We start from the raw sequence: 226,284 nt of genomic DNA, 5'->3' as shown, positions 1-226,284 counted from the left end.
TCGGTCTCGCCGCCAACCATGAGCACTTCGTCAAAGGTCACCGTCTCGCCCGGCTCGCCGGCAAGCTTCTCGATCTTCAGCACGTCATCCTGGGCAACGCGGTACTGCTTGCCGCCCGTCTTGATCACTGCGAACATGTCTCGCACGTCCTTCTTTTCGTTTTCTGGTTTCAGTCGGCATCTGCATGCTCCGGTCCCGCTTTCGGGAGATCGGAAGGCATGAGGCCGGCCGGCCCGCAACTCGTACCCTGTGGCGCCCCTGGCCGGTCGGGAAGACCCGTTCCGGGAGGGGACTTTGGGAAGGTCCACAAGACCGCCGGCGTGTCCGGCCGGGCACCCTCATAAGGGAAAGCCGGCGCGGCCTGCGCTTGCGGTCGAACGTGGACCCTACCGTCCATCGCCCGCGCGCTGTCTCCTGACGGAGACGTCGGTTGCGGTGGGCTGGAGGGCGGCGAAAAGCCTCGGGCGACGACATGAGGGTTTACACCCCCTTTTGCGAAGCAGCGCGACTATACGGATCCATCTTTCAAAGTCAATTGCGCGCGCGCTGAAATCTGCCCTTTCGCGCCGGGCTCCGCATCGCTGGGAAAGGGCGCGCTCCCGCGCTTTAACGCCCTGTCCGGTCTGGTAAAAACGGATGTTGCGGCGAATGCTCCGGACGATCCCGCAGCGCCTTGGCGACAAAGCTCTGGAAAATTATCGACCTCCCCCTTGTGCCCTGCTCCGGTCTTCGTTATGTAGCCTTCCACTCGAGACCACGACATCTCGTCTATGCGGAGAGGTGCCGGAGTGGTTGAACGGGGCGGTCTCGAAAACCGTTGAGCGCGCAAGCGTTCCGAGGGTTCGAATCCCTCTCTCTCCGCCAATTTCCCTTTTTTTGACAGATGTCAGGCCCGGCGCGCGTCAAGCGCGCGGGCGATGCCGCGTGGCTGTCCCGAGCAATTTCCCGATTCAGTCTTGCGGAAAATACCCAAGATCTGCCGACAGCTTCGCGGTGAACGCGGTGAGCTGCGGGATCGCGCTGCCCTCGGGGCGCAGGTCGATGGTCGGGCTTGGGCCGATCAGCGTCACGCCGAGCTGCAGCGTGCCGGTGTGGTCGAACACCGGGGCGGCCACGGCGCTGACACCGGGGATCGGGATGTCGACCGTCGTCTCGAAGCCCTGCGCGCGGATCGTCTCGAGCCTGGCGCGGAACCAGGGCTCGTCGATGCGATAATGCGCGCTCTGGGACCGGTCGAGCGCGGCGAATTCCGCCCGGATCATCTCGTCGGTGCGCGCCGCGGGCAGGAAGGCGGCAAAAAGCCGGCCCGTCGCCGTCAGGCTGAGCTGAAAGATGTTGCCGGGGCGTACGTAGGAATGGATCAGCTTCGGGCTGTCGCGCACATAGACGATGGTGGTTCCGTGCGCCCCCCAGACCGAGATCGCGACCATGAGCTCCGTCGCCTCGGACAGTTCGCCGATGCGGCGAATGGTTTCCGGATAGGCGTCCTGCCCGCGCAACCGGGCAAGGCCCAGCTCCAGCGCGAAGGGACCGAGCGTATAAAGAGCGCCCTCGATCTGCTCGACCATGTCGGTGTTGCGCAGGCTGACCAGATAGGGATGAAGCTGCGAGGGGGCGATGCCGGTGGCGTCGCTGAGCTCGCGCAGCTTCATCGGTCGCACGTTGCGGGCGAATGCACGCAGAATGGCCCCGGCCGTTTCCACGGTCTGGACGCCGCGCTGGGGCTTGGCAGGTTTTTGTGCGCTCATTCGTTCGTCCGTTCTGCGCCCGTGCGCGTGCCCGTTTCGGGTCAGATACCTAGCGACTGGGTCGGGGGCGCGCAATCTCGCCTTTCAGGTCAAGCGAGATAGCAAGTCCCAGTGTCGCCAGGAGCACGCTTGCCCATTGCAGCGGCCCGGGCCAGACGCCCGCGAAGGGGATCGCCATGAGCACCGCCGTCGGCGGCACCAGCGCCGAGAACAGTGCCGCGCGCCCCGCGCCGAGCCGCAAGACGGTTGCCGCCTGGATCATGAACGCGAGCGCTCCGCCGATGACCCCCTGGAAGACGGCCTGCGCCATCCATTGGCCCGCCGGCAAGTCGGGTACGCCGCCCTGAATCAGCCACACCGGGCCGTAGGCGATCAGCGACACCGTTGCGATGCCGGCGGTCGTGCGAACCGGATCGAGACGCCAGCGGCCCATGGCGAAGACGTAGCACCCCCAGAGTGTGCCGGAGGCGATGAAACACAGGTCGCCGACGAGGACCGAAAGCCCTTCGGTCTTTGGCGGAGGCGCATCGAGCGCGATGGCGACGAGCCCGGCCAGCAAGATGGCGATGCCGAGAAGGCGGTTGCCGCTCGGCCATTTGCGGCCGGTCAGATGCACCAGGGCATTGGCTGTCAGCATCGAGAAAGCGGGACTGATCACGACCGCGTGGCTGAGCGGGGCATGCTGGAAGCCGGCGTTCAGCAACAGCGAGAAACCGGGGCCGACGAGCGCGGCAAGCACGAGAACCTTGCCGAGCGGAGGCTGCTGCGCGCCGCGTGCGAACACCAGCACCGGCAGGAGCAGCAGGGCTGCGACGCCGAAACGCAGAACTGTCAGGTCTGACGGCCGGAACCCGGCCGCCTGGCCGAGTTCCGATCCGACGTTGAAGACCCCCCAGGCAAGCGAGGCGGCGCAGCCGAGCGCGACGCCTCCCGCCAGTCCGTTCCTGTCAGTCATTCGCTCCGGCCATGTGGCGCGCGGCGATCCAGCCGAACGTGAGCGCGGGGCCGAGCGTGATGCCGCCGCCGGGATAGTTGCCGCCCATGATCGAGGCCGCATCGTTGCCGGCCGAATAGAGACCGGGGATCGGCCGGCCGGCCTCATCCAGAACCTGTGCGTTCTCGTTGGCCTTGAGGCCCGCGAAGGTGCCAAGGTCGCCGACATAAAGGCGAACGGCGTAATAGGGGCCGTTCTCGAGCGGTGCCAGGCACGGATTCGGCCCGTGGTCGGGATCGCCCAGCGAGCGGTTGTAGCTCGTCGTGCCCTTGCCGTACTCGGTGTCCTCTCCGCGCTTGGCGTCCGGGTTGAAGCGGGCGACGGTGCGTTCCAGTTCAGCCGGATCGGCGCCGATCTGGCGGGCGAGATCGGCGAGCGTCTTGCCCTCGATCAGGTAGCCGTCACGGATGTGCTTGGAGAAGGGGACCGGGGACGGCTTGGCGAAGCCGAGGCCGTACTTGCGGAAGGCGCGGTGGTCGGTGACGAACCAGGCGGCGATTTCCGCCTCCTCGCCGCCTTCCTCCCGGCAACGCTTCACCATCGCCTGGCAGAAGTCGTGGTAGCTGTTGGCCTCGTTGACGAAACGGCGGCCGGACCGGGTGATGGCGATGACGCCCGGCTTCGAGCGGTCGACGAAATGCGGGAAGGTGCCGAGCGTGCCGTCGCCGCGCGGCGGCCGCGAGATCGGCACCCAGGCGGCGGAATGGGGCAGGGAGGTGTCGACGGAAGCGCCGACGCTCTCGCCGAGCCGCAGTCCGTCGCCGGTGTTGCCCGGAGGCGCCGGCGAGACATGCTCATAGCCCGAGGGCGAATGCGGCATCAGCTCCTTGCGGCGCACCGGATCCTGCGGGAAGCCGCCGGCCGCCAGCACCACGCCCTTCGACGCATAGACCTCGACAGGGCCATCCGGCTTGTCGATGCGTGCTCCGATCACCCGGCCTTTGTCGTCGCGCAGGAGCTGGCGCACGGGGGCGGAGGTCCAGATCGGCACGCCCTTGTCGAAGGCCGATTTCGCCAGCCGTGCCACAAGCGCATTGCCATTCATCAGCCGCATCGGCCGTCCGTGGAAGGCCATGTCGCGCAGGAACTTCAGGAACAGCTTGGCGACATAGAAGGCGGAGACCGGCGAGCGCGTCACATTGAAGAAATGCAGCAGCTCCTTGCCGGAGCCGATCATCATGCCGAGGAAGGTGATTTCCTGCAGCGGCGGGCGCAGACGGCGGATTTCGGGTCCCAGCTCCCGGCCGTCGAAGGGGCGCGCTACGATCGAGCGGCCGCCGTCCATGCCGCCGGGCGCGGTCGGGTGATAGTCTGCGAAGAACGGGCCGAGGTCGAACTGCAGCGATGTCTCGCTCTCGAAGAAATCGACCGCCTTGGGGCCGGAATCCAGGAACGCGGCCACGCGCGCGGCGTCGAAATGCGCGCCGGTCTCGTGCTTCAGGTAGGTCAGCGCCTTCTCCGCGCTGTCGTCGACGCCCGCACGCCGGGCCGGCGCATTGCAGGGGATCCACATCCAGCCGCCGGAGCGGGCGGTGGTGCCGCCAAAGACCGGCTCCTTCTCCGCCACGATGACGTTCAGCCGGCGATGCGCGGCGGAAACCGCCGTCGCGAGGCCGCCAGCGCCGGAGCCGACGACCAGCACGTCAGTGTCGATACGCTTCATTTCAGTCTCCCTTCAGGCGGCCAGATAGCCGCCGTCGACCGGCAGCAGCGCTCCGGTCACGTAGCTCGATGCATCGGATGCGAGGAAAAGAACCGGTCCCACCAGTTCCTCCGGCTTGCCGGGCCGTTTCATCGGCGTGTGCGCCATGAAACGGTTGATCGCTTCCGGGTTCTGTCGCGTCACCACGGTCATCGGCGTCTCGATGACGCCGGGCGCGATCGCGTTGACGCGGATGCCGTCGGCGGCAAGGTCGTGGGCCAGGGCCTTGGTCATCTGCAGCACGGCGCCCTTGGAGGCCGCATAGGCGGTCTGGCCGGGGCCGGCCGAGACGGACATGATCGAGGCGATGTTGACGATCCGGCCGCGCGTGGCGCGCAACTGGGGCAGAAAGGCGCGGATCATCTGGATCGTGCCGGTGGCATTGACCGACATGATCGCCTGCCAGTCGGCGGGAAAACTCTCCGCGTCGGGCGGCGTGCGGCGGATGATGCCGGCATTGTTGACAAGGATCGCGGCGCCACCGAGCTCGGCCTCGACCCTGCCTGCGGCCGCCGCGCAACCCGCCTCGTCAGAAATATCTAGTTCGATGGCAATTGCGGTGCCGCCGGCGGCTGTGATCTCGGCGACCACTTCGGCCAGCGCTTCGACCTTGATATCGCAGCAGGCGACTCGCGCTCCGGCGGCGGCGAGCCCCAGGGCAATCGCTTTGCCGTTGCCCTGGGCAGCGCCGGTAACTACCGCTGTTTGTTGGGAAATTCCCTTCATCTTTCCTCCCTTCCCGTTTCCGGGGAGTGCATTCCTGTTCGGCTTGCTCGGCCGCCAACATGGATAAAGAATTTGTATCTTGCAAATGAATTTGAATATATCTAACACTGGAAATCGTCGGGGGGACGGTGCACCCTCCGCAAAATGCCGGAGGGCGACACGCCCCGGCCCATGCCCCGCGGGAGGCGGGAGCGGATAGGGAGGATATCAATGAAGCTGACCCTCACAGCGGCCCTGCTGGCCGCCACGACCTGCCTCGCGCTGCCGGCCACGGCGTCTGCGGAAAGCTATGATCTTCAGAGCGTCTTCGGCCTGAACACGCCGTCGATCGGTCCGAGCCCGCAGCTCTGGGCCGACCGTGTCGAGCGTGCCACCGATGGTGCGGTGAAGATCAAGGTGCATGGCGCCGGCGACTTCGTGCCGCCTTTCGAGGTGTTCGGCGCGGTGTCCTCGGGCGCTTTGCCGATGGGCTTCGACTGGATCGGTTACTGGGCGCAGCAGATTCCCGTCGCGAACCTGGTGGGCTCCATGCCCTTCGGCCCGAGCCCCGACGTGGCGCTCGGCTGGATGTTCGAGGGCGGTGGTCTGGAGATCATCCAGAAGGCCTATGACCCCTTCAACGTGAAGGTGTTGCCCTGCCATCTGGTCGGCGCCGAGGCCGGCGGCTGGTTCAACAAGGAGATTAACTCGGTTGACGATCTCAAGGGCCTGAACATGCGCATCGCCGGTCTCGGCGGTCTGACCATGGCCAAGCTCGGCGCCAACACGCAGCTCGTTCCCGCGGGTGAGATCTTCCTGTCGCTCGAGACCGGCCGCATCGACGCGGCGGAGTTCTCCGCGCCGCAGCTCGACATCGGCCTCGGCTTCCAGCGGGTGACGAAATACTACTACTTCCCGGGCTGGCATCAGCCGTCGAGCTGGGACAGCATCATCATCAACAAGGATGTCTGGAACGGCTTCGACGAGCGGACCCAGAAGATCATGGCCGATGCCTGCCAGGCCAACATCGCCTACAATCTGGGCAACCAGATCGATGCGCAGGCCGCCGCGATCGCCGAGATCCGCAAGGCCGGCGTCGAGGTGAAGCGCTTCCCCGACGAGGTGCTCCTCGCTCTGCGTGATGCCTCCAAGGAAGTCATGGCCGAGCAGGCCGCCGCGGATCCGATCTTCGCCGAGGCGCTGCAGTCGCTGAACGCGTATATGGACTCCGTCGGTGAGTGGAGCTCGCTGCAGGCCCTGCCGCCGCGCTGACCACGAGAAAGGGGCTGGCCGGTTCTCCGGCCGGCCCCTTTTGCCAACAGGACGCGCCCGCCCGTTCCAGCAGGATCGGGCGGGCCGCTGTCGGGAGAAGGAGTTCGGGCGATGCTGGCGCAAAGCGCCTGTCGCTGCGAAAAGAAACTCCGCTCCGCCGTGCGCTTTTCGCCCCTCTCGCCAAAGGACGCCCCATGCCACGCCTTTGTTCGCGCCTGATAGACCTGCTCTGCCTTCCCGGGCGCTGGGTCAGCTGGCTGACCCTGCCGCTCATTCTGGCGATCATCGTATCGGTCATCTCGGCGGCGGCCGGCGTGACGGTCCTGGCCGACTGGGACGGCACGCTTCCGATCCTGGGCAAGGCGCTCACGGTGAACACGCTGACCGACGTCCAGTGGTACATCTTCGCGCTCCTGGTGCTGTTCGGCGGCGTCTGGGCGCTGCGCGACGATGCACACGTCTCGGTCGACTTCCTGTCCCTGATGATGAGCCGGAAGCAGCGGCTCTGGGTGCGCGTCTTCGGCGATCTCGGCTTCCTGCTGCCCTTCAGCCTGATCATCTGCTGGTACGGCTATGGCTTCACGCAGACGGCGTTTCGCACCGGCGAGGGCTCGACCCAGGGCGGGCTCGACGCGCGCTGGATCATCAAGGCGGCCCTTCCCGTGTGCTTCGGCATGCTCGCCGTCTTCGGTGTCGTCAGGGGCATCGGCACGCTGATCTGGCTCGCCCGCGGCGGCCACGACGGCACCGGCGACAACGACACCACGACGAAAGGAGCCTGAGATGGGAGACTATGGCTGGCCCCTCCTCATGCTCGCGGGCCTCATCCTGGGGATCTTCTCCGGCTATCCGGTGGCTTTCGTCCTTGCCGGCATCGGCGTTCTCTTCGCCGTCCTGGCCGACGTGCCCATGCTGTTCCTGTCGATGGGCGTGCAGCGGATCTATTCGGGCACGCTGACCAACTGGCTTCTGGTCGCGATCCCGCTCTTCGTCTTCATGGGGCTGATGCTGGAACGCTCCGGCATCGCAGAGCGGCTGATGCGCTCGCTCGCCGCGCTGTTTCGCGGTATGCCCGGCGGCTACGCCTTCGCCGTGGCGATCATCGGCGTCATCATGGCCGCCTCCACCGGCATCATCGGCGCGTCGGTCGTGCTCATGGGCATGATGGCTATGCCGGCGATGCGCGAGGCGAACTACGACATGCGGCTCGCCTCCGGGCTGATCGCCTCTTCCGGCACGCTCGGGATCCTGCTGCCGCCGTCGATCATGCTGATCATCCTCGGCGACCAGATGCGGCTGTCGGTCGGTGACCTGTTCATGGGGGCGATCTATCCCGGGCTTCTGCTTTCGGGGCTCTACTTCCTCTATCTGCTTTCCATCGCCATCTTCGCCCCGCACCGCATGCCGCCGCCGGCGCGCCGGGAGGCGGTGCCCATCGGCCAGGCGCTGTGGAGCCTCGTGCGCGACCTGCTCGCGCCGATGCTGCTGATCCTCTCCGTTCTCGGCACGATCATCACCGGTATCGCCACGCCGACGGAATCCGCCGCCATCGGCGCCGCCGGCGCCCTGGTGCTTGCCTTCGTCTCAGGCGGCCTCAATTTCAGGGCGCTGCGCGATTCGCTGCACGACACCTGCAAGACCACGGCGATGATCGTCTTCGTGATGATTGGCGCGTCGATCTTCTCCGTCGTCTTCCGCCGGCTCGGCGGCGATGGCATGATCATCGACTTCTTCGACATCCACGAGAGCAATCCCTATTTCGTGCTCTTCATCGTGATGGCGCTGATCTTCGTGCTCGGCTTCTTCCTCGACTGGGTCGAGATCACCCTCGTGGTGGTGCCGATTGTCGCGCCGGTCGTTGCCGCGCTTGATTTCGGCCTGCCGTCGGACCAGGTGATGATCTGGTTCGCCATCGCGCTGGCGGTGAACCTGCAGACCTCGTTCCTGACGCCGCCCTTCGGCTATGCGCTGTTCTATCTGCGCGGGGTGGCGCCCGACCTGCCGATCTCGACGATCTACCGGGGCGTCACGCCCTTCGTCATCATCCAGATCATCGCGTTGTTGCTGGTGATCTTCTTCCCCGCCATCGTGCTCTCGCTGCCGATGAGCATGCGCTAGAGGCGGAACGACCCTCTCCGGGGCCCGTGCCAAACGCGGCCCGTGCCCCGGGAACCGAACAAAGGAGCAATCATGTCAAAGGCATTCGCGTCGCAAGGCGATCTTTCCGAAAAGAAGACGACCTTCACCGAAATCGGCGAAGGGCTCTATGCCTTCACCGCCGAGGGCGATCCGAACTCGGGCGTCATCATCGGCGACGACAGCGTCATGATCGTCGAGGCGCAGGCGACGCCGCGGCTTGCGCGCAAGGTCATCGAGGCGGTTCGCACCGTTACCGACAAGCCGATCAGCCATCTGGTGCTGACCCACTATCACGCCGTGCGCGTGCTCGGCGCCTCCGCCTATGGCGCCAACGAGATCATCATGTCCGACGCCGCCCGTGCCCAGGTGGTCGAGCGCGGTCAGGAGGACTGGGACAGCGAGTTCGGCCGGTTCCCGCGCCTGTTCCAGGGCCATGAGGAAATCCCGGGCCTGACCTGGCCGACCACCACCTTCAGCGATCGCATGACGGTCTGGCTCGGCAAGCGCCGCGTCGACATCATGCACCTCGGCCGCGCCCACACTGCCGGCGATGCGGTGATCTGGGTTCCCGATCAGGAGGTGATGTTCACCGGTGACATCGTCGAGTATCACTCCGCCTGCTATTGCGGCGACGGCCATTTCGCCGACTGGGGCTACACGCTGGACGCCATTCTCGATTTCGACCCGGCCTCGATCGCGCCGGGACGCGGCGACGCGCTGGTCGGCCGCGAGATGGTCGCAAAGGCGGTTGCCAACACCCGTGATTTCGTCGAGAGCACCTACAACGCCGTTGCGCGGATCGCCGCGCGCGGCGGCACGCTCGAGGAGGCGACGGCCGCTGTTCGCGCTGCCTGCGACCCCAAGTTCGGCGACTATGCGATCTATGAGCACTGCCTGCCGTTCAACATCGGCCGCGCCTGGGACGAGGCGCGCGGCGTCGAGACGCCGCGCATCTGGACCGCCGAGCGCGACCAGATGATGTGGAACATGGTCCAGAGCTGACACGGCTGTCACGCCTGGTTTCAGCGCCCTCGCCGGTTGCCGCCGGCGGGGGCGTTTTCACGTCCGGCGCCTGTCATGGCCGGTGTGTGTCAGGGGAGGGGCCGAGCGGATGGTCGCCGGCCAGCAGCTCTTCCATGAAGATGCTGAAGAGCTGCGAGCGGCCATCGACGCCGGCCTTGGCGTAGATCCGGGTGCACTGGGCGCGCACCGTGCCTGTCGCCGTGCCCCGCAGGCTGGCGATGGTCTCGTTGTCGACGCCCTTGAGCACCATCAGCGCCACGTCGCGTTCCGAGGGGGTCAACGCCCAGCGTTCGAAGAAGCCGTCCATCAGCTCCGCCATCTCGCCGCGGGCCGCCCTCAGGCCGGTCGCCATCGTGTCCATCCGCGCGAGCAGGCGTCTCAGTTCGAGCATCAGGAAAATCACGCCGCCGGAAAGCGCCAGTGCCGCGATGGCCTCGAGGAGCATTTGAATGTGGTCGAGGTGATCCCCGTCGTTCAGGTCGATCATCACGTCGGCCATGAAGAACAGGGCGCACAGGCTCTGCAGCAGGATGAGAGCGGCAAGCGTCATCGCCCGCCGCTCTCGCGTGAATACCGGAAGCCAAGATCCGTTCATTCAACATTCGCTCCGTCGGGCACGCGCTTGCGTCCGTCGACCATCGCCCGCACCAGGGGTACCTTCGAGAGCCAGGTGTCGAAAGCGACGCCGCCCACATGCAGCGCCACGGAGATCACCAGCCAGTTGAAGGCGGTCTCGTGAACCTCCTTCACCCAGTCGATCCCGAAGAACCGCACCGTACCCATCATGTATCCGGTCACCGCCAGCGCGGCGACGGTCGCCCAGATGTTGTAGACCATCAGGGCTCCGAGCGGATTGTGCGACAGATGCACGGTCCTGTCGCCCCGTCGCAGCGCGGCGAGATGGCGCAATGCCCGCGCCGGGCTCGGCGGGAACGAGGTGAAGCGCACTGGACGCGGGCCGATCAGTCCCCAAAGAAGCCTGACCGCGAGAAGACCCGCGGCCGTATAGCCGACCCACATGTGCAGGCTTTCCTCCGGGTCCGTGAACACGCCGTTGAGGAGGATGCACAGCGCGAGGCTCCAGTGAATGAGCCGGACCAGCGGATCCCAGACGGCGAACTCGCGGGACTGTCCGTCGCGGGCGCCGAAGCGCCCGCCGATCCGTTCGTCGATGGCGTTCATGGCCGGCTCACTTGATCTTGAGCTTGGCGACCTTGCCGGTCGTCGCGTCGACATAGACCTCGCCCATCTTGCCGTCCTTGACGAAATAGACCTCGATCCGGCCGTCTTCCATCTCCGACTTGCGGACCTCGTAGCCCATCTCCGTGAGGCTGGCCTTCACCGCGTCCATCGTGGTGCCGAGGGTGCTGTCCTTCGTCAGGTCGGCGGCCAGCGCCGGGGTGGCAAGGGCGGCGGTGGTGGCGAGAACGATAAGAAGCTTGCGCATGTGACATGTCCTTGGGTTGCCGGACCCGGGGTCTTCGCGCATCTGGCGAGGCCGGGCGGCGCATTGCATTGGCCGGTCCGCTATCGGGCCGGTGCCGCCGATCTGGGTTGGAACGGGCCCCCTGCGCCATTGGCAGCGGGCGTAGATGCCAGCGCGTAAGCGCGCGCTTACGCGGCCCTCCCACCTGTCGGGGAACACATCCGTCGCCTGGCGCGTTGGGCTCTTGACCCCCGACGCAAGGCTACACACGCAGGAGGTTCCCATGAGCACCGGACCCGCCACGCCGCGCCGCGCCATCCTCTGGCGGATGGTGATGCCCGAGCATCTCTGCCCCTTCGGCCTCAAGTCGAAATGGCTGCTGGAGCGCAAGGGGTACACGGTCGAGGACCACCATCTGACGACCCGCGCCGAGACGGATGCCTTCATGCGTGGGGAGGGGGTGGAGACGACGCCTCAGACCTTCATCGGCAACGAACGTATCGGCGGCTATGACGCGCTGCGCGCGTATTTCGGCCACCGCGTGCCGAAGGAGGGCGACACCTCCTACCGGCCGGTGGTCGCGATCTTTGCGATTGCCGCGCTGATGTCTCTTGCCGTCGCCTGGCTGGTGGAAGGCTCGCCCCTGGTCGTGGGCACGCTCGAGCGGTTCATCGCCATCGCGATGGTGCTCCTCGGCCTGCAGAAGCTTCAGGACGTGGAGGGCTTCTCGACCATGTTCCTGAACTACGACCTGCTGGCGCGCCGTTTCGTGCCCTATGGCTATCTCTACCCCTACGCCGAAACGGCAGCCGGCGTGCTGATGCTGGCGGGTTTGCTGCCCTGGCTTTCGGTGCCCGTGGCGCTGTTCATCGGCACGGTGGGGGCGGTGTCCGTCTTCAAGGCGGTCTACGTCGAGCAGCGCGAGCTGAAGTGCGCCTGCGTCGGCGGCGGCTCCACCGTTCCACTTGGCTTCGTCTCGCTGACCGAGAACCTGATGATGATCGCCATGGCGCTGTGGATCGGCTTGCGCGCCATCGCCTGACCCGAAAAGGCCAGCTCGCTTCCTCCCTGCCGGTCGCTCCCGTCCGCCTTGCGCCGCGCCTCTGGCGTGTGGTCGTCTCTCAGATCCTTGTTCCCCGAGGCGAGGGAAACGACCGGGAAAGCCGACAAAAGTCCTGCCAAAATCGCCGGGATAAGACGATTTCCGTAGGGACTGAAAGGGGTTGCACAGCGCATAAGAAAAACGAAATTGCGGCTTCCATCAGGGGTCGCGGATGATCGTCGCTACCTTGGCCGGGGAGGGCCAGGGCCCAGGGTGGACACCAATCACCGATCGCGACACGGAACCGTTTGCCCAATGGCTGGCAGCGGGCGGGGCGCGGGCGCGTGTCCTGTCCGCCCGCGGCAAGACCAGATGGGAGGAAGACGTGGCGGGAGCACCGAAGGCTTCGGGGTCCGGTATCGGCGTCTTGCGCATGCCGCGCAAGATCAGTCAGGAAGCGGTCGTCATCACGATTTCCGTCGTGCTGTTCGTCCTCTTCTCGGTCTTTCTGAACGATTTCAACACAAAGGCGAACCTGGCCACGTTGCTGAAGAACGTGTCGATCCTCGGCACGCTCGCCGTCGGCATGGGCTTTATCGTCGTTGGACGCGGCATCGACCTGACCATGGTCGCGGTCATGGTGGTTGGCGTTGCCTTCAGCATATGGCTGTCGAGCAAGGGGCTCGATTTCACCGTGGCGCTCCTCGTCGGTGCCGGCGTTGTCGCGCTGATCGGGCTTTTCACCGGCATCATGGTGGCGGTCGCCGAGATCCCGCCGATCTTCGCCACCCTGGCCATCGCCTCGACGGTCTACGGCTCGGGCCGGATCCTGTTCAGCTCGGACGTGCTTTATGCGCCGGCCGATGCCAAGTGGCTGAGTTTCGTCGGCGCGGGAAGCGTGTTCGGCATTCCGGTCGCGGTGTTCGTCTTCGCGCTTGTCGCCTTCATCATGAGCGTTTTCCTGAAATACACGCGCTTTGGCCGCTTCGTCTACGCGACCGGCGACAACCCGGACGCGGCGCGCACCTCGGGTCTGCCGACCCGGCCGGTGATCATCACCCAGTATGTGATCGCCGCGCTCATCGCCTTCGTCGCCGGCATCCTCCTCACGGGGCTGGTCACCGGCATCAACACGCGGCTCTACAACTCGACGATGATCTATGACGTGCTTCTCGTCGTGGTGCTCGGCGGCATCGGCCTGGCGGGAGGGCAGGGCGGCGTGCGCAACGTGATCGTCGGCACGGTCCTGGTCGGCATCCTGATCAACGGCATGACGATCATGAACATCAGCTACACCAGCCAGAGCCTGATCAAGAGCGTGATCCTGCTGCTCGCTCTGGTCATCGACGCGCTCATCAATCCGCGCGACGAGCAGACTTCGCAAAGCGGAGACATCTGAGGCCGCGGGACATCAATGACATCTCAGGGAGGAAAGAGAATGGGCGTTGCAAAGAAGATGGTTTGGGGGGCGCTGGCGGCGCTGACCCTTTTCGCTCAGCCGCAGATGTCGCAGGCGCGCGACATGGAGCAGATCGGTCGGGCGGCCTATCTGGAGGCGATGAAAGGCAAGAAGGTGATCTTCGTGCCGATCTCGCAGGGCTTCGACCTCAACCAGGCCTGGGTCGCGGTGTGGCAGCGCCACGCGGAGCGCTACGGCTTCACGCTTGAGGTCCGCGATCCCAACATGGACACCAGCGCCGGCATCCGCGCGCTTCAGGGCGCCATCGCCGAGCGTCCCGACCTGCTGATCGTGCAGAACCCGGACGTGCAGACCTACGCCCGCATGCTGAAGCAGGCCCAGGCCTCCGGCATCAAGGTCATCCAGGTCAACATGCAGTCGGCGACCCAGACCGACAGCTATGTCGGCAACGACTGGATCGAGATGGGCCTCCTCGAGGCGCGCGAACTCGCCAGGGCCTGCACCGGTCCCGATGCGCCCTCCGGCAAGATCGTCTGGCTCGCCGGCGTGCAGACCGGCGCCGCCAACATCTTCATGCGAGCCGGCCTTGATCAGGTGCTGGCCGAAAACCCCGGCCTCGAGCTCGTCTCCGACCAGCCGGCCGACTACGACAGCGAGAAGGCCCGCCAGATCACCGAGACGGTTCTGCAGCAGCACCCCGATCTCTGCGGCATCATGGGCATCTGGGACAACGCCGAGGTCGGTGCCGGCGCGGCCGTTCTTGCCGCCGGCAAGCAGGATCAGGTGACCATCGTCACCAATGGCGCCGGCAGCTCCACGGGCTGCGACAGCATCCACAAGGGCCTGCTCGACGTGATCTACAACTTCAACGCCCCGATCCAGGGCGAGATCGCCGCGCAGCAGATTTCCGAGCTTCTCCAGCACCCCGAGCGCGAGGCCGGATCCGAGAAGACCGTCTTCTTCGGTCCCGTGACCCGTGTCGATACGTCCAACGCCTCCGGCCGCAACTGCTGGAAGCTCGAAGACCTCAAGTAAGTGACGGAAAAGCGCGGCATGTCCCTGTCTGAAAGCATCGTTCGCTGGCGCTACCGGCTTCTCCCCGACCATGTTGTCGGGGAGGTGCTCAGCAAGAAGTGGATCGACAGCATCATCCCCTTCATGGCGCTGGTGATACTGGTTTCCATCTTCGGCAGCATCGTGCCGCGCTTCTTCCATCTCACCACGATGGCGGATCTGAGCGGTCAGGTCGCCGAACTCGGCCTGATCGTGCTGGGCCTCACCATCGTGATGATCTCCGGCGGCATCGACCTTTCCGTCGGCTCGACCTTCGCCATCGCGGTTCTTACCGCGCTCTACGGCATGAATGTCGGCCAGTGGGGGTTCGGCGCGGGGCTTGCGGCAACGCTCAGCGTCGGCGCGGTCTGCGGCATCATCAACGGCTTCCTGGTCGGCATCCTCAGGATGCGGGCCTTCCTGACGACGCTGGTGACGCTGATCATCTTCCGTGCGGTTTTCGAGATCATTTTTCCGGAGATCTCCACCGACATCGTCATGAGCTACCCTGATTCCCCGCTCTACGATCTTCTCGGCATCGGCCGGGTGTGGGGCATTCCGGTGTCCTTCCTCGTCTTCGCGGTGATCGCCCTGGCGCTGCATGTCGTGTTGTCGCGAGGGCGATACGGTTGGCGGCTGCTGGCGGTGGGCGGCGCCCGCCGCTCGGCCTATAACGCCGGCGTCAATGTGCGCTTCACCGTCTTCAGCGCCTATCTTGTCTGCTCGATGTTCGTGGCGCTGGCGGCCTTCTTCTTTTCCGCGCGCATTGGCAGCGCCGCCTCCGACATCGGGTCGGGTCTTGAGCTTCAGGCTCTTACGGCGACGGTGCTCGGCGGCATTTCGCTTGGCGGCGGTCGCGGCTCGGTCGCCAAGGCGTTGATGGGCACGGTCTTCGTGCTGATCCTGTCGAACGGCCTGCTGACGCTTGCCGTGCCCGGACCGGTCAACGATCTCGTGCTCGGGCTGGTGCTGGTCGCCGCCGTGTTCCTCGACGTGCGCTGGGTGAAGAACCGCCACAAGATCCTGCGCAGCGTCTACATCTCTCCGACCTACAACAAGATGCCGCCGGCGGTCTCCACCGCGCCAGGGTCGCCGATGGCGCCCAACGACAGGTTGCGCGGCGTCGGGGTGATCGGCCTGGGCGTTCTCGACGGCGCCGAAGATGTGATCTTCGACCGCGACGACAATCTCTATACTGGCAGCCGCCAGGGCGACATCCTGCGCTGGTTCCCGCCCGACTACACCCGCCACGAGGTCTTCGCCCATATCGGCGGCGCGCCGATGGGCATGGTCTTCGACGAGGCCGGCAACATGGCCGTCTGCGTCGGCGGCATGGGCCTCTACCAGATCACGCCGGACGGCAAGGCAAGCCTGCTGACGGCGGAAACCAACCGCAGCCTGACCTCGGTCGCCGACGACAGCTCGATGAAGCTTGCCGACGATTGCGACATCCTTCCCGACGGGCGGATTGTCTTTTCCGAGGCGACGATCCGCTTCGAGATGCACGACTGGTACGCCGACGCGCTGGAAAGCCGTGGCAATGGCCGGCTCATCTGCTTCGATCCGAAGACGCGCTCGACCCGCACGCTGATCAACGGTCTCGTCTTCCCCAACGGGGTGTGCACCTCCTACGACGGGGAATCCGTTCTCTTTGCCGAGAGCTGGGCCTGCCGCATCAACCGCTACTATTACGCAGGGCCGAAGAAGGGCCGGCTGGAGCGGGTGATCGAGGGCTTGCCGGGCTATCCCGACAACATCAACCGCGCCTCCGACGGCACCTACTGGCTGGCGCTGATGGGCATGCGCACGCCCGCGCTCGACCTGTCGCTGGAGATGCCCGGCTTCCGTCGGCGCATGGCGCGGCGCGTGTCGGAGGATGCCTGGCTGATGCCCAATCTCAACACCGGCTGCGTGCTGCGCTTCAACGAGAAAGGCGAGATCCTCGAGAGCTTCTGGGACCAGGGGGGGCAGAAGCACCCGATGATCACCTCGATGCGCGAGCACAAGGGCGTGCTCTATCTCTGCGGCATCTTCAACAACCGCATGGGCACCCTGCCGCTTCCCGACGCCGATCCGCACTGGTGCGGTGTCGACAGCTACTGGAGGAAACCGGCATGACGTTCCTCGGCGGGTTTCTCGACCGCTTTCTCGGCCGCGGCGACTGGTCGATCACGCTGCCCGTGCTCGACGGTCCGCTGTTGCCCAACCAGGCGCTGGAGGAGGCGGAGACTTTCGCCGAGCTCGAGGCGGCGGACAATCTCGTCGCCACTGAAAAGGGCCTGGTGGCGAGTTCCGGACAGAGGCTTCTGCGGTTCTCCCGCGATGGCGGTGCACCCGAGCTTGTGGCGGAGTTCGACCGCCCGGTCTCCGCGCTCGCCGGCGCCAAGGGCATGCTCGCCGTCGGTCTCGACGGCGAGGGCGTGGTGATCCGCGGCGGACCGCATGACGGGCGGGTGTTTCCCGGCGACGGCGCCGGGGCGTTCGGCGCGGTGACCGCGCTGGCCTTCTTCGACGCCAACACGCTGCTGATGACCAGCGGTTCCCGGCAGGTCGGCGCTGGCGAATGGCGGCGCGACCTGCTGCAGAAGGGGGCGAGCGGAAGCCTCTGGAAGCTGGACCTGCGCAGCGGTCAGGCGACGTGCCTGGCCGAGGGTCTGGCCTGGCCCGCAGGCATCGCCACCACCGGCTCGAGCCGGGTCTATCTCACCGAGGCCTGGCGCCATCGGGTGGTCGCCTTCGACATCTCGAACGGAAAGACGGAGCCCGTGCTGGAGCATCTGCCGGCCTATCCGGCACGCATCGCGCCCGCCTATGACGCCGGCTACTGGCTTTCCTTCTATTCCGTGCGCAACCAGCTCGTGGAATTCATCCTGCGCGAGGACACGTTCCGCAACCGGATGCTGACCGAGGTGCCCGAGCCGTTCTGGATGGCCCCCTCGCTTGCCTCCGGGCAGCATTTCCGCGAGCCGATGCAGGGCAGCCAGCTCAAGCAGATGGGCGTCTTGAAACCCTATGCGACGACGCGGTCCTACGGCCTGGTGGTCGCCTGCAACGCGCGCATGCAACCCTATGCCAGCTACCATTCGCGTGCCGACGGCACGGCCCACGGCGTCGTTTCGGCCTGCGAGCTTGGGGACGATCTGGTCGTCGCCTCGCGTGGAGGCGGACGCATCCTGCGGCTTCCGGCGATCGCTGGCGGGCGCTGAGGCGCTGGGAACAACACAACATCAGGGCAGGCGGCGGCACCTTCGCCAGATGCTCCGGGAGGCGACATGAGCGACATCGTCCAGTTGCGCGACGCGACCAAGACCTTCGGCGGCAATCCGGCCTTTCGGAATGTCGATATCGGCCTGCGCAAGGGCGAGATCCACGCGATCCTCGGGGAGAATGGCGCCGGCAAGTCGACCGTGACCAAGGTGATGGCGGGCGTGCACAAGCTCACCTCCGGCCAGTTGCTGCTCGATGGCAAGCCGGTGGAATTCTCCTCGCCCTCCGATGCTCTTGCCGCCGGCATCGTCATGGTGTTCCAGGAGACCAACCTGGTGCCGGCGATGACGGTCGCGCAGAACATTTATCTGGGCGAGGAAAAGGTCTTCAACCGCCTGCGTGGCCTCTACATCGAGGCGCGACAGTTTCTCGTCGGAATGGGCTTTCAGGTCGACCCGACCGCCCAGGTCTCGACGCTCGGGGCGGCTCACAAGCAGATGGTGGAAATCGCCCGCGCCGTGCACCACAAGGCCCGCGTCATCATCTTCGACGAACCGACGGCGACGCTGACGCCGGAGGAGAAGCGCCACTTCTTCAATCTCATCGAGCGGCTCGTCGCCAAGGGCGTGACCATCGTCTTCATCTCCCACGCGCTGGAGGAGGCGCTGGAGGTCTCCGACCGCATCACCGTCATGCGCGACGGCGAGATCGTGGCGAGCGGGGAGGCGAAGGGGTTCACCCGCGCCTCGATCGTTCAGGCCATGGTCGGTCGCAGCCTGACGGAGACGCTGCACGGCGCGGCGCCGCGCGCTGCCCGGCCCTATGGCGAGAAGGTGCTCTCGGTCGAGAACCTGTCCTATGCCGGGCTTGTGCGCAATTCGTCCTTCTCGGTCTTCGCCGGACAGGTCACCGGCATGTTCGGCCTCGTCGGCGCCGGGCGCACGGAGATGGCCAAGGTCGTCTCCGGCGTGATCAAGCGCAATCTCTTCTACGGCGGCGAGGTCCGCCTCCACGGCCGTTCGGTGCGCTACCGCGTGCCGCGCCATGCGATGCTCGACGGCATTGTTTATGTCACCGAGGACCGCAAGCACGACGGCTTCTTCGAGACCATGACGGTGGGTGAGAACCTGCACGTGGGCGAACTGTCCAACGGCGCGAACCCGCTCAGCGTCGTCTCCATGTCGCAGGCCCGCAAGCTGGCCAAGGAATGGGGCGAGAAGCTGCATCTGAAGTCGATCAGCGACAAGGCCCGCATGATCGAACTTTCCGGCGGCAACCAGCAGAAGATCGTCATCGCCAAGGCGCTGATCCAGCAGCCGAAGCTGATCATCTTCGACGAGCCGACGCGCGGCGTCGATGTCGGCGCCATCGTCGAGATCCACCAGCTCATCAGCGATCTTGCCGACCAGGGCATGGCCGTCGTCGTCATCTCCTCCTATTTGCCCGAGATCCTTGCGGTGGCCGACCGCATCCTCGTTGCCAAGCGCGGGCGCATTGTCGAGGAGATGATGGTGTCGGACGCGACGGAAGAACGGGTGATGTTCGCCGCCGTCCACTGACGGACCCGGAAATAGGGAGGGTTCCGGCCGGGATTTCCGTAGCCGGGTATCGGGATTTCTGGCAGGGCGCCCTTGCATTTCGAGACCGCAGGAGGCCTAATCGCGGCTCCCTGCGGCGCGATCCTGCCGACCGATATGAGCAATGTAAACCTCAAGCTTCTTCAGACCTTTCTGCTTGCCGCCGAGCATGGCAGCTTTCGCCGCGCGGCGGAGGAGAGCCATCGCTCCGCCTCGGCCGTGAGCATGCAGATCCGCGACCTGGAAGAGCAGGTCGGCATCAGCCTGTTCATCCGCACCCCGCGCCGCGCCAACCTGACGCCGGAAGGGCGGATCCTGTTTGAACAGGTGCGCCGGGCCATGCAGGACGTTCAGTCCGGCCTGGACAGGCTGGCCGAGATCGCCGCGCAGCGCCAGGGCCGGGTGCGCATCGCCTGCGCGCCGACGCTTGCCAGCACCCGCCTTCCCGACATCCTGGCTACCTTCAAGCTGCGGTATCCGCGCAGTTTCGTGGAAGTGAAGGAAACGCCTCCCACCGCCGCGCTGGTGCTGCTCCAGCAGCAGGAGGTGGAATTCTACATCGGGCCGGAGGTGCCGCATCTGGCGGAATTCCAGTTCGAATCGATCATCGACGATCCACTGGTCGCCTGCGTGCCGGGCGAGCACCGCACCGAGGCGCGCGCCTTCGCCCTGTCCGACCTCGGAGCCGGCGCCGCGCCGCTGATCCTGCTCAACGACAAGACCGCCGTGCGCGGGCTGATCGATCGGCTCACCGCCGAAGAGGGGATCGTGCTGACGCCGCAATACGAGGTGGAGAACGCCCAGACGGCGATCGCGCTGGCCGAGGCGGGGCTTGGCGTCAGCATCGTGCCGAGCATCGCCATCGGCATGCGCCATGACGATGCGCTGTCGGTGGTGCCGCTGTCGCATCCGCAGGCCCACCGTGCCGTCGGCATCATCACCGCGCGTGGCTATGTGCAGCACGGGTTTTCCGAACAGCTGATGGATCTCATTCGCACCAACCTGCGCGAGATGGCCTGAGGTTTCCTCCCGGCCATCGAATGCCGACAGGCCTGCTTGCAGGAAACCTCAAGACCCGTTCAGATAATCCGTCTGTCCTTTCGCCCGCTCATCTTCGAATGTGCGGCCAGTTTTGGAGGAACATGACATGCGACTTGAGGGCAAGACTGCCATCGTCACCGGCGGAGGGTCGGGGTTCGGTGAGGGGATCGTTCTGAAATTCGTGGCCGAGGGCGCGCGCGTCGTCCTGGTCGACCGGGACGGGGATGCGGCCAAGCGCGTCGCCGAGAGCGCGCCGGCGTCGATCGCCCCGCTCGTCGCCGACGTATCGTCGGCCGAGGGCTTCGCCCAGGCGCGTGATATCGCGCTGTCGCGCTTCGGTGGTCTCGACATTCTGGTCAACAACGCCGGCGTCGGTCACACGCCCAAGCCGCTGGAAGAGATCGACGAGGCGACCTTTGATCGCATCGCCAACGTCAACATGCGCTCGATCTATCATGGCGCGCGCGCCGTCGTGCCGCACTTCAAGGCACAGAAGAAGGGCGCGATCCTGAACGTCGCCTCCACCGGCGGCGTCTCGCCGCGCCCCAACCTGACCTGGTACAACGCTTCCAAGGGCTGGGTGATCACCGCGACCCGCGCCATGGCGGTGGAGCTTGCCCCCTTCGGCATTCGCGTCAACGCGATCAACCCGGTCGCCGGCGATACGCCGCTGCTCAAGACCTTCATGGGCGAGGACACGCCGGAGGTGCGCGCCAAGTTCCTGTCGACCATCCCCATCGGCCGGTTTTCGACGCCGGAGGACATGGGCAACGCGGCCGCGTTCCTGTGCTCCGACGAGGCGGGCATGGTCACCGGCATCGCCATGGAAGTGGATGGCGGCCGCTGCATCTGAGTGCCGCCTCGCGCGGTGGCGGCCGCTCCGCATGGGGTGAGGCTGCCATGAGCTGCGACAGCGGATCCGGTCGTGACGACGGCGGGCAAGGGGCACCCCTTCCCGCCGTTTTCGTTTCGCCGGAGCCCCGCCTTTGTTGCGGGAGCGGCCGTCTCAGCCGCGTTCGGCGACTTCCCGCTCCAGCCGGGCGCGGAACACATCGGGCATCGCCCAGTTCGGCTGATGGCCGAGCAACATCTGCAGGAAGCCGACCGAGAAGCTGGCGTTCTTCGCCGCGTTCTCGCGGAAGGACCACCAGTGGCGCAGGTCGTCGATCGCCGCCGAGGGCTCCGGCGCGTGGCGGAACTCCTGGCGCGCGGCGGCGGCGTGCACGGACAGGCAGAAGAGCGTCGACACATAGCCCTCCGGCCAGAAGGCGGCGGCGCTGCCCGGCGCGGCCTTCGTCGGCGCGGCCAGGGCGCGGATCGGCATGTCGGCGGTCAGCTCGCGCAGCATGATGCCGGCGGCGAAATCGAAATAGTCTTCCCGTGCCGACTTGTCGGAGGGCTTTTGCCGCTCGACGGTGCGCAGCCAGCGCACGAAGATGCCGGCGAGCTTCGCCTCGTCGATCTCGAACCGGCAGCCGATGTCGGCACCGAAGGCCTCGACATGCCGGCGGAAGGCTGTGGTGAACCAGCGCAGACGGCGGACCGCGATCCGGAGCGGCTCGTTTGTCTGCGGAAACGCTTCCGGATGGCGCGGCAGCTCAGACATGAGAGGCGAACTCCAGGTAGAGGGCGGCAATGCGCGCGGCGTCGCCCGCCCGCGCGGCCGTCTCCACGTCGCCGGCCAGCGCCACCGCCAGGTCGGTGGCCGCGGACAGCGCCGCCTCGTTTTCCTCCTCGCCGGCGCCCGATTGCAGCCAGAGCATCACGGAGAAGAGGGCCACCGGCTCCAGAGCGGAGGCGGCAACGCGCGTTTCGCGCCCGCCCGGCAGGCCGCGGATGGCGCGCGCCTCGATCATGGCAAGGGTCAGCGCCGCTGCCATGCGTGCTTCGGCCGCCGCCTTGTCGTCGGTCCCCGGCGTCTCCTCGATGGCCGCATGGGCGGTGTCGCGGGCAAGCATCTGCGCGTGGGCGGCGGCAAAGGCGCTGCGGGCGGCCGCCTCGCTGACGAAGGCGTCCTTGGCGCCGAGCCGCAGCAGAACGTCGCGCAGCGCCGGATAGGCGGCGGCGGCGAACAGTTCGCCGTGATCACCGCGCGCGGCGATCTCGGCAAGCGACGACGAGGCGGGATGGACGCCGCCGAGCACGGCCTTGGCCAGCTCCGAGGCGATGCGATCGGCACCCTTGGCGAGCGTCTCCACGTCGCGCAGCATGCTGCCGGCCAGATGCGCGGCCGGTTGCGGCAGCATGTCGATGGTCAGCGTCTCGCGCAGCGTCGCGCCGCCGCGCCGCAGCACATGGCGGAGCCCGCGCAAGGCCTCGCGAAGCGGCATCGGATCGGGTGTTCTCGGCGAAGGGCTGGTCAAGGCTGTGGTCCCGTTTCTGGTGACCGAACTTAGCCTATGTCGCGCCCGCGACCAAGCTGTCGGTGGGCTGTCGCGGAGCGGTCCTGCCGATGAAATCGAGGGTCGTGGGATAGTCGACCACGCCGGCCTGGCTGCCGAGCCCGGTGGCGTTCTGCGCCGAGCTTGCCTGGGCGATCCGCACCGCCTCCTGCGGGCTCAGGCCCTTGATCAGGCCGGTGGCGAAACCGCCGTTGAAACAGTCGCCGCAGCCGCAGGTGCACTTCACCTCGATGCCGAAGGCCGGCGTATGGAACTCCAGCCCCTCGCGGTCGCGGTAGAAGGCGCCTTCCGCGCCAAGCGTCAGGATGACGCATCCCGCGCCGCGCTCGAGCAGGAAGTCCGCGAGCGCGCGGTTGTCGGAAAGGCCCGATAGCGCCTGGGCTTCCTCCTCGGAGGGCAGGAAATAGTCCGTGTACGGCAGCAGTCGCTCGACCTTGGGCAGATCGTCGGGTGTCGAAGCGAAGACGTCGAGCGTGGTGATCACGCCGCGCCGCCTGGCCTCCGCCATGATCTCCTCGGTGCGGCCGCTGTCGTCCATCCGGTTCATCAGTCCGACGCCGCCGACATGCAGGATGCGCGTGTCGAGCAGGTCGTCCATCTGGTCGTCGCGGATCAGGAAACCGTCGGTCGCGCCACGCTTGTGCAGAGCCGGGCGCGCGCCGTCTGGACGGGTCGTGACAATCGACGAGGAGGTGGTGAAGCCGGGGCAGCGCGCCATCATGCTGGTGTCGACGCCGAAGCGGTCGAGCTTCATCAGCACCCAGTCGCCCATGTCGTCCTCGCCAACGCCGCCGACAGCCCGGGACCTGAGCCCGTGCTTGGCGGCGACGATGACGGCGGAACCGGCCGCGCCGGAGACCGCAAGCGTCAGCTCGTCGACGAAGATCGTGCCGCCGCCCGGCGGGATCTGGGCCACCGGACGGCAAAGCGCGTCGAAGGTGATGAACCCCATGGACGTGAAGTCGAAGCGCGGGCTCATGCGACCTCCCTGATCCGGTTGCCCGTTTCGTCGAAGTAATACAGCCGATCCGCGTCGAAGCCGATGCCGATCGGCGTGTCGATGTCGGCGCGGAAGTCGCGCGCCGCCTTCACTTCCATCTGGCGTTCGCCGAAGGCCACTGTCAGATAGGTGACGTCGCCAGTCGGCTCGACGCCGTAGACCGTGCCCGTGAGCTCGCCGCCGCTGACGCGGCAGTCCTCCGGGCGAACGCCGAGCGTGATCGCTCCGGAAAGATGCGCGGGGCAGGGGGCGGAGACGCCAGGGGCGGTGAAGCGCCCGGCCGCGGCTGTGCCCTCGATCAGGTTCATCGGCGGCGAGCCGATGAAGCCGGCGACGAAGGTGTTGGCGGGATCGGTATAGATCTCGTCCGGCGTGCCCACCTGCTGGATCGCGCCGCCGTTCATGATGACGATGCGGTCGGCGAGTGTCATCGCCTCGATCTGGTCGTGGGTCACATAGACCGTCGTCACCTTGAGCTGGCGCTGCATGTGCTTGATCTGCACCCGCATCGAGGCGCGCAGCTTGGCGTCGAGATTGGACAGCGGCTCGTCCATCAGGAACACCTGTGGCTGGCGGACGACGGCACGGGCAAGGGCCGCGCGCTGTCGCTGGCCGCCCGAAAGCGCGCCCGGCTTGCGGTCGAGGTAGTCGCCGAGCTCGACCATGTCGGCCGCCTGGCGGATCAGCGCGTCGTGCTTGTCGCGGGCGATCTTCCGCATCCGCAGGGGAAAGCGGATGTTCTCGTAGATCGACATGTTCGGATAGAGCGCATAGCCCTGGAACACCATCGCCACGTCCCGGTCGCGGGCGTCGATCTCGTTGACCACCTCGTCGCCGATGATGATCTGCCCTTCCGTCGGCTCCTCCAGTCCGGCGATCATGCGCATGGTGGTGGTCTTGCCGCAGCCCGAGGGGCCGAGCAGGACGAGGAATTCCTCGTCGGCGATGTCGAGCGACATGTGTTTGACGCCGGTGAAGGCGCCGTAGCGCTTGACGATGTTCTCAAGTCGGATGGAAGCCATGTCTCAGCCCTTGACCGCGCCCATCGTCAATCCGCGCGAGAGGTGCTTCTGGATCAGGATCACGAGGATCAGGATCGGCACGAAGGCGAGGAAGGAGACGAGGGCGATTGCATTGTAGATCACGCCGTCGGAGCCGCCGGTGAAGTTCGCCAGCGCCACGGACATGGTGTAGGCTTCGGACGTCGAGGCGATGAGCAGCGTGAACAGGAATTCGTTGATGGCGAAGATCGCCGCGATCACGGCGGCGGTGATGATGCCGGGCAGGCAGGCCGGCACGATGATCTCGCGCAGGATCGTGAGATCGCCGGCCCCGTCGGTGCGCGCGGCATCCTCGAGCTCCTTGGGGATGTCGAGCATGTAGCTGCGGATGATCCAGGTCACGAGGCTGAGGTTGATCGCCGCATAGACCAGCATCAGCGCCCACACGGTGTTGAGCAGCCCCAGCTCCCGGAACAGGAAGAAGATCGGCACGGCGACAATGGCGGGAGCCATCATGCGCGTCGACAGGATGTAGAAGCCGATGTCGTCGCGCCCCTTGAACTCGTAGCGCGACAGTGCGTAGGCGGCCGGGATCGCCAGCACCAGATCGATGACCACGGAACCGGCCACCGCGACGACCGAATTGCGCAGGTATTGCGCGATCGGCCAGTCGCTCATCAGCAGCCGCCAGGCGTCGAGCGAGAAGGTCGGCCAGTAGATCGGCTCCGGCACCACGATCTCCGTGCGCGGGCGAAAGCCGATGGTGAGGAACCACAGGATCGGGGCGAGGCACAGCAGCGCCCAGCCTCCCAGCACCAGATAGCGCAGCAGCCGGCTCTCTCCGCGCTTCCTTCGCAGGTTTGCCATGGTCAGGCCCTCCCCGAGTGGAACGCGCGCTTGACGACGGTCTGCGCGATCAGGATCGTCAGCGCCAGCATCAGCACGGAGGCGGCTGAGGCATAGCCGAAATTGAACATGCGGAAGCCCTGCCGGTAGATGAAGAAGCTCATCGTCTCCGTGGTTCCGCCGGGCGAGCCCTGCGTCATGATGTAGACATTTGTGAACATGGTGGTGATGTCGATGCCGCGCAGCGTCACCGCGACGACGATGATGGGGCGCATCATCGGCAGCGAGATGTTCCAGAAGATGGCGGGCCAGCTTGCGCCGTCGAGGCGCGCGGCCTCCTCGATCTCCTGGTCCTGTCCCTGCAGGGCGGCGACGAAGATGATGAAGAGGAACGGCGTCCATTGCCACACGTCGGCGACGATCAGCGTCAGCCGCGCGAGCGGCACGGAGCCCAGCCAGTCGACGTTGCGATCAACGACGCCAAGGCCCATCAGCAGGTCTGAGATGACCCGCCCGTCGTTGAACGCAAGCTTCCAGATGTAGGCGACGGCCGAGGGCATGAACAGCATCGGCATCAGGAAGATGATGCGCCAGCCGCGGATCAGCGGGTCGCGGTAGGCGAAATAGGCGAGCGCCATGGCGATCACCGTCTGCGCCGTCAGCGAGATGCCGCCGATGATGGCGGTGTTGCCGAGCGCGGCCCAGAACTCGCGGTCCTGGATGATGCGCTCGTAGTTGCCCAGACCCGTGAAGGTCCAGTTGACGAAGCGCACGACATAGAGGCTCTGGTAGATCGCGAAGATGCCGGGATAGAGCGTGATCGCCAGGAGATAGACGACTGCCGGGCCGACCAGCAGATAGGGGAACGCGCGCCGCAGCCAGGGCGAACGGCGGCGCACGGGCCGGGGAGCGCGGTCGGGGGCGGTCTGGACCGCCCCCCCGCTCCGGCTTTCTGATGCCAGTTGTGTCATCGGATCAGAACGGCAGGGCCTTGCCGGCACCGACATACATGCCCGGCGCGACATCGGCATAGGAAACGGGACCATTGCCGCCCGAGAAGCCGTTCTTTTCCATGATGGACTTCCATGCCGACTGGCCGTTCTCCAGCGCTTCCTTGGCCGAGATCTGGCCGGTGACGGCGCGGTTGATCTCGTTGCCGAGCACCTGTTCCATCTCGAACATGCCGGGCAGGCGCGGAGCGCACCAGGCGTGGTCGAGACTGTCGGCCCACACCTTCGCCGGCTGGCTGACCGCGCGCAGGCGCTCGTTCGCCAGCACCGACTTGTAGCCCGGACCGACGCCGTTGGCATTGGCCTCGTTCATGGCCATGATCGAGGAGGTGGTCAGGAAGGCGAGCATCAGGAACGCGCCTTCCGGGTTCTGCGAGGTCGCCGCGACGCAGGAGGTCGAGCCGGCGATGTTCGGCGGGGCGAAGACGCCGCCCTCGATGCGCGGCTCGTAGATCGTGACGAAGTCGCCGACGATCTTCGACTGGTCCGGGCGCATCGCCTGGGTGCCGCTGTCCTGCCAGGAGACCGAGGAGGCGAGCTGCCCGCCGAGCCAGGCGGCGCGATTCTCGCCCCAGCCGGCGCCGGCCGTGCCCTCGATGGCGTTCTTCTGGAGCGCCATGATGATGTCCATCGCCTTCATGCCGGCGTCGCTGGTCAGCATCGGGTTCCAGTTTTCATCGAAGAGCTGCAGGCCGGCCTGGGCGGCGATGTGCTCCCACGTGTAGGTGGCCCAGAAGCCGCGCGCCAGCATCAGTCCAACGCCGGCGACGCCGCCGCCGAGCTTGTTGGCCTCGGCGGAGATGCGGATCAGCTCGTCATAGGTCGGAACCGAGTTGGCCCGGTCGATCTCTCCGCCCAGGATCGGCTCCATGATCGACTTGCGCAGATGCACCATCTGGATGTCGCAGTCGAAGGGAATGCCGACGAGCTGGCCGCCGAAGTAGCCGTAGTTCAGCCGGTAGGTGTCATAGAAGTCGTCGAGCGGCAGGTTCCACTTGGCGGCATAGTCGTCGAGCGGCGCCAGGAAGCCCGGCGCGGCGAAGTCGCCGAGCCAGGGCGAGAAGAACTGCAGCGCGTCGAAGGAGGCGTTGCCGGAAATGAACTCGGCGACGGCCTTGTCGTAGAAGCTGTCGTCGGGGATCGGGACGAGCTCGACCTTGATGCCGGAGAGCTGCTCGAAGGGCTTCAGGCCCTCCGCCGCCGACTCCTGGTCCGCCGCGCCGATGGCGAAGCGCACCGTCTTGCCGGCCTGCTCGGTGCGGACCTTCTCCCAGTCGACCGTGCGGATCCAGTCCTTGGCCGGATCCCACAGCGGCTCGTTGGTCATGTCGTAGAGCTTGCGGTAGTCCTCGCGCACGTAGCCTTCGACCGAGATCCCGTCGAGAACGGACTGGATGTCGGGAAGCCCGGACTGGGCGAAGGCGGGCAGCTTGAGCCCCATGGTCGCGCCCGAGGCAAGCCCCAAGGCCGCGCCGGAGCGCAGGAACGAGCGACGGGAAACCCCCGTCTTCAGCATTGTCATTTCGTGCATCCTCCCAAGTGTCAGTAAAGCAGGTGCCCTGCTGCCCGACAAGCCGCTGCGGGGCGCGTCTTCCTCATGTCGCGCCCGGCCCGTCCGGGACCAGATGTGAACTTTCGTTACACAAAATGATAATGTGTGCATGACAAATCCGTGTCAACAGGATTTGAATTGGTAGATATGCTGCGTTGCAGCGTGAACTTTTGATTGACAGAAAAACAGATGTGCATACCTTTTCGTCACGGACTGGAGGAGAAAAAGCATGCCCACGAATGTCGCCCTGGCGGGTCTCGCCCGCGATCTGGCCACCCGCGCGGAAGCTGGAAAGCCGATCCGCATCGGGCTTGTCGGCGCTGGCGAAATGGGGACGGACATTGTCAGCCGCGTCGCCCACATGCAGGGAATTGCCATCGGCGCGATCAGCGAGCCGAAGCCCGGCGCGGCCGCCAAGGCGGTGGAGATCGCCTACGGCGACAAGCAGCGTTCCGTTGCGGCGACGACGCCTGATGCCGCCAACAAGGCGATGGAACAGGGCCGCGTCGCCGTTACCGAGGACGTCAACGTGCTGCTCGAATCGGGGTTGATCGACGTGGTCGTCGACGCCACCGGCATTCCCGCTGTCGGCGCCGAGATCGGCCTGGCGGCGATGGAGCGCGGCAAGCATCTCGTCATGATGAACGTCGAGGCCGACGTCACCATCGGTGCCTATCTGCGCGCCGAGGCCGAGCGGCTTGGCGTCGTCTATTCGCTCGGCGCCGGTGACGAGCCGTCGAGCTGCATGGAGCTGATCGAGTTCGTGTCGGCCATGGGTCACCGCATCGTCAGTGCCGGCAAGGGCAAGAACAACCCGCTCAACATCGACGCGACGCCGGATGCCTACGAGGAAGAGGCGGTGCGGCGGCACATGAACCCGCGCATGCTGGTCGAGTTCGTCGACGGCTCCAAGACCATGGTCGAGATGGCCGCCATCGCCAACGCCACCGGACTGGTGCCCGACAAGCCGGGCATGCACGGCCCCGCCTGCTCGCGCGAGGACCTCAACAAGGTGCTGGTTCCCGAAAGCGCCGGCGGCCTGCTGTCGTCGGCCGAAGGGCGTGTCGACTACACCATCGGCAAGGGCGTCGCGCCGGGCGTCTTCGTCGTCGCCGAGATGGACCATCCGCGCATCTGGGAGCGCATGGAAGACCTGAAGATGGGCAAAGGGCCCTATTTCACCTTCTTCCGTCCCTACCACCTGACCTCGCTGGAGGTGCCGCTCACCTGCGCGCGCGTCGTGCTCTACGGCAAGGCGGACATGGTGCCGATGGCCCGGCCCGTCGCCGAGGTCTGCGCCGTCGCCAAGCGCGATCTTCAGCCGGGCGAGACGCTCGACCAGATCGGCGAGTACTGCTACCGCGCCTGGATCATGACCGTCGAAGAGGCGCGCGCCGCCTCGGCCACGCCCTGCGGCCTGCTTGCCGGGGCGAAGGTCACGGCGCCGATCCGCAAGGGCGAACTCATCACCTCCGCCAACGCGGCCGTCCCCGCCGACAGCCGCATCGCCGCGCTGCGCGCGCGCCAGGACGCGATGCTGGGACTTTGAGATGACAGCGACAGAAAAGACCGGCGAGGCTGACAACCGGCCCTTCGCCATTCGTTCCTACGCACCCGAGAAGCTGCGCGAGGCGCTGCGGCGCATGTATCTGATCCGCCGCTTCGAGGAAGGGGCGGAGGAGAGCTACATGCGTGGGCTGATCCACGGCACCATGCACCTGTCGATCGGGCAGGAGGCAAGCGCCATGGCCACCTGCATCGAGCTCGGCGATGCCGACAAGATCACCTCCACGCACCGTGGCCACGGCCATTGCATTGCCAAGGGCGCGGATGTGGGGCGCATGTTCGCGGAGTTCTTCGGCAAGGAGACGGGCTATTGCCACGGGCGCGGCGGATCCATGCACATCGCCGATGTGGCGACGGGCAACCTCGGCGCGAACGGCATCGTCGGTGGCGGCCTGCCCATCGCCGTCGGATCGGCGCTGTCGTCCAAGCGCCTTGGCCGGCCGGACGTGACCATCTGTTTCTTCGGCGATGGGGCCAACAACGAGGGAGCCTTCCACGAGGCGCTCAACATGGCCTCGATCTGGAAACTGCCGGTCGTGTTCGTCTGCGAGAACAACAAATACGGAATGTCGACCTCGGTGGAGCGCTCGACGGCGGTCGCGCGGATCTCTGAGCGGGCAAGCGCCTATTCGATGCCCGGCGTTACCGTCGACGGCAATGATTTCTCGGCGGTCGCCGAGGCGGTCCACCAGGCGGTCGCCCGGGCGCGGGCGGGCGAGGGGCCGAGCCTCGTGGAAAACCTCACCTACCGCTGGCGCGGGCATTCCAAGTCCGACCGCAATCGCTACCGGACGAAGGAGGAGATCGAGGAGTGGATGGCCGGCGATCCGATTCAGCGTTTCCAGAAGGAACTGATCGCCCACGGCATTCTCGACGAGGCGGGCGCGGGCGAAATCGCGGAGAGCGCGGAACGGACGGTTCGCGAGGGCATCGAGTTCGCCAAGGCGAGTGCTGCGCCCGATCCGGCCGATCTTGCCGCCCATGTCTATGCCGACAGCCATGCCGGGGTCTGAGATGAACAAGACTGTGCAGGCGGACGAGGTCCGCACGCTTTCCTATGCCGAGGCTATCCGCGAGGCGATGGCGCTGGCGCTCGAGAGCGATCCGGCGGTGGTGCTGATGGGCGAGGACATTGGCGTCTATGGCGGCGCCTTCCAGGTGACGCTGGATCTGGTCGAGCGTTTCGGTCCGGAACGGGTGATGGATACGCCGATCTCCGAACTTGGCGGCGCGGGTGTCGCCGTCGGCGCGGCGCTTACCGGCCTGAAGCCGATCTTCGAGTTCCAGTTTTCCGACTTCGCCGCGCTCGCCATGGAGCAGATCGTCAACCAGGCGGCGAAGCTGCGCTACATGCTGGGTGGCGAGGCCGCCGTGCCGGTCGTCTTCCGCATGCCCTCCGGCTCGGGAACCGGGGCCGCGGCCCAGCACAGCCAGAGCCTGGAAGCCTGGTTCGGCCATGTTCCGGGTCTCAAGGTGATTCAGCCTTCGACGCCGGAGGACGCCAAGGGACTGCTGCTTGCCGCCCTGGCCGATCCGGACCCGGTGGTGATCTTCGAGCACAAGCTGCTCTACAAGATGAAGGGTCACGTGCCGGCCGGCCATTACACGACGCCCATCGGCAAGGCAGCGGTGCGCCGCGAGGGCTCCGATGTCACCATCGTCGCCGCCTCGATCATGGTGCACAGGGCGCTGGAGGCGGCCGAAAGGCTCGCCGCGGACGGAATTGATTCGGAAATCGTCGATCTGCGATCCATTCGCCCGGTGGACCGCGAGACCATCCTCGCCTCGGTGCGCAAGACCGGCAAGCTGGTGCTGGTGCACGAAGGCGTGAAAAGCTACGGCATCGGCGCGGAAATCAGCGCCATGGTCGCCGAAAGCGATGCCTTCGACTTCCTCGACGCGCCGATCCTGCGTCTGGGCGGAGCCGAAACGCCGATCCCCTACAACCCGGACCTGGAGCGCGCCGCCGTGCCCCAGACCGACACGATCGAAGCCGCCGTGCGCCGGCTCGTGCGCCGCGAGGTCTGACGATGCCCGTCGAAGTCATCATGCCCAAGGTGGACATGGACATGACCCATGGCACCGTTTCCGTGTGGCACGTCGGCGAGGGCGAGACCGTGGCCAAGGGCGCGGCGCTGTTCGATATCGAAACCGACAAGGCGGCCATGGAGGTGGAGGCGCCCGCTGCCGGTCGTCTCCACCACATTGTGGCGCGCGAGGGCGATCGGGTCGCCGTTGGCGCGCCTGTCGCCTGGCTCTACGCCGAAGGGGAAACCGTCGGCGATCCGCCTGCCGCAACACCTGACGCCGCGCCCCGTGCGGCGTCATCCGACGCCGAACCCTCCCACCCCGGGGCGGCGGTGGACGCGCGCGAGGCCGCTTCGGCCGCTGGCGCTCCAGCGGCTGCGGGGATGTCGGGCGGTGGCCCGGAGGGTCGCCGGTCTCTCCCTGCCGGCGATCTTCCGGCCGCCCGTCCGGACGGCGGCATTTTGAACGGTGACCTGCGGCTTCGCGCCACGCCGGCGGCACGGGCGGCTGTCCGCGCCTGCGGGTTCGAGCTCGCCGATGTGCCGGGAACCGGCCCGCGCGGACGCATCCAGAAGGACGATGTCGCCGCTCTTGCGCGCCAGCCGTCATCGGCGGGGATCGCCGGGGCCGGGGGAGCCACCGCCTTTGCCGCGGAGCCGGGGCCGCTTGCTGTGACCCGGCGTGGCAATGGCGCCGGTCTGCCGCTGGTGCTGCTGCACGGCTTTGCCGCCGACAGCCAGTCCTGGGCACCGCTCGCCAGCACGCTGGGGGCGGAGCGCACGATCGTGCGCATCGACCTTCCCGGCCACGGCCGTTCGCCGAAGCGGCGGATTTCCGGTTTTCCCGGACTTGCGCGGATGATCGTCGAAGCCTTCGACGACGCCGTTCGCGACCTTGGACCGGTGCATCTCGTCGGCCATTCTCTGGGCGGGGCGCTCGCTCTTGCCCTTGCCGACATTCGTCCGCGCAAGGTCGCGAGCCTGTCGCTGATATCGCCCGCCGGCCTTGGCCCGGAGATCGACGCGGCGACACTGTTCGGCGTTGCCAGGGCGAGCCGCGAGGAAAGCCTGGGTCCCTGGTTGCGCCGGCTGACGGCCGAGCCCGAGGCGACAAGCGACGCCTACATCCGCGCCGCCATGGCCTCCCGGCGCGATCCGGCGCTTCGGGCGTGCCAGCTCGCCATGGCGGAAAGCCTTTTTCCCGACGGGGTTCAGGCCTTTGACCTGCGCCCTGCGCTTTCGCGGCTGGATCTGCCCGCGCAGATCCTCTGGGGGCGGCGAGATCACATCCTTCCCTTCAGGCAGGCGCTTGCCGTTCCCGGGGATTTCGGTATTCATCTGCTTGGCGGTGCGGGCCATGTTCCGCAGATAGAATGCCCTGATCGCGTCGCGCGGATCCTGACACGGCTCTTCGCCGGGGTCGCGGCCTCCGCCTGATCGGATCCGGCCGGGAAGGAGCCTTGCACATGCAGCCAGCGTCAAATGCCATCGGCGCTCAGAGCGAGGCCGATCGCCTGCGCGCGCGCGCCGTCTGGCTCTACCATGTCGAGGGCTGCACCCAGAACGAGATCGCCCGCCAACTCGGCATCAACCGGGTGATGGTGGTGCGGCTGCTTGCCGATGCCCGCCGTCGCAACGAGGTGCGGGTGACGATCTCCGCGCCGCTCGCCGAACTGGTCGAACTCGAGCGTGGCGTCGAGACCCGCTACGGCATCGCGCGGGTGATCGTCGCGCCCTTCGCCGATCCGGACGGCGATCCGGTGAAGGTGATCGCGGCGGCGGCGGGAACCTTCATCTCGTCGGAGATGAAGCCTGGCATGACGGTCGGCGTCGGCTGGGGACGCACCCTCTACAACACGCTGCCCTTCATCGTCGGCCAGACGCTCGACAACTTCCGCGTGGTGTCGCTTCTCGGCGGCATCGCGGCGGCCCGGCGCTTCAACCCGGCCGAATTCGCCTGGCAATTTGCCGAGCTTTTTCAAGGGGAAGGCTTCCTGATACCGGCACCCGCCGTGGTCGATAGCCCGGAGACAAAACACGCACTGCTGGAGCGTTGCGGCCTGGCCGCGATCTTCGAGATGGCCGACAAGCTCGACATGGCGCTGATCTCCGTCGGTGGCATCTCGACGCTGACGACAAGCTACCGGACCGGATATCTGTCGGAGGCCGACCGCCGCTCGCTGATCGATGCCGGGGCGGTGGGCGACGTTCTCTACAATTTCATCGGCGAGGGCGGCGAGACGGTCGACCACGAGGTCAACCAGCGGGCGATTTCGGTCAGCCTGTCGCGCCTGCGCCGGACGCCGGAGCGGGTCCTGATCTCCGGCGGCAAGGAAAAGCTGGTGGCATTGCGCGCCTCGATCCGCACGCTGGAGCCGACCGTGCTCATCACCGACGAACAGTCGGCGCGCTGGCTCATCGGCTAGAGCCTTCTGAAATCCCAAGTCTTTTCGTGCTTTCAACCGCCCATGGCGGCGCGCGTCGCGAAGGCGACGATGGCGATGGCGAGCACGCCGAGGGCGAGGACAAGCGGCAGCGGCAGCCGCGCCGCGCCGGTTCCGCCGTGTCGGCCCGGATCGGCGCTTCCGGCAAGGATCGCGGCGCCGATCAGCAGCAGGGCGAGCACCGTGCCGAGCTGCTCGAGCAGGCTCAACAGCGGCGGCATGGCAACCGGCGAGACCGGGAATATCCCGGCGAGATCGGCGACATAGACCGCGAGGAAGCCGAGGCCGCACAGCCCGGCGAGCCCTGGTGCGCGGATCCTTCCGGCAATCTGAAGACCCGCGATCACGAAGCTGCCGATCCCCAGAACCGTCAGGAAGATGTTGAAGGCGCCAAGCACCAGCGGGGAATAGGCGGAAAAGTCGCGCGTCTCGACGGGGCCTCCCGGCACCATCAACGTCAGGTTCGCGGCGGAAAGCGCGAGCAGCAACGTCACCGTGAGGCGGCGCGCATACGGGGACAGTGTCATGGGATCCTCAGCGCTGCGAAATCGCGACCATGGTGCCGACGCCGATGAAGGCGCCGCCCGTGACGCGGTTGAAGACACGCCCCCAGCGCTCGAGAAAGGGCGCGAGCCGGCCGGCGGCGCCGGCGAGGACAAGTTCATAGGCGAACTCGATGACGGCATAGGTGCCGGCGAAAATGGCGAACTGCACGAGCAGCGACACACCCGGCTGCATGAACTGGGGCAGGAAGGTGGAAAAGAAGATCAGCGCCTTGGGGTTCGACAGCGCCACGAGCATTCCCTGCGAGAAGGTGCGGGCCCGGCTGATCTGTCGGCTGGCACGGGGATTGCCGGTCTCCTCCTCGAGCCGCGCGGCGAAGGCGGGCGAACGCCAGAGCTTGACGCCGAGCCACACCAGATAGGCCGCGCCAATCCATTTCACCAGTGAAAACAACACCTCCGAGGTGAGCATCAGTGCGCCGAGGCCGGCCAGCGAGGCGCCGATCAGCAGCGTCACGCCGGTGATCGAGCCGAGCGCGGTGAAGACCGTGCGGGAGAAACCGTAGCGGACCCCGTGGTTGAGGCACAGCAGCCCGTTGGGGCCCGGCGTTATGGAGAGGGCGCAGGAGGCGAGAAGATAGACAAGCCAAAGGTCGAGGCTCATGACGCAGGCCTTTCTTGATAAAGCGCCTCCGCCATCCGGCCGGGCGCGGCGCACATCGCGTACAATCTATGCAATCTCGCGGCATTTCGTGCAATCGGGCGACGTGATTTTCGAAAATCTGTCTCTCGATTGCGATGAAAAAAAAGGGCCGCCGGATGATGTCTTCCGGCGGCCCTCCTCATGTCGTTGTCCGGCTTGTCCCCGGGCGGATCACTCCGCCGGTTTGCCGGAGGCGTTCGCCGTCGTCTCGGCCGTGTCATGTGTCGCGTCGCCACGGCCGACGAGGCGCATGACGAAGACGAAGAACACGGGCACGAAGAACACGGCGAGCACCGTGCCGGAGATCATGCCGCCCATGACGCCGGTGCCGATGGCGTTCTGGCTGCCGGCGCTGGCGCCGGAGGCGATGGCGAGCGGCACCACGCCAAGCGTGAAGGCGAGCGACGTCATGATGATCGGACGGAAGCGCAGGTGCGCCGCCTCGATCGTCGCCTCCATCATCGTCTTGCCTTCGGCCATCAGGTCCTTGGCGAACTCGATGATCAGGATCGCGTTCTTGGCCGAGAGGCCGACGATGGCGATCAGACCGACGGTGAAATAGACGTCGTTCGGCATTCCGCGCAGCGTGACGGCCGTGACCGAGCCGATGACGCCGAGCGGCACCACCAGCATGACGGACACGGGGATCGCCCAGCTTTCGTAGAGCGCGGCCAGCAGCAGGAAGACGAAGAGCACGCTGAGGCCGATGAGATACGGCGCCTGCGAGCCCGACTGGATCTCCTGCAGCGACTGGCCCGTCCATTCGTAGCCGAAGCCCTGCGGCAGCGCCGAGGCGAGCCGCTCCATCTCGGTGATGGCGTCGCCCGACGAATAGCCGGGAGCCGCCTCGCCGGAGATGCGGATGGAGGGATAGCCATTGTAGCCGACGATCTGAGCCGGCCCCTTCGTCCACTCCGCCGTGGCGAAGGAGGACAGCGGCACCATTCCGCCGTTCTGGTTTCTGACGGACAGCTGCAGCAGGTCCTTTGTCTGCATGCGCTTCTCCTGCTCGGCCTGGATGGTGACGCGCTGCATGCGGCCCGAGTTGGGGAAGTCGTTGACGTAGGACGAACCGAGATTGGCCGAGATCGTCGCGTTGACGTCGGAGAAGGCGATGCCGAGGGCGTTGGCCTTCTCGCGGTCGATGTGGAGGTTGACCTGCGCCGCGTCGGGCAGGCCGTCGACGCGCAGATTGGTGATGATCGGGCTGGCCGCGGCCGCCGCCATCAACTGCTCGCGCGCCTGGGCCAGCGCCTCGGTGCCCCGCCCGCCGCGGTCCTGCAGGCGGAAGGTGAAGCCGTTCGAGGTGCCCAGGCCCTGAATCGCCGGCGGCGAGAGCGCGAAGGAGATCGCGTCCTTGATCTGGAAGAGCTGGCCGTTGCCCCGGCCGGCGATGGCGCCGGCGGAATCCTCGGGCCCGCGTTCCGACCAGTCCTTCAGCGTGACGAAGGCAAGGCCCGCATTCTGGCCGGTTCCCGAGAAGGAGAAGCCGAGGATGCCGACGATGCGGGTCACCGCGCTTTCCTTGCCGAAGATGCTCTCGACCGTCTGCATCACCTCCAGCGTCCGGTTGGCGCTGGCTTCCGGCGGAGCCTGGACGTTGACGAGCAGGAAGCCCTGATCCTCGACCGGCAGGAACGAGGAGGGAAGGCGCATGAACGCCCAGCCCAGGCCGACGAGCAGGGCCAGGTAGATCACCATCATCCGGCCGGCGCGCTTCGTCATGAAGCCGACGATCCCGCCATAGCCGCGGGTCGTCTTGTTGAAGCCCCGGTTGAACAGGCCGAAGAAGCCGCGCTTCTCGTGGTGTTCGGCGGGAACCGGCTTGAGGATGCTGGCGCAAAGCGCCGGTGTGAAGGTCAGCGCCAGGAAGCCCGAGAACAGGATGGAGACCACCATGGTCAGGCTGAACTGCTGGTAGATCACGCCGACGGCGCCGGGGAAGAAGGCCATCGGCACGAACACCGCCGTCAGCACCAGCGTGATGCCGATGATCGCGCCGGTGATCTGGGTCATCGCCTTGCGGGTCGCCTCGCGTGGCGACAGGCCTTCCTCGGCCATGATGCGTTCGACGTTCTCGACAACGACGATGGCGTCATCGACGAGAATGCCGATCGCCAGCACCATCGCGAACATGGTCAGCACGTTGATCGAGAAGCCGGACGCCAGCATCACCGCGCAGGTTCCGAGCAGGGCGACGGGCACCACGAGGGTCGGAATGACCGTGTAGCGGAAGCTCTGCAGGAACAGGAACATCACCACGAAGACGAGGGCAACGGCCTCGATCAGCGTGTGAATCACCTTCTCGATCGATGCCTCGACGAAGGGCGTCGTGTCATAGGGAATGTCGTAGGTGATGTTCTCGGGGAAGAAGCGCGAAAGCTCCTCCATCTTCCCGCGGATCGCCTCGGAGGTCGCCATGGCGTTGCCGGTCGGCGAAAGCTGGATGCCGATCGCCGCGCTCGGCTTGCCGTTGAGGCGGGTCGAGAAGTTGTAGCTCTCGCCGCCGATCTCGATGCGCGCCACGTCCGACAGACGCACGGTCGAGCCGTCCGGGTTGGCGCGCAGCACCACGTCGCCGAAGGCCTCGATGGAGCTGAGCTGGCCCTTGACCTGCACGGTGGCGGAGATCTGCTGCGTGATCGGGTTTGGCTGGGCGCCGATGCGTCCTGCTGCGACCTGGGCATTCTGGGCCTGGATGGCGGCGATGACATCGTTGGACGTCAGGTTGAGGCCGAGCATCTTGTCGGGATCCATCCAGACGCGCATGGCGCGCTGGGTGGCGAACAGTTCGGCCTTGCCGACGCCGTCGACGCGGCGCAACTCGCCAATGACGTTTCGGCTGACGTAGTCGCCGAGGCCGATGACGTCGAGCGATTCATCGGCGGACGTGAGCGCGATCACCATGAGGAAGCCGGCGCCGGCCTCCTCGACGTCGATGCCCTGCTGGGTGACGGCCTGCGGCAGGCGCGACTCGACGCGGCGGATCGCGTTCTGCACGTCGACGGCCGCCTGGGAGACGACGGTGCCGGGGCGGAATGTCGCCGTGATCGAGATGCGGCCGGAGGATTCCGATGTGGATTCGAAATAGATCAGGCCTTCGACGCCGTTGATCTCTTCCTCGATCGGCCGTGTCACGCTGAGGTACACGTCCTCGGGCGAGGCGCCGGGATAGTTGGTCGAGATCTGGATCTGCGGCGGAGCCACGCTTGGATATTGTGAGATCGGCAGGAAGGGGATCGCGATCACACCGCCAAGCGTGATGAAGATCGCGATCACCCAGGCAAAGACCGGCCGGTCGATGAAAAAGGACGGCATGTCAATCCAACCTTGCAAGCTCCGTGCGCGGATCGCGGAGAGACGCGCCGGACGCCGCGCGGGCGGCGGGGATACGAGGCGCGGGCGCCATTCGGCGCCCGGCGGGCGAAGCGGGCGGGGGAGGCCGCGACCGCTGGAGAGGCAACGGCCGCCGAGGGGCGGCGGCCGTCTTGTTCGTGTTACTTGACCGCCACGGTGGCCGGATCGATGGGCTTCCACGGCGTGGCGGACACGGGAGCGCCCGGACGCAGCTTCTGGAAGCCCTCGACAACAACCTTGTCGCCGGCCTTGAGACCCTTGGAGATGATCCAGCGGGTGCCGACGACGCGGCCGGCCTCGATGGAACGCAGCTCGGCCTTGTTGTCGCTCGTGACCACATAGATCTGCGCCTGGCCGCCGGCGTTGCGCTGCACCGCCTGCTGCGGCACGGCGAGAGCCTCCGTTGCCACGCCCTGCTCGATCTGCACGCGCACATACATGCCCGGCAACAGGTCGACCTTCGGGTTGGGGAACTCGCCGCGCAGCGTGATCTGGCCGGTTGTGGCATCCACCGCCGCTTCCGAGAACAGCAGCTTGCCTTCGTGCTCGTAGGGAGTGCCGTCGTCATAGAGCAGGTGCACCGTCAGCTCGCTCGCGGCGTTGCCGTTCGGCGTGTTGCTGGCGAACAGACGGCGCAACTGGCGCAACTGGTTGGCCGACTGGGTGAAATCGGCATAGACCGGGTCGAGCTGCTGGATGGTGGCCAGAATTTCCGAGCCGCCGGAGCCGACAAGCGCGCCCTCGGTCAGCAGCGCACGGCCGATGCGCCCGGAGATCGGGGCGCGGACCTCGGTGTAGTGCAGGTTCAGCTCGGCCGCGGCGAGCCCCGCCTGGGCCTGGGCGACATCGGCATCGGCCTGGGCCAGGGTCGCGACCGCGCTCTCGAGCGCGGAGGCGCTGGCGACATTGCGTTCGCGCAGCTCCTTCTGCCGGTCCGCCTGCTGGCGGGCCTGGAGCTGTGTGGCCTCGGCGCGCTGCAGCGTCGCCTTGGAGCTTGCCACCTGCACCTTGAACGGCTCCGGATCGATGCGGTAGAGCACGTCGCCTTCCTTCACCATGCCGCCCTGCTCGAAGACGCGTTCGACCAGAATGCCGGAGACGCGGGGGCGCACCTCGGCAATGCGGGTCGCGGCGATGCGGCCGGGAAGCTCGTTGGTGATCGGGATGGTCTCGGGCTGGACCTCGACAATGCTGACGCCGACAGGCGGCATCGCCGGCGCGCCGCCCTGGTCCTTTGTCTGGCTCTCGTCGTTGCAGCCGGCCAGGAGCGCGGCCGCCGCCAGAATGACGATCAAATTCTTTCTCATTCAGTCGACCTCTTGGACATACGAGGGGCGTCCGGTCGCTGTTCGACCAGCCAGCCAATTTCCGAAAGCAGGGTTGCGCGCTCCTCCGGCGCCCAGCTGTGCAGTCCCAGCCATTCCATCGAACGCAGCCCCTCCAGGGCCAGGAACGCCAGCATGGCTCCGCGCGGGTTCTGCGACGTGGAACGAATGTCGCAGAGCACGTCGCTGTAGGCCTGCCTGATTGGCTCGCACAGCTCCTCTTCCTGTGCAAGCGCGGCCAGCAGGCCGAAAGTCATGGCGCGGTCCTGGTTCGAGACCGGATCCGCGGCCAGGGCAATGCGCCCGTGAACGACGGCGTTGGGAGCGCCGCCAAGGCTCTCGGCGACCCGTCGCGCGTCGCCTTCCTTTTCCGCCACCTTGCGCTCGATGAGGGCACGGATCAGGGCGGACTTGTTGCCGAAGTCGTAGAGCACGCTTGCCTTGCTGATGCCAGCCTCGGTGGCGACCGCCTCGAGCGTCAGACGCGTGGCGCCGTCGCGTGTGACAACACGCGCCACCGCATCCAGCAGGGCCTCGCGGCAGATCGTGCGTTTGCGGCCCATGCCGTCTCCGGATAATTTCCAACCGGACGGTTATATATATGTGCTTCGCGGCGAAGAAAAGGTGTTTCTGACGAGTTATCGAAATCGTCAGACCGCCATTCGCCCGGCTGTTCGCCTGCCGCGACAGCCGTCGGCGCGCTTGGCGCATACCGTTGCGGCAGATCCGCGTTGCAGCTTGAGGTGGAAAGCGTCGACACGGAGCATTGACCGCTTGTCGGCCTGCCTCTTAAACTCGCCGCGGCCCATTTTTTTCTTCGTCAATCGTGGATATCTCATGCCCCTTTCTTCCTTCGTTGCGGTTGCCTGCGCGCGCCGTTTTTTCCGCGCGGGCCTTGTCGGTGCGGTTCTCCTGTCGGCGGCTCTCGTTTCCGGCTCCGCCGCGCTGGCGCAGTCGGCCGACGCACCCGCTGCTGGCGGCGACAAGACGCCGGCCAATTGGGTGGTGCAATGCAGCGAGCCCAAGGACGACACCCCCAAGCACTGCCGCGCGCTGCAGAACATCGTCATGAAGGACAGCGGCCAGCGGCTTCTGACCATCGTCGTCGAGCCGCGCGAGGGCGCGCCGAACCATGCCCTGGTGCTGGCGCTGCCGCATGGCGTGTTCCTGCCGGCGGGCGCGGTGATCAAGGTTGACGACAACAAGGAAGTGCCGCTCGTCATCCAGACCAGCGACGCCAACGGCGCTTATGCCGGCATGGCCATTTCCGACGAGCTGCTGGCGCAGATGAAGAAGGGCGAGCGGCTGGTGATCGGCTTCAAGACCGCCCAGCAAAAGGATCTCGCCATTCCGGTGACGCTGATCGGCTTCACTGCCGCCTACGGCCAGCTCAAGGGCTGAGCCGCCGCAGCACGGGCTTTGCGTCACTTCCAGAAAAATGGGGCCGGCCGGGACGTGATGTCCTGGGCCGGCCCCTTTGCGTTTCACGCCGCGTCCTCCGGTTCGAGCACGAGATGCGGCACGCCGTCAGAGGTCCGGCTCGGCGAGCGCCCGTCCGCGCCGACCAGTGCGTTCACCTGTCGCCGCAGCGCCGAGAAACTGTCGAAGCGGACGACGTCGACGGGTGCGTCGAAGCGCACGGTGACCCGGTGGCGGCCGGAGCCGGCGCGCGCGATCGCGGTGATCTCGCCGCGAAAGGCCTGCCCGAGATAGCGCCCGCGCACCCGCTGGCCGAGGCGGAAGGGCTCCGCCGGCCCGCCCTCCCCGGCGTCGGAAAGCCGGGCGTGCAGCGTGTTCCAGTCCCGGGCGCCGTGCTGCTGCGCCACCAGTTCGAGCGCCTCGGCATGGCCGATCTCGGTGCCTCGGCGCGCGAGTTCCCTGCGCAGCGCCTTTGCCTGTGCCTTCGCCTCGGCACGTGTCGGAACGCTCATGCCGCCCTCCCTTGCGTGGCAAGCCCGAACCCGCCGGTCGTCGGTGTCCTGCGCCAGGCGTCGATCAGGATCGCCGCGGCAACGAGCCCGACCGCCGCGTCGGCGAGCGGGAAAGCGTACCAGATCGCGGCGCTGCCCCGGAAGGTGGCGAGCGCGGTGATCAGGACGGGCACGAGCAGGAACGGCTTCACCAGCGTGAGCGCCGCAGCCCGCAGCGGCTGGCCGACCCCCTGGAAGTAGAAGGCCAGCACCAGCACCGGCCCGGTGAGGACGTAGAGCCCGGCCATGGGCCGCAGGATCGCGCCCGTGAGCCCGATGACCTGCCGGTCGCCGACGAAAAAGCCTCCGACCGCGTCGGCGTTGCCGAGACAGAGCGCCTCAAGGCCCAGGCAATAGGCGAGGGCGATGGCCAGCGCCAGCCGCAGGACCTGGTCGCAGCGCCGGTGCTGTCGCGCACCGGCGTTGGCCCCGACGATGCTCTGGGTGGAAAGCGCCAGCGCCATCAGCGGCAGGAAGGCGAAGCCGAACAGGCGGGTGACGATGCCATAGGCGGCGATGACGGCGGCGGTGTCGTCGCCCGCGCTTGCCCGCACGGCTGCGATCGCTGTTGCCGAAACAAGGGCGATGCCGACGAAGCCGAGGCTGACGGGGGCTCCAAGCGCCAGGATCCGGCTCCAGCCCCCGTGCCAGCGATTGCGCCACAGCGCCGCGAGCCGTACTGGATGTGCTCCGCGCAGGCGCAGGCCGACCAGAAGGGCGAGACCGAGCGCCTGGGCCAGCACCGTGCCGGCGGCCGCGCCGGCGACGCCGAGCCCGAGGCCGATGACGAGCAGCGCGTTCAGCGCGATGTTGGCGAGCGTGACGACGACCGAAAGCGCCGCCACCAGCCCGGCCCGCCCCTCGTTGCGCCAGGTATCGGCATGCACGGCGAGCAGGAACTGGACGGGGGTGCCGAGGATCGTGATCGCCAGATAGATCCGGGCCATGTCCGCCACCGGGGGGGCTTCCGCCGCCGTCACCGCGACGAGGCGCGGCCCGACGGTGAAAAACGCCGCGATCAGCGCCAGAGACACACAAAGCGAGAGCCCGTGGGTGCGGGCGAAAAGCGCCTCGGCCTCGGTGCGCCCGCCGGCGCCCAGGTGGCGGGCGAGAAGGCTCGACATGCCGCCGCTGACAAGCGTCGACAGCGCGATCGCGAGCATGATGACGGGAAAGGCGAGGCTGACGGCGGCCATGGCGTCGGCGCCGACGAAACGGCCGAGAAAGACCGCATCGGCGATGCTCAGCAGGCCGTTCATGGCCATGACGACGGTCATTGGCAGCGCGGTGGCGATGAAGACCCGGCCGGGAGAACCGGTCAGAAAGGGGCTGTCCGGGGATGGCGTCGCGGGGCGGGTGACGCTTGGAGAGGGCCCTTTCGGGCGAGCACAGGTATCCCGAGAATGTCCGGCAGACATCTCTCACTCCTCATGGAGCGTCTCGACAGGGATGGGGGCCTGCATTGCCCACCGACGAAACGCTTCGAGGGTGAGGATCGTCTTGCGATGTCCGGCTTCACCGTGACTTTCGTCCGCAGGCGGCAGGTGCCGGAGACCTTAAGCCTGGCAGTTAGTCCACCCGGACGGGCCTTGTCAATGCGCAAGGCCCCGACCGTTGGCCTTCGGGCGGGGCGGTCGGGGCGGACGGTCAGCGTGGACGGTCGGGGCGCGGGAGACCGTCTTGCGCGGTCTGGTGTGCTCAGGCGGCTGCCGCGGACAGGCGCAACAGCGCCGGCCAGTTGCGCATCGACAGCAGGTGGCAGTAGATCACCGGCAGCGCGCCGGCGCGGCGCAGGTCGAGGAAGGCCTCGTCGCTGAGCGCGTTCAGCCGCTCTTCCTCGACGACACGGAAGTCGTTGACCGTCAGGACCTCGCCCGAGGGCAGGGTGAAGCGGCCTTCGTTCTGCACCAGCAGATCGTGCTCGGCGATCTTCGCCAGCATGGCCTCGCTCTCGCGCGCCTCGCGCTGGAAAGCCATGCAGAACTCGAGTGCCTTGCGCGCGATCTCGGCTGCCTCGCCGTTCTCGAACAGCGGCGTCTCCGCCTTGTTGCTCACCTTGTCGCTGGCCATGTCGAGGCAGAGCGTGAACTCGCTGCCATCGTCATTGCGCGCCAGGATGAAGGGATAGCGGCGCACATAGGAGGGAATGTAGGTGTCCGCCGCCCAGGCCCCGTCCGCATCGACGAAGAGATTGCGGTCGCGGCGCAGGCCGAGGACGGCGATCGCGGCGGGCGGATTTGTGCCGGCGGCGAAGACCACCGGATAGTGCAGCGACAGCGGGGCGAACTCGACCGCGTTGACCGGCACGGCATGGATGCCGGCGGCGAAACGGTAGTCGGGGGCAAGCGAGACGCCAAGCTTCGCGTGGGTCTCCGAGCGCAGCGCCTCCGGGCGTTTGTAGAACAGCGGCAGGCTCGCGGTCCCCGTCGTTGCGGCGCCATTGGGGGCTGCCGGCGTTCCCGACGTGGTTTCTGCGTCTGTCATCTCAGATGTCCTTATCCGGGCGCTGCCGCGCGAATGGTCTGGTCGAAAATTGGATCGGGTGGAGTTCTAGCGTTCCTGATCGGCGTTGCCTAGGGGGGCGTACCGCGCAAGGCGCGAGGCGGATCCGCGCTTCCACCTCGGGTCGAAGCGCACTAGGATCGCCGCAGGTCGAATGGGGACGCGGCGAGCATGGGCGACACAGGGCAGGACAGGACGGAACCGGTTGCCGCCGGGTCTCATCGCGGGCGTGTGTTTCGCGGCGAGACCGTTGTCGTCGATGGCGGCGAGTTCCGCGATTGCGCCTTCGAGAACTGCCGCCTTGTCTATCGCGGCGGTGCGATTCCGGTGATTTCCGGCTGTCGGTTTCATGGCTGTGGATGGTCCTTCGCGGAGGCCGCGGCCAATACGCTGGCGATGCTCGCGGGCCTCAACCAGGGCGGCTTTACCGACCTGATCGGCGCCACGCTGGAGGGCATCCGCAGCGGTGCGGCCCTGTCTTCGGCGGCCGAGGCGCCGGTGAAGGGCGCAAGCGCCGGTCGGCGCGAACGGGTCATCGATCTTGGCTTCGGCGTCTTCCCGGTGCCGCGCATCGTGCGCAGGGGGCCGCAGGGGGCAAAGAACTGAAGCGCGGCAATGCGCGTCATACCAAAGGGGGATGCATGGCGGATCTGGAGCAACTGGCGGGCCTGACGGCCGAGCACTTCGAGGCGCGGATGGACCGCAAGGCGCGGATTTCCGCCAATGGCGAGACGATGGACCTGGCCATCGCCACGGTCACGCGGCTCAACCATGGCACCCGCGACGGCGGCGCTTTCTCCGTGCTGTTCGACGGACCGCCCACGCCGATGGTCGACCAGGGGCTGCATGAGGTCGAGATCGAGGGCGATGCGGCGCTGGCGCTGTTTCTGGTTCCCGTCTACCAGGACGAGACGGGAACCCGCTACGAGGCGGTCTTCACCTGATCCGCCTTCGCGCGTCCGCGAACGGTGCACGCGCAGGGTCAGCCGTTGGCGGCGTCCGCCGCCACAGTGCCCGGCCGCCAGCGCAGCAGATGATAGATGCCCTTGTCCTCGACGAGGACGAAGCCGAGCCGCCGGTAGAGGCCCATGGCGCGGTTGTTGTGCTCCACGTGAATGCCCACGGCACGTCCTTCCCTCTCCGCCATCGCGAGAACATCCGCCAGAAGCGCCGCGCCGAGGCCGTCGCCGCGCGCCAGCGGAAGCAGTGCGATGTCGATGATACGGATTTCCGAGGTCCAGCGCTCCAGATAGAGCCGGCCGATCGCCTCTCCCTCCCGCTCGATGATGAACCACGCGGCGTCGGGGTAGTTCTGCATGTAGTGAGTGTGCTGGGCGTGGAACTGCATGTCGAGGAAGGCGGCTTTTTCCGCCTCGCTCCAGGGCACGGGAGCGAGTTCCTCGGCGCGCGTCGACGCATATAGCCGGCTCAGGAACGCGAGATCCGCGCTACTGACGCCGTCGGCCGTGAAGGCGCGAAGGGCGAGACCCGCCCCGTGCGCCGACGGAAACTCCGCCGGCGTGAGGGGCGCGCCCACCGATGCTGCATCCGCGTTTGTCATCTCAGCTTTCGGGCGGGGTGAGATCGTGCACGATGCCGTAGGTGAGGATGCCGGAGGGAGCGATCTGGCTCCAGCCGGCCCCCCAAGTCGTCGAGTTCCGCGCGGCCTGGCTGATCACCGACACCGAGTTGTTCTGGGAGGCGCCCAGGAAATAGCTCAGCCGCCCGTCGGAATTGTAGTCCATCGCCGCCTCTCCGAAGCCGGACGCTGTCGCGATCTTCTCCCAGCCGTTCCAGCGCTGGCCCGCCACATGGGTCTGGAGGTTGGCCCATACGCCGCCGTCCTGCGCGACGCCGACCAGCATGATCAGGCCGTCACCGTCGAACCCGCTGGTCACATTGATCAGCGTGGCGCTGGTCAGGCCGGGCTTCGTCCATTCCAACCAGCCTTCCTCGTCGGGAACGGCCTGGCGCAACTGCGAGACCTCGTTGTCCGAGGACACCATGAAGATGTTGACCGCGTCCGTGTCGTCAAGAATGCCGCAGGGCAGCGATTTGGCCGTGCCGCTGGCGGCGTCGTCGACGCGCTGCCAGCCCGTCCAGTCGCCGAGGTCGAGCGCCTGCAGGGCCGTCTGCGCGTTCACGTAGACCGGGGTTTCGTCCGGGTTCCGACCGATGGCGATCAGCATGATGCGCCCGCTGGCGTCGTTGACGAGGCTGATGCGAGCCACGTCGCCGGCCGGCAGCCCGACCCAGGAGCTCCAGAGCGTTGCGGGCGGGACAAGAACCTCGACCGTGACCTCGATCGGCGTGTCCGTGCCCGGAGGCGTGACCGTTTCCGTCCGTGTCTCGGTGGTCATCGGGTTCTGGTAGCACCACCACACGATTCCGCTGTCGGCGTCGACGCCGTAAACCTCGACGCGTCCGGACGGGCCGCGGCCCAGGACAAGCTGCTGGAAACCGGCGAGGCCGTCGGGCATCCCCAGGTCGTGCGGCGCGTTCCAGCGCTGGCCGCCGCCTGGCGCCTGCTGGACGGTTTCGTCGATGTAGTGAACGGACGCGGGCGAGCCGGTGGTCTGGGCGACCATGGCAACGCGCCCGTCCAGCGTCGATCCGGTGCCGAGCACGATATAGGCGTACCCCGTGTCAACCGGTGTCAGCGTCCCGGTCCACGGGCCGTTGGGCGTGGCCTGCGCCGTCCAGACCAGCTGGTTGTTGTCGGCACTGATGCCGACCATCATCAGACGGGACAGTTCCGCGAAGGGGGTCTCGCCGACCTCGATGTCGATCAGGTCCCCATGCTCGCCGGGGATTTGCCGTGTCTGGCTCATGCGTGTTCTCCCTGTCTGCCGGCCGGGGCCGGTCGTCGCCTGTGGCCTGAAAGGGCACGCGGGATACTGAACCGCCCCGCGTGCCGGTCTCTCAACTGCGCGACGGATAGAGGCCCTGAAGCGCGATGATGAAATTCATCGCCAGATAGGGCTGCATGTTGTTGTGGGTTTGCGAACCGCCGGTGGCGGTGATCGTCTGGTACGCCATGTTCGTGTTCGCCGATCCGGTGGCGTAGGCCAGGCTTCTGGCCCGGCCGAACGTGACGGTGGACGACGGCTGGGCTTCGTCCGAAATCGCTGTGCTGGCGAAAAGCGAGTGCGAGTGGTTGGGCAACTCCGCCTCGGTCAGGGTCACCGTCTCGGTGCCGCCGCGCTCGCCGAGCCGGCGGGACGACAGGCCGGGGCCCCGCCCCGAGTGCATCGGCGCACGCCCTTCCATGTTGGGAAGTGCCGTCGTGGTGCGCCCGTCCCCGCCATAGGTGGTGCCGATAAGGGAGAACAGCGCCGTGTTCTGCGCAATCGGCAGAAGCTGACCGTTGCAGAAGGCCCAGCCGCGCGGGGCGAAATTGCCCGCGAAGATGCGGATTTCCGCGATGAAGGGTTCAGACATGACGGGCCTCCCTCAGTGCCGGCTCGGAAACACGCCGAAAAGCGCGATGATGAAATTCACGCAAAGATAAGGCTGTATGTTCGGGTGCGAGCGGCTGCCGCCCACATGGCTGAGCGCGTTCGGGGCCATGTTCGTGATCGGCGTTTCCGTCGTGAAGATCGGCGCGATCTGCTCGGAGAGCACCCGGCCCATCGGTGTATCGTCGGTGCCGGGGGTCTGCATCGCCCTGAAGTCATGGCCATGGCTCGGCATCTGGTTCACCGTCAGCGTCACCGTCTCCGCGCCGCTCTTGGAGCCGATGCGTCGCTCGGACAGTCCCGGGCCCTGGCCCTGGTGGAGGGGGATGCGCCCGCGCATGTCGGGCAGGCCGAAGGTGGTGCGGCCGTCGCCGCCGTAGATGGTGCCGAGCAGGCTGAAAAGGGCATCGTTCTGCGAAACGGCCAGCAGTTGGCCATCACAAAAGGCCCAGCCACGCGGGGCGAAGTTGCCCGCGAACATGCGGATCTCGCCGACATAGGGCTCTGACATGAATTGGGTCCTCCCGGAAAACGGTTTGGGCGGAATGCGCCTGGCGCTGTTTCAGTTGCGCGAGGGGAAAAGTCCCTGGATCGCGATGCAGAACGAAACCGTCAGATAGGGCTGCATGTTCTGGTGCGCCTGACTGCCGCCCACATGGATGACCGTGTTGCCGCGCAGGCTGGTGAGGTTCGCGCCGGGGTCCGTGTAGCCATCGGGAAGGTCGGCGAGATAGGCATTTTGCGGAACGGGCGTTGTGCCCGGACCCGAGATGGCGTCTGCCGTATGGGTGTGCTGCGGCATCTCGTTGACGCTGAGCGTATGGGTTTCCTCGCCCGACTTCTGCCCCTCGTTGTGAAAGGCGCCGCCACTGGATCGCCCGACGTGGATCGGCGTGCGTCCGCGCAGGTCGGGGAGCGCGAAGGTTGTACGGCCATCGCCGCCGTAGGTGGTGCCGAGCAGGGAATAAAGCGACTGGTTCTGGTTGATCGGCAGGATCTGGCCGTCGCAGAAAGCCCAGCCGCGTGGCGGGAAATTAAAACCCATCATGCGGACTTCCGCGAGAAATGGTTCTGCCATGGCGCATACCTCCCGTTCTGTGCCAGTAGGGGTATATTGTAAAAAATATCAATTACCGGTTGTGCTTGAAGGCGGATTCCGCCCCTGGCACCTTGCAGGTCTCCTGTTCACTCATGCGGCGTTGCCGCCGGCCCTTACGGGCAGGCGGCAACGATGTTGTAGCTGCCGTTGCTGCCGCCGAATGAAGGCGCGGTGAGCGTGTTGGTGCCGTTGAGCACGCCTGCGATCGCCGGGCCCGTGGAACTGCCCACGGGCGTTCCCACGAGGTTGAACGTGTGGCCGGTGTCCGACGTGACGTAAATGCCGCCGGCATGGGCCCCCTTGGGATCCGTGACGGTGTTGCCGGTGATCTCCGCGCACATCGAGCCGGTGTTGAGGTTGCCGGCGTCCATCTCGATGCCGGCAGCTGGGAAAGACGCTCCGGACGTGTAGGTGATCTGGTTGCCCGTGATCACCGCCTTGATGTTCTGCGTTCCACCACCGGGCTGGAAGAACCTGATGCCCGAGTCGTTGTAGTCACGGATGATGTTGTTGCTGACCACATAGCTGGCCGTGCCGCCGCCATCGGACAGGAACTGCATGGCAAACCCGTTAAAGCCGCCGCCATCACCGCCAGCACCGGACCCGATCGCACCGGCCGTGCCGATGGTGTTGGTCCGGACCTGCGAGGTCAGCGTTCCGCTGAAGGTGGAGGTGGTTTGGATCTTGACCGGGCTGATGCCTGAGCCGGCGCTGTAGATCGCGCTCATGTCATTGTCGAGAATGTCGAGGACGACCGTACCGGACCCGGAGAACCCGGCATTGACGCCAGCCCCGCCGCTGGTCGGGTTGCTGCCATGACGCTGGAAGGTGTTTCCGACACCCGTGCCGCCGATGTCGAGATCGAGGTTGGCGCTTTGGGAGGCGACGATCTGGATGTGATCGCCAAGGGCACCAGCGAATATGTTGTTGGTGATGGTGCCGTTGATTGTGCCGGCGTTCGCCTCGATGAGCAGCGCGTCATTGCCGAAGCCGGCGGTGGAATCATCGCCCGCGAAGATCGTGGCGCCCGAAATCGTCAGCGTGAGCGTGCCGGCGCTTCCGGTGTTGTCGATATCGATGGCGTTCTCGAAGCCGCCACGATAGGTGCCGCCGGAGATGATGACCGTTCCGCTGGCAGCGCTCAGGTAGACGCCGCCCTCGTTGGCGCCGTTGCCGTGATTGCCGATGAGGTCGACATTGGTGAGCTGAACGCCGGCGGTCGTCTGGCCGCGTACCGCGAAATTCGTGCTGGTATTGACCTGCATGTTGGCGAAGCGCACGTCGCCGGTGTTTTGCATCCAGATGCCGGTGTCGGTGCTGTTGACAAGCGTGCCGCCCGAGCCATCGGTGGAGCCGCTGCCCGTGACCGAGAAGATGCCCGTCGTTCCGGTGTTGACAAGTGAAACCGCGCGATCCGCGCCATTCGTCGAGACCGACTGCAGCGTGACACCGCTGGCCCCGATGGTGGTGCTGCTCAGATCGACACCCCGGCCGCCGCCTGTGGAACTGACCGTGTTGCCGGTTCCCTGAACGGTGACCGTCCCGCTGTTGCTGGCAACGAAGCCCGCGCCGCTCGTCGTGTCGATGTCGAGCCCGCCGCCGGTAAAGTTGACGGTCATCCCACTGTTGTTGGTCAGACTGACGGCGGTGTTCGTACCGGTGTTGAGCGTCTTGACCGTGCCCGAAAAATTGATCGTGCCGTTATTGTTCGCCGTAACTTGGATACCGCCTGCCGCGCCGGTCGCGCTCAGATTGCCCGAGAAGGTTACGGTTCCGGCGCTGCGCCCGGTAATCTCGATGAGATCATTCGCAGTGGTCTTGGTGACGGTCGCGGCAATCGTCACATTGGCAGAACCACCGTTGATATCCACGGCGATGCCGGCCGGATCATTGGTCGCGCCGATGGAGCCGCCGCTGATCGTCACGGCACTGTGGGTGTTTGCGATTTCCACGCCATCGTCGCCCGTCCCGTCGATGTCGACCGTGTCGAACGTCACGGCGCCATTTGCGCCGCTGAGAAGGATGCCGGCACCCGCCGCGCCGTCGATCGTCGCGGACGTGAAGTTGAACGTCGACGTGGAAAAGCCGGAAATCACGATGCCGTTGCCGGCGGCCGACGTGTTGACCACGCTCACCGCGCCCCCGTTGAAGGCGCCGCCATCGACATCGAACAGCCTGACGGCGTCGCCCGAGACCGTGCCCGAAGCCGCGAGCGTGTCGAAGGACACGCCGGTGCCGCCGATGGTGACGTCGTTCATCCGCAGGATCTGGCCCGTCGCCGTGTTGATCTCCTGCGTGCCGGTGCTTGCGACATTCAACGTCAGCGCGCCGCCGCTCGTGGCGTTGGCATCGAAGCCGGTGCCCGCACTCGTGTCGATGTCGAGCGCCCCGGTGAAATTCACTGTTGTCGTGTCGCTTGCACCGAGGTCGAGATCGACACCACCGCCGGTGGATCCGGCGTTGTTGATGGTCGTCGCTCCGAAATTGAACGTGCCCGTCGAATTGGTGATGCGCAGGCCTGCGCCGGACGACCCGGTAACCGAGAGCGTGCCGATGTTGAGCGCCTGGCTTGCCGCGCCGCCCGACGCGTTGCCCGCGTCGATGAACACGCCCGATCCGAGCCCTCCGGCCCCATTCGCACTCGTCGAACGCACCGAGGAGAAGCTCAGGTTCATCGTCAGCGGGTCGAGGAACAGCGCCGTGCCGTTGGTCGTGTCGACCGTGCCCGAGCCGCCGCCCGTCATGGTGAAGTCGGTGTTCAGCCCGTTCGTCTTGGTGTCGACCTGGAGACCGGTGCCGTTGTTGTTGTAGATGTTGAGCGTGGCGAAATCGATCGCGCCCGTGGTGTCGATGAAAGCGACGCCGGTGCCCGCGACGCGCGTGGTCGTGCCCTGGCCCACGTTCAGCGTGCCGGCGGAGACCGTCGCTCCAGCGCCGTCGCTGTCGAAGTCCACCTTCTCGAAGCGGATGCCTCCGCCGACGCCGGACGTGCCGTTGCCGGTGACGACGTTGTTGGCGAAGCCGCGCACCTGGACCGAGTTCGAGGTCGGCGACAGGTTCTGACCGGTGATCGAGACGGTCGGCTGGTTCGCTGTCACTGTCTCGAAGGTGGTGCCGGACAGCGCCAGCCGCACGGAATTGGGCGTGACCGTGCCGGCCGTGTCACTGACGACGAAGGCCTGGCCGGTCGTGCGGATGACGTTGGTTCCCGACAGGTTCACGGTCAGGATGCCGGTGCCGGTATGGGTCACGTTGATGCCGCGACCGGCAATGTCGCCGGTGTCGCCGGCAGCGCCGCCCATGGTGATGTTGGACAGCGAGATGGTGTTGTCGACCGCGCCGGCATGGGCGATGCGGATACCGGCCTGGGTGATGTCATCGCCCGTACCCGTCGCCGTGTCGCCGAGGGTCAGGTTCGACAGCGAGACATTGCCCCCCTGGATAAGGACGCCGTCGCCGCCGGTGTTGTTGATCCGATTGGTGCCGTTGAGCGTCACGGAGCCGGAGGCGTTCGTGTCGTTCACATAGATACCGGAGCCGAAGCTGCCCGTTCCGGTGCGGGTGATGTCGAGGCTGGTGAGTGTGATCGCGGCATCGCTGGACGTGACCGACACGCCCGAGGCGCTGGTCGAGGTTGCCCCGGCGCTGATGAGCGAGGTCACGGAGGCGTTGCCGATGTTGATCGTGCCGCTCGCCGCCGAGACGTAGATGCCTGCGGAGCCGATGGACGTATTGGCGCCGAGCCGGACGCCGGTGCCCGACGTGTCGGTGCCCAGGTTGATCGTCGCGGAGCTGCTTTGGAGATAGATGCCGTAGTTGGCGGCATTGTCGACGCTGACGGAACCGACGGTCAGCGTGCCCGTGCCGCTGACGCTTTGCAGCCGGACGCCATTGCCGGTGCTGCCGCTGTTGGCCAGGCTGTCGAAGGTGAAGCCAGCGGCGCCGATCACGACCGTGTTGAGGTCCAGGCCACCGGCCGTGCCGCCATCCGCGATCGTGTTGGTGCCGCTGGCCGTCGTTGTCAGCGTGCCGCCGCCGGATCCGTCAAGGCGCATGCCGCCGGTGATGGCTGCGTCGGACAACTCCACCGAGGACGTGCCGGCGGAGGTTGCAAGGTCCACCGCATAGGCGCCGCTGCCGCCGCCCGAGATCTGGCTCGAGCGGATGCGTGCCGTGGCATTGGCCGAATAGGAGGCCGAGACGCCGTCACCCGAGCCCGTGTTGCGGATCGTGGTGTTCTGGATTGTCGCGGTCCCCGCGAGCGCCACGGTGCCGCCGGCGGCGTTGGAGGTCAGGATCGCGCGGACGCTGTCGATGTCGGCATTGCCGGACGCCGTCACCTGGGTGTTGGAGCTGATGCCCGTGAGCTTCAGGCTGGCCGGAGCTCCGCCGCCGCTGAGGCCGAGCGTCGCAAGGTCCACCGTCTCGCCGTTGACCATGGACACCAGCGCCTGGCCGTCGGCAAGCGTGAAGGTTCCGTCGTCCTGCGCGACCACATCGATCACGTCGCGAATGGTGTCGGCGTTGTTATCGACGAGGATGATCGCGTTGGCGCCCGAGGCTTCCGCGCCGGCGATGGTGCCCGGCGTCAGGAAGGTGCCGTTGCCAGCGCCCGTGCTGCCGTTGCTGCCGACCACATAGTAGGTCGGTCCGGAAAGGTTCGAGGTGTTGGTGGTTCCGAGCACCGTCCCGAAGGCCACGTCCTCCAGATCGTATTCGCCGGTGGCACCCATGCCCGTCGTCACCAGCGCGAAGCCGGTCGTGTCGATGGTGCTTTCCGTACCCGGGTTCGTGGCGTCGCCGTCGCCGTACTGGAAGCGCACGCCATTGGCGATATTGGCGTTGGTGAAGTCGATGCCGGTCTGGACATTGAGGATCGCGCTCGAGCCGGTCGTGACCACGTTCTTCGTGTTGTCATAGCCGGTGAGATTGATGCCCTTGGACCCGGCCGTTCCATTGCCGGTGATGTCGAGGGTGGCGAAGGTGATCTGTCCGTCGAAGGTTCCGCCGGACAGATTGAGGCCGGTGCCGGCGCCGACATTCACCACATCCACGTTGCCGAACGTCATGTTGCCGTTGGCATTGGTCGCGCGGACCGCGTTGCCCGAACCGCCGGCCATGTCGATGGTCGTGTCGCCGGCCGTGAGCGTGCCGGAGTTGCCGTTGAGCAGGAAGCCGTCGCCGCCGGCAAGCGTCAGGTTGACCGTGCCGAGATCGACATTCGCGCTCACATTGGTCATGGAGATCGCGGAACTGGTCGTGCCGCTGATCGTCGTGGTGCCGGTGACGGTGAAGGCACCGCCGCTGACACCGTTCATGCCGATGGACAGAGGTGTGCCGGCGCTGGTGTTGCTGAACGAGGTCAGGGTGATGCCGCCGGCGGCAATGTCCGACCCGGCGAGGCTGAGGCCCTGGGCGTTCGTGACGGCCAGGCTGCCGGTCGTGATGCCGAGCGAACCGCCGTTCTGCATCAGGATGCCGAAGCCGCCATCGGTGTTGATGTCGAGGTCGGCGAAGCTGAACGTGCCGTTCTGCCCGTTGTTGCCGACCGAGACGCCGGAACCGCCAATCGCTGTCGTGGTGCCGAGGTCGACCGCGCCGGTGAAGGAAACGGAATAGGCGCCGGTCGCGCCGGCGGCCGCGATGCCGCTGGCTCCGTTGCCGTTGGCCGTCACCGTGCCGGCGTGGGTCAGGCTGCCGCCGGCGATGTTCAGCAGGGTGACGGCGCCACCCGACGTGATGTCGATCGAGCTTGCGGCATCGAAGCTGTAGGCGGCGTCGCCGCCCTCGATGTAGAGCGCGTTGCCGCTGGTCCCGGAAATGTCGACATTCGTGCCGGTGAACGTGCCGCCGGCGTTGAGGAAATAAAGCCCGGTGCCCCCTGTCACGGACGCAATCGACACGTTGTTCAGACTGTTCGCGCCGGAGCTGGCGCCGAAGAAGATCGACCTTCCCGTCGCACCCGTCGACGTGATGTTGGAAAGCGAGGAGCCGGACGCGTTTCCAAGCGAGATGTCATTGGCATTGCCCGAGAACGACGCATTGGACACCTGGGTGCCCGTCGAGGTGGTGATGCTGATGCCGGTGCCGGTGAAATTACGAATGATCGAGCGGTCGACGGTCAGGCCGGTGGAGGACGCGCCCGAGATGCCGGTGCCGGTCGTTCCTCCGCCATCGAGGATCACGCCGGCAATGCGATTTCCGGCCGAGCCGAGCCCCACAAGCGGGTCGGTGCCCGTGGAGGACACGACCGCACCGCCGTTGTTGGTCGGGTCGGCGATGGTGAGGCCGGCGGCCGAGAGCAGGATCGTCGGTGGAACCGTGAGGCTGACGGTGACGGACTGGCTGCCGCCGGCGCCGTCGCCGAAGCTGAGCAACTGCATCTGGTTCAGCAGGTTCAACGTGTCGTTGCCGTTGGTTCCCGCGACATTGATGGCCGAGCCGTTGTTGATCAGCACGATGATGTCGCCGGCGCCCGCGGCCGCCTCGGCTGCCGCCAGTGTCATCGGGTTGGAGGCATCGCTGCCCGAGCCGTCGCCACCACCGGTCGCGCCGTCGGAATCCACGAAGTAGATGTCACCCGTGCCAAAACCGAGGCCCGGGCTGCTGGTGAAGTTCACATCCCGGAAATCGTAGCTGCCGACCGTGGGGGCAGACGAGGCGTCGATGGCGGTATTGGCCGAAATCGTCGAGCCCTGATCCGTGCCGTTCTCGCCATCGCCGAAGGTGAAGACCGCATTGGTCGAGCTATTGAGCCAGACGCCGGTTTTGACGCCGGCGATGCTGCTGGACTCGCCGGAGGCCGAACTGTCGCCGAGGCGCACCGTGCCGCCGCCTGTCGTGCCGCGCAGATCGACGCCGATGGTGTTGGCGGACCCGTTGCCGGTCACGTCGAAGTCGTTGGCGGTGACGGCGGCGTTCAGTGTCGCGCCGGTCAGCTCGATGCCGGTCGTCTCGTCCGAATTGAGCGCGATGTCGAGATCGTTGAAGGAGATCGTTCCGCCGATCGTGCCGGAAATGTCGATGCCGGCGCTGTGCGCCTCGCGCGGGTTGATAAGCGGCGTGCCCGTTGGGATCACGGCAGCGTGAGGATTGACGACCGAGACGCGGTTGAAGCTGATTGCGCCGCTGGTGCCGGTGATGCGGATCGCGTCTTCCACCGTGTCGGTGATCGTAACGGTTCCCGTGGAGGTGAAGGTGCCGCTGTTGTTCTCGAGACTGATGCCGACCGTGGAGCCGCCGGTCGTATACACATCGGCCCCGCCGGTACTCCCGCTTGCGGTTCCGATCGTGATGTCGCCGAACGAGAAGTTCGCTGTCGTATCCGTGATCGCAATGCCGTTGCGAAGCACGTTGCGGTAGTAATCGGCGCCAAAAATAGTCGAACGCTCCGTCGCCAGGATGGAGGTTGCGCCGGTTACCGTGAAACTGCCGCCGAACCTGCTTGCCGACAGTCCGTTGCCGTTATTCTGCGTCAGGGTCAGACTGGACAGCGTGATATCGCCGGTGCCGCCACTGCCGGCGACAGTGCTGCTGGAGCCAAGCGCAACCGTGGCTGCGGTGATCGCGCCACTGCCGATGCCGAGGGACAGGCCCGACTGGTCGCCCGAAATCTGGAGGCCGCTGGTGAAGGCGTAAGCGGTGTAGTTGGAGAAATCGATGCGCCCGGCAGTGTTGGAGGTGCCGCTCGTGCCCAAAAAGAACAGGCCGCTGCTGGCCGACACGCTGGCCGTGCCGATTGTCAATGTGCCGCCATTGACGGTTTGCAGGCCGGCGGTGCTCGTGTCTCCGTCGAAGATCACGCCATCGAAGACAATGCCATTGTTGAAGAAATCCGGCCGCGCCGACGTGGCGTCTCCAAGCAGCGTATTGTCGGCAAATGCGGTGACCACGGAGCCGCTGTTGTAGCTCATGACGCGAACCGAACTGTCTTCGGTCTGGAAGGTGGAATTGGAAATCGCGACTTCGGCCTGGTCGTCGCCGCGTGTTTCGACATAGATGCCGTATTCGTTGGCACTGCTGTAGACGGTCGCGTCGTGTCGGATTGTCATGCCGTCGACGGTCAGCTTGAGCTTGCGCGTGGCGCCCGTATCGTTCTGGATCAGGCTCACGCTGTTGAAGGCGCCGGCATTGGCAAGGGTGTCGAGCGTGCCACCGTTGATGGCAAGTGCGCCGTCGAGATTGCTCAGCGTCACCGAGTTCTGGGCCGTATTGGTGGCGTTGATCGCGTCGAAGCTGGCGTTGAGCGTCATGTTGCTTGCCAGCAGCGCCGCCGCGCCCGTCGCCGTCAGCCGCTCCGTCGTCGCATCGCTCACACGCAGGGAGCCGCTGTCCGCCGACAGGGCCGTGATGCCGTTGGTCGCGACGTCGAGGCCGCCGTCGAAGGCGACCGTGGTGCCCGCGTCGATGGTGTCCAGGAGAATGCCGGCCGTGCCCGTCGTCAGCGCCGTTGTGGTGCCGAGCGAGACCATGCCGCCGAAGGTCACATTGCTTGCCGCGCCGCCCGAAACGGAGATGCCGCCGGCGGTGGCGCCATTCGACGTCACGCTGCCGAAGTGGCTGAAGCTGCCGCCGATGCGGCCGGAGATCGAGACCGCGGTGCCGGCGCTGTTGGAAATCGAGCTGGACGCGTTGAAGGAGATCGCCGCGTCGCCGCCGGAAACGGTCAGGGCGTTCGAGCCGGCGATGTCGACGTTGTTGCCGGTCACCGTGCCGCCGGCATTGGTGAGCGACAGGCCGCTGCCACCGGAGCTGGTCACCGACACGTTGGTCATGGTGACGGTGCCGCTGGTGTTGGTGAGCGAGATGCCGTTCTGCGCCGTCGTGCCGCCCGAGCCGATCGTGACGCCCTCGATGGTCAGCCCGGTGATGCCGGAGCCGGAGATCGCCGTGCCGGCGGTGCTGCCAACGGTGATGTTGCGCACCGTGTTGCCATTTGCGACCTGGATCGTGCTGACCGCGCCCGAGGAACTGGTGAGCGTCGCCGCGCCGTTTCCGGTCGGATCGGTGATGGCGACCGTTCCCGCGGGAAGGTTGGAGCCGGTGATGTTGGCGGCAATGATGAGGCCGGCCGTCGCGAAGGTGCGGCCGTCGCCGAACGTGTCGATCGTCTGGTTGTCGGCCAGCGCGAAGGTCAGGCCCGAGGTGTCGATCGCGGAGCCGTCGTTGATCAGGATGAAGTTGACGGTCCCAAGGCCCGCGGCGGCGGCGATGGCCGTGGCGATGGTCGCGCGGTCAGAGGTCGAGGAGCCGTCGCCGGCGCCCGTCGCGCTCGCGGCGATGAAGTAGTTCGACACGCTGGAGGTGGTGAAATTGAAGCCGCCGGTGAAGCCGGTGGAGCCGAAGGAGTAGCTGCCGTTCGCGGCATTGACGCCGACGCCGTCGAGCGCATAGGCGAGGCCGCCGATGTCGCCGCCACCCCAGGTGAACACCGCGTCCGGCGCGGCGAGCGCCGCTCCCGATGTGCCCAGCACCAGGCCGGTGCCGACGTTCGAGATCGTGCCGCCGTTGACGATGGAGATCGTGCGGCCGTTCTGCGTGCCGCTGATGTCCACGCCGCGGCTGCCGGCAACGCCGGTGCCGGTCACGTCGAGGCTCGACATGGTCACCGTCGCGTCCGCGCCGGCCATGTTGAGGCCGGTGCCGCCACCAAGTCCGGTGATGTCGACGTCACCGAAGGTCAGCGTGGCGTTGGTGGTGCCGGACAGGTCGATGCCGTCGCTCGTGGTGCCCGCGCCCAGTCCGCTGATCGTCGTGCCGCCGGAGAACCCGTAGGTGCCGGCACCGGAGATCACGACGGCGTCGTCGCCGGTGTTCGTCGCGGTGAAGTCGACGACGTTGATCACGCCGGTGTTGTTGGCAAAGGACAGCGCGTCGCCGCTGACGCCGGTCACGCTGATGTCGGAGAGGGTCGTCGTACCGGTGTTGTTGGCGATCGAGATGCCGTTGGTGCCGCCGTTGATGGTGATGCCGGACAGGCTCGCCGCCTCGTTGTTGAGGAAGATCGAGGTGCCGGTGATGCCGCTGAAGGAGAGGTTGTTCAGCGTCGTGCCGGAGGCATTGGTGATGCGGATGCCGTCGGTGGCGTTCTGGATTGCGAGATCCGTAAGCGTCGCGCCGGTGACATTGTTGCCGCCGATCACCGTGCTGCCGCCCTGGATTGTCAGGCCGCGAACGGTCACGCCGTCGGTCACCGTCACCGTGGTGACGCCCGGATCGCCGTCGATGGTGCCGGCGGTGCCGGCCAGCAGGAAGCTGGTCGTCGTGCCGTCGGCGAGCTGCACCGCGATGGTCTGCCCGCCGCCGATCAGTGTCTGGCCGTTCTGCAGCGTCACCCCGGAGGTGGTGATCGTGCCGTCGTCGCCCATGGCGACGATGATGCCGCCGGCGCCGGCGCTCGCGACCGCCGTGGCGAGCGCTGTCGGGTCGACGGCCGAGCCGGTGCCGCTCGAGCCCTGGGAGGCGAAGTAGATGCGGCCGTAGGCGGTGCCCGTGGCCGGATTGACCACCGGAACGCCGTTGACCGAGGTGGTCTTGTCGAATGTGCCGACGCGGATGCCCTTGTCGCGGCGCACGCTTTCGTCCATCCGCGACAGAAGCCGGTGGCGTTCGCTGTCGCGGTCGCCGACCGCATCCGGCGCGCCATCGCCGCCGAACAGCGGAATGCGCAGCCGCGCCGTGGCGACGGCGTCGAGCTTGTCGTGCCGGTCGTAGACGAGCTCGGCCCCCAGCGTGAAGCGTGAGCCGGTCAGGCTGAGGATGTCGTGGATCTGGTACTCGAGGCCGAGGCGCGCGCCGGTCTCGGTGCGAAAGCCGTTGCGGTCGTAGACATAGGCGCCGGCATAGGCGCGCATGCTCTGGTCGTCGGCGAAGGGCGAATCGAACATCGCGCCGATCTCGGCGGTCAGGCCATAGAGCAGCGCCTCGCGGCGGTCGCTGCGGACCCGGTTCTCGACGATCTGGTTGTTGACGACGGAGACGCCGCTGCCGCCGACGAACGAGCCGGCGTCCGCGCGGCCCTGAAGCGGAATATGGGCGTTGAGCCGCAGATCGAAGATCGAGGTGAAGGCCTCGAGCCCGAGGGTCGCGCCGAGATGGTAGTTGCCATTGTCGGTGTGAACCACGTCGATGAAGGAGTTGGCGCCGACAATGAGGTTGCTGCCGACGACCGAGCGCAGGCCGAGGCCGAAGGAGGACGATCCCCGGCTGTTGTCGCCGTAGTCGAGGCGCATGTCGAGAAAGACGAGGTTGCTGCCATCCTGGCCGAGCGGCATGAAGCCCTCGAGGAAGCCGCTGGCTTCCGAGCCCGCCTGGGCGCCGATCTCACCCCAGGCCCCCCACTGCTGCGGCAACGCATCCTGGGCGAGAGCCGCCCCGGACGTTCCCGCGAGCAGCGCCGCGACGCAGGATGAGGACAGGAGCTCGCGCCCCGCTCCCGAGAGGAAGCGCTGATGGTGACCGAGGTAAGAAATGACACCCTCCCAGGTGCAATAGATGCGAACTAGCGAAATTAAGACGTGGCGCTATGCTGATACAACCGCTGGTAAGATCCGCGATGACTCAAGGGAATGCAATGCCCATGGTCGAATCCATACCCTTGAGTTAATTTTTTGTCGAAATTGTTGCGGATCCGCTACATGGCATTTCCAAGTATTTGTTTTATATGAATATTGCTGGTTTTATGAATGTGTCGTTGATGTGACGGAGACCCGGCCCGCGGCTGAGGTGTTCTGCCGTTCGCATGCAGCCGAATTCAGGAGGCAGGAGCGCCGCGTGAGCCATTTTCTGATACCCGAACCGCTGACCGGCGAAGCCTTTGCGCCCTATGGCGAGGTGATCGAGGCCCGTCAGGCGGCGAGCCATCTGATCAACGCGGGGCGTACGCGCCGGTTTCACGCCTGCGCGACGGCGGATCCGGGGGAGGAGGGGGAAGCCATTCTCTCGATCTTCCGGGGAACGCCCTGGCCGGCGCCGGTGACGCTGCGCATGCTGGAGCGCCATCCGCGCGGGTCGCAGGCCTTCGTGCCGATGGAGCGCCACCCCTGGTTGGTCGTCGTTTCGGATCGACCAGAGGCCGCCGCCTGCCGCTGCTTCCTGGCGCGCGGCGACCAGGGCGTACAGATCGCGCGCGGCGTCTGGCATCATCCGCTGCTGGTGCTTCAGCCCATGCAGGACTTTCTCGTCGTCGACCGCAAGGGGCCGGACGAGAACCTCGAGGAGGTGTTCTTCGCCGAGGACGACGTCGCCGTGATCGCGCCGGTGTGACCGCCGGCGGCGCTCACACGACGTTGCGCTCGCGGTAGGTCTGCAGGAACGAGCGGACGCGCGGGTCGTCGGGCTCCCGGCCGAAGATGTCGGCCGGCGGCGCCAGCGTCACCATCCGTCCCTTGTCGAGGAAGGCGACCCGGTCCGCCACATGGGCGGCAAAGCCCATCTCGTGGGTGACGACCACCATGGTCATGCCTTCCGCCGCCATTTCCTTCATCACCGCGAGTACCTCGCCAACGAGTTCGGGATCGAGCGCGGAGGTCGGCTCGTCGAACAGCATGACGCTCGGCTCCATGGCGATCGCCCGGGCGATGGCGACGCGCTGCTGCTGGCCGCCGGACAGGTTGGCCGGATAGTTCAGCGTCTTGTCGGCGAGATGCACCTTGGCGAGCGCCGCGCGGGCCGCCTCATGCGCCGCCGCCTTGCCCATGCGCTTCACCTGGATCAGCGCCTCGGCGACATTCTCGAGCGCGGTCAGATGCGGCCACAGATTGAACTGCTGGAACACCATGCCGATGTGCTGGCGCTGGCGGCGCAGGACGCTGGGCGAGACCGGCCTGCGCGGCTCGGCCTTCTCCTGCCAGCCGACCAGCTCGCCCTCGAGGCGCACCTCGCCGCCGTCATAGGCCTCGAGGAAATTGAGGCAGCGCAGCAGCGTGCTCTTGCCCGAGCCCGAGGGGCCGATCAGGCACAGCACCTCGGAGCGGTTCACGTCGAGGTCGATGTCCTGCAGGGCCTTGAAGTCCTGGAAGGACTTGCTCATGCCGCGCACCGTGATCATCGGTGCGGCATCCGTTGCGGTGGTGTCTGGGCGCATGGGGTCTCTTCGGGTCCTGTCTCAGGTGCGCTTCAGGTGGCGCGTCACGCGGGCCTCGACCCGCCCGCCGAGCCAGCTCGTGACGATGACCATCAGCCAGTAGAACAGCGACAGCACCAGGAACGGCTCGACGAAGGTGAAGGTCTCGGCAGCCATCGTCTGCGTCTCGTAGAGCAGCTCCGGCACGGTGACGACGGAAAGGATCGCCGTCTCCTTGCTGAGGATGATGATGAAATTGGTCAGTGGCGGGGTGATCGGCACCAGCATCTGCGGCAGCACGATGCGACGCAGGATCGTTGCCTCGGGAAGTCCGACGCAGCGTCCGGCCTCGATCTGGCCGCGGGGGATGGCGTTGAAGCCGGAGCGGAAGATCTCCGCGAAATACGGGCTGCCGTAGACGATGAAGCTGAGGATGCCGGCCTGCACGGGCGTCAGCACCAGCCCGAAGTGCGGGCCGCCGTAGTAGAGAATGAAGAGCTGGATCATGAACGGCGTGCCGCGGATCAGCTCCACGTAGCCGTCGATTGCCCAGCGCACCGGAGCGATGCTCCAGCGATAGGCGCAGGCGATGGCGAAGCCGAGCAGCAACCCGCCGAGCGTGCCGACGATCCAGCACAGGATGGTGACGCCAAAGCCGGACAGGAGTGCCGGGCCGTAGCGGACGAAAAGATCGAGTTCCATCCCTGCCCCCTATCCGATCTGCAGCCGCTTCTCGGCCATCCGGCCAAGGCGCGACAGCACGAAGTTGATGACGAAATAGATCGCGGCGGCGGCGACATAGATCTCCAGCGGCCGGTAGGTCGCGCCGGTGATGTTCTGCGCGACCCGCGTCAGCTCGGCGATACCGACGACCGAGGCAAGCGAGGAGACCTTCACCAGCAGGATCAGCTCGTTGACGAGCGAGGGCAGGCCGATGCGGATCGCCTGCGGCACCAGGATGCGCCGCCACAGGGCGAAATGGGGAATGCACAGCGCCTCGGCCGCTTCCGACTGGCCCCTGGGGATCGCCTGCAACGCGCCGCGCAGGATCTCCGCCGTATAGGCGGCGGAGCACATGCCGGTCGCCAGGATGGCGGCGGCGATCGCCGGCAGGTCCAGCCCGACATAGGGCAGCACATAGAAGAACAACAGCAACTGCACCAGCAGCGGCACGCCGCGGAAAAAGCTGATGTAGAACGCCGCGAGCCCGGCAAGGAGCCGGTTTCCGGCCAGCCTTGCGGCGCACAGGACGACGCCCAGCACGATGCTGATCGCCATGCCGGCCACGGAGATGACAAGCGTCCAGCGTGCGGCCTTCAGGAGGTAGGGCAGATTGTGCACGATGACGTCAAAGGAAAAGTCCACCGGCGATCGCTCCCCTTTCGCGGCGAAGAAGCCGGCGGGGAGCGCCCCCGCCGGCCTGCGATCCGTATCAGTTCACGGCCGGCATGGTGGTCGGCAGATCCGGCGCGGAGCCGAGCCACTTCTCGTTGATGGCTTTCAGGCGGCCGTCCTTGTGCATCTTCAGCAGGGCGGCGTTGATCGCCTCGACCAGCGAGGCGGTCTCGTCGCCCGGACGGGCGACCCAGCCGAAGTACTTCGGCTCGCCGAACGGCGGCAGAACCAGCTCGAACAGGCCCGGACGCTGCACCGAGGCATAGCCCATCAGCGGCATGGAATTGGCCACCCCCTGGATGCGGCCTGCGGCGAGATCGGCCAGCGCCTCGTCGATGTTCACGTATTCACGCACGTCGATCGGGCTCGGCAGTGTCTCGGAATAGGCCTTGAGCTGTGCCAGCTGGGCCGAGCCCTTCTGCGAGCCGACGGTCTTTCCGGCAATGTCCTCGGGCTTCATGATGCTGGTGTCGCCGGCCTTCTTGGCGAGCGCCACCGTGGCGTTGCCGATCGGCAGGGTGAAGCTGTAGCGCTGCATGCGCTCGGCGGTGATCGTCACCGGCGCGTTGACGATGTCGAACTTGCCGGCCTCGAGGCCCGGCAGGATCGACTGCCACGGCAGGTCGAGGAACTCCGCCTCGACGCCGAGCTCCTTGGCGATCTCGACGAAGAGGTCGTGACAGATGCCCTGGTACTTGCCGTCCTTGAGGATGTCGAACGGCGCGAAGTGCATTTCCGTCGCGGCGACGATCTTGCCCTTGGCTTTGATGTCGGCGAGCAGATCGGCATGGGCGGCGCCGGCGAGGCCGAGGCTGATGCCGACGGCGGCCACCACACTGAGGAATTTCGATTTCATTTCGGCTGTCTCCTGATCGTGTTGGAGGATGATCCCTCTTGGCTTCTTATTGTTCTTGGTCTCTTCAGCCAAGAATGGCTGGAAGATTCAGATCGTGCTCGCGCGCGCAGTCGAGCGCGATGTCATAGCCGGCATCGGCATGGCGCATGACGCCGGTTGCCGGATCGTTCCACAGGACGCGCTCGAGGCGCCGGTCGGCATCCTCGCTGCCGTCGCAGCAGATCACCATGCCCGAATGCTGGGAAAAGCCCATGCCGACGCCGCCGCCATGGTGCAGGCTGACCCAGGTGGCGCCCGAGGCGCAGTTGAGCAGCGCATTCAGCAGCGGCCAGTCGGAGACGGCATCCGACCCGTCCTTCATCGCCTCGGTCTCGCGGTTGGGCGAGGCGACCGAGCCCGAATCGAGGTGGTCGCGGCCGATGACGACCGGCGCCTTGAGTTCGCCGTTGCGGACCATCTCGTTGAAGGCGAGGCCGAGGCGGTGGCGGTCGCCGAGGCCGACCCAGCAGATACGCGCCGGCAGTCCCTGAAAGGCGATGCGTTCCCGCGCCATGTCGAGCCACTGGTGAAGGTGTGCGTTGTCGGGCAGCAGCTCCTTCACCTTCTGATCGGTCTTGTAGATGTCCTCCGGATCGCCGGAAAGGGCGGCCCAGCGGAACGGGCCGACGCCGCGGCAAAACAGCGGGCGGATATAGGCCGGCACGAAGCCCGGGAAGGCAAAGGCGTTCTCCAGCCCTTCTTCCAGCGCCACTTGGCGGATGTTGTTGCCATAGTCGAGGGTCGGCACGCCAGCGTTCCAGAAGTCGACCATGGCCGCAACATGCTCGCGCATCGAGGCGCGGGCCGCCTTCTCGACCGCCTGCGGATCGCTTTCCTGCTTCGTGCGCCATTCGCCGACGTTCCAGCCCTTGGGCAGGTAGCCGTGGATCGGGTCATGGGCCGAGGTCTGGTCGGTGACGATGTCGGGACGCGGGCCGCCAGCCTTCATGCGTTCGACCAGCTCGGGGAAGATGTCGGCGGCGTTGCCGATCAGCGCCACGGACTTGGCCTCGCCCGCCTTCGTCCAGCGCTCGATCAGGGCGAGCGCCTCGTCGAGCGTGTGGGCCTTCTCGTCGACGTAGCGGGTGCGGATGCGGAAGTCGGCGCGGGTCTCGTCGCATTCCACCGCCAGGCAGCAGGCGCCGGCCATGACGGCGGCGAGCGGCTGGGCGCCGCCCATGCCGCCGAGACCGGCGGTCAGGATCCACTTGCCCTTGAGGCTGCCTTCGTAGTGCTGGCGCCCGGCCTCGACGAAGGTCTCATAGGTGCCCTGCACGATGCCCTGGCTGCCGATGTAGATCCACGAGCCGGCGGTCATCTGGCCGTACATCATCAGCCCGGCCTTATCGAGCTTGTTGAAATGCTCCCAGGTCGCCCAGTGCGGCACCAGGTTCGAATTGGCGATGAGCACGCGCGGCGCGTCCTTGTGGGTGCGGAACACGCCGACCGGCTTGCCCGACTGCACCAGCAGCGTCTCGGTCTCTTCCAGCGATTTCAGCGCGGCGACGATCTTGTCGAAATCTTCCCAGGTGCGCGCGGCGCGCCCGATACCGCCATAGACAACCAGCTCATGCGGGTTTTCGGCCACGTCCGGATGCAGGTTGTTCATCAGCATCCGCAAGGGGGCTTCCGTCAGCCAGGACTTGGCGTTCAGCTCCGTGCCCGTCGGCGGAAACACGTCGCGGGAATTGTGGCGGGGATTGGTCATGAGGCGCCTCCGGTGGTCAGGCTGCCGTCGAGCGCCAGGCGCTCCAGACGGGCAAGGATTTCGCGAAGATGGACGCGCAGGGCGTCAGCCTTCTCCGCGTCGTAGGCAAAGGGTGCGCTTTCGCTCGCCAGATGGGTCGATTGCGCAAGCTCCATCTGGATGGCGTGGACATTGTCGGCCGGGCGGCCGTAGTGGCGCGAGGTCCAGCCACCCTTGAAGCGGCCGTTGACGATGCTCGTGTAGCCTTCGGCCGCCGCGCAGACCTCCGCCACCGCCTGTTCGATCAGCGGATGGCAGGTGGTGCCGGTGTTCGTGCCGATGTTGAAGTCGGGAAGTTTGCCGTCGAACAGGAACGGGATGTGCGAGCGGATCGAGTGGCAGTCATAGAGGATGGCGACGCCATGGATCGCCTTCACCCGCTCGATCTCGGCGGCAAGGGCTGCGTGATAGGGGGCATGGAAGGTCGCGCGGCGGGCGGCGATCTCCGCCTCGTCCGGGGCTTCGCCCTCTTTCCAGATCGGGTCGCCGTCGAAATCGGTCGTGGGCACTAGCCCGGTGGTGTTCTGACCCGGATAGAGGCTCGCCCCGTCTGGCCCCCGGTTGGCGTCGATGACGTACCGGTGGAAGGTGGCGCGCACGCTGGTGGCATCCGCGAGCAGGCCTTCGTAGAGCGTGTGGATGTGCCAGTCCGTATCGGCAAGCTCCAGGCCGCGCATGTTGAGCCGACTGGCGATCTCCGCCGGGACATGGGTGCCGGTGTGCGGCAGGCCGAGGATGACGGGGCTGGAGCCCTGGCGGACTTCGATCGGATTCATGCGGCATCTCCAAGAACGAGAAGGGGCGTGCCGCTCGCTGCCTGGCAGAGCGCGCGGCTGGCGACGAGCCTTGCAGCCCTGTCGAGGTCCGGAGCCATGTAGCGGTCCTCGGTGAGAGGGGCAACCTCGCTCCGCAGGCAGGCGATGGCTGCCTTCAGCGGACCGCTCGTGGCAAGCGGCGCGCGGTGCTCGACGCCCTCCGCGGCGCAGAGAAGCTCGACGCCGAGGATCACGGCGAGGTTCGCCGTCATGCGGCCGAGCCGCCGGGCGCCGTGCGCGGCCATGGAGACATGGTCTTCCTGGTTGGCGCTGGTCGGGGTGGAATCGGTCGAGCAGGGATTGGCGAGATGCTTGTTCTCGCTCATCAAGGCCGCCGTCGTTACCTCGGCGATCATCATGCCCGAGTTGAGGCCGGGATCACGGGCGAGGAATGGTGGCAGGTCGAACGAGAGCGTCGGGTCGACCATCAGCGCCACGCGGCGCTGGGCGATGGCCCCGAGCTCGGCGACCGCAAGCGCGATCTGGTCGGCGGCGAAGGCCACCGGCTCGGCGTGGAAATTGCCGCCCGAGACGATGCGGCCCTCGTCGATCAGCACCAGCGGGTTGTCGGTCGCCGCATTCGCCTCGATCTCGAGCGTGCGCGCGGCCATGCGCAGCAGATCGACGCAGGCCCCGGCCACCTGCGGCTGGCAGCGGATGCAATAGGGATCCTGCACGCGGCTGTCGCCGGTGCGGTGGCTTTCGCGGATCTCGGAGCCCTCCATCAGCGCGCGCATGGCGGCGGCCACCTCGATCTGGCCGCGATGGCCGCGCAGCGCGTGGATCTCGGGCAGCAAGGGGGCGGTCGAGCCCATGATCGCGTCGGTGGAAAGGCTCGCGGTGACGAGCGTTGCCTCGGCGAGACGCCAGGCGTCGAAAAGGCCGGCAAGGGCAAGCGCGGTGGAAAACTGGGTGCCGTTGATGAGCCCGAGGCCTTCCTTGGGCCCTAGCGTCACCGGCGACAGCCCCGCCCGCGCCAGCGCCTCGCGGCCCGGCAGACGCTGGCCGTCGATTTCCGCCTCGCCCTCGCCGATCAGAACGGCGGTCATATGGGCAAGCGGGGCAAGGTCGCCGGAAGCGCCGACGGACCCCTGCGAGGGCACGCAAGGGGTGACGCCGGCGGCCAGGCACCCTTCGATCAGCTCCATCACCTCGAAGCGCACGCCCGAGGCGCCGCGCCCGAGCGACAGCAGCTTGAGCACCATCATCAGCCGGGTTGTCGCCCGCTCCAGCGTCTCGCCGACGCCGCAGCAATGGGAGAGGATGAGGTTGCGCTGGAGCTTCGCCGTGTCGCCGGAGGCGATCTTGACGCTGGCGAGCTTGCCGAAGCCGGTGTTGACGCCATAGACCGCCTCATCGCCGCCGGCCGCCTCGGCGACGCGGCTTGCGGCAAGATCGATGGCGGGCCGCGCCGCCCGGTCGATGACGACCGCGAGGCTGTCGCGGTGGATCGCTTCCAGCTCGGCCAGGGTGACCGTGCCCGGCGTCAGGGTGAGGCTCGTCATGATGGGATCCCGAAGATGCGCTCGTGAAGGGGATTGAAGCCGATGCGGTAGGAAAGCGCCGCCGGCTCGTCGATGTTCCAGACCGCAAGGTCGGCGATCCTGCCGGCTTCCAGCGTGCCCAGGTCGGCGGCGAGGCCGAGGGCGCGTGCGGCCTCGCGGGTGACGCCGGCAAGGGCTTCCTCCGGCGTCATGCGGAAGAGGGTCGCGGCCATGTTCAGCGTCAGCAGCAGCGAGGTCAGCGGAGAGGTGCCCGGATTGCAGTCGGTGGCAAGCGCGATGGGCACGCCGGCGCGCCGCAGCGCGGCAACCGGGGGAAGCTGCGTCTCGCGCAGCGTGTAGAACGCGCCCGGCAGCAGCACCGCGACCGTGCCCGCCTTCGCCATGGCGTCGATGCCCGTCTGCGATAGATATTCCAGGTGATCGGCGGACAGCGCCGCATAGCGAGCCGCAAGCGCCGCGCCGCCGAGGTCGGAGAGCTGTTCGGCGTGGAGCTTCACCGGCAGCCCGAGCGCTGTCGCCCGGTCGAAGACCCGGGCCATCTCCTCGGTCGAGAAGGCGATGCCCTCGCAGAAGCCGTCGACCGCGTCGACGAGGCCTGCGGCATGGGCCGCGTCCAGACCCGGCAGCACCACCTCGTCGATGAAGGCGCCCTGGCGGCCCTTGTAGTCGGCCGGCACCGCGTGGGCGCCGAGATAGGTGGTGACGATGCGGATCGGGCGTTCCCGCCCGAGACGGCGGGCGGCGGCCAGCATCTTGATCTCGTCGGCGACGGTAAGGCCGTAGCCGGACTTGACCTCGAGCGTCGTGACGCCCTCGGCGATCAGCGTGTCGAGCCGGGGGAGGGCGGAGGCGACGAGTTCGTCCTCGCTCGCCGCGCGTGTCGCGGTGACGGTCGAGACGATGCCGCCGCCGGCGCGTGCGATCTCCTCGTAGCTCGCCCCTTCGAGCCGCATCTCGAATTCGCGCGCACGGTTGCCGCCATGGACAATGTGGGTGTGGCAGTCGATGAGACCCGGGGTGACGAGCCGCCCGCCCAGGTCGCGCGACGGCCAGGCCGAGAAATCGGCGGGCAGCTCCTCTGCCGGACCGCACCAGGCGATGCGACCGTCGCCGCCGACGGCAAGCGCCCCATTGTCGACCAGCCCGTAGGCCGGGCCACCCTTGCGCATGGTGGCAAGCCGTGCCCCGGACAGGACCGTTCCGGTCGTCTCCGCCGTCGTTTTCATCGTCTGTCCCCATCCCTGTCCGGACCGCGGGGCGCACCCCGTGTCCGGCTGTCGCGGCCGTTTTGCCCGGCCTTCAACTGAGAAATATGTATTTGTGAAATTAGGATATGTATGTACATAATTGTCAATCCTGAAAATGAGGCGAGCATGACGCGGATTTGGGCAGAGACGGCCTTGCTGGCAGATGGGTGGGCAGGCAAAGTTGCGGTCGACATGGATGAAAGTGGGCGGATTTCCGCCATTTCAACAGGTGTCGAGCGGGCGGCGGCGGATGCCGGGAGGCATGTCGGCGTGCTGCTTGCGGCCCCCGCCAATCTTCATTCCCACGCCTTTCAGCGGGCGATGGCCGGCCTGAGCGAGCGTCGCGGGCCGGGCGCGCATGACACGTTCTGGACCTGGCGCGAGATCATGTATCGCTTCCTCGCCGCCTTCACGCCCGAGACCATCGAGGACGTCGCCGCCTTCGTGCAGATGGAGATGCTGGAGGCCGGCTATGCCGCCTCCGTCGAGTTCCATTATGTCCACAACCAGGCGGACGGGACGCCCTATGCCGACCCGGCGGAGCTGTCGCGGCGGATCGTGTCGGCGGCCGGCGTCTCCGGCATCGGGCTGACGCTGCTTCCGGTCTATTACGCCACCGGTGGTCTCGACGGCCGCCCGCTGGCCGGCGGACAGGTGCGCTTTCGCTCCGATCTCGACGGCTACGCGCGGATCGTGGAGGGTGCGGAAGACGCGGTGAGGCGGCTTTCGCCCGATGCGCGCAGCGGCATCGCGCCGCATTCGCTGCGTGCCGTTCCGGCCGCCGATCTTGCCCGCGTCGCGGCGATGCGCCCCGACGCGCCCCTGCACATGCATATCGCCGAACAGACCGGCGAGGTGGAAGAGGTGCTCGCCGTCCATGGCCGTCGCCCGGTGGAATGGCTCTTCGACAATCACGCCGTCGACGCGCGCTGGTGCCTGATCCACTGCACCCATCTGACAGCCGGGGAACGGCGCGCGATCGCGACGAGCGGTGCGGTCGCGGGACTGTGCCCGATCACCGAATCGAGCCTCGGCGACGGTATCTTCGACGGGGCGAACTACCTGGCCGAGGGCGGGGTGCTGGGCATCGGATCGGATTCCAACATCCGCATCGCCCTTTCGGAGGAACTTCGGACGCTGGAGTATTCGCAGCGCCTGCGCGACCGGCACCGGGCGGTGCTGGCGACCCCCGAGCGCTCCTGCGGACGCCGGCTCTACGACGAGACGCTGAAGGGCGGTGCACGCGCCGCCGGCCGCGACAGCGGCGCTCTCGCGGTCGGCCGGCTCGCCGACCTCGTGGCACTCGATGGCGGTGCCCTGCACCTGGAGGGATTGTCCGGCGACGCGTTGCTCGACGCCTGGATCTTTGCCGGCGACGACCGCGTCGTCAGCGATGTCTGGGCGGCCGGACGGCATGTGGTCGCGGACGGCCGCCATGTGCGCCGGGCCGCGATCGAGGCACGCTACCGCAAGGCGATGGCAGGCCTGAGGGCCGCGCTTTGACGGGACCCGCGCGGGGCGGGGCGGGCGGGCCTGTCGCCCCCGCCGCACCTGCTGCCCGCGCGGCAGGGTCCTTTCGCGTCATCAAGACAGAGATCCTGCGGCGCATCCGCGACAAGATCTGGCAACCGGGGGAACTGATTCCCGGTGAGGAAGAGCTTGCCCGCGAGTTCGGCTGCGCGCGACCGACCGTGAACCGGGCGCTGCGCGAGCTTGCCGAGATCGGTATCGTCGAGCGCAAGCGCCGCGCCGGCACCCGCATCGCCGAGCACCCCTTGCGCGAGGCGCGGCTCGAGATCCCGATCGTGCGCGACGAGGTCGAGGCGCGCGGCGCCACCTACCGTTTCACCGTCCTGACCCGCGAGGCGCTGCCACCGCCCGAGCCGATCCGCGCCCGCTTCAGCCTCGGTGCGGACGCGCCGATGCTGCATGTGCGCTGCCTGCATTCCGCCGACAGCCGCCCCTGGCAATATGAGGACCGCTGGATCAATCTCGATGCGGTTCCCGAGATCGCGGACGAGCGCTTCGAGCACTTCAGTCCGAACGAATGGCTGGTGCGCAACGCGCCGTTTTCGGAGATGGAGATCGTGCTCGGCGCAACCGCGGCACGGCCCGAGGAGGCCGACCTTCTCGACATCCGCGACGGCGATCCGCTCTTCGTCTTCGAGCGCAGCACCTGGCTCCTCGACCAGCTCATCACCCATGTCCGCATGCTCCACCGCGCCGACTACCGGATGGTGTCACGGTTCTGAACCTCGCCTGACTTCCCCAACCTCAAATCTGCAAGCCGCTCGTCTGAATAAGGAAGCCCCATCATCATCTTGGGAGGTGGCGAGGGTCCGGGCGGCTTCGGGATCTTTTCGCGGCCGTCGGGATCCCGGTGTCGCTGCAGAAGGATGGTCTGGACGCCAGTCCGGCCGTTCCGGGCATCGACGGTCCCGAGACCAGCGCCGTTCCCGTCTTGATCGCGCGCCGCTTCGCTGGCAGGATCGTTTACATCATAAACGATTTCCGTGCGTGCTCCCGGGAGGAAACGGAGCGTGCCCGGAAAGAGGCCGGGCTTGTGCCGCCGCCGGTGGCAAGGGCCCGTACGAGGGGAGGAGACAGCATGAAGCCCATTGCCCATCTTGTTGCGGCGTCGTCGATTGCCGCCATTGCCGCGTTCGCAGCTGCGCCCGCGTTCGCCCAGGAAGTGACCCTGCGCGTCCACCAGTTCCTGCCCGCGCAGGCGCCGGTGCCGAAGAACTTCATCGCACCCTGGGCGGAGAAGGTGGAGAAGGAGTCCGGCGGGCGGATCAAGATCGAGCTCTACCCGGCCATGCAGCTCGGCGGCACGCCGCCCTCGCTCTATGATCAGGCCAAGGACGGGGTCGTCGACATCGTCTGGACGCTGCCCGGCTACACGCCGGGCCGCTTCCCCGGCACCGAGGCGTTCGAGCTGCCGTTCATGGCCGCCAAGGCGGAAACCACCAGCCAGGCCTTCTGGGACTTCTACGAGAAGTATCTCAAGGACGAGTTCAAGGATGTCCACCCGATCGCCGTCCATGTCCACGGGCCCGGCCTGCTGCACGTCAAGGGCGAGGGTGTCACCAGTCTCGAAGACATGAAGGGGCTGAAGCTGCGCGGCCCCACGCGCCAGACCAACGCGCTGCTCGGTGCGCTGGGCGCGACGCCGGTGGGCATGCCGGTGCCGGCCATGCCCGAGGCGCTTTCCAAGGGCGTGATCGACGGCACGGTGGTGCCCTGGGAGGTGACGACGCCGCTGAAGGTGGCCGAGCTGGTCGACAGCCACACCGACTTCGAGGGGACGCGCGGCCTCTACACCGCGACCTTCGTCTTCGCCATGAACAAGGAAAAATACGAGAGCCTGCCGGATGACCTGAAGAAGGTGATCGACGACAATTCGGGCCGTGAGGTGTCGAAGTGGGTCGGTCGCGTCATGGACGAGGGCGATCTTCCCGGCATCCAGGCGGCGGAAAAGGCCGGCAACACGATCCGCAAGCTGCCGCCGGAAGAGGTGGCTCGCTGGAAGGAAGCGGCCGAGCCGGTCATCGCAGCCTGGATCGAGGAGATGAACGGCAAGGGCTATGACGGCGCCGCGATGGTCGCCGATGCCCGTGCGATGATCGCCAATTACGCCGGCGCCGAATAGGCTCCGCCACCCCGAAGCGCCGGCCCGTCGCGAGATCGACGGGCCGGCACCCGTCTTCGCCCGTTTGTTCGCCCGGCGGTGGCGGCAAAAAGCCTTGTCCTTGAAAGTGAATTCCATGACCGTGCTCATTGCGGGCGCCGGCATCGCCGGTCTGACCCTTGCCCTTTCCCTGGAACGCATCGGTGTGCCGGTGCAGATCTACGAGGCCGTGCGCGAGATCCGGCCGCTCGGCGTCGGCATCAACCTGCAACCCCACGCGGTGCGCGAGCTCGACGAGCTGGGCCTGCTGGAAAATCTTGACGCCATCGGCCTCAGGACGCAGGAAGTCGCCTATTTCTCCAGCCATGGGCAAAAGGTCTGGGCGGAGCCGCGCGGACTGTCGGCCGGCTATGACTGGCCGCAATTCTCGGTTCACCGGGGCGAGTTGCAGATGATGCTGCTCGAGGCGGTGCGCGCGCGGCTGGGGTCCGATGCGGTGCGCACCGGCGTTGCCGTCGAAGGCTGGCGACAGGTGGAGGACAGGGTCGAGGTCGACCTTCGCGCCCGCCCGACGGGCGCGGCACTCGGCACGGCGCGCGGCTCGATCTTCGTCGCGGCCGACGGCATTCATTCCGCCGCGCGCGCCGCACTCTATCCCGACGAGGGGCTACCGTCATGGGGCGGCATCGTCATGTGGCGCGGCATCACCCGCGGACCGCGGTTCCTGACCGGCCGGACCATGGCCATGGCCGGATGCAAGCCGCGCAAGTTCGTCTGCTATCCGATCGAGGACATTGTGCTGGACGACGGCACACCCGGGTCGCTGATCAACTGGATCGCCGATCTGCGCATGCCCGAGGATCACCTGTGGCGGCGCGAGGATTGGAACCGGCCGGGTGATCGGACGGACTTCCTGCCCCGGTTCGCCGACTGGCAGTTCGACTGGCTGGACGTGCCGTCGGTGATCGGGGCGGCAGAGGCGATCTACGAGTATCCCATGGTCGACCGCGATCCGCTGCCGCGCTGGACCCACGGGCCGATGACGCTGATGGGTGACGCCGCCCATCCGATGTACCCGATCGGATCCAATGGCGCGAGCCAGGCGATCCTCGACGCCCGCGTGCTGACCCGCGAGATCCTGCGCCACGGAGCGAACGAGTTCGCGCTGATCGACTATGAGGCGGAGCGCCGGCCGGCAACGGAACGCATCGTGCTGGCCAATCGCGCCGACGGGCCGGACGCGATCCTCGACGTGGTGGAGGAACGCGCGCCCGAGGGGTTCCTGCACATCCATGAGGTGCTGTCGCGCTCGGAACTGGAGGATGCGGCAAGCGGATACAAGAAGCTCGCGGGCTTTGACGTCGACGGCCTCAACCGGCGCGCGCCGATCGTTCCGCCGGACGCGATCCTCGGCCTTTGATGCGCCCGCTCCCGCAGCCCACGCCCGAGGCCGCCACCGTTGATCGCGGCTGTCTCGACGATCTCGCCGGCCATCTGCTGCGCCACGCCTTCCTGCGCGGCCAGCAGGTCTTCGCCGAGGTGTTCGAGGGCGAGGGGCTGACGCCGTTCCAGTTCATGGTGATGGAGCTGGTCGACAGGAACCCGGGCATCACCCATCGGGATGTCGCCAGCGCCATGTCGAGCGTGCCATCCGTGCTGACGACCGCGCTGAAGCCGCTGCTGGCAAGCGGTCAACTGGAGCGGATCGCCGTCGACGGCGACGGACGGCGCGTCGCCTATCGGCTCTCGCGGCAGGGGCGGGACAGCTTCCATGCCCTGCGTCCGCGCATCGCCAAGGCCGAGGACAGGCTCCTGGCCGGCTTCGATCCGGCCGCGCGCTCGGCTTTCCTCGCGGCGCTGAGAAGCATCGCCGGACGCAGCCGGCCTAGATAGGCCGGCCCTTCAGGATCGGTTTACCATTCCTCATAGTTTCGTGTTGCGTTAAGTAATTTTGACGGCGCCTGTCGTAGGGTCCCCGGCGTATCGATTGCGCTCATTCGCAGTCTGCTTTGATCGGCCGGGTGGCCTCCCCGAACGGAATTCGACGGTGCTTGAAGTTCTCTCCTGCGTGACGGGCGACCACAATCTTGTCCTCGTGGCGGTGGCCGCGGCGATCTGCGTGGCTGGCGCCTGGGCAAGTTTCCGGCTGTTTGTGCGCGCGCGCGACACGACCGGCTGGACCCGCTCCGGCTGGCTGTTTCTCACCGGCATGACCGCGGGCTCGGCGATCTGGTGCACCCATTTCGTGGCGATGCTGGCCTATGGGACCTCCGCCGCCTTCTACTTCGATCCGGTGTTGACCATCGTTTCGCTCTGCGTCGCGGTGGCCGGCACCGCGGCCGGCTTCGCGCTGGCCAGCAGCGGCCGCCTGCGGCTCGCGCCGGAGGCCGGCGGCGCGCTGATCGGCCTCGCCCTGGTCTCGATGCACTACATCGGCATTGCGGCCTATCATGTCGACGGGTTGATCGCCTGGGACACCTCCTTCGTCATCGCCTCCATCGTTGTCGGCATCGCCTTCTCCATGCTGTCGCTCAACCGGGTCATGCGGCCGGTGACGACCTGGTGCCGCCGTGGCGCCAAGGCCTCCTTCGTTCTGGCCATCGTCAGCATGCATTTTACCGCGATGACGGCGATGCGGATCACGCCGTTGCGCCCGGTGCTTTCGCCAGGGGAGGATTACGTCTGGGTGCTGGCGCTGGCCGTCGCACTGGTGGCAGTCATGGTGATCGGCATGGGCGTGGTGATCGCGCTGATCGACCACGATACGCGCACGATCGCAGACGCCGACGTGACGCGTCTGACCGAATTCGACCCGCTGACCGGTCTTGGCTCGCGCACCCGCTTCACCCGCCTGCTGCAGGACGGTTGCGCCTGCGTCGACGCCGACGAGGGGCTGCTCTGCCTGGTGCTTGTCGATCTCGACGAGTTTCATGTCGTCAACGACCTGCGCGGCCAGCTCGCCGGCGACGCTTATCTCGCGGCGCTCGGAGCGCGGGCGAGGGCGTGGCTGGAGGACGCGGGAGAGGCGGCCGAGGTGGCGCGCATCGGCGGCGACGAGTTCGCGGTGCTCAAATGGGTCCCGCACGAGGCCGCTGTCGACGACCTGGTGGAGCGGATCGCCCTGTTGTTCGGTTCGCCTGTGCGCGCCTCGGGCACGATGCTCGCCTGTTCCGCGAGCCTTGGCGTTGCGCTTTATCCCGAGCACGGCCTCAGCCCGTCCGACCTGCTGGCCAACGCTGGTGTCGCCCTTGGCCGGGCCAAGAACAACCGCCTCGCGCCGGTGCAATATTGCGATGCGGTGATGGACACGGCCGAACGGGGCCGCCGGGCCCTCGCCGTCAGTCTGCGCGGTGCGCTCGATCGCGGCGAGCTCGAGGTGTATTTTCAGCCGCAGATGGATGTGCCGGCCCGCCGGCTGGCGGGAGCCGAGGCGCTGGTTCGCTGGACCCACCCGCAACATGGCTGCGTGTCTCCGGCCCGCTTCATCCCGATCGCCGAGGAAAACGGATTGATCGTACCCATCGGCGAATGGGTGCTGCGCGAGGCGTGCCGGCAGGCGAGGGGCTGGGACGAGCCGGTCAAGGTCGCCGTCAATCTCTCGGTGGTGCAATTGCAGCAACCCGATCTTGTCACCCGCATTGCCGCGATCCTGGAGGAAACCGGCATCGACCCGGCCAGGGTCGAGCTCGAGGTGACCGAAACGGCGCTGATGGCCGACATGGAGCGCTGCATCGAGGTGCTTCACGCGATCAGGACGCTCGGCGTGGCCATCGCCCTGGATGATTTTGGAACCGGCTATTCGGCGCTGTCGAGCCTGCGCGTCTTTCCCTTCGACCGGATCAAGCTCGACCGGGACTTCGCCCGCGATCTCTCCGCCTCGGCGGAGGCGCGCGCGATTGTCCACGCGGTCCTCATGCTGGGCGAAACCCTGGGCACGCCAGTGCTCGCGGAAGGGGTCGAGACGGAGGAACAGCTCGCCTTCCTGCGCGCGGCCGGATGCCCGACGATCCAGGGCTACCTCTATGCACGCCCGCTCCCCGCAGCCGCGATGCATGATTTCGCGAAGGCCAGCCACCGCGAACGGGAAACCAGGCTGTCGGGCCTTTTGGCCGGAGCAGGGGCGCCTCCGGAATTGATGACGGCCGAGGCCTGAGCGAGGCGCGCGCCTGCCCGTGAAAGATCTTTCCCCACCACGACTTGCACCGCTGCATTGCCTTGCTCCTGCCGCCGGAAAGCCGCTCCGAAATCACCTTAGAATAATTTTAATGTATTGATTTCTATGCAATAATAACTTGACTCAATAACTCAATATAGCATTACTGCCGCGTGGTCGGATCTGGCCACATCCTTTGATGGCGGGGCCTTAACCCTCGTTGATTGGAGGTCGGAATGTTTGAACGAACGGATACCCGCGCCATGCCCGACAGGGCTGGAGCGGATGAGCATGCCGAGCGCCTCGTTGTCGACGGGCTGCGGTATTGGCTTGCGGGCTATGGCTCCGGAAGCATCGACTCCTGGGAGCGGGCCTGGAGCCTCTATGCGGGCGAACTTGGCGTTGCGCGTGCCCGCGTCGTGGTTTCGGGGCTTTCCTGTTATGCGCGCGCGCTTAACGGCTTCGCCAAATGCGGCTTCGAGATGCTTGCGTCCGGCTGTCCGCGCCGGTGCGCCCACGAGTGCCTTGCCGTGGCGCTTGTCGCTGCCTGGCAGCGCGGGCGGCGCGAGGAGGCGGCCGGCATCGCCGACGAGCTTGTTGTCGCGCAGGGACTGCCGTCGACGCTGGAGGCGGCCGCGAACTTCTCGGATGTGCTGCGCCGGGCGGAGCTTCTGCTTCCGCACGCGTTGGATGGCGGGCGCCTGCGCTGCGGGTTGGCCCGGCATGTTCCGGCCTCGGCGACACGCCACTGATCTTCACCGCCGGGGGTGCCCGGCAACACCGGATGCGTCACCGCGGGGGGCGCCCAAACGATCCTGGGATGGGAACTGACACGATGAGAAAGACACTGCTTCTGGCATCCATCGCGGTGCTCGCGCTGGCGCCCTTGCGCGCTTCCGCCGCCGAGCCGGCCGAGGTTGTCACGGGTTATGCCGACATCGCCGCCGCGGTTTATGGCGAGTCGCTGACAAGCGCGCAGGCGCTCTCCGCGGCCGTTGACGCTCTTGTCGCCAATCCCAGCGATGAGACGCTGAAGGCGGCCCGCGACGCCTGGCGCGCCGCGCGCCGTCCCTACCAGCAGACCGAGGTCTACCGCTTTGGCAACGCCATTGTCGACGAATGGGAGGGCAAGGTGAATGCCTGGCCGCTCGACGAGGGTCTGATCGACTACGTCGACGCCGGCTATGGCACCGAGAACCCGGAGAACGCGTTCTACACCGCCAACGTCATCGCCAATCCGAAGCTGAAGGTCGGCGGCAAGGAAATCGATGCCACCGAGATCACCCCGGCGCTGCTCGCCGAGCAGCTTCAGGAGGCCGGCGAGATCGAGGCCAATGTCGCCACCGGCTACCATGCCATCGAGTTCCTGCTTTGGGGCCAGGACCTGAACGGCACCGGCCCGGGTGCCGGCAACCGCCCGGCAACGGACTTCGACACCGCGAACTGCACCAACGGCAACTGTGACCGCCGCGCCGCCTATCTGAAGGCCGCGACCGAGCTTCTGGTTTCCGACCTGCAGGAAATGGCCGATGCGTGGAAGGTCGGCGGCGAGGCCCGCAAGGAGCTTGCCGACAAGGGGGAGGCCGGCGGTCTCGCCACGATCCTGACCGGCATGGGCTCGCTCTCCTACGGCGAGCTGGCGGGCGAGCGCACCAAGCTCGGCCTCATGCTGCACGACCCGGAGGAGGAGCATGACTGCTTCTCCGACAACACCCACATGTCGCATCTCGACGACATCATCGGCATCCGCAACGTCTGGGTCGGCACCTATGATGGCTTCGACGGCAAGCCGGTGAAGGTTGCCTCGCTCAAGGATCTCGTCGAGGCGAAGGATCCAGCGCTTGCCGCCGAGGTGACGGCCAAGCTCGACGCAACCGTGGCCGCGGCCGAGAAGATGCGCGCGCGTGCCGAGACCGTGGAAGCCTACGATCAGATGATCGGCGAAGGCAACGAGGCGGGCAACGCCGCCGTCCAGGCCGTGGTCGACGCGCTGATCGACCAGACCCGCTCCATCGAGCGCGTCGTCGCGTCCCTCGGCCTCGAGGAAGTCGCCTTCGAGGGCTCCGACAGCCTCGACAATCCGGGCGCGGTCTTCCAGTAAGACCAGCCTTCGGGAAAAGACATGGGAGGCGGCTGTCGACGAGGGGCCGCCGCCTCCTCTCCCTCGTCAACCGGGTTGGAGGGAAACCGGTACCGGAACCCGAGTGATATGCCGATTCCACGTCTTTTGAGCCTGACCGCCTGCGTGGCGGTCGCAGCGCTTCTTGCCACGTCCGCTGCCCAGGCCTCCGATCTGTCCCACCGGGACGACCTTTCGCCGCGCGACCGCGCGCGCGTTTCCCGCGTGCTTGCGCCTCCGACGGACTGGAGCGCGCCGGAGGCATTCGAGGCCATGGCCGGTGGCGCCACGACCTCCTCGAAGCGCGTCAACGCCAACGCCTTCTCGTTTCCTTCCGCCAATCTTTCCTTCGAGGACCAGCAGCGTTTCGCCCTGGGCAACGGCCTGTTCCGCAAGTTCTGGGTATCCTCGCCGTCCTCGACGCAGGCTTCCGACGGGCTGGGGCCGCTCTACAATGCGCGCTCCTGCCAGGGGTGCCACCTGAAGGATGGCCGTGGCCATCCGCCGCGCACCGGCGAGGAGCCGGTCTCCCTTTTCCTGCGGCTTTCGGTGCCGGCTGCGACCGCCGAGGAGCAGGCGCGTCTCGACAGTCACGAGGCGCTGGTGCTGCCGGAACCGACCTATGGCACCCAGTTCCAGACCTTCGCGGTGACCGGACTGCCGGCGGAAGGAAAGCTCGCCGTTTCCTACCAGGAGCGTGAGGTCGAGCTTGGCGATGGCACGCGCGTGTCCCTGCGCGTTCCCTCCTACATGATCTCCGAGCTGGCCTATGGCCCGCTCTCGGACAAGGTGATGATCTCGCCGCGCGTCGCCCCGCAGATGATCGGCCTCGGCCTGCTGGAGGCGATCCATCCAGGCGACATCGAGGCGCAGGCCGATCCGCGGGACGCCGATGGCGATGGCATATCCGGCCGCGTGAGCCGTGTGCGCGACCCGAACACCGGCGAGATGGTCATCGGCCGCTTCGGCTGGAAGGCCTCGGAACCGACGGTCCGGTCCCAGTCGGCCGGCGCTTTCGCCGGCGACATCGGCATCTCGACGCCGGACCGGCCGCAGCCTTTTGGCGACTGCATGCCGGCCCAGACCGCCTGTTTCTCCATGCCGACCGGCGAACAGGCCAACCTTGGCGAGAGCGAGGCGCCGGATCCGGTCATGGAACTGGTCGACTTCTACTCCCGCAATCTCGCCGTGCCGCGCCGCCGTGATGTCGGCGACGCGCAGGTGCTTGCCGGCAAGAAGCTCTTTTCCGATTTCGGCTGCGCCGCCTGCCACCGGCCGAAATACGTGACCACGCGCAAGGCCGATATCGAGGCCCACCGCTTCCAGCTGATCTGGCCCTACTCGGACCTGCTGCTGCACGACATGGGCGAGGGGCTTGCCGACAACCGGCCGGCGGGCACCGCGTCGGGGCGGGAATGGCGCACGCCGCCGCTCTGGGGCATCGGCCTGACTCAGACCGTTTCCGGCCAGGAGACCTATCTCCACGACGGGCGCGCCCGCACGCTTGAGGAGGCGATCCTGTGGCATGGCGGTGAGGGCGAGGCGGCCCGGGCGGCCTATGCCGCCGCCGAAGCGCGGGACCGGGAGGCGCTGATTCGCTTCCTTCGCTCGCTCTGACGCGCCTGGCGGGCGGACCCCGGCGCGAGCAGGTCCTGACACCCCTGCGGAGATAACTTGTTCATGCTGCGACAGAACCGCACTTGCAGGCGGAGCGTTCGGGCGCGAAAACAGGAACGCATCGCAAGCCCCGCGCCAGGACGGGTGGCGGGACCCGGCGGGCAACATGAGGAGACCGTGATGAGCGCAGATCCACAGGCCATGTCCGCTGGCGACCGCGGCGGGACAGCAGGCGCGCGCGTGCGACGGACGGCAGGCAACCGCCGCGCCGCCCTTCTGGCGCTGCCGATTCTGATCGCCGGCCTTGCCGGGCAGGCGCTGGCGCAGGACGCGCCCCCCGCGGACAAGGGGATCGACTATTCCGTCTTCGTGTCCCGCCTGATCGAGCGCTTCGCCGTGCCGGCGGCCGAGGACCTCGGCACCCGCCTGGTGACGCTCGAGACGGCCATCAACGCTGCCTGCGCCGCCGATCTCGACGCGGCGGCGGGCAAGCGGGCGCGCGCCGATTTCGCCGCCGCATTCCGCGCCGCCGTCGTTGCCCATGGTCATCTGTCCACCCTGCGGATCGGCGCGCTCGCCGACGAAAACCGGGCGGAACGGCTGGCCTTCATCCCTGATTCGCGTGGCGTCGTGCGCCGCCAGGTGACGCGGCTCGTGGCCGCAGGCGATCCCAGCGCGCTGCAGGCGTCGAGCCTGCGCGACAAGAGCGTCGCGCTTCAGGGACTGACGGCGCTGGAATGGATCGCCTACGACAAGGACGGGGTGGTGACGCTGGGCTCCGCTGGCAAGCCCGAGAGCCGCGACTACGTCTGCGGCTATGCCCGTGCGCTCGGCGAACGGCTGATCGAGACCGCCGGCGAGGTGAGCAAGTCCTACCGCGATCCGGATGGGCAGACGGCGCTGCTGCTGACCCCCGGCCCGGACAATTCGCTCGCCAAGACCGACAAGGAAGCCTCCGGGTTCGTCTTCAATGCCCTGCTGACGGCGCTCGAGCTGTCGCGCGATCAGGTCGTCGCGCCGCTGCTGGCGGAAGGGCCGGCTGCCGCGCGCGCCGCCCGCGTGCCTTTCGCCCGCTCGCACACGGCCTTCGATCATCTGGCGGCGACGCTGGATGGCTTCGCCGGGGCGATCAATGCCGCCGGGTTCGCCGATGCGGACTCCGACGCGCAGTGGATCGGCAACACGGTTTCCTTCGAGGCGCGCAACGCCGGACAGGCGCTGGGCGCGATCTCGCCCGACCCGCTTGCGGCACTTGAGGACGAGAAGGACCTTGGCAAGCTCGCCTATGTCCGCACCGTGCTCGATGGCTTGCGGCCGATGATCGCTGGCGAACTGGCCGGCTATCTCGATTTCAAGGGAGGCTTCAATGCGCTCGATGGAGATTGACCGCAGGCGGTTGCTGCTCGGCACCGGAGCCGGGCTGGCGGCGCTCTCCCTGCGTGGCCCCGCCGCCTTCGCCGCCGATGCGTTGGCGCTCGATGCGCAGGATCCGCTCTTCGCGGGGGCACGGCGCGAGGCGGACGGAACTCATTCGGTCGTCGTCACCGGTCTCGACGGCATGGTGCGCGTGAAGATCGCGCTGCCCTCTCGCGGCCATGACGTCGCTGTTTGCCCCAGGAGCGGGCGTTGCCTTGTCTTTGCCCGCAGGCCGGGCACCTTCGCGGTGCTGTTCGATCCGCTCGGACGGCAGGAGGCGCGCACGATCGCGGCCGTGCCGGGTCGGCATTTTTATGGGCATGGCGTGTTTTCGGCCGACGGGCGGCTGGTATTTGCCACGGAGAATGATTTCGAGACGCCGCGCGGCGTCATCGGCGTCTATGACGTCTCCGGCCCGAATCCGCAGAGGATCGGGGAGGTGTGGAGTGGCGGCATTGGTCCGCACGACATCCTGCCGATGCCGGACGGCAAGACGCTGGTTGTCGCCAACGGCGGCATCGAGACCCACCCGGATCGGGACCGGGAAAAGCTCAACATAGCCACCATGCGCCCCAACATCACGCTCATCGACCAGCCCAGCGGTTCGATCCTGGGCATCACCGAGGCACCGAAGAACCTGCACCAGCTTTCGCTCCGGCACATGGCCGTGGGCGCCGGCACCAAGGTCTGGATCGGCGGCCAGTACGAGGGGCCGCAGGACGACACGCCGCCGCTGATGGCCTGCTTCGACGCCTCAACCGGCAAGCTCGCGACGCATGATGTTCCCGACGCTCTGGCGGGCAAACTTGCCAATTACGTCGGTTCGGTCACGCTCAGCCATGATGGCGCGCTCGTTGCAGCCTCCTGCCCGCGCGCCGGCAGGGTACTTTATTTCAATGCCGCTGACGGCGGTTTCGTCGCCGCGCAGCAGCGCAGCGACGCCTGCGGTCTGGCGGCGCTCGACCAGGGTGCGTTCCTGATTTCCGACGGGCAGGGAGGCTTGAGCGAAAGCGCCGACCTCGCCGGCGCGCCGGCACTTCTTGCCGCGACGCCAGGCGTTGCCTGGGACAACCATCTGGTCGCCATCGCCCCGGCCTGAGGCGCAGGGCCGGCGCGGTCAGACCGCGTCGGCGAATTCGATCTCGGCCATCATGTCACCGGCCAGGGTCTCGAGCGCGCGGGCAAGGTCGCCCGCCTCGAGGTCGACCGGCAGCACCACGTCGATCTCGGCGCGGAACATGCGCTCGCCGCTCATCGAGCCGGCATAGGCCTCCGTCTCCAGATCGGTGATGCTGACGCCCTTGGCGGCGAGCATGGCCGACAGCGCGTGCACAATCCCCGGGTGATCCTGGCAGATGACGGCGAGGTGAGCCGGATGGCCGTGGCGCTCGCTCGACGCCTCGCCGCGCTTCAGCGTGGTGATGATGCCGTCATCGGCAAGGGCGGCGAGATCCGCCTCCAGCGCCGCCGCGCGCGAGGCCTCCGCCTCGACCCGCACGATGCCGGCGAAGGCCCCTGCCAGCCGCGACATGGAACTCTCGATCCAGTTGCCCTCATGGGTTGCGATCACGCTGGAAAGCCGTTCGACCAGCCCGGGCCTGTCGTCGGCGATCACCGTCAGGACGAGCGAAATCATCTGCATGGCGGTCCGGTCCTCCCTGGCCCTTTCGCGGCGTTCGCCCGCCGCTGTTTCGTCAGACTAGAGGAAGCTCCGCGCCGCGTCACGCGGTGCGGCGTCGCATATCACATCGCCTAGTCGCGGGGCGGACGGGAGGAGAAACCGAAGGCGGCGGTGTAGAGTTTTTCCGCGATCAGCGACAGGCGCGCCAGGATCCGCACCGGCAGGCGGGCGAGCGAGGGCACCACATCGTGGCAGAAGGCAACCTTGCGGACATAGTCGGGCACATGCCACTCGTACCAGTCGTAGGCTGGGAAATAGGCTGAATCGCCGGCGTGAAGCTCTCGTGTCTCACCGTCCGGTCCGGTGACGATCACCGAGCCCTCGAGGATGTAGACCGCTTCGTCGCAGCCGAAATACCAGTGGAAACGCCCGGCCGTGCAGTCCCATACCGACATATTGGCGCTGCGGTCGTCGCCTTGCGCGAGCGTCAGCGCGCGGGCGCTCGGCTCGCCTTCCAGCACCCAGTCCGGGTTGATCGGCGCGGGCTGCAGCTCGAGCCCGTCGAGACGGGCGAGCGTCAGGCCGGCGGGCGTGCGGTCGGCTTGCGCGGAAAACGGACGCGCGGCGGGGTCCTGGGCCGGCTTTGCGGTGGCGTCCTGGGTGGCTTGCGTCCTTGCGGGCGTCGTCATTTTGCGTCTTCCCTCCCTGCGGGCTTGGCGCGTTTCTTGTTCCGGCAACCGTGGCGCGAAGAGGTGAAGATCCGGTTTCCGCAATTGCTTCTGCCCGGGAAACGCCGCTGCGGGAACGCGGCATGCCGGATTTCCCGCTTGATGCGGGCGCGCGCCTCTACTAGCGTGCCCGGCCAACGACGGCGTCCCCTCAGGGACTGAAAGCGAGTCCGGTGGCGATCGACCCATGTCGGGGATCCACTCCGGAGCTGTCTGGATGGCGCAACCTGTCCGCCTCCCTCTCTTGCGGGGGAGGGGTGGGCTGTTTGCGCCTCATCCGTACGGCCATGCGTTTTCCGCACTTCCTCCCGGATGCCGTCGGATGAATCGGACGAGGCGGTGGGCACCACCCGCCTGACGACAAGGGAGGGAGCTTCCGAGATGAACTGCGAATTTGTTTTCGGCGTCGGGATCGGCGAGCGTCCCTTCAGGCAATGCGAGGGAGATGTTTGATGGCCGATGGACATGCGAACGGCGGAGAGAAGCTCGGCCTGATGATTTGCGGGCACGGCAGCCGCAACCGCGGGGCCGTGCGCGAGTTCGCCCAGCTGGCCGAACGACTGAAGGAGCGCTTTCCCGACTGGCCGGTGGAATACGGCTATCTGGAGTTCGCCAATCCGGTGATCAAGGACGGGCTCGACAGGCTTCGCGAGCAGGGCTGCACCCGCATCCTCGCCGTGCCGGGCATGCTGTTTGCCGCCGGTCACGCCAAGAACGACATCCCTTCCGTGCTGAATACCTATCAGGCGCAAAACCCAGGCGTGACGATCACCTACGGCCGCGAACTGGCCGTCGACACGCGCATGATCCGCGCGGCCGGCGAGCGCATCCGCGAAGCGCTCGAAGCGGCGGGCGACGACGTGCCGCTGCACGAGACGCTGCTTGTCGTCGTCGGTCGGGGCGCCTCCGATCCGGACGCCAATTCCAACGTCGCCAAGATCACCCGCATGCTGTGGGAGGGCTTCGGCTTTGGCTGGGCCGAGACCGCCTATTCCGGTGTGACCTTTCCGCTGGTCGCACCCGGGCTCGAGCATGCCGCGAAGCTCGGCTACAAGCGCATCGTCGTCTTCCCGTATTTCCTCTTCTCCGGCGTTCTCGTCAGCCGCATCTACAACACGGTGGACGAGGTGGCCGAACGCCATTCGGACATCGAGTTCCTCAAGGCCGGCTACCTCAACGACCATCCGCAGGTGATCGACACGATGGCCGACCGGGTGCAGGAGATCCTCCAGGGCGCCAACCTGATGAACTGTCAGATGTGCAAGTATCGCGAGCAGGTGCTTGGCTTCGAGGCGGATGTCGGGCGGCCGCAGGAAAGCCATCACCATCACGTCGAGGGGCTTGGCGCCGACGCCGAATGCAAGCTGTGCGAGGATGTCTGCACCGGCGCCTGCGAGAAGCAGGTGGCCGCGCATGATCATCATCACCACGACCATGGTCACGGACATGACCACGGCCACGATCACGGCCATGACCATCATCACGGCCACGATGATCACCATCATGGGCACGGCCATTCGCACGGTCATGATCATGACCATCACCATCCGGTCTATCCGCACGCGGACCACCCGCTCGGACCGAAGTCGATGCGGAAGAACGGCTGATGGAGTCGCGTCCGCGCTACGACTATGTGAAGGATCCTGCGGAAATCTACCGAAGGTCCTTCTCCATCGTGCGCGGCGAGGCGGCGCTCGAGCGGTTGCCGGAAGCCTTGCGGCCGATGGCGATCCGCGTCGTGCACGCCTGTGGCGACCCCTCGGTAACGGCGCATCTCGTGTGGAGCGACGACGTGGCGGAAAAGGTCTCCGCCGCGCTTGCCGGCGGCGCGCCGGTCTTCACGGATGTGCGCATGGTCGCCGAGGGCATCATCCGCAGCCGGCTGCCGGCCTCGAACGAGATTGTCTGCACGCTCAATGATCCACGCGTGCCGGCGCTCGCGGCGGAACTTGCCACGACACGCTCGGCCGCGGCGGTCGATCTCTGGCGCGACCGGCTTGAAGGCGCGGTCGTTGTCATCGGTAATGCGCCGACAGCGCTGTTTCATCTGCTGGAGCGGATCGGCGAGGGTTTCCCACGTCCGGCGGCGATCATCGGTTTTCCGGTCGGTTTTGTCGGCGCGGCGGAATCGAAGGATGCGCTCGCCGTGAACCCCTTCGCCATCGCCCATGTGGCGATGCGCGGGCGGCTCGGCGGTTCGGCGATGGCGGCTGCCGCCCTCAATGCGCTCGCCGGCGGCGTGCCTGAGGAGGCGCGCGCATGAGCCTTGCTCCCTGGCTTACCGTGATCGGCCTTGGCGAGGACGGTGTCGAGGGCCTTGCCCCGCTCGCCCGCCAGGCGCTCTGCGAGGCGACATGTGTCTTTGGCGGCGCGCGTCACGCCGAACTCGCCGCGCCGTTCCTGGGCGCGCGCGGGATTTCCGTCACGCCCTGGCCGAGCCCCTTTTCCCATGGGCTGGACCTGCTGCTCGAACGGCGCGGCACGCCGGTCGTGGTGCTTGCTTCCGGCGATCCCATGTGGTTCGGCATCGGCGCGACGCTGGCCCGGCGGATCGATCCGGGCGAGATCGTCGTGCTGCCCGGACGCTCGTCCCTGTCGCTGGCCGCCGCCCGCCTCGGATGGCCGCTCGCCGAGGTGGAGATCCTGTCGCTTCACGGCCGCCCGCTCGACAGCTTGCGGGCCGTTCTGACGCCTGGCGCGCGCATTCTCTGCCTTACCTCCGGCGGCTCGGCACTGCCAGGGATCGCCGACCTTCTGGTCGATGAAGGCTATGGCGAAAGCCGGCTCGTGGTGCTGGAGCACCTCGGCGGGCCGCAGGAACGGGTGATCGAGGCCAGCGCCGAGCGGTTCGAGGGGCCCGTTGCGGATCTGAATGTCACGGCCATCGAGCTTCGGGCCGTGCGCCACACGCCGTTGCGCGCCCGCGTGCCGGGCCTGCCCGACGACGCCTTCCGTCACGATGGCAAGCTGACCAAGCGCGAGATCCGCGCGGCGAGCCTTGCCAAGCTGATGCCGGTGCCCGGGGCGTTGCTGTGGGACGTGGGCGCAGGGTCAGGCGCGGTCGCCATCGAGTGGATGCGCGCGGCGCGCGGCGCGCGCGCCATCGCGCTCGAGCCCAACGACGAGCGCCGCGCGGTCGCCCGTGCCAATGCGGCGGCTCTCGGCGTTCCGGGGCTGGACTTGCGCGACGCCACCGCTCCCGAAGGACTTGCCGGCCTCGAGGCTCCCGATGCGATCTTCCTCGGCGGAGGCGCGAGCGCGCCGGGGATCATCGAGACGGTGCTTGCCGCGCTCCGCCCGGGCGGCCGGCTCGTCGCCAACGCGGTGACGCTCGAAAGCGAGGCGGTGCTTCTTTCGGCCCACGCGCGCTTCGGCGGAGAGCTGTGCCGCATTGCCGTTTCGCGGGCCGCGCCCGTCGGCGGAATGACCGGCTGGCGTCCGCTGATGCCGGTAACCCAGTGGAGCCTGGTGAAGCCATGACCGCATTCTCCTGCCCAGGCGCTGGAACGCTCTACGGCGTCGGCCTCGGTCCCGGCGATCCGGAGCTGATGACGCTGAAGGCGCACCGGCTGATCTCCGCGGCCAGGGTGGTCGCCTATCCCGCGCCCGACGACGGGGAGAGTTTCGCCCGTTCGATCGCAGCCGGTATCATTCCGCCGGACGCGCGCGAAATCGCCATCGTCGTGCCGATGCGGGTGGAGCGCTTTCCCGCGAAGGAGGTCTACGACAAGGCCGCCGCGGAGATCGGGGCGGAGCTCGCCGCAGGCGTCGACGTGGTGGTGCTTTGCGAGGGCGACCCGTTCTTCTACGGCTCCTTCATGTATCTCTTCGAGCGGCTCGCTGGCCGCTTTCCGGTGGAAATCGTGCCGGGCGTGACCTCGCTGACAGCGACGGCGGCGGCTCTCGCGCGCCCGTTGACCGCCCGCAACGACGTGCTGACCGTCATTCCCGGCCCGCTCCCCGATGAGGAGATCGCCGCGCGGATCGAGGCGGCCGGCGCGGTCGCGATCATGAAGGTCGGTCGTCACCTGCCGCGTCTCAGGGCGCTGATCGAGCGGCTGGGCCTGCTCGCGCAGGCGGGGTATGTCGAACGCGCGACGCTTGCCGCCCAGCGAGTCGCCCCGCTTGCCGACGTGGCGTCGGAGGCGGCGCCCTATTTCTCGATGATCCTGATCTACAAGGGAGACGAAGCGTGGACGCTTCCGCCGCAATCCTCGTCCTGACGCCGGCGGCCCTTGCCACGGCGCGGCGCGTCGCCGCCGCCCTGCCGGGCGCGACGCTGCACGGGCTCGCCCACCGGGTGCCGGGGCTCGATGTCTCCTTCGCGGAGACGCTCAATCATATCCGCGCACTCTACCAGGCCGGCACGCCCATCGTCGGCGTCTGCGCCTCGGGCATCCTCATCCGCGCGCTTGCCGCGGTGATCGAGGACAAGCGCGCCGAGCCTGCCGTCCTTGCGGTTTCCGAGGACGGAGCGAGCGTCGTGCCGCTGCTCGGCGGCCACCGGGGGGCGAATTCGCTCGCCCGCCAGCTCGCTGCCGCGCTCGAGGCGCATGCCGCGATCACCACCGCCGGCGATACGGCGCTGGGCGTTGCCCTCGACACGCCGCCGGCTGGCTGGTGGCTGGCCAATCCGCAGGACGCAAAGGGTTTCATGGCCCGGCTTCTCGCCGGAGACCCGGTGCGGATCGAGGGTGAGGCACCGTTTCTCTCCCGCTCGCGGCTTGTGGTCTCGCCATCCGCCGAACTGGCGATCTCGGTGACGGAAACCGCCGTGCCGCCGGGTCCGGACCGGCTCGTCTACCATCCGATGAAGCTTGCCGTCGGCGTCGGCTGCGCCCGCGGCTGTGCGCCGGAGGAACTGGTTGCGCTGGTGCGCGAGACGCTCGAGACGGCGGGGCTGGCACGCGGCGCGGTGGCGCTCGTCGCCTCACTCGATCTCAAGGCCGACGAGCCGGCGATGGCAGCGCTGGCCGCCGACCTCGGTGCGCCGTTGCGTGTCTTCGACGCGGCGCGGCTCGAACAGGAGGCCGCGCGGCTTGCCAATCCCTCCGAGGTGGTCTTCGCCGAGGTCGGGTGCCACGGTGTGGCAGAAGGTGCCGCACTCGCCGCGGCCGGTGCCGCGGGATCGCTGATCGTCGAAAAGCGAAAGACGGCCAATGCGACGGTCGCCATTGCCATCGCGCCGGAGCCGATCCGGCCGGGCGACGTGGGCCGGGCGCGTGGTCGACTGGCCGTCGTCGGCATCGGGCCGGGGCGCGACGACTGGCGCACGCCCGAGGTCTCGCGGCTTCTCGCCGAGGCCGACGAGGCTGTCGGCTATTCGCTCTATCTCGACATCGTCGCTCCGCTCATCCAGGGCAAGCCGCGCCATTCCTTCCCGCTCGGGGCGGAGGAGGAGCGGGTTCGCTATGCTCTGGAACGTGCCGGCGAGGGGCGCTCCGTCGCGCTTGTTTCCTCCGGCGACGCCGGCATCTATGCCATGGGCGCACTGGTTCACGAACTTCTCGACCGACCGGAGACGGAAGGCGGCGTCAGCGATGCGGCGCGGCGCATCGAGGTGGTGAACGCGCCCGGGATCTCGGCGCTCCAGGCGGCCTCGGCCCGCTCCGGCGCGATCCTCGGTCATGACTTCTGCACCATCTCCCTGTCCGACCTGCTGACCCCCTGGGAAGCGATCGAAACGCGGCTGAAGGCGGCTGCGGAGGGAGATTTCGTCATTGCCTTCTACAATCCTGTGTCGAAGCGCCGGCGCAGCCAGTTGGCCGCCGCGCGCGAGATCCTGCTGGCCCGCCGGCCGGCGGACACGCCGGTCGTGCTTGGCTACAACCTCGGCCGCGAGGGCGAGACCATCACCGTCACGACGCTGGGTGCGCTCAAGGTCGACGACGTCGACATGCTGACCACCGTGCTGGTCGGGTCTTCCGCCTCGCGCACGGTCATGACTGGCTCGGGCAAGCCCTTCGTCTACACGCCGCGCGGCTACGCCAAACGCATCGAGGAAAAGCTATGACCGTCCATTTCATCGGCGCCGGTCCGGGTGATCCGGATCTCATCACCGTGCGCGGACTGAAGCTCATCCAGTTCTGCCCCGTCTGCCTCTATGCCGGCTCGCTGGTGCCGGAGGCAGTCGTCGAGGCGGCACCGGAAGGCGCGCGCGTCATTGACACGGCGCCGATGACGCTGGACGAGATCATGGCGGAAATCGAGGCGGCGCACGCGCGCGGAGAGGATGTCGCGCGTGTCCATTCCGGCGACCCCTCGCTCTATGGTGCCATTGCCGAGCAGATCCGTCGGTTGCGGGCGAAGGAAATCCCCTTCGACGTGACACCCGGCGTGCCGGCCTTCGCCGCCGCCGCCGCCGCCCTCGGCCAGGAACTGACCGTGCCGGAAATCGCCCAGACGGTGATTCTGACCCGCACGACGATGAAGTCCTCCGACATGCCCGAGGGCGAGGACCTGGTAACGCTCGGGCGCAGCGGCGCGACGCTGGCCATCCACCTGTCGATCCGCAACCTGCGCGAGATCGAGCGCCAGCTCGTTCCACTCTACGGCGCCGATTGCCCGGTGGTGGTTGCCTACCGCGTCGGCTGGCCTGATCAGGCATTCATCCGCGGAACGCTCAGCGACATCCGCGACAAGGTGCGCGACGCCAAGATTACCCGCACGGCGCTGATCTTCGTCGGCCGCGCACTCGAGCCGCAGGAGGATTTCCGCGACAGCGCGCTCTATCACGCCGACCACGTTCATGTGCTCAGGCCAAAGCGCAAGTCTGCAACTTAAATATTACATGAAAGCGTATTTGCAACCAATTAGTGCATAGCTTAGACTTCCTGCATCGATCCAGCAGGGGGACAGATCATGTCGCAAAGACACCAGCAGCTCGCACGCGCCGTTTCGCTCGGGGGAGACAAGCGCACGATCACGGACTTCTATGACGAGTGGGCAGGGAGCTACGACAGCGATGTGGTCGAGACCATCGGCTACGTTGGCCATCTCATCACCGCAGACGCCCTTGCCGCGCGCGTGCGCGACGACGCCCAGGTGCTGGACGTCGGCTGTGGCACCGGGCTCATCGCCGTCGAGCTGAAGAAGCGCAAGCACAGCCTGCGGATCGACGGCATCGATCTGACGCGCAGCATGCTGAACGAGGCGGTTGCCACGAATGTCTATCGCCATCTCACCCTCGGCGACCTGACGGGCAAGCTCGATTTCCCCGACGATTGCTACGACGGCATCGTCAGCTCCGGCGTCTTCACCACCGGCCATGTCGGCCCGTCGGGGCTGGACGAGCTCATCCGCATCGCCAGACCCGGTGCGCCCATCGTGCTTGCCGTGCGCGACACCGCGTGGGAGGGCGAGGGCTTCAAGGCCTACATCGAGGAGCTGGAGGCGGGCGGAAAGATCGTGATCCGCGAGGTCCGGCTGAGCACCTATCTCGGAAATGAAGGCGTCTTCTGCCAGCTTTGCGTTCTCGAGGTGGTCTAGGAGAGGCGCCAGGCGCGGGTTTGCATCTTCTGCCGTGTCTTTCTAGGCTTGGGGCCCGAGCCACAACAAGGAGAGACCCGCCATGGAGACGGCAAATCCGCTCTTGCAACGTGCCTATGCCCTGGATGGTGACGCAACCCGCATCCGTGATCTCTACGCGGACTGGGCACGAAGCTATGACGCCGACACCCTCGGGGGCATGGGCTACGTCGCGCCGGCCGTGGTCGCGGACGTGCTGGCCGAGGCGCTCGCCGGGTCGCCCGCGGTGGTCCTCGACGCCGGCTGCGGCACCGGGCTCGTCGGTCTCGAACTCAGCAAGCGCACGCAGACGGAGATCGACGGGCTGGACCTGTCTCCCGGCATGCTCGAGCAGGCGGAGAAACGGGGTGTCTATCGGCGGTTGTCCGAGGCAGACCTGACCGGCCGGCTCGATCTGCCCGACGACAGCTATGACGGCGTGGTGAGCGTTGGCGTCTTCACCAGCGGTCACGTCGGGCCGGAGGCGATCGACGAGCTTGCACGGGTGGCCAAGCCCGGCGCGCCGGTCGTTCTCACCGTGCACGAGAAGGTCTGGGACGCGGACGGCTACGCGGCGCATCTCGCCGAGATGCACGGGCGCGGCCGTGTCCGCGTGCGTTCCGTCAGGGACGCGCCCTACCAGGAGAAGGAAGGCTACCGCTGCAAGCTCTGCATTTTGGAAGCCGCCTGATCGGTCCGGGCATCTTCAGGCCGCATCGATCACATGGGCGAAGGAGCCCATGACCCGGCCGACGCACAGGCCCACATCGCCGATCAGCGTCCCGGTTGCGTCGCGGGCTTCGAAGAGCCGAGGGGCATCGCCCTCGAAGCGGATGGTGGCGTAGTGGAACTCATGGGCGGCAAGAGGTCCGCGCCAGGGCAGGTTGCCATAGGCATGCAGCCGCCGGTAGCCGAGTTGGCGGCGGCGCTCGGCGAAGCTCGTTTCCAGTGGCAGCAGGCCGAGCATGACGTGTGTCCTGCCGGTCGCGTCGGTGATCGTGTCGCCGAGCGTCATGTAGCCGCCGCACTCGCCGTAGACGAGGGCGCCGCGCGCGGCCGCCGCGTGCATGGACTTGCGGAACGTCTCCGCGCCGGCCAGGCGCTCGGCGTGGAGTTCCGGATAGCCGCCGGGCAGATAGACCGCATCGACGTCCGCGCCCGGGCCTTCGTCGGCGAGCGGCGAGAAGAATGAAAGTTCCGCTCCGGCGCTCCGCCATCCCTCAAGCAGATGCGGATAGCAAAAGGCGAAGGCAGTGTCGCTGGCGATCGCCATTCGCTGGGCAAGCGGCGGCAGCGGCGGCATCGGCGCATCCGTTGTCGCCGGGATGCCGGCGAAGAGCGGGGCAGCGGCAGCGGCGAGTGCGTCGAGGTCGCAGCATCCCGCGATGCGCGCGGCGGCTGTGTCGAGGAAGCGTTCAAGGTCGGCGTGCTCGCCCGCCTGTTTCAATCCCAGATGTCGCTCGGGCAGTTCGAGAGCGGCGTCGCGCGGCACCGCGCCGAGAACGGCCATGCCGATGCCGGCAAGGGCAGTGCGCAGCATCGCCTCGTGCCGCGCGCTGCCGACCCGGTTCAGAATAACGCCGGCCAGGCGCACGTCGGCACGGTGGTCGCGAAAGCCACGCACGAGGGCGGCGATGGACTGGCACTGTTTCGCCGCATCGACGACAAGGACGACCGGAAGGCCGAGCCGGGCGGCGAGATCGGCGGTCGAGCCGGTACCGTCCGCCGCGCCGTCGAAGAGCCCCATCACGCCTTCGACAAGGAGGAGATCCGCACCTTGCGCGCGTGTGCGCGCCAACGTGTCGAGAAGGCCGCCGCGCATGGCGTGGGCATCGAGATTGACGCAGGCGCTGCCGCTTGCCGCCGCATGGAAGGCCGGGTCGATGTAGTCGGGCCCTGCCTTGGCGCTGCTCACGGCAAGCCCCCGACGGGAGAGGGCGCGCAGCAGCGCGAGCGTCAGCGTGGTCTTGCCCGAGCCCGAGGCGGGCGCGGCGACAACCAGGCCGGCGGGGGCGGCTGGGGGCTGTCTCGTCATCGACAAGGAGGGGGCCCTCACCCGGTTTCGGCGGTCGCGTCGCGGGACCCGAGCGGATCGGGATGCAGCTTGCGCCCGGCCATGGCGCCGAGCCAGTCGAGGCCGGCGCGCAGCCGCACCACTTCGCCAACGCAGACGATGGCCGGCGGCTCGAGCTCTGCATCCGCCGCATCGCGCGCCGCGCCGCCGAGCGTTGTTTCCAGAACCTGCTGGTGCGCGAGCGAGCCGTTGCAGACGATGGCGACCGGCTCCTGCGGCGAGCGGCCGGCGGCGATGAGCTTGTCCGCGATCTGGGCGAGGTGTTTCATCGCCATATACATGACGATGACCGGAGAGCCGCGGCCGATCCCCTCCCAGTCGATGGCCGAGGGGGTCAGGCCGGTCTGGTCATGGCCGGTGAGGAAGGTGACCGCCTGGTTCGTGTCGCGGTGGGTGGCCGGAATGCCGGCGTAGGCGAGGCCGCCGATGCCGGCGGTGACACCGGGAATGATGCGGAAGGGAACGCCGGCACCGACGAGCGTCAGCGCTTCCTCGCCACCGCGCCCGAAGACGAAGGGATCGCCGCCCTTGAGCCGCAGGACCCGTTTGCCGGCGCGCGCATGCTCGATGAGCTTCAGCGAGATGTCACGCTGCTTCGGGCTCGGCTTGCCACCGCGTTTGCCGGCATAGTCCACCGCGGCACCGGGACGGGCGAGGCCGAGGATGCTGGTGTCGACGAGTGCGTCATAGACGATCACGTCCGCCTGCTGAAGGCCGTTCAGCACATGCAGCGTCATCAGGCCCGGATCGCCTGGGCCCGCGCCCGCGAGCCAGACCCAGCCCGGTTCGAAGACGGGAAGCGCCAGGCGGTCGGGGTCGGGCCGGTCGAGGGGGCGGAGCGTCGCATCGGTCATGGTGGCGTCAGTTTACGTCGGCTTCGCCGCCGCGCCAAGGTCGGTGGACCGGCCGCAAGCATTTGATTTGCGACCTTTTCAGGCCTTTCTTGCGGATGTGTGCCGCTTGCCGCTCGCCGCCGCGTGACGATCCCCGACGCCACGCCTATAGTCCGCCTCCATGAGCAAGGCCGATGCGACGAAGCTGCGCCGGGGATGGACCACGGGCGCCTGCGCCACGGCGGCCGCGAAGGCCGCCTACGAGGCGTTGCTGAGCGGACGCTTTCCGGATCCGGTGGAAATCGTTCTGCCGCGCGGCGAGCACGTCGCCTTCGCGCTTGCCCGCGAGGAGACGGGCGAGGGTTTCGCCCGTGCCGCCATCGTCAAGGATGCGGGCGACGATCCCGACGTCACACATGGCGCGCTTGTGGTTTCCACCGTGCGCGCCGGCGCGGCGGGGACGGGCGTTGTCTTCCGCGCCGGCGAAGGCGTGGGCACGGTGACCCGCGCCGGCCTGCCGATCCCGCCCGGGGAGCCGGCGATCAACCCGGTTCCGCGCAGCATGATCGCCGGCGTCATTGCCGAGGTCGCCGCCCGCTGCGGCGGTTCCGGGGATGTCGAGGTGGAGGTTTCCATCCCTGGCGGCGAACTGCTGGCGCAAAGGACCATGAACCCGCGCCTGGGTATCCTCGGAGGACTTTCGGTGCTGGGTACGACGGGCATCGTCAGGCCGTTTTCCTGCGCCGCCTGGATCGCCTCCATCCATCGCGGCGTCGATGTGGCGCGCGCCGCCGGTCTCGATCACGTCGTCGGGGCGACGGGGGCCACCTCGGAGGCGGCCGCGCTTGCCCGTCATCCGCATCTGCCGGAGATGGCCTGCCTCGACATGGGCGACTTCGCCGGCGGGCTGCTGAAGTACCTGCGCGCCCATCCGCTGCCCAGGCTGACGCTCTCGGGCGGTTTCGCCAAGTTCCTCAAGCTCGGACAGGGCGCGCTTGATCTCCATTCCGCCCGTAGCCGCGTCGATTTCGACGCGCTTGCGCAGGTGTTGGCGGATTGCGGGGCTCAGGCGGATCTCGTTGCCGCCGCGCGCGGCGCCAACACAGCCAAGGAAGTGCTCGATCTGGCGCAAGCCGCCGGCATCGATGTCGCGCAGGAGGTCGCCCGTGCCGCCAGGACAGCGGCGCTCGCCGTTCTGCGCGGCGCGCCCGTCGACGTCGAGGTCTATCTGGTCGATCGGGCCGGCGCGATCGTCGCGCATGTGCCTTTTTCCGACGAAAGCGGGACGACATGAGGCTGCTTCTGCTCGGCGGCACCGGCGAGGCGCGTCTGCTTGCCGCGGAGCTTGCGGGCGACAGCCGGGTCGAGGCGACGGTGTCGCTCGCCGGCGCGGTCGCGCGGCCGCAGGCCTATGCGCTGGCGACCCGCACCGGCGGCTTCGGCGGCGCCGGCGGGCTTGCTGCCTATCTCGGCGAAGAAGGCATTGCGGCGGTGGTCGACGCGACGCATCCATATGCCGCGAGGATTTCGGCCAATGCGGTCGAGGCCTGCTCGGCAACGGGCGTTGCGCTTCTGCGGCTGGAAAGGCCCGCATGGACGCAGGAGCCGGGCGACCGGTGGACGGTCGTTGCCGATGTGCCGGCGGCAGTCGATGCTCTGCCACCGGGGGCGCGGCCATTCCTCGCGCTGGGACGCAAGGAGATCGGCGCGTTCGCTCGCCGGGGCGACCTGCACTGTCTGATGCGCATGATCGATCCGCCGGAGGAGGGGGAGCGGCTGCCGCCCGGCACGCTTGTTCTTGCCCGTCCGGGCGGCAGCGTTGAAGAGGAGCGGGCGCTGCTGGAGGCGCACGGCCTTACGCATGTCGTCGCCAAGAACAGCGGCGGCGGCTGGTCGAGGGCGAAGATACTGGCAGCGCGCGCGCTCGGCCTTCCCGTCGTTCTGATCGACCGTCCCGCGCTTGCGCCTGCCGAGACGGTAAGCGACGTGGACGCGGTTCGGCGCTGGCTGGAAAGCCGCCTCTAGCAGGCTGCGCGTCAGACGGAACGGGCGCGAAAGAGGCGGGTGCGTACCGTGAGACAGGCGATTTTCCAAAGATAGCGCAGAACGCCGGTCGTGTAGCGCCTGCCCAGCCGGCGCGGCTCGCGTGCGAGGCGATAGACCCATTCCATCCCGCTGGCGCGCAGTGCTTCCGGCGCGCGCACGGCCGCCCCGGCGGTGAAGTCGAACAACGCGCCGACCCCGAAGGCGAGTGTCACCGCGCTTTGCTCGAAGATCCGTCCGATCAGTTCTTCCTGAAGCGGGTTGCCCATGGCGACGAGCAGGATGTCGGTGTTGGCATCGGCGATGTCCCTGGCAATCTCCTCCTCGTCTTCTCGGGAGAAGTAGCCGTCGCGGGCACCGCAGATCACGAGATGGGGATAGCGTTCTGCGAAGATGGCGGCGGCGCATTCGACAATGTCCTGCTTCGCCCCGAGCAGGAAGACCCGCGTGTCGGGCGGGGCGGCGGCCAGAAGGGCGGGGATCAGGTCCGTGCCGTTGAGGTTGTCGGGAAAACCCTGCCCGTAAAGCGCCCGTGCCCCGATCTCCGCGCCAATGCCGTCGTTGAGCACGAGGAAGTTGCGGAGTGTTTCAGCATAGGCCGGATCATCCATCGCCATCAGCAACCCGTGCGCATTGGCGAAGGCAACGAGATGGCGATGGCCCGCGCGCAGCGCCTCGACGAGGAAGGAAATCGCCTCCTCCCGGGTGGCTCGCGCCACGCGGACAGGTCCGATCGCCATCGTCGGAAGCTCCGCTTCACCCGTTTCCGCTCGCTCGCTGATGTCCATTGTTCTCCGCTTCGCCCTGATGCACGGCTTGCGCGTCGCGCGCTTTGCTCCACCTAACACGAAAGCGTGCCGCGTGCATGTGGCAGCCGCCGTCGGCACAGTGTCGGTGGCGATCAGGCCGCGACCTTGGGGAAATATTAACCATGAACGCCGCAGGATTGCCGCAACATCGGGTGAGACTGCCCGATGCGTGGCTGCGGTGCGCCCTTCGCGCGCGCGCCTCGCGGAAGAGAGAGACCGGACCTCGACAATGACCGACATCTACCAGATCCCCGGCATCTTGAGGAAGCGGATCGTCTGGCTGGTTATTGTGCCGGCCATCTGTGTCGCGCTGGCCATCGTCTATCTGATGCTGCGCACGCCTTCCTACCGCGCCATGGCGGAACTGCTCATCGAACCGCAGGCGTTGCAGATCGTTGGCAACGAGATCGTCTCGCGCCAGGGCGGCGACGGGGTGCAGCGGCTCGCCATCGACAGCCAGACCTATGTCATCCTGTCGAACGAGGGCCTGACCCGGGTGATCGACAAGCTCGACCTGGAAAACGATCCTGCGATCCTGCCGAAGTCCGGCGGTCTGTTGTCGCGTCTCCTCGGCAAGGCGCCGAAGGAGACCACGGCCGAGGACAGGCGGGCAGCGACCATCGATGGATTGCGCGACCGCCTGCAGGTCATCCGCGTCGAGAATTCCTTCGTCTTCGACATCTTCATGAAGCATCCCGACCGCTTCAAGGCAGCGGCGATCGCCAATGAGGCCGCGCGCGTCTATCTCGACGAGCAGCGTGGCCGGCGCACGGATTCGACCCTGCGGGCTTCCGTGGAGCTGCAGTCCCAGGCCGATGACTTGCGCAAGCGGTTGCAGACCGCGGAAGCCAAGGTGGAAACCTTTCGCGCCGAGAACGGTCTGATCAGCACCGGCGAGCGTGGCCTCGTGGTCAGCCAGAGCCTTCAGGACATCAATTCGCAACTTACCCAGGCAAGGGTCGAGCTGGAAGGGGCGAAGGCCAACGCCGATCTTCTCGACACGGTCACCGTCGCGGCGATTGCGGGCGGTGCGTTGCCGGCCAGGCTCCAGACCGCGACACTGGGCTCGCTGCGCGTGCAGTACGCGCGCATCGCCGAGCGCGAGGCGCAGGCGGCGACCACGCTCGGCGCCAATCATCCGCAACTTCGTGAGTTGCGCTCGCAGCTTGCCAACACCCGCCAGATGATCGATGACGAGCTGGCCCGCGTGCGCAGCTCCGTCAACGCCGACCGGCAGCGCGCGGAGGCCAATGTCGCCGCGCTGGAGGCCGAGCTCGCGCGCGTGTCCTCCACCAGCGTCGACCAGAGCCGGGCCCAGATCCAGCTTCGCCAGCTCGAAAGCGAGGCGGAATCGCTGTCCTCGGTCTACCGCGCCTTTCTGAGCCGGGCGAAGGAACTCGACGAACAGAGCGGCATCGACACCAGCAACTCGCGCATCATTTCCCCTGCCGTGGCGCCGCTCAGGCCCACCGGTCCGTCCGGGCTCATCGTGGTGCTGGCCGCCGGCGTGTTCGGCGTCATTCTTGCCGCCGGAGGAGCGGTCGGCTGGGAGATGTTGAACGGCAAGCTCGGCTCGGAACGCGAGTTGGTGGAAATGACCGGCGTGCCGCTGATCGCCAGCGTCAACGTGCCGGCGACCGGGGCTTCCGGACGACGGCATCTTTTGCAGGCGCGCGCGGGCAAGGGGGCGGCCGCGGCCCGGCAACTCGCGGTCACGCGCATCGCCTATGCGCTGCGCCATGCCTTCGAGGGCGAGCGGCCAGCTCAGATCCTTGTGCTCGCGACCGGTGAGGGCACCGACGTCGCCCCGCTGGCGCGGGCGATTGCCGCGGGTCTCTACGACATGGGCGAAGAGGTGCTTCTGGCCAGGCCGAACGGCGCAAGCCCGGTCGACGACGTGGCTCCTCTGGCGATCTCGCGTGCCGCTTCCGGCGGGGAGGCTGCGCCCGCGCGCTCGCGCCTGTCTGCGCGCCGCCGGCAAGCGGAGATGAGGGACCGGGACGTCGCGGCGCGGCAAGACGCGGGTGAGATCTTGTCTGCTGGAGCGCCTTTCACCGTCGAACGGCTCGACGGACGGGCGCAGGGCGCCGGCGCGGCCGCCATCGCGGCGGAGAACGACGAGTTCCTGATCATCGACGGCGGCTCGGCACTCGACAATCCCTATCTGCCAATGCTCCTGGGCTGCTGCGATGCGATCCTGCTGGTCTCCACGGTCGGCGAGACCGGGCGCTCGGAACTCGACCGCACGCTCGCACTGCTGAAGCCCTGGGAAGACAGGATGATCGGCAATGTCGCGCTGGCGGCCTGAGGCGCTCGGCGCGCCCGTCTGGAACCGCCTGCCGCAGGCCCGTCTGACCTTTTCGCGCCGGCCCGCGACCTATGACCTTTGGCTGAAATCCGCCGCCGGCGTCGTCATCGGCACGGTCGTCTTCAACTGCTTCCTTGCTTTCGTAAACACCCGCGTCGCCGGCGTCTCCCAGAACATGGTGATGATGGCGGAGGCGCTGCTGATCGCGATGGCGCTGCTGCTTGCCGCCGACCGGCGCGCCGGTCTCTACACGGTCGTCGCCGTCTATCTCGCCTATATGGCGATGATCCTGGCGCTGCGCCCCGAGCTCGACCTCAAGGCGATCCGCGACGGGCTCATTCCCATCGCCTTCTACTTTCTTGGGCGTCGGGTGCGCGATATCGAGAGCGTCGACCGGATCGTGCTGCTGTCTGCTGCCATCGTCGTCGCCGTCGGCTTCTTCGAGTACTTCCTGCTCGACCTCTTCATCGCCAATATCAACATCCTCAAATACTACATCGCCCGCGGATCGCTGGAGGTTGGCGACAACTACATCGAGGACTCCTCCCTCTTCATCAGCGGCACGCGCATGCAGGGGCGCAACCTGCTGCCCTTTCTGGGCACGCACCGGGTGTCCTCGGTCTTTCTCGAGCCGGTGGCTATGGGCAACTACGGCGCGTTCCTGGCACTGTGGGCGATATTCCGCAAGGACATGGATCGGCGCTGGCTGCTCTTCGCCGCCGCCGCCGTCGTCATCGTGCTGGGCGATGCGCGCTTCGGTATGCTCGTCTGCTTCGCGATCTATGCGATGACGCTGGTCTACCGGATCGTTCCGCGCCTGATCTGGGTGCTGATCCCGGCGCTGATCACGCTGGCGATGGCGATCTACGGCCTGTCGACCGATGCCCTGCGCTGGGAGGACGATCTCGCCGGGCGCTGGCTGCACGCTTCCTGGCTGCTGCTCAAGCTGGATGGCTTCGCGGTCTTCGGCATGTCGCCGATCAACGGCTTTCTCGAGGACAACGGCTACGCCTATTCGCTGCATCAGATCGGGCTTGTCGGGGTGGCGGTGCTGTGGTCGCTGTACGTCTTTGCGCCGCTGCGCTCTCCCGACGCCTGGCGGTTTCGCGCCGGACTGATCACCTATGTCTGCCTGCTAATGGTGGTCTCGAGCTCTTTCTATTCGATCAAGACCGGGGCGCTGCTGTGGTTCTGCGCTGGCGCCGTCGATGTCTGGCGGGGCTTCGCGTCGAGGCCCGAGCACCCTCCAGGCAGTTAGCGCGCGAGCGCCTCGCGGTAGAGCGCCTCGTAGCGCAGCGCTGTGCCTTCCCAGGAATAGGCGTCGGCGACGGCCATCACCGCCGCGCGTGTCGCCGCCGGCGCTGCGGACAGCCGTGCGTGGGCGGCCTGCAACGCGTCCGCGGCCGCCAGCGGGTCGGAGTAGTCGGCAAGTGCGATCTCTTGGTGCTTCGCGGCGAAGGCCGAAAACGCGGCGTTCGGTTCGACCACGGGCACGAGCCCGGCGCTCATCGCCTCGATGAGGGCGATGCCGAAGCCCTCGTAGACCGAGGCGCTGGCAAAGAGACTGGTCTTTGCGAGGATCTCGCGCATGCGCGTGTCGCTCGGTCCGACGTGCAGGCGCACCGTATCGCCAAGACCATGCTTGATGATCATTGCCGTCACATTCTCGGCAGACCAGTCGAACGGGGTGCCGATGATGTCGAGCCGCCATTGCGGGTCGCGCGCGGCCAGCACGGCCATCGCCTCGATCAGCCGGTCGACCCGCTTGTTCGTCGACAGCCGTCCAATGGTGACGATGCTCTTACCTGGTGTCCGCGCGCCGGCATCGCCGAATTTCGACAGGTCGACGCCGTTCTCCACGAGCCGCACGGTGTCGGGCGCGATGGTGGCGAACCGGTCGAAATCGCTCTGGCTGCAGCAGGCAATCGCCCGGTACGCGCGTGCCGAAAGCCGGGTCAGCGTGTTGAACCAGACCGTCTTGAGACCGCCCGCGTTGCCGCTGTGAAAGAAGCCGCCGTGTGTGGTGGCGACGAGGGGTTTGCGGTGGAAGGGGGCGGCGAGCGCAAGCGCATCGAAGAAGAAGTCTATGGCATGGACATGCACCAGATCCGCATCGGCGATGGCGCGAAACACCCCCGGCGTCACTGGATAGCGTGAGGATCCGTGGAACGGCAGCCGCACCACCTCCACCCCGTCGATCACCTCGCGCGGGGGCAGTGGCTTGTCGGTCCCGCCGCGAAACACCCGATCGCAGGTGACGACACGGATATGCTCGAACCGTCCCTTTTGCCGGGCCGCGAGGCTCGCCACGAAATCCTCAAGACCGCCGACGCTCGGCTTGTACTGACGCACCACATGAACGAGCCTGATGTCGGAAAGTGGCGCGCTTGCGCCGGCGGAGGCACCGGTCATCGCGACGCCTCGGCCGGCAGCACACGCGGATCGCCGCCACGCGAGGCGATCGCCCGGAACACGCCCTCGATGCCGCAGACCGCATTGGCCATGGCGTCGTCGGGATATTCCGCGTTCTGGCGCGGCAGCAGCATCGGCGTTTCGAGATGGTCGGGGAAAAGGCAGCCGGGCGTCGTCGTCACGCCGGTTCGGAACCCGATATCCGCCAGCAGCGAGGCTTCGCGCGTGCCGGTGATCGAGGGCGGCCCATAAGGATAGGCAAAATGCGGAACCTCGCGCTGGAGCAACTGCTCCAGATCCTGCTTGTTGCCGGCGATGTCCTCTCTGGCGTCGTCGCGGGCAAGCAGGCTCAGCGCACGGTGGGTCCGCGTGTGGGCGGCGATTTCCACGAGCGGGTGGCGGTCGAGTTCGCGCACTTCGCCGGCATCCATGAATTCCGCGTCGACAAGCCCTTCGAGCGAGATGCCATGGGCGGCGAAGACTGGTGCGAAGGCCTTTGCCCGACGGAAGTCCTGCCAGACCCAGGCAATGGCGCGGCCGAGGCCGGCGACCTTGCTCTGTCGGGTTGGGCAATGGAAGCGGACGCCCATCGGCGCGATGTCGAGAGTATCGTGCTCTCGGAACAGGGCGGTGAGCCCAAGCCACCAGGCATTGAGCGTGCGGTCCATCGCTCCGCTCGGCACATAGATCGTCGCCGGCGCGTCGTGGCGCTCGAGCACGGGCAGGGCAAGGGTGCGGTTCGAGCGGTAGCCGTCGTCGAAGGTCAGCACCGCGAAGGGACGGGGATTGCCGCCGGCAAGGCGGGACATCGCATCGTCGAGCGAGACGATATCTCGGCCGGACCGGCGCAGGTGATGCAGGATCGCCTCGAAATCGGGAACCCGGCATCCCTGCCCGAGCGTCCGCTCCGGGTCGCGCACGAAGTCGTGAAACATCAGGATGACGCCGCGCCCGCGATACCTCCGGCCGATCAGCGACGACAGGCGGCTTGCCGCGATGACGCGCAGGCCCGCTGTCCTGATCCGCTGCTTGAGCGTTTGCGCGACTGTCGGTTTCGGTGTGATCCCAACTCGCTGCACCGGTGTTCCCCCAGGTCTTTGCGGCGCCTGCGCCATGACGGCCGCAAGAGCGTGCGGCGCCTTTCTGCAAGTAGCGACGGACACTATGCGGCGGGAATGAACATCCCGTTGCACGTCGCTCTTTGGCCGCGATCTTGGCAAACAGTGCCTTTCCTGCGACCCGACGTCACTTGCGGATTGCGAAGCGTCAATTTGATGTTAAGTGCTATTCGCGCCGGTGACGGGGCTTGCCGTTTTCCAATACGGGGGGTTAACCCCTCGCGCGCTACCCTTCCTGCGCCAACAGGCCGGAAACCACCTGCAGACCCAGTCTTCGCGACGCGGAACGCCGCTCGACGCGAAGGCGACAAAGGACTGAAAGTCACCGCAATGCGCGTACTCATGGCCTGTGGGGCCTTTCCCCCGCACTTCGAAGGCGGAGCGCCCGTTTCGGCGCTGCTCGTCGCACGGATGCTGATGAGCGAAGGCCATGAGGTGCTCGTCCTGACGGTCGGCGACGAGGACTTGCGCGAGACCTACGAGGGCGTACGCGTCCACCGGATCGCCAGCACCAACATCGACTGGAACTACTGGAAACCCGGTCGTCCGCTGTGGAAGAAGGCGGTGTGGCACGTTCTGGAAAACGGAAATCCGCGCGCTTTTTCCGCCATGCGTCGAGAGATCGCCGAGTTCCGTCCGGATGTCCTGCTGACCGACAGCATCGAGAACATCAATGTGGCCTCCTGGGCGGCGGCCCACAGCGAGGGCATACCTGTCGCCCATACGCTGCGCAACGCCTTCCTCCTGTGCTGGCGCAGCGTCATGCAGAAGAACGGCCGCAATTGCGAGCCGCGCTGCCGGGAATGCGAGATCTCCTCGCTCGGCAAGCGTTTCTTTTCGCGCTGTGTCGATGCGGTGTGCGGAGAGACGCCGAGCATTGTCGCGCGCCATCTCGATGCGGGCTATTTCTCGCGCGCCGAGACCCGTTGCATCCCGGGCGTGATCGATGGCGACGTGGCTGCAACCTCGCGGCGCATGCCCGAGGGACGCCCGTTCCGGGTTGGCTTCATCGGCGTTCACCGGCCTTTCAAGGGGCTCGACGTTCTCGGCCGGGCAGCGCGCGATCTCGATTGCAAGCGGCCCCTCGAGTTCGTCATCGCCGGCACCGGAAAGCCGGAGGATGAACACACGATGCGCAAGGACTTTCCGTCGGAGCGCACCCGTTTCCTGGGCTGGGCGGATCCGGCCGAATTCTTCCCCGAGGTCGATCTCCTTGTCTTTCCCTCCGTCGGTCGCGAGGCTTTCGGCCGCGTCGCCATCGAGGCTTTTGCCCATGGCGTGCCGGTGATCGGGTCCGATCTCGGCGGCATTGCCGAGACCGTGAGCGATGGGAGCTCCGGCTTCCTCTTCCCGCCTGGAGATGCGGACGCGCTCGCGCGGCGGATCGCCGAGGTCGCGGATGACGCCGACCTCTACGAACGCCTCTCGGCCAATGCCCTCGCCGCGGCGGGTGCCTATCTGTGGCCGAAGATCGCCGCCGACTACACCGCGCTTCTGGAGCTTGCCGTCGACCGCGCGGCGCAGCAGGCGCGCAGTGAAGGCGAGAGGGCCGCTTCATGATCGCCCGCATCCGCACGGTCATCGCCGGCAAGGGATTCCAAAAGCTGTTCTGGTCGCTGGTCAGCCGGGGCAGCAGCACGGTGCTCAGCTTCGCGCTGCTCTTTGCCGCCAGTCATGCGCTCGATACCGAGGAATACGGTCTCTATATCTTCCTGTTTTCGGTGGGGTCGTCGCTCGGGCTGATCGCGGTGTTCGGCCAGCAGGTGCTGCTGGTGAAGCACTTCCGGCTGTCGACGCACGCAAAGGGCCAGACCAACCAGTCGATCCTCTATTACAACGCCGTCTGGCTCGCGATCGGCTGCGGTGGCCAGTTGCTCGCGGCACTTGGCATATGGGCTTTTGCCGGGCACCTGGCCTCGCCCTACAACGCGCTGCCGATCGCGCTTGTCTTTGGCGCGATCTTCACGCTGAGCGAATACCTGCAGAGCTATTTTTTGGTTCACGCGCGCATCGTGCTGGCGCTGGTGCCGCGCGAGAACCTGTGGCGGCTTTTGTGCAGCGTCGCGCTGGTCTTCCTCGCATGGGCCGGATTGCTGGAGGGCGGCGCCGAGGCCGCCGGCGTCGTCGCCGGCCTGCTGGCGCTGGTGGTCGGCTATCAGGTCGCCTGCTTCGTGGCCCAGGAGGGACTTTCCTTCCTGCGCCAGAATACCGCCCGACGGGAAGTGCCGACACGGGAATGGCGTAAGGAGACGCTGAACTTCTCGGCGAACGGCTTCTTCCAGGCGGCCGCGCTCTATCTCGAGACGATCCTGATCGGCCTGTCCATCGGCCTCGACATAGCCGCCTTCTATTTTGTCGCCAACCGCATCGCCTCGCTGCTTATCCTGCCTGTCCTGGCCATCGACACGGTCGGCGTGCCGCTGATCTCGGCGCGGTTTCAGGAGCGCGACCACGACGGAGCCCAGCGTCTGGTGGCGATGCTGTCGGCGGGCAGTTTCGTTCTGGCGCTGGCCGGCGGCGTTTTCCTGTTCTTCGTCGGTCCCTTCGTGCTGCATCTCTTCGACCCGGCCTTCGTCGAACACTTCCCGGTGCTTGTGCTGCTGTCCGTCGGTGCGATCTGTCATGCATTCTTCGGCCCCGGCACCTGGCTGATGATGATCGGCGGCGGCGAAGGGTATCTGCTCAAGATCCGCAGCGTCGTCTTTTTGGTCTATCTCGGGCTGCTCTATGTGCTCGGCGAGCACTACGGCCCGGAGGGCGTCGCCATCGCCGCGCTGGCGCAGCTTCTGGCGCTGCATCTGATCTCGCGGCGCTGGGTGATCCGCCACTGGAAGGTCGACAATGCGGCGACGACTTTCCTGACGCTGCGCTGGCGCGCGGCGCGCGTTCGGCGGGACGAGCCGCACGAGGGGGAGCGACAGGTGCGAACGGTGGGAGCCGGGGACAATGGGCATTCGTGAGCTGCTGACGGTGGCCGGCATGGCGCTCGCCCTGACGACGGCAATGCCGGCGGGGGCTGCGGAGTGTCTGCGCGGGGCCAATGCGGCCGGTGCCGAGTTCAGCGACGTTCTGCCCGGTGTCTTCGGCAAGAACTACACCTATCCTTCGACGAAGACGCTCACATATCTGCGCTCCAAGGGCATGAACGTTGTGCGCCTGCCGTTCCGCTGGGAGCGGCTGCAGAAGAAGCAGTTCGCCGCCTTCGACCAGGCGGAGTTGAAGCGCCTGCAGGACACGGTGGCGACGGCGACCGGTCTTGGCATGACCGTCGTGCTCGATCCCAGCAATTTCGCCAGGTATTACGGCGACCTCATCGGCTCGAAGGCCGTGCCGGTCGAGGCTTTCGCCGATTTCTGGCGCAAGCTCGGCAAGCTCTACGCCGGGCGCGAGGATGTCATCTATCTGATCATGAACGAGCCGGCCTACATCGACGCGAAGGACTGGCTGCCCTCCGCCAACGCGGCAATCGCGGCCATCCGCGAGACCGGCGCCGACAATTTTCTGCTCGTGCCGGGAACGATCTGGACGGCGGCCGTCCACTGGTACGCCGACCAGCCGGGCGGCTCGAATGCCGAGGTGATGCGCGGCGTGGTCGATCCGATCGACCACTACGGCTTCGACATTCATCAGTATCTCGACGATGACTATTCGGGCACCAAGACCGCCTGCAACCGGGTCGGCGAGGCAATGGCGGCGCTGCGCAAGGTCACCGACTGGATGGAGGAGACCGGCAACCGCGCCTTCCTCGGGGAGTTCGGCGGTCACGCGCGCCCCGACTGCTACAGCGGGCTGGCGCAGGTCACGGGCTTTCTCAACTCGCGTCCGGACATCTGGGCCGGCTGGACGATCTGGGCGGCCGGCGACTGGTGGGGCGACTATCCGCTCTCCATCCAGCCGAATGACACCGGCGACCGCCCGCAGCTTGTCGCCATCGAGCGGCAGATCCCGCGCCTGAGCGCGGAGGAGAGGACCTGCAAGGCTCTGGAACGCCGATGACAGACATATCCGATATTCCGCTGCCGCCGCTGCGTCCCGTGACTTTCGCCGGGACGGCCGGGTTGCTGCATCTTCCGGCGCGGGAAGGTCATGCCGAGGTTGGCATCGTCATCGTTGAACCCTGGGGGTTCGATGCGCTCTCCCTGCGTCGCGCCCTGCGCATTCTCGCCGACCGTCTTGCCGGTCTCGGGTATCCGGTGCTGCGCTATGACCAGCCGGGGTCGGGCGACGCATTGTCGACCGCGGCCGACGTGGTCGGACTCGACCCGTTCCGCGAGGCGCTGTCGTCCGCATGCGACACCTTGCAGGCGGAGACGGGCGTTGTCCGCGTCGCGGTGATCGGCCTGGGCCTCGGCGCGCCTCTTGCCGCCGAATGGGCGCGCGCCGCGCCGGAGACGGCCGCCGGCCTCGTTCTCCTTGCGCCGGTGCTGCGGGGCCGGGCATTCCTGCGCGAGCTTCAGCTGCGCGCGGCGATGATCGGCGAGATGACCGGCAGCCCGCCCGAAGTGGGCGAGGGGGAGGCGCTCGTCGTTGCCGGCCTGCCGATGTCGGCGGGCCTGGCCGACGAGCTGCGCGGTATGGCGTTGACGCCGGAAACTGTGCCCCAAGGGCTCGCGGTGCAGGTGCTGGCACGCCCGGATGCGTCGGCGGAGGAGGATTTCGCACGGGCGATCGGCGCGCGGCCGGGATGCAGCGGGGGGACATTTGCCGGCTATGCGGACGCCGTGTCCGATCCCACGCTCTCCGTGCCGCCTGAAGGCGATTTCACTGCGATCACGCGGTTTCTGGCGCGAAACATCCCGGTGCGCCGGAACGAGATGCCCGAAACCGCCCATCGCGCCATGACCGGCGTCGTTGGCGCGGTTCAGGCGGGGAACGGGTTTCGCGAGCGGTTTTGCGTGTTCGGCCCCGACGAGGCGCTGGTCGGGGTGTGGTGCGAGCCGACCCGTGTCACCGGCATGGCGCGGTGCGATGTGCGTCCGGTGATCCTCCTCGGCGCCGGCGGAAACCCGCGTGCCGGCTGGGCGCGCGGCGGCACCTTTGCCGCGCGCGTGCTGGCGCTGGCCGGCATTCCCTCGCTGCGCTTCGATCTCGCTGATGTCGGCGACAGCCGCGCGCGTGCGGCTGGGCCGGAGGTGGTTCACTACCACGGCGGCCAGGTGGCGGAGCTTTCCGCCGCGCTCGATCTTTGCCAGCTCTGGTGGGGCGGTGACGCAGCGGTGGTGGTCGGCTCCTGCGGCGGCGCCTATCTGGCGCTCAACGGGGCGGTCGCCGACCCTCGGGTCGGCCATGTCATCGCCGTCAACCTGCAGCGCTTCCTGTGGGATCCGCGCGATGACGTTGGCGAGGTGCTGAGGCTTGGCAACGTTTCTGCCAGCGCCTATGGGCGCAAGCTGTTCGACACGGAGAAGCTGCGCCGGCTTGTCGCCGGCAAGGTGGCGCTGGGCGCCATCGTCCTCGACCTGTCGCGGCGGGCGTTTCGCGAAAGCGAGCGTCGGCTTGCTCCCTGGCTCTTCGGCCTGTTGCCGTTCTCGCGCCTCTTCGCTCGGGTTCACCAGGGGCTGGCCAGCCTTGCTGCGCGAGACGTCAAGGTGGAGCTCGTCTTCAGCGAGGGTGACCCCGGTCTGGACCAGCTCGACATCTTCTTCGGCCGCAGCCATGCGCGGCTTGCCGCCTATCCCAATGTCTCGGTGATGACGCTCCCCGGCGCGGACCACAATCTGACCCATATCGCCGACCGCGCGCCGGTGCTGGCCCGCGCGGCCGCCGCAGCGCGCCGGGTGCAGTCCGCAAGCCGAATTCAGGCGGCGGAGTAGGAAACCGGATCGGCGTTGAGGGCGCGGACGGTTCCGCCAGGGCGTGCGTCGGTCCCGCCGTCGCGGGGCGAAAGCCGCAAGACGCGCTCCCGGCCCGGCGCGAGGTGGAACCAGTTGTCTTCCGGCAGGAACGCCTCGTCCAGGATCGCCACGCTGCGGGCAAGGCGGTCTGTGCTCAGGCAAAGCCTGTAGCCGCCGCCGTCTTCTGCCTCGACACGGGCCTCGATCCGGGCAGTGCCGGCCGGTTTCGCCCGACCAAGCGGGAAGTGGAAGGCCTCGTCCAGAAGCTCCCCCGTTTCCGCATCCTCCATCCAGACATGTACGCAGTCATGCGCCGGCGGTCCGAAACGGAACGCATGGGTGACATCGAAGAAGGCACCGATCAGGTCGGTTGCCGCGAGGCTTGCCGCGCCATGCGCATCGATGCCGATCTCGGTCTCGCCGCTGGCGATGGCAAGCGCGCCGTGCCTGAGGCAGGCCAGCCGCAGTTTCAGCCGGCGCGGGGCGGGCAGGTCGTTGGCGACGTGGATCGCGAGCCCGTTGGTGCCCTCGTCGGTCACGCTCAGGCGCAGCGGGGCGAAGGCGCGAGCGAGTGCGTGGAAGGCGGACTTCGGTTGCCCGTCGCAGGAAACGACGCCCCAGCCGGCGCCCGGCATCAGGTCCTGGAATGTCCACACCAGCGCTCCCCGGCAGGAGGAACCGGGCCGCCGCCACTCAGCGAAGGTGGCTTCCATCACCTCGGCGACGGCGGCCCGGCCGTGATCGAGATAGGACGCCGGATCGCCGTAGCGTAGATCGAGCGGATCGACCCCGTAGAGATCGCGCACATAGTGGTCACGCACATCCTCGAAGTCCCAGCCGACGTCGCGGTCGCGCGGCACGCCGCGCTTCCAGTCCGGATGGTGACACGGCGCGGTTTCCGCGCCGGCCAGGCTGGCTGGCTCCGGCACGTTGGAAAACGCCAGGCACTCGCCGGCGAAGCGCACGTTTGCGCGGCGCGCGTCCTCCAGCGGCCTGCGGTAGGCACCGACGCCATAGTAATGGGCGATGCCGGCATTGGGCGAGAACGGAAGCGTGCCGCCGGAGGGCGAGTTCGCCACGTAGGGGACGTCCGGGCGGACGCGGGCGGCGACATCCGGCAGGATCTCCTCGGTGAGAGGTCCTTTCCAGCGGCTTTCCGGCAGACCCATCATGGCACCCTGCTGGTGCATCTCGCTGCCGCCGCAGATGACGGCGAGCGATGGGGCGAAGGAGCTTGCCGAAAGCAGGGCTTCCGTCTCGGCCCGCACGGTCTCGGCGAAGACCGGATCGGTTGCCGGGTAGTCGAGATTGGCGAAGGGCAGGTCCTGCCAGACGAGGATGCCGAGTTCGTCGCAGATCTCGAAGAAGGGGCGCGCCTCCGGCGCCATCGTCCCGCCGATCCGCAGCATGTTCATGTTGCCCTCGCGTGCAAGCCGCAGCCAGGGCAGATAGGCCCCGCGGGTGCCCGGCAGCCCCGCGATGTCGGCCGAGGTCCAGACAGCGCCACGCGCGAAGACCGAAACGCCGTTGATACGAAGGCCGAAGCCGGCGCCGTCGGCATCGCGCTCGACCTCGATCCGGCGGAAGCCGGTGCGGCCCAGCCGGTGGCGGTCGTCGCCGACGTCGAGCATCACGTCGTGGAGCGTCGGCGTTCCGTGGGTGTGCGGCCACCAGGGGGGGACGCCGGCAAGCTCCAGATGGGCGTGCAGGGTACCGGTCTCGTCCTCGACCAGATCGGCGCTGCCCCCTGCGCAGGAGACGCGCGCGGATGCGTCGCCCCGATAGCCGCGGCCCGGAGTGAAGCACACCGAAAGACGGCCCGTGCCGTCGGCGGCGAGATCGGCGAGGATACGAAGGCCGTGCAACAGCGTTTCGTCCTCGCGCACGAGCGCGACAGGCCGCCAGGGGCCGACCGCGTGGATCTCGGGGGACCAGCCGGGCATGTGACCGAGGAAGGTGGTGCGCACCAGCCGCAGGCCCGGCTCGCAAACCAGTTTCGTCTTCCAGCGGGCGCGGGGGCCTTTTTTCTTCAGGTGCGGCGCCAGCGCGCGAAAGCAGAAAACGAGTTCGGCGGGCCCGTCCAGATCGACCAGAACTTCGCAAGGGGCGTACATGCTGTCGGAAATGAGGATCGGCGCGCCGTCGAGCCAGGCCTCGCAGATCGTTGCCAGTCCCTCGGCGACAAGCCGGTGCCGTCCGGCGCAGGCAGGCGCCACCTGACAGCGGTACCAGACATCCTTGTCGTGAAGCGGCATGGGCGCGGTGCGGTCAAACCGGCCGGCGCGCTCCAGCGCCTCGGCCGCCGTGCCCGGCACGCAGGCCGGTAGCCAGTCGGCCGCATCAGTGATGTCGGCAGGTTCGCACCACTGGCCTGCCGGCAGCACCGCGAGCTGCCATTGCGCGTCGGCGAGAAGGTCCGTCGTGGCGCTGGTCACTGAGGGATCCGGCATGGCGCGCGTCAGGCCGCGCGGCCGTGCGCCGGTCCGGCGTCAAGCTTTCCGGCCAGGCCGCTCATCAGCGCATCCCATGATTCCGCCGCGGGATCGAGGGCGGCGGCAAGGCCGGCGTAACGCTTGCGGGCAAGGGCGCGGGCAAGCTGGAACTGGATGGTCTTGCAGGCCTCCGCGATCCTGCGCGCGGCTTCCGCCTCGTCGGCCAGTTCGCAGCCCGATGCACTGTCGTCCGCGAGCCAGGCCAGGTGACTGGCGGCGAGCTCGAAATTCGCCCCTGCCTGGCGCAGCGTGTTGAAGGCGTATTTGTGGAAGTCCTCGAAGGGACGTTCGGCCAGTGCCGCGATCTGGGCCTCGAACACCGTCTTGTAGGCAAGGAACGGGTTTTCGCTCGCACGGCGGGCGAAATGGTCGGCGAGCAACTTGCGCGCCACGATCCTCGGATCGCCCTCCGGCGCGGAGGCCGGGAACTTGGCGAACTCGGTGTAGGGCAGCAGGGGCAGGGGCTGCGCATGGATGCCGCGCTGGAACACGCCGTCGAAATCCTCTCCGGACAAGGCGAAGAAGCCGCCGTTGTGGAAGTAGCGCAGGCGTTTGGCGGCAAGGTCGAGCGTGGTGATCGCGACCGTCGTCTTGCCATGCTCGATGCGGTAGCTCACCCCTTGCGTATCGGGCAGGAAGAAGCTGTCGACCTCGACGAGGCACAGCCGGCCGCGCGCGATCTGCACCGCGACGTGGTTTTCGACTGGTTCGTAGACGGCAAGTTCCGTGGCGCGGATGCCATAGAGCTGCTCAAGGTCTTCCAGCGGCACCTTGAAGAAGGTGAACTGGTCGCCCTCGAAGTCCTGCGTCAGCGTGAAACCGAGCATGGCGAGCGGATCGAGGCCGAGACCGTTCAGCACCTCGATCCACAGATCGACATAGCAGTTTGTCTCCGGCCAGATGCGGTCGGCCGAATGCAGGGCGTGCGGCTGGTACCCGTCCGGCGACAGGCGCGCGAGGCGGTCGAACATTGCCTTCAACCCCAGAGCGCGGTCTTGACCGGAGCCGGCCAGTCGGCGGCGTCCAGCCCGTGACGGGCGAACAGCGCCAGCGCGATCCGCTCGAGCCCGAAGCCGACGCAGCCGGTATGGGCGGTCTCGCCGTCTGCGGTCTCAAGACCCCAGGTTTCGCCGAAATGATCCTGATGATAGTTGAAGCTGAGGCAGGCGGTCTTGTTGGCCGCAGAGGTCACCGGGATCAGCAGCTCGAACTTCAGCTTCTGCTCGCGCTGGCTGTTGCCCATCATCTTGCCGGCCCGTCCGAAGAACGGGTCGTTGGCGGTGTCCAGCTCCGGCTCCAGGCCGACGGCGGCGATCAGCTTCTGCCCGCGTTCCATCCAGTCGGCGCGGAACTCCATCACCTCATCGGGCGTGCCCATGCGCACGAACTCGCGCATGCGGAAGAGCTGCATGCGGGCCGGGTCCTTGGAGGGTTCGTGGCGGAAGCAGTAGGACTGCAGGTCGAAGAGACCACCGCCGGCGGGCAGCGGTCCGCGCCGGGCGATCACCGGATACAGCGGATAGCAGGCGGCCGGCGTCAGCACGACGTCGGTGGCCTTCTGCCCCTCGGTCCAGTCGCCGCCTTCGCCGATACACTGCAGCAGGTTCATGTGGTCGAGTTCGCAGCCGCAAAAGCTGTGCACCGTGCCGGCAAGCTGCGGAAAGCTCTTCATGTAGCCCGAGCCTTCGAAGTGGGCGCGGTTCATGCCCGGCGGAAAGCGGATCGCCTCCGGCTTGGCCTCGGCCGGCGCATGGGCGTCGATCAGGCGTTCGAAACCGGAAATGACGCTCTCGAAGGCACCGCTGCGACCATAGAGGCCGTCGACGCCCGTGTCGATGAGGAGCCCCGCGTCGAAAAGCCGGTCGAGCAGGCTGGTCTGCATGTCCATCGTGTCCCCCTCCTCAGCCCAGAAGGCTGGTATCCTGTTTGTGGACGAGCAGCATGGTCGACGTGTTGCCGAGAATGCGGTCGTTCGAGATCATGAGCTGGGCGGAATGGGCATCGCGCAGGTGCCGGCCGAGGCTGAACGGGGTGCCGTTCTTGTAGCCGAGGATTCCGCAGATCAGCATGCAATGATTGATGATGGTGAGGATCGTCTGCGAACTGGCGATCTTCAGGTTGTTCATGGCGACGGCGAAGCTCATCGAGGAGAGTTTGTCCTCATCGGTTCGCGCGGCCTCGTATCTATCGAGCGCGGCGACGACGCTGGCCTTCACGCCTTGCAGCAGGCTTGAGGCTTCTGCCAGACGCAGCGCGCCGGGAGGCGCCATATCGGGCGCGCGGCGCGCGGCGGCGCGAACAAAGGCCTGGGCGCGGGCGAAGGCGTCGGCGGAGATGCCGTACCAGACCGCGCTCCACAGGATGTGCGAATAGGCGAGCATCGACTGTGCGGCGATCTCGGCAAAGGGCTTTGGCAGTATCTGTTCCGCCGGAGCCTCGCCGCGGAAGACAAAGCCGTCGGACCGGGTGCCGCGCATGCCGAGCGTGTCCCAGTCGTGGGTCTTCTCCAGAGTGTACTGGTCCTTGAGGAAGACCGTCATCACCTGGTCGCTGGCGGCGGCGTCCACATGGGCGCGCGAGGTGACGAGGATGGCGTCGGCCATCTCGGCGTAGGAGATCACCGTGGCGTTCTTCTCGAGCCGGCAGGTGCCTGCGGAAACTTCGACCGCGCAGATCGAGTTGCGCAGGTTGCCGCCGATGCCGCCTTCGGTCGTCGCCGAGGCGAGCAGAAGCTGCTCGCCGGCGATCCGCTCCATGAAGGAACGATGCCAGGAAGCTTCCTCGCCATGGGTGATGAGGCTCGACACCTTGATCTGGTGCATGGCGAAAATCATCGCCGAGGAAGCGCAGGCCTGGCCGAGAATGGCGCAGAGTTCGGCAATGTCGCCGACGCTGGCACCGTCACCCCCGAGCCCGGTGGGAATGTGGGAGCCGAGAAGGCGCTCGGCGCGCAGTGCTGAAACGGCCTCGGAGGGGAAACGTCCGGCCGCATCCACATCGTCGGCATGGACGGCGGCGATTGCGGCCACCCGGCGCATCCGCGCGCCAAGGTCGGTTGCCGAAGCGGATGCGTGGATGTTCATCACGCCGCCCTTTGCTCGCCGGTCAGTTCGTCGACCGTCGTGGTGATCATGGCGATGCTGGAGAAGGTCTTGCGGTTCAGCCGGTTCTCGGGGAACTCGATGTCGAAGGCTTCCTCGATCGCCAGCATGAGCTGGACGGAGGCGAAGGAGGACAGCCCCGCCGCATAGAGATCGGCATCCTCGGCAAGTGAGGTTGCGTCAACCGGCAGCTTGCCGTGCTTTTCGATGATTGATCGAATGGTCGTCGCGGTCGACATGTCCCGCCCTCCTCAAAATCCATGGTTGCTGCGATCATGGCCGGAATTTCTATGCCGGCGCTGTAAACGCCTGATTTCTGCCAGACCCGCGTTGACGATCTCTAAAATTGCCGCGAATTTCACAAGGCGCTGGTCTTGTGGTTAACACAGTCTTTACTTGATTGTCAGTGAGGCATGCCGGTGCGCCGCCCCTTCAGTCGGGAGCCTTCGGCATGCGTTTTAATTGACCGTCCGGTCGTTCAATTATTATATGGATGCCTGAGAGATTGACGCCGGTACCGCTGCCAACGAAAACGGTGCCGGACATTCGAAGTGCCCGGTGGGAGGGAAGCATATGCGTCATGCCTATATCGTCGACTACATCCGCACGCCGATCGGCCGGTTCGGCGGCGCGCTGTCGAGCGTGCGCGCCGACGATCTCGGCGCGGTGCCGATTCGCGCGCTGATCGAGCGCAACGCAAAGGTCGACTGGGCCCGCGTCGATGACGTGATCTACGGCTGCGCCAATCAGGCGGGTGAGGACAACCGCAATGTGGCGCGCATGGCTGCGCTGCTCGCGGGGCTGCCGGTCGATGTGCCCGGTACCACCGTCAACCGCCTGTGCGGCTCGGGCATGGACGCGGTCATTCTTGCCGCCCGCTCGATCCGCGCCGGCGAGGCCGACCTGATGATCGCCGGCGGCGTCGAGAGCATGTCGCGCGCGCCTTTTGTCATGCCCAAGGCCGAAACCGCCTTCTCACGTCATGCCGAGATCCATGACACGACCATCGGCTGGCGGTTCGTCAATCCGGTGATGAAGGCGCAGTACGGCATCGATTCCATGCCGGAGACGGGCGAGAACGTCGCCGAGGACTTCGCGGTCTCGCGCGAGGATCAGGATGTTTTCGCCGCCCGCTCGCAGGCGCGCGCCGTTGCTGCCCAGGAGAACGGCCGTCTTGCCCGTGAGATCGTTCCCGTGACCATCCCCCAGCGCAAGGGCGATCCGGTGGTGGTGGACACCGATGAGCATCCCCGCGCGGGCACCACGGCGGAGAAGCTTGCCAAGCTGCCGACGCCGTTCCGCAAGGGCGGCTCCGTCACCGCTGGCAACGCCTCCGGCGTCAACGACGGCGCGGCCGCCCTGCTTATTGCCTCGGAAGAGGCGGTGAAGGCCTACGGCCTGACGCCGATTGCCCGGGTTACCGGCGGCGCGGCCGCCGGCGTCCCGCCGCGCATCATGGGCATCGGCCCGGTGCCGGCGACGCGCAAGCTGATGGCCCGTCTCGGCCTCGGCATCACCGATTTCGATGTGATCGAGCTCAACGAGGCCTTTGCGGCGCAGGGACTTGCCGTCCTGCGCGAGCTCGGCGTTGCCGACGATGCCGAGCATGTCAATCCGAACGGCGGTGCCATCGCGCTTGGCCATCCGCTCGGCATGTCGGGTGCGCGCATTCTCGGCACCGCCGCGCTTGAGATGAACGACCGCGGCGCGGCGCGGGCCTTGGCCACCATGTGCATCGGCGTCGGTCAGGGCATTGCCTGCGCCATCGAGAAGGCGTGAGCGCCTGAGGTCTTTGGGCGGCGCGAGCGATCGCGCCGCCTTTTTCATACGCGGGGCAGGGCTGCGAGGTCGCGGTGGCCGACCCGTGTCACCAGCCTGCCGGCGGCGATCTGGTCGTGTCGCAAGGCCTGCCAGCGCGAGATGTCGGCATCCGGGGCGCCTGTCTCACGCGCGGCACCGGCCCAGCCATCGACCAGCATTTTCTGAAACGCGGCCTCGCCAGGCAGCGCCTCCCAGTCGGAAGGACCCTGCGTGACCAGGAAACCGGCCTGGGCGAAGGTCTCGACAGCATGGGCGTGGGCATCCGGGCCGAGCGCTGGACCGAACCCCTTGTCGCGCCCCTGATGGGTGCGCATCGCTGCCTCGATCCGGCCGTCGAGCGGGTCGGCGGGGGAGAGCGATTGTCGACCGTCGAAGGTCAGCATGGCCAGGAACGGCAGGCGGCTTGCGCGAAGTGTCGCCGCCAGCGCGGCTGTCCACCCGCCGGAGACGAGATCGAGAAAGGCGGACGTCGTCACTCCGTCGACGCCCTCGAGAAGGGATGCTGGAAGGCCGGCGGAAAGGTCCGCCGACACGGTCTCGACGACGAGGCCGTCCGCCGTTGCGCGTCGCTCGGCTTCCGCGATCAGCGCGGGATCATGTTCGGCGAAGCGCCAGATGGTGTCTTGCGGGCAATGCGGCGCGAGCGCACGCGCCGTCGCCCCGGTACCGGCCCCGAGATCGAGAAGGCGGAGCGGGGAAGCCCTGGAGTTTTCGGCGAGAAATGCCAGGAAAGCGTCGCGCACGGTGGTGTTGCGCGCCCTGAGGTCCACCGGTTCGCGCGCGGCGAGCCAGTCCGTCGAAAAACCACTCATGCGGATGTCTCCCGTGTCAGGCCTTCAAGGAGCGCCGCCACTTTGTGCGCCTGTTCATCCCAGCCGGGCAGTCCGGCCGCGTGCCGGCGCGCCGCATGTCCCATGGCAATGCGCCGCGCGGGATCGGCGAGGAGGTCGCGGATCGCCTCTGCGACCCCGTCGATGTCGCCATTGCCAAGCACAATGCCGGCCTCTGCGGGCACAGTGTCGCGCACCGCGCCTTCGCCCGTCGCGACAATCGGAAGGCCCGCTGCCATCGCCTCGACGAAAGCGATGCCGTAGCCCTCGTAGAGCGTGGTGAGCACGAAGAGGTCCGCCTGGGCGTAGAGCCGGTCGATCTGCGGGCGTGGCAGCGCGCCGTGCAGGAATACCCGTCCGGCGAGACCGCTGTCGGTGACGCGTGCGCGCAGCATGGCGGCATGGCACGGGTCGAAGCCGTCGCTGCCGGCGACATCGAGCCGGAAGGGCCTCTCCAGACCAGCGAGCGCGGCGAGCAGGGTCGGGTAGTCCTTGCGCGGAACCAGCGATCCGACGGCAACGAGACGCGGGACGGCAGATGCCGCCCTCTCGGCCTTCGGGGGAAGCGCGACCGGTCCTGCACCCGGCCGGGCACCCGGCTCGACGACCAGGATGGTCTCCACCGCCACGCCGAAGTCGCCGGAAACGATCCGAGCCGTGGCCGGGCTGGTGACGATCACGCGCCGGGCAAGGGCGAGGGCTGCCGTTTCCTGCGCATGCAGCCTTGCCGCGTTGTCCCGGGCAAGGCCGCTCTCCAGAGCGAGCGGGTGATGGACCAGAGCGACAATGCAAAGCCGCTCGGCATGGGGGGCCGCTATCTCGTCGAGCACGCCATAGGCAAGCCCGTCGACGAGCACGGCCTGACCGTCGGCGAGGCTCTCGAACGCGCTTCGCGCCCGGTTCAGCGCGTCGGGTGCGGGAGCCGGATAGCCGGACCCGACGGAGACGGTCTCGACGCTGATTCCGGCGTGCCGGAGCGCATCGACAAGCGCCCGGTCGTAGACATAGCCGCCGGTGGGTGTGTCGAGTGTGCCGGGGTGAAGGAACACAAGGTCGGCGGAACGCCCGCCCGACATCAGATCTCGCCTTCGTACCAGGCGCGCGCAACGTGGGATTCGTGCAGCGTGACGCGGATCGCGTGCAATTCGCCAGCCGGTCGGCCGAGCCGGTCGGCACGGGCGGCCGCTGCGAGCGCCTCGAAGATGTGCCGGGTCAGAAATTCGGTCGTGGTGTTCTTGCCGGCGAATTCGGGAACCTCGTCGAGGTTGCTGAAGTTGAGCGGCGCGAGCACTTCCTTGAGCACCTCATGGGCGCGGCCGATGTCGATGACGATGCCGTTGTCGTCGAGATCGCGCGCCATAACGGCGGCGTCGACGACGAAGGTCGCCCCGTGCATCTTCTGGGCCGGGCCGAACACCTCGCCCTTGAAGGAATGGGCGATCATGATGTGGTCGCGGACTTCTACGGCGTGCATGCGGTCGTCTCCATCGGGAAAAGCGTGTCGTGTCGGGCTGGGGGTGGCTCAGGCCGGTGCGCCGCCGCCGTCCTCCGCGTAGGGATGGACGATCGGCTGGGCGAGCATGCCGGAGGCCCCAGACAGGAGGTCCGGCAGGCGCGCCGGCGCATCCTGAAGTGAAATCGGTTCGCAAAGCATCATGTCGAGCACCGGGTCACGCAAAAGTGACAGGGCCGCCTCCATGCGCCGGCGGTAGCTCCAGCGCACACGGCGTTGCGGGGGAACCTGTCCCACCTGGCTCGACTTGAGGACAAGCCGCCTGCTGTGGAACGCCCCGCCGAGCGGCGCGGCGACCGGCCGGTCGCCATACCAGCTCATCTCCAGCACCGTCGCCTCCATTCCCGCCAGCGTCAGTGCGGTCGCGAGCCCGTCCGGGTGGCCGCTGGCATGGATGACGAGATCCTGCTCGCCGGGCGCATCGCCGGGCAGGCAGAAGTGTGCGCCAAAAGCCCGGGCGAGAGGCGCGCGCGCGGGATCGATGTCGATCACGCTCACCCGTGTCGCCGGTATCCGGGCGCAGAGCCGGGCGACGAGAAGACCGACGACACCGCCGCCGACCACGGCAATGTGATCGCCAGGTGAGGCGTTCGCGTCCCATATCCCGTTGAGCGCGGTCTCCATGTTGGCGACAAGGATGGCGCGCGTCGCCGGAATGTCCTCGGGCACGGGGACCAGCGCATCGGCTGGAAGATCAAAGAGGGACTGGTGGGGATGAAGCGCAAAGACGGTCTGGCCGATGCGGGAAGGATCGCCCTCGATCACCCTGCCGACGGCGGCATAGCCGTATTTGACCGGAAAGGGGAAGTCGCCGTCCTGAAACGGCGCGCGCATGCGTTGCCATTCGCTTTCTGGCACCTTGCCGGCCAGCACCAGCCTTTCGGTGCCGGCGCTGACGCCGGAAAACAGCGTCGCGACGCGCAAGGATCCCTCCGCCAACTGGCCAAGCGCCTGTTGGCGCAGTTCCAGCACATGCGGAGCGACGGCCCACAATGCGGTTGCGCGATCGGGAATATTCGCGTCCATGCTGCGCTGCGTCACAAATCCTCCTTAGTCCGTCGTGAGGTATAGCGCATCCGGAACGCTTCGCCAGTCGTAGGGACAAACGGGTTCGCGGAAAAAGGGCAAGAACACATGTCTGTGGAAGGGGCCTCGCGGTTTGAGGATCTGAACTGTTCGCAAGACCCGGGATCGGCGGCGGACCATCGGCCGCTCGACGCTGGCCGGCTGCGGCTGCGGCGTCTGGCCTTTGGCGTTCTCGTCGTCTCGAGCGCGGCCGCGCTCACGGCGCTGCTTGCCCTCAGCTTCTCCGGAAATGGCATTTCGGCCGGCGAATGGCTGATGATCGGCTGCTTCCTGCTCACCTTGCCGTGGACGGTGATCGGTTTCTGGAACGCCACCATCGGTCTGGCGCTCATGCGTTTGAGCCGCGATCCGGTGGCGGCGGTCTGCCCGCTTGCACGGGGCGATGCCGGCGTCGCCAGCACCGCCTCGACGGCGATCCTCTCTTGCGTGCGCAACGAGGATGTCGAGGCCGTGTGCACCCGTCTCGAGGCGATGGTTGCCGATCTCGTCCGCGCCGGTCGCGGGCAGGGCTTCGCGCTCTACGTCCTGAGCGACACCAATGACGCCGTGATCGCCTGCCGCGAGGAGGAGGTCTTCGCCGACCTCGCCCGCCGCTGGGAGGGCGAGATGCGCGTGACCTACCGGCGCCGGGCGGACAATCCCGGCTTCAAGGCCGGCAACATCCGCGATTTCCTCGAGCGCTGGGGCGCGAACCACGATTACGCACTGGTGCTCGACGCGGACAGCTTCATGGGAGCGGCCGCGATCCTCGATCTGGTCGCCAGGATGGACGCAAATCCGCGCCTCGGCATTCTGCAGACGCTTGTCGTCGGCATGCCCGCGTCGAGCGCTTTTGCGCGCGTCTTCCAGTTCGGCATGCGCCTCGGCATGCGTTCCTACACGTTGGGAAGCGCCTGGTGGCAGGGCGACTGCGGTCCCTACTGGGGCCACAACGCGTTGATCCGTATCGCGCCCTTCGAGGCTCATTGCCATCTGCCGGTACTTCCCGGAAAGGGGCCGCTGTCCGGCTGGGTGCTGAGCCACGACCAGGTCGAGGCGGTGCTGATGCGCCGCGCCGGCTACGAGGTCCGTGTGGTTCCGGCAGAAACGCAGAGCTTCGAAGAGAACCCGCCCAACATGCTGGAGTTCATCCGCCGCGAACTGCGCTGGTGCCAGGGCAATCTCCAGTACCTCAAGCTGCTCGGGCTGCGCGGATTGCCGCTCGTCAGCCGCATACAGCTCGTGCTGGCGATCCTGATGTTCGTCTCCGCCCCGGCGTGGCTGGCCTTCATGCTCATCGGTGCCGGGCTCGTGACCTTCGGCGGCGCGCAGATGATCGCCTTCGACGCGGCGACCGGCCTGACGCTCTTCATCACCATCCTGACCATGATCTTCGCCCCGAAGATCGCCACGGTTCTCGACATTCTCGCCGACGCTCGCCTGCGGAAGGCCTTCGGCGGTGCGCCGCGCATCGTCGCCGGCGCGCTGTCGGAGATCGTGTTTGCGATGCTGATGGCGCCGATCATTGCCGTTGCCGTCACGCTCTTTGTCGCCGGCCTGCCGTTTGGCAAGGCCATCGGCTGGGGCGCGCAGATCCGCGACAGCCGCGCACTGCCGGCGGGTCTTTGCGCGGCGAAGCTTTGGCCGCAGACCCTCTTCGGCCTGGCCGGGTTCGCCTGGGCCTTTTCCCTGTCGCCGGATCTGGTGTGGCCGATGCTGCCGGTGATCCTGGGACCGGCGCTGGCCGTTCCTCTCGCCATTGGCACCTCGGGTCCGCGCGCCGGCGCCCTGGCGCTGGCCAGTGGCCTGTGGCGGCTGCCGGAGGAGACGGCGCCGGCTGAATGCCTGCTGCCGCTGCAACTCCCCGCCCACGCCTCCATGGGTGTGTCCTTCTTCAAGGGGGAGATCGGCAAGGCGGAGGCCTGACCCCGCCGCCAGGCGGCGGTGGCGGCAGGTCGGGCCGGGCTCGCGCGGGCGTGATGCGCGGCGATGCACCGCTCAACCGCCTGTGATTTGTGCGGAGGCCGGCGCCCGGACATTGTGAGCGGGACGAAAGCGCCGACGAGGTCGGCCGCGCCCGTCCGATCCGGTGCCAAACGGCCCGCGCCAGGGAGAGCCTCCATGCCCGATACCGCAAGCCCCGCAGCACACCGGGTGAAACCGCTGTTTCCTCCGCTTGTCCTGTCGACGCTCGTCACGGCGCTGATGGCCGGCGTCTTTGCAGATGGTGCCTGGGAAATATGGGCCCGTGCTGTCACGCCGCTTTGGGTCGGCGGCCCGCTGCAGCCGGCGGCTCTCGTCCAGTCGGTTTTCGGCTTCAACAACGTCACGCTTGCCGAGGCCATCCACCTGGTCGTCGGCATCCTGTTCTATCCGCTTGGTTATCTCTACATCGCCCGGCCGATCGCCGACCGCTTCCTGCCGTTCCTGCCCTGGCCGGTGGTGGCCTTCGGCTACGGCGTCGGCTTGTGGGTCTTCGCGCTCTATTTCATGGCCCATCTGGCCGCCGGCCTGCCAGCCTTCCTCGGCTTCATACCTCTTGCCTGGGCCTCGCTCGTCGGCCATGTCCTTCTCGGCCTGGTTCTCGGGCTCGTCGTGCGGCTGCGCTCCTGAAGCGGGTCGCCAGCCCTCCTGCACCCAGACAAGGGACATCCTCAGCATCATGACGTCTTCCGCGCCCGTCGGGCGCTCCCCCGCGCCAGGTCCCCTCGAGGGCCTCAAGGTGCTCGACCTGTCCCGCATTCTCGCCGGCCCGACCGCCACGCAGCTTCTTGGCGATCTGGGCGCCGATGTGGTCAAGATCGAGAAGCCGGGCACCGGTGACGACACGCGCGGCTGGGGACCGCCCTTCGTCAAGGACGCGGAGGGGCGCGAAACGCGCGAGAGCGCCTATTTCCTCTCCGCCAACCGCAACAAGCGCTCGCTTGCCGTCGACCTTGCCTCGGAAAGCGGACAGGCGCTGGTGCGCCGTCTGGCGGGCGAGGCGGATATTCTGGTGGAGAATTTCAAGGTCGGCGACCTCGCCCGCCGCGGTCTCGACTACGAGACCCTCTCGGCGTCGAACCCTGGTCTTGTCTACTGCTCGATTTCCGGTTTCGGACAAGACGGTCCCTATGCGCATCGGGCCGGTTACGATTTTCTCATCCAGGGCATGGGTGGGCTTATGTCGCTGACCGGCAGGCCGGACGAGGAGGGCGGCGAGCCCACCAAGGCAGGTGTCGGCATTGCCGATGTCATGTGCGGCATGTATGCCTCCAGCGCCATTCTCGCCGCGCTCCATCACCGCACGGCGACTGGCCACGGTCAGCATATCGACCTTGCGCTTCTCGACACGCAGGTCGCCTGGCTGATCAACCAGGGCGTCGGCTATCTGACGGATGGGGTGGTGCCGCCGAGACGCGGCAACGCCCATCCGACCATCGTGCCCTACAATGCTTATCCGGCCCGCGACGGGGCCTTCATCCTTGCCGTTGGCAACGACGCCCAGTTCGTCCGCTTCTGCGAGATCGCCGGCCGGCCGGAGCTTGCCCGCGATCCGCGCTTTGTGCGCAACGCGGAGCGGGTGCGCAACCGCGCCGAACTGGAGCCGGAGATCCGGCGCATCACAGCGACCCGCGACAAGGCTGACTGGATTGCGGCACTGGAGGCGGCCGGGGTGCCGTGCGGGCCGATCAACGCTCTGGATGAGGTCTTTGATGATCCGCAGTTGCGCCACAGGGACATGCGGATCGAGATGGCGCATCCGCTCGCGGCCGGCGGCTCGGTCGGGCTGATCGGCAACCCGCTGAAGCTCTCGCGGACACCGGTCAGCTATCGCCGCCCGCCGCCGGTGCTGGGTGCCGATGGCACGCAGGTGCTCGCCGACTGGCTCGGCCTCGACGGGATGGCTATAGACGATCTCGCAGCCGGCGGTGCGGTGTCGCTCGCCGGGAAAACACCGGACGAGGGAACAGGCGCATGACAAGCGAAGACCGGGGCGCGAGCGGGGCAGCCCTCATTGCCGCGAAGCTGCGGCAGGCAGGCTGCGGCCATGCCTTCGGCATCCCGGGCGGCGAGGTGCTCGCGCTGATGGGCGCGCTCGACAAGGCCGGGATCGCCTTTCATCTGGTCAAGCACGAGAACGCGGGCGGCTTCATGGCCGAGGGCGTCTGGCATGCCGAGGCCCGGCGCGGCGAGGCCGCGCCCGGCATCCTGCTTGCAACCCTTGGACCGGGCGTCGCGAATGCGGTCAATGTGGTGGCCAACGCCTTTCAGGACCGGGTGCCGCTGATTTTCCTCACCGGCTGCGTCGACGGGCGAGAGGCGGAGACCTACACCCACCAGGTCTTCGACCATCAGCAACTGTTGCGGCCCGTGGTGAAGGCGAGCTTCCGCGCCAGCCCGGGAGCCATCGGCGCGATGATGGACAAGGCAATCCGCATCGCGCTGGAAGGCCAGCCCGGACCGGTTCACGTGGACGTGCCGATCAGTGTGGCGGAAGGCGACTGCGGCGAACCGCTGTCGCCCCGGCCGCCCCGTCTCGATGCCCGCCGCATGGTCGCTGCCGGGCCGGATCTTGCTGCCGCGCGCGAGCTCCTTTCCGCCGCGCTTCGTCCGTTGGCAATCGCCGGTGTCGATGCTGTTTATGAGGGCGCAGGCGCGGAAATCGCGGATTTCTGTCGGAAATTTAATGTGCCTCTGCTCACCAGCTACAAGGCGAAGGGCCTGTTGGACGAGGTCGATGCGCTGTCGCTCGGCGGTGCCGGGCTGTCGCCGGGGGCTGACGCCCATCTCCTGCCGCTTCTTCGACAGTCGGATTGCATCCTGCTTCTCGGCTACGATCCCATCGAGATGCGCATCAACTGGCGTGCGCCCTGGCCGCAGGATGCGCCGGTGGTGGAGATCGCCTGCGTGCCGCGCGACCATGGCATGCACGCCGTCCGGCACCTGCTTGCCGGGGGCATCGCCCCGACGCTTTCGGCGCTCGGTGCGGGCCTTGCCGCCCCGCGCCGGACCTGGCCGGATGGCGAGATCGCGGCTGCGCGCGCCGCGCTTGCCACGCGGTTTGCGCCGGAGCCCGAGGGCTGGGGGCCGGCGACGGTGTTTCGCACCCTGCGCGAGGTCCTGCCGGCCGAAACGGTGGCGACGGCCGACAGCGGCGCCCATCGCATCCTCGCCTCGCAGATGTGGACGGTGCCCTTCCCGCGCGGGATGCTTCAATCCTCCGCGCTTTGCACAATGGCCTGTGCCCTGCCGCTCGGCATGGGCCACGCCCTGGCCGAGCCGGAACGCCCGGTGGTCGTTTTCGTGGGCGATGCCGGTCTCGAGATGGGGCTCGGCGAGCTTGCGACCCTGCGCGACCTTGCGCTCCCGGTGATCGTCTGCGTGCTGGTCGACGAAAGCCTGTCGCTGATCGAGATGAAACAGCGCGGCAGCGGGCGCGGCAACGTCGGCGTCGACTTCCAGGGAACGGACTTTTCCGCCGTGGCCCGTGCCTTGGGTGGGTATGGATCGTGGATCGACGATGCCGGATCACTGGCTGGCGAGGCGCGGGCCGCCCTTGGCCGCAAGGGTTTCACGCTGCTGGCCTGCCGGATAGGCCGGCGGGCCTATGACGGCAAGTTCTGAGGGCTGGCCCCGCAGGTCAGCCCATGCCGAGCTTCAGTCTGATGCGTGTGCCGACAAGGCTGCCGGCGAAGCCGAAGACCAGCCACAGCCAGCCGTGCAGCGAGCCTGAGACGATGCCGCCGAGATAGGCGCCGATGTTGCAGCCATAGGCGAGGCGAGCGCCATAGCCCATCAGCAGGCCGCCGACGATGGCAGTCAGCAGGTCGCGGGTCGAGAGCTTCCACACCGGCGCGAACTTGCCGGCGAGCGAGGCCGCGGCCATGGCGCCGAGGATCACGCCGAAGTTCATCACCGACGTCGCATCGGCAAAGACCGAGGCGTCGAGCGCGCCTTTCTGCCACTGCCAGTACGGCCAGTCGGTGACCGTGACGCCGAGCCCCTGCAGGATCTTCGCACCCCAGAGCGCGAAACCGGAGGTGATGCCCCATGGCCTGCCGAGGACAATGAAGGTGGCGATGCCGACAAGGGCGATGGCGAGCGCGCCGAGCATCGGCGACCAGGGGCCGGTCAGCACGGATTCGGTGCGCCGCGGCTCGGCGAGCGATCCGTGCGCGGCCTTTTCCACCCGAACGCTCCAGAGTGCGATCAGCCCGAGCACGACGGCGGTGACGGCGAAGGCGAGCACCGGCCCGAGCGAGGCGACCAGCGAATAGGCGGGAAGTGCCGGCAACTGGCCCCACAGGTGCATGTGCGGCGTGGCGGCGACGGAGCCGGCGACGAAGGCGGCGAGCGTCACCACCATGCGCGTTGAGCCGCCACCGACGGTGAACAGCGTGCCGGAGGCGCAGCCGCCGCCGAGCTGCATGCCGAGGCCGAACATTGCCGCGCCGATGGCGGTGGCAATGCCGAAGGGAAACACGAAGCCGCCGGTCGGCATGCCGAAGGACGCGCCCCAGGCGATCAGCGGGAAGGCGACAGCCGATGTCAGCAGGATCAGCAGGAACTGGGCGCGCAGACCGCCGCCGCGCTTTTCCGTGACGATGCGCCGCCACGCGGCGGTGAAGCCGAAGCTCGCGTGGTAGAGCGCGACGCCGGCGACGCCGCCGATCACCACGGCATAGCCGAGGCGAGGGCCGCCGGTGTTGGCTGCGATCAGCGCGACCGCCGCCAGCGCGGCGAGCGCGAAGGCGAGCGGGGTCCGGTTGGTACCGGAAAGGGGCGGTGCAAGGGCTGTCATGATCTGTTTCTAGCCTGCCGTTGCGCCGGGCGGAAGGAAACCGGTTTCGCCGATCCCGGAGGAATGCGCAAACCGGTTCCCGAAACGCAGCCTTCCCCGCAACCTGCGTCCGCCGGGCGCTTGTCACGGCACACGTTGGCCACAAGTTATTGTGTGTTGCGTGTCAACTGGGTCGCGGAAAGACTTGGACACAGGGTATCTCGGCAGAAGTCCGGATGTCCGGACATCGGCGTCCCGGGGGGAGACGCCGGCGAAAGGGCTGGCTCGGGAGGCCCCGCCGCATCGCCGCAGGCACGTGAAGGACCCGGTATGACGCTCACCGACCGCTACGGTTACCCCCTGACGCTTTCCGACCCGGCCGCGCAGGCGCCCTGGGAGAGGACCGTGAGGGCCTTTCTCGCCCATGGGGCCGAGACGCCGACGCATCTTGCCGAGACGCTGGCCCTGTGCCCTGATTTCGCGCTCGGCCATGCCGCGCACGGGCTGTTCTGCCTGCTGCTCGGCCGCCGCGAGCTGGTCGAGGTGGCCCGGGAGGATCTGGGTCGGGCTCAGACGGCGCGGCAGTGCCGCGGGGCAGGCGCGCGCGAGGCAGCGGTGGTCGAGGCGCTCGCCGACTGGATCGCCGGAAACCCCGCGCGTGCGGCCGACAGGCTCGACGGCGCTCTCGCCGATCATCCCGCCGATCCGCTGTTGATGAAGCTCGTGCACGCGATCCGCTTCGCGCTCGGCGACGCGGTCGGAATGCGCCGGTCCGTCGAGAGTGTGCTGTCCGCCTATGACAAGGACCATCCCGAGCGGGGCTACCTGCTCGGCTGTCGCGCCTTCGCGCTGGAGGAAACCGGCGACTATGTTGCGGCGGAACGATCTGGCCGCGAGGCCCTCACGCTGGCGTTCGACGACGCCTGGGGCCTTCACGCCGTCGCCCATGTCCACGACATGACCGGGCGTGCCGACGAGGGGCGGATCTGGCTCGAGAGCAACACCGCCGCCTTCGCTCATTGCAACAATTTCCGCGCGCATGTCTGGTGGCATCTTGCGCTGATGTATCTCGAGCGCGGCGACTACGACCGCGTGCTCGCGCTCTACGACGAGGACGTCCGCGCCGAGAAAACCGACGACTACCGCGATATCTCCAATGCCGCCTCGCTGCTGGTGCGCCTCGAGATCGAGGGCATCAACATCGGCGGCCGCTGGGAGGAACTTGCGTCTCTCTCCGAGGCGCGCGTCGACGACCGCTGCAATGTGTTCGCCGATCTTCACTACATGCTGGCACTCGGCGGCGGTGACCGCCGGCAGGCGGCCGACCGGATGCTTGCCTCGATGGCGGCGCACGCCGAGGAGCCTGGAGACATCGCCAGGATTACCGGAACGGCCGGGGTGCCGGCGGCGCTCGGCCTCGACGCCTACCAGCGCGGCAACTATTTCTCCGCCTTTCACCACCTGCATCGCGCCCGCCCGTATCTTTTCGAGGTCGGCGGCAGCCACGCGCAGCGCGATGTCTTTGATCGGATCGCCATCGATGCGGCGCTCAAGGCCGGGCTCGCGGTCGAGGCCGAGGCGCTTCTCGAGGACCGCCTGCGCTCTCGCGGCGCCCTCGACCGCTTTGCCGCCGAGCGGCTGGAGCGCGCGGCCGGCATGGAGCGGGCTTCGCGGATCATGCAGGATGCCCGGCTGCGCGCCGTGCCCGCCTGAAATCCGCCATGATTCAATCGTGTGAGAGACGCGCCCGGCCCCGGAAGCCGGCGCAGGGGATATGTAAATTGCGGGACGACAGACCTTGAACATGCACGCCAAGACGACGCTCCCGCCACAGCGGCGACGCGACCCGCGCCTCGATTTCTTTCGCGGCCTCGGCATGTTCATCATTTTCGTGGCCCACCTGCCGGAGAACACCTGGACGCTTTGGATCCCGGCCCGTTTCGGCTTTTCCGACGCCACGGAAATCTTCGTCTTCTGCTCGGGCATGGCCTCGGCCATCGCCTTTGGAAAGGTGTTCGACCATCAGGGGTGGTGGATGGGAACGGCCCGCGTCAGCCATCGGGTCTGGCAGGTCTACTGGGCCCATGTCTGCCAGTTTCTGGTCATCGCCGCCGGGCTTGTCGCGGTGGAGCGCAGCGGCATCCTTATTTCCTGTTGTGGCCTCGAACAGGATTACGTCGGATCGCTCAACCTCTGGCATTTCTTCGACAGGACCGGCGAGAACCTGCCCGGCCTGCTGACGCTGACCTATGTCCCCAACTATTTCGATATCCTGCCGATGTATATCGTCATCCTGGCCCTGATGCCGGTGATCCTGGCGGTGTCGCGGATCGGTCGGGGCTGGGTGTTCGCAGTGATGGCGGCCCTGTGGCTCGCTGCCTCGTTCCGCCTGCTCGATCTGCCGGCCGAACCCTGGTCCGACCGGCGGTGGTTCTTCAATCCCTTTGCCTGGCAGCTTTTGTTCTTCACCGGCTTCGCCTTCATGCGCGGCTGGCTGCCGGCTCCGCCCGTTCGGCGCGATCTGATCGTGGTGGCCGCGATCATTGTTCTGGCGACGGTGCCCTTCGCCTGGTTCCATGCCTACGAGGCCTCGCCCGCGCTCCTCGAGATCCGCACCATGATTGAACCGCTCTGGATCAAGAGCGAGTTCGGCATCCTGCGCTATGTGCATTTTCTGGCGCTGGCCTATCTCGCCTGGATCGCCGTCGGCGCCAAGGGCAGCTATCTGGTAACCGAGAACCTCTGGGGTGCCTGTGTTGGGGTGGTGCAGAAGGTCGGCCAGCAGTCGCTTGCCGTCTTCCTGGCAAGCCTCGTGCTGGCGCAGGCCATCGGCATCCTGCGTGACATGGTCTGGGGACGCGGCAATTTCTTCGTCGAGTTTCTCGCCAACGGGCTCGGCTTTGCCGGGCTGATCGCCGTCGCCTATGCGGTTGGCTGGTACAAGTCGCAGCCCTGGCGCAAGCAGAAGTCGCCTCTCGTGCCCGCCGTGGCGGTCGCCGAGGATATGTCGGCCCGCTCCGCGCCGCGCGGGTCGGGCGAAGGCGAACGCCGCGCCTAGTCCGCGCCCGGACGGTCCTTCCAGTTCAGGCGCGCGGCGAGTTGAACCCATGCCCGCGCGATCCATTCCGCGCGCACGCTGTGACCGCCGTCATGCAGGCAGACGTCGAGCATGGCGGCACTTTTCGGGTCCGGGCTTTCCTGCCGCTGGCAGACGAGAGCGGGGCTGTCCGCCTTCCGCTCTGGAAAGATAACGGGCACGCCCATCCGCCGCTGCCATACGGCGAGGCTTTCTGCCACGTCCGACTGACGCCATTGATCATCGATGGAACGGCCTTGCAGCGGCACGGTCTGGTCGGTGGTGCCGTGGACGTGAAACAGGATCGGCGGTTGCGACGGGCAGGTCTGCGGCACCGGATCCCAGAACGCGCCGGCGACCGGCGCGTATCCCGCGAACAGATCGCCACGCCGGCAGGCGAGGTTCCACACCATCGAGGCGCCCATGGAAAAGCCCGCCGCCATCAGCCGGTCGCGGCGGATCGGAAAGCGCGTGACAAGATCGCCGACAAGCGTGTCGAAAAAGGCGAATTCGTCGCGAAAGCTGCTGGGTGATCCCGGATAGGACCAGGTGTTGCCAGCTCCTTGCGGGGCGATGAAGGCAACGTTCAGCCGGTTGGCGAGGGCCGCCCATGCGCGGTTCTTCATTTCCGCTTCCGCGGAGCCGTTCCAGCCGTGCAGAAAGACGATCGCGCCGAGCCGCGTCCGGCCGTCCCAGCCATCGGGAAAGCGGATGCGGTACTGGCCGCCATCGATGACGCAGGGCGTGGCGGTGCCACAGGTCGCGGCTCCTGCGGAGACCGCATGCGCCGGCTGGCCGGCGACGACAGGCGCGGCAAGCAGCAGGGACAGGAGTGCGGCCGCCCGGCATGCTGTTTTGTGCGGGCTGGTGAGGCGCTGTCGTGGAAGAGGTGTCATGCCGTCGTCCTTGCCTGGATCTCGCGGGGCGCGGGACAGCCCGCCCGCCGTTCCGGCAAGGATGGTCGGAACGGCGGCGAGGGCAAGGGACGAACGATCTGGCCGGCGTCACGCTTTGGTGAGCGCGCGGGGCGTCGCTAGAGGATTGTGGCGCGGATCAGGCTTGCGACGATGAAAAGCGTGCCGACACCGGCAAGCCACAGGCCGGCGAACCAGACAAGCCGCTTCCAGAGCGGCTTGTCGCTGTCGTTGGCCCGGCCGGGGGCGCCGGCCTGTTCGCTGCCGGGATTGGCCATCAATGGTAACCTTCTCCCGGACGCACCTTGCCGCGGAAGATCCAGTAGGCATAGGCCGTGTAGCCAAGGATCATCGGGAGCAGAACCAGCGCGCCGATGAACAGGAACAGCAGCGAGCTTTCAGGCGCCGCCGCCTCCCAGATGGTCACCGACGGCGGCACGATCTTCGGAAACAGGCTGATGCCGAGGCCGGCGTAGGTGACGAGGAAGAGCCCGAGGCTGGCAACAAAGGGAACCACGTCGCGGGTGCCGCGCAGGCTGCGGAAGAGCACGACGGCAAGGCCGAGCACCATCAGCGGAACCGGCGCGGTGTAGAGGATCTGCGGGAAGCCGAACCAGCGGGCGGCGAAGCCGTCGTCGAGCATCGGCGTCCACAGGCTGACGACGGCGATCATCGCCAGCATAGCCATCGCGATCACCGCCGCCTTTTCGCGGAAATGCGCCTGCATCGGTCCTTCGCACTTCCAGATCAGCCAGGTCGCGCCGAGCAGCGCGTAGCCGACGACGACGGCGACGCCGGTCATCAGGGAGAAGGGTGTCAGCCAGTCGAGCCAACCGCCGGCATAGGCGCGGCCCTCGACCTCGATGCCCTGCACCAGAGCGCCGAGGATGATGCCCTGTGCCAATGCGGCGGTCAGCGACCCCAGGAAGAAGGCCACATCCCACACCCAGCGCCGCTCGGGCCGCGCCTTGAATCGGAACTCGAACACGACACCACGGAAGATCAGTCCGAACAGCATCGCCATGACCGGGGCATAGAGCGCCGGCATGATGATCGAATAGGCGAGCGGGAAGACGGCGTAGAGCCCGCCGCCGCCGAGCACGAGCCACGTCTCGTTGCCGTCCCAAACGGGGGCGATCGTATTCATCATCACGTCGCGCTCGGTGGCCGAGCGGGCGGCGGGAAACAGGATGCCGATGCCCAGATCGAAGCCGTCGAGCACGATATAGAGGAAGACGGCGGTGGCGATCAGCAGCGCCCAGGCGAGGGGAAGGTCGATGGCCATCTGTCTTACTCCGCCGGTTCGGTTTTCTGGGACGCCTGATAGGCGGACGCGGGGGTGACGCCGGCCGCACGGGAGGGTTCACCGGTCTCGGGGCCCTGGCTGCCGCTGCCCGGGGTCTGCGCCATGGCGTGCAACAGGTAGTAGACGCCGATGCCGAAGACGATGAAGTAGACGACAATGAAGACGAGCAGCGAGGTGGCGACCGCCGGAGCGTCGACGGGCGAGACGCTGTCGGAGGTGCGCAGCAGGCCGTAGACCGTGAAGGGCTGGCGGCCGACCTCGGTCGTGATCCATCCGGCGAGCACGGCGATGAAGCCGGCCGGCCCCATCGTCAGCGCGGCACGGTGGAACAGCGGCGTCTCGTACAGTCTGCCGCGGTAGCGCAGGTACAGGCTCCACATGCCGATACCCAGCATCAGGAAGCCGAGGCCGACCATCACCCGGAACGAGAAGAAGACAATACCGGCGTTGGGCCAGTCCTCGCGCGGGAAGTCCTTGAGGCCGGGCACCCGGCCGTCGAGCGTGTGGGTCAGGATCAGGCTGCCGAGTTTCGGCACCTCGATCTTGTACTTGGTTTCCGCGGCTTCCATGTCGGGAATGCCGAAGAGGATCAGCGGTGCGCCGTCCTGGGCCTCGAAATGTCCTTCGAGTGCGGCGATCTTGGCGGGCTGGTGGGCCAGCGTGTTGATCCCGTGCATGTCGCCGGCGAGGATCTGCATCGGCGTCACGATCGCCGCCATCCACATCGCCATCGACAGCATCACCCGGGCGAGCGGGTTCTGCCTGTCCTTGAGCAGATGCCATGCGCCGACCGCGCCGACGACGAAGGCGGTGGTCAGATAGGCCGCGAGCATCATGTGCACGAAACGGTAGGGGAAGGAGGGGTTGAAGATGACCTCGAACCAGCTCTCCGGCACGAACTGTCCGGCGGCGTTGATCGAGTGGCCGACGGGGGTCTGCATCCAGCTGTTCGCGGCCAGGATCCAGAAGCCGGAAAGTGCGGTGCCCAGGGCGACCATGCAGGTTGCGAAGAAATGCAGCCGGCGGCCGACACGGTTGAGACCGAACAGCATGATGCCGAGGAAACCGGCCTCCAGGAAGAAGGCCGAAAGCACCTCATAGCCCATCAATGGTCCAAGCACCGGCCCCGTCTTGTCGGAGAAGACGGCCCAGTTGGTGCCGAACTGGTAGCTCATGACGATGCCGGAAACGACGCCCATGCCGAAGGCGACGGCGAAGATCTTGAGCCAGTACTTGAAGGTGGAGAGATAAACGTCCCGCCCGGTGGCCAGCCACAGGCCCTCCAGCACCATCAGGTAGCTCGCCAGGCCGATTGTGAAGGAGGGAAATATGATGTGGAACGAGACCGTGAATGCGAATTGCATCCGGGCCAGTTCGACTGCGGTAAAGTCCATCTGTCACCTCGAGCCTGTCGGTCTGGGTCGTCTCCCACCGTATGCGGGCAATCTCGTTACACTATACTGAATTTATCTGTCACAGGTGCCCGTCAGCGATGTGACAGATTGAAGCCCTGGCGCGGAACGGCGGCCGGCTCAGATTTCGCCTTCGGTCGGGATGTTGAGTGTCCGCCCGCAGTGCTTGCAGTGGACCGCATCCGGATCGTGCCGCGACAGTCCGCAGTCGGGGCAGGCATATTGCACCTTCTGCGGTCGGAAGATCGTCTGCACCAGACGCAGGAAAAGCCCGACGCCGAAGACCATGATGATGATCGTCATGAAGCGGCCGGTGCTGTCGGTCATGGTGATGTCGCCGAAACCGGTCGTCGTCAGCGTCGTGACGGTGAAATAGAGCGCGTCGAGATAGGTGTTGATCGCCGGGTTCTGGTGGCCTTCGAGAACGAACACCAGCGCCGTCACCACGAAGATGAAGACGATGAGGTTGATCCCCGACTGGATCACCTCCTCATTGCGCTTGAAGAAGCCGGACTGGTCGCGAAGCTCGCGCAGCAGGTGGTAGGAGCGCAGCAGCCGAAGCATCCGCACCACCCGCAGGAAGGCGAGATTGTCGAGGACCGCGCTCGCGAACAGCGAGGCGATCACGACCGCGTCGGCGATGGTCGTGAACTCGGCGAGGGTGCGTGCGGGGCGCGCGGCGGCGATGAGGCGGAAGGCCAGGTCGAGGCTGAGCACGGCGCCGAGCGCATAGTCGAACCTGTGGTCGACATGGCTCGGGTCGGAGATCATCGAGGAGACGATGAAATAGCCGATTGTCATCAGGTCGAAGACGATCAGCGCGATCTGCCAGGCGCGGGCCCGTGTCGTGTTGCCGTGATAGAGTTCGCGCAGCAGCGCGCGCACTGGGGAAACGCGCGTGTCGGGCGCGGGCGATGGCGGCGTTTTCTGGGCGTCTTTCATTGCCCCAAGAGACCGTGTTCGCCTTTCCGCGTCAATCGCCGCCCGACCGCCTGGCGATGCATCCCGAGGTTGTCCGTCCGGGCGAAAACAATGTGTGTTTTGAGTCTTTTGCGAATCGGCACAAACTATTTGTTAAACAATTAATGATGTCGCCAGGAAGTACCTCGGCGCCGGCTTGGGCGGGATGTGTCATGAACGGGTTCACTAAAGCTTTGCCGACACTCGACGATTCTCTTCGATTTGCGGAGCAGCACGTCGGCGACATCCTGCACACGCCGAAGTCGCCGGACGGCGCGGCCTATCGCTTCATTGTTCGCGGCGCGGGCCGCTTCGGCAATGGCGCGCGCAGCGGCCGCCCCAACGAGGTTCTGGCGACAACCCGGCGCGAGGCGGAGCTGAGGCGTCTGCATGCGGTCGCCCAGAGCATCGCCATGTATCTGGAAGAGCGGATCGAGGCGGAGGCGGGCACCGCCGGAAAGGCCTGATCCCGCCGCCCGGCGGGCAACGGGACCGGCAGCCTCAGGACCAGGTGCGCTCGAGCACGGACACCCAGTTGCGCCAGGCGATCTTTTCGATCAATTCCTCGCCGTAGCCCGCCTTGCGAAAGCCTTCGATGAGCGCCGGCAGGCCGGTCGCGTCGGAAATCGCCTGCGGCACGATGCAGCCGTCGAAATCCGAGCCGAGCGCCACTCCGTCCTCGCCGAGCCGCGACAGCAGGTGATCGACATGGCGCACCATCTGCTCAATGGGCGTGTCGAGGCGGATGCGTCCCTGCGGATCGACAAAGGCGAGGTGAAAGTTCAGCCCGGCAAGGCCTCGTGATTCCGCGATGGCGTCGAGCTGCCTGTCGGTGAGATTGCGCGCCGAGGGCGTCACTGCATGGGCGTTGGAGTGCGAGGCGACGAGCGGCCTGTCCGTCAGCCCGGCCACGTCCCAGAAGCCCTTTTCCGTCAGATGCGACAGGTCGACCATGATCCGCAGCTCGTTGCAGGCCTTGACCAGCGCCTTGCCGGCGTCGGTGAGGCCGGGGCCCGTGTCGGGAGACGAGGGGCAGGCGAGCGGCACGCCGTGGCCGAAGAGGTTGGTGCGGCTCCAGACGATGCCGAGCGAGCGCAGTCCGGCCGCGTGCAGCACCTCGAGTGCGTTGAAGTCCTTGTCGATCGCCTCTGCGCCCTCGATGTGGAGAACCATCGAGAAGGCACCTCGCGCCATCGCCGCGCGGATGTCCTCGCCCGTGCGGCAGATCGCGACGGCGCCGTTCGCCTCCCGCTCGATGCGCATCGCCTTCGCGGCCATCGCCATGGTGACGCCCAATGCCGCCGGCTGCTGCACTTCGGCGAAATGCCGGGGGTCGTTGGGGTCGTAGCTGACGGTGATGTCCTGCTCGATCCGGGAGGGAATGAACATGGCGAAGAGCCCGCCGGCAAGACCGCCCTCGCGCGCCTTGGGCAGGTTGATGTGGCACTTGTTGTCGCGGTCGAAGAAGGAGATGGGGCGCCCGGCACGGGCCGCCACCTCCAGCTTGAGCAACGTGTCGTTGTGCCCGTCGAAGACGGGAACGGGGCGTGATGTCATCGTGATTTTCCCTGGAAGGTAGGCGGATCCGGGGAGTGTTGCACGCGGGCGTGGGCTTGGAAACCGCGCCGGATTGAGAAATGCGCAGGCGGAATGAGCGGCTCTTTCGCCTGCGCCCAAGGTCTCCGCGTCAGGCGGGCGCGTGTTCCGGGAAGAGCGCGGCGAGCCCTTCGGCGCTGGCCGGACAGACGCCGCGCTCGGTGATAAGGCCGGTGACGAGGCGCGCGGGGGTGACGTCGAACGCCGGGTTTGCCGCGGGCGTGGTCTGCGGGGTGATCAGCACCTTGTCGAGCGTGCCGTCGGCGCGCTTGCCGTGGACCCAGGTGACCTCTTCCGCGCTGCGTTCCTCGATGGGGATCTCGCGCAGGCCGTCGCTGACTGTCCAGTCAATGGTGGAGGAGGGCAGTGCGACATAGAACGGCACGCCGTTGTCCTTCGCCGCCAGTGCCTTCAGATAGGTGCCGATCTTGTTGCAGACGTCGCCGCGCGCCGTGGTGCGGTCGGTGCCGACGATGACCATGTCGACCGCGCCATGCTGCATCAGATGGCCGCCGGCGTTGTCGACCACCAGCGTGTGCGGCACGCCGTGGCGACCAAGCTCCCAGGCGGTCAGTCCGGCGCCCTGGTTGCGCGGGCGGGTCTCGTCGACAAAGACATGCACCGTAAGGCCGGCGTCATGGGCCTGATAGATCGGCGAGGTGGCTGTGCCCCAGTCGACGGTGGCAAGCCAGCCGGCGTTGCAATGGGTCAGAATGTTGACCCGCTCGCCGGCCGGCTTGCGCGCGGCGATCTCGCGGATGACCGCAAGACCGTGCTGGCCGATGGCATGGTTGACGGCAACGTCCCCGTCGCACAGATCGGCGGCGAAGCGCCATGCGGCAGCCGCGCGCTCTTCACGCGCCAGCGGGCGCAGGTGCGCCGCCGCCGCGTCGAGCGCCCATTTCAGGTTGATCGCCGTCGGGCGGGTCGCGATCAGCGTTTCACGGGCGTTCTCGAGCGCCGCGTCGCTGGCATCGCGCGTGAGAGCGATGGCCATGCCGTAGGCGGCAGTCGCGCCGATCAGCGGTGCACCGCGCACCCACATGTCGCGGATCGCGGTCGCCGCGTCCTCGAGTGTCCCAAGGTCCACCGTGACAAATTCATGCGGCAGCCGCGTCTGGTCGATGATGGAGGCGCTCTTGCCGTCGGCGCCAGGCCAGATGGAGCGATAGGCGGTTCCGTCGATCTTCATGGGCGTCTCCCTTGCCGGGTCTCTGATCGTGCGCCGGTTTTGGGCGATGCGCGTCGGTCAGGCAAGCCCGGCATGCGGATCCGAAGCGAAAAACGGCCCGGCCCTTGTTGAAAGGCCGGGCCGTCTCGATGGTCCTGCGCCGCGTGCGGGGCTCCGTCAGGCTGTTTCCGTCAGCACCACCTGGAAGCCCTCGAAGGACGGCGGGCCCAGATAGAGCGGCTTGTTGTCCCCGGCGTTCTTGTGGGCGTCGCGGAAGGCCTGGCTCTGCGTCCAGGCGCGGAAGGCATCCTCGTCCCGCCAGACCGTATGGGAGGCGAAGAGCGTATGGTCGTCGCCGGCCGGGCCGCGCAGCAGGTGGAACTCGACGAAACCGTCCATCTCCGCCAGCTTCCGCTCCCGGTTGCGCCAGACCTCCTCGAAGGCGTCTTCCTGTCCTGGCTGCACGCGAAAGCGGTTCATCGCGATGTACATGTCGAGGGATCTCCCTGGTCGTGGTGTGTCGTGGCTATCTGGGGTCGCTGAGAAGGGGCGACAAGGGATTGCAGGGCCTTGCGAAAGGCGCTCTGCCCGGAGCTGCGCAGCGGCACGAAGGGCTTGTTCAGCTTCTGGCAGATCTTCTTGGCGCGCAGGCAGGCGTCGTGGCTGACGCAGTTGACCGGGCAGAAGACGCAATCGACCGAAGGCAGCAGGTTGTCGAGGCGTTGCGGCGCATCCTCAACGCCGCCGTCGTGGTGGACGAAGGTGGCGTTGAATGCCTCGGCGATACCGCGCAGCCGGTCGCGATGCCCGTGCATGCCGCCGACATAGAGAACGGCGCGCGGGGCGGTGGCTTCCGCCGCTCCTGCGGCGAGCGGAATGATCGAGACGCCGCCGCCAGGCGTCGGCGACACGGCCACCTCCCGCGCGGCCATCGGGTGCGGTCGGGCCGGACGGGTCTCGCCGGTCTCCCGGTCGATCTCGGCCAGCCGGGCTTCTGCCAGTCGAGCCCGGGCGCGTGCGGTCTGGATGGCGCGTTCGGCCTTCGAAAGCCGCTTGCGCAGGGTCGCCGTGTCATCGCTTGGCGCGGCGTCCTCGGGCTGGCTGGAGGCCTTCATCTCGCGTTCGGCACGCAGTCCCGTCAGCGCTGCACGAAGCTCGGCGATCTCGCGATCGCGCTCGGCCAGCGCCGACTTGAGGCCGGCCTCGACCCGGCGGGCGCGTTCCTCGCTGTCGTGGAGCTGGTCGCGCAGCGTGGTCGCCTCCGCCGTCTTCTGCCGGAACGAGGCACCGGCGAGATGCGAGAGCATGTGCACCTCGCCGAAGACGGAGGCGCGCAGGCTCGCGGGGACATGCGCCTGCGTCATGAATGCCCAATAGGCCGGGGCGACCTGGCCGCGCTCGCACATCTCGCGCCAGAGAGCGGCGAGGGCGTCGGCGCCACGGGCCCGCGCGACGCGTCGCAGTGCCCCCTCGAAGCGCTGGTCGAGCAGCTTCTGGAAGGCGCGGGAAAAGGTGTTGTCGGCGGTGGACAGGCGCACGAAATGGCCGTGAACGTCGTAGTCGGGCGTTTCCGCGGCCAGGTCGATGCCGACCTTGCGGGCCAGCCGCCTCAGGTCCTCGACGCTGGCGCAGGTTCCCACGATCGAGCAATGGACGTTGTCGCTCTGCTCCCAGATCGCGATGCGCCGCTTCTGCGCGCTGTCGCGGGCGGCGGCGTCCACGGGTTTCGGGGCGCCGCCTGCGACATGCGCCTCGAGCGCCTCGCCGATGGCGCGCTGCAAATCCTCATGCCTTGCGCACATGTCCTGTCGTCTCGCCTCCGCTTGGCCGGTGCCGGCGGCACCGTTTCGAAGCGTGGCTTGCTGGGCGTCGAGGGAGATGACACGTGGCTTGCTGGCGCTTGGATCTCCGGCCGCCCCTGGGCACAGCGGGACGGCGACGGACTTGAATGTCGTATGAAACATGAGTTTTGTAGTCAAGAATAAAACGCAACCGTCCCCCACAACCCTTGTGCCGGCCTTCCACCTGCGGCGCCGCATGCGAAAAGACGGAAAACTCACGGGAAAGGCATTGCATCGGGATATAAAGATGAGTATTCGAGTCAGGAATTAAGTTGCGAATGACTCGCAAGTTTAGAGTCGTTCCAATCTGTGACTGTCGCAGTCGGCGGCCGGGGGGCGGATGGATCCATCCGACGCGGTCCCGCAACACGCAGCAAAGGAGCCTGCATGATGAACGAGCAAACCGCATTCCGCAGCGAGGGTACCGTGTCCCGGCCGACGCGCGGGCTGCGGAGCAAGACCCTCGTCCAGCCGCAGGTGCGGCGCAAGGACGAGGCGCCGCTCGAGCTCGACAGCGAGGTCCTGTTCCAGGGCGGGCGGGAACTGCACATTCGCCACAAGGGAAGCCTCTACCGGCTCTCCATCACCCGCTTCGAAAAGCTGCTCCTGACCAAGTGAGACGGGTGGCCCGCCTTATGGGGCGGGCCATGCCTGCCTAGCCTGGCGGTCGCGGCACCTCGGTGCCGCGACCGCTCTTGCGTCGCGTTCCGGCATCTGCCAAAACATCCGCGGCCGGCAGGCGCGTGCGAGACCGCGCGCCGACATGTGAACGCTGGCTCGGAACAGGCCGGAAAAATGGCGCAGATCGTCATCTCAGTGCGGTTCGACGAGACGCAGCCCCGACGGGGCGCGGCGTCGCATGCCGCGCGCGCCGTCTCCAGCCTTGCCTCTTCTTCCCGGCGCGCCGCGCACCTTCCCCCGTCTGCCGCCTGCATGCTGGCGCAGGGCCCCGCCTGCGGCCGATTTAGCCCCGTCCCGTTCGCCTGATCGTCTTCGCCGGTTCGTCTTGTGGCGACCTGCGGGCGGCTCCTGGCCCTTCGGCCGCGATCCCGCGCAAGCCGTTGACGCGGCGAACTGGAAACCCGCCAGAAGTCTGTTAAAAGACCGGAACCCATTCCAACAGGCAGCGCCGGCAAGCGCCGCGCGCGCCGCAGATCGTGACGGTGTCATGTCCGAAATCGAAATTCTGGAATCCGACATTCTCGCCGCCGTTGCGGCGGCCTCGACCGAAGCCGCGCTCGAGGATGTGCGCATCGCCGCCCTCGGCAAGAAGGGCTCGATCTCCGAACGTCTGAAGACACTCGGCAAGCTGACGCCCGACGAGCGCCGCGAGGCCGGCCCGGCGCTCAACGGCCTGAAGCAGCGTGTCGCCGATGCCCTGCAGGCGCGCAAGGATGTGCTGCAGGAGGCGGCGCTCGACGCCAGGCTCGAGTCGGAGCGCGTCGATGTCACCCAGCCACTGCGTCCCGCGCCGTCGGAGACCGGCCGCATTCACCCGGTCAGCCAGGTGATCGACGAGCTGACGGCGATCTTCGCCGACATGGGCTTTTCCATTGCCGAGGGGCCGGACATCGAGACCGACCATCTCAACTTCACCCAGCTCAACTTCCCGCCCGATCACCCGGCGCGCGAGATGCACGACACGTTCTTCCTGCATCCGCGCGCGGACGGCGAGCGCATGCTGCTGCGCACCCACACCTCGCCGGTGCAGGTGCGCACGATGATGTCGCAGACGCCGCCGATCCGGGTCATCACGCCTGGGCGCACCTACCGCTGCGACAGCGACCAGACCCACACGCCGATGTTCCATCAGGTCGAGGGCCTGGTCATCGACAAGGGCAGCCATATCGGCCACCTGAAGTGGATCCTGGAGGAGTTTTGCAAGGCCTTCTTCGAGGTCGACGAGATCAAGATGCGCTTCCGTCCGTCGTTTTTCCCCTTCACCGAGCCGTCGATGGAGGTCGACATCGGCTGCGACCGCTCCGGCGGCGAGGTCCGGATCGGCGAGGGCGACGACTGGCTCGAGATCCTCGGCTGCGGCATGGTGCATCCCAATGTCATCCGCAATTGCGGCCTCGATCCCGACGTCTACCAGGGCTTTGCCTGGGGCATGGGCATCGACCGCATCGCGATGCTGAAATACGGCATGGCCGACCTTCGTGCGTTCTTCGACGCGGACGTGCGCTGGCTCGACCGCTACGGCTTCCGCCCGCTCGACCTGCCGACCCTGTTCGGAGGATTGTCGCGATGATCTCCAAGGTCCTTCACCGCGCCCTGGGCGCGCTGCTGCTTGCGGTTTTCCTGTCGGCGGCCACCACGCCGCTGGTTCATGCCCAGACCGCGGGGGCAGCCGCCGGAATTTCGGCGGCGCAGCGCTCCTTCGTCGATGTGTGCGCCGACAAGTCCGGCGAACGCGGCCGGCTGCGCTTCTGCGACGCCTATTTCCGCGACGGGCTCGGCGTCCAGGCCGATCCGGTCCTCTATCTGCGCGACCGCATCACCACCTTGCGCGCCAGCCAGGAGGCGAATGCGGAAAGCAACTACGAGAGCTTTTTGACGGCGGTCGGCATCGTCGCCTTCCTGTCCATCGCGACCATGCTTCTGGTGGTGAGCGAGCGCCGCATTTCCGGCATCGCCAAGTGGGCGATCGCCACCTCCGCGGCGGCACTGCTGGTGATCGTCGCGACGGTGACCGTGGGCTGGCTCGACAAGTACCGCGCCGAGGACGCGGCGATGCTGGAGCTGGGCCTGCTGCGCGACCAGGTCGAGGTTGAGGCATCGCTGGCGATCTCTTCCGGTGGCACGATCTCCGACGCCCAGCTCCGTCGCTGGACCGACCGGCTGCACGAGATCGGCGTCCGGTTCGCGGAGAATTATGGCGGCGCCTCGCTGGTGCCGGATCTGGACCGCTTCACCCCGTCGAACTGAGGCCTGCCTGCGCCGGCGCCCGTTCGGCCTGACGAGACACGAAAGACCGCTGTCATGAAATTCACCCTGTCCTGGCTCAAGGAACATCTGGAAACCGACGCCACGCTCGAGGAGATCGTCGAGACGCTGACGCGTGTCGGTCTCGAGGTCGAGGGCGTGGAAAACCCGGCCGCCCGCCTGAAGCCCTTCACCATCGCCCGCGTCACCGACGCGAAGCCGCATCCCAACGCCGACCGGCTCAAGGTGCTCACCGTCGATGCCGGCGACGGCAAGCCGCTGCAGATCGTCTGCGGCGCGCCCAACGCCCGCGCCGGGCTCGTCGGCGTGCTCGGGCGTCCGGGCGACTATGTGCCCGGCCTCGATGTCACGCTGTCCGTCGGCAAGATCCGCGATGTGGAAAGCTTCGGCATGATGTGCTCGGAGCGTGAGCTGGAGATGTCGGACGAGCACAACGGCATCATCGAGCTGGCCGAGGACGCCCCCGTCGGAGCCTCCTTCGCGGCCTATGCTGGCATGGACGATCCGGTCATCGAGATCGGCCTGACGCCGAACCGCCCGGACTGTACGGCTGTTTCTGGCATTGCCCGCGATCTCGCCGCCGTCGGCCTCGGCAAGCTGAAGGAGAACTGGCCCGAGCCGGTGCGTGGCGACGGGGCCTGCCCGGTCAACGTGCGCCTGGAATTCGGCGACACGCCGTCGCTCTGTCCGGCATTCGGCCTGCGTCTTGTGCGCGGCGTCAGGAACGGCCCGTCGCCGGAATGGATGCAGAAGCGCCTCAGGGCCATCGGCCTGCGCCCGATCAATGCGCTGGTCGACATCACCAATTACCTGACCTTCGACCGCGGCCGTCCGCTCCATGTCTTCGACGCGGCCAAGGTCGCGGGCGATCTGGTGGTGCGCCGCGGCCGCGAGGGCGACGAGCTGCTCGGCCTCGACGGCAAGACCTATCGCTTCGACGACACCATGTGCGTCATCAGTGACGACAATGGTGTGGAGTCCATCGGCGGCATCATGGGTGGCGAGGCTTCCGGCTCGACCGGCGAAACCACCGACGTGCTCATCGAGTCGGCGCTGTGGGACGAGGTCAACATCGCCCGCACCGGCCGTGCGCTCGGCATCAACACGGACGCACGCTACCGGTTCGAGCGCGGCGTCGATCCGCAGTTCTGCCTTCCCGGCCTCGATCTCGCCACCCGGCTGGTGATGGAGATGTGCGGCGGCACGCCGAGCGAGGTGGTTTTCGTCGGCGAGATCCCCGACACCGAACGGATGATCGACTTCCCCTTCGCCGAGGTGAAGCGCCTGTCCGGTATGTCCCTGTCGCCGGCCGAGATCAAAGGCGTGCTCACCCGCCTCGGCTTCTGGGTCGCCGGCACCGGCGACGCGGTCAAGGTCGCGCCGCCGTCCTGGCGGCCGGACGTCCACGGCAAGGCCGATCTGGTCGAGGAGGTCGTGCGCATCGTCGGTCTCGACAAGATCGTCCCGGAGGCGTTGCCGCGCACCTCGGCGGTCGCCGGCCGTATCCTGACGACGGCGCAGGTGCGCCGGTCGCAGGCGCGTCGCTCGCTGGCCGTTCGCGGCATGAAGGAAGCGGTTACCTGGTCCTTCATTTCCCGCCCGCAGGCGGAAGCCTTCGGCGGTGGGGCGAAGTGCCTCGAACTCGCCAACCCGATTTCGGCCGACATGTCCGACATGCGCCCGAGCCTCGTGCCCGGGCTGGCGGCGGCGGCACAGCGCAATGCCGATCGCGGTTATGGCGATGTGGCGCTGTTCGAGGTCGGGCAAATCTTCGCCGACGACACGCCGGAAGGCCAGTCGATGGTCGCAGCCGGCCTGCGCAGCGGCACCGCCGGCCTCGACGGGGCCGGTCGCCACTGGGCAGGCAGCGCCGGGGAGGTCACCGTCTTCGACGCCAGGGCCGATGCCGAGGCGGTGCTCGCCGCGATCGGTGCGCCGGTCGACAAGCTGATGGTCTTCACCGATACGCCGGACTGGCTGCATCCGGGGCGTTCGGGCGAGCTGCGTCTCGGCCCCAGGACGGTGCTGGCTCGCTTCGGCGAGTTGCATCCGCGTGTGCTGCGCTCCCTCGACCTCGACGGCCCGATGGCGGTGTTCGAAGTCTACCTCGACGCGCTGCCCGAGCCCAAGGTAAAGGCCGGGCGGTCGAAGGGGGCCTTCGATGCCAGCGACCAGATGCCGGTGCGCCGCGACTTCGCCTTCGTCGTCGACGAGGCTGTGGCGGCCGAGAAGCTCATCAAGGCGGCGCGCGGGGCCGACAAGGCCCTGATCACCGATGTGACGCTTTTCGACATCTACCGTGGACAGGGCATCGAGCCGGGACGCAAGTCGTTGGCCATTGACGTCACGCTGCAGCCGCGCGAGCGCACGCTTACCGAGGCTGAGATCGAGGCCGTCGGCGCCAAGATCCGCGCCGCGGTGGAGAAGGCGACTGGCGGCACGCTGCGCGGATAACCCTGCGTCGGGTCCGGCCGCCCCGGGCGGCCACATAGCAGGCAATGGCGCGGGCGGTGATCGCCCGCGCCTTCTCAAACCTGTCGGGAGACCGGCCCAAACTCGTCGGGAGACTGGCCATGACGCCCCGTCCATCGCCCGAACCGCGAACCGACCTTGCCGCCGGCCTGCCGCTTGGCCGTGAGGTGCTGGGCGATCCGACCCGCTCGGGCGAGGACGAGCGGCGCAAGATGCTCGAACTGATCCTGCGCACCGACGAAGCGGTGATGCGCGCCCTCCATCTCGCCCGCAGCCTGGCGCTGCCCGACTGGCGTCTGGCGAGCGGTGCCATCTACCAGACGGTCTGGAACGCTCTGACCGGCCGCCCCGCGGGGCATGGCATCCGGGATTTCGACCTTCTCTATTTCGACGCCTGCGATCGCGGTTTCGCGGCCGAGGACAGGGTCATTCGCCGCGCCGCGCGGCGCTTCGACGGGTTTTCCTTTCCCGTGGAGGTGCGCAACCAGGCGCGCGTTCATCTCTGGTTCCCGGAGAAATTCGGCCAGCCCTATCCGCAGCTTGCCTGCACCGACCAGGCACTCCTGAACTACGCCAGCCGAACCCATGCGGTCGCCGTGCGCCTCGAGGCCGACGGGCGGCTCGACATCGCCGCCCCCTTCGGCCTGGCCGACATCTTCGCCATGCGCATCGTGCCCAATCCCGCGCTCGACAACAGTGCGACCCATGCGGCGAAAGCCGAGCGCATGAAGGCGCTGTGGCGGGAGCTGGAGGTCGTGCCCTGGCCGGATACGCTGCAGGCGGATGCGGATGCAGATGCGGCTGCGGAGGCACAAGCGGCGGGCGAACCGCGCCCGCCGCGCGCGGCCGCACGCGATTGGCTGCGCCCCTGATCGGCCGCCGTGACGGCGCGCGTCTGGACAAAGGCCTGGAACATATCGCTGTGCTGCGTGTTATGACCTGCGGTCGTCTTTGGCTCCGACCCTGTCGGGCGATGTCTTGGGCCTCCCGCACCGAGACGGCAGCCGTTTCGTTTTTCCCTCGTCCGCTGGCGCCCTGCGCCCGACCGCATGGAGATCAGCCCCGCTCATGACCACGGACCAGATCCTGATCCTGACGATCCTTGCGCTCGCAATGGGGCTCTTCCTGTCCGCGCGCCTGCGCCATGACGTGGTGGCGCTCGCCGCGCTCATCGCCTGTGTCGTCGCCGGGCTGATACCGGCTGAGAGTGCCTTTTCCGGCTTCGGCCATCCGGCGGTGATCACGGTTGCCTGCGTGCTGGTGTTGAGCCGGGGCCTCCAGCTTTCCGGGGCCGTCGACGTGCTCGCCCGCACGGTGCTGCCGCGAGAGGCGGGCCGCACCGCCACGCTTGCCGCGTTGATGGCGCTGGGGGCGGCGCTCTCGGGCGTCATGAACAACGTCGGCGCGATGGCGCTGCTGATGCCGGTCTGCCTCCAGCTTGCGCCCCGGCTGGATCTTTCTCCCGGTCAGGTTCTGATGCCGCTTGCCTTCGCGACCATCCTCGGTGGCATGACGACGCTCGTCGGCACGCCGCCGAACCTGATTGTCTCCGGCTTTCGCGCCCAGACCGGTGCGGGCGGCTTTTCCATGTTCGACTTTACTCCGGTCGGGCTCAGCGTCGCGCTCGCCGGTGTTGCCTTCGTCGCTCTTATCGGCTGGCGTCTGGTGCCGGTGAAGAAGGCCGCCGCCGGCGAGAGCTTCGAGATCGGCGGCTATCTCACCGAGGCACGTGTTCCCGAGGGCAGCAAGGCCGTCGGCATGACGTTGCGGGCGCTGGAGGACGAAATCGAGCGGGCCGATGGCCAAATCGTCGGCCTCGTGCGCAACGAGGTGCGGGTCGGGGTTCCCCACGGCGGACGCCGGGTGCGCGCCGGCGATATTCTGGTTCTCGAGGCCGATGTCGAGGGCATCGCCGATGCGCTCTCCAAGCTGGGTCTGAAGCTCGAGGAGCAGAAGAAGCCCGAACGCGAGGACCCCGCGGAGACGGAGAAGGCCGCACCCGAAGGCCCCACGCCGGAAAAGCCGAAGGAGAAGGTCAAGGCAGTGGTAAAGGCCTCGGCCAAAACCTCCGCCAAGGCGGTTTCCGGCGAGAAGTCGGGCAAGTCGGATGATGCTGGCGAGGACGGTGAGGAGACGACCCGTTCGAGCGAAAGCGACGACATGGTGCTGCGCGAGCTCGTGGTGCGGCCGGAATCCCAGGTCGTCGGCCGTTCGGCGCGCGACATGGCGTTGCGCTCGCGCTACGGCGTCAACCTGCTCGGCGTGTCGCGTAGCGGGCGTCGCTCGACGGCCAGGTTGCGCACCATGCGGCTCGAGCCCGGCGATCTGCTGCTGATGCAGGGCCCGGCGGAGGCGCTCTCCGAATTCGCCGCCGACGCCGGCTGCGTGCCGTTGGCCGAGCGAGAATTGCGCATTCCCGATGCGCGGCGCGCCTGGACCGCCGCGATCATCATGGGCGTCTCCATTCTCATCGCCGCGCTGGGTCTGCTGCCGGCCGCCGTGTCCTTCGCCGCCGGGGTGCTGGCCTCGATGGTCCTGCGCACCGTGCCGCTGCGCCAGGTCTACACCTCGATAGACTGGCCGGTGATCGTGCTGCTCGCCGCGCTCATTCCCGTTGCCGGGGCCATGGAGGAAACCGGCACCGCGCGTCTCGTCGCCGACGTTCTGGTCTCCACCGTGGCGCGCGGCAATGCCATCGTCGCCCTGACGGTGGTGCTGGTCGTGACCATGTTCCTGTCCGACGTGATGAACAACGCCGCCACCGCCGCCGTCATGTGCCCGATCGCCATCGGCATTTCCGGTTCGCTCGGGGTTGCCCCCGACGGCTTCCTGATGGCCGTCGCCATCGGCGCCTCCTGTGCCTTCCTGACGCCCATCGGCCACCAGAACAACACGCTGATTCTCGGTCCCGGCGGCTTTTCCTTCGGCGACTACTGGCGTCTCGGCCTGCCGCTCGAGGCGCTCGTCGTCCTTGTCAGCATTCCGGTTCTGCTCTTCGTCTGGCAGCTTTAGCCTACGGCGGGCGAGGGGTCAGAAGGGCAGGGGAGCGTTGTCCTTCACCTCCTTGATGACGAAGAAGGTCCGGGTCTGGCGCACGCCCGGCAGGGCGATCAGCGTCTGCCCGTGCAGGCGGTTGAAGTCGCTCATGTCACGCACCCGGATTTTCATCAGGTAGTCGAAGTCGCCGGCGACGAGATTGCAGTCGAGCACGAACGGCAGGCCCGATACCGCCTGCTCGAAGGCGGCGAAGCTCTCCGGCGTCGACCGATCGAGCACGACGCCAACCATCACCACCGCGCCCAGTCCCACCGCCTGCGGGGCGACCTGGGCGCGCACGCCGGCGATATAGCCCTCTTCGAAGAGCCGCTGCGTGCGCCGATGGCATGTTGGCGCACTGACATTGACCTTCTTCGCCAGATCCGCGTTGGAAAGCCTGCCATCCTCCTGCAACGCGCGCAGGATGTTGCGGTCAATGCGGTCGAGTTCGCTCGTGAAATTTTCTTTCATATTTTTCCGTGAGAGTTTCTAATTTCTGTCATGAAGTTGGATAGTGAAGGAAATTGACAAAAACGGAAGAGCAAGTTCGAAAGCCTCTTTCACGCGCTTTCTGTTAGCGTTTTTCCAGTGCCAACCGGAGAACGCCTGCATGCTTGAAGAGTTCGAACGCTATCCGCTGACCTTCGGCCCGACGCCGATCGAGCATCTGCCGCGCCTCAGCGCGGCGCTTGGCGACAAGGTGCAGATCTATGCCAAGCGCGAGGACTGCAACTCGGGTCTCGCCATGGGCGGCAACAAGCTGCGCAAGCTGGAGTACATCGTCCCCGACGCGATCGCGTCGGGCGCCGACACGCTCGTCTCCATCGGCGGTGTCCAGTCCAACCACACCCGCATGGTCGCGGCGACCGCCGCCAAGATCGGCATGAAATGCGTGGTGGTGCAGGAGAAGTGGGTGCCCCATTACGATGCGGTCTACGACCGGGTCGGCAACATCCTGATGACCCGACTGATGGGCGCCGACAGCCGCCTCGTCGAGGACGGCTTCGACATCGGCATCCGCCAGAGCTGGGAAGACGCCATGCAGTCGGTGCGCGATGCCGGTGGCGTTCCCTACGGCATTCCCGCCGGCGCCTCGGTGCACAAATACGGCGCACTCGGTTATGTCGGCTTCGCCGAGGAGGTGGCGAAGCAGGAGGAGGAGCTCGGCTTCACCTTTGACTACATCGTCGTCTGCGTGGTCACCGGTTCCACTCAGGGCGGCATGATCGTCGGCTTCGCCGCGCAGGACCGCGCCGACCGGGTGATCGGCATCGACGCCTCCGCGACCCCGGAGCAGACCCGCGCCCAGGTGCGCGAGATCGTCGACAACACCGCGTCCCTCGTGAAGCTCGGCCGGGACGTGCGCGAGGACGAGATCGTCATCCTCAACGATTATGCCTATCCGGCCTACGGCGTTCCCTCCCAGGAGACCAATGATGCGATCCGTCTCGCCGCCCGCACCGAGGCGATGATCACGGACCCGGTCTACGAGGGCAAGTCGATGCAGGGCATGATCGATCTCATCGGCAAGGACTACTTCCCCGAGGGCTCGAAGGTGCTTTACGCCCATCTTGGCGGCGCCCCGGCGCTCAACGGCTACAGCTACTACTACAAGGACGGCTGATCCTCCCCGCCTGCGGCGGCGGCCCCGGCCGCCGCCGTCTTTCTTGCGGATGCGCCGCGCGCGGTTTCCCCATGTCCGCCTTGCCTGATAAGGAAAGGCCCGGCGCATCCGCGCCTGCAAGGGGAAGTCACGGTGGTCGACGGCAAGCATTTCAAGAGCGCGCTCACGCTTCGGCATCTGCGCATCATCGCCGCGCTGTCGGAACTGGGTCTTGTCGCGCGCGTCGCCGAGATGCTCGGCGTCACCCAGCCCGCCGTCTCCAAGCAGATCGCCGAACTGGAGAACCTCGTCGGTGTTCCCATCGTCGCGCGCGACCGCAACCGGCTGCATCTGACCGCCGTCGGCCGTCGGCTCGCCGAACATGCCCGGCAGGTTCTCAACCAGGTGGACCGGGCCGCCTTCGACGTGACCGCCATGGCGAGCGGCGTCTCCGGCGCCGTCTCCATCGGTGCGGTCAGCTCCGTGTCGCCGACGCTGCTGCCGGCGGCGATCACCCTGTTCAAGCGTAGCGCCCCGGCGACGAGCGTTTCCGTCACCGAGGGGCATTTCATCTCGCTTTTCCCCCAGCTCGAGGCCGGCACGATCGATCTTCTGATCGCGCGCATCTGGCATCCGCAGGAGCTGCCGGGGATCGAGCAGATGGTGCTGTTTCGCGAACCCGTCGTCGTCGTTGCCGGCGTCGACCATCCGCTGGCGCGCAACCCCGCGCCGCAATGGGCCGACCTTGCCGACAACCTGTGGATCCTGCCGCAGGCGGAGTCCGTGGCGCGCCGGGCGCTCGACGCCTTCTTCGCCGGCAATGGTCTTGGCACGCCGGAAAACACAATCGCTTCCGTCTCGCTGACGCTGAATCTGGAGATCCTGAGACGGATGCCGGCGCTTGGCGTGTTTCCGCAAGGCCTGGCGCAGCGCCACGCGCTTCGCGGTGATCTCGTCGTGCTGCCGCTCGACATCGACGGCCTCCTGTCGGAGGCGCGCTGCTTCTGGCGCCGCGACCAGTTCGAGACCAACGGCACCGCCGAGCTGTTCCTGAATTGCCTTCGCCAGACGACAAGTCAGCTCTGACAATTCCTTTTGGTTATGGTCTCTTGCGGATTACTCATTATTTCTCCCAGGCCCTCCTGTGTAGCCATTAGCAAAATAAAAGATTTTGGAGGGAGGCCCGGCATGACCGGTTCAACGTTCCGTGCCAGCGGTTCCACAGAATGAACGCCGGATCGCTCGTCGAGCTGTCGGCAATCGATCTCGTCAAGGGTTTCGCGTCCGGCGCTTTCACGCCGAGCGATCTCGTCGAGGCCTGCCTGGCGCGCATCGCCGATGTCGGCCCTGCGGTCAATGCGCTGACCGTTGTTGACGCGCAACGCGGCCGCGCCGAGGCTGCCGCCGCGACGAAGCGCTGGCGCGAGGGCAGGCCGCTTGGGCCGCTCGACGGCCTGCCGATCGGCGTCAAGGACCTCCAGGACGCCGAGGGTCTGCTCACCACCCACGGCAGCCCGCGGTTTCGCTCCAATGTGGCGCAGGCTGACCTGCTGATGGTGGCGCGGCTGCGCGCGGCCGGCGCGATCGTGCTGGCCAAGACCAATGTTCCCGAGTTTGGTGCCGGCGGAAACTCGCGCAATCCAGTCTGGGGCGCGACGGGCAATCCCTTCGATCCGCGGCGTCTGGCTGGCGGTTCCTCCGGTGGATCGGCGGCGGCGCTCGCCGTCGACCTGCTGCCGCTATGCACGGGATCCGACACGGGCGGCTCGCTCAGGCTCCCTGCGGCACTTTGCGGCGTCGTCGGCTATCGTCCCTCGGCCGATGTGGTGGCTCATCCGGCGCGCCCGCTCGGCTGGTCGACCATCTCGGTGCTCGGCCCGATGGCCCGCGACATGGGTGATCTGGTGATGATGCTCAACGTCATCCAGGGCCACGATCCGGACGATCCGCTCTCGGCCCCCTCCGCCCCGGATCGCTTCGCGCGGATCTCCCCGGCCGCGCTGTCGGGCCTGCGTGTCGGCTACAGCGAGGATTTCGGCGGGGCGGCGGTCGACCAGGGCATCCGCGAGGTGTTTCGCCGCCGCGTCGCCGCCATCGCTCCGCATGTGGCCGAGTGCCGGCCGCTCGACATGAACCTCGGCGACATGGACCGGGCGTTCGACATCCTGCGCGCGGAGAGCTTCCTCGCCGCCTTCGACAAGGCCTTTGCCGAGGCGCCGGGGACCTTCGGTCCCCACATCGCCGCCAACGTCGAGCTCGGGCGGGGCATGAGCCTTGCCGACCGGGCCTGGGCGCATCTGGAGCAGACACGCATCCTGCGCGCCTTCAATGCGCGGATGCGCGAGGTCGACATCGTGCTGATGCCGACCGTTCCGGTCTCGCCGTTCCCCTGGAGCGAGCACTATCCGGCGCAGATCGACGGCCGGACGATGGACATCTACTACCGCTGGCTGTCGCTCACCTATCGCGGGTCCCTGTCCGGCGGTCCGGCGCTGACCCTGCCGGCCGGTCTCGACGGCGAGGGCATGCCCTTCGGCCTGCAGGTGCTCGGCCGGGTACGCGGCGACGAGGATCTTCTGGCCGCCGGGTTTGCCCTCGAGGCGCTGTTGGCGCGCGACCCGGAGACGGCGCGTCCGCGCCCGGATCTTGATCGCCTGCGCACTGCGCGCGCCGACCTCACCTCCATTGTCACCCATCCGGCCGACGGAACGGGCACGTGCCCGGCCGCCGCCGCCGCAACAGCCGTCTGATCGGACCGCCATGTGGGTCGTCGCCCTCGTCTTCGCCGCGCTTCTCGTCAGCGGCACCGCCTTCGCCTACCTGATGGGAGCGGTGTCGGTCGTCTCTTTCATCGCGGCCGACAAGGCCCAGTACCTGTCGATCCTGCCGCAGCGCATCTTCGCGCAGCTCGATGTCTTCGCCTTCATGGCGATGCCGCTCTTCATCCTGACGGCCGAGATCATGAGCCGCGCCGGGGTGACGCGCAGTCTCATCGATTTCGCGCTGTCGCTGGTCGGCCGGTTTCGCGGCGGTCTCGGCCACGTCAACATCCTGACCAGCGTCTTCTTCGCCGGCATTTCCGGCTCGGCCGTGGCCGATGCGGCCGCATTGTCGCGCACCTTCGTGCCGGCGATGGCGGAGCGCGGCTACGACAAGGTCTATGCCGGCGCGATCACCGCCGCCTCCTCGATGATCGGGCCCATCATTCCGCCCTCGATCATCATGATCATCTACGGCGGCCTGACCGGCGCGTCCGTCGCCGCGCTTTTCGTCGCCGGCGTCATTCCGGGCCTGCTGCTCGCCGCCTCGCTGATGGCGCTCAACGCGATCATCGCCCACTGGCGGGGCCATCCGGGCGGCGAGGGAGCGGACATTCCCGCCTTCTGGCCGAGCCTGCTGCGCGCCGCGCCCGCGCTCTGCCTGCCTGTCGTGATCCTCGGTTCGCTGGTCTTCGGCTTTGCCACGCCGACGGAAGGCTCGGCCATCGCCGTGCTCTGTGCGCTCGTGGCCGGGCGCTTCTACGACGGGTTGAGCTGGCGCATGCTGATCGATGCGGTCGAGGCGACGGCCAAGCTCACCGGTACCATCTTCATCATCCTGGCGGCGATTTCCGTGCTCGGCTATCTCGCCGGGCAGATGGGCTGGTCGCAGGCGCTGGCAAGCTGGGTCGAGAGCTTTGGCCTCTCCGGCGCGCGCTATCTGTTCTTCCTGCTCGCGGTCTTCCTTGTGGCCGGGATGTTCATGGACACGCCCGTCGCCCTGTCGCTGCTGGTGCCGCTTTTCGCGCCGCAGGCGCTGGCCCAGGGCATCGACCCGGTTCATCTCGGCATCGTGCTGAGCTTCAATCTCTGCATCGGCCTGATCACGCCCCCGCTTGGCAAGTGCCTGGTCGTGGTGTCGGCGCTGACCGGCGTCAACTACTGGCGGCTTGCCCTGGCGACGCTGCCTTTCGTGGCGGTGCAGGTGCTGCTGCTCGCCGCCCTTGCCTACTGGCCGGAGCTCAGCCTTGCCCTGCCGCGCTTCTTTGGCTTCGCCGTGAACTGAACGTCAACTGGGAGGAATGACCATGAAACTCAAGGCAGTCGCACTCGCCGCCCTGCTGCTCGCCGCCGGCCCCGCCTCGGCGGAGGTGAAGATCGCGCTCGACACCAAGCCGGATCTGGAGACGTCGGGCTCCTACAACTGGGCCCATGCCTTCGGCGAGGCGCTCACCGCCGCCGGCATGGAGGTGCGCGAGATGCCGCGCGGCTCCATCGGCGACGAGGCGGAAAAGCTCGACCAGCTTTCCATCGGCCTGCTCGAGGTGTCGCTGTCCGATGTTCGCTCAGTCGGGCAGATCGATCCCTTCATCTACGGTGTCCGCCTTCCCTACATCTTCGACGACGTCGCCCACATGTACCGGGCGCTGGCGGCCGGCAAGGTGATCGAGACGGTCAACGAGGCGATTGCCGCCCAGGACGTGAAGCTGCTGGCGCTGGTGCCGCTCGGCCCGTCGTCCGGCATCATCACCACGAGCCAGGCGGTGCGCGCGCCGGCCGACATGCAGGGCCTGCGCATGCGTGCCCTCGATGACGCGCAGATCGCGCTCTACCAGTCCTGGGGCGCCGCCGGCGTCATCGTGCCCTGGTCGGACGTTCCGGCAGGTCTACAGACCGGCATTGTCGACGGCTACCTGAACTCGGCCTTCGTGCCGATCATGTTCGGCCAGACCGACATCGTGAAGAACTTCGCCGATGCGGGGGTCATCATTCCCCTGCGCGCCGTCATGGTGTCGAAGGGCTGGTACGACGGTCTTTCGGATGCGGATCGCGTGGCCGTCGACAAGGCGGTGGAGACCGCCAATGCCGCGACCCGTGCCTGGCTCGATCGCGTCGCGGTGACCTCGCTCGAGGCCCTGGAAAACGCCGGTGTCACCGTTCAGCGGCTGAGTGGCGAGGAGCGGACCGCTTTCCGTGACCTGTCGAAAAAGGTCTACACCTCCGGGCTGATGCCGGAGGATGCTGTCAAGCGCTGGACCGACCTGACCGACAGCACCCGCTGAGCCGACAAACACCACGGTGGCGGGCCGCACCCCGGCCCGCCGCGAAGCACCCGCTGAGCCGATAAACACCACGGCGGCGGGCCGCACCCCGGCCCGCCGCGAAGCACCCGCTGAGCCGACAAACACCATGGCGGCGGGCCGCACCCCGGCCCGTCGCGACCTGCAACGAAAGAGCCGGGACCCACCAACATGCGACGCCTCGTCATCGGATTGAGCGATGCCATTCACGCGCTGGCGCGGCGTGCCGCCATCCTCGCGCTCGTCATCATGTTCGCCACGGTGATGGTCCAGGTGGTGGCGCGCTACATCTTCTCCGCGCCGCCGGTCTGGACCGAGGATGTCGCCCGCTACATGATGGTGTGGACCGGCCTGCTCGGCGCGACGCTTTCCTTCAAGACCCGCGCCGACGCGGTGCTTTTGAACAGCGTCTTTCCCGCCCGCCCGCGGTTGCTCGGATATCTTGCCGAAGCGCTGCAGAGCGCCGCCGTCGTCGTCTTCGTCGGCCCGGTTCTGTACTTCTGCTTCATCGGTCTGCGCGGCGGTTTCGCCAAGGGCTATCTCGCCCGCCAGGCGGGGCTGACGGCCGATACGCTCGGCATCCCGATGGTCTGGATCGCCGCCGCCGTGCCGCTGTCGATGGCGATCATCCTGATCCATCTCGCCGCCCGCTGGGCCGCGATGGGCGAGGAGCCGGCGGCGCGCTGAAGCGGCCCGCCGGCGCCGTTCGTCACGCCGCCCGCAGCGCCTCCTCGGTGCGCGCGGTGACCTTTTTCGCCGCATCCTCGCGCACCGGGCCATAGCCGCGGATCTCCATGGGGGCGGCGGCGATGTCGCGCGCCGTGTCCGCGCCGAGCCGTTCGTAGTCGGCGGCAATGTCGCGCAGAACGCGCTCGTACCAGCCAAGAAGCTCCCGGTCGAGCTTGCGGTCGGCAGTGTAGCCGAACGGATCGAAGGGCGTGCCGCGCAGGCCCTTGAAGCGGGCCATCGTCTTCAGCACCGGCGTCATCCACGACCCGAAGCTGCGCTTTCCCGGTCGGCCGCGCGTATCGCGCGACGACGGCAGGAAGGGCGGAGCGAAGTGGTAGTTCACCTTGAAATCGCCCTCGAACGTCTCCTTCAGCGTCTCGGCGAAACCCGTTTGCGTGTGCAGTCGGGCGACCTCGTATTCGTCCTTGTAGGCCATCAGCTTGAACAGGGCGCGTGCCGCGGCGGCGATGATCCCCTCGGGTGCTTCCGCCGGCAGCGCCTTGCGAAATTCGGCAAGCCGCGTCCGGTAGCGCTCGGCATAGGAGCGGTTCTGGTAGAGGGCGAGGAAGGCGGCGCGGCGGTCGATGATCTCTTCCGTGGTCTCGGCGAAACGCTCGGGGGCGCCAAGCAGCGGTTCGATCCTGTCCGGGGTCGCGGCCATCAGTCGACCCAGGTCGAAGGCACGCACGTTCAGCGCCGCCGCCGTGCCGTTGAGCTCGATGGCCTTCATCAGCGCGGCGCAGCCGACCGGCACCATGCCGCGCTGCCAGGCCGCGCCGAGCAGGATGATATTGGCGAAGATGGCGTCGCCCATCACCTTTTCCGACAGCGTGTTGGCATCGAGCGACCAGAGGTTTTCCGCCCCGACCGTCCGCGCGACGAGCGCCTCGCGCGCCGCGAGGTTGAGGTTTGCGTCGCGGTTGAGCACAAGATCGCCGGTCGGGATGTCGGCAAGGTTCATGACCATGCGCGAGCCGTGGCGAAACAGCACCGAGGCCTTGGGCGAGGAGGCGACGACCGCGTCGCAGGCGATGACCGCATCGGCCGAGCCGTTGCCGATCCTGACCTGGTTGATCGCTCCGGGCGTTTCCGCCAGACGCACATAGCCGAGCACCGTTCCGAACTTCTGGGCGAAACCGGTGAAGTCGAGGACGCTGGCGCCCTTGCCTTCCAGGTGGGCGGCCATGGTGATCAGCGCGCCGACGGTGACGACGCCGGTGCCGCCGACGCCGGCGACCAGAAGGTCGAAGGGCTCGTTGAGATCCGGCAGGGCCGGCGAGGGCAGCGTGGCGGCCAGGGCCGCCAGATCGAGATCGAGCGGACCGCGCTTTTTCCGCGTCGCCCCTTCCACCGTGACGAAGCTCGGGCAGAAGCCGTTGAGGCAGGAGAAGTCCTTGTTGCAGTTCGACAGGTTGATCTTGCGCTTGCGGCCGAACTCGGTCTCCACCGGCTCGACGCTGAGGCAGTTGCTTTCGACCGAACAGTCGCCGCAGCCCTCGCAGACGAGGTCGTTGATGACGGCGAACCGGGCTGGATCCTCCATCTTGCCGCGCTTGCGCCGGCGGCGTTTCTCGGTGGCGCAGGTCTGCTCGTAGATGAGGACGCTGACGCCCTTCACATCGCGCAGTTCGCGCTGCACCGCGTCCATTTCGGCCCGGTCGTGGAAGGTGGTGCCGAAGGGCAGATCGGCCCCGGAGAACTTGCCGATGTCGTCGGAGACGAGGGCGATGCGCTCCACCCCTTCGGCGCGACAGGTCTGGGCGATGCCGGAGACGCTCACCGGTCCGTCCACCGGTTGGCCGCCGGTCATGGCGACGGCGTCATTGTATAGGATCTTGTAGGTGATGTTGGTCTTCGCCGCGACCGCCTGGCGGATCGCCAGACTGCCGGAGTGATACCATGTGCCCTCGCCGAGATTCTGGAACACATGCCGGTTGCCGGTGAAGCGCGATGCCGCCACCCAGGGCACGCCCTCGCCGCCCATCTGGGCGTAGCCGGCGGTGTCGCGGTTCATCCAGCTCGCCATGACGTGGCAGCCGATGCCGGAGTTGGCGTGACTTCCCTCGGGCACCTTGGTCGAGGTGTTGTGCGGGCAGCCCGAGCAGAAATAGGGGGTGCGGGTCGCGCCCGGCACGGAAAGCACCGGCGCGGGTGTCGCCGTCAGGGTCCGGGCGCGCTCCTGCAGCTTTTCCTGGGGGAAGAACCGGTCGAGACGTTCGGCAACGACGGGGACCAGCTCCAGCGGGCTGAGCTCGCCGGTCCACGGCAGCAGCGGATCGCCGGCGGCGCGGTGCTTGCCGACCATCTTCTCCGGCTTGTCACCGGGCCAGTCGTAGAAATATTCCTTGAACTGGCTCTCGATGATGCCGCGCTTTTCCTCGACGACGAGCACTTCCTTCTTGCCGCGCACGAAGGCGAGCGCGTCGCGGCGCGCCAGTGGCCAGACCATGCCGACCTTGTAGATGTCGATGCCGAGCCTGCGGCAGGCGGCTTCGTCGAGCCCCAGCAGGCGCAGCGCCTCCATCAGGTCAAGATGGCCCTTGCCGGTGGTGACGATGCCGAAGCGCGCATCCTCGATGTCGTAGATGCGCCGGTCGATCGGGTTCGCCTCGACGAAGGCCTCCACCGCGTCGAGCTTGGCGCCGATGCGGGTCTCGATTTCCGCGCTCGGCAGGTCCGAGAGGCGTACGTGCAGCCCGCCGGGAGGCGGGGTGAAGGGGGGGATGACGAAGTCGCGGTCGTCGGGAAGGGTGAGGGACTGGCCCGATTCCACCGTCTCGGAGATTGCCTTGAAGCCGACCCAGGTGCCGGAAAAGCGCGACAGCGCCAGCCCGTATTCGCCGAAGGAGAGAAATTCCTCCACCGAGGCCGGGTTGAGCGTCGGCATGAACCAGGACATGAAGGCCACGTCCGACTGGTGCGGCATGGAAGAGGAGACGCAGCCGTGGTCGTCGCCGGCGACGACGAGCACGCCGCCCTTCGGCGCGGAGCCGTAGGCGTTGCCGTGCTTCAGCGCATCGCCGGAGCGGTCGACGCCGGGGCCCTTGCCGTACCACATGGAAAACACGCCCTCGACCTCGCAGCGCGGGTCGAGGCTGGCCTGCTGGGCGCCGAGAACCGCCGTCGCGCCAAGGTCTTCGTTGACCGCCGGCATGAAGTCGATGGCCGCCTGCTTCAGCGCGTCCTTGCAGCGCCACATCTCCAGGTCGACGCCGCCGAGCGGCGAGCCGCGATACCCCGAAACGAAGCCGGCGGTGTTGAGCCCGGCCTCCCGGTCGCGCCGCGCCTGGTCGAGGAGCACGCGCACCAGAGCCTGGGTTCCCGTCAGGAACACCCGACCCGACCGGCGCGTGTAGCGGTCGGCAAGGCGGTAGTCGTCAAGCTTTCGGTCGCTGTCGCTCACGGCAAGACCCTCCCGGAATGTGTGCATCTGGTGAGGATGTCGCAGGATAGGCGAAAAATCAGACCAAATGTCTGGATCATTCCGCGATTTCGTGACAATTCATGTCGGGAAAATCATATATCTTGAAAGATATTGTCATGGAAGAAATCGCCAGAACCGACCGGCGTATCCTCGAGCTTCTGCGCCGCGACAGCCGCATTTCCAACGCCGATCTCGCCCGCGAGGTGGGGCTGTCGCCGTCCTCCTGCTGGCGGCGGGTGCGCGCGCTGGAAGAGGCCGGCGTCATTCGCGGCTACGGCATCTCGGTCGACGAGGAAAAGCTCGGATTGACCTTCAAGGCGGTTGTGCATGTGCATCTGACGCGCCACGATCCCGAGCAGCTTGCCGGTTTTATCCGCGCCGTCCAGACCAAGGACGAGGTGCGCGAGTGCTACGCGACCACGGGGCAGGCCGACTATCACCTGGTTGTTCAGTGCCGCGATCTTGCCGCCTACAATCGCTTTCTCGAGGAATTCCTGTTCCGCCTGCCGGCGGTGGCGAGCGCCCAGACCAACCTCGTGCTCAGGAACATCAAGACCCGCGAGATCCCCTGACGGGGGGAGCCGTCGGGTGCCCTGGGACGGCCTTCGCCGGGGGACTTGCTCGCCGCCGGCCGTTTCGCCGGCTACAGTCGGCGCAAGCGGCGTAGGGCGCGCGGGCGCTGCATTGATGTGCAATCGCGCGACAGAATTTCGAAAATCTGTACGAAAGATTGGGAAAATTGGTCATGACGTCACCGCTTACCGGCATCCTGCCCGTCGCCCCGACACCCTTCCACGACGACGGCCGCGTCGATGAGGAGGGCATGCGCCGCGTCATCGACTGCATGATCGACCAGGGCGTCGACGCGATCTGCATCCTGGCCAACTACTCCGAGCAGTTCCTGCTGAGCGACGAGGAGCGGGCGCGGCTGATGAAGCTCGGTCTGGAACACACCGCCGGCCGGGTACCGGTGATCGTCACCATCAGCCATTTCAGCACCGACATCGTCGTCGGCCGGGCGCGCGATGCCGAGGCCATGGGCGCGGCCATGGTGATGATGATGCCGCCCTACCACGGCTCCGGCCTCTTTCCGGCGGCGCAGGGCATCTTCGAGCACTTTCGTGCCGCGAGCGAGGCGATTTCGATCCCGATCATGGTGCAGGACGCGCCGCTGTCCGGCGTGACGCTTCCGGTCGAGCTGCTGGCCCGGCTTGCCCGCGAGCTGGAAAACGTCAGCTACTTCAAGATCGAATGCCCGTTTGCCGCCGACAAGCTGGCGGCGCTGATCGAGGCGGCGGGCGACCACATTCTCGGACCCTTCGACGGTGAGGAGGCCGTGACACTGCTGGCCGATCTCGACGCTGGCGCGACCGGTTCGATGACTTCGGCCATGTTCCCCGACAGGATCCGGCCGATCGTGACCAACTACCTTGCCGGCGACACCGGGGCCGCGCTCGAACAGTGGACGCGCTGCCTGCCGCTCATCAACCACGAGAACCGGCAATGCGGCCTGCGGGCGACCAAAACCGTCTTTCGCGAGGGCGGGGTGATCCGCAGCGACGCCGTGCGCCATCCGCTCAAGCCCTTGTCGGACCGCACGAAATCACGCCTGCTCGAGCTTGCCCGCGACCTTGACGTGCTTGCCCTGACCTGGGGGCGGTGAAATTGGGCCCGATGAAGTTGGGTCAGGTGATCGGGTGACGAGACCGCCACAACGAACGAACCCCTAGGCTCTGATCCGGAAACCGTCCGCCGCGCCGCGCCGTTCAGGTGGCCGGAGCCTCCCGCGTGTCGTCCGCGCGCGCCTGGGGGGCAAGGAACAGGCGCAGCCGCGGCACGACGAAATCGAGGAAGGTGCGCACCCGCTGCGGCATCCGTGCGCCGCCGAGATAGACGGCGTTGATCTCCTCCTCGTCGCGCTCGACCGCCCCGGCGAGAACCTCCACCAGCCGTCCCGCCTCAAGGTCTTCGCGCGCGTGATAGTCGCCGAGCCGGGCGAGGCCGACTCCGGCGAGCGCCATGCGCCGCACGGTCTCGCCATTGTTGGCAAGCAGCGCGCCGGAGACGGTGCGGTCAACGATGCGGCCGCTTTCCGTCAGCGGCCAGACAGGGTCGGCGCGGCGAAAGTTGAAGCCGAGGCAGTTGTGCCGGGAAAGATCCTCCGCCCGTTGCGGCGTTCCGTGGCGCTGGAGATAGGAAGGCGCGGCGACGATCTTGCGATGGGCCACGCCGATGTGCCGCGCGTTCATGCGCGAATCCGGCAGCCTGCCGGTCCGGAAGGCGACGTCCGTCCGGTCGAGGTAGAGATCGACGATCTCGTCCGACAGCGACAGGTCGATGACGATGTTGGGGCAGTCTCGCCAGAACGCCGGCAACAACGGCTCGAGGCCGAGCGTGCCGAGCGCGACGGAGGCATTGATCCTGACCGTGCCGCCCGCCGCCCTGGCGCCCTGCGACAGCTCGCGCTCGATCTCCTCGATCTCGCCGAGCACCGCCTGGCTGCGCTCATAGTAGGTCTCCCCCTCGGCGGTCAGCAGGAGCCGGCGCGTCGAGCGCTCGAGCAGGCGCACGCCCATGCGCGCCTCGATGCGGGCGACGAGCTTGCTCACCGTCGAGGGCGCCATCCGCATCAGCCGCGCCGCCTCGGAGAAACTGCCGGTCTCGACGACGCGCAGAAAGACCTGCATTTCGCCTGCACGATTGTCCATCATGGGGCCCTTTGGTGAATTTGTTTCACAGATAATGTGCCTGGCGAGCGGATTATCAAGCCGTTTCCGCACGACTATCTTCCGGGCAACGAAACGAGCCGGCCCGGCTCAGCCCCGCCCGCACCGTCGGGCGCGAGAGCGGGAGCCACCGGCTGCGCGGCGTCTGACGACAGGCGCTGCGGGGATCTGGAGAAATCATCATGCAAACGGTCAACGCCCCTGGCGCGGCCATGCCGGCGCCGCACGCGCGCTGGGCCCTTCTTGCGCTTGCCATCGGTGCCTTCGGTATCGGCACCACGGAATTCTCGCCGATGGGCCTGCTGCCCGTCATCGCCGAGGGCGTGGATGTCTCGATCCCGACGGCCGGCCTGCTTGTCAGCGCCTATGCGGTCGGCGTTCTTGTCGGTGCGCCGGTGATGACGCTCGCCTTCAGCCGTTTCGGCAAGCGCACCGCTCTGATGCTGCTGATGGGCATTTTCACGCTTGGCAATGTCATGTCGGCGCTGTCGCCGGACTATCTGACCCTGCTGGCCTCCCGCCTTGTCACCAGCCTCAACCACGGGGCTTTCTTCGGGCTCGGCTCGATTGTCGCCGCCAGCATGGTGACGCGGGAAAAGCGCGCCGGCGCGGTGGCTGCGATGTTCATGGGCCTGACCATCGCCAACATCGGCGGCGTGCCGGCGGCCACCTGGATCGGCCAGCAGGTCGGCTGGCGGATGGCCTTCGCCGGAACGGCCGTCCTCGGCCTCGTGGCAATCGCGGCGCTGGCGCTGGCGCTGCCGCGCGATGCCGCCGGCGGGAAGCCGGAAATCCGCCGCGAGTTGAGCGTGCTCATGCGCCCCGACGTCCTGCTGGCCATGGCCACCACGGTGATGGGGGCGGGGGCGATGTTCTCGCTCTACACCTATGTCACGGCCTCGCTCGAGGTCCTGAGCGGCGCATCCGCGAGCTTCGTCACCCTGGCGCTGGTGCTGATCGGGGTCGGCTTCACCATCGGCAACTGGCTCGGCGGGCGGCTGTCGGTCTGGTCGCTCGACGGGGCGGCTGCGGTCTTCCTCCTGGCGCTTGCCGGGATCATGGTGGTGCTGCCGCTGCTCTTTGCCAGCCAGGTGGCCATCGCCCTTGGCCTGCTCGCCTGGGGCATCGCCGCCTTCGCCATCGTGCCTCCGGTCCAGACGCGGGTGATGCATGCCGCCGAGGATGCCCCGGCGCTGGCCTCATCGATCAACGTCGGCGCCTTCAACCTCGGCAATGCGCTGGGCGCGGCGGTCGGGGCGGCCGTCATCCGGATGGGGTTCGGCTACGAGGCCATTCCCCTCGCCGGGGCGCTGCTGGCCGCCTCGGGTCTTGGGCTGCTCCTGCTCGGCAGGCTCCGCGCCCGCGCCGTCGTCGCCTGCGACGCATGAGCCGGCCGCTTCGAACCGCAGCATGACCCGATCAGGCCCGGCGCCCTGCGCGCGCCGGGCCTGATCGGTCAGTCCGGCAGGGCGACGGGGCCGAGACGGGGATAGAGGTCGCCCGGGCCGGGGTTCCCGGCGGGCGTCTCTCCCCCGAAGTGATGCATGATGCCCCAGACCGCGTTGAGCGCCGTCTGCACGGCCCCTTCCACCCAGGCCGGGGTCCAGCTCACCCCGTCGCCGGCCATGAAGATGCCGCGCTGCTCGACCGGCAGAGCCTCCTGCATGAAATGCCCGTACATGCGGTGGTTGTAGCGGTAGTGCCCGGGCAGCGCGCCCTTGAATGCCCCGAGGAAATTCTCGTCCGCCTCCCAGCTCACGCAGATCGGATTGCCGCGAATGTGGCTGGCGATGTCGACGCCCGGGTAGATCTGGCGAAGGGCGGAAAGCGCCAGTTCGACACGCTTCTCCGCCGGCAGCGGCAACACCTTCAGCGCGTCGGTCATCCAGGCGTAGGACAGGCAGATGACAGCAGGTTTGTCGGGCCCGTTGTCGAAGAGATAGGTGCCGCGCGTGAGCCGGTCGGTCAGTGTCATCGACAGCAGCGGCCGGCCGGTGGCCGGGTCAAGGTCCTTCCAGAACGGCCGGTCGACCATGACGAATGTCTTGGCCGCCTGCATGTAGCGTGTGCGGTCGAGCGCCATCCAGAGCTTCTGGTCGAACAGGGCTTCCTCGACCTCGATGGCGGTGGTCATGAGGTGGCTCTGGCAGGTGACGAGCACCGCGTCGTAGCTGTCGCTTCGCCCCCACTGATCGGTGACGGCCAGTGCGCCGGGCCGGCCGGAGGCGTCCGTCTCGCGGCGGATGCGCACCGCCCGCCCGCGCGTCGCCCCGCCGTTCAGCGCCGACAGGCTGGTGCCCTGAGGCCAGTGGGCGCAATCCGCCGGAAGGCGCCACAGTCGCTGCGGCATCTGCTCGACGCCGCCGACCACATAGCGCTGATTGTCGTCGAGTTCGGTCAGGTTGACGCGCAGGATCTCCAGCATGGAATTGGGGAAGTCGGAATCCCAGCCGCCGGTGCCGAAACCGACCTGGCCGAAGACCTCCCGATGGTGGAAGGAGAGGGCGCGGAAGGCCGAGGAAGAGGCGATGAAATCGTAGAAGGTGCGCTCGTCCCAGTCGCGCACCAGCGGGTCCCAGATCGCCTTGATGCGCGCCGGGTCGCGCGCCCGGATCGCGTCCTGAAGCCCGGAAAAGCGGGCGATCTCCTCGAGCGCCGCGTGATAGGCGGTCGACACCTGCTGGTAGAGCTCCGGCAGGTCCCCGGCGCTGCGGGCGAACAGCGTCCGTCCCTCCAGGTCGATCACCGTCGAGCCGGCGGCGGGTGTCAGCGGATTGGGAAACGGCTCGCTGCGGCATCCGAGAAGGTCGAGATAGTGATAGAAGCCGCGCGAGGACACCGGAAAGCGCATGCCGCCGAGCTCCGCGATCACGTCCTGCGTGCCCTCGAAGGTTTCCGAGCGAAGCCGGCCACCGAAACGGCCCGATTCGTAGAGGATCGGCCTGAGCCCGAGCCGCATCAGCTCGTATCCGGCGACAAGGCCGGCCGCGCCCGCGCCGATGATCGCCACTTCCGCCCCGTGCCGCGCCGCGGGGATGGTGCCAAGTCCGTCGGGGTGCCCGAGCCAGTCGTCATAGGCAAAGGGAAAGTCGGGGCCGAACGCGGTGACCGGATGCATGGGGGCTCCTTGGACGGGCAGGTGGGAGTGGTGGGTGTGGGCCGGCGGCCGATGGCTCCATCCTATGAAATATGTCATTGTCGGGCCAACCGTTTCCGGAAGGCCGAAGCATGAAACTGGCGTTGTATCAGGGACCCTCCGCCGATGGCGACGTGGACGGGGCTTTCGCCCGGCTCGAGCACTGGCTGCGGGTTTCGGCGCTGGCGGGCGCACGCATGCTGGTCATGCCCGAGCTGTTCCTGCCGGGGTACAACCGCCCGGACCTGCACCGCGCGCTGGCGCAGCCGCTCGACGGCGACTGGATGGCACGCGTTGCCAACCTTGCCCGCTTGGCGGGCTGCGGCGTGACGCTCGGCTGGGCCGAGCGCGCGGGTGCGCGCATCTACAATTCCGCCTCCGCGTTCGACGCCGGCGGGAAGATGCTGGCGCATTATCGCAAGATCCAGCTTTACGGGGCGATGGAGACGGCAGGTTTCGCCGCCGGCGACAGGGCGCCGGCGGTCTTTCCGCTCGAGGGGCGGCGCGCCGGGTTGCTCATCTGCTACGACATCGAGTTCCCGCATCACGCGGCCGCGCTGGCGGGAGCAGGGGCCGACCTGCTGCTGGTGCCGACGGCCAATCCGCGTGGCTATGAGCATGTGCAGCAGGTGCTGGTGCCAGCACGCGCGCATGAAAACCGCGCGTGCGTCGCCTATGCCAATTACTGCGGATCGGAGGCCGGGCTTGTCTATGGCGGTGGTTCGGTGATCGTCGGCCCCGATGCCCGCGTCGTGGCCTCCGCCGGGGTGACGGAGGCGCTGCTGATCGCCGAGCTGCCGGGGGCGGAGGATCTTGCGGTGGAGGGCCTGTCGAACCAGGCGGCGGATCGGCGCGAACCCGTTCGGGAGTAGGGTCGGCGCAAGCGGTCCGGGCTCGGGCCGCGCGGGCGCTGGGATGCGCCCGCGCGGCGCGGATCAGGTGCTGATGATGACCTTGAGCGCCTTGGTCTCGGCGGCATTGGCGAAGGTCTTGTAGGCTGCCTCGCCCTCCGCGAGCTTGAAGCGGTGCGTGATCAGCAGCGTCGGGTCGATCTTGTTCGCCGCGACGGTCTTGAACAGCATCGGAATGGTCGCGGTATCGACCAGACGCGTGGTGATCGCGATGTTGCGGTCCCACAGGGCCTCCAGATGCAGGCTGGCGGGCTTGCCATGAACGCCGACGTTCGCGATGACGCCGCCGGCCGCGACCAGCCGCTCGCAAAGCTCGAATGTCGCCGGTATGCCGACGGCCTCGATGACCGTGTCGACACCGGCGCCGTCGGTCAGCGCCATCACCGCTTCGACCGCCTTGCCGTTGGAGCTGTTCACCGTCTCGGTGGCGCCAAAGCGCCTGGCGATCTCGAGCCGGCTGTCGTCGAGGTCGATCATGATGATCGATCCGGGCGAGTAGAACTGCGCCGTCAGCAACGCCGCCAGACCTATCGGACCCGAGCCGACGATCGCGACGGACCCGCCCGGCTGGACCTTGCCGTTAAGGACGCCGCATTCGAACCCGGTGGGCAGGATGTCGCTCAGCATCACCAGCGCCTCTTCGTTGGCGCCTTCGGGGATGTGGTAGAGGCTCATCTCGGCGTGAGGCGTGCGGACATATTCGGCCTGGGTGCCGTCGATGGAGTTGCCCAGGATCCAGCCGCCGGTGGTGCAGTGCGAGTACATCTGCTTGCGGCAGAACCCGCAGGTGCCGCAGGCGCTGACGCAGGAGATCAGCACATGGTCGCCAGGCTTGAACGAGGTGACCGCTGCCCCGACGCTGTCGATCACGCCGACACCCTCGTGGCCGAGAATGCGACCGGGCGTCGCCGTCGGCACATCGCCTTTCAAGATGTGCAGGTCGGTGCCGCAGATCGTCGTATGGGTGACCCGCACGATGGCGTCTCCCGGATCCTTGATGACCGGCCTGGGGCAGTCCTGCAGCTTGATCTGTCCGGGCGCGGCATAGACCATCGCCTGCATCCTGGCGGCGCCTTCGCGCTCGCCCGCCGATGCGGCTCCCGCGGAACGGGCGGCGGCCGGCTTCGATTTGAGGGTCGAGTTCATGACGGTTCTCCATGTGACAGTCGTGGAAAGGGCAGCGCCGGTCCACGAAAGATCGGCAGTTGCGAGAGGGCGCTCGCACTGCAGGCCGGAGTCTCGCCCGCCATGATGCGGCGCGCATTGATCTATATTGGTGGTGGTGGAATTGTCCGATACGCTGGCTTCAGACAGTCAGGACCGCGGCGCCTTCGAAGCGGCCGGCGCGAAGATCGGCCACGGCCTCGTTGCCTTGCGAAGCTGACAGGTCAGCGTCGGCGCGAGGGGCAGTTTCGTCCAGCCCGCCGTTGCTCGACAAGCGCCTTGAGCCGCCTGGCGGCAGCGCGACCAGCGCGCCATGCGGGACGGACCAACCTGCATCAGTATGGAGCGGGGGCGAGGGTGCCATGATCGCGGCGGTTCACCGGGTTTCGGTGGGCATGTGCCTGGCAAAGGAAAATACCATGGACAAGGATCGGGTGATCGGCTCCGCGAAGGTTGTGAAGGGCAAGTTCAAGACCGCCGTCGGAAAGGCGACTGGCGACGCGAAGCTCGAAACGGAGGGCAAGGCCGACAAGATCGAGGGCAAGATCCAGAATGCCGTCGGCAGCATCAAGGACGCCGTGCGCGACGCGTAGCAACCGCGGAGCGATCCGCAAACGACGAGACGGGCCGCGCGGCTTGAGCGCCGGCCCGCACCCTCACGATGCCGCTGTATGTCCGATCTCAGCTGAGGACGCAGCGGCTTCCTGCAACAGGAGAATGCGTCATGTCACTCGGCACAATTCTGGTCATTGTTCTTATCATCTTCCTTCTTGGCGGGTTCAGCGGGCGCTTCGGCGGCTATGGCTACGGCTTCGGGCATTCCGGCGTCGGCGTGCTTGGCGCCGTGCTGATCGTCGTCGTCGTGCTGATGCTGCTTGGCCGGCTGTGACGGCAACCTGAACTCCCCGTCCCACCCGAAAACAGGCCGTGCCCCTGAAGAAGCGCGGCCTGTCCTTCCGCGCCATGCGCCTGGATCGATCCGCCCGGGAGCGGGAACGAACCTGCGCCAGAACTGGTGATAGAGCGCGGCGGCCACATGCAGCGCATGCCGTTTCTTTTCCGGGCGAAATGCCTCGGCTACGCTGCGGCGGATGTCGGACGGGGCGGCCGGGCGGAGGGCGCGGCCTTCGTGTCGCCGGCTGTTCGCCCCGGCTCGATCCGCAGCGCCCTGAGCGCATTCAGGATCACCGCCACATCGATCATTTCCTGCAGCAGCGCGCCCTGCACGGGCGTCAGGTACCCGAAAGCCGCGGCGATCATGCCGAGGATCGACAGGCCGATCCCGGCCACGACGCTCTCGACAGCGATCCGGCGCGAGCGTTGCGCGATTTCGATCCCCGGCAACAGGCGGTCGAGGTGATCGACCAGCAGCACGACATCCGCCGCCTCCGCCGAGGCGGCCGCTCCGCGCGCGCCCATGGCGACCCCGATGTCGGCGGCGGCAAGGGCCGGGGCATCGTTCACCCCGTCGCCCACCATCATCACCGCGCCGTCCTCGCGCTCCGTCAGGACCAGCAGCACCTTCTGGTCCGGAGTCAGATCGGCCCGGAGGGCGTCCAGGCCGAGCCCCTCGGTCACCGCTTCGGCTACGGCGCGGCGGTCGCCGGTTGCCAGAATGATGCGGCCGATCCCCAGCCGGCGCAGCCCTGACAGCAGCTCCGCCGTACCCGACCGCAGCGCATCGGCCATGACGAGATGGCCCGCGAGCTTCCCGTCGACGCCAAGCGAGACGACCACGGACCCGGCCTCGAGAAGCGCGCTTCCAGGATCGTCGGCGCCGACCTGCGCGGCGACGAAATCCGCCCCCCCGACGACGACCGTTCGGCCATCGACGGTGCCGGCAACGCCTTCGCCGGGCGTCTCGACCACGTTTTCGGGAACCGGCAATGCGGTCCCGCGCGCCTGCGCAGAGGTGACGATCGCTTGTGCGATCGGGTGTTTCGACGCCTGGTCGAGCGCGGCGGCGAAATACAGGATCTCGGCTTCCGACAGCGCGCCATATGTATCGATGGAGACGATCTGAGGTCTTCCATCGGTCAGCGTGCCGGTCTTGTCGAGGATCAGCGTCTTGATCCGTGCCAGCGCCTCCAGGGGCTTCGCGCCCTTGATCAGAACTCCGAAATGGGCAGCCCGCGAAAGCCCGGCGACAAGCGCCACCGGCACGGCAAGGATCAGCGGACAAGGGGTCGCCACGACCAGCACCGCGACCGCGCGGATCGGATCTCCGGTGAGCCACCAGGCCGCCGTCGCCAGCACGATCGTCACGGCCAGGAACATCAGGGAATAGCGGTCGGCCAGCCGGGCCATCGGCGCCTTGGAAGCCTGTGCCGCCTCGACCAGCCGGACGATGCCGGCATATGTGCTGTCCGCCGCCCGCCGCGTGACCCGAAGATCGAAGGCATCCCCGGCATTGGTCGAGCCGCTCATCACCTCCTGCCCGCGCGCCAGCCGCACCGGCATGGACTCGCCCGTCAGGGCCGCCTGGTCCAGCATCGCGTGCGCGCTCTCGACCGTGCCGTCCACCGGTGCCACGTCACCCTGCCGGATCAGCAGCAGGTCGTCCGGCGCGATGTCATCGAGCGGGACCTCGTCGAGCGCGCCATTGCGGTGTCGCGTGGCCGTGCGGGGCACGCGCGACAACAGATCGCTCATCTCGCGCCGGGCGCGCCCTTCGGCGAAGCTCTCCAGAAAGGTTCCGCCCGAGTACATCAGCGCGACCACCGAGGCCGCCAGCGTCTCGCCGAACAGCAGCGCCGCCGACATCGACAGCGCCGCCACGATGTCGAGTCCGACCTCGCCCTGCGCGAGACTTCGAACAATCTCGATGATGAGGGCCGCAAGTATCGGGATGACACCTGTCGCCCAGGCCATGGCGGCAAGGTCCGGTTGTCCGGCCAGCCACAATCCGAGACCCGACAGCAGGCCGAGCAGTGCGATGGCCAGCAAGGCGACTTTCAGGCGATCTTGAAACATAGGGGTCATCCTGCGCACATCCCCGTGCTTGCGTGCATCGCCGTGTCTGGCGCCGCGTCCGAGGGCGAAGGGCTCTCGAACAGCCGCCCGACGCGTGTTTCGCGAAGATTGTCGCCCTCCCGCTCGATGAAGAGGGCGTCGATATGCTGCCGTCGGGCCAATTCCGCGCCCTCCCGGCTTCCTCGCACCATCAGCGCCGTTGCCCAGGCGTCCGCTGCCATGCAGGTCGCGGCAACCACCGTAACGGAGGCGGGCGAGGTGGCAAGCGGTCCGCCACGCACCGGGTCGATGGTGTGCGACAGCTTGCGCCCGCCGACCTCGACCCAATGCCTGTAGTCTCCCGACGTCGCGACCGCCGCGTCCTGCAGGGCAAGAATAGCGTGTGGCGCCCGTGCCCCGTGGTCCGGCCGCTCGACGGCCACGGTCCAGGCGGCGCCGTCGGGCTGAAGTCCGATGGCGCGCAATTCGCCGTCGATGGCCAGAAGTGCGTTGGCGATGCCGAAGGCGGCGGCAACATCGGCCAGCCGGTCGACGCCGTATCCCTTGGCGATGCCCGACAGATCGAGGGGCAGGGCGCCGTGCTTGCGCACCCGACAGTGCGCCGGGTCGAGGTCCAGGACCTCGTGCGCCGGGCGGCGGGCGCGGTCGAGGGCGCTTCGAATGTCCGGCGCGCTGGCGTCTTTCGGGCCAAAGCCCCAGGCCGCGACCGCGTCGCCGACGCCAATGTCGAACGCGCCCTGCGAGGCGCGGCCGATGTCCAGAGCGCTCTTCAGCACCGTCATGAGCGGTGGCGGCACGGCGACCCAGACGTCCGGCGCGGCCGCGTTGAGGCGCATCAGGTCGCTGTCCGGCTTCCAGGTGGACATCTGTGCATCCACGTCCGCCACCGCGGCCTGCATGGCAGCCGCGACCGGGGCCGCATCGAACCCCGCCGGCATGTGGAACAGCGCCGACCAGCGCGTGCCCATGGTGGGACCGTTCAGAGCGTGGCGCACGAGATCAGTAGACATCTTCGACATAACGTCCCTCGCTTTTCAGCATAGCCGGCGTCAGCCCGGTTGGGGCCAGGATTTCTGCCAGCGCGTCGGCCACGCCGGCGGCCATGCCTCGACCTCCGCACACCATCACGCGCGCGCCGTTCTGGATCAGGCCTGCCACCTGCGCCGCCTCGCCGCGCAGCGCATCTTGCACGTAGTGGGGGCGAACCCCGCGCGAAACCGCCGTGACGAGCCGCGAAAGACGGCCGTCGGCCTGCCAGCGCCGGAGATCGGCGCCATAGAGGAAGTCGCTCCCGGGATCGCGCATCCCGAAGAACAGATGCACGGGTCGCCGTCCTGTGTTGTCGCGCACGAAGCCCGCCAGCGGGCCGATGCCGGTGCCGGCGCCGATCAGGATCAGCGGCGTACGGCCCCGCCCCGGCCTGAAGCCGGGATTGCGGCGCACGAAGGCCGTCACCGTGTCGCCGGGATCGAGCGAGGAGAGCTGGACGGAACACAGGCCGCCCGGTTGCTTCTTCACAACGATCTCGATGAAGCCGTCGCGGCGGGAGGAGGCAAGCGAATAGAGACGCGGCACGGCTGAGCCTTCGGGCAGGATGCCGATCAGATCGCCGGCCTGGAAGCGCGCGAAGCCCTGTCCGCTCAACCGCTGCCAGAGCGTCGTCCTGGGCAGGGCGAAGCGCAGGATCGCGGTGGGTGCCTGCACCTCGTCGCCATAGTCGCGGCGCGAGGTAAGGGTGAGCGTTTCGCAGGTGGGAAGAACCGGCTGATGGGCCAGCTCCAGTTCGATCCCGAGCGCCGAGCCGAGCGTCCGTCCCCAGCGGGCGAACTCCTGGGGCGACTGGCGGTCCACGGTGTCGAACGGAGCGAACTCCGCCCAGCCCTTTGCCGTTGCAGCCGCCAGGACCTCTTGCGCGAAGGCGCAATAGGCCGGGAAGCTGCGATCGCCGAAGCCAAGAACGGCGAGCGGGGCGTCGGGCGCGCGCTCAAGTGCGTTCAGTCGGTCGAGAAAACCCTTCGCCGAGGCGGGCGCATCGCCGTCGCCATAGGTGGCGGCAAGAACGATGATCCGCCGCGCGCGGGCGTAGCGCCCGGGTGCGAAGGTCGACATCGGCGCGGCGTGGACACTTTGGCCCGCCGCTGTGAGGGCCGCGTGCAACGTTGCCGCGAAGCCCCATGTGCTGCCCCCCTCGCTGCCGACGAGCAGGATCGTCTCGGCCCGGCCCGCGGGCTGGTTGCCGTGAATGCGCGGCCTGGCGCGCCGTCCGGCGAGCCACAGAAGAACGCCCGTCGCGCCCATCACCGGCACGCCGAGGGCCATCAGCCCGAGCACCAGACCGAGCAGGGCGGCGCCCTGGCCGGTGTGAAGCATGTAGATCGTTTCGAAGGCGCGCTCCCAGCCCGTCAGGTCGGACCAGGCAAGAGCCGCGCCGGTGCCCTGATCCAGGTATCCGGTGCCGCGGTCCGTCTTCAGGGTGAAGACGTCGGTCGCATCTCCGGGATAGGGAAAGTTCAGCGCGCGCAGGTCCGCGACAGGGGTCTGCCCCAGCAGCTCGATGGCGCCGAGTGCCACGCCGGTCTCGCCGCTCGCGTTTGCCGGAAAGGCCGGCATCGAGCTCTCGACGGGCAGCAGTTCGAAGGTCGTGGCCGTCATCCACAGGGCCGTGGCCGAGGACAGGGCGAGACCGAGAACGGCGACGCGCGCGATCTCCACATGCAGCCGGCCGGAAAGCGGGCCGCGCAGGGGTGAGAACCAGTGCCGCCAGCCGCCGGCGCGCCGGGCGACGAGAAGCGCGCCCGACAGCGCCAGGACGAGCATCGCCGCCGCGCCGGCCGCCGTGACCATCCGCCCGCCATCGCCCAGAAACAGCGAGCGGTGCAGGTTGGTCAGCCAACGCCGGGTCTGGCTCGGGTCGGCCGAAGCCACCCCTTGCCCCGTCGCCGGGTCGATGATGGCAGCGCCAGGCGCGCCGTCATCGAACCAGTAGGCGGTGATCCGGCCCGACGGTGCACGCCGGATCTGCTCCACGCCCGGATAGGCGGTCTGGATGCGCGTGGCGAGATCCGCGACCGACAGCCCGGCCTCGGCCTGCGGCGAGGCCAGGCGTTCTGCTGCCGGAAACACCGACAGCACCGCCCCGCTGAGCGCCAGCACGGTGACGAGAGCCAGAGCCAGCAGACCCGGCCAGCGATGGAGCGCGCGGATCATGAGCGTGTCCCCTTACATGCCGTAGGTGAAGCTGGAGATGTAGCGCCGGCCGCGAACGGGTGTGCCGGCACCCGCCGTCGTCAGCGGCACGGCGACCTCGTTGGGACTGTCGCGCATGTCCTCGACGGCGGCATCGATGTGCAGGGTGTAGCCCGCGTCGAAGAGCGCATCGGCGAGATCGAGCGTGATCTCCAGCGTCCGGCCCGCGCCGACGCTGGCGCCGGTGATGCCGTTGATCTGGGCCGCATCCCCTCCGGTCGCGCGGTACCAGTCGGACAGGTGCTGGTAGTATTTCGACTTGCCGCCAGCCATCCAGAGGCTGCCCGCATAGGCGCCCTTTGCATCGGTGACATAGAGCGCGAGATAGGCGCCATCGCCGCCGTAGCTGTTGAGCGTCGTGGTCAGCGTGACCGGGCGCGCCATCGCGAGGCCGGGAAGCGTCAGCGCCGTGGTCAGCGCGAGCGTTGCGAGAATGGACTTCATCGGGAACACCTTCATCGTAAGTGGGAGCGTGACGGCCGGCTCAGTTCACCTGAACGCGGGGCGGCGCGCCGTTGCCGAAGAGGCCGTTGCTCGGCGGAGCCACGGTGCCGGCCGGCGCAGGGTTGCGCGCGCTGTTGCAGCCGTTGTCGTCATCCTCGCAATCGTCATCCTCGTCGTCATCGTCGTGACTGGAACGCCGGCGGTGCTTGTCATCATGGTCATCGTCGTCATCATCGTGCCTGTCACTGACGAAGATCAGCTCCACCGCCTCCTGGCCGGCATCGAAGGCGGCGGCGAAGGGGTGTTCCCCGGCTCCCGCCTCGCTGCGCATGGCGCTCCAGGCGGGCAACCCGATGGCGGCGGTAAGGGCCGTTGTGGCGACGAGCAGGGCAAGGGTCTTCTTCATGACGTGGGTCTCCTTTGAACCGGAGATGCCAATCTGGAGACGCCACCTGAGGGCTTCCTGACAACCCGGAGGTTTCGGCTTCAGCTTGGCGTCAGGAACGAAAAGCCCCGCCGTGGGGGCGGGGCTCGAGCCGAAACGACGGACGACGGCGGTTCAGTCGCGGTGCTTGTCTTCGTATTCGAAATCAACCACTTGCAATGTCTTCGGATGGATGGTCACCTCGATCCGGCGTCCGTCGGCATCGCGGCCGTCGACCTGGTAGCAGCCATCGTCGATCTTGATCCGGCGCACGGTCCAGCCGTTCTCCGCGGCAAGCCTGGCCACTGCCTTGCGCGGCTGCCAGTCGGCCATGGGAGCGAAACAATGGTCGTCATGGGCGAGCGCCGATCCGGCTGGAAGCGCCGCGAGAAAGGCGAGAATTGTCAGCATCTTCTTCATCGGGCAAGCTCCGGGGTGCGGCTATCCTGGCGAGACAATGCGCGTTGAAACTGACGGGATGCTGAAGCCTGAACCCCGCGCCCGTCAGCTGTGCGTCAGCCAGGGCGGACAAGAGGTATCATCAGGAACAAGGGAAACGAAACGCCATGCGCATCCTGCTGATCGAGGACGACACCGTTCTGGGCGCCGCCGTGCGCGACCAGATTGCCGGGGACGGGCAGTCGGTCGACTGGGTCACGCGCCTGGATGCGGCGGGAGATGCGATGGCCGGTGCGGCCTATGACCTGATCCTGCTCGACCTCATGCTGCCCGATGGACGGGGGATCGGGTTTCTCAAGACCCTGCGCGCCGGAGGCGACGTGACGCCGGTGATCATCCTGACCGCGCTCGACCAGGTTTCCGACCGCATCGAGGGATTGAACGCCGGGGCCGACGACTATCTCGTCAAGCCGTTCGACCTTGCCGAACTTTCGGCCCGGATCGGCTCGGTGGCGCGGCGCTATTCGGGCAATCCGAACCCGATCATCAGCCACGGCGCGCTCGCCGTCGACATCGCATCCCGCACCCTGCGCCGCGACGGAAAGCCGGTTCAGCTGACCGCCCGCGAATGGGCCCTGTTCGAAGCCTTCCTGTCGCGCCCCGGCCAGCTTCTGTCGAAGGCGCAGCTTGAGGAAAAGCTCTACGCCTTCGACACCGAGATCGAAAGCAACACCATCGAGGTCCACGTCAGCCGCTTGCGCAAGAAGCTTGGCGCCGGCGTCATCGAGACAGAGCGCGGCATGGGCTACCGTCTGGGCACACCATGAGGCTGCCGCGCAGCCTTCAGGCCCGCCTCGGGCTTTCCCTCGGCGTTCTGCTGACGGCGCTGTGGATCGCCGCCGCCTCCGTGACGGCCGTGATCCTGCGGCACGAAATGGACGAGGTCTTCGATTCCGCGCTTCAGGAGACGGCGCAGCGCCTGCTGCCGCTTGCCGTCGTCGACATCGTCGGGCGCGAGGAAGATGGCGTGACCCAGCGCCTTGGGGTGATCCGCGAGCACGACGAGTTCTTCACCTACCTCGTGCGCGACGCGCAAGGACGCATCCTGCTGCAATCCCATGCCGCGGATCCGACCGTCTTCCCCGCCTACGACGGGCCGGGTTTTCGCCAGACCGCCACCCACAGGCTCTACAATGAGGACGCGTTGCAGGGCAGCGTCAGGATCACCATGGCCGAGCCCCTGGACCGCCGTGCCGCCGTCGCACGGCAAATCCAGATGGGGCTTGGATTGCCTCTTCTTGTCGTGATCCCTGTCGCGCTGCTTTTCATCGTGCTTGCGGTACGGGCAAGCCTGGCGTCCCTGCGCCGCTTCCGGGAGAGCCTCGAAACGCGCAATGCCCGGGATCTGTCGCCGGTTCCCGCCCAGGACCTCCCGCTGGAAATCGCGCCGATGGCTGCCACCCTGAACGGCCTTCTCGACCGGTTGAAGGCGGCCTTCGACGCCGAACGCAGCTTCGCCGCCAACGCCGCGCACGAGTTGCGCACACCGCTGGCCGGCGCGATCGCGCAAGCACAGCGTCTGCAGTCGGAGACCGGCGACCCGTCGGCCAGCCAGCGGGCGGCGGACATCGAGGCAACGCTGAAACGGCTCACCCGCCGGACCGAGCGCCTCATGCAGCTTGCCAGGGCGGAGGGCGGCCGGCTGCGGCTGGACCATGCCTCGGACCTCCGCACGGCCGTGCGCATCGTGGTCGAGGACATCCGCCGGGGCGCCGGTGGCGGCTGCGGCATCGACCTGTCTCTTCCCGAGGCCCCGGTCATGTCCGATCTGGATCCCGACGCTCTCGGCATTCTCTGCCGAAACCTCGTCGAAAACGCCTTGCGCCACGGCAGCGGAACCGCGCCGGTGGTGGTGGAGCTGAGCACGGAGGCGGAGCTGACCGTCGCCAACGACGGTCCCGTCGTGCCGCCACAAGCTCTTGCACGCCTGACCGACCGTTTCCACCGTGCCGGCAAAGCGGCGGACGGCAGTGGCCTGGGACTGTCTATCGTTGCCGCGATTGCCGCGCGCACGGGAAGCCGGTTGGTGATGGCCTCCCCGAGACCCGGCGTGACGGACGGCTTCGAGGCCCGCATCCGGTTGCCCCGCAAGACGCCGGCGAACTGACCGTCGGCGCCAGTGTGCGCCGCCCGGCCGCCGACCCTGCATCAGGCGCGCGCGCCGTCTTGCTCAAGCGGCACGTCCGGCAGGTTCGAACGCCGCGGCTGGAATGCCTTATGAGGGATCCAGGGCATCCAGCAGGTCATCTTGTGTATAGCTGCGGCAATGGTCCACGATCACATCCGTCAGCGCCTGTGCCGCCGGGGACAGGCTGCGCCCGCTCAGATGCAACAGGCCGATATGGCGCACGATCGTGGGAACCTTCAGCGGGCGCACGACCAGAGTGGATCCTCCGATCACCGGCAAGGTGAGCCGGGGCAAGGCCGCGACCCCCAGCCCTTGCCGGACAAGAGCACCGACAGAGGCCAGATGCGAGACCTCGAAGCGGGGGCGGAAGACAGCTCCAATCTGCGTGACCGCCGCCTCGATATGATCGCGAACCGTCGTGCCGGGAGACATGGTGACGAAGGGCATGGCGAGGATCTCCTCCCACAGGAAGCTGCGAGGTTCATCCAGCGGCCCGCCCGGTGCTGCCACGGCATAGATTGGATCGCTGACCAGCTTGCGGAAGATCAGCCGGCCCGAGCTGTCGGCCGTGTTTGTCGTCAGGCCCAGATCCGCGCGCCCATCCAGCACGGCGCTTGCCCCGCCGTCCCACACGGCATCCAGAAAGCGCACGTCGATATCGGGCCTGTCCTTCACGAACCGCGCCAGGATGGGAGGCATGAGGCCGGCCGAGACCGATGGCAGGCAAGCCATGGAAATACTGCCACGCCGGGCGGCAAGAAAGGTCTCGAACTCCCCTCGCGCCTTCTCGGCTTCGTTCAGCACCCGGCGCGCCAGCCCCAGCAATTCCCGGCCGGACGGGGTGAGCTTCACATTGCGCGTATCCCTGTCGAACAGCCGCGTGTTCAGCCGCCCTTCAAGCTGCGCGATCTGGCGGCTGAGGGCCGGACTGCTGAGCCCTATAATCTCGGCCGCAGCACGAAACCCTCCGGCTTCGGCAAGGGTGACGAAAACCCGAAGGTCGTTGAGATCCGGATTGATGCGTTTCATGCACTGAAAAATGACTTCTTTTCAATTAAAACACCAGCCCCCATGTGCAACAGTTCCTGCCGCTGGTGAAAGAAAAAGAGATAATAAAAATAAATTTCTCCGGCAATTTTCTGGAGACTATTTGTCTTGTTTGGGAGGAGACTAAAATGAAAATCCGTGCACTCGCCGCGGCTGGCGCCCTTTTGCTCGCGATACCCTCGGCTAACGCCAATGAAAATCTCTTGATTGGCTCGACGTCTACGTCTTCGAGTCAGTATGGATACTTTGTATCAATCGCCAAGATCATCAATGATCAACTCGAGGGCGTTGAGGCGTCTGTGGTGGAAACCGGGGCAACGCTGGACAATATCCGCCGCATGGACCGCAACCAGATCGATTTTGGTCTTGTCACCACCAATGTTGCCCAGCACGCGGTGAGCGGCACGCAAGAGTTTGATGGCCGTCCGACGGGTCTGCAGCTTCTGTGGGTCTATTCCCCCGCACCGCAGAATGTGGTGGTGCGCAAGGACAGCGGTATCGACGCGCTGGAAAAGCTGAATGGTCAGCGCTTCAATCCGGGCCTGAAGGGCTCCGCCACCGAGGCCACGACCGAGGCCGTCCTCAAGACACTCGCCATCACGCCTGACTATGTTCGCGGCTCCACCACCGACGTGGTGAACATGGTCAAGGACAACCGCGTTACCGGCTACGTCAAATCCGGCGCAGGCAAGAAGCTGGACAGCTCTTCGCTCGATATCGCCACGATGACCCCGATCAACGTTCTGTCCCTCACCGGTGAGCAGGCCGCCAAGCTGGAAAAGGAAATGCCCGACATTTCCGTGGTGAAGGTGCCGGCCAATGCCGATCAGGACATTCCCGCCTATTCCACCTGGAGCTTCGGCCTGGCGGTGGGCGTCAGCCCCAAGCTGAATGAGGAAACTGCCTATCGCATTGTCGATGCGGTGATGGCCGACACGACCGTTCAGGCCGCGGCGCTGGCCTCGATGAAGGGGGCGAACCTGGCCGAACTGACCACCACCTACGGCACCATTCCGCTGCATCCGGGCGCGGCCCGCTGGTTCAAGGAGCACGGCATCGAGATTCCCGAAAAGCTTCAGCCCAAGAAGTGATGGGAACCGCCAATGTTCAAGAAGCTATCCGCCGCGCTCGCGGTCCTCGTTGGCGCGTTCGTACTATGGACCGCGGGCGCAGGCCCCTTTGAGAGCCTCATTCAACGTGCGATCTTTCTGGCTCTGGTCGTCTGCCTTGGCCTGACGCTCTATCCCCTTGGCGCCGGCACACGCTGGCGCCCTGTGGGGCTGGCAGTCGATCTTGCCATGGCTGCCTGCACGCTGGCCGCCTGCACCTATGTGGTCGTCAACTACGATCGCATCATGACGGAACTGCCCTGGGCAACCTCGCTGGACATGGCGCTGACCGTCGGCCTGACGCTTTCCGTTCTCGAACTCAGCCGACGGACTGTGGGGATCATCTTCCCGGCGGTGGTGGTGGCCGGACTGGCCTATGCCATGCTTGGCCACCTGTTGCCCGCTCCCCTCAACCATCGCGGTTTCGATACCGCCTTCGTGACCGAGACGCTTTTCCTCGGGGATCTTGGCGTGTGGGGCATGCTGACTGGCGTGGCTGCCACCGTGATTGCCGCCTTCGTGCTGTTTGGCGCCCTGTTGTTGCACACTGGTGGCGGACAAGCCTTCATGGATCTGGCCATGCGTCTTGGCGGACGCAGCCCCGGTGGCGCTGCCAAGGTGGCGACCATTGCCTCGGGCCTGTTCGGCATGATTTCCGGCAGTGCCGTGGCCAATGTCGCCACCACCGGCAACTTCACCATTCCCATGATGCGTCGGCTCGGCTATCCGGCCCCCTTTGCCGCCGCGGTGGAAGCGGTTGCCTCCACAGGTGGGCAGATCGCCCCGCCGATCATGGGCGCGGCCGCCTTCGTCATGGCCGAAATCCTCGGAGTGCCTTACTTCACCGTCATGGCCGCGGCGGCCATTCCGGCGCTGCTGTTCTATCTCTCCGTGTTCATCACCGTGCACATCGTCTCGCTGCGGCGGGGCCTGCGGGCCGCGCCAGACGAGGAGCTGCCGGCCTGGAACTCCATCTTCGCGCCGCGCCGGGCCCTGCCCGTGGTGGCTGCGCTGGGCGGGCTTCTGCTGGCCATTCTCACGGGCCGTTCCGTCACCACGTCGGCCTTCTGGGGTGTTCTCGGCCTGCTGCTGGCCTATGTCGTCACCAATGTCGGGCAGGCCTCGCCCCGCGAGATGGCAAAGCACGTGGTCGACGGACTTGCCGATGCCGGACGTGGCCTTGTCATTGTCGGCGTGCTGCTGGCTGGTGCGCAGATCCTCGTGTCGATGATCAACCTCACCGGCGTGGGGGTGGTGATCTCCTCGCTCATCGTGCAGTTGGCCGGCGACAATCTGGCCATCATCGCGATCATCGTGGCTCTGGTTTGCCTCATCATGGGCATGGGCCTGCCGACCACGGCTGCCTATGTCCTGGTTGCCGCGGTTCTGGCCCCGGCCATGACGGCGGTGGGGGTGGAGCCGCTCTCCGCCCAGATGTTCGTGTTCTACTTCGCGACGCTTTCGGTGGTGACGCCGCCCGTCTGCGTGGCGGTGTTCGTGGCGGCCGGCATTGCCAGGACCAACTGGCTGCCCGCCGCCCTCGAAGCCGTGCGGCTGGCCGCGGTGGTCTATCTGGTGCCCTTCCTGTTCCTCGTCTATCCGGGCATGACCGCGAGCGGCGGGGCGATGGCGGTGCTGGATGCGGTGCTGACCGGCGGTGCCCTGGTGCTGGCCGTGCCGGCTCTGCTCAGCGGGCTGCCTTTGTTTGCAAACCGCCTGCTGGATATCGCGACCTATCTCGCGGTCATCACCCTGGCTGTCCTGCCCTATACCGTCACCCCGCTGATCGCCCTGGCCTTCCTGGCGTGGGCCTTCATGCGCAAACGTCCGCAGACACCGCAAGAAAGCAGCGTCGCGGCGGAGCGTCGGCCATGAAGAGCATCCGCATCGGCACCGGCGCGGGCTATTCGGGAGACCGGATCGACCCGGCCGTCGATCTCGCCGAAAGAGGGGAGCTGGATTATCTGGTGTTCGAGTGCCTGGGGGAGCGCACGATTGCCCTGGCCCAGCTCTCCCGCCTCGACAATCCGGATCACGGCTACGAGCCGCTGCTGGAAGCGCGCATGCAGGCCGTGTTGCCGGCCTGTTGCAAGAACGGTGTGAAGATCGTCACCAACATGGGAGCGGCCAACCCGCTGGCCGCCGCCCAGGCCACGGCCCGTGTGGCCAGGGAGTGCGGCCTGAAGGGCCTCCGCATCGCGGCCATCACCGGAGATGACGTTCTCGAGGCCGTTTGCAGCGGTGATTTCACCGTCGAGGAAACCGGCGCCCCGGTGGCCGACCTGCGCGACAAGCTGGTTTCCGCGAACGCCTATCTGGGGGCCGGCTCCATTGCGGAGGCGCTGGCGCGGGGGGCGGATGTGGTCATCATCGGGCGCGCCTCCGATCCGGCTCTGTTTCTGGGTCCTGCCGTCCATGCCTTCGGCTGGCGAATGGACGACTGGGCAAGGCTGGGGCGCGGAATTGTCGCCGGCCATCTGCTGGAATGCGGGGGGCAGGTCACCGGCGGCTATTTTGCCGATCCCGGCTACAAGGATCCGCCCGACCTGGCCCGTCTGGGGATGCCCATCGGTGAACTCGATGAAGAGGGAGGCCTCGTCGTCACCAAGCTGCCGGGGACCGGCGGGGCGGTCACGCGGGCGACCTGCACGGAGCAACTCCTGTATGAGGTGCACGATCCGGCGCGCTACCTTCAACCCGATGTCGTGGCGGACTTCTCCGGCGTGACAATGATCGAGAATGGTCCCGATCGCATTCGCGTTACCGGGGGCAACGGGCATCCCCGCAGCGGTCTGCTGAAGGTTTCCCTGGGCTTGCAGGACGGCTGGATCGGCGAAGGGCAGATCTCCTATGCCGGCCCCGGCGCCGTGGCGCGTGGACAGCTTGCGGCGGATATCGTGGCCGAGCGCCTGCGCCTTCTCGGCGTGCCCTGCCGGGAAACGCGCGGCGAACTGATCGGCGTCAACGCCATTCTCGGCCCCGAGCCCGGCCAGCCGGACCCGCGCGAGGTCCGCATGCGCTTCGCCGCCCGGACCGACAACCGCGAAGATGCAGAGCGCATCGGCAGGGAGGTCGAGGCCCTTTATCTCAACGGCCCGGCGGGCGGCGGTGGCGCGTGGCGCTCGACGCGCCGTGTCATCGGCGTGCTGTCCACCCTGGTTCCGGAGCAACTCGTGACGCCCCGAATTCACATGATGGAGGCCTAGATGCGCTTGCGTGAACTCGCCCACAGCCGCACCGGCGACAAGGGCAATACCTCCAATATTTCAGTGATCGCCTACCGGCAGGAGGATTACCCGCGCCTTGCGCGGGACGTGACCGGGGAGCGCGTGAGAGCCTGCTTCCCCGGTCTCTCCATTGGCCGGATCGAGCGGTTTGAAATGCCCGCGCTGGGGGCGCTGAACTTCGTGCTGCATGATGCTCTGGCAGGTGGAGTGACCCAGTCCCTGGCGCTGGATGCGCATGGCAAGTGCATTGGCGCGGCCGTGCTCGACATGGACCTTGCCGAAGACTGAACAGGCAGCGGCACGGCCGCCCCTTACCGCTCACCGCATGCGCCGCGCGCGACCCACGCTGTTTCTCACGCATGAGCCGTGAGATGAGGAATGACACATGGATAATCTTGAAGCTGACGCAGGCTCCGCCTCTCACGAAGCCCCGACCCACGCCCCGTTCCGCCTGGACGGCAAGGTGGTTCTGGTCACCGGCTGCGGGTCCATCGGCCCCGGCTGGGGCAATGGCAAGGCCATTTCCGTTCTGTGCGCGCGACAGGGCGCGCGGGTCTATGGCGTGGACCTCGATGCGGAGGCTGCCGCTGAAACCGCCCGTCTGGTCGCCGCGGAGAACGGCACCATGGACGTGAACACCTGCGACGTGACCCGCGCCGATGAAACCGCGGCCCTGGTGGAGGACTGCCTGACGCGGTTCGGCCGCATCGACGTGCTGGTCAACAATGTCGGGCGCTCCGAGCCCGGCGATCCGGTCTCCATGGACGAGGACACCTGGGACGCCCAGATGGACGTGAACCTGAAGAGCGCCTATCTCACATGCAAGGCCGTGCTGCCGGTGATGGAGAAGCAGGGCGGCGGGTCCATCGTCAATGTCTCGTCCGTCGCTGGCCTGCGCTACATCGGCAAGCCGCAGGTGGCCTATGCCGCGGGCAAGGCCGGGCTGATGCAGATGACGCGCACCACGGCCGTTCTCTATGCCTCCAGAGGCGTCAGGCTGAACTGCGTGGTGCCCGGGCTGATACACACGCCGCTGGTCACCAGGCTGGCAGACAAATATGCCGGCGGGCAATATGAAGCCTTCGTCGCCACGCGAAACCAGCAGGTGCCCATGGGCCGCATGGGCTCCGCCTGGGACGTGGCCCACGCCGCCCTTTTCCTTGCCTGTGACGAAAGCCGCTATGTCACCGGCACCGAACTTGTGGTGGATGGCGGGCTGACGAGCGCCACCCGCTGACCTTTTCGCCCTGCTGCCCGCAGGGTCGCGAAACCATGCCCGAGGAGACATACATGGCCCGCATTCCCTATGGCGATCCGGATGCGCCTGAATCCCGCGCGCTTGTGGAGCGCATCGTCGCCGAGCGCGGCAGTTTGCTCCATCTCTACCAAATGCTGATCCACAGCCCGCCGGTGGCCGAGGGCTGGCTCGCCTTTCTCACCGCCATTCGCCAGAAAAGCGGGTTGAACGGCTGCCTGCGGGAGCTTCTGATCGTCCGTGTCGCTCAGATCAACAATGCCCCCTATGAGGCGGATCAGCATATTCCCATCGCCCTGCAGGAAGGCGCGAGCCAGGCGCAGGTGGACGCGCTGGCCAACTGGCAGGAAAGCGAGCTGTTCACCCCCGACCAGCGCGCGGCGCTTGCCTACGCGGAAGCCATGACGCGGCAGGTTCAGGTGCCGCCGGACATCTTCGCGCAGGTGCGCGCGCACTTCGATGATCGCGCCCTGGTGGAGCTGACCGCGACAATCGGCGCCTACAACATGGTCTCCCGCTTTCTGGAAGCGCTGGAAGTCCACACCCACGACCCGCGCTGAGCCCTCTGCGCCGGGCCATGCCCCGGCGCAGTTTTCCCCTTGCCCGGCAAAGCCTTCCCGGCCAGCGGGCCGGTGTTCCCGGCGGGGCTGAAATGGCGGGCCGAAGCGGAGACATGCGTCTGGCGCGTGCTGAGGATCCAGGCAGCCCGGTGGAGTTGAAGGGCCTTTTACCGTGGCATGAAACCGATGGTTCAAGGCCGCATGCAGGCCTTCGCCTTCTGGAGTTGGAGTGGCGGCTTTTCGCCGATCCAAATCAGCCTGATTTTTCCAACCGGCGCTGTTTTGTGCCATTTGATCTGACGCGCCAGTTTCTGGACATGCGCGCGGACAACCTCGAATACCTTTTGAATATCAATTACTCTCGGAAATTCCCGCCGAATCCCGGCTTAGCGCCATGTGTTCTTGCGCGCTACCGCGTGGAAGCGGTCGGTGGAGCGACGTTCTGCTTGGCGAGAATGTGGCTATCGGCGAATTCCATCGCACGGGAGCGACAAAATGGCGGAGAGAGAGGGATTCGAACCCTCGATACGGTTTCCCGTATACACGCGTTCCAGGCGTGCGCCTTAAACCACTCGGCCACCTCTCCGCAGCCAGTCCTGTCTTTGCAATGACGCCCCGCAGTGGTTCAGGCGGGGCGAAAAGGCAGGACGCGATGCCGGCGGGGTGCGGATTCGAAGCGGTGCGAGAAAATCGCGCCCGACGAGCCATCTGCCGCCTGCAAGTGGCGCAATATACCGAGGAGGGGGGCTCTTGCAAGCGCTGATGCGGACGAAATGCCGTGTTTTCAACATCAAGTGTCCGGGGGGCGGTGTCTCTTGCCGCCGCGACCCGAAATCCTCGGGCAAAGGACGCAGGGGACGGCGGGGGGAGACGCGCGGTTCTCAACCTTTCGTGTGCGCGGGGCCGCCGCGATTGCGCCTGGGCCCGCCCGTCCTTATCTTCTGGCCAGTTGCAAGGATCTGCTGCAAGGATCCGTTGCCGGCACCGGTCGCCCGGACGTGCAGCCGGAGCCCGGTATCGGGATCTGGTTGACGTAAGGGGATCCCGAGGGGGCGTCGACCGCCCGCCGGATAAGGAAATGCGCGGCCCCGCCGCCGCTCGAGAGGACATGATGATCAGACTGCTGCTGCGCCTTCTCGGGCTCTGGTTCATCGCCATGGCGCTGGTCGCGCTCGTCGTCGACGGAACCAGTTCGATCGCCGCTTCCGCGTGGACCTTCACGCCGATCGGGAAATACTGGTTCGACCTGTCGCCGGCTTCGATCAACGTCGCCCAGGCTGCGATCCAGCGCCATGTCGCGCCGGCCCTGTGGGACCCGGTGATCCTGACGCTTCTGACCCAGCCCGTGTGGCTTGTTGCCGGCCCGCTCGGCATTGTGCTCCTGTGGCTCGGCGAGCTCCGCTTCGGCCGCCGCAGGCGGCAGGTTTCCTCCTGACCCTGCCTTCGGGCCGGCCTTGCGGACGGGCGACCGGAGATGCGGTCGAACCCAGGAAAGGATGCGAAATTGTCTTTCATGACCATGCTCAGCAACAAGTTTTCCCTGGTGTCGCGTGACATGGCGCTGCCGGGGCGCGACACGCCGGTCATGACGCCAGGCGTGCATACGGTTCTCGGACAGCCCATCGACCGGCCGGCCGAGGGCGGGCTTGAGGAGGTGCTGCTCGGCCTTGGCTGCTTCTGGGGCGCGGAACGGCTCTTCTGGACCCTGCCGGGCGTCACCGTGACGGCGGTCGGCTACGCCGGCGGCCACACGCCGAACCCGACCTACCACGAGGTCTGCACCGGTCGAACCGGACATACGGAGGTGGTGCGTGTCCTCTTCGATCCGCGCGAGATTGCGCGCGAGGACCTGCTCAAGGCGTTCTGGGAGGGCCACAACCCGACCCAGGGCATGCGCCAGGGAAACGACACGGGAACCCAGTACCGCTCGGCCATCTATTTCGCCGGCGAGGAGATGGGGCAGGCGGCAGAGGCCACCCGCGATGCCTATGCCGAGGCGCTCGCGGCGGCGGGGAAGACGGCGGCGATCACCACCGAGATCCGGCCGATGGATGCCTTCTACTTCGCCGAGGACTACCACCAGCAGTATCTCGACAAGAACCCCGGCGGCTATTGCGGCCTCGGCGGCACCGGCGTGAGCTGTCCGTCCCCGCTGCGCGAGGCGTGACGCCGGCGCCATCAACCGGCGACCGCACCGCCTGGAAGCGAGACGAAAGGCCCGGCATCGCCCGGGCCTTTCGCGTTCGGCCTGCCATTTGCGGTTTCAGGCGACGTTAACCCTATCGCGCCACTGTGAACCGCAGGTGCGACGCGCGTTGCAGGATGCGTCGGGCGAGCGGAGAAAGACGATGCGTGGTGCGGATGTTGCGGCTCTTGCCGCCCTGCGGGCGGGCTTTGCCCGGGCCGTTGCGATTTTCACCTGGCTCAGTGTGCTGCTTGTCATGGCCGCGGCCTGGCTTGCCGGTGCCGCGTCGCCGGTTCTGGTGACCGCATCCGCGCTGCTTCTGGGCGCTGTCGCCACCGCCGTATGGCTGCGCAAGGAGACGGGCGCGGGAACGCGCATGGTCGGTGCGGCCGCGCTCGGCGGCCTGTCCTGCCTGTTGGTTGTCGCGCTTGCGGGCGGCGATCCGGCCGGGAGCTTCCAGGCGGAAGGCCACCTTTTTGTCTTCGCCGTGCTGGCGCTGCTTGCCGGCTGGCTGGATGCGCGTGCGCTTCTCGTCTATGCCGCCGTCGTTTGCGGGTTTCACGGTATCATTGGCCTTGTCGAGCCGGATCTGGTCCTTGCCGGGAGCGCGGGTACGCTGCGCGTGCTGCTGCATGTTGCGGCGCTGGCGCTGGAAACGGCGGCGCTCGTCTGGTTCGTGCGCGCGCTCAAGGGCGCATTTGCGGCGGTCGCGGGAGAGGGCGGGAACGCGGACGAGGCGCTGTCTCTGGCGCGCGCGCGGCTGCAGCAGGCGGAAGAGGCGCAGGCGGCTTTGGAGCGCGACACGCGCAAGGATCTGGCGTCTGGCATCGCCGCCTTTGGTGACGAGATCCGTGGCCTTCTCGACGAGATGGACGGACGCTCCTGCGTGTTGCGCGAGGCCGCGAAGCATCTGGAGGCGGCTGCCCGCAAGTCGACCGAGGAAGCAGACACCGCGTCTTCGGCCTCGGGAACGGCGCGGGAAAACGTGCGGTCCGTCGCCGCGGCGGCGGAGGAACTTTCCTCCTCGATTTCCGAAATCGGCGGCCAGGTCTCCCGCACCAGCCTTGTCGTGGAGGCGGCGAGCGCGGGCGCGCAGGACACCAATGATCGGGTTGCCAGGCTGGCCGCCGCCGCCGGCAGGATCGGCGAGGTGGTGACGTTGATCCGGGCGATCGCCGAGCAGACCAACCTGCTTGCGTTGAACGCCACCATCGAGGCCGCGCGCGCCGGTGAGGCGGGCAGGGGCTTTGCCGTTGTCGCCGCCGAGGTCAAGGAACTCGCCACCCAGACCGCGAAAGCGACCGAGGAAATCGGCGCGCAGATCGCCGCGATCCAGGGTGAGACGCAACAGGCGGTCGCCGCCATTGGCGAGATCGCACGGACCATGCGGGAAGTGGACGGCTTTACGTCCGCCATTGCCGCCGCCGTCGAGGAACAGGGTACCGCCACCGCCGAGATCTCGCGCAATGTCTCCGGCGCGGCCTCGAGCACCGGGGCTGTCACCAGCTCCATTGCCGGCCTGTCGGACACGGTTGCGCGCACCGCGAGCGCGGCCGGCGAGATGGAAGCGGGCATCGACGACGTGGTCCGTCGCGCCGAGGGAATGCGCGGCGCGGTCGAACGCTTCCTTGCCCGGGCCGCCGCCGCCGGCTGAGGGGCGAGAGCCGTGTGTCTCGGGGAAGGAACAGGCGCGCGGCGATATGCGCGCTTCGTCCCCGTGCGGGCGTGATGTAACACTGTCTCCATGACGCCGCTGACCATCGATCCCGCTGTCCGGACCCGCTTTCGGCGCCGCAACCGCGCGCAGACCCTGGCGCTTGGCGTCGGTGCGGTGCTGCTTCTGTGCCTGTGCGCCTTCGCGATTGCCGGCGGTGACGGCGTGCTCTGGGCGCTCATCGGCGGATCGTTCGCCGTCTGGCTCGCCACCCGTGTTTCGCCACAGATCGTTCTGGGTCTTTACGGGGCGCGGGAACTGGCGCCGGCGGAGGATGCGCGCGCGCATATGATCGTGCGCCTGCTGAGCGAACGCGCCGGCCTGTCAGCCGTGCCCCGCCTGTTCCAGGTGCCGAGCCGGCTCATGAACGCCTTTTCCAGCGGCCGGCCGGATGACGCGGTGATCTGCGTGACCGACGGGCTGCTGACCCGCATGAGCTCGCGCGAGCTCGTTGCCGTGCTGGCTCATGAGATCGCCCATGTCGCCCACGGCGATATTCTCGTCATGGCGCTGGCCGATGTGGTGAGCCGCATGACCACGGTGATGTCGATGCTCGGCCTCTTCCTCGCCTTCTTCAATCTGCCGTCGCTGATCGAGGGGAGGGAGGGGGCACCCTTTGCGATCATCGCCGCCCTGCTCGTCGCTCCAGCCCTCGGCACGCTTCTGCAGCTTGCCCTTTCGCGGACCCGCGAGTTCGATGCCGATCTCGGAGCAGCCGAACTGACCGGCGATCCCGAGGGGCTGGCGCTCGCGCTCACCCGGCTCGACCGGATGCAGGGGCGCATGTGGGAGGCGGTGCTGCCGACCGGCGCGCGCACGCCCGATCCCTCCGTGTTGCGCACCCATCCGCGCACGGAGGAGCGCATCGAGCGGCTGATGGCGCTGAAGGCGAGCCCCGACCGGTGGATCGACGACAAGGGCCATCCTCATGTGCGCGCCCGCTCGCCCATCCCGGATGCGGGGCGGCCGCGCCACAGGCTGCGCGGCCTGGGTCTCTGGCACTGATCTTCCGCGCGCAACCGACCTGCGGGCAGCGTTGCGCGGGCTGCTCAGCTCATCCAGCGCAGGATGCGTTCCTTCACCGGATTGACGAAGGGCCGATCCTCGGCACTTGAGCGGAACCATTCATCCTTGAGCTGCATCCACCAGCGGCCCTGTGTGTCGGCGTCGTTGATCAGCATCAGTTTGGGATTGTGCTCCAGCCCCTCGCGCTGCTGGATGACGACGCGCCGGTCCTGGTCGAGGAACACCTTCATCAGGTGACGCGCGAGCGGCGCGAGCGGCGCGATCCAGCCCATGCTCACCCAGAACATCTGCCGCACCTCGGTGTGAGACGGGTCGATGGGGGTGATGGTGGTCAGGCCGACGACCGTGTGCTTGCTGCCCTTGATATGCTCGATGCGCAGGCCCGGAAGCGCGTAGCGGATCTCGGTGGTGACGTCGTCGCCGAGGATCTTGTAGGCGATGTTTTGCGGCGGCAGCTTGTGGCGCACCATGGCCCAGCCGAGATCGGAGGGGGCGAAGTGCTTTTCCTTCGGGCGCAGCTTCTTGGCGTTCTTCTTGAACCACCACGAGGTGTGGACGAAGGCCGCATGCGTGGGGTCCATCAGTCCGAGCGCGGCGTGATCGACCGAACAGACGAAGGGCAGCATGATGTCGAGACGCGGCGCCGTGGCGGCATCGATGTCGGGCATCATCGGCGGCTCGGGCTGGCGCCCGTCTTCCGGTCTCTCGCCGTTTTCGGGGAAGTAGATCCAGATGAGGCCGTTCTGCTCGCGCGCCGAATAGGCACCGCAGGAGATCCTGGAATAGTCGATGGTCTGGGCCGCGTGGGTGGAGGGGATGTCGACGCAGGTGCCGTTCGTGTCGAACTTCCAGCCGTGGTAGCAGCACTGCACGGTCTCGCCGTCGAACCAGCCGTGGCGCAGCGGAATGCCGCGGTGCGGGCAGATATCGCGCAGGGCGAAGATCTTGCCGTCGGCGGCGCGGCCTATCAGCACCGGCTCGCCCATCAGCGTCTTGCCGAGCATCTTGCCGGCCGGCACCTCGGAGCCGGGGCACGCCACATACCAGAGCCCGCGCAGCAGGTCGGCTTCCAGCTTGTTCATCGATCGGATCTCCCGGGAGGGGCGCAGTCGCGCGGACCGTGCCCTGTCGCGCCCGCACGGGCAAGCCCCCGGGGCGGTTGGCTGGCGTCAAATGTGAAAAAGGCGCGATCCGTTGCCGGAGCGCGCCTCTTTCGGAAGTCGGCAGGGTGCGTGCGCCTGATCAGGCGGCCAGCGCGCCCTTGGCCTGATCGACGAGGCTCTTGAACGCCTCCGGCTCGCGGATCGCGATGTCGGACAGGACCTTGCGGTCGATCTCGATACCGGCCTTGTTCAGGCCGTCGATGAAGCGGCCGTAGGTCATGCCCTGCTCGCGGACAGCCGCGTTGATGCGCTGGATCCACAGCGAGCGGAAATTCCGCTTCCGCGCCTTGCGGTCACGATAGGCGTACTGCGCCGCACGCTCCACCGCCTGTTTGGCGACGCGGATCGTATTCTTGCGGCGGCCATAGTAGCCCTTGGCGGCCTTGATGACCTTCTTGTGCTTTGCGTGGGCGGTAACGCCCCTTTTGACACGCGACATGGTAGTCTCCTTGGAAAGTCGAGAACGCCGTCAGGCTCAGCCGTAGGGCAGGAACTTCTTGACGATGCGGGCATCGGGCTCGGCCAGGGTGGTCGTGCCGCGTGCGTTGCGGATGAACTTCGTCGAACGCTTGATCATGCCGTGACGCTTGCCCGCCTGGGCGGTCTTGACCTTGCCGGTCGCGGTCAGTTTGAAGCGCTTCTTCGCTCCGGACTTCGTCTTCAGCTTGGGCATTTTGCATCCTTTCTTTGCACGGCGAATGCAAGTGCATCGCCGGTCTTGTTGGAAGCTGTCGTGAGCCGCCACGGCATGCCCGTATGTAGCGACACCGCAAAAAAATGCGGTCCCGCAGAGCCGGGCGGCTCGGGACAGGGGCTTATAGGCACCCGTCCCGAAAAAGACAAGGGGCTTGTCGTCCGGTTTCCCCCTCGAAACGGCGAAGGCCCGGCGATTTGCCGGGCCTTCGGGACTATCGGGCGACCGTTTCCGGCCTGAAGGTCTCAGCGCACGATCGGCGCGAGCACCATGACCATCTGCCTGCCCTCAAGGCGGGGATGCGATTCCACCTTTGCGAACTCGGCGGTCTCGTCGCGGACCCGGTGCAGAAGCGCGATGCCGAGATCCTGGTGCGCCATCTCGCGGCCGCGGAAGCGCAGGGTGACCTTGACCTTGTCGCCTTCGTCGAAGAACCGCTTCATGTTCCGCATCTTCACCTCATAATCATGGGTGTCGATGTTCGGACGCATCTTGATTTCCTTGACCTCGACGACCTTCTGCTTCTTCCGGGCCTCGGAGGCCTTCTTCTGGCTCTGGTACTTGTACCGGCCATAGTCGAGAATCTTGCAGACAGGCGGCGCCGAGTTCGGAGAAATCTCCACCAGGTCAAGACCGGCCTCCTGGGCCATCCTCATGGCTTCATCCGTCAGGATGACGCCGAGGTTCTGCCCCTCGTGGTCGATGAGCTGAATTTCCCGAACGCGGATCTCTTGGTTCGTGCGCGGGCCATCCTTGGTGGGGGGCGGTGCGCGATATGGACGGCGAATGGTCGCGATCTCCTCTAATGTTGATCCGAATATATCTGGCCACGGTCTGCCGAATTGGCAAGGTACGCAACAAGCATTACCCCGTACGCCAAGCGCCGGGGCCGCCACGCGCGCCCTTGTGGCCGCAAGATGAAATTCCTGTGAAACCGCGCCGGAGTCAACCGGTTTCCCGCGCAAAGCGCCAACGGAGTGGTGGATCGCCGTGCCGCGACGGCGCGCGGACGCACGATTCGCTCAAGGCCGTGCCGGAAATATTCCGCAACGAAAATTGCCGTGCGGACGGCGATGTCGCCGCGCTCAGGCACGCTGGGCGAGCAGCCGGCTGTAGATGGCCAGCGTCGCCGTGCACATGGCCTCGACCGTGAACGAGGCTGCGACGTGGGCCTTCGCGCGCGCCACCAGTCGGGAGCGTTCGTCCGGGGACAGTGCCAGCATGGAGCCCATCGCCTCCGCCAGCGCCGATGCGTCGCCCGGCGGGACGCGCCATCCGGTGCGCGCCTCCGCGGCCACCTCCGGCGGGGCCAGAACGGTTTCCGGCGCGGCTCCCAGGTCGGTCGCGACAATGGGAACGCCCGCTGCCTGCGCTTCCACCGCGGCGCGTCCGAAGGCCTCCGCCTCGACCGAGGCGACGACCGAGATCGAGGCGAGCGCCAGGGCCGCGCCGACGTCGTCGCAATGGCCGACGAGCCGGATGCGGCCGGACAGTCCGGCTGCCTCGATGCGCTGCTCGAGATCGCGCAGATAGTCCTCGCGCCCTTGCGCGTCGCCGGCGAGGATCGCCACCCAGCCCTCGGTTTCCGGCGTGCCGCGCGCCGCCAGCTCGGCAAGTGCATCGATGAGCACGCGCTGCCCCTTCCAGGCTGTGAGCCGGGCCAGGTTGAGGATCACGCGCTCGCCGGGCGCAAGGCCCCAGCGCTCCGCGAGCGCTGTCTTGCGTGCCTGCGGGATGCCGGCGGGGTCGAGCGCGGCGAGATCGGAGCCGCGATGAATGACGCTGATGCGCCCGCGTGCGAGCGGATGGCGGCTGGCGATCAGCTCGGCGGTGTAGTGCGAATTGGCGATCACCGCGTCGCCCCGCGCCATCACCGAATTGTAGAAGGCCTTCAGCGCGCTCTTCTGATTGTAGATGCCGTGGTAGGTGGTGACGAACGGGACCTTCCGCGCCCGTGCCGCCCACAGTGCCGACCAGGCGGGGGCACGCGAGCGGGCGTGGACGAGGTCGACGCCTTCGTGCCGGATCAGCCGCGCCAGGGCGCGGGAATTCCGCCAGAGCCCGAGCGGCGACTTGGTCGCCAGCGGCAGGGCGATGTGCTCGCCGCCGACCGCCAGAAGCTCCGCCTCCAGCCGTCCGCCGGCCGAGGCGACGATGGCGCGGTGACCGGCCGAGACGAGCGCGCGGGCGATGTCGACCGTGGTGCGCTCGGCGCCGCCGGTCTGGAGTTCCGGGATGACTTGCAGGATCGTGCGGGGCGTCACGGCGTTTCCGGGTGAATGGGGATGGACCTTCTCAAAGCCCGCGAGCTGTGCCACATGAGCCGACGGTTGAGCAAGCGAAGGGAGTGGCCATGAGCGAAACGGACGCCGAATTCATCACGGTTGGCGGCGGCGCGGATGCGCGCTCCATCGCCGTGCGCCGGACTGGCGGGGCCTCGGGCCGCTGCGGCCTGCTGTGGCTGTCCGGCTTCAAGTCCGACATGGCCGGCTCGAAGGCGGAAGCGCTGGCCGCCTGGGCGCAGGAAACCGGCCGGGCGATGACGCGGCTCGACTATTCCGGCCATGGCGTGTCCGGCGGCGATTTCGAGGAGGGCACGATCTCGGCCTGGGCGGAGGAGGCTCTCGCTGTGTTCGACCGTTTCTGCAAGGAGCCGACAGTGGTCGTCGGCTCCTCGATGGGCGGCTGGATCGCGCTTCTGCTGGCGCGCGCGCTGCGCCGCCGAGCCGGGGACGGGGCGGCGGGCGGTACGCTCGCCGGCATGGTTCTGATCGCGCCTGCGCCCGATTTTACCGAGGAACTCATGTGGAAGCACGAGTTCACCGACGAGATCCGACGCGCGATCATGGAAGAGGGACGCTACGCGCGACCCTCAGACTATGATGACGAACCCTATGTCATCACCCGCAAGCTGATCGAGGACGGGCGGAACAACCTGCTTCTCGACCAGCCGGTGGTCACCGGCTGCCCGGTGACGATCCTCCAGGGCCAGCGCGACGAGGCGGTGCCCTGGCGGCACGGCCTGCGGCTGATGGAATGCCTGGCCTTCGACGATGCGGTCCTGACCCTCGTCAAGGACGGCGACCACCGCCTGTCGCGCCCCGAGGACATCGCCCGGATGATCGCCGCCGTCGCGGAACGCGCGCAAGCGGCGGAGGGCGCGCAGGACTGATCGACGCAGGGCGCGTCAAGTCATCGCTTCGTCGCATTTCTCACCAAGGCTGTTCCCGGCACAATCGGGTGCGAGACCAGACGGAGGGCTGCGGCAGATGGCAAGACGGAAACGGTTCGTTCTGGCGATTGATGGAGGTGGCATCCGGGGGCTCGTCCCGTTGCGCCTGCTGGAGACGCTGGATGCCCGGCTGCGCATGGCGGGCAAGGACGCGCCGCTTCACCGTTTCTTCGATCTCATGGCGGGCACGTCTTCAGGCGGTCTCATCGCCGCCGGCCTTGCCGCGCCACGCCCGGAAGACACCTCCGGCCGTTCGGCCTACGACATTGCCGAGCTTCGCCGTTTCTTCGAGACGGAGTGTCGGGAACTGTTCCAGCGGCGCGGCTTCCTCGAGCGGCTCGTCGCCAATCCGCGCGCGCCCTTCGATTTCTGTTTCGATGAAAGGCCGTTCGAGAAGCTGTTGAAGGAGCGCTTCGGCTGGTCGTCGCTGCAGGGCGCGCTGACGCGGCTGCTGCTGCCGGCCTATGACATCGACCGGCGCGAGCCGCTGCTTCTGACCAACGGCATGGCGACCGACGGCGGCCGGCCGGCCGACTTCTACATGTGGCAGGCGGTGCGCGCGACCATGGCGCTGCCGGGGCATCTGCCGCCGATGCGGACCGAAAGTCTGTCCGGCGAGCCCGACCGCTGCTTGATCGGCGGCAGCCTGTTCCTGGAAAATCCGGTGCTTGCCGCCTATGCGATGGCGCGCCGACAGGGGTGGGAAGCGGCCGACATGGTCATTGTCTCTCTTGGCAGCGGCGCGCGGCAGGCCCCGCGCAAGGTCGCGGAGGAGGCCAAGAAATTCGACGCGCTGGGCTGGCTCGCACCGGCGCGCGGCGCGCCTTTGCTGGCCGCGGTCTCCCAGGGGCAGGCGGCCAGCACGGCAGCGCTTGCCGACGATATCCTGCGCGATGCCGGCGTTGCGGCGGTCTACCGCTTCGACGCCGATCTGCCCGAGGGCGTCGAGGCAATCGACAACGCCCGTCCCGCCAACATCATCGAGTTGAATGGCGCGGCCGACCGCATCATTCGCGACCACACGCTGGCGATCGACGAACTGGCGGGGCTGATGAGCCCGCGGCAAGACTGAGGCGGGCTTGTCAAAAACATGGTTAACCCTTCGTAAATGCCGCTGTGAGATAGAATGCGGGAGCTCATGCAAGTCGGGCAACATGCAAGTCGGGCAAGACGCGACCGGGAGCCGGCGCGGCTCGCGCGGTAGCACAGCGAGGGAGCTTGGCGATGCCGGGACCTGATCGGACGTTTGGCCTTGGCCGCGGCTTCTCGACGCGCGCACGCGCGCGCAGCGCGGGCCTTGCTCTGCTCCTTGCCGGCACGCTTGCCGCCCTGCCGCTTGCCGCCGCCCCTTTGCCGAAGGATAAGCCCGGCGCCGCCGTTGAGGGGAACATCGGGGGGCAGCGCTTCCTGCCTGCCGCCGAGCGTTCCGGCGGGGCGGATGCGATTGCCGGCCTGCTCGCGCCACCGCTGCCCGTTCCTGCTCCCGAGGATCGTGCCATGCGCGCCGATGCGGCCTCCGCGCCGCTGGCGCTGGTACCGGCATCCGCTGCCTCCGGTGTTCCCGCGCGCGTCTCGCCCGACGCCGTCGCCAAGCAGCTCTTCGGCGCTGCCAGGACGCCGGCGCCGCTTGCCGCCCGTTCCATCGGCTCCTATGCGCGCGGCTGCATGGCGGGCGCGACGGCGCTTCCCGTCAACGGTCCGGCCTGGCAGGTCATGCGCCTGTCGCGCAACCGCAACTGGGGCAACCCGGAACTCATCGACGTGCTGCAGCGGCTGGCCACCGACGCGCCGGCGCTTGGCTGGAACGGGCTGCTGGTCGGCGACCTCGCCCAGCCGCGCGGCGGGCCGATGACCTCCGGCCACGCCAGCCACCAGATCGGCCTCGACGCCGACATCTGGCTGACGCCGATGCCCGAGCGGACCCTGTCGCGCGACGAGCGCGAGAGCATGTCGGCGGTGTCGATGCTGAAGGGGCCGTCGAACCTGAAAGGCGCCGACCGGGGCGTCGATCCGGCGAAATGGACGAACAGCCGCGCCAGGCTCATCCGCCGCGCCGCGCAGGATCCGCGCGTCGCTCGCATCTTCGTGCATCCTGGAATCAAGCAGGCGCTTTGCCGGTTCGAGACCGGTTCCGACCGGTCCTGGCTGCGCAAGGTTCGCCCCTGGTGGGGGCATCATTATCATTTCCACGTGCGCATCGCGTGCCCCGCCGGCAGCGTCGGCTGCAAGGATCAGAACCCGCCGCCGCCGGGCGACGGTTGCGGCAAGGAGCTGGCCTGGTGGCTTTCCGACGAGCCTTGGGTGCCCAAGAAGCCGGCCAGGCCCGCCAAGCCCTCGAAACCGGCGAAAAAGAAAGAGATCCGCATGTCGGCGCTGCCGGCGGCCTGTACTCAGGTGCTTCTGGCCCGGTGAGGGACGGTCGCGGTGGATTTTCCCCGCCTGTGCGCGCGCAATCCCCTTTGCGCAATGTCGCGGCAATGGTAAATGGGCGCGCATGAGCACGCAGAAGATCTCCGACATTCGCAACTTTTCCATCGTGGCGCACATCGACCACGGCAAGTCGACGCTGGCCGACCGTCTGATCCAGATGACCGGCACGCTGACCAGCCGCGAGATGAAGGAGCAGGTGCTCGATTCGATGGACATCGAACGCGAGCGCGGCATCACCATCAAGGCGCAGACCGTGCGGCTGATCTATGCGGCCAAGGACGGCAAGCAGTACAAGCTGAACCTGATCGACACGCCGGGCCACGTCGACTTCGCCTATGAGGTCTCGCGCTCGCTCGCCGCCTGCGAGGGCTCGCTGCTGGTGGTCGACGCCAGTCAGGGCGTCGAGGCGCAGACGCTTGCCAATGTCTACCAGGCCATCGACAACAATCACGAGATCGTTCCGGTGCTCAACAAGGTCGACCTGCCGGCGGCCGAACCCGAGCGGGTCAAGGAGCAGATCGAGGACGTGATCGGCCTCGATGCGTCCGACGCGGTGATGATCTCCGCCAAGACCGGCCTCGGCGTGGAGAACGTGCTCGAGGCCATTGTCAACCGCCTGCCGGCGCCCGAGGGCGATCCGGACGCGCCGCTGAAGGCGCTGCTCGTCGACAGCTGGTACGACCCCTATCTCGGCGTCATGGTGCTGGTTCGCATCATCGACGGGCGGCTGAAGAAGGGTCAGAAGATCAAGATGATGGGCACGGACGCGAGCTATGAGGTCGACCGTGTCGGCGTCATGACGCCGAAGTTCCTGATGACCGACGACCTTGGACCCGGCGAGATCGGCGTGATCACCGGCTCCATCAAGGAAGTGGCCGACACCCGCGTCGGCGACACGATCACCGACGACAAGAAACCCTGCGCGAAAGCGCTGCCGGGCTTCAAGCCGGCGCAGCCGGTGGTGTTCTGCGGTCTCTTCCCGGTCGATGCCAATGATTTCGAGGATCTGCGCGCCGCCATGGGCAAGCTGCGCCTCAACGACGCCTCCTTCTCCTTCGAAATGGAGACCTCGGCGGCGCTCGGCTTCGGTTTCCGGTGCGGCTTCCTCGGCCTGCTGCATCTGGAGATCATCCAGGAGCGCCTGGAGCGCGAGTTCGACCTCGACCTCATCGCCACGGCACCTTCGGTGGTCTACCGCATGCACCTGACCGACGGCACGCTGAAGGAGCTGCACAATCCCGCCGACATGCCGGATCAGGTGAAGATCGAGAGCATCGAGGAGCCGTGGATCCGCGCCACCATCATGACGCCGGACGACTACCTCGGCGCGATCCTGACGCTGTGCCAGGAGCGGCGCGGCATTCAGGTGGATCTCAATTATGTCGGCAGCCGCGCCATGGTCACCTACGACCTGCCGCTCAACGAGGTGGTGTTCGACTTCTACGACCGGTTGAAGTCGATCTCCAAGGGCTATGCGTCCTTCGACTACCAGATTTCCGACTACCGCGAAGGCGATCTGGTGCGCATGTCGATCCTGGTCAATGCCGAGCCGGTCGACGCGCTTTCGACGCTGGTTCACCGCTCGCAGGCCGAGCGGCGCGGCCGCGCCATGTGCGAGAAGCTCAAGGAACTGATCCCGCGGCACATGTTCAAGATCCCGATCCAGGCCGCCATCGGCGCGCGCGTGATCGCCCGCGAGACCATCGCGGCGCTGCGCAAGGACGTGACCGCCAAGTGCTATGGCGGCGACGCCACCCGCAAGCGCAAGCTTCTGGAAAAGCAGAAGGAAGGCAAGAAGAAGATGCGGCAGTTCGGCAAGGTCGAGATCCCGCAGGAAGCCTTCATCAAGGCCTTGAAGATGGACAACTGAGCATCATCTGAATCCTCTTTCGAGGAGGCCGGTCCGGTGTCGCCGGGCCGGCCTTTTTTGCATGAGGCCTTGCAAAACGAAATGTCAGTCACCATTTCTTAACTGTGATTGTTTATCCTACCCTGACGACGATGCCCATGCAGGCGTTGTCGCATGCCTGTAACGACCCGATTTTATCATGGGCGACAGGCTGTCCCGAGACAGACCGGATCTGAGGAAGACCGGACGATTCGGTTGCGGAGCGGCAGGACCCGGCGTTTGCCTGAGGGCGAACGGATCGGGCCTCGACCATGCTTCGAGCCGCTCGTCGGACGAACAATTGCATGAATGAAAAAGCAACAACGATAAGAACGAAAGACAAGACTATGGAACATGGAAACGTAAAGTGGTTCGACATCAAGGCCGGCATCGGCCAGATCGAGCCGAATGAAGGCGATTATGTCCACGTGGACATGGCCGCGCTCCGCCGGTCGGGTGTCCCGACGCTGAGCGAAGGCCAGCTCGTCGCATACGACCTTGCCTACGCGCGCGGCCACTCGGTGGCTGAAAACCTGCGCGTCCTCTGATCCCTCCGCCGGGTATCCCGGCGTGACGTGATCAGCGAAAAGCCGCAAGCGCCGTCGCCCGGAAGGGCGCGGCGCTTTTGCGTTTCAAGGGACGATGCGGGCGCGCCTCATGAAGCGCGCTGCCTGCCGCCCGTCGCGGTGAGACGCCTCAGCCGCAGCATCGACACGAGCCCGAAGGCCGGGCCAAGAGCGAGCAGCGCCAGCATGATCCGCCAGCCGAAGGCCTCGGCGACGACCGGCGTTGCCTGCACCGTCACGAAGGTGAGGGCGAAGCCGAGCGCGGTCTGCAGCGTCATGATGCTGCCGGCCTGCTCCGGTGGCGCGAAATCGGCGACCAGTGCCGAGAATTGCGGCGAATCCGGCGCGATCGTTATCCCCCAGAACAGGAAGGCGGCGGCGACCAGCCAGCTTGGTCCGCCGAAGATGAAGGCGGCGAAGAGGGCGCCGGCGAGACTGCCTGCAAGCGCCAGGATGGCGACGGTCTCCTTGCCGATCCGGTCGGCGAAATAGCCCGCCGCGACGCAGGCCAGCGCGCCGAGCGCCACGGCGACGAAGGTGAGCACCCGTGCCGACCGAAGCGCGTCGTCTGCCGTCATGTCGCCGGCGAAGGAGGCGGCAAGTGCTGCACCCGCCCAGGTCCACATGGCATAGAGCTCCCACATGTGACCGAAGTAGCCACCGAAGGCGAGGCGGATGCGCCGGTCGCGCCACACCCGCGCGACCGCCGTCGGGTCGAAGCGCGGCGAGGTCGCGTGATAGGGGCCAAGGCGGACACACAGCGCCAGAACGGCCGCGACAAGTGCTGCGGCGGAACCCTGAAGAACCGTCATCCGCCAGTCGGCACCGCCGCCGAGAGCGACGAGATGCGGCACGGCGGAGCCGAGCGTCACCGCCCCGACGAGCAATCCCACCAGGAAGCCCCGGTCGCGCAGGCCCCAGCCGACGGCGATCTTCATGCCGACCGGATAGACGCCGGCGAGCAGAACGCCCGTCATCACCCTTGCGCCGATGGCCAGGTCGCCGCCGAGGGGAGCGACGAGCAGAGCCGCATTGACGAGGGCGGCAAGCGCTGCACAGGTTGCAAAGAGGCGGGTCGGGTCGAGCCGGTCGGGCAGTCCGAGCAGGGCGGAGCCGAGCGCGCCGAGGACGAAGCCGATCTGCACACCGCTCGACAGGAACGCCTGTCTCGTCGGCGAGATCGGGCTTTCGGCCAGCATCTCGGGCAGGATCGCGGCGGAGATGAACCACAGCGACAGCGCCGCGACGACGGCGAGAGAAAGCAGGGCGAGTGCGAGAAACTTGGTGATGGTCAGCTCCGGCGCAGGCAGTCGGACCGGCGGGTCCGTGCGGCGGTCTCTATAACAGTGGTCACCAATGCCGTCGACGGGGAGGAGAGTTTGCGGTCGGCTGTTTTCGATTGACGAAAAATCAAGTTTCGTTTGAATGTCCTTTGTTGCAAGAAAGAAAGAAAACGAAGATCCTGGAGGCAGCGCGTGGGCGACCTAGCGAAACTTTCCGATGGCCTGGTTCTGGCCATCGATCAGGGCACGACGTCGAGTCGCGCCATCGTGTTCGACGCAGCGTTCAGGGCGCGGGCGACCGGACAGCAGGAATTCGAGCAGCATTTCCCCCGTTCCGGCTGGGTTGAACACGAGCCGGAGGACCTGTGGGCCTCGACGCTCGCGGTCTGTCGCGAGGCGCTCGCTGGCATCGAGGGCGGCGCATCGGCCATTTCCGCCATCGGCATTACCAACCAGCGCGAGACGACGCTCGTTTGGAACCGCAGCACCGGCAAGCCCGTTCACCGCGCCATTGTCTGGCAGGACCGCCGCACCGCGGCGCTTTGCGCCAGGCTCAAGGCCGAGGGCCACGAGCAGATGGTCGCGGAAAAGTCCGGCCTCCTGCTCGATCCCTATTTCTCCGGCACCAAGCTTTCCTGGATCCTGGACAATGTCGAGGGCGCGCGCGCCGCGGCCGAGGCGGGCGATCTCCTCTTTGGCACGGTCGACAGCTGGCTGATCTGGAAACTGACCGGTGGGCGTTCCCATGTGACCGACGCGACGAACGCCTCGCGCACGCTGCTTTACAACATCGACGACAACCGCTGGGACGAGGACCTGTGCCGCCTGCTGCGCGTGCCCATGTCGATGCTGCCGGAGGTCAAGGACTGCGCCGCCGAGTTCGGCACGGTGGACAAGGAGCATTTCGGAGCCGCAATCCCGATCCTCGGTGTTGCCGGCGACCAGCAGGCGGCGACCGTCGGTCAGGCCTGCTTCAAGCCGGGGATGGTCAAGTCCACCTACGGCACCGGCTGCTTCGCTCTCATCAACACCGGCACGACGCGGGTCACCTCTAAGAACCGTCTGCTGTCGACCATTGCCTATCGTCTCGGCGGCACGACCACCTATGCGCTCGAGGGATCGATCTTCGTGGCCGGCAGCGCCGTGCAATGGCTGCGCGACGGGCTCGGCATCATCGGCCAGGCCGCCGACACGCAGGCGCTTGCCGCCGGATCCGATCCCGACGACAGGCTCTATCTGGTGCCGGCCTTCGTCGGTCTCGGCGCGCCCTACTGGGACCCTGACGCGCGCGGCGCACTCTTCGGCCTGACGCGGGCAAGCGGTCCGGCCGACTTCTGCCGCGCGGCCCTGGAAAGCGTTGGCTACCAGACCCGCGACCTCATCGACGCCATGCGTTCGGACGCAGCCCACCTGAGCCATATGGCGACCGACGGCATCGTCCTGCGCGTCGATGGCGGCATGACCGCGTCCGACTGGACCATGCAGTTCCTCGCCGACATCCTCGGCGCGCCGGTCGACCGTCCCGAGGTGCTGGAAACCACGGCCCTGGGCGCCGCCTGGCTTGCCGGCCAGCAGGCGGAGGTCTGGCCCGATGCGCAGGCCTTTGCCGAGGACTGGCGGCTGGAGCACCGGTTCCAGCCGGAGATGGATGAGAAGACGCGCGCGACGCTCTATGCCGGCTGGCAGGACGCGGTCGAGCGCACGCGCAGCCGATAGGCTCGGCCGCTGGCCGCGCTTCACGCATGCGTGAAGCGCGGTTGCGCGCGCGGATATTGGAGCGCTGGTCGCGGCGTGGTTCACTTGCGCCTTCCTGAATGAGGAGGGCGCAATGACACAGTGCCGAGCATGGTTTGCCGCCTTCGTCGCGGCGCTTCTTCTCGCCATCGCACCGGCGCGCGGCGCGGACGTGGACCTCGAGCTGGTGCTGCTCGCCGATTCCACCGGATCAATCGACGACGACGAGATCCGGTTCCAGCGGCAGGGCTATGCCGAGGCGATCACCGATCCGATGGTGCTTTCGGCGATCCTCGGCAATGCTCACGGCAGGATCGCCCTGACCTATGTGGAATGGGGCAACGCAGGCTCGCAGGATGTGGTTGTCGGCTGGAGCGTGATCGACGGTTCCGCCGCAGCCGATGCCTTTGCAAGGACACTGATGGCCGCGCCGCGACGGGCGTACGGACGCAACGCCATCGGAGCGGCCTTGCTGAAGGGCAAGGCCCTCATCGAGGGCAACGAGTACCGTGGTGTCCGACGCGTCATCGACCTTTCCGCCGACAGCGCCAACAACTGGAGCGGGCCGCCCATCGAGGCCGCCCGCGACGAGGTGGTCGCCGCAGGCATCGTCATCAACGGCCTAGCCGTTCTCTGTCGCCAGTGCTCGGGCCGTCCGGTCGGTTATGATCTGGAAAAGGCCTTCGCCGAACGGATCATCGGCGGGCCGGGCGCCTTCGTGGTCACTGCGGATTCGACGGCGACCTTCGCCGGCGCCGTGCGCAAGAAGCTCATTCTCGAAATCGCGGACGAGTCCTCCGGCAACACGCTGGCTCAAGCCGATCTCGCCGGCGCCGCACGCCTTTCCCGCTGAGGATGCGGGAAAGCTCAGCGCCAGCCGTCGCGGTGCAGCGCCTCGAGCGCGGCCCGGTAGTCGGGATATCGGAACGTATAGTCGAGCTCGGCCTTCACCCTTGCATTGGAGACGCGCTTGTTTTCGCCATAGAAGGAGCGTGCCATCGGCGAAAGCTCGGCGGTCTCGAAGTCCTGTTCCGGCGGCGGCTCGACGCCGAGAAGGCCGGCCGCATAGGAAACCACGTCCTGCGGCGGGGCGGGCTCGTCGTCGGTGACGTTGAAGACGCGCGTCACCGGAGCGCGGCTCACCGCCGCCTCGAGCGCGCCGGCGATGTCCTCCACGTGGATGCGGTTGAACACCTGCCCCGGCTTGATCAGCCGCCGGGCCGTCCCCTTCTCGAAATTGACAAAGGCGTTGCGGCCGGGGCCGTAGATGCCCGAAAGCCGGAAGATCTGGACCGGGACGCCGGTGCGTACGGAAAAGGCGAGCCAGTCGTTTTCCGCCTCGATGCGCGCCTGCGAGCGTTTCGAGACCGGGCGACAGGGCGTCTCCTCGTCGACCCAGTCGCCGCCATGATCGCCGTAGACGCCGACGGTGGAGAGGTAGCCGACCCAGCGCGGCCGGGCCGCGGCGAGGGCGGCGCGGTGGTGGGCAAGGGCGGCATCGCCGAATTCGCCCGGTGCGATCGAGACCAGCACATGGGTCGCGGCCGAAAGCGCGGCGTCGATGTCGTCGCCGGGCGCGCTGCCATCAAAGAGGAAGGGCACCAGCCCGCGCGCCGCCAGCGTCTCGGCCTTTTCACGGCCACGCGTCGTCGCCCCGATCCAGTCGCAGGACGCCGCCACCCGCTCGACGAAGGCGCTCGCCGAATAGCCGAGGCCGAAGACGAACAGCCGCATCGGCTCACCGTTCAGTGTCTGTGTCATCGTTTCCCGTCGTTCGGTTGGACACGGCCGGCCCGGCCGGTCAAAGGGCGAGGTCGTCGCGCCGGATCTCGTAGAGCATCACGGCGGTGGCCACCGCCAGATTGAGGCTGTCGGCAACGCCGGCTTGCGGAATGCGCGCCAGCGCCGTGCAGGTTTCCGCCATCTCCTCCGGCAGGCCGGATTGCTCGTTGCCCATCAGCAGCAGCACCGGCTTGCGGTAGTCGATCGCGCGATAGTCGGTCGATCCCTTGAGGTGGGTGCCGACGCGGGTGCCGCGCCAGCGCCCGGCAAACTGCCGGAAGCCTGCCCGATCCATACGCGTCACCGGGACATGGAAGAGTGACCCCATGGTGGCGCGCACCGCCTCCACGGCGAAGGGGTCGGTGGTCTCACCGACCAGGATCACGCCCTTTGCCCCGACCGCGTCGGCCGTGCGGATGATCGTGCCGAGATTTCCGGGATCGCGCACATGGTCGAGTGCGATCCAGACGCCGTCTGGCTCCGCCCTGGCCGCCGCCTCGACCGCCTCGGGCGCGGTCAGCTTCTGCTCATAGACGCCAACGACCATCTGCGGATTGTCGCGCCGGGTCATGGCGGCGAGAACGGCGGTGGTCACCTCCAGGATCGTCGCCCCGCGCGCCCGCGCGCGCGCCGCAACCTCGCGGGCGGCCTCGCTCTCGCGTGCCTCGGGGCCGAGTACGAGCATGTCGATTTCCCAACCCGCGTCGAGCGCATCGGCGGCAAGTTTGAGTCCCTCGGCGACGAAGCGGCCGGTCTTCTGCCGGTGCTTGCGCTGGGCGACAAGCGCCTTGATGTCCTTCACCAGCGGGTTGGAGAACGAGGTGACCTGTTTGACCGGGCCGGCGCGCCGGACTCCCTGGCCTTGGGGCGGACGCGGGCTCATTGGGAACTCCAGCGGGAAAAGAGGGAGGTCGACAGCGCCCGCCCGCCATCCGGCGTGGTCAGCACGAGTTCGCCCGACTCCAGCAGCCCGCCGCGCCGCGCGAGCGTCTCGTCCATGATTTCATGTAGCGCGACGAAGCTGGAGCGGATCGCATAGGCGGTCAGGATCAGGAAGCCGGCGTCCGGCGACAGCAGCTTCTCCACCATGGGCAGCAGCTCCGGCAGGCTCTGGTAGAGATCCCAGACCTCTCCCTTGGGCCCGCGCCCGTATTTCGGCGGGTCGAGCAGGATGCCGTCATAGGTGTTGCCGCGCTTCACCTCCCGGGCGACGAACTTGGTGGCGTCCTCGCAGATCCAGCGGATCGGCAGGTCGTCGAGGCCGGACATCGCCTGATTGTCACGCGCCCAGCCGATGGCCTTCTTCGAGGCGTCGATGTGGGTGACATGCGCGCCGGCGGCCGCCGGCACCAGCGAGGCGAGGCCGGTGTAGCCGAAAAGGTTGAGAATGCGCGGCGGCCTGGCGTCCGGCCTGGCCACGTCGCGGGCGACCCGATCCGCCATCCACTGCCAGTGGGCAGCCTGCTCGGGGAAGACGCCGACATGGCGGAAGGACATGAATCGGCCGAGGAAATGCACATCACCGAAGGCCATTGGCCAGGTCTCGGGGAGATCGCGGTTGAGCCGCCAGCGGCCCGGGCCGTCGTCGTCGTCATTGCCGGTGAAGACCGCGTCGGCCGCGAGCCAGCGTTTTTCGGGAAGCCGCGGGCGCCCCATCGCCTGGGGCTCGGGGCGGTCGACGACAATCTTGCCGTAGCGCTCCAGCTTGCGGCCGTGGCCGAAGTCGAGCAGGGCATAGTCGTCCCAGCCCCGCGTTTCCAGGATGGTCGGCCAGGCGGCGACGGGCGGGCTGCCTGTCGGGGCATGGCGAAGGGCGGGACGTTCGGTGTCGGGCATGGACCGGTTTCTCGGGGATGTGTCGGGCAAAACCATGGCGGATCGCTTAGGACGACGCGGGCCCGGGGTCAATCATGCGTTCATGCCCGGCATGCGATCCGTGCTCGCCAATCGGCCCGTTTGTCGCGTCCGTGTGACGCGAGCAGGTTAGACCTTCGCGTGAATTGTCTTGCAAGGCCTTGAAAGCACGCGCAGGCTTCGCCACTCTGGAAGGGAACGTTTCACGCGCAGGGCCCAGGGCGCCGGATCCGAAGCGCCGGCCAGGGCCGGTTCGAGGGAGCGTCGTTGCGAACGGGTCCGACTGCCGGAGGAAATGACTGATGGACTTGTCTGGCGAGTACCGGATTAATGCGCCCCGAGACCGGGTCTGGGCAGCCCTCAACGACGCCGATGTTCTGCGGCAGAGCATCCCCGGGTGCCAGGAGCTTGAGAAATCCTCCGACACCGAGATGGCCGCGACGGTCGTCGCCAAGATCGGCCCGGTGAAGGCAACCTTCAAGGGTGAGGTGACACTGGGAAACCTCAACCCGCCGGAGAGCTACACCATCACTGGCGAAGGCAAGGGCGGTGTCGCCGGCTTTGCCAAGGGAGCCGCGGACGTGGTGCTGGTGGAAGAAGATGGCGAGACCGTGCTCACCTACACCGTGAAGGCGCAGGTCGGCGGCAAGCTCGCCCAGCTCGGCAGCCGTCTCATCGTTTCCACGTCGCGCAAGATGGCCGACGAGTTTTTCAGCAAGTTCAAGGAGATCGTCGAAGGTGAAGGCGAGAAGCCGGCGGAGACCGCCGGAGACGCCGTTGCCGATGACGACACGCTGGACGCCGGTGTGATGGAAGAAGCCAAGACAAGGGCGATGGAATCCGCGCCCGACCGCATTGGCGAGGCGCTCCATGATGCGGAGGAACGCGTCGAGAAGACGATGCATGAGGTCGAGGCCGAGGTCGAGACGGCCGCCGGCCGTGGGGCTTTCGGCGGGCCGATGGTCTGGGGACTGATAGCGCTCGGGGCCCTGATCGTGGTGCTGGCGCTGATGCGATGACACGACGGCCGGTGCGCGGGAAACCGAGCGCCGGCCGTTTTTTTTCCAGGGCTTGCGTCGGGCCCGCCAAAGACGGTCCGACGCGGTATTTGAGGAATGCGGGCGGTGCCCGCGCTTGGGTTTTCACGTTTCCGGGAGGAAGGCATGTCCAAGGTTTCAATGGTGGTGAATGGCAGGACGGTCGCGCGCGAGGTCGAGGACCGGACGCTTCTGGTCGATTTCCTGCGCGAGGATGTGGGGCTGACCGGCACGCATGTGGGCTGCGACACATCACAGTGCGGTGCCTGCGTCGTGCACGTCGACGGCAAGGCCGTGAAGTCCTGCACGATGCTGGCCGCCCAGGCGGATGGCACTGACGTCGTCACCATCGAGGGGCTGGCCCAGGGCGGCGAACTGCATCCGATGCAGGCGGCCTTCAAGGAGCACCACGGGCTCCAGTGCGGGTTCTGTACGCCGGGCATGATCATGTCCGCCGTTGATATGGTCAACCGGCTCGGTGGTCCGCTCGACGAGGCGACGATCCGCGCCGAGCTTGAGGGCAACATCTGTCGCTGTACGGGCTATCACAACATCGTCAAGGCCATCGCCGCCGCGAGCGAGACCATGGCCGCAATGAAGACCGCGGCCGAGTAACGCGCCGGGCCCGCGCGCGTGTCTGCCCTTGGCGGGGCGGACGGGGGGAGGCGCGCGGCTTGGTGACAGGCCGGAATTGCCAGGAGAGATTTCACGAACACGCAATTGGTTTGAGAGAGACGACGGCCGCAGGCACAGCGCGCGGCACGTCTCTCGCGAGGGAGGATGAAATGGCAGGATCGACGGATGGAATTGGCGCGCGCGTGGCGCGGCGCGAGGACAAGCGGTTCATCACCGGCAAGGGCCGCTATACGGACGACATGCGCGTCCCCGGCATGATGCATGCCGCTTTCGTGCGTTCGCCGCACGCCCACGCCCGGGTGCGCGGCATCGACGCCGACGCGGCCCGCAAGATGCCGGGCGTGATCGACATTCTCACCGGTCACGAACTGGTCGCCGACGGCGTCGGCAATCTCATCTGCGGCTGGATGATCCATTCCAAGGACGGCACGCCCATGAAGATGGGGGCCTGGCGCGCGCTCGAAAGCGAATTGGTGCGTCACGTCGGCCAGGCCGTGGCGGTGGTTGTCGCCGAGACGAGGTCCCAGGCGCGCGACGCCGCCGATGCCGTCGAGGTGGACTACGAGCCGCTGCCGGCCGTGGTCGATTCGCTGGAAGCGCTCAAGGCCGGCGCGCCGCAGATCCACCCGGAGGCCGAGGGCAACCTGATCTACGACTGGGAGATCGGCGACCAGGCCTCGACCGATGCGGCCTTCGCCGCGGCCGCCCATGTGACGCGGATGGAGATCCGCAACAACCGCCTCGTGCCCAATCCGATGGAGCCGCGCGCCGCGCTTGCCCACTATGACGAGGCGGAGGAGCACTACACGCTCTGGACCACCTCCCAGAACCCGCATGTGGCGCGTCTGGTGCTGTCCGCCTTCTACAACATCGCGCCCGAGCACAAGCTGCGCGTGATCGCGCCGGATGTCGGCGGCGGCTTCGGCTCCAAGATCTACATCTACCCGGAGGAGATGGTCTGTCTCTGGGCCTCGAAGAAGACCGGCGTCCCGGTGAAATGGACCAGCGACCGCACCGAGGCGTTCCTGACCGATGCGCACGGGCGCGATCACTATTCGGAGGCCGAGGTGGCGCTCGACGCCGACAACCGGATCACCGGCCTGCGTGTGAAGACGGTGGCCAATCTCGGCGCCTACATGTCGCTGTTCTCGTCCTCGGTGCCGACCTATCTCTATGCGACGTTGCTGTCGGGCCAATATGACATCCCGGCGATCCACTGCAACGTCAAGACGGTCTACACGAACACGACACCGGTCGATGCCTATCGCGGCGCCGGCCGCCCCGAGGCGACCTATCTGGTCGAGCGCATGATGGAGACGACGGCGCGGGAGATCGGCATGGATCCGGCCGAATTCCGCCGCAAGAACTTCGTGCGCTCCTTCCCGCACCAGACGCCGGTGATCATGTGCTACGACGCCGGCGACTACGATGCCTCGCTCGATGCGGCGCTGGAGGCCATCGACTACACGGGCTTTGCCGCCCGCAAGGCGGAGGCAGCGCGGCGCGGCAAGCTGCGCGGCATCGGCTTCTCCTGCTATATCGAGGCCTGCGGCATCGCCCCGTCCCAGGCGGTGGGCTCGCTCGGCGCCGGTGTCGGTCTTTGGGAATCGGCGGAGGTGCGGGTCAATCCGGTCGGCACCATCGAGGTGCTCACCGGCTCGCACAGCCACGGCCAGGGTCATGAGACGACCTTCGCCCAGCTTGTCGCCGACCGGCTCGGCGTTGGCATCGATACGGTCTCCATCGTCCACGGCGACACCGACAAGGTGCAGTTCGGCATGGGCACCTATGGCTCGCGCTCGGGCGCAGTCGGCATGTCGGCGATCTCCAAGGCGCTGGACAAGGTCGAGACCAAGGCCAAGAAGCTCGCCGCCCATCTGATGGAGGCCGCGGAGGGCGACATCACGCTGGATGGCGGAACCTTCAGGGTGGCCGGCACCGACAAGGAGCTGCCCTTCTTCCAGGTGGCGCTTGCCGCCTACACGGCCCACAACATGCCGGCGGGGATGGAGCCGGGCCTCAAGGAGGGGGCCTTCTACGATCCGACCAACTTCACCTTCCCATCGGGCACCTACATCTGCGAGGTCGAGGTCGATCCGGACACGGGCAAGGTCGAGATCGTCGACTTCGTCGCCGCCGACGATTTCGGCACGATCATCAACCCGATGATCGTGGAAGGGCAGGTCCATGGCGGGCTGACCCAGGGCATTGGCCAGGCGCTTCTGGAAAACGCCTCCTACGACGAGGACGGCCAACTCCTGTCCGCTTCGTACATGGACTACACGATGCCGCGCGCCGACGACGTGCCGTCCTACCGGCTGATGACCACGCTCACCGTGTGCCCGGGCAATCCGCTCGGCATGAAGGGCTGCGGCGAGGCCGGTGCCATCGGCTCCCCGCCCGCGGTCATGAACGCCATCACCAACGCCATCGGCACCAACGCGCTGGAGATGCCGGCGACGCCCGAGGTCGTGTGGCGGGCGCTCCGCTCCGTCCGGCCGGCCGAGGCGGCCGAGTGAGGCGAAGCGAATTCGATACCACGGTCCGGCCGGGCGCAAAGCCTGTGGCCGGACCCGACAGGACGATTGGGTAAGGAGAGACCCGGATGTACGAAACGACCTATCACCGCGCCGGCAGTGTCGCGGATGCCGTGTCGAAGCTGGCTGGCGCCGAGGATGGCAAGCTGCTTGCCGGCGGCCAGACCCTTCTGCCGACCATGAAGCAGCGCCTTGCAGCGCCTTCCGACGTGATCGACGTGACCCATGTCGCCGATCTCAAGGGGATCACCGAGACCGGAGCGGGCATTCGCATCGGCGCGGCCACCACCCATGCGGAGGTTGCCGGCTCGGAGATCGTCCGGCGCATGCTTCCCGGGCTCGCGCATCTCGCCGCGCACATTGGTGATCCGGCGGTGCGCCATCGCGGCACCATCGGCGGGTCCGTCGCCAACAATGACCCGGCCGCGGATTATCCCTCCGCCGTTCTGGCGCTGGGCGCGACGATCCACACCGACAAGCGCGAGATCGCGGCGGAGGACTTCTTCGCCGGCATGTTCGAAACGACGCTGGGCGAGGGCGAGATGATCACCGCGATCACCTTCCCGGCGGCCGATGCCTGCGGCTATGCCAAATATCCGAACCCGGCCTCGCGCTACGCCATGGCCGGTGTCTTCGTGGCGAAGACCGGTGGCGGTGTCCGCGTCGCGGTGACCGGCGCCAGCCAGGGCGGCGTCTTCCTGCACGAAGGCCTTCAGGCAGCGCTTTCCCAGTCCTTCTCGCCGGATGCGGTTGCCGGCGTCACCAGCGATGCCGGAGATCTTCTCTCCGACATCCACGGATCGGCGGAGTATCGGGCCAACCTGATCTCGGTGATGGCGCGGCGCGCGGTTGCCGCCTGCGGTTGAGGCCGGCGTCAGGCCAGGACGGGCAAACGCCCAAATGACAGCGGCCCGGGCTCATGCCCGGGTCGTTCTTCCGTCTTGATGGAGATGCGCGAAGGAGCAGCCGTCAGGCGGCGGCCACATCGCGCAGGAAGCGGTCGATCTGGCCGCGCAGTTCGCGGGTCTTTGCCCCCACGTCGCCAGAAGCGGAAAGCACCATGTCGGCCGAGGCGTTCGTCTCGGCGACGGCCTGGGCCAGTTCGCCCATGTTCTCGGTGACCTCGGTCGTGCCCTGCGCCGCGTTCTGGACATTGCGCGAGATTTCCTGCGTCGCCGCGCCCTGCTGCTCGACTGCTGCGGCGATTGCCGAGGTGTAGCTGTCGACCTCCTGCATCGTCGAGGTGATCTCGGCGATGGCGTCCACCGCATCCTGGGTCGAGCCCTGGATCGCGGCGATCTGCGCGCCGATCTCCTCCGTCGCCTTCGACGTCTGCGTGGCCAGTTCCTTCACTTCCGCAGCGACCACGGCGAAGCCCTTGCCGGCATCGCCTGCACGCGCCGCCTCGATGGTGGCGTTGAGCGCCAGCAGGTTGGTCTGCTCCGCGATGGCCTGGATCAGGGTCACCACCTCGCCGATCTTGCTGGCCGCCTGGGCGAGGCCGGCGATCTGGTCGTTGGTTCGCTGCGTGCCGGTGCTGGCACGGCTAACGATCTCCGTGGTCTGGCCTACCTGTCGGGCTATCTCGGCGATCGATGCCGCGAGTTCCTCGGCCGCGGTCGCCACGCTTTCCACATTCTGCGTGGCATCGCCGCTGGCGCGTGTCGTGTTCTCCGCACGTCCGGCGCTCTCTCCGGCGATCCGCGTCAGGTCCCGGGCGGTGGACTCCATCCCCGAAGCAGTGTCGCCGACCGAGGCAAGCAGCGCCTGGACTTCGGAGCGGAAACCGTCGATCAGGCCCTCGATCCGGCTCTGCCGTTGCGCCGCGGCAGCCTGCTCGCGGGCCTGCTCGGCTTCCATGCGGGTGCGCTCGCGGGCGTTGTCGCGGAACACCTCGACCGTACGGCTCATCGCGCCGATCTCGTCACCGCGCTCCGTCGTGGCGATCTCGACGTCCGTGTCGCCGCCGGCGAGCTGTCCCATCACCTGCGTCAGGCGGCGGATCGGGCGGCTGATGGCCAGCGAAAGCACAACGGCGATCAGGATGCCAAGGGCGATGACCGCCGCGAGCGTGACGGAAATGGTCCAGAAGCCGGCGCTGCCGCTCGCGGCCGCTGCGTCGGCCTGCTTGCGCGCCAGTTCTACGATCTGGAGGCGCATGTCGCCGGCGACGACTTCCAGCTCCTGGGCCATCTGTCCGACGGCGACATCGCTGGCGACCAACGCGTCGAAGTTGGTGCGGTAGCTATCGATCTGACCCGTGGTCTGTTCCGCAAGCGCCGCGACGTCGGGGAAGGACTTGGCCGCGCCGGCGATGGCCTTTGCCACGCGCGCCAGCTCCGCGATCTCGCGGTGGACGTCGTCGACGGAGATGTCGCTTGTCCGCGACAGCAGTTCCAGCGTCATCGTCTTCACGACCAGCGACTGTCGCGACAGCTTCGCGGCGCTCTCCGAGACGAGGTCGACCTTGATCAGGGCGAGGTCGCGCTGTTGCACCTCGTGCTGCACCTCGCTGATGGCGGCATAGGCGGTTTCCTTGACGGTCTTCGCGGTGCCGGTGATCTGCACCAGCGTTTCGTTGATGAGATTGCGCAGCTGCACCTTCTCGCCGAAGGACGTGGTCGCGGCGAGCTTGTCAAAGCTGCCTGTCAGTTCGGCGGCGAGTTCGGCCAGTCTGGCGACGCTGTCCTGGTCGACGCCCTTGACGCGGGCATTGGTGAGGGCGCGGGCGTCGTCGCCCAGGGCCCCGGCCTCGGCAACGGCTTGCTCGAACAGGTTCGGGTCGGTGGATGAGGTGGAGCGCATGAAGAAATACTGCGTGCGCATCGCCTCTTCCTGGAGGTCGACGACGAAGCGGATGATCTCGTCGGCCTTGCGACGGGTCGCGGCTGCCTTGAGGCTCTCGCGCTTGGCGTCGCGACGCACGCGCTCCATCTGCTGTTCGATGTCGTCCGATGCCTGGCCGATGTCGGCGGTCACGGTGGAAAGCCGGGCGGCGAGGTCCGAGCGAGCGGTGGTTTCAGCGTCGAGACGGTTGAACTTCTCGCGCATCACCGCGACCGAATTCATCGCTGCGCCAATGTCCGTCTTCGCCACCTCATCGGCTGCCACGACGGCGCCGAGCGCTTGAAGATCCTGGCCGAGGCCGTCGATCGCGGACCGGCTGCGCTCCGCCGTCTCTTCCGAATGGCTGACAATGAACGCCTGCCGTGCCGCCGAGACGTCCTGGAGGCGGGCAAGAACCGCCGTTGCGGTCTGCGATGTCTGCATCTGGTCTGTCAGATCGGCGATGGTCAGCGTACCGACGCTGCCGGCAACAGCGGCAAGCAGCAGGATGGCAGCGAAACCACCACCGATCTTGGTCGCGAAGCCGACATTGTCGAGAAACCTGAACGCGCGGGCCATACGGCTACTCCGGAAGGAAAAACGTCGTGCCAAGGTAGGTTGGCGGAGTGAATCTTCGGTAAAACCTGACTAGCCTGGCGCTAATTTCTGGATAAGTGACGCTGCGTATCCCTAGTTTTTTGAGCGCGGCCGCTGGCGAAAGCGAAACGGCCGGCTGCGGACTGCAGCCGGCCGGTGGTCACTCGCACAAGCGCCACCGCGATCAGGCGGCCGCGACGCGGGTGAGGAACCTGTCGATCTCCTCACGCAGCGCGTCGGTGTTGCGGGCCATCGCGTCGGAGGCGTCGAGCACGTTGCCGGCGGCCGAGGAGGTGCTCTCGACCGTCGAGGCGAGACGCTCCATGTTGCGGGTCACCGCGCCGGTGCCTTCCGCCGCCTGCTGCACCGAGCGCGAAATGTCGCTCGTCGCCGCGCCCTGCTGTTCCACAGCGGTGGCGATGGAGGTGGTGTAGCCGTTCACCTCCTGCATGATCTGGGCGATCTCGCCGATGGCGGTGACCGCCTCGGTGGTCGAGCCCTGGATCGCCGAGATCTGGGCGGAGATTTCCTCGGTCGCCTTCGAGGTCTGGGTGGCGAGCTCCTTGACCTCGGCGGCGACGACCGCAAAGCCGCGCCCGGCCTCGCCGGCGCGCGCCGCCTCGATGGTGGCGTTCAGCGCCAGCAGGTTGGTCTGTTCGGCAATCGCCTGGATCAGCGAGACGACCTCGCCGATCTTGTTGGCGGCCTGGGCAAGGCCTGCGACCTTCTCGTTGGTGGAATGGGTGCCCTGGGTCGCCTGGCTGACGACCTGGGTGGTCTGGCCGACCTGGCGGGAGATCTCGGCAATCGAGGCGGAGAGCTCCTCGGCGGCGGAGGCGACCGTCTGCACGCTGTCGGTCGCCTGCGAGCTTGCATTGGTGGTCTCGCTGGCGCTGTCGGCGCTTTCGCGGGCCATGTCGCTCAACTGGCGCGCCGTTGCGTCGAGGCCGGTCGCCGTCTCGCTCACGGCGCCGACCATGTTCCGGGCCGTCTCGCGGAACTCGGCGATCAGCGCATCGACCGCGATCTGGCGCTGGCGTGTCTCCTCGTCGGTAATGTCACGCTGGGAGGCGAGCGTGTTCCGCTCGAGCGCGTTCTCGCGCAGTACCGCGACGGATCCGGCGAGCTGGCCGATCTCGTCCGTTCGCTCCGTATAGGGAACTTCGACGCTCAGGTCGTTGTCTGCGATGCGATGGGTGACATCGGCAAGCTGGGGGATCGGACGCAGCAGCCGGCGCGCCAGATAGGCCATGGCGAAGACGGCGATGGCGAGGATCGGCAAGAAGGCCAAGGCCAGGGTGCTGGTCATGTTGCTGATGACAGCGGTGATCGCCGCCTTGCTGACGCCGGCATAGAGAATGCCGATGATCTTGCCCTCGGGCGAAAAGATCGGCGCATAGATCGTGAAATAGGGCTTGCCCAGGATCACGGCTTCGCCGCGGAAAGTCTCTCCCTTCGTGACGAGGGGATAGACGGCGCCGGTCTGGCCAAGTTTGGTGCCGACCGCGCGGGTTCCGTCCGGCTTGATAATGTTGGTCGTCTTGCGCCAGAAATCGCGGGTCTCGTCGTCCCACTTGAACACGGTGACCGTCTCGCCGGTCATGCGGCCGATGGTGTCGATCATCGTGTGATCGCTCACCTCGTCGGGGATGGCGTTCATCTCGACGCGCGCGACGTTGCCATCCTTCGTCCAGTCGATCCGGGTGCCGGGCATGTCACGCTCGACGATCGTCGCGGCAACGCGCAAGCTGCTGTTCTGCCGGCTCACCGCCTCGCTCTGGGTTCGCTCCTTGAGCACCAGATAGACGACGGTTCCCATCGTTGCGAGAGCGAGCGTGAGGATCGCCGCAGAGGCAAGCGAGACGATTGAGACCAGGTTGAGGCGAGACAAGATACGCATTTGCATTTCCCCTGAGGATTCTCCGCATCATTCCGGATTGGCTGTTTGGGAGTATCTTGCGGTCAATACGTAAACCCAGGGTTATTTCGGATAATTTATCTAAATAACCGTGAGCCTACATTTATGCGGCGCGAGGAGGTTCGGTCCGACATCCTGAAGGCGAGCTGGCGTTGCGAGCAACTCTCCAGTGCCCGGTCCGCGGTCTTGATGCGTGCGGTCGTATCCCGGTTGGCATGCGCAAGCGCGTTGAAACCCGATGCGCTCTCCCATATGTAGACGGGAACCGGGGCGGGGCCGGGAGGCCCGCCGACACCTGTGACAGACGGGCATCCTCTTGATCGTTTGCTCTTGCAACGTGCTGACCGACAAGGAGCTTCGCCGCGCCGCGCGCGAACTTCAGTCCGGACCCGAACGCTCGGTGGTGACGCCGGGCGCGGTTTTCCGCGCGCTCGGAAAGCGCCCGCGCTGTGGCGGATGCTTCAGCACGATCATTCCGATGATCCACGAGGAAGCCGCCGACGAGACGGTCGCGCCGGCCGCGAAACAACAGGCGCAAGCGCCGGAAAAGAAGGAGAAGGCGGGCAATGAAGGGTGACGAGAGAGTTATCGAATACCTCAACAAGGCGCTGCGGCACGAGCTGACCGCGGTCAACCAGTATTGGCTGCACGCCCGCCTGCTCGACGACTGGGGCTACGCGCGCCTCGCCGCCAAGGAGAAGGAAGAGGCCGATGAGGAGCGCACGCACGCCGACTGGCTGATTGAGCGCATCCTGTTTCTCGGCGGCTTCCCGAACATGCAGACGCTTGACCCGCTGCGCATCGGCACCTCGCTCAAGGAGGTTGTCGAGGCCGATCTCGCCGGCGAGTATTCCGCGCGCGCTCTCTACCGCGAGGCCCGCGAGGTCACTCATGCCGCCTCGGACTATGTCTCCATGAAGCTGTTCGAGACCCTGCTCGCCGACGAGGAAGGGCACATCGACTATCTGGAGACCCAGCTCCAGCTCATCGAGAATATCGGCATCGAGCGTTATGGCCTGCTGCAGTCGCAGGCTGCTTCCGCCGCCGGCTAAAGCGTGGACAGCCCGCCTGATGCGGGCAGTTCGACGATTGGCCCGCCGGCGGCTTGTGCGTCGGCACAATCGTGCGTCACCAGCAGCGCGGGGAGGTTCCTTTCCCGCGCCATGGAAAAGACCAGCCGGCGGATCTGGTCGCGCAGCGTTGCATCGAGCCTGGAAAAAGGCTCGTCGAGCAACAACGCGCGCGGCTGGCTGACCAGTACCCGTATCATCGCGACACGCGCTTTTTGACCGCCCGAGAGCGTTGCCGGGTCGCGGTCCTCATAGCCGTCCAGATCGACCTGGCGAAGTGCCTCGCGCACCGCCTGCCGGCGCGCCGCGCGCCCGCGCACCTCGGCTGGCAGAGCGAAGGCGATGTTGTCGCCGGTCGACAGATGCGGAAACAGCAACGGATCCTGGAACAGCAATCCCATGTGGCGACGATGAGCGGGAAGGCGGGTGACGTCCTCTCCGTCGACGAGAACCCGTCCCGTTCCTTGGAACGCCGGCGCCAGGAAACCCGCCGCATAGGCCAGCAGCGTCGATTTCCCGACCCCGGAGGGACCCATCACCGTCAGCACCTCGCCCGGTGCGATACGGCGGTCGAGCGCGATGAGCGGTGCATGATCCTTGTCGATTGCGACCTTGTCGAAGACAAGGCCCGGGGCCGTGCCGGGGCAGGTCATGTGGTGGTCCTCAGTGCCGCGCGGTTTCTGTAGAGCAGTGCCGGCAGCAGCGCGGCCAGCAGGAAGGCGACGAGCGGCAATGCCATTTGCAGCAGGGCATGCAGGGCGACCAGCCGCCGGTTGCCGCCGGCTGCCAGCGCCACCGCTTCCGTTGTCACTGTCGAGATCCTCCCGCCGCCGACAAGCAGTGTCGGCAGATACTGCGCCGCGGACACCGCGAAGCCGAGGGCGGCTGCCGTTGCGACGGCGCGTGCGACCATCGGCAGGCGAACCCGCCAGAAGACGCGGTCCGGTGAGGCGCCGAGGGCGGCGGCGATCTGCCCGTAGCGCGGATCGACTGCCCGCCACGGGTCGGACAGCGCCAGAAACACATAGGGCAGGATGAAGACCATGTGGGCGAGCCCCACGGCGAACAGCGTGTCGTGCAGGCCGACGCTCAGGAAGAGGACTTGCAGGCCAAAGAGAAAGGCGACCTGCGGCACGATCAGCGGCACGTAGAGAAGCGGCAAGGTCCGGTGCCGAAGGCTGCGGCCGGCGCGGACCTCGCCCTCCAGGCAGGCAAGAGCCAGAACAAGGGCGACGGCGACACAGGGAAGGCCGATGGTCAGCGTCGTCGCGACGGCGGAGCGCGCATCTCCCAGGTGGCGTGTCCATGTCGCCAGGGTGAGGCCACTCGGCAGGGCATCGGGAAAGCGCCAGGGACCGGCGACGGACCACAGGGCGAGCAGCGCCAGCCCGCCGAGGAGCGCGCCGAGCGCGATGACGACGCCGCCGCCGGCGACCACTGCAAGCGGCCGGTCGGCGGCGCTGCGCCCGCCACGGCGGATCCATCCGAGGCCGGCGCGGCGGACGAGGCGCTCGCCGGCGATCCAGGCAAGGATCGCGAACAGCGACAGGACGAGCTGGAGCAGCGCGCCGGCCGAGGCCATGAACCGGAGCGAAAGATCGGGGTCGTGCATCCAGCTGACGAGCCGCACGGCAAGTGGGGCCGGCGTGGTCGGGCCGAGGATGAGTGCCACGTCGACGACCGAGGTCGAATAGGCAATCACCGCGAACAGCGGCAGCCGGATCTGCGGATAGACGCGCGGCAGCACTGTCTTCGCCCAGCCGGCGATACGGGCATAGCCGAAGCTTGCGGCCACCTGCCGGGACCTCTCCGCGTCGGCCTGGGGGAGGGCGGCCAGGATCATCAGGAACAGGAAGGGCATCTCCTTCAGCGCCAGCCCGAACATCATGGCGATGCCGGCCGGATCGCCGAGAATGAGCAGGTCCGGAGGTCGCGCCGATCCGGTCGCCCAGGGCGACAGAAGCCGCACAAGAAAGCCCGAAGGGGCAATCAGGAAGGCAAGTCCGAAGGCGGCCGCGGCATGGGGAACGGCAAGAACTGGCGAAAGGGCGTTGCGCATCGCGGCGAAACCGCGGGTGCCCTCGAAAGCGGCGGTAAACGCCAGCGCCGTTGCCAGCGCCAGAAGGGTTGCACCAAGCCCGGTTCCGAGACTGAGCCGGGCCGACGTCAGCAATCCGGGCTCCCGGGCGAGCCGGTCGAAGGCCGCCAGCGAGAACTCTGCGCTCCCAAGTGCTGGAAAATAGCCGAAGGCGGGAAGCGCGGTCCCCGCAAGGCCGGCGGCGACCGGCCCGATCATCAGCGCCAGCGTGATCAGCGGCGCGCGGGCCAGCAGCGGACCGGCGCCGCGGGGCCGTGCAGGACCTTGCACCCGCGTCGTCACGGCGCGCGCCGCGACCGGCAAGGGCCGGAAGGTCTCACTGAACGCCGTAGCGGGCGATCCATGCGTGCTCGAGCTCCGTCATCCAGCTGGCGTGCGGCTCGTCGATCACCGGGCCGAGCTTGTCGGGAGAAAGGGTGGCGACGCCCAGGTCGAGCGCGTCGAAACGGGCCTTGTCATCCGCCGGCAGGCTGTCGAGGGCCAGCACGGTCGGGTCCCCCCAGATTGCCGGATCCTGCTTGCGGGCCTGAGCTTCGGGGCCAAGCAGGAAGTCGGCAAGCACCAGCGCGCCGGCCCTGGCGCTGGCGTTGTAGGGGATGGCCAGAAAGTGGGCGTTGCCGATGGTGCCGCCGTCGAGGACGAAGGTTCGCACCGTGTCGGGCAGTTCACCCGCAGCGATCGAGGCGGAGGCGCCGGAGGGATTGAAGGTAAAGGCGATGTCGATCTCGCCGTCGGCGAGCAACTGGCGCATCGCCGGCTGGTTCGCCGGGAAGGCCCGCCCCTGGCGCCAGAGGTTCGGGTGCAGCTTGTCGAGCCAGGCGAAGAGCGGTGCCGTGTCCTGCACGAAGCTTGCGGGATCCACGGGGCGGGAGAGCTTCGCCGGATCGTCGATGGTTGCGGCCAGTGCCTGTTTCAGGAATGTGGAGCCGTGGAAGTTGGGCGGTTGCGGATAGGTGAAGCTGCCGGGATGTTCCCTCACGTAGTCGGCAAGCGCCTCGAGCGTGCGCGGCGGCGTGTCGATGCGGGACGTGTCGTACATGAAGACGAGCTTGGCCATCCCCCACGGGCTTTCCAGCCCGTCGGTCGGCTCGGTGAAATCGGTCAGCACGGCGGGCTTGTCGGTGGTGTCGACATACTGCCAGTTCGGCAGCTTGGTCGCCCAGCCGGGCGTCATCAGCAGCCCCACCTTCTTGAGTGCGGTGAAGTTCTCGCCGTTGATCCAGACGAGGTCGACGGCGCCGCCGTCATCCTTTCCGGCAGCCTTCTCGGCGACGATGCGCGAGACCACCGAGGCGGTGTCGTCAACCTTCACCTGCTTGATGGTGATGCCGTGACGCGCGGAAAGCTGCTCACCCGCCCAGTCGATGAAGGCGTTGATCCTCGGCTCGCCGCCCCAGGCGTGGAAGTAGACCGTCTGTCCCTTCGCGGCCTCCAGAACGCCCTGCCAGTCGGTCGGGTCGGGCGTTGCGTCCGCCCGGGCGGGATGGCCGCAGAAAAGCGCGGACGCGAGACCGAGAGCGGCCACGGCAAGTGGCACGTGGAATGGCCGGGAGAGACGATGGATCATTGAGTTACCTTCCCCTTTTGCCTTGTCGTGCCGGATGGCGGGGACCCGGTCAAGACACGGCTTCGTGACGCGCGGTGAGCGAACCGCGTCCGCGCTCCAGCCGGTCACAGCGGCAGGATGTGCGTGTCCTTCACCACTTCCATCACGGCGTAGGTGTGGGTCTCGCGCACGCCGGGGAGATCGAGCACCGCGTCGGCGAGGAGCCGCCGATAGGCCGCCATGTCGGAGACCCGCGCCTTGACCAGATAGTCGAAACCGCCGGCCACCATGTGGCATTCCAGAACCTGCGGAACGTGCTTCACCGCTTCGGCAAACGTGTCGAAGACATCCGGAGTGGTCCGGTCGAGCTTTACCTCGATGAAGACCAGCAGCGACTGGCCCAGCCGGTCTGGATCGAGCTCGGCGGAGAAGCGCAGGATGTAGCCCTCCCGCATCAGGCGCTTCATCCGCTCGGCGGTCGCCGTCGGCGAGAGATTCACGCGCGCGGCAAGGTCGGTGGTGGTGATGCGTCCGTCCTCCTGCAGCACATCCAGGATGCGCCGGTCGGTGCGATCTAGGTCCGTGGAAATCACGGAATTTTGTCTTTCTGTCGAGGTTTTCACGGATAATGCATCCATCTTTCGTGAGAATGCCGGAAGGCTAGCGAATATACTTGGAAAAATCTCGTGAATTTGCCGCGCAGCCTGTCCGCCTTACATTTCATGGCAGGGGCAGGGCGGGCAGACCGGGCTGACGGACGGACCAGAACAAGGCCCGGCGGCGGCCGCGATCACCTTCGACGACCGGGGAGTTTTCCGCATGAGCCTGTCCATGGACCGCCAGCCAGCAACGACGTCCGGAGCGGACATCGCGCCCTTCCGCGCCGCCTTCGCGCCTTCCGACGAGGCATCGGTGCGCCGCCTGCTCGGGCGGCTCGAGTTCGACGCCACGACCGAGGCCCGGGTCGACGATCTCACCACCGGCTATATCCACTCGATCCGTTCGGCGATCGGCGGGCTTGGCGGCGTCGAGGACTTCCTGCGCGAATACGGACTGTCGACGCGCGAGGGTCTGGCGCTGATGGTGCTTGCCGAAGCCCTTCTGCGCGTTCCGGATGCGGCAACCGCCGACAAGCTGATCGAGGACAAGCTCGCCGCCGCCCGTTTCGACGAAAGCCAGGCGGGGCCGTCCGACACCTGGCTTGTCTCCGCTTCCTCCTGGGCGCTCGGGGTCACCTCGCGGCTGATCCATCCGGGCGAGGAGCCGAACACGATCCTCGCGTCGCTCGTGAAGCGCATGGGCATGCCGGCCGTACGCGGAGCGACGCGGCAGGCGATGCGCGTGCTCGGCCATCAGTTCGTGCTCGGCGAGACCATCAAGAACGCGTTGTCGCGCGCCAAGTCTCAGGAGGCCAAGGGCTATCGCTATTCCTACGACATGCTCGGCGAGGGCGCACGCACGGCCGAGGACGCGGAACGCTACTTCCGTTCCTACGCCGACGCGATCGATGCCATCGGCAAGGGGGCTGGCTCGAAAGACCTGCCCGACCGGCCGGGCATCTCGGTGAAGCTCTCCGCGCTCCACCCACGCTATGAGGCGGTGAAGGGCGCGCGGGCGCGGGACGAGCTTGCTCCCCGCCTGCTCGTGCTGGCGCAGAAGGCGAAAAAATACGACCTGAACTTCACCGTCGACGCCGAGGAGGCCGACCGGCTGGAGATCTCGCTCGACGTCATCGCCGTTGTCGCCGCGGACCCCTCGCTGGCGGGCTGGGAAGGCTTCGGCCTGGCCATCCAGGCCTATCAGAAGCGGGCGCTCGAGACCGTCGAGTGGATCATCGAGCTTGCGCGCAAGCTCGACCGTCGCTTCATGGTGCGTCTCGTCAAGGGCGCCTACTGGGATACCGAGATCAAGCGGGCGCAGGAGCGTGGGCTTGCGGACTTCCCCGTCTTTACCCGCAAGGCGGCGACGGATCTCTCCTATCTCGCCTGCGCACGAGCGATGCTTGGCGCGCGTGACTGCCTCTACCCGCAGTTCGCCACCCACAACGCGCTCACCGTGGCCGAGGTTATCGCGCTGGCTGGGAACCAGGGCGGCTTCGAGTTCCAGCGCCTGCACGGCATGGGCGAGAGCCTCTACAAGGCGGTAACCGAACGCGACGGCCACCCCTGTCGGATCTATGCGCCGGTTGGCGGTCATCGCGATCTTCTTGCCTATCTGGTGCGCCGCCTGCTGGAAAACGGCGCGAACTCCTCGTTCGTGTCCGCCGTTGGTGATGCCTCCGTGCCGATCTCCAGGCTCCTTGCCCGTCCGCAGGACATGCTCGCCGGCGGCACCCGGGCACGCAACCGCAAGATCCCGCTCCCCGGCGCTCTCTACGGCGAAAGCCGGGTGAACTCGAAGGGGCTCGAGTTCGGGTATTCCGCCGACCGGCTGGCGCTCGTCGAGGCGCTGGAAAAAGCCCCGGCGACGGCCGGCGACGCCGCACCGCTTTACCCAGCGGCGCGGGCGGACGCGGGATCGCTGCGCGATGTGGTCTCCCCGGTGGACGGCAGCACCCGGGTTGGGCGCGTGCGCGAGGCAACGGTGGCGGAGGTGCCGGCGATGTTCGACGCCGCCGCCAGGGGGTTCGCGCGCTGGTCGCGGACACCGGTCGACGTGCGCGCGGCCGCCATCTCGAAACTGGGTGACCTGCTGGAACGCGAGAGCCCGCGCCTGATGGCGCTGCTTGCGCGCGAGGCGGGCAAGACCTTGCCGGACGGCCTTGCCGAGGTGCGCGAGGCGGTCGACTTCTGCCGCTACTATTCCGCCGAGGCGATGAAGCTCTTTGGCGAGGGCATGCTCATGCCGGGGCCGACGGGCGAGGAAAACCGCTACCGGTTGCGCGGGCGCGGGGTCTTCGTCTGCGTCTCGCCCTGGAATTTCCCGCTCGCCATCTTCCTGGGACAGGTGACCGCGGCACTGCTTGCCGGAAACGCGGTGATCGCCAAGCCGGCGGACCAGACGCCGTTGATCGCTCATGAGGCGGCGAAACTGCTTCGCGAAGCGGGCGTGCCGGAGGACGTGTTCCTGCTCGCCCCCGGCGGCCGCGAGCTTGGAGCCGCCCTCGTCGCCGAGCCCCGGGTCGCCGGCGTCGCCTTCACCGGCTCGACGGCGACCGCCTGGGCGATCAACCGCGCGCTGGCCGAGAAGCGCGGCCCCATCGTGCCGCTCATCGCCGAGACCGGCGGCATCAACGCCATGCTGGTGGATGCGACCGCGCTGCCCGAGCAGGTCTGCGATGACGTGATGATGTCGGCCTTCCGCTCGGCCGGCCAGCGCTGCTCGGCGCTGCGTCTGCTCTATCTGCAGGAGGATGTCGCCGACAAGCACCTGGAAATGCTGAAGGGCGCGGCAAGCGAACTGTCGCTAGGTGATCCCATTGATCCGGCGACCGACATCGGCCCGGTCATTGATGTCGCCGCACGCGACAGGCTGCGTGCGCATCTCGATGCCATGCGGGCGTCGCAGAAGGTGGTCTACGCCGGGCCGGCGCCGGGCGGGCGGTTCGCCGGTGGCACCTGGCTGGCCCCGCATATCGTGGAGCTCGACCGCCCGGACGCGCTGGAAAGCGAGACCTTCGGCCCGATCCTGCATGTGGTGCGCTACAAGGCGAGCGATCTGCCGAAGATGCTCGAGACCATCGCCGCGACCGGCTACGGGCTGACGCTCGGCGTTCACAGCCGCATCGACGCGATGGTGGCGAAGGTGGTCGACCGGCTGTCCGTCGGCAACGTCTATGTCAACCGCAACACCATCGGCGCCGTGGTCGGCACCCAGCCCTTCGGCGGATCCGGGCTTTCCGGCACCGGTCCCAAGGCGGGCGGACCGGCCTACCTCGGCCGTTTCGCGCTGGAACAGGTGGTCTCCATCAACACCGCAGCCGCCGGCGGCAATGCCAGCCTCATCGCCATGGCCGAGGAGGAGTGAGCAGCGGCTACTGTCCGCGCGGCTTGGCGCGGGCAGTGGGCGGAGCGGTGAGCGGGTCTTCTGGCCAGGGATGTCTGGGGTAGCGCCCCTTCATTTCCGTGCGCACCGCGGTCCAGGAACCGCGCCAGAAACCCGGCAGGTCGCGGGTGAGCTGGATCGGCCGGTGAGCCGGGGACAGAAGCTCCAGAAGCAGCGGCACCTTGCCGCCGGCGATTGCCGGATGCCGGTCGAGGCCGAAGAGTTCCTGCACCCGGACCGGCAGCGCCGGTCCCTCGTTGCGGTCATAGTCGATTGGCACCCGGGAGCCTGACGGCGCGTCGAAATGGGTCGGCAGCAGCCGGTCGAGATCCGCGAGCCGGTACTGCGGGAGAAGCCCTGCCAGCGCCGCGCCGAGCACCTCCGGGTCGATCTCGGCCGCATTCCTCAGCCCCGCCAGATAGGGCTCGAGCCAATCCTCCAGGGTCCCGCAAAGCGTTGTGTCCGAGAGGTCAGGCCAGGCGGCGGCGTCATCGGCACCAAGCAGCGCGCGCAGCGTCGTCACGCGGGCGCGAAGCGCGGCCTGCGCCTTCGACCAGGCAAGTCTGTCGACCCCGCGTTTGCGGACGTGGGCAACAAGCGCGCGCGCGACCGCTTCCGGGGCAGGCGAGGGCTCTGCTGTCTCGGCAAGCACAAGCCGGTCCAGCCGGGTGACCCGCCGTGCCCGCACCTTGCCTTCGCCATCGCAGGAAACCTCTGTTCCATTCTCGATATGAGCGTCGAAAAGTTCCTCGATCTCCGAGCGCGCGATCGGCGCGGCGAGCAGGATGCGTCCGCGCGCCGCCGTCCCCTGCACCTCGGCGATAGCCAGAAAGGGCTCGCGGGCGAGCGCGTCGCTCTCCTCCAGGCGCGCGCCACGGCCATTCGCCATGCGGAAGCCGCCGCGTCCGTCCTGAGCCTGTGCCACCCGGTCGGGATAGGCGAGCGCCAGCACCCGGCCCGCCGCTTCGTCGCCGGTCGAGCCCGGGGCGATGTCGGCCATCTCGCGCCAGCGCGCGGCAAGACCGGCGGCCGCCTTCGACCTCGGGTCGCGGGCTCGGCGGAAGTCGGCAAGGCGTGCGCGCAGGTCGCTGGACCGTCCCCCGAGGCCCGTCTCGGACAGGAGCGCTGCGATTTCGCTGGCAAGGCGGCCCGCGTCATGCTCGCCCGCCGCAATCAGCATGTGGGCGAGGCGCGGCGCGAGCGGGAGCCGCATCATCCGCTGGCCGGTCTGCGTCAGGTGCCCGTTGCCGTCGAGTGCATCCAGGTCCCGCAGCAGCGAACAGGCCTCCTGCCAGGCCGCCTGCGGAGGCGGATCGAGGAAGCCGAGCGCAGAGGGATCGGTGACGCCCCAGGAGGCGAGGTCGAGAACGAGGCGGGAAAGATCGGCTTCCAGGATCTCCGGCCGGTCGGCCGCCGCGAGCGACGCTGTCTGGCCCTCGTCCCAGAGCCGGTAGCAGATGCCGGGTTCCGTTCGCCCCGCGCGCCCGCGTCGCTGGTCGGCCGAGGCGCGCGAAACGCGCACGGTCTCAAGCCGGGTCAGGCCTGTGCCCGGCTCGTACACGGGAACGCGGGCAAGTCCGCTGTCGATGACCACCCGCACGCCCTCGATGGTGAGGGAGGTCTGTGCGATCGCGGTGGCGAGCACCACCTTGCGGCGTCCCGGCGCGGCCGGGCGGATCGCCGCGCTCTGCGCCTTGCCGTCCATGGCGCCGAACAGCGGCGCAAGATCGGTGTCGGCGGGCAGGCGGTCCTCCAGCCGTTCCGCGCAACGCCGTATCTCGCCCTGGCCCGGCAGGAAGGCAAGGAGGGAGCCGGCTTCCTCGCCAAGCGCCCGGCGGATGGCAGTTGCCATCTGATCTGCGGCATGGGCCTGCGGATCGCGGCCGAGATAGCGGGTTTCGACGGGGAAGGTCCGGCCCGGGCAGGCAATCACGGGTGCGTCGCCGAGCAGGCGGGAAACGGCCCCTGCGTCGAGGGTCGCCGACATGGGCAGGATGCGCAGGTCCGGACGCAACGCGCCCTGGCTGTCGAGCGCCAGGGCGAGGCCGAGGTCGCCTTCGAGAGAGCGTTCGTGGAACTCGTCGAAGATCACGCAGGCGATGCCGGACAACTCCGGGTCGTCCAGGATCATGCGGGTGAAGACACCCTCGGTGACGATCTCGATCCGAGTGCGGGCCGACACGCGCGTTTCCATGCGCACGCGCAGACCGATGGTGCCGCCGACCTGCTCGCCGAGGTGCGATGCCATGCGGGCGGCTGCCGCGCGTGCCGCCAGCCGCCGGGGTTCCAGCAGCACGATGCGGTTGTCACCCCGCCAGGCGGCATCAAGGAGGCAGAGAGGCACGACGGTCGTCTTGCCGGCGCCGGGTTCGGCGACGAGCACGGCGGCGTTCCGCGCCTCGAGTGTTGCGAGGAGGTCTGGCAGCGCCGCGTCGATCGGCAGTCCCGAGACCCGGGTGACCGGGCCGGCGGTCATTCGTCCGGGCCGCCGGCCTCGGCCGTCCAGGAGCGGCCGGCAAGCTCGACGGCGAAGAGCGTCGGC

General features: G+C 67.3%; 192 protein-coding genes and 2 tRNA genes (2 of these 194 cut by a window edge). 101 read left to right on the top strand and 93 right to left on the bottom strand.

Annotated elements, in window-relative coordinates:
- Window positions 1–137: the 5' end (the start) of a 50S ribosomal protein L21 gene (locus ACSLUQ_RS13640; RefSeq protein ID WP_417771979.1), read on the bottom strand. Its footprint begins 481 nt before the window's first position; the window shows 137 of its 618 coding nt (coding positions 1–137); the start codon lies at window positions 135–137; the stop codon falls past the left edge of the window.
- A gap of 637 nt (window positions 138–774) precedes the next feature.
- Between ACSLUQ_RS13640 and ACSLUQ_RS13635 the strand changes: the two genes are divergently transcribed.
- A tRNA-Ser gene (locus ACSLUQ_RS13635) sits at window positions 775–864 on the top strand.
- 86 nt (window positions 865–950) lie between these two features.
- Here ACSLUQ_RS13635 and ACSLUQ_RS13630 read toward each other — a convergent pair.
- Genes ACSLUQ_RS13630 through ACSLUQ_RS13615 form a run of 4 tightly spaced genes read right to left on the bottom strand, consistent with a single transcriptional unit; the run spans window position 951 to window position 5,170 of the window.
- Window positions 951–1,748 carry an IclR family transcriptional regulator gene (locus ACSLUQ_RS13630; RefSeq protein WP_417771980.1) on the bottom strand — a complete coding sequence of 266 codons (798 nt, stop codon included), beginning with the start codon at window positions 1,746–1,748 and terminating at the stop codon, window positions 951–953.
- A gap of 49 nt (window positions 1,749–1,797) precedes the next feature.
- The gene (locus tag ACSLUQ_RS13625) at window positions 1,798–2,703 is read right to left on the bottom strand and encodes a DMT family transporter (protein ID WP_417771981.1); all 906 of its coding nucleotides are present in this window, start codon (window positions 2,701–2,703) and stop codon (window positions 1,798–1,800) included.
- Window positions 2,696–4,405 (bottom strand): FAD-dependent oxidoreductase, encoded by a 1,710-nt coding sequence (locus tag ACSLUQ_RS13620; RefSeq protein ID WP_461808833.1) that lies wholly within the window; start codon window positions 4,403–4,405, stop codon window positions 2,696–2,698. The genes ACSLUQ_RS13625 and ACSLUQ_RS13620 overlap by 8 nt, the downstream gene beginning before the upstream one ends.
- Before the next feature lie 12 nt (window positions 4,406–4,417).
- Window positions 4,418–5,170 carry an SDR family NAD(P)-dependent oxidoreductase gene (locus tag ACSLUQ_RS13615; protein ID WP_417771983.1) on the bottom strand — a complete coding sequence of 251 codons (753 nt, stop codon included), beginning with the start codon at window positions 5,168–5,170 and terminating at the stop codon, window positions 4,418–4,420.
- A gap of 210 nt (window positions 5,171–5,380) precedes the next feature.
- Between ACSLUQ_RS13615 and ACSLUQ_RS13610 the strand changes: the two genes are divergently transcribed.
- The 4 genes from ACSLUQ_RS13610 to ACSLUQ_RS13595 all read left to right on the top strand — a co-directional run bounded on the left by ACSLUQ_RS13610 (window position 5,381) and on the right by ACSLUQ_RS13595 (window position 9,562).
- Complete coding sequence (locus ACSLUQ_RS13610; RefSeq protein ID WP_417771984.1) at window positions 5,381–6,421, top strand: TRAP transporter substrate-binding protein; 1,041 nt, start codon at window positions 5,381–5,383, stop codon at window positions 6,419–6,421.
- A gap of 194 nt (window positions 6,422–6,615) precedes the next feature.
- Window positions 6,616–7,203, top strand: coding sequence for a TRAP transporter small permease subunit (locus tag ACSLUQ_RS13605; RefSeq protein ID WP_461808832.1), 588 nt, complete (start codon window positions 6,616–6,618; stop codon window positions 7,201–7,203).
- A 1-nt stretch (window position 7,204) separates the two neighbouring features.
- Window positions 7,205–8,539: a TRAP transporter large permease gene (locus ACSLUQ_RS13600; RefSeq protein WP_461808831.1), complete on the top strand. Its 1,335-nt coding sequence runs from the start codon at window positions 7,205–7,207 to the stop codon at window positions 8,537–8,539.
- A 72-nt stretch (window positions 8,540–8,611) separates the two neighbouring features.
- Window positions 8,612–9,562, top strand: a complete 951-nt coding sequence (locus ACSLUQ_RS13595) for an MBL fold metallo-hydrolase (protein WP_417771987.1) — start codon at window positions 8,612–8,614, stop codon at window positions 9,560–9,562.
- 73 nt (window positions 9,563–9,635) lie between these two features.
- Here ACSLUQ_RS13595 and ACSLUQ_RS13590 read toward each other — a convergent pair whose 3' ends face one another.
- The 3 genes from ACSLUQ_RS13590 to ACSLUQ_RS13580 are packed head-to-tail and all read right to left on the bottom strand — an operon-like array spanning window position 9,636 to window position 11,030.
- Window positions 9,636–10,178: a helix-turn-helix transcriptional regulator gene (locus ACSLUQ_RS13590; protein WP_417771988.1), complete on the bottom strand. Its 543-nt coding sequence runs from the start codon at window positions 10,176–10,178 to the stop codon at window positions 9,636–9,638.
- The gene (locus ACSLUQ_RS13585; protein WP_461808830.1) at window positions 10,175–10,765 is read right to left on the bottom strand and encodes a cytochrome b/b6 domain-containing protein; all 591 of its coding nucleotides are present in this window, start codon (window positions 10,763–10,765) and stop codon (window positions 10,175–10,177) included. Before ACSLUQ_RS13585 ends, ACSLUQ_RS13590 begins: the two co-directional genes overlap by 4 nt.
- 7 nt (window positions 10,766–10,772) lie before the next feature.
- Window positions 10,773–11,030 (bottom strand): PepSY domain-containing protein, encoded by a 258-nt coding sequence (locus ACSLUQ_RS13580; RefSeq protein ID WP_417771990.1) that lies wholly within the window; start codon window positions 11,028–11,030, stop codon window positions 10,773–10,775.
- A 262-nt stretch (window positions 11,031–11,292) separates the two neighbouring features.
- On the opposite strand from ACSLUQ_RS13580, the gene ACSLUQ_RS13575 reads away from it, so the two are divergent.
- The 8 genes from ACSLUQ_RS13575 (at window position 11,293) to ACSLUQ_RS13540 (ending at window position 21,202) form a co-directional block, all read left to right on the top strand.
- The gene (locus ACSLUQ_RS13575) at window positions 11,293–12,051 is read left to right on the top strand and encodes a MauE/DoxX family redox-associated membrane protein (RefSeq protein ID WP_461808829.1); all 759 of its coding nucleotides are present in this window, start codon (window positions 11,293–11,295) and stop codon (window positions 12,049–12,051) included.
- A 385-nt stretch (window positions 12,052–12,436) separates the two neighbouring features.
- Window positions 12,437–13,450, top strand: coding sequence for an ABC transporter permease (locus ACSLUQ_RS13570; RefSeq protein WP_417771992.1), 1,014 nt, complete (start codon window positions 12,437–12,439; stop codon window positions 13,448–13,450).
- A 39-nt stretch (window positions 13,451–13,489) separates the two neighbouring features.
- Window positions 13,490–14,506, top strand: a complete 1,017-nt coding sequence (locus ACSLUQ_RS13565; RefSeq protein ID WP_461808828.1) for a sugar ABC transporter substrate-binding protein — start codon at window positions 13,490–13,492, stop codon at window positions 14,504–14,506.
- An 18-nt stretch (window positions 14,507–14,524) separates the two neighbouring features.
- Window positions 14,525–16,642, top strand: coding sequence for an ABC transporter permease (locus ACSLUQ_RS13560; RefSeq protein WP_417771994.1), 2,118 nt, complete (start codon window positions 14,525–14,527; stop codon window positions 16,640–16,642).
- Window positions 16,639–17,730 carry an SMP-30/gluconolactonase/LRE family protein gene (locus ACSLUQ_RS13555; RefSeq protein WP_461808827.1) on the top strand — a complete coding sequence of 364 codons (1,092 nt, stop codon included), beginning with the start codon at window positions 16,639–16,641 and terminating at the stop codon, window positions 17,728–17,730. The genes ACSLUQ_RS13560 and ACSLUQ_RS13555 overlap by 4 nt, the downstream gene beginning before the upstream one ends.
- A 66-nt stretch (window positions 17,731–17,796) precedes the next feature.
- Window positions 17,797–19,290 carry a sugar ABC transporter ATP-binding protein gene (locus ACSLUQ_RS13550; RefSeq protein WP_461808826.1) on the top strand — a complete coding sequence of 498 codons (1,494 nt, stop codon included), beginning with the start codon at window positions 17,797–17,799 and terminating at the stop codon, window positions 19,288–19,290.
- A 135-nt stretch (window positions 19,291–19,425) separates the two neighbouring features.
- A complete protein-coding gene (locus tag ACSLUQ_RS13545) occupies window positions 19,426–20,328 on the top strand; it encodes a LysR family transcriptional regulator (RefSeq protein WP_417771997.1) in 903 nt (300 codons plus the stop codon).
- Window positions 20,329–20,455: 127 nt separating this feature from the next.
- On the top strand, window positions 20,456–21,202 hold the full coding sequence (locus ACSLUQ_RS13540; RefSeq protein ID WP_417771998.1) for a glucose 1-dehydrogenase: 747 nt from the start codon (window positions 20,456–20,458) through the stop codon (window positions 21,200–21,202).
- A 153-nt stretch (window positions 21,203–21,355) separates the two neighbouring features.
- On the opposite strand, the gene ACSLUQ_RS13535 is transcribed toward ACSLUQ_RS13540, so the two are convergent.
- The 7 genes from ACSLUQ_RS13535 to ACSLUQ_RS13505 all read right to left on the bottom strand — a co-directional run bounded on the left by ACSLUQ_RS13535 (window position 21,356) and on the right by ACSLUQ_RS13505 (window position 28,130).
- Window positions 21,356–21,955, bottom strand: coding sequence for a hypothetical protein (locus tag ACSLUQ_RS13535; protein WP_461808825.1), 600 nt, complete (start codon window positions 21,953–21,955; stop codon window positions 21,356–21,358).
- Window positions 21,948–22,712 carry a hypothetical protein gene (locus tag ACSLUQ_RS13530; protein WP_461808824.1) on the bottom strand — a complete coding sequence of 255 codons (765 nt, stop codon included), beginning with the start codon at window positions 22,710–22,712 and terminating at the stop codon, window positions 21,948–21,950. Before ACSLUQ_RS13530 ends, ACSLUQ_RS13535 begins: the two co-directional genes overlap by 8 nt.
- 34 nt (window positions 22,713–22,746) lie before the next feature.
- Window positions 22,747–23,730: a carbohydrate kinase family protein gene (locus ACSLUQ_RS13525; protein ID WP_461808823.1), complete on the bottom strand. Its 984-nt coding sequence runs from the start codon at window positions 23,728–23,730 to the stop codon at window positions 22,747–22,749.
- Entirely contained in the window at window positions 23,727–24,773 is a 1,047-nt protein-coding gene (locus ACSLUQ_RS13520) for an ABC transporter ATP-binding protein (protein WP_461808822.1), read from the bottom strand. Before ACSLUQ_RS13520 ends, ACSLUQ_RS13525 begins: the two co-directional genes overlap by 4 nt.
- Window positions 24,774–24,776: 3 nt before the next feature.
- A complete protein-coding gene (locus tag ACSLUQ_RS13515; protein ID WP_417772003.1) occupies window positions 24,777–25,619 on the bottom strand; it encodes a carbohydrate ABC transporter permease in 843 nt (280 codons plus the stop codon).
- Between the two features lie 2 nt (window positions 25,620–25,621).
- Entirely contained in the window at window positions 25,622–26,497 is an 876-nt protein-coding gene (locus ACSLUQ_RS13510) for a carbohydrate ABC transporter permease (RefSeq protein ID WP_417772004.1), read from the bottom strand.
- 76 nt (window positions 26,498–26,573) lie between these two features.
- Window positions 26,574–28,130 (bottom strand): ABC transporter substrate-binding protein, encoded by a 1,557-nt coding sequence (locus tag ACSLUQ_RS13505; protein ID WP_417772005.1) that lies wholly within the window; start codon window positions 28,128–28,130, stop codon window positions 26,574–26,576.
- Between the two features lie 259 nt (window positions 28,131–28,389).
- Here ACSLUQ_RS13505 and ACSLUQ_RS13500 point away from each other — a divergent pair, with 259 nt between their 5' ends.
- The 5 genes from ACSLUQ_RS13500 to ACSLUQ_RS13480 are packed head-to-tail and all read left to right on the top strand — an operon-like array spanning window position 28,390 to window position 34,179.
- Complete coding sequence (locus ACSLUQ_RS13500) at window positions 28,390–29,709, top strand: NAD(P)H-dependent oxidoreductase (RefSeq protein ID WP_461808821.1); 1,320 nt, start codon at window positions 28,390–28,392, stop codon at window positions 29,707–29,709.
- Between the two features lies 1 nt (window position 29,710).
- Window positions 29,711–30,739: a thiamine pyrophosphate-dependent dehydrogenase E1 component subunit alpha gene (locus tag ACSLUQ_RS13495; RefSeq protein WP_417772007.1), complete on the top strand. Its 1,029-nt coding sequence runs from the start codon at window positions 29,711–29,713 to the stop codon at window positions 30,737–30,739.
- Between the two features lies 1 nt (window position 30,740).
- Window positions 30,741–31,754 carry an alpha-ketoacid dehydrogenase subunit beta gene (locus ACSLUQ_RS13490; protein ID WP_417772008.1) on the top strand — a complete coding sequence of 338 codons (1,014 nt, stop codon included), beginning with the start codon at window positions 30,741–30,743 and terminating at the stop codon, window positions 31,752–31,754.
- A gap of 2 nt (window positions 31,755–31,756) precedes the next feature.
- Window positions 31,757–33,190: an acetoin dehydrogenase dihydrolipoyllysine-residue acetyltransferase subunit gene (locus ACSLUQ_RS13485; RefSeq protein WP_461808820.1), complete on the top strand. Its 1,434-nt coding sequence runs from the start codon at window positions 31,757–31,759 to the stop codon at window positions 33,188–33,190.
- A gap of 29 nt (window positions 33,191–33,219) precedes the next feature.
- A complete protein-coding gene (locus ACSLUQ_RS13480; RefSeq protein WP_461808819.1) occupies window positions 33,220–34,179 on the top strand; it encodes a sugar-binding transcriptional regulator in 960 nt (319 codons plus the stop codon).
- A gap of 32 nt (window positions 34,180–34,211) precedes the next feature.
- Here the strand turns inward: ACSLUQ_RS13480 and ACSLUQ_RS13475 are convergent, their stop codons facing one another.
- From ACSLUQ_RS13475 to ACSLUQ_RS13455, 5 genes are all read right to left on the bottom strand, one after another.
- Window positions 34,212–34,724, bottom strand: coding sequence for a hypothetical protein (locus ACSLUQ_RS13475; protein WP_461808818.1), 513 nt, complete (start codon window positions 34,722–34,724; stop codon window positions 34,212–34,214).
- 7 nt (window positions 34,725–34,731) lie between these two features.
- Window positions 34,732–35,364: a LysE family translocator gene (locus ACSLUQ_RS13470; RefSeq protein WP_417772012.1), complete on the bottom strand. Its 633-nt coding sequence runs from the start codon at window positions 35,362–35,364 to the stop codon at window positions 34,732–34,734.
- Window positions 35,365–35,574: 210 nt separating this feature from the next.
- On the bottom strand, window positions 35,575–38,721 hold the full coding sequence (locus ACSLUQ_RS13465) for a multidrug efflux RND transporter permease subunit (RefSeq protein WP_461808817.1): 3,147 nt from the start codon (window positions 38,719–38,721) through the stop codon (window positions 35,575–35,577).
- Between the two features lie 179 nt (window positions 38,722–38,900).
- Window positions 38,901–40,067 (bottom strand): efflux RND transporter periplasmic adaptor subunit, encoded by a 1,167-nt coding sequence (locus ACSLUQ_RS13460; RefSeq protein ID WP_417772014.1) that lies wholly within the window; start codon window positions 40,065–40,067, stop codon window positions 38,901–38,903.
- Window positions 40,064–40,648: a TetR/AcrR family transcriptional regulator gene (locus tag ACSLUQ_RS13455; RefSeq protein WP_417772015.1), complete on the bottom strand. Its 585-nt coding sequence runs from the start codon at window positions 40,646–40,648 to the stop codon at window positions 40,064–40,066. Before ACSLUQ_RS13455 ends, ACSLUQ_RS13460 begins: the two co-directional genes overlap by 4 nt.
- A gap of 274 nt (window positions 40,649–40,922) precedes the next feature.
- On the opposite strand from ACSLUQ_RS13455, the gene ACSLUQ_RS13450 reads away from it, so the two are divergent.
- The gene (locus ACSLUQ_RS13450) at window positions 40,923–41,486 is read left to right on the top strand and encodes an invasion associated locus B family protein (protein ID WP_461808816.1); all 564 of its coding nucleotides are present in this window, start codon (window positions 40,923–40,925) and stop codon (window positions 41,484–41,486) included.
- An 83-nt stretch (window positions 41,487–41,569) separates the two neighbouring features.
- Here the strand turns inward: ACSLUQ_RS13450 and ACSLUQ_RS13445 are convergent, their stop codons facing one another.
- The 3 genes from ACSLUQ_RS13445 to ACSLUQ_RS13435 form a co-directional block, all read right to left on the bottom strand.
- On the bottom strand, window positions 41,570–42,016 hold the full coding sequence (locus ACSLUQ_RS13445) for a glyoxalase superfamily protein (protein WP_461808815.1): 447 nt from the start codon (window positions 42,014–42,016) through the stop codon (window positions 41,570–41,572).
- Window positions 42,013–43,473 (bottom strand): MATE family efflux transporter, encoded by a 1,461-nt coding sequence (locus tag ACSLUQ_RS13440; RefSeq protein WP_461808814.1) that lies wholly within the window; start codon window positions 43,471–43,473, stop codon window positions 42,013–42,015. Before ACSLUQ_RS13440 ends, ACSLUQ_RS13445 begins: the two co-directional genes overlap by 4 nt.
- Window positions 43,474–43,753: 280 nt before the next feature.
- A complete protein-coding gene (locus ACSLUQ_RS13435; protein ID WP_417772019.1) occupies window positions 43,754–44,539 on the bottom strand; it encodes a SapC family protein in 786 nt (261 codons plus the stop codon).
- Window positions 44,540–44,728: 189 nt separating this feature from the next.
- On the opposite strand from ACSLUQ_RS13435, the gene ACSLUQ_RS13430 reads away from it, so the two are divergent.
- Complete coding sequence (locus ACSLUQ_RS13430) at window positions 44,729–45,163, top strand: hypothetical protein (protein WP_461808813.1); 435 nt, start codon at window positions 44,729–44,731, stop codon at window positions 45,161–45,163.
- Between the two features lie 35 nt (window positions 45,164–45,198).
- Entirely contained in the window at window positions 45,199–45,501 is a 303-nt protein-coding gene (locus tag ACSLUQ_RS13425) for a DUF6916 family protein (RefSeq protein ID WP_417772021.1), read from the top strand.
- A 38-nt stretch (window positions 45,502–45,539) separates the two neighbouring features.
- Here the strand turns inward: ACSLUQ_RS13425 and ACSLUQ_RS13420 are convergent, their stop codons facing one another.
- The 6 genes from ACSLUQ_RS13420 to ACSLUQ_RS13395 form a co-directional block, all read right to left on the bottom strand.
- A complete protein-coding gene (locus ACSLUQ_RS13420; RefSeq protein WP_461808812.1) occupies window positions 45,540–46,118 on the bottom strand; it encodes a GNAT family N-acetyltransferase in 579 nt (192 codons plus the stop codon).
- A gap of 1 nt (window position 46,119) precedes the next feature.
- Window positions 46,120–47,388 carry a PLL family lectin gene (locus ACSLUQ_RS13415; protein ID WP_461808811.1) on the bottom strand — a complete coding sequence of 423 codons (1,269 nt, stop codon included), beginning with the start codon at window positions 47,386–47,388 and terminating at the stop codon, window positions 46,120–46,122.
- Between the two features lie 91 nt (window positions 47,389–47,479).
- Window positions 47,480–47,998 carry a phage tail protein gene (locus ACSLUQ_RS13410; RefSeq protein WP_417772024.1) on the bottom strand — a complete coding sequence of 173 codons (519 nt, stop codon included), beginning with the start codon at window positions 47,996–47,998 and terminating at the stop codon, window positions 47,480–47,482.
- A gap of 12 nt (window positions 47,999–48,010) precedes the next feature.
- Window positions 48,011–48,526: a phage tail protein gene (locus tag ACSLUQ_RS13405; protein WP_417772025.1), complete on the bottom strand. Its 516-nt coding sequence runs from the start codon at window positions 48,524–48,526 to the stop codon at window positions 48,011–48,013.
- 51 nt (window positions 48,527–48,577) lie between these two features.
- On the bottom strand, window positions 48,578–49,093 hold the full coding sequence (locus ACSLUQ_RS13400; protein ID WP_461808810.1) for a phage tail protein: 516 nt from the start codon (window positions 49,091–49,093) through the stop codon (window positions 48,578–48,580).
- 134 nt (window positions 49,094–49,227) lie between these two features.
- Window positions 49,228–60,465: a beta strand repeat-containing protein gene (locus ACSLUQ_RS13395; RefSeq protein WP_461808809.1), complete on the bottom strand. Its 11,238-nt coding sequence runs from the start codon at window positions 60,463–60,465 to the stop codon at window positions 49,228–49,230.
- A gap of 421 nt (window positions 60,466–60,886) precedes the next feature.
- Between ACSLUQ_RS13395 and ACSLUQ_RS13390 the strand changes: the two genes are divergently transcribed.
- Window positions 60,887–61,378 (top strand): ureidoglycolate lyase, encoded by a 492-nt coding sequence (locus ACSLUQ_RS13390; protein WP_461808808.1) that lies wholly within the window; start codon window positions 60,887–60,889, stop codon window positions 61,376–61,378.
- 13 nt (window positions 61,379–61,391) lie between these two features.
- Here the strand turns inward: ACSLUQ_RS13390 and ACSLUQ_RS13385 are convergent, their stop codons facing one another.
- The 8 genes from ACSLUQ_RS13385 to hutI form a co-directional block, all read right to left on the bottom strand.
- Window positions 61,392–62,198, bottom strand: coding sequence for an amino acid ABC transporter ATP-binding protein (locus ACSLUQ_RS13385; protein ID WP_417772029.1), 807 nt, complete (start codon window positions 62,196–62,198; stop codon window positions 61,392–61,394).
- A gap of 21 nt (window positions 62,199–62,219) precedes the next feature.
- The gene (locus tag ACSLUQ_RS13380; RefSeq protein ID WP_417772030.1) at window positions 62,220–62,879 is read right to left on the bottom strand and encodes an amino acid ABC transporter permease; all 660 of its coding nucleotides are present in this window, start codon (window positions 62,877–62,879) and stop codon (window positions 62,220–62,222) included.
- A gap of 9 nt (window positions 62,880–62,888) precedes the next feature.
- On the bottom strand, window positions 62,889–63,542 hold the full coding sequence (locus ACSLUQ_RS13375; protein WP_417772031.1) for an amino acid ABC transporter permease: 654 nt from the start codon (window positions 63,540–63,542) through the stop codon (window positions 62,889–62,891).
- A gap of 67 nt (window positions 63,543–63,609) precedes the next feature.
- Entirely contained in the window at window positions 63,610–64,428 is an 819-nt protein-coding gene (locus tag ACSLUQ_RS13370) for a transporter substrate-binding domain-containing protein (RefSeq protein ID WP_417772032.1), read from the bottom strand.
- 64 nt (window positions 64,429–64,492) lie between these two features.
- On the bottom strand, window positions 64,493–66,175 hold the full coding sequence (gene hutU / locus ACSLUQ_RS13365; protein WP_417772033.1) for a urocanate hydratase: 1,683 nt from the start codon (window positions 66,173–66,175) through the stop codon (window positions 64,493–64,495).
- Window positions 66,172–66,990 (bottom strand): N-formylglutamate deformylase, encoded by an 819-nt coding sequence (gene hutG, locus ACSLUQ_RS13360; RefSeq protein WP_461808807.1) that lies wholly within the window; start codon window positions 66,988–66,990, stop codon window positions 66,172–66,174. The genes hutU and hutG overlap by 4 nt, the downstream gene beginning before the upstream one ends.
- The gene (gene hutH, locus ACSLUQ_RS13355) at window positions 66,987–68,534 is read right to left on the bottom strand and encodes a histidine ammonia-lyase (protein WP_461808806.1); all 1,548 of its coding nucleotides are present in this window, start codon (window positions 68,532–68,534) and stop codon (window positions 66,987–66,989) included. Before hutH ends, hutG begins: the two co-directional genes overlap by 4 nt.
- A complete protein-coding gene (hutI, locus tag ACSLUQ_RS13350; protein WP_461808805.1) occupies window positions 68,531–69,760 on the bottom strand; it encodes an imidazolonepropionase in 1,230 nt (409 codons plus the stop codon). The genes hutH and hutI overlap by 4 nt, the downstream gene beginning before the upstream one ends.
- A gap of 147 nt (window positions 69,761–69,907) precedes the next feature.
- On the opposite strand from hutI, the gene ACSLUQ_RS13345 reads away from it, so the two are divergent.
- From ACSLUQ_RS13345 to ACSLUQ_RS13295, 11 genes are all read left to right on the top strand, one after another.
- Entirely contained in the window at window positions 69,908–71,284 is a 1,377-nt protein-coding gene (locus ACSLUQ_RS13345; RefSeq protein ID WP_461808804.1) for a formimidoylglutamate deiminase, read from the top strand.
- Window positions 71,281–72,033: a UTRA domain-containing protein gene (locus ACSLUQ_RS13340; RefSeq protein WP_417772038.1), complete on the top strand. Its 753-nt coding sequence runs from the start codon at window positions 71,281–71,283 to the stop codon at window positions 72,031–72,033. Before ACSLUQ_RS13345 ends, ACSLUQ_RS13340 begins: the two co-directional genes overlap by 4 nt.
- A gap of 356 nt (window positions 72,034–72,389) precedes the next feature.
- On the top strand, window positions 72,390–73,433 hold the full coding sequence (locus ACSLUQ_RS13335; protein ID WP_417772039.1) for a TRAP transporter substrate-binding protein: 1,044 nt from the start codon (window positions 72,390–72,392) through the stop codon (window positions 73,431–73,433).
- 115 nt (window positions 73,434–73,548) lie between these two features.
- Window positions 73,549–74,832, top strand: a complete 1,284-nt coding sequence (locus ACSLUQ_RS13330) for a flavin-dependent oxidoreductase (protein WP_417772040.1) — start codon at window positions 73,549–73,551, stop codon at window positions 74,830–74,832.
- Window positions 74,832–75,305: a MarR family winged helix-turn-helix transcriptional regulator gene (locus ACSLUQ_RS13325; RefSeq protein WP_461808803.1), complete on the top strand. Its 474-nt coding sequence runs from the start codon at window positions 74,832–74,834 to the stop codon at window positions 75,303–75,305. The genes ACSLUQ_RS13330 and ACSLUQ_RS13325 overlap by 1 nt, the downstream gene beginning before the upstream one ends.
- A 154-nt stretch (window positions 75,306–75,459) precedes the next feature.
- Window positions 75,460–77,565: a putative bifunctional diguanylate cyclase/phosphodiesterase gene (locus tag ACSLUQ_RS13320; protein WP_461808802.1), complete on the top strand. Its 2,106-nt coding sequence runs from the start codon at window positions 75,460–75,462 to the stop codon at window positions 77,563–77,565.
- Window positions 77,566–77,801: 236 nt separating this feature from the next.
- Entirely contained in the window at window positions 77,802–78,317 is a 516-nt protein-coding gene (locus ACSLUQ_RS13315) for a hypothetical protein (protein ID WP_417772043.1), read from the top strand.
- An 83-nt stretch (window positions 78,318–78,400) separates the two neighbouring features.
- Window positions 78,401–79,666, top strand: coding sequence for an imelysin family protein (locus ACSLUQ_RS13310; RefSeq protein WP_461808801.1), 1,266 nt, complete (start codon window positions 78,401–78,403; stop codon window positions 79,664–79,666).
- 108 nt (window positions 79,667–79,774) lie between these two features.
- Complete coding sequence (locus ACSLUQ_RS13305) at window positions 79,775–81,301, top strand: di-heme oxidoreductase family protein (RefSeq protein WP_461808800.1); 1,527 nt, start codon at window positions 79,775–79,777, stop codon at window positions 81,299–81,301.
- 180 nt (window positions 81,302–81,481) lie between these two features.
- Complete coding sequence (locus ACSLUQ_RS13300) at window positions 81,482–82,687, top strand: imelysin family protein (protein ID WP_461808799.1); 1,206 nt, start codon at window positions 81,482–81,484, stop codon at window positions 82,685–82,687.
- Entirely contained in the window at window positions 82,668–83,816 is a 1,149-nt protein-coding gene (locus ACSLUQ_RS13295; RefSeq protein WP_417772047.1) for a DUF1513 domain-containing protein, read from the top strand. The genes ACSLUQ_RS13300 and ACSLUQ_RS13295 overlap by 20 nt, the downstream gene beginning before the upstream one ends.
- Window positions 83,817–83,834: 18 nt before the next feature.
- On the opposite strand, the gene ACSLUQ_RS13290 is transcribed toward ACSLUQ_RS13295, so the two are convergent.
- Both ACSLUQ_RS13290 and ACSLUQ_RS13285 read right to left on the bottom strand, forming a co-directional pair.
- Window positions 83,835–84,359: a glycine cleavage system transcriptional repressor gene (locus ACSLUQ_RS13290; protein WP_417772048.1), complete on the bottom strand. Its 525-nt coding sequence runs from the start codon at window positions 84,357–84,359 to the stop codon at window positions 83,835–83,837.
- Window positions 84,360–84,469: 110 nt separating this feature from the next.
- Window positions 84,470–85,027 carry a cupin domain-containing protein gene (locus tag ACSLUQ_RS13285; protein WP_417772049.1) on the bottom strand — a complete coding sequence of 186 codons (558 nt, stop codon included), beginning with the start codon at window positions 85,025–85,027 and terminating at the stop codon, window positions 84,470–84,472.
- 491 nt (window positions 85,028–85,518) lie between these two features.
- Here ACSLUQ_RS13285 and ACSLUQ_RS13280 point away from each other — a divergent pair, with 491 nt between their 5' ends.
- From ACSLUQ_RS13280 to ACSLUQ_RS13245, 8 genes are all read left to right on the top strand, one after another.
- Entirely contained in the window at window positions 85,519–86,673 is a 1,155-nt protein-coding gene (locus ACSLUQ_RS13280; protein WP_417772050.1) for a sirohydrochlorin chelatase, read from the top strand.
- The gene (locus ACSLUQ_RS13275) at window positions 86,673–87,329 is read left to right on the top strand and encodes a precorrin-8X methylmutase (protein WP_461808798.1); all 657 of its coding nucleotides are present in this window, start codon (window positions 86,673–86,675) and stop codon (window positions 87,327–87,329) included. Before ACSLUQ_RS13280 ends, ACSLUQ_RS13275 begins: the two co-directional genes overlap by 1 nt.
- Window positions 87,326–88,546 carry a precorrin-6y C5,15-methyltransferase (decarboxylating) subunit CbiE gene (gene cbiE / locus ACSLUQ_RS13270; protein WP_461808797.1) on the top strand — a complete coding sequence of 407 codons (1,221 nt, stop codon included), beginning with the start codon at window positions 87,326–87,328 and terminating at the stop codon, window positions 88,544–88,546. Before ACSLUQ_RS13275 ends, cbiE begins: the two co-directional genes overlap by 4 nt.
- Window positions 88,543–89,289, top strand: a complete 747-nt coding sequence (cobI, locus tag ACSLUQ_RS13265) for a precorrin-2 C(20)-methyltransferase (protein WP_417772053.1) — start codon at window positions 88,543–88,545, stop codon at window positions 89,287–89,289. Before cbiE ends, cobI begins: the two co-directional genes overlap by 4 nt.
- Window positions 89,259–91,079: a precorrin-3B C(17)-methyltransferase gene (gene cobJ / locus ACSLUQ_RS13260; RefSeq protein WP_417772054.1), complete on the top strand. Its 1,821-nt coding sequence runs from the start codon at window positions 89,259–89,261 to the stop codon at window positions 91,077–91,079. The genes cobI and cobJ overlap by 31 nt, the downstream gene beginning before the upstream one ends.
- A complete protein-coding gene (gene cobM, locus ACSLUQ_RS13255) occupies window positions 91,076–91,849 on the top strand; it encodes a precorrin-4 C(11)-methyltransferase (protein ID WP_461808796.1) in 774 nt (257 codons plus the stop codon). Before cobJ ends, cobM begins: the two co-directional genes overlap by 4 nt.
- A gap of 78 nt (window positions 91,850–91,927) precedes the next feature.
- Window positions 91,928–92,554 carry a class I SAM-dependent DNA methyltransferase gene (locus tag ACSLUQ_RS13250; RefSeq protein WP_417772056.1) on the top strand — a complete coding sequence of 209 codons (627 nt, stop codon included), beginning with the start codon at window positions 91,928–91,930 and terminating at the stop codon, window positions 92,552–92,554.
- 82 nt (window positions 92,555–92,636) lie between these two features.
- A complete protein-coding gene (locus ACSLUQ_RS13245; RefSeq protein ID WP_461808795.1) occupies window positions 92,637–93,263 on the top strand; it encodes a class I SAM-dependent DNA methyltransferase in 627 nt (208 codons plus the stop codon).
- Between the two features lie 15 nt (window positions 93,264–93,278).
- On the opposite strand, the gene ACSLUQ_RS13240 is transcribed toward ACSLUQ_RS13245, so the two are convergent.
- Together ACSLUQ_RS13240 and cobA are read right to left on the bottom strand one after the other, a co-directional pair.
- Window positions 93,279–94,607, bottom strand: a complete 1,329-nt coding sequence (locus tag ACSLUQ_RS13240) for a cobyrinate a,c-diamide synthase (protein ID WP_461808794.1) — start codon at window positions 94,605–94,607, stop codon at window positions 93,279–93,281.
- 17 nt (window positions 94,608–94,624) lie between these two features.
- The gene (cobA, locus tag ACSLUQ_RS13235; protein WP_417772059.1) at window positions 94,625–95,500 is read right to left on the bottom strand and encodes a uroporphyrinogen-III C-methyltransferase; all 876 of its coding nucleotides are present in this window, start codon (window positions 95,498–95,500) and stop codon (window positions 94,625–94,627) included.
- 160 nt (window positions 95,501–95,660) lie between these two features.
- Here cobA and ACSLUQ_RS13230 point away from each other — a divergent pair, with 160 nt between their 5' ends.
- Together ACSLUQ_RS13230 and ACSLUQ_RS13225 are read left to right on the top strand one after the other, a co-directional pair.
- A complete protein-coding gene (locus ACSLUQ_RS13230) occupies window positions 95,661–96,773 on the top strand; it encodes a cobalt-precorrin-5B (C(1))-methyltransferase (protein WP_461808793.1) in 1,113 nt (370 codons plus the stop codon).
- Complete coding sequence (locus ACSLUQ_RS13225; RefSeq protein WP_461808792.1) at window positions 96,770–97,504, top strand: cobalt-precorrin-6A reductase; 735 nt, start codon at window positions 96,770–96,772, stop codon at window positions 97,502–97,504. Before ACSLUQ_RS13230 ends, ACSLUQ_RS13225 begins: the two co-directional genes overlap by 4 nt.
- Before the next feature lie 11 nt (window positions 97,505–97,515).
- Here ACSLUQ_RS13225 and ACSLUQ_RS13220 read toward each other — a convergent pair whose 3' ends face one another.
- Window positions 97,516–98,262, bottom strand: coding sequence for a WecB/TagA/CpsF family glycosyltransferase (locus ACSLUQ_RS13220; RefSeq protein WP_461808791.1), 747 nt, complete (start codon window positions 98,260–98,262; stop codon window positions 97,516–97,518).
- 298 nt (window positions 98,263–98,560) lie between these two features.
- On the opposite strand from ACSLUQ_RS13220, the gene ACSLUQ_RS13215 reads away from it, so the two are divergent.
- Both ACSLUQ_RS13215 and ACSLUQ_RS13210 read left to right on the top strand, forming a co-directional pair.
- The gene (locus ACSLUQ_RS13215) at window positions 98,561–100,639 is read left to right on the top strand and encodes a GumC family protein (protein ID WP_461808790.1); all 2,079 of its coding nucleotides are present in this window, start codon (window positions 98,561–98,563) and stop codon (window positions 100,637–100,639) included.
- A complete protein-coding gene (locus tag ACSLUQ_RS13210; RefSeq protein WP_461808789.1) occupies window positions 100,620–101,897 on the top strand; it encodes a UDP-phosphate alpha N-acetylglucosaminyltransferase in 1,278 nt (425 codons plus the stop codon). The genes ACSLUQ_RS13215 and ACSLUQ_RS13210 overlap by 20 nt, the downstream gene beginning before the upstream one ends.
- Here ACSLUQ_RS13210 and ACSLUQ_RS13205 read toward each other — a convergent pair.
- Window positions 101,894–103,051: a glycosyltransferase family 4 protein gene (locus tag ACSLUQ_RS13205; RefSeq protein WP_461808788.1), complete on the bottom strand. Its 1,158-nt coding sequence runs from the start codon at window positions 103,049–103,051 to the stop codon at window positions 101,894–101,896. The two genes, ACSLUQ_RS13210 and ACSLUQ_RS13205, sit on opposite strands and share 4 nt — an antisense overlap.
- Window positions 103,048–104,130, bottom strand: coding sequence for a polysaccharide deacetylase family protein (locus ACSLUQ_RS13200; protein WP_417772066.1), 1,083 nt, complete (start codon window positions 104,128–104,130; stop codon window positions 103,048–103,050). Before ACSLUQ_RS13200 ends, ACSLUQ_RS13205 begins: the two co-directional genes overlap by 4 nt.
- Before the next feature lie 369 nt (window positions 104,131–104,499).
- Between ACSLUQ_RS13200 and ACSLUQ_RS13195 the strand changes: the two genes are divergently transcribed.
- From ACSLUQ_RS13195 to ACSLUQ_RS13180, 4 genes are read left to right on the top strand one after another with little or no spacing between them, the layout of a single operon-like run.
- Entirely contained in the window at window positions 104,500–105,729 is a 1,230-nt protein-coding gene (locus ACSLUQ_RS13195) for a glycosyltransferase family 4 protein (RefSeq protein ID WP_461808787.1), read from the top strand.
- Window positions 105,726–107,129 carry a lipopolysaccharide biosynthesis protein gene (locus tag ACSLUQ_RS13190; RefSeq protein WP_417772068.1) on the top strand — a complete coding sequence of 468 codons (1,404 nt, stop codon included), beginning with the start codon at window positions 105,726–105,728 and terminating at the stop codon, window positions 107,127–107,129. The genes ACSLUQ_RS13195 and ACSLUQ_RS13190 overlap by 4 nt, the downstream gene beginning before the upstream one ends.
- Entirely contained in the window at window positions 107,116–108,165 is a 1,050-nt protein-coding gene (locus ACSLUQ_RS13185) for a glycoside hydrolase family 5 protein (RefSeq protein WP_461808786.1), read from the top strand. The genes ACSLUQ_RS13190 and ACSLUQ_RS13185 overlap by 14 nt, the downstream gene beginning before the upstream one ends.
- Window positions 108,162–109,982 (top strand): serine aminopeptidase domain-containing protein, encoded by a 1,821-nt coding sequence (locus ACSLUQ_RS13180; RefSeq protein ID WP_461808785.1) that lies wholly within the window; start codon window positions 108,162–108,164, stop codon window positions 109,980–109,982. The genes ACSLUQ_RS13185 and ACSLUQ_RS13180 overlap by 4 nt, the downstream gene beginning before the upstream one ends.
- Here the strand turns inward: ACSLUQ_RS13180 and ACSLUQ_RS13175 are convergent.
- From ACSLUQ_RS13175 to ACSLUQ_RS13155, 5 genes are read right to left on the bottom strand one after another with little or no spacing between them, the layout of a single operon-like run.
- Window positions 109,967–112,438, bottom strand: a complete 2,472-nt coding sequence (locus ACSLUQ_RS13175; protein WP_461808784.1) for a glycosyl hydrolase 2 galactose-binding domain-containing protein — start codon at window positions 112,436–112,438, stop codon at window positions 109,967–109,969. The genes ACSLUQ_RS13180 and ACSLUQ_RS13175 overlap by 16 nt on opposite strands.
- Window positions 112,439–112,461: 23 nt before the next feature.
- A complete protein-coding gene (locus ACSLUQ_RS13170) occupies window positions 112,462–113,466 on the bottom strand; it encodes a DUF1839 family protein (protein WP_461808783.1) in 1,005 nt (334 codons plus the stop codon).
- Between the two features lie 5 nt (window positions 113,467–113,471).
- Window positions 113,472–114,383: an amino acid--[acyl-carrier-protein] ligase gene (locus tag ACSLUQ_RS13165; RefSeq protein WP_461808782.1), complete on the bottom strand. Its 912-nt coding sequence runs from the start codon at window positions 114,381–114,383 to the stop codon at window positions 113,472–113,474.
- A gap of 13 nt (window positions 114,384–114,396) precedes the next feature.
- Window positions 114,397–115,578: an acyl-CoA dehydrogenase family protein gene (locus ACSLUQ_RS13160; protein WP_461808781.1), complete on the bottom strand. Its 1,182-nt coding sequence runs from the start codon at window positions 115,576–115,578 to the stop codon at window positions 114,397–114,399.
- A complete protein-coding gene (locus ACSLUQ_RS13155) occupies window positions 115,578–115,835 on the bottom strand; it encodes an acyl carrier protein (protein WP_417772074.1) in 258 nt (85 codons plus the stop codon). Before ACSLUQ_RS13155 ends, ACSLUQ_RS13160 begins: the two co-directional genes overlap by 1 nt.
- 334 nt (window positions 115,836–116,169) lie before the next feature.
- Between ACSLUQ_RS13155 and pcaF the strand changes: the two genes are divergently transcribed.
- Window positions 116,170–117,375: a 3-oxoadipyl-CoA thiolase gene (gene pcaF / locus ACSLUQ_RS13150; protein WP_417772075.1), complete on the top strand. Its 1,206-nt coding sequence runs from the start codon at window positions 116,170–116,172 to the stop codon at window positions 117,373–117,375.
- Between the two features lie 44 nt (window positions 117,376–117,419).
- On the opposite strand, the gene ACSLUQ_RS13145 is transcribed toward pcaF, so the two are convergent.
- From ACSLUQ_RS13145 to ACSLUQ_RS13130, 4 genes are read right to left on the bottom strand one after another with little or no spacing between them, the layout of a single operon-like run.
- Complete coding sequence (locus ACSLUQ_RS13145) at window positions 117,420–118,229, bottom strand: class I SAM-dependent methyltransferase (RefSeq protein ID WP_461808780.1); 810 nt, start codon at window positions 118,227–118,229, stop codon at window positions 117,420–117,422.
- Entirely contained in the window at window positions 118,226–119,323 is a 1,098-nt protein-coding gene (locus ACSLUQ_RS13140) for a glycosyltransferase family 4 protein (RefSeq protein WP_461808779.1), read from the bottom strand. The genes ACSLUQ_RS13145 and ACSLUQ_RS13140 overlap by 4 nt, the downstream gene beginning before the upstream one ends.
- Window positions 119,323–119,721 carry a 6-pyruvoyl trahydropterin synthase family protein gene (locus tag ACSLUQ_RS13135; protein WP_461808778.1) on the bottom strand — a complete coding sequence of 133 codons (399 nt, stop codon included), beginning with the start codon at window positions 119,719–119,721 and terminating at the stop codon, window positions 119,323–119,325. Before ACSLUQ_RS13135 ends, ACSLUQ_RS13140 begins: the two co-directional genes overlap by 1 nt.
- 48 nt (window positions 119,722–119,769) lie before the next feature.
- Window positions 119,770–120,801, bottom strand: coding sequence for a zinc-dependent alcohol dehydrogenase (locus ACSLUQ_RS13130; RefSeq protein WP_461808777.1), 1,032 nt, complete (start codon window positions 120,799–120,801; stop codon window positions 119,770–119,772).
- A 93-nt stretch (window positions 120,802–120,894) separates the two neighbouring features.
- On the opposite strand from ACSLUQ_RS13130, the gene mdoH reads away from it, so the two are divergent.
- The 4 genes from mdoH to ACSLUQ_RS13110 all read left to right on the top strand — a co-directional run bounded on the left by mdoH (window position 120,895) and on the right by ACSLUQ_RS13110 (window position 126,432).
- Window positions 120,895–122,751 (top strand): glucans biosynthesis glucosyltransferase MdoH, encoded by a 1,857-nt coding sequence (mdoH, locus tag ACSLUQ_RS13125; protein ID WP_461808776.1) that lies wholly within the window; start codon window positions 120,895–120,897, stop codon window positions 122,749–122,751.
- Between the two features lie 195 nt (window positions 122,752–122,946).
- Window positions 122,947–123,438: a hypothetical protein gene (locus tag ACSLUQ_RS13120; protein ID WP_461808775.1), complete on the top strand. Its 492-nt coding sequence runs from the start codon at window positions 122,947–122,949 to the stop codon at window positions 123,436–123,438.
- Window positions 123,439–123,487: 49 nt separating this feature from the next.
- A complete protein-coding gene (locus tag ACSLUQ_RS13115) occupies window positions 123,488–124,786 on the top strand; it encodes a CaiB/BaiF CoA transferase family protein (protein ID WP_461808774.1) in 1,299 nt (432 codons plus the stop codon).
- Window positions 124,783–126,432, top strand: a complete 1,650-nt coding sequence (locus tag ACSLUQ_RS13110; RefSeq protein ID WP_461808773.1) for a thiamine pyrophosphate-binding protein — start codon at window positions 124,783–124,785, stop codon at window positions 126,430–126,432. Before ACSLUQ_RS13115 ends, ACSLUQ_RS13110 begins: the two co-directional genes overlap by 4 nt.
- 16 nt (window positions 126,433–126,448) lie before the next feature.
- On the opposite strand, the gene ACSLUQ_RS13105 is transcribed toward ACSLUQ_RS13110, so the two are convergent.
- Window positions 126,449–127,609 (bottom strand): YeeE/YedE family protein, encoded by a 1,161-nt coding sequence (locus ACSLUQ_RS13105; protein ID WP_461808772.1) that lies wholly within the window; start codon window positions 127,607–127,609, stop codon window positions 126,449–126,451.
- 309 nt (window positions 127,610–127,918) lie between these two features.
- Between ACSLUQ_RS13105 and ACSLUQ_RS13100 the strand changes: the two genes are divergently transcribed.
- On the top strand, window positions 127,919–129,301 hold the full coding sequence (locus tag ACSLUQ_RS13100) for a tetratricopeptide repeat protein (protein ID WP_461808771.1): 1,383 nt from the start codon (window positions 127,919–127,921) through the stop codon (window positions 129,299–129,301).
- Window positions 129,302–129,392: 91 nt separating this feature from the next.
- On the top strand, window positions 129,393–130,646 hold the full coding sequence (locus tag ACSLUQ_RS13095) for an OpgC family protein (RefSeq protein ID WP_461808770.1): 1,254 nt from the start codon (window positions 129,393–129,395) through the stop codon (window positions 130,644–130,646).
- On the opposite strand, the gene ACSLUQ_RS13090 is transcribed toward ACSLUQ_RS13095, so the two are convergent.
- From ACSLUQ_RS13090 to ACSLUQ_RS13070, 5 genes are all read right to left on the bottom strand, one after another.
- Window positions 130,643–131,560, bottom strand: coding sequence for a CE1 family esterase (locus tag ACSLUQ_RS13090; RefSeq protein ID WP_461808769.1), 918 nt, complete (start codon window positions 131,558–131,560; stop codon window positions 130,643–130,645). The two genes, ACSLUQ_RS13095 and ACSLUQ_RS13090, sit on opposite strands and share 4 nt — an antisense overlap.
- Before the next feature lie 137 nt (window positions 131,561–131,697).
- Window positions 131,698–131,856, bottom strand: coding sequence for a DUF2474 domain-containing protein (locus ACSLUQ_RS13085; RefSeq protein ID WP_417772088.1), 159 nt, complete (start codon window positions 131,854–131,856; stop codon window positions 131,698–131,700).
- Complete coding sequence (gene cydB / locus ACSLUQ_RS13080; RefSeq protein ID WP_417772089.1) at window positions 131,856–132,863, bottom strand: cytochrome d ubiquinol oxidase subunit II; 1,008 nt, start codon at window positions 132,861–132,863, stop codon at window positions 131,856–131,858. The genes ACSLUQ_RS13085 and cydB overlap by 1 nt, the downstream gene beginning before the upstream one ends.
- A 5-nt stretch (window positions 132,864–132,868) precedes the next feature.
- Window positions 132,869–134,278: a cytochrome ubiquinol oxidase subunit I gene (locus tag ACSLUQ_RS13075; protein ID WP_417772090.1), complete on the bottom strand. Its 1,410-nt coding sequence runs from the start codon at window positions 134,276–134,278 to the stop codon at window positions 132,869–132,871.
- A gap of 138 nt (window positions 134,279–134,416) precedes the next feature.
- Window positions 134,417–135,238 carry an ion channel gene (locus ACSLUQ_RS13070; protein ID WP_417772091.1) on the bottom strand — a complete coding sequence of 274 codons (822 nt, stop codon included), beginning with the start codon at window positions 135,236–135,238 and terminating at the stop codon, window positions 134,417–134,419.
- A gap of 191 nt (window positions 135,239–135,429) precedes the next feature.
- Between ACSLUQ_RS13070 and ACSLUQ_RS13065 the strand changes: the two genes are divergently transcribed.
- A complete protein-coding gene (locus ACSLUQ_RS13065) occupies window positions 135,430–135,723 on the top strand; it encodes a hypothetical protein (protein ID WP_461808768.1) in 294 nt (97 codons plus the stop codon).
- A 34-nt stretch (window positions 135,724–135,757) separates the two neighbouring features.
- Here the strand turns inward: ACSLUQ_RS13065 and ACSLUQ_RS13060 are convergent, their stop codons facing one another.
- The 4 genes from ACSLUQ_RS13060 to ACSLUQ_RS13045 all read right to left on the bottom strand — a co-directional run bounded on the left by ACSLUQ_RS13060 (window position 135,758) and on the right by ACSLUQ_RS13045 (window position 139,825).
- Window positions 135,758–136,813: a dipeptidase gene (locus ACSLUQ_RS13060; RefSeq protein WP_461808767.1), complete on the bottom strand. Its 1,056-nt coding sequence runs from the start codon at window positions 136,811–136,813 to the stop codon at window positions 135,758–135,760.
- 130 nt (window positions 136,814–136,943) lie between these two features.
- Window positions 136,944–138,044 carry an S-methyl-5-thioribose-1-phosphate isomerase gene (gene mtnA / locus ACSLUQ_RS13055; RefSeq protein WP_461808766.1) on the bottom strand — a complete coding sequence of 367 codons (1,101 nt, stop codon included), beginning with the start codon at window positions 138,042–138,044 and terminating at the stop codon, window positions 136,944–136,946.
- A 156-nt stretch (window positions 138,045–138,200) separates the two neighbouring features.
- Window positions 138,201–138,515, bottom strand: coding sequence for an antibiotic biosynthesis monooxygenase family protein (locus ACSLUQ_RS13050; protein WP_417772095.1), 315 nt, complete (start codon window positions 138,513–138,515; stop codon window positions 138,201–138,203).
- Entirely contained in the window at window positions 138,500–139,825 is a 1,326-nt protein-coding gene (locus ACSLUQ_RS13045; protein ID WP_461808765.1) for a DUF2325 domain-containing protein, read from the bottom strand. The genes ACSLUQ_RS13050 and ACSLUQ_RS13045 overlap by 16 nt, the downstream gene beginning before the upstream one ends.
- Window positions 139,826–140,251: 426 nt before the next feature.
- Between ACSLUQ_RS13045 and hemP the strand changes: the two genes are divergently transcribed.
- From hemP to ACSLUQ_RS13015, 6 genes are all read left to right on the top strand, one after another.
- Window positions 140,252–140,482, top strand: a complete 231-nt coding sequence (gene hemP / locus ACSLUQ_RS13040; RefSeq protein ID WP_417772097.1) for a hemin uptake protein HemP — start codon at window positions 140,252–140,254, stop codon at window positions 140,480–140,482.
- Window positions 140,483–141,032: 550 nt separating this feature from the next.
- Window positions 141,033–142,115, top strand: a complete 1,083-nt coding sequence (gene pheS / locus ACSLUQ_RS13035) for a phenylalanine--tRNA ligase subunit alpha (RefSeq protein ID WP_417772098.1) — start codon at window positions 141,033–141,035, stop codon at window positions 142,113–142,115.
- The gene (locus tag ACSLUQ_RS13030) at window positions 142,112–142,792 is read left to right on the top strand and encodes a phenylalanyl-tRNA synthetase subunit alpha (RefSeq protein ID WP_461808764.1); all 681 of its coding nucleotides are present in this window, start codon (window positions 142,112–142,114) and stop codon (window positions 142,790–142,792) included. Before pheS ends, ACSLUQ_RS13030 begins: the two co-directional genes overlap by 4 nt.
- 54 nt (window positions 142,793–142,846) lie before the next feature.
- Entirely contained in the window at window positions 142,847–145,264 is a 2,418-nt protein-coding gene (gene pheT, locus ACSLUQ_RS13025) for a phenylalanine--tRNA ligase subunit beta (protein ID WP_461808763.1), read from the top strand.
- A gap of 119 nt (window positions 145,265–145,383) precedes the next feature.
- On the top strand, window positions 145,384–146,154 hold the full coding sequence (locus tag ACSLUQ_RS13020; protein WP_461808762.1) for a nucleotidyltransferase family protein: 771 nt from the start codon (window positions 145,384–145,386) through the stop codon (window positions 146,152–146,154).
- Between the two features lie 196 nt (window positions 146,155–146,350).
- Window positions 146,351–148,294, top strand: coding sequence for an SLC13 family permease (locus tag ACSLUQ_RS13015; protein WP_461808761.1), 1,944 nt, complete (start codon window positions 146,351–146,353; stop codon window positions 148,292–148,294).
- An 18-nt stretch (window positions 148,295–148,312) separates the two neighbouring features.
- Here ACSLUQ_RS13015 and ACSLUQ_RS13010 read toward each other — a convergent pair whose 3' ends face one another.
- Complete coding sequence (locus ACSLUQ_RS13010; protein ID WP_461808760.1) at window positions 148,313–148,789, bottom strand: Lrp/AsnC family transcriptional regulator; 477 nt, start codon at window positions 148,787–148,789, stop codon at window positions 148,313–148,315.
- A 139-nt stretch (window positions 148,790–148,928) separates the two neighbouring features.
- On the opposite strand from ACSLUQ_RS13010, the gene ACSLUQ_RS13005 reads away from it, so the two are divergent.
- The 6 genes from ACSLUQ_RS13005 to ACSLUQ_RS12980 all read left to right on the top strand — a co-directional run bounded on the left by ACSLUQ_RS13005 (window position 148,929) and on the right by ACSLUQ_RS12980 (window position 155,667).
- Window positions 148,929–149,942: a 1-aminocyclopropane-1-carboxylate deaminase gene (locus tag ACSLUQ_RS13005; protein WP_417772104.1), complete on the top strand. Its 1,014-nt coding sequence runs from the start codon at window positions 148,929–148,931 to the stop codon at window positions 149,940–149,942.
- Between the two features lie 132 nt (window positions 149,943–150,074).
- Window positions 150,075–151,007: a LysR family transcriptional regulator gene (locus tag ACSLUQ_RS13000; protein WP_417772105.1), complete on the top strand. Its 933-nt coding sequence runs from the start codon at window positions 150,075–150,077 to the stop codon at window positions 151,005–151,007.
- Window positions 151,008–151,147: 140 nt separating this feature from the next.
- The gene (locus ACSLUQ_RS12995; protein ID WP_461808759.1) at window positions 151,148–152,671 is read left to right on the top strand and encodes an amidase; all 1,524 of its coding nucleotides are present in this window, start codon (window positions 151,148–151,150) and stop codon (window positions 152,669–152,671) included.
- Window positions 152,672–152,681: 10 nt separating this feature from the next.
- Entirely contained in the window at window positions 152,682–153,965 is a 1,284-nt protein-coding gene (locus tag ACSLUQ_RS12990; RefSeq protein ID WP_417772107.1) for a TRAP transporter large permease, read from the top strand.
- A 22-nt stretch (window positions 153,966–153,987) separates the two neighbouring features.
- Window positions 153,988–154,962: a TRAP transporter substrate-binding protein gene (locus ACSLUQ_RS12985; protein ID WP_461808758.1), complete on the top strand. Its 975-nt coding sequence runs from the start codon at window positions 153,988–153,990 to the stop codon at window positions 154,960–154,962.
- 189 nt (window positions 154,963–155,151) lie between these two features.
- Entirely contained in the window at window positions 155,152–155,667 is a 516-nt protein-coding gene (locus ACSLUQ_RS12980; RefSeq protein WP_417772109.1) for a TRAP transporter small permease, read from the top strand.
- 22 nt (window positions 155,668–155,689) lie between these two features.
- On the opposite strand, the gene ACSLUQ_RS12975 is transcribed toward ACSLUQ_RS12980, so the two are convergent.
- Window positions 155,690–159,112, bottom strand: coding sequence for an indolepyruvate ferredoxin oxidoreductase family protein (locus ACSLUQ_RS12975; protein WP_461808757.1), 3,423 nt, complete (start codon window positions 159,110–159,112; stop codon window positions 155,690–155,692).
- Between the two features lie 137 nt (window positions 159,113–159,249).
- Here ACSLUQ_RS12975 and ACSLUQ_RS12970 point away from each other — a divergent pair, with 137 nt between their 5' ends.
- The gene (locus tag ACSLUQ_RS12970; protein ID WP_461808994.1) at window positions 159,250–159,705 is read left to right on the top strand and encodes an Lrp/AsnC family transcriptional regulator; all 456 of its coding nucleotides are present in this window, start codon (window positions 159,250–159,252) and stop codon (window positions 159,703–159,705) included.
- Between the two features lie 173 nt (window positions 159,706–159,878).
- Entirely contained in the window at window positions 159,879–160,796 is a 918-nt protein-coding gene (locus ACSLUQ_RS12965) for a dihydrodipicolinate synthase family protein (protein WP_417772111.1), read from the top strand.
- A 103-nt stretch (window positions 160,797–160,899) separates the two neighbouring features.
- On the opposite strand, the gene ACSLUQ_RS12960 is transcribed toward ACSLUQ_RS12965, so the two are convergent.
- The gene (locus tag ACSLUQ_RS12960; RefSeq protein ID WP_461808993.1) at window positions 160,900–161,841 is read right to left on the bottom strand and encodes a LysR family transcriptional regulator; all 942 of its coding nucleotides are present in this window, start codon (window positions 161,839–161,841) and stop codon (window positions 160,900–160,902) included.
- Window positions 161,842–162,041: 200 nt separating this feature from the next.
- Between ACSLUQ_RS12960 and ACSLUQ_RS12955 the strand changes: the two genes are divergently transcribed.
- Window positions 162,042–163,247 (top strand): MFS transporter, encoded by a 1,206-nt coding sequence (locus ACSLUQ_RS12955; RefSeq protein WP_461808756.1) that lies wholly within the window; start codon window positions 162,042–162,044, stop codon window positions 163,245–163,247.
- 68 nt (window positions 163,248–163,315) lie between these two features.
- Here ACSLUQ_RS12955 and ACSLUQ_RS12950 read toward each other — a convergent pair whose 3' ends face one another.
- Window positions 163,316–164,977 (bottom strand): flavin monoamine oxidase family protein, encoded by a 1,662-nt coding sequence (locus ACSLUQ_RS12950; protein WP_417772113.1) that lies wholly within the window; start codon window positions 164,975–164,977, stop codon window positions 163,316–163,318.
- A gap of 110 nt (window positions 164,978–165,087) precedes the next feature.
- Between ACSLUQ_RS12950 and ACSLUQ_RS12945 the strand changes: the two genes are divergently transcribed.
- On the top strand, window positions 165,088–165,867 hold the full coding sequence (locus ACSLUQ_RS12945) for a carbon-nitrogen hydrolase family protein (protein ID WP_461808755.1): 780 nt from the start codon (window positions 165,088–165,090) through the stop codon (window positions 165,865–165,867).
- Between the two features lie 63 nt (window positions 165,868–165,930).
- Here ACSLUQ_RS12945 and ACSLUQ_RS12940 read toward each other — a convergent pair whose 3' ends face one another.
- On the bottom strand, window positions 165,931–166,968 hold the full coding sequence (locus ACSLUQ_RS12940; protein WP_461808992.1) for a zinc-dependent alcohol dehydrogenase family protein: 1,038 nt from the start codon (window positions 166,966–166,968) through the stop codon (window positions 165,931–165,933).
- A 521-nt stretch (window positions 166,969–167,489) separates the two neighbouring features.
- Here ACSLUQ_RS12940 and ACSLUQ_RS12935 point away from each other — a divergent pair.
- The gene (locus ACSLUQ_RS12935) at window positions 167,490–167,663 is read left to right on the top strand and encodes a CsbD family protein (RefSeq protein ID WP_461808754.1); all 174 of its coding nucleotides are present in this window, start codon (window positions 167,490–167,492) and stop codon (window positions 167,661–167,663) included.
- Window positions 167,664–167,794: 131 nt separating this feature from the next.
- Window positions 167,795–167,959 carry a DUF3309 family protein gene (locus tag ACSLUQ_RS12930; RefSeq protein ID WP_417772116.1) on the top strand — a complete coding sequence of 55 codons (165 nt, stop codon included), beginning with the start codon at window positions 167,795–167,797 and terminating at the stop codon, window positions 167,957–167,959.
- Between the two features lie 188 nt (window positions 167,960–168,147).
- Here the strand turns inward: ACSLUQ_RS12930 and ACSLUQ_RS12925 are convergent, their stop codons facing one another.
- The 6 genes from ACSLUQ_RS12925 to ACSLUQ_RS12900 form a co-directional block, all read right to left on the bottom strand.
- Window positions 168,148–170,043 carry a heavy metal translocating P-type ATPase gene (locus ACSLUQ_RS12925; RefSeq protein ID WP_461808753.1) on the bottom strand — a complete coding sequence of 632 codons (1,896 nt, stop codon included), beginning with the start codon at window positions 170,041–170,043 and terminating at the stop codon, window positions 168,148–168,150.
- Between the two features lie 5 nt (window positions 170,044–170,048).
- Window positions 170,049–171,062: an FAD:protein FMN transferase gene (locus ACSLUQ_RS12920; RefSeq protein ID WP_417772118.1), complete on the bottom strand. Its 1,014-nt coding sequence runs from the start codon at window positions 171,060–171,062 to the stop codon at window positions 170,049–170,051.
- The gene (locus tag ACSLUQ_RS12915) at window positions 171,043–173,250 is read right to left on the bottom strand and encodes a PepSY domain-containing protein (protein WP_461808752.1); all 2,208 of its coding nucleotides are present in this window, start codon (window positions 173,248–173,250) and stop codon (window positions 171,043–171,045) included. Before ACSLUQ_RS12915 ends, ACSLUQ_RS12920 begins: the two co-directional genes overlap by 20 nt.
- A gap of 12 nt (window positions 173,251–173,262) precedes the next feature.
- Window positions 173,263–173,733, bottom strand: coding sequence for a DUF2271 domain-containing protein (locus tag ACSLUQ_RS12910; RefSeq protein WP_417772120.1), 471 nt, complete (start codon window positions 173,731–173,733; stop codon window positions 173,263–173,265).
- A 40-nt stretch (window positions 173,734–173,773) separates the two neighbouring features.
- Window positions 173,774–174,139, bottom strand: coding sequence for a hypothetical protein (locus tag ACSLUQ_RS12905; RefSeq protein ID WP_461808751.1), 366 nt, complete (start codon window positions 174,137–174,139; stop codon window positions 173,774–173,776).
- 153 nt (window positions 174,140–174,292) lie between these two features.
- Window positions 174,293–174,577, bottom strand: coding sequence for a PepSY domain-containing protein (locus tag ACSLUQ_RS12900; RefSeq protein ID WP_417772122.1), 285 nt, complete (start codon window positions 174,575–174,577; stop codon window positions 174,293–174,295).
- A 146-nt stretch (window positions 174,578–174,723) separates the two neighbouring features.
- On the opposite strand from ACSLUQ_RS12900, the gene ACSLUQ_RS12895 reads away from it, so the two are divergent.
- Both ACSLUQ_RS12895 and ACSLUQ_RS12890 read left to right on the top strand, forming a co-directional pair.
- Window positions 174,724–175,383: a response regulator transcription factor gene (locus ACSLUQ_RS12895; RefSeq protein ID WP_417772123.1), complete on the top strand. Its 660-nt coding sequence runs from the start codon at window positions 174,724–174,726 to the stop codon at window positions 175,381–175,383.
- Complete coding sequence (locus tag ACSLUQ_RS12890) at window positions 175,380–176,723, top strand: ATP-binding protein (RefSeq protein ID WP_461808750.1); 1,344 nt, start codon at window positions 175,380–175,382, stop codon at window positions 176,721–176,723. Before ACSLUQ_RS12895 ends, ACSLUQ_RS12890 begins: the two co-directional genes overlap by 4 nt.
- Before the next feature lie 108 nt (window positions 176,724–176,831).
- Here ACSLUQ_RS12890 and ACSLUQ_RS12885 read toward each other — a convergent pair whose 3' ends face one another.
- A complete protein-coding gene (locus ACSLUQ_RS12885) occupies window positions 176,832–177,773 on the bottom strand; it encodes a LysR family transcriptional regulator (protein ID WP_417772125.1) in 942 nt (313 codons plus the stop codon).
- Window positions 177,774–177,919: 146 nt separating this feature from the next.
- Here ACSLUQ_RS12885 and ACSLUQ_RS12880 point away from each other — a divergent pair, with 146 nt between their 5' ends.
- The 6 genes from ACSLUQ_RS12880 to ACSLUQ_RS12855 all read left to right on the top strand — a co-directional run bounded on the left by ACSLUQ_RS12880 (window position 177,920) and on the right by ACSLUQ_RS12855 (window position 183,942).
- Complete coding sequence (locus ACSLUQ_RS12880) at window positions 177,920–178,882, top strand: TAXI family TRAP transporter solute-binding subunit (RefSeq protein WP_417772126.1); 963 nt, start codon at window positions 177,920–177,922, stop codon at window positions 178,880–178,882.
- A 12-nt stretch (window positions 178,883–178,894) separates the two neighbouring features.
- Window positions 178,895–180,775 (top strand): TRAP transporter permease, encoded by a 1,881-nt coding sequence (locus ACSLUQ_RS12875; protein WP_461808749.1) that lies wholly within the window; start codon window positions 178,895–178,897, stop codon window positions 180,773–180,775.
- Window positions 180,772–182,106, top strand: coding sequence for an acyclic terpene utilization AtuA family protein (locus ACSLUQ_RS12870; RefSeq protein ID WP_417772128.1), 1,335 nt, complete (start codon window positions 180,772–180,774; stop codon window positions 182,104–182,106). Before ACSLUQ_RS12875 ends, ACSLUQ_RS12870 begins: the two co-directional genes overlap by 4 nt.
- The gene (locus tag ACSLUQ_RS12865; protein ID WP_417772129.1) at window positions 182,107–182,415 is read left to right on the top strand and encodes an AtuA-related protein; all 309 of its coding nucleotides are present in this window, start codon (window positions 182,107–182,109) and stop codon (window positions 182,413–182,415) included.
- Between the two features lie 97 nt (window positions 182,416–182,512).
- Window positions 182,513–183,364: an SDR family NAD(P)-dependent oxidoreductase gene (locus ACSLUQ_RS12860; RefSeq protein ID WP_461808748.1), complete on the top strand. Its 852-nt coding sequence runs from the start codon at window positions 182,513–182,515 to the stop codon at window positions 183,362–183,364.
- 53 nt (window positions 183,365–183,417) lie between these two features.
- Window positions 183,418–183,942 carry a carboxymuconolactone decarboxylase family protein gene (locus ACSLUQ_RS12855; protein ID WP_417772131.1) on the top strand — a complete coding sequence of 175 codons (525 nt, stop codon included), beginning with the start codon at window positions 183,418–183,420 and terminating at the stop codon, window positions 183,940–183,942.
- Window positions 183,943–184,438: 496 nt separating this feature from the next.
- On the opposite strand, the gene ACSLUQ_RS12850 is transcribed toward ACSLUQ_RS12855, so the two are convergent.
- Window positions 184,439–184,528: transfer RNA gene (locus ACSLUQ_RS12850), tRNA-Ser, on the bottom strand.
- A 522-nt stretch (window positions 184,529–185,050) separates the two neighbouring features.
- Here ACSLUQ_RS12850 and ACSLUQ_RS12845 point away from each other — a divergent pair.
- The 4 genes from ACSLUQ_RS12845 (at window position 185,051) to ACSLUQ_RS12830 (ending at window position 188,846) form a co-directional block, all read left to right on the top strand.
- Window positions 185,051–185,377, top strand: a complete 327-nt coding sequence (locus ACSLUQ_RS12845; RefSeq protein ID WP_417772134.1) for a hypothetical protein — start codon at window positions 185,051–185,053, stop codon at window positions 185,375–185,377.
- 78 nt (window positions 185,378–185,455) lie between these two features.
- Window positions 185,456–186,109 (top strand): peptide-methionine (S)-S-oxide reductase MsrA, encoded by a 654-nt coding sequence (msrA, locus tag ACSLUQ_RS12840; protein ID WP_461808747.1) that lies wholly within the window; start codon window positions 185,456–185,458, stop codon window positions 186,107–186,109.
- A 181-nt stretch (window positions 186,110–186,290) separates the two neighbouring features.
- Window positions 186,291–187,781, top strand: coding sequence for a methyl-accepting chemotaxis protein (locus ACSLUQ_RS12835; RefSeq protein WP_461808746.1), 1,491 nt, complete (start codon window positions 186,291–186,293; stop codon window positions 187,779–187,781).
- A gap of 90 nt (window positions 187,782–187,871) precedes the next feature.
- On the top strand, window positions 187,872–188,846 hold the full coding sequence (locus ACSLUQ_RS12830; protein WP_417772137.1) for a zinc metalloprotease HtpX: 975 nt from the start codon (window positions 187,872–187,874) through the stop codon (window positions 188,844–188,846).
- A 44-nt stretch (window positions 188,847–188,890) separates the two neighbouring features.
- Here the strand turns inward: ACSLUQ_RS12830 and ACSLUQ_RS12825 are convergent, their stop codons facing one another.
- The 5 genes from ACSLUQ_RS12825 to ACSLUQ_RS12805 all read right to left on the bottom strand — a co-directional run bounded on the left by ACSLUQ_RS12825 (window position 188,891) and on the right by ACSLUQ_RS12805 (window position 192,988).
- Window positions 188,891–189,949, bottom strand: a complete 1,059-nt coding sequence (locus ACSLUQ_RS12825) for a Rieske 2Fe-2S domain-containing protein (RefSeq protein ID WP_417772138.1) — start codon at window positions 189,947–189,949, stop codon at window positions 188,891–188,893.
- A 160-nt stretch (window positions 189,950–190,109) separates the two neighbouring features.
- Window positions 190,110–190,469, bottom strand: coding sequence for a 50S ribosomal protein L20 (rplT, locus tag ACSLUQ_RS12820; RefSeq protein WP_417772139.1), 360 nt, complete (start codon window positions 190,467–190,469; stop codon window positions 190,110–190,112).
- Between the two features lie 36 nt (window positions 190,470–190,505).
- Window positions 190,506–190,703 (bottom strand): 50S ribosomal protein L35, encoded by a 198-nt coding sequence (rpmI, locus tag ACSLUQ_RS12815; protein WP_120270265.1) that lies wholly within the window; start codon window positions 190,701–190,703, stop codon window positions 190,506–190,508.
- A gap of 266 nt (window positions 190,704–190,969) precedes the next feature.
- Window positions 190,970–191,512, bottom strand: coding sequence for a translation initiation factor IF-3 (infC, locus tag ACSLUQ_RS12810; RefSeq protein WP_417772163.1), 543 nt, complete (start codon window positions 191,510–191,512; stop codon window positions 190,970–190,972).
- 297 nt (window positions 191,513–191,809) lie between these two features.
- A complete protein-coding gene (locus tag ACSLUQ_RS12805; protein ID WP_461808745.1) occupies window positions 191,810–192,988 on the bottom strand; it encodes a glycosyltransferase family 4 protein in 1,179 nt (392 codons plus the stop codon).
- Window positions 192,989–193,077: 89 nt separating this feature from the next.
- Here ACSLUQ_RS12805 and ACSLUQ_RS12800 point away from each other — a divergent pair, with 89 nt between their 5' ends.
- From ACSLUQ_RS12800 to ACSLUQ_RS12780, 5 genes are all read left to right on the top strand, one after another.
- On the top strand, window positions 193,078–193,896 hold the full coding sequence (locus ACSLUQ_RS12800; RefSeq protein ID WP_417772141.1) for an alpha/beta hydrolase: 819 nt from the start codon (window positions 193,078–193,080) through the stop codon (window positions 193,894–193,896).
- Between the two features lie 97 nt (window positions 193,897–193,993).
- Window positions 193,994–195,028 (top strand): patatin-like phospholipase family protein, encoded by a 1,035-nt coding sequence (locus ACSLUQ_RS12795; RefSeq protein ID WP_417772142.1) that lies wholly within the window; start codon window positions 193,994–193,996, stop codon window positions 195,026–195,028.
- Between the two features lie 152 nt (window positions 195,029–195,180).
- The gene (gene mepA / locus ACSLUQ_RS12790) at window positions 195,181–196,368 is read left to right on the top strand and encodes a penicillin-insensitive murein endopeptidase (protein ID WP_461808744.1); all 1,188 of its coding nucleotides are present in this window, start codon (window positions 195,181–195,183) and stop codon (window positions 196,366–196,368) included.
- An 82-nt stretch (window positions 196,369–196,450) separates the two neighbouring features.
- On the top strand, window positions 196,451–198,256 hold the full coding sequence (gene lepA / locus ACSLUQ_RS12785) for a translation elongation factor 4 (RefSeq protein ID WP_417772144.1): 1,806 nt from the start codon (window positions 196,451–196,453) through the stop codon (window positions 198,254–198,256).
- A 323-nt stretch (window positions 198,257–198,579) separates the two neighbouring features.
- Window positions 198,580–198,822, top strand: a complete 243-nt coding sequence (locus ACSLUQ_RS12780) for a cold-shock protein (RefSeq protein ID WP_461808743.1) — start codon at window positions 198,580–198,582, stop codon at window positions 198,820–198,822.
- Window positions 198,823–198,929: 107 nt separating this feature from the next.
- Here the strand turns inward: ACSLUQ_RS12780 and ACSLUQ_RS12775 are convergent, their stop codons facing one another.
- The gene (locus ACSLUQ_RS12775) at window positions 198,930–200,105 is read right to left on the bottom strand and encodes an MFS transporter (protein WP_461808991.1); all 1,176 of its coding nucleotides are present in this window, start codon (window positions 200,103–200,105) and stop codon (window positions 198,930–198,932) included.
- Between the two features lie 210 nt (window positions 200,106–200,315).
- Between ACSLUQ_RS12775 and glpK the strand changes: the two genes are divergently transcribed.
- On the top strand, window positions 200,316–201,839 hold the full coding sequence (glpK, locus tag ACSLUQ_RS12770) for a glycerol kinase GlpK (protein ID WP_417772146.1): 1,524 nt from the start codon (window positions 200,316–200,318) through the stop codon (window positions 201,837–201,839).
- Window positions 201,840–201,951: 112 nt separating this feature from the next.
- Window positions 201,952–202,710, top strand: a complete 759-nt coding sequence (locus tag ACSLUQ_RS12765) for a DUF1194 domain-containing protein (RefSeq protein ID WP_461808742.1) — start codon at window positions 201,952–201,954, stop codon at window positions 202,708–202,710.
- Between the two features lie 14 nt (window positions 202,711–202,724).
- On the opposite strand, the gene ACSLUQ_RS12760 is transcribed toward ACSLUQ_RS12765, so the two are convergent.
- The 3 genes from ACSLUQ_RS12760 to ACSLUQ_RS12750 form a co-directional block, all read right to left on the bottom strand.
- Window positions 202,725–203,591, bottom strand: coding sequence for an SDR family oxidoreductase (locus ACSLUQ_RS12760; protein ID WP_461808990.1), 867 nt, complete (start codon window positions 203,589–203,591; stop codon window positions 202,725–202,727).
- 67 nt (window positions 203,592–203,658) lie between these two features.
- Complete coding sequence (locus ACSLUQ_RS12755; protein WP_417772148.1) at window positions 203,659–204,522, bottom strand: TrmH family RNA methyltransferase; 864 nt, start codon at window positions 204,520–204,522, stop codon at window positions 203,659–203,661.
- Entirely contained in the window at window positions 204,519–205,475 is a 957-nt protein-coding gene (locus ACSLUQ_RS12750) for a class I SAM-dependent methyltransferase (RefSeq protein ID WP_461808741.1), read from the bottom strand. The genes ACSLUQ_RS12755 and ACSLUQ_RS12750 overlap by 4 nt, the downstream gene beginning before the upstream one ends.
- A gap of 320 nt (window positions 205,476–205,795) precedes the next feature.
- Here ACSLUQ_RS12750 and ACSLUQ_RS12745 point away from each other — a divergent pair, with 320 nt between their 5' ends.
- From ACSLUQ_RS12745 to ACSLUQ_RS12730, 4 genes are all read left to right on the top strand, one after another.
- Complete coding sequence (locus ACSLUQ_RS12745; RefSeq protein ID WP_461808740.1) at window positions 205,796–206,512, top strand: SRPBCC family protein; 717 nt, start codon at window positions 205,796–205,798, stop codon at window positions 206,510–206,512.
- Window positions 206,513–206,656: 144 nt separating this feature from the next.
- Window positions 206,657–207,145, top strand: a complete 489-nt coding sequence (locus ACSLUQ_RS12740) for a (2Fe-2S)-binding protein (protein WP_417772151.1) — start codon at window positions 206,657–206,659, stop codon at window positions 207,143–207,145.
- A 170-nt stretch (window positions 207,146–207,315) separates the two neighbouring features.
- Window positions 207,316–209,685, top strand: a complete 2,370-nt coding sequence (locus ACSLUQ_RS12735; protein WP_417772152.1) for a xanthine dehydrogenase family protein molybdopterin-binding subunit — start codon at window positions 207,316–207,318, stop codon at window positions 209,683–209,685.
- Between the two features lie 86 nt (window positions 209,686–209,771).
- Window positions 209,772–210,569, top strand: a complete 798-nt coding sequence (locus tag ACSLUQ_RS12730) for an FAD binding domain-containing protein (protein ID WP_417772153.1) — start codon at window positions 209,772–209,774, stop codon at window positions 210,567–210,569.
- A 103-nt stretch (window positions 210,570–210,672) separates the two neighbouring features.
- Here ACSLUQ_RS12730 and ACSLUQ_RS12725 read toward each other — a convergent pair whose 3' ends face one another.
- Both ACSLUQ_RS12725 and ACSLUQ_RS12720 read right to left on the bottom strand, forming a co-directional pair.
- Window positions 210,673–213,108: a methyl-accepting chemotaxis protein gene (locus ACSLUQ_RS12725; RefSeq protein WP_461808739.1), complete on the bottom strand. Its 2,436-nt coding sequence runs from the start codon at window positions 213,106–213,108 to the stop codon at window positions 210,673–210,675.
- 202 nt (window positions 213,109–213,310) lie between these two features.
- Window positions 213,311–215,026 carry a methyl-accepting chemotaxis protein gene (locus ACSLUQ_RS12720; protein WP_461808738.1) on the bottom strand — a complete coding sequence of 572 codons (1,716 nt, stop codon included), beginning with the start codon at window positions 215,024–215,026 and terminating at the stop codon, window positions 213,311–213,313.
- A gap of 334 nt (window positions 215,027–215,360) precedes the next feature.
- On the opposite strand from ACSLUQ_RS12720, the gene ACSLUQ_RS12715 reads away from it, so the two are divergent.
- The gene (locus ACSLUQ_RS12715) at window positions 215,361–215,621 is read left to right on the top strand and encodes a (2Fe-2S)-binding protein (protein ID WP_461808737.1); all 261 of its coding nucleotides are present in this window, start codon (window positions 215,361–215,363) and stop codon (window positions 215,619–215,621) included.
- Window positions 215,611–216,096 carry a bacterioferritin gene (gene bfr / locus ACSLUQ_RS12710; protein WP_417772168.1) on the top strand — a complete coding sequence of 162 codons (486 nt, stop codon included), beginning with the start codon at window positions 215,611–215,613 and terminating at the stop codon, window positions 216,094–216,096. The genes ACSLUQ_RS12715 and bfr overlap by 11 nt, the downstream gene beginning before the upstream one ends.
- Here the strand turns inward: bfr and ACSLUQ_RS12705 are convergent.
- The 4 genes from ACSLUQ_RS12705 to ACSLUQ_RS12690 form a co-directional block, all read right to left on the bottom strand.
- Window positions 216,093–216,767 (bottom strand): ATP-binding cassette domain-containing protein, encoded by a 675-nt coding sequence (locus ACSLUQ_RS12705; protein ID WP_461808736.1) that lies wholly within the window; start codon window positions 216,765–216,767, stop codon window positions 216,093–216,095. The genes bfr and ACSLUQ_RS12705 overlap by 4 nt on opposite strands.
- Complete coding sequence (locus tag ACSLUQ_RS12700) at window positions 216,764–218,494, bottom strand: ABC transporter permease (protein WP_461808735.1); 1,731 nt, start codon at window positions 218,492–218,494, stop codon at window positions 216,764–216,766. Before ACSLUQ_RS12700 ends, ACSLUQ_RS12705 begins: the two co-directional genes overlap by 4 nt.
- 34 nt (window positions 218,495–218,528) lie before the next feature.
- The gene (locus tag ACSLUQ_RS12695) at window positions 218,529–219,779 is read right to left on the bottom strand and encodes an ABC transporter substrate-binding protein (protein WP_461808734.1); all 1,251 of its coding nucleotides are present in this window, start codon (window positions 219,777–219,779) and stop codon (window positions 218,529–218,531) included.
- A gap of 104 nt (window positions 219,780–219,883) precedes the next feature.
- Window positions 219,884–220,348, bottom strand: a complete 465-nt coding sequence (locus ACSLUQ_RS12690) for an Lrp/AsnC ligand binding domain-containing protein (protein WP_461808989.1) — start codon at window positions 220,346–220,348, stop codon at window positions 219,884–219,886.
- A 229-nt stretch (window positions 220,349–220,577) separates the two neighbouring features.
- On the opposite strand from ACSLUQ_RS12690, the gene putA reads away from it, so the two are divergent.
- On the top strand, window positions 220,578–223,724 hold the full coding sequence (putA, locus tag ACSLUQ_RS12685; RefSeq protein WP_461808733.1) for a bifunctional proline dehydrogenase/L-glutamate gamma-semialdehyde dehydrogenase PutA: 3,147 nt from the start codon (window positions 220,578–220,580) through the stop codon (window positions 223,722–223,724).
- 7 nt (window positions 223,725–223,731) lie between these two features.
- On the opposite strand, the gene hrpB is transcribed toward putA, so the two are convergent.
- Together hrpB and glk are read right to left on the bottom strand one after the other, a co-directional pair.
- The gene (gene hrpB / locus ACSLUQ_RS12680; RefSeq protein ID WP_461808732.1) at window positions 223,732–226,218 is read right to left on the bottom strand and encodes an ATP-dependent helicase HrpB; all 2,487 of its coding nucleotides are present in this window, start codon (window positions 226,216–226,218) and stop codon (window positions 223,732–223,734) included.
- A protein-coding gene (glk, locus tag ACSLUQ_RS12675) for a glucokinase (protein WP_461808731.1) crosses the window boundary here: on the bottom strand, window positions 226,215–226,284 show its end. Its footprint extends 989 nt past the window's final position; 70 of the gene's 1,059 nt are visible here — the last part of the coding sequence; the start codon falls outside the window, past its right edge; it ends in the stop codon at window positions 226,215–226,217. Before glk ends, hrpB begins: the two co-directional genes overlap by 4 nt.

The sequence above is a fragment of the Stappia sp. ICDLI1TA098 genome, from assembly GCF_054880955.1.
Note: the sequence above shows the minus strand (reverse complement) of the source record. Positions and strands in the feature narration are given on the sequence as shown.

What these genes read in the sequence shown, in the direction of transcription:
- ACSLUQ_RS13630 (WP_417771980.1), bottom strand. Translation starts at nt 1,748, where the DNA reads ATGAGCGCACAAAAACCTGCCAAGCCCCAGCGCGGCGTCCAGACCGTG.
- ACSLUQ_RS13625 (WP_417771981.1), bottom strand. Translation starts at nt 2,703, where the DNA reads ATGACTGACAGGAACGGACTGGCGGGAGGCGTCGCGCTCGGCTGCGCC.
- ACSLUQ_RS13620 (WP_461808833.1), bottom strand. Translation starts at nt 4,405, where the DNA reads ATGAAGCGTATCGACACTGACGTGCTGGTCGTCGGCTCCGGCGCTGGC.
- ACSLUQ_RS13615 (WP_417771983.1), bottom strand. Translation starts at nt 5,170, where the DNA reads ATGAAGGGAATTTCCCAACAAACAGCGGTAGTTACCGGCGCTGCCCAG.
- ACSLUQ_RS13610 (WP_417771984.1), top strand. Translation starts at nt 5,381, where the DNA reads ATGAAGCTGACCCTCACAGCGGCCCTGCTGGCCGCCACGACCTGCCTC.
- ACSLUQ_RS13605 (WP_461808832.1), top strand. Translation starts at nt 6,616, where the DNA reads ATGCCACGCCTTTGTTCGCGCCTGATAGACCTGCTCTGCCTTCCCGGG.
- ACSLUQ_RS13600 (WP_461808831.1), top strand. Translation starts at nt 7,205, where the DNA reads ATGGGAGACTATGGCTGGCCCCTCCTCATGCTCGCGGGCCTCATCCTG.
- ACSLUQ_RS13595 (WP_417771987.1), top strand. Translation starts at nt 8,612, where the DNA reads ATGTCAAAGGCATTCGCGTCGCAAGGCGATCTTTCCGAAAAGAAGACG.
- ACSLUQ_RS13590 (WP_417771988.1), bottom strand. Translation starts at nt 10,178, where the DNA reads ATGAACGGATCTTGGCTTCCGGTATTCACGCGAGAGCGGCGGGCGATG.
- ACSLUQ_RS13585 (WP_461808830.1), bottom strand. Translation starts at nt 10,765, where the DNA reads ATGAACGCCATCGACGAACGGATCGGCGGGCGCTTCGGCGCCCGCGAC.
- ACSLUQ_RS13580 (WP_417771990.1), bottom strand. Translation starts at nt 11,030, where the DNA reads ATGCGCAAGCTTCTTATCGTTCTCGCCACCACCGCCGCCCTTGCCACC.
- ACSLUQ_RS13575 (WP_461808829.1), top strand. Translation starts at nt 11,293, where the DNA reads ATGAGCACCGGACCCGCCACGCCGCGCCGCGCCATCCTCTGGCGGATG.
- ACSLUQ_RS13565 (WP_461808828.1), top strand. Translation starts at nt 13,490, where the DNA reads ATGGGCGTTGCAAAGAAGATGGTTTGGGGGGCGCTGGCGGCGCTGACC.
- ACSLUQ_RS13560 (WP_417771994.1), top strand. Translation starts at nt 14,525, where the DNA reads ATGTCCCTGTCTGAAAGCATCGTTCGCTGGCGCTACCGGCTTCTCCCC.
- ACSLUQ_RS13555 (WP_461808827.1), top strand. Translation starts at nt 16,639, where the DNA reads ATGACGTTCCTCGGCGGGTTTCTCGACCGCTTTCTCGGCCGCGGCGAC.
- ACSLUQ_RS13550 (WP_461808826.1), top strand. Translation starts at nt 17,797, where the DNA reads ATGAGCGACATCGTCCAGTTGCGCGACGCGACCAAGACCTTCGGCGGC.
- ACSLUQ_RS13545 (WP_417771997.1), top strand. Translation starts at nt 19,426, where the DNA reads ATGAGCAATGTAAACCTCAAGCTTCTTCAGACCTTTCTGCTTGCCGCC.
- ACSLUQ_RS13540 (WP_417771998.1), top strand. Translation starts at nt 20,456, where the DNA reads ATGCGACTTGAGGGCAAGACTGCCATCGTCACCGGCGGAGGGTCGGGG.
- ACSLUQ_RS13535 (WP_461808825.1), bottom strand. Translation starts at nt 21,955, where the DNA reads ATGTCTGAGCTGCCGCGCCATCCGGAAGCGTTTCCGCAGACAAACGAG.
- ACSLUQ_RS13525 (WP_461808823.1), bottom strand. Translation starts at nt 23,730, where the DNA reads ATGAGCCCGCGCTTCGACTTCACGTCCATGGGGTTCATCACCTTCGAC.
- ACSLUQ_RS13520 (WP_461808822.1), bottom strand. Translation starts at nt 24,773, where the DNA reads ATGGCTTCCATCCGACTTGAGAACATCGTCAAGCGCTACGGCGCCTTC.
- ACSLUQ_RS13515 (WP_417772003.1), bottom strand. Translation starts at nt 25,619, where the DNA reads ATGGCAAACCTGCGAAGGAAGCGCGGAGAGAGCCGGCTGCTGCGCTAT.
- ACSLUQ_RS13505 (WP_417772005.1), bottom strand. Translation starts at nt 28,130, where the DNA reads ATGACAATGCTGAAGACGGGGGTTTCCCGTCGCTCGTTCCTGCGCTCC.
- ACSLUQ_RS13500 (WP_461808821.1), top strand. Translation starts at nt 28,390, where the DNA reads ATGCCCACGAATGTCGCCCTGGCGGGTCTCGCCCGCGATCTGGCCACC.
- ACSLUQ_RS13495 (WP_417772007.1), top strand. Translation starts at nt 29,711, where the DNA reads ATGACAGCGACAGAAAAGACCGGCGAGGCTGACAACCGGCCCTTCGCC.
- ACSLUQ_RS13490 (WP_417772008.1), top strand. Translation starts at nt 30,741, where the DNA reads ATGAACAAGACTGTGCAGGCGGACGAGGTCCGCACGCTTTCCTATGCC.
- ACSLUQ_RS13485 (WP_461808820.1), top strand. Translation starts at nt 31,757, where the DNA reads ATGCCCGTCGAAGTCATCATGCCCAAGGTGGACATGGACATGACCCAT.
- ACSLUQ_RS13480 (WP_461808819.1), top strand. Translation starts at nt 33,220, where the DNA reads ATGCAGCCAGCGTCAAATGCCATCGGCGCTCAGAGCGAGGCCGATCGC.
- ACSLUQ_RS13475 (WP_461808818.1), bottom strand. Translation starts at nt 34,724, where the DNA reads ATGACACTGTCCCCGTATGCGCGCCGCCTCACGGTGACGTTGCTGCTC.
- ACSLUQ_RS13470 (WP_417772012.1), bottom strand. Translation starts at nt 35,364, where the DNA reads ATGAGCCTCGACCTTTGGCTTGTCTATCTTCTCGCCTCCTGCGCCCTC.
- ACSLUQ_RS13465 (WP_461808817.1), bottom strand. Translation starts at nt 38,721, where the DNA reads ATGCCGTCCTTTTTCATCGACCGGCCGGTCTTTGCCTGGGTGATCGCG.
- ACSLUQ_RS13460 (WP_417772014.1), bottom strand. Translation starts at nt 40,067, where the DNA reads ATGAGAAAGAATTTGATCGTCATTCTGGCGGCGGCCGCGCTCCTGGCC.
- ACSLUQ_RS13455 (WP_417772015.1), bottom strand. Translation starts at nt 40,648, where the DNA reads ATGGGCCGCAAACGCACGATCTGCCGCGAGGCCCTGCTGGATGCGGTG.
- ACSLUQ_RS13450 (WP_461808816.1), top strand. Translation starts at nt 40,923, where the DNA reads ATGCCCCTTTCTTCCTTCGTTGCGGTTGCCTGCGCGCGCCGTTTTTTC.
- ACSLUQ_RS13445 (WP_461808815.1), bottom strand. Translation starts at nt 42,016, where the DNA reads ATGAGCGTTCCGACACGTGCCGAGGCGAAGGCACAGGCAAAGGCGCTG.
- ACSLUQ_RS13440 (WP_461808814.1), bottom strand. Translation starts at nt 43,473, where the DNA reads ATGTCTGCCGGACATTCTCGGGATACCTGTGCTCGCCCGAAAGGGCCC.
- ACSLUQ_RS13435 (WP_417772019.1), bottom strand. Translation starts at nt 44,539, where the DNA reads ATGACAGACGCAGAAACCACGTCGGGAACGCCGGCAGCCCCCAATGGC.
- ACSLUQ_RS13430 (WP_461808813.1), top strand. Translation starts at nt 44,729, where the DNA reads ATGGGCGACACAGGGCAGGACAGGACGGAACCGGTTGCCGCCGGGTCT.
- ACSLUQ_RS13425 (WP_417772021.1), top strand. Translation starts at nt 45,199, where the DNA reads ATGGCGGATCTGGAGCAACTGGCGGGCCTGACGGCCGAGCACTTCGAG.
- ACSLUQ_RS13420 (WP_461808812.1), bottom strand. Translation starts at nt 46,118, where the DNA reads ATGACAAACGCGGATGCAGCATCGGTGGGCGCGCCCCTCACGCCGGCG.
- ACSLUQ_RS13415 (WP_461808811.1), bottom strand. Translation starts at nt 47,388, where the DNA reads ATGAGCCAGACACGGCAAATCCCCGGCGAGCATGGGGACCTGATCGAC.
- ACSLUQ_RS13410 (WP_417772024.1), bottom strand. Translation starts at nt 47,998, where the DNA reads ATGTCTGAACCCTTCATCGCGGAAATCCGCATCTTCGCGGGCAATTTC.
- ACSLUQ_RS13405 (WP_417772025.1), bottom strand. Translation starts at nt 48,526, where the DNA reads ATGTCAGAGCCCTATGTCGGCGAGATCCGCATGTTCGCGGGCAACTTC.
- ACSLUQ_RS13400 (WP_461808810.1), bottom strand. Translation starts at nt 49,093, where the DNA reads ATGGCAGAACCATTTCTCGCGGAAGTCCGCATGATGGGTTTTAATTTC.
- ACSLUQ_RS13385 (WP_417772029.1), bottom strand. Translation starts at nt 62,198, where the DNA reads ATGCGCCCAGACACCACCGCAACGGATGCCGCACCGATGATCACGGTG.
- ACSLUQ_RS13380 (WP_417772030.1), bottom strand. Translation starts at nt 62,879, where the DNA reads ATGGAACTCGATCTTTTCGTCCGCTACGGCCCGGCACTCCTGTCCGGC.
- ACSLUQ_RS13370 (WP_417772032.1), bottom strand. Translation starts at nt 64,428, where the DNA reads ATGAAATCGAAATTCCTCAGTGTGGTGGCCGCCGTCGGCATCAGCCTC.
- hutU (WP_417772033.1), bottom strand. Translation starts at nt 66,175, where the DNA reads ATGACCAATCCCCGCCACAATTCCCGCGACGTGTTTCCGCCGACGGGC.
- hutG (WP_461808807.1), bottom strand. Translation starts at nt 66,990, where the DNA reads ATGAATCCGATCGAAGTCCGCCAGGGCTCCAGCCCCGTCATCCTCGGC.
- hutH (WP_461808806.1), bottom strand. Translation starts at nt 68,534, where the DNA reads ATGACGAGCCTCACCCTGACGCCGGGCACGGTCACCCTGGCCGAGCTG.
- hutI (WP_461808805.1), bottom strand. Translation starts at nt 69,760, where the DNA reads ATGAAAACGACGGCGGAGACGACCGGAACGGTCCTGTCCGGGGCACGG.
- ACSLUQ_RS13345 (WP_461808804.1), top strand. Translation starts at nt 69,908, where the DNA reads ATGACGCGGATTTGGGCAGAGACGGCCTTGCTGGCAGATGGGTGGGCA.
- ACSLUQ_RS13335 (WP_417772039.1), top strand. Translation starts at nt 72,390, where the DNA reads ATGAAGCCCATTGCCCATCTTGTTGCGGCGTCGTCGATTGCCGCCATT.
- ACSLUQ_RS13330 (WP_417772040.1), top strand. Translation starts at nt 73,549, where the DNA reads ATGACCGTGCTCATTGCGGGCGCCGGCATCGCCGGTCTGACCCTTGCC.
- ACSLUQ_RS13325 (WP_461808803.1), top strand. Translation starts at nt 74,832, where the DNA reads ATGCGCCCGCTCCCGCAGCCCACGCCCGAGGCCGCCACCGTTGATCGC.
- ACSLUQ_RS13315 (WP_417772043.1), top strand. Translation starts at nt 77,802, where the DNA reads ATGTTTGAACGAACGGATACCCGCGCCATGCCCGACAGGGCTGGAGCG.
- ACSLUQ_RS13310 (WP_461808801.1), top strand. Translation starts at nt 78,401, where the DNA reads ATGAGAAAGACACTGCTTCTGGCATCCATCGCGGTGCTCGCGCTGGCG.
- ACSLUQ_RS13305 (WP_461808800.1), top strand. Translation starts at nt 79,775, where the DNA reads ATGCCGATTCCACGTCTTTTGAGCCTGACCGCCTGCGTGGCGGTCGCA.
- ACSLUQ_RS13300 (WP_461808799.1), top strand. Translation starts at nt 81,482, where the DNA reads ATGAGCGCAGATCCACAGGCCATGTCCGCTGGCGACCGCGGCGGGACA.
- ACSLUQ_RS13295 (WP_417772047.1), top strand. Translation starts at nt 82,668, where the DNA reads ATGCGCTCGATGGAGATTGACCGCAGGCGGTTGCTGCTCGGCACCGGA.
- ACSLUQ_RS13290 (WP_417772048.1), bottom strand. Translation starts at nt 84,359, where the DNA reads ATGCAGATGATTTCGCTCGTCCTGACGGTGATCGCCGACGACAGGCCC.
- ACSLUQ_RS13285 (WP_417772049.1), bottom strand. Translation starts at nt 85,027, where the DNA reads ATGACGACGCCCGCAAGGACGCAAGCCACCCAGGACGCCACCGCAAAG.
- ACSLUQ_RS13280 (WP_417772050.1), top strand. Translation starts at nt 85,519, where the DNA reads ATGGCCGATGGACATGCGAACGGCGGAGAGAAGCTCGGCCTGATGATT.
- ACSLUQ_RS13275 (WP_461808798.1), top strand. Translation starts at nt 86,673, where the DNA reads ATGGAGTCGCGTCCGCGCTACGACTATGTGAAGGATCCTGCGGAAATC.
- cbiE (WP_461808797.1), top strand. Translation starts at nt 87,326, where the DNA reads ATGAGCCTTGCTCCCTGGCTTACCGTGATCGGCCTTGGCGAGGACGGT.
- cobI (WP_417772053.1), top strand. Translation starts at nt 88,543, where the DNA reads ATGACCGCATTCTCCTGCCCAGGCGCTGGAACGCTCTACGGCGTCGGC.
- cobM (WP_461808796.1), top strand. Translation starts at nt 91,076, where the DNA reads ATGACCGTCCATTTCATCGGCGCCGGTCCGGGTGATCCGGATCTCATC.
- ACSLUQ_RS13250 (WP_417772056.1), top strand. Translation starts at nt 91,928, where the DNA reads ATGTCGCAAAGACACCAGCAGCTCGCACGCGCCGTTTCGCTCGGGGGA.
- ACSLUQ_RS13245 (WP_461808795.1), top strand. Translation starts at nt 92,637, where the DNA reads ATGGAGACGGCAAATCCGCTCTTGCAACGTGCCTATGCCCTGGATGGT.
- ACSLUQ_RS13240 (WP_461808794.1), bottom strand. Translation starts at nt 94,607, where the DNA reads ATGACGAGACAGCCCCCAGCCGCCCCCGCCGGCCTGGTTGTCGCCGCG.
- cobA (WP_417772059.1), bottom strand. Translation starts at nt 95,500, where the DNA reads ATGACCGATGCGACGCTCCGCCCCCTCGACCGGCCCGACCCCGACCGC.
- ACSLUQ_RS13230 (WP_461808793.1), top strand. Translation starts at nt 95,661, where the DNA reads ATGAGCAAGGCCGATGCGACGAAGCTGCGCCGGGGATGGACCACGGGC.
- ACSLUQ_RS13225 (WP_461808792.1), top strand. Translation starts at nt 96,770, where the DNA reads ATGAGGCTGCTTCTGCTCGGCGGCACCGGCGAGGCGCGTCTGCTTGCC.
- ACSLUQ_RS13220 (WP_461808791.1), bottom strand. Translation starts at nt 98,262, where the DNA reads ATGGCGATCGGACCTGTCCGCGTGGCGCGAGCCACCCGGGAGGAGGCG.
- ACSLUQ_RS13215 (WP_461808790.1), top strand. Translation starts at nt 98,561, where the DNA reads ATGACCGACATCTACCAGATCCCCGGCATCTTGAGGAAGCGGATCGTC.
- ACSLUQ_RS13210 (WP_461808789.1), top strand. Translation starts at nt 100,620, where the DNA reads ATGTCGCGCTGGCGGCCTGAGGCGCTCGGCGCGCCCGTCTGGAACCGC.
- ACSLUQ_RS13205 (WP_461808788.1), bottom strand. Translation starts at nt 103,051, where the DNA reads ATGACCGGTGCCTCCGCCGGCGCAAGCGCGCCACTTTCCGACATCAGG.
- ACSLUQ_RS13195 (WP_461808787.1), top strand. Translation starts at nt 104,500, where the DNA reads ATGCGCGTACTCATGGCCTGTGGGGCCTTTCCCCCGCACTTCGAAGGC.
- ACSLUQ_RS13190 (WP_417772068.1), top strand. Translation starts at nt 105,726, where the DNA reads ATGATCGCCCGCATCCGCACGGTCATCGCCGGCAAGGGATTCCAAAAG.
- ACSLUQ_RS13185 (WP_461808786.1), top strand. Translation starts at nt 107,116, where the DNA reads ATGGGCATTCGTGAGCTGCTGACGGTGGCCGGCATGGCGCTCGCCCTG.
- ACSLUQ_RS13180 (WP_461808785.1), top strand. Translation starts at nt 108,162, where the DNA reads ATGACAGACATATCCGATATTCCGCTGCCGCCGCTGCGTCCCGTGACT.
- ACSLUQ_RS13170 (WP_461808783.1), bottom strand. Translation starts at nt 113,466, where the DNA reads ATGTTCGACCGCCTCGCGCGCCTGTCGCCGGACGGGTACCAGCCGCAC.
- ACSLUQ_RS13165 (WP_461808782.1), bottom strand. Translation starts at nt 114,383, where the DNA reads ATGGACATGCAGACCAGCCTGCTCGACCGGCTTTTCGACGCGGGGCTC.
- ACSLUQ_RS13160 (WP_461808781.1), bottom strand. Translation starts at nt 115,578, where the DNA reads ATGAACATCCACGCATCCGCTTCGGCAACCGACCTTGGCGCGCGGATG.
- ACSLUQ_RS13155 (WP_417772074.1), bottom strand. Translation starts at nt 115,835, where the DNA reads ATGTCGACCGCGACGACCATTCGATCAATCATCGAAAAGCACGGCAAG.
- pcaF (WP_417772075.1), top strand. Translation starts at nt 116,170, where the DNA reads ATGCGTCATGCCTATATCGTCGACTACATCCGCACGCCGATCGGCCGG.
- ACSLUQ_RS13145 (WP_461808780.1), bottom strand. Translation starts at nt 118,229, where the DNA reads ATGAGTGGTTTTTCGACGGACTGGCTCGCCGCGCGCGAACCGGTGGAC.
- ACSLUQ_RS13140 (WP_461808779.1), bottom strand. Translation starts at nt 119,323, where the DNA reads ATGTCGGGCGGGCGTTCCGCCGACCTTGTGTTCCTTCACCCCGGCACA.
- ACSLUQ_RS13135 (WP_461808778.1), bottom strand. Translation starts at nt 119,721, where the DNA reads ATGCACGCCGTAGAAGTCCGCGACCACATCATGATCGCCCATTCCTTC.
- mdoH (WP_461808776.1), top strand. Translation starts at nt 120,895, where the DNA reads ATGTCTGTGGAAGGGGCCTCGCGGTTTGAGGATCTGAACTGTTCGCAA.
- ACSLUQ_RS13120 (WP_461808775.1), top strand. Translation starts at nt 122,947, where the DNA reads ATGCCCGATACCGCAAGCCCCGCAGCACACCGGGTGAAACCGCTGTTT.
- ACSLUQ_RS13115 (WP_461808774.1), top strand. Translation starts at nt 123,488, where the DNA reads ATGACGTCTTCCGCGCCCGTCGGGCGCTCCCCCGCGCCAGGTCCCCTC.
- ACSLUQ_RS13110 (WP_461808773.1), top strand. Translation starts at nt 124,783, where the DNA reads ATGACAAGCGAAGACCGGGGCGCGAGCGGGGCAGCCCTCATTGCCGCG.
- ACSLUQ_RS13105 (WP_461808772.1), bottom strand. Translation starts at nt 127,609, where the DNA reads ATGACAGCCCTTGCACCGCCCCTTTCCGGTACCAACCGGACCCCGCTC.
- ACSLUQ_RS13100 (WP_461808771.1), top strand. Translation starts at nt 127,919, where the DNA reads ATGACGCTCACCGACCGCTACGGTTACCCCCTGACGCTTTCCGACCCG.
- ACSLUQ_RS13095 (WP_461808770.1), top strand. Translation starts at nt 129,393, where the DNA reads ATGCACGCCAAGACGACGCTCCCGCCACAGCGGCGACGCGACCCGCGC.
- ACSLUQ_RS13090 (WP_461808769.1), bottom strand. Translation starts at nt 131,560, where the DNA reads ATGACACCTCTTCCACGACAGCGCCTCACCAGCCCGCACAAAACAGCA.
- ACSLUQ_RS13085 (WP_417772088.1), bottom strand. Translation starts at nt 131,856, where the DNA reads ATGGCCAATCCCGGCAGCGAACAGGCCGGCGCCCCCGGCCGGGCCAAC.
- cydB (WP_417772089.1), bottom strand. Translation starts at nt 132,863, where the DNA reads ATGGCCATCGACCTTCCCCTCGCCTGGGCGCTGCTGATCGCCACCGCC.
- ACSLUQ_RS13075 (WP_417772090.1), bottom strand. Translation starts at nt 134,278, where the DNA reads ATGGACTTTACCGCAGTCGAACTGGCCCGGATGCAATTCGCATTCACG.
- ACSLUQ_RS13070 (WP_417772091.1), bottom strand. Translation starts at nt 135,238, where the DNA reads ATGAAAGACGCCCAGAAAACGCCGCCATCGCCCGCGCCCGACACGCGC.
- ACSLUQ_RS13065 (WP_461808768.1), top strand. Translation starts at nt 135,430, where the DNA reads ATGAACGGGTTCACTAAAGCTTTGCCGACACTCGACGATTCTCTTCGA.
- ACSLUQ_RS13060 (WP_461808767.1), bottom strand. Translation starts at nt 136,813, where the DNA reads ATGACATCACGCCCCGTTCCCGTCTTCGACGGGCACAACGACACGTTG.
- mtnA (WP_461808766.1), bottom strand. Translation starts at nt 138,044, where the DNA reads ATGAAGATCGACGGAACCGCCTATCGCTCCATCTGGCCTGGCGCCGAC.
- ACSLUQ_RS13050 (WP_417772095.1), bottom strand. Translation starts at nt 138,515, where the DNA reads ATGTACATCGCGATGAACCGCTTTCGCGTGCAGCCAGGACAGGAAGAC.
- ACSLUQ_RS13045 (WP_461808765.1), bottom strand. Translation starts at nt 139,825, where the DNA reads ATGTGCGCAAGGCATGAGGATTTGCAGCGCGCCATCGGCGAGGCGCTC.
- hemP (WP_417772097.1), top strand. Translation starts at nt 140,252, where the DNA reads ATGATGAACGAGCAAACCGCATTCCGCAGCGAGGGTACCGTGTCCCGG.
- pheS (WP_417772098.1), top strand. Translation starts at nt 141,033, where the DNA reads ATGTCCGAAATCGAAATTCTGGAATCCGACATTCTCGCCGCCGTTGCG.
- ACSLUQ_RS13030 (WP_461808764.1), top strand. Translation starts at nt 142,112, where the DNA reads ATGATCTCCAAGGTCCTTCACCGCGCCCTGGGCGCGCTGCTGCTTGCG.
- pheT (WP_461808763.1), top strand. Translation starts at nt 142,847, where the DNA reads ATGAAATTCACCCTGTCCTGGCTCAAGGAACATCTGGAAACCGACGCC.
- ACSLUQ_RS13020 (WP_461808762.1), top strand. Translation starts at nt 145,384, where the DNA reads ATGACGCCCCGTCCATCGCCCGAACCGCGAACCGACCTTGCCGCCGGC.
- ACSLUQ_RS13015 (WP_461808761.1), top strand. Translation starts at nt 146,351, where the DNA reads ATGACCACGGACCAGATCCTGATCCTGACGATCCTTGCGCTCGCAATG.
- ACSLUQ_RS13010 (WP_461808760.1), bottom strand. Translation starts at nt 148,789, where the DNA reads ATGAAAGAAAATTTCACGAGCGAACTCGACCGCATTGACCGCAACATC.
- ACSLUQ_RS13005 (WP_417772104.1), top strand. Translation starts at nt 148,929, where the DNA reads ATGCTTGAAGAGTTCGAACGCTATCCGCTGACCTTCGGCCCGACGCCG.
- ACSLUQ_RS12995 (WP_461808759.1), top strand. Translation starts at nt 151,148, where the DNA reads ATGAACGCCGGATCGCTCGTCGAGCTGTCGGCAATCGATCTCGTCAAG.
- ACSLUQ_RS12990 (WP_417772107.1), top strand. Translation starts at nt 152,682, where the DNA reads ATGTGGGTCGTCGCCCTCGTCTTCGCCGCGCTTCTCGTCAGCGGCACC.
- ACSLUQ_RS12985 (WP_461808758.1), top strand. Translation starts at nt 153,988, where the DNA reads ATGAAACTCAAGGCAGTCGCACTCGCCGCCCTGCTGCTCGCCGCCGGC.
- ACSLUQ_RS12980 (WP_417772109.1), top strand. Translation starts at nt 155,152, where the DNA reads ATGCGACGCCTCGTCATCGGATTGAGCGATGCCATTCACGCGCTGGCG.
- ACSLUQ_RS12970 (WP_461808994.1), top strand. Translation starts at nt 159,250, where the DNA reads ATGGAAGAAATCGCCAGAACCGACCGGCGTATCCTCGAGCTTCTGCGC.
- ACSLUQ_RS12965 (WP_417772111.1), top strand. Translation starts at nt 159,879, where the DNA reads ATGACGTCACCGCTTACCGGCATCCTGCCCGTCGCCCCGACACCCTTC.
- ACSLUQ_RS12960 (WP_461808993.1), bottom strand. Translation starts at nt 161,841, where the DNA reads ATGGACAATCGTGCAGGCGAAATGCAGGTCTTTCTGCGCGTCGTCGAG.
- ACSLUQ_RS12955 (WP_461808756.1), top strand. Translation starts at nt 162,042, where the DNA reads ATGCAAACGGTCAACGCCCCTGGCGCGGCCATGCCGGCGCCGCACGCG.
- ACSLUQ_RS12950 (WP_417772113.1), bottom strand. Translation starts at nt 164,977, where the DNA reads ATGCATCCGGTCACCGCGTTCGGCCCCGACTTTCCCTTTGCCTATGAC.
- ACSLUQ_RS12945 (WP_461808755.1), top strand. Translation starts at nt 165,088, where the DNA reads ATGAAACTGGCGTTGTATCAGGGACCCTCCGCCGATGGCGACGTGGAC.
- ACSLUQ_RS12940 (WP_461808992.1), bottom strand. Translation starts at nt 166,968, where the DNA reads ATGCAGGCGATGGTCTATGCCGCGCCCGGACAGATCAAGCTGCAGGAC.
- ACSLUQ_RS12935 (WP_461808754.1), top strand. Translation starts at nt 167,490, where the DNA reads ATGGACAAGGATCGGGTGATCGGCTCCGCGAAGGTTGTGAAGGGCAAG.
- ACSLUQ_RS12930 (WP_417772116.1), top strand. Translation starts at nt 167,795, where the DNA reads ATGTCACTCGGCACAATTCTGGTCATTGTTCTTATCATCTTCCTTCTT.
- ACSLUQ_RS12925 (WP_461808753.1), bottom strand. Translation starts at nt 170,043, where the DNA reads ATGTTTCAAGATCGCCTGAAAGTCGCCTTGCTGGCCATCGCACTGCTC.
- ACSLUQ_RS12920 (WP_417772118.1), bottom strand. Translation starts at nt 171,062, where the DNA reads ATGTCGAAGATGTCTACTGATCTCGTGCGCCACGCTCTGAACGGTCCC.
- ACSLUQ_RS12915 (WP_461808752.1), bottom strand. Translation starts at nt 173,250, where the DNA reads ATGATCCGCGCGCTCCATCGCTGGCCGGGTCTGCTGGCTCTGGCTCTC.
- ACSLUQ_RS12910 (WP_417772120.1), bottom strand. Translation starts at nt 173,733, where the DNA reads ATGAAGTCCATTCTCGCAACGCTCGCGCTGACCACGGCGCTGACGCTT.
- ACSLUQ_RS12905 (WP_461808751.1), bottom strand. Translation starts at nt 174,139, where the DNA reads ATGAAGAAGACCCTTGCCCTGCTCGTCGCCACAACGGCCCTTACCGCC.
- ACSLUQ_RS12900 (WP_417772122.1), bottom strand. Translation starts at nt 174,577, where the DNA reads ATGAAGAAGATGCTGACAATTCTCGCCTTTCTCGCGGCGCTTCCAGCC.
- ACSLUQ_RS12895 (WP_417772123.1), top strand. Translation starts at nt 174,724, where the DNA reads ATGCGCATCCTGCTGATCGAGGACGACACCGTTCTGGGCGCCGCCGTG.
- ACSLUQ_RS12890 (WP_461808750.1), top strand. Translation starts at nt 175,380, where the DNA reads ATGAGGCTGCCGCGCAGCCTTCAGGCCCGCCTCGGGCTTTCCCTCGGC.
- ACSLUQ_RS12885 (WP_417772125.1), bottom strand. Translation starts at nt 177,773, where the DNA reads ATGAAACGCATCAATCCGGATCTCAACGACCTTCGGGTTTTCGTCACC.
- ACSLUQ_RS12880 (WP_417772126.1), top strand. Translation starts at nt 177,920, where the DNA reads ATGAAAATCCGTGCACTCGCCGCGGCTGGCGCCCTTTTGCTCGCGATA.
- ACSLUQ_RS12875 (WP_461808749.1), top strand. Translation starts at nt 178,895, where the DNA reads ATGTTCAAGAAGCTATCCGCCGCGCTCGCGGTCCTCGTTGGCGCGTTC.
- ACSLUQ_RS12870 (WP_417772128.1), top strand. Translation starts at nt 180,772, where the DNA reads ATGAAGAGCATCCGCATCGGCACCGGCGCGGGCTATTCGGGAGACCGG.
- ACSLUQ_RS12865 (WP_417772129.1), top strand. Translation starts at nt 182,107, where the DNA reads ATGCGCTTGCGTGAACTCGCCCACAGCCGCACCGGCGACAAGGGCAAT.
- ACSLUQ_RS12860 (WP_461808748.1), top strand. Translation starts at nt 182,513, where the DNA reads ATGGATAATCTTGAAGCTGACGCAGGCTCCGCCTCTCACGAAGCCCCG.
- ACSLUQ_RS12855 (WP_417772131.1), top strand. Translation starts at nt 183,418, where the DNA reads ATGGCCCGCATTCCCTATGGCGATCCGGATGCGCCTGAATCCCGCGCG.
- ACSLUQ_RS12845 (WP_417772134.1), top strand. Translation starts at nt 185,051, where the DNA reads ATGATGATCAGACTGCTGCTGCGCCTTCTCGGGCTCTGGTTCATCGCC.
- msrA (WP_461808747.1), top strand. Translation starts at nt 185,456, where the DNA reads ATGACCATGCTCAGCAACAAGTTTTCCCTGGTGTCGCGTGACATGGCG.
- ACSLUQ_RS12835 (WP_461808746.1), top strand. Translation starts at nt 186,291, where the DNA reads ATGCGTGGTGCGGATGTTGCGGCTCTTGCCGCCCTGCGGGCGGGCTTT.
- ACSLUQ_RS12830 (WP_417772137.1), top strand. Translation starts at nt 187,872, where the DNA reads ATGACGCCGCTGACCATCGATCCCGCTGTCCGGACCCGCTTTCGGCGC.
- ACSLUQ_RS12825 (WP_417772138.1), bottom strand. Translation starts at nt 189,949, where the DNA reads ATGAACAAGCTGGAAGCCGACCTGCTGCGCGGGCTCTGGTATGTGGCG.
- rplT (WP_417772139.1), bottom strand. Translation starts at nt 190,469, where the DNA reads ATGTCGCGTGTCAAAAGGGGCGTTACCGCCCACGCAAAGCACAAGAAG.
- rpmI (WP_120270265.1), bottom strand. Translation starts at nt 190,703, where the DNA reads ATGCCCAAGCTGAAGACGAAGTCCGGAGCGAAGAAGCGCTTCAAACTG.
- ACSLUQ_RS12800 (WP_417772141.1), top strand. Translation starts at nt 193,078, where the DNA reads ATGAGCGAAACGGACGCCGAATTCATCACGGTTGGCGGCGGCGCGGAT.
- ACSLUQ_RS12795 (WP_417772142.1), top strand. Translation starts at nt 193,994, where the DNA reads ATGGCAAGACGGAAACGGTTCGTTCTGGCGATTGATGGAGGTGGCATC.
- mepA (WP_461808744.1), top strand. Translation starts at nt 195,181, where the DNA reads ATGCCGGGACCTGATCGGACGTTTGGCCTTGGCCGCGGCTTCTCGACG.
- lepA (WP_417772144.1), top strand. Translation starts at nt 196,451, where the DNA reads ATGAGCACGCAGAAGATCTCCGACATTCGCAACTTTTCCATCGTGGCG.
- ACSLUQ_RS12780 (WP_461808743.1), top strand. Translation starts at nt 198,580, where the DNA reads ATGAATGAAAAAGCAACAACGATAAGAACGAAAGACAAGACTATGGAA.
- ACSLUQ_RS12765 (WP_461808742.1), top strand. Translation starts at nt 201,952, where the DNA reads ATGACACAGTGCCGAGCATGGTTTGCCGCCTTCGTCGCGGCGCTTCTT.
- ACSLUQ_RS12760 (WP_461808990.1), bottom strand. Translation starts at nt 203,591, where the DNA reads ATGCGGCTGTTCGTCTTCGGCCTCGGCTATTCGGCGAGCGCCTTCGTC.
- ACSLUQ_RS12755 (WP_417772148.1), bottom strand. Translation starts at nt 204,522, where the DNA reads ATGAGCCCGCGTCCGCCCCAAGGCCAGGGAGTCCGGCGCGCCGGCCCG.
- ACSLUQ_RS12750 (WP_461808741.1), bottom strand. Translation starts at nt 205,475, where the DNA reads ATGCCCGACACCGAACGTCCCGCCCTTCGCCATGCCCCGACAGGCAGC.
- ACSLUQ_RS12745 (WP_461808740.1), top strand. Translation starts at nt 205,796, where the DNA reads ATGGACTTGTCTGGCGAGTACCGGATTAATGCGCCCCGAGACCGGGTC.
- ACSLUQ_RS12740 (WP_417772151.1), top strand. Translation starts at nt 206,657, where the DNA reads ATGTCCAAGGTTTCAATGGTGGTGAATGGCAGGACGGTCGCGCGCGAG.
- ACSLUQ_RS12735 (WP_417772152.1), top strand. Translation starts at nt 207,316, where the DNA reads ATGGCAGGATCGACGGATGGAATTGGCGCGCGCGTGGCGCGGCGCGAG.
- ACSLUQ_RS12730 (WP_417772153.1), top strand. Translation starts at nt 209,772, where the DNA reads ATGTACGAAACGACCTATCACCGCGCCGGCAGTGTCGCGGATGCCGTG.
- ACSLUQ_RS12725 (WP_461808739.1), bottom strand. Translation starts at nt 213,108, where the DNA reads ATGGCCCGCGCGTTCAGGTTTCTCGACAATGTCGGCTTCGCGACCAAG.
- ACSLUQ_RS12720 (WP_461808738.1), bottom strand. Translation starts at nt 215,026, where the DNA reads ATGCGTATCTTGTCTCGCCTCAACCTGGTCTCAATCGTCTCGCTTGCC.
- bfr (WP_417772168.1), top strand. Translation starts at nt 215,611, where the DNA reads ATGAAGGGTGACGAGAGAGTTATCGAATACCTCAACAAGGCGCTGCGG.
- ACSLUQ_RS12705 (WP_461808736.1), bottom strand. Translation starts at nt 216,767, where the DNA reads ATGACCTGCCCCGGCACGGCCCCGGGCCTTGTCTTCGACAAGGTCGCA.
- ACSLUQ_RS12695 (WP_461808734.1), bottom strand. Translation starts at nt 219,779, where the DNA reads ATGATCCATCGTCTCTCCCGGCCATTCCACGTGCCACTTGCCGTGGCC.
- putA (WP_461808733.1), top strand. Translation starts at nt 220,578, where the DNA reads ATGAGCCTGTCCATGGACCGCCAGCCAGCAACGACGTCCGGAGCGGAC.
- hrpB (WP_461808732.1), bottom strand. Translation starts at nt 226,218, where the DNA reads ATGACCGCCGGCCCGGTCACCCGGGTCTCGGGACTGCCGATCGACGCG.